Raw genomic sequence first — 230686 nt, forward strand, 5'->3', positions numbered from 1 at the left:
CGAGAATCGTCGGGCTGCATCCTTCACCAAAAAACGTATAAGGGTTTTGAGCTTGATTACGGTGCAGACCATCGAAAATGAGATGTGAGGCTTTGTTCATTGGATAGAGCTTCTTGATTTGCCATGAGTATTGGCAAAATTATGATCGGTTAGCTCACAAAGAGAAATCGGAAATTACCGCCCGCCCCTGCTATCACTCCACGCTGTGACAGAACTCAAAGTACAAGCTCTCACCATGAAGAAAACCACCTACATGCGTAGGTGGTTTAAGGTCGAACGTTAAAACTTAATAAAGCCTAATGATTGTAGGTATACCAGTATCAGAGCAGCCGGCGTCACGTATTTAATGGTGACAATATATACCGTCTTGATTTTCATCCCCTTTCCGGTGTTGATCTCCGCGAGCAGATCATTTGGGTCACTAAACCATCCAATAAGTAACACCATCACAAGTCCACTGCCCGGTAGCAATATGTTTGAAACGAAATAGTTTGATAGGTCAAAAATACTCATGCCAAACAGTTTGATGTGTGCTATCGGACCAAACGAGAGTACTTGGAAAATACCAAGGATAAAGATAGCCGTACCTATAATTGCGAGGGCTTTATTGCGAGTCCATTTAAGCTCATCGGTAAAGTAAATGATGATCGCTTGCAAGAGTGCAATTGTGGTCGTCAAACAGGCAAAGAACAGTGCAAGGAAGAAGATTGTCGCGAACACCATCCCAAACTGCATATTTGCGAAGATGGTAGGAAGAACGATAAACACTAATGGAGGACCAGCTTCTGGTTCTATACCGAAAGAGAACACGCTTGGGAAAATGATTAACCCCATCAAGAATGCAATCAGTAGGTTACCCAAAATAATGTAGATTGAACTGCTCGTGATCGCTTGGTCCTTACCCATGTAACTGCCGTAAGCCACCATGTTCCCCACACCAATCCCTAATGTAAAAAATGCCAATCCAATTGCGGCTAGAATAGCCTCGGGTGTTAATGCTGAAAATTTAGGTAAGAGATAGAATTCAAGTCCAAGATGCGCGTTTGGTAATTGCAAAGCATTGACCACAAGAATGATGATCATAACAAACAGTGCAGGAATAAGGATTTTGCACAGTTTTTCTATCCCGTTTTGGATTCCTTTTGTCAGAACTCCAACGGTTAACACCATCATCAAGAACTCCCAAAATACAAGAGTATAAGGTTCGTTGAGGAAGGTGCCGAAACTCTCAATAACCTGCGCAGACTCCATACCATTGTATGAACCCGTGACAGATTTAAAGAAGTACGCGATTGTCCATCCTGATATCCCAATATAGAAAGACAATACAATGATCATTACCAGCAAACCCGCATATCCCACGAAATGGTAGCGTTTTCCTGGAAACAATTTTTTAAGAGCGGAAACGTAGTTAAGTTCTGTTCTGCGCCCAATGGCAAATTCAGTAATTAAAATGGGGGTAGATATAAAAAGAAGTGCTAGTAGATAGACACATAAGAATGCGGCCCCTCCATACATACCAACGGTAAAGGGAAACATCCAAACGGCACCAAGACCAATTGCCCCACCAATTGAGGAAAGAACAAACCCTAGGTTCGAATTCCATTTTTCGCGAGCTTGTGGAGCGTCGTGTTCTTGTGGCGTCGTCTGTGCCTCTTGCGGTGTAGCTTGTGTAGTATTTTCCATGCTAATACCTCACTAATCTATACAGTATTTACAAAAAGAGAGAGTGAAAACACTCTCTCTTTAATGCGCTCTACAACATCTCAAATCCGGCAGTGAAGTGACGTAGCGAGGTGATCTCAGCTTCATAAACAAGCTTCATCCCTTTATACGAATCCCTGTTTTCATAGATGTAGCCTAAGGCTTCAGCGATAACGTCAAGGTGATTATTGGTATAAACTCGACGTGAAATACCAATACGCATGATCTCAAGAGCAGGCATAACATCTTTACCCGTCACTGGGTCCTTAGAACCAAATGCACAAGCACCTAACTCTACACATCGAACGCCAGCTTCTTCATATAAAGCAACAACCAAGCGTTGAGATGGGAATTCATGCTGCGGGATATTTGGGAAGAAACGACGACCGTCAACGTAAACGCCGTGCCCGCCAGTCGGTTCAACAATAGGGATACCCTTTTCTTTCAGTCTATCACCTAAGTACTTAACCTGATTGATGCGGTATTCAAGGTAATCTTGATCGATACCTTCATAAAGACCAACAGCTAGAGCTTCCAAATCTCGCCCTGACATACCGCCGTAAGTAATGAAACCTTCTCGAGCGATAGTCAATTGTTGCGCAGCCGCGAAGATTGCCTCATTACGAGTAACAAATAGACCGCCCATATTGACCAAACCATCTTTTTTCGAGCTCATTACTGCAGTTTCACAGTAGGAGAACATTTCTCTCGCTATCTCGATAATCGGTGTATCTGCATAACCAGGCTCACGTTGCTGAATGAAATAAGCGTTCTCTGCATAACGCGCGCAGTCGATGATAAATGGGATATTAAATTCTTTAGCAATTTCGCTGGTTTCACGAATATTTTGCATTGATACAGGTTGACCACCGTTGTTGTTACAAGTGATCGTCATGATGATAACAGAGACGTTTTCAACACCCTTTTCGGCAATCAGTCGAGTGACTTTTGCTGTATCCATGTTGCCTTTAAATGGGTGTGCAGCGCTTGCGGTATCAAGACCTTCATCAATGACTAAATCAGCTGCCAATGCCCCCATAATCTCAGCGTTGCCACGGAAAGTATCAAAGTGCATATTCCCGATAGCGTACTTACCTTTTTTAGCGTACAGGTTGGCCATAATTAGGTCGGCCGCACGACCTTGGTGAGTCGGCTGAACAAAAGGCATACCAAAAATATCTTGAACCGAAGCCTCTAAATGGAAAAAGCTTTTGCAACTTGCGTAGGATTCATCACCCTTCATCATTGCAGCCCACTGCTCGGTACTCATTGCTGACGTTCCACTGTCAGTAATACAGTCAACATAAACATTTTCTGCTTTCACTTTAAAAGCATTGTATCCAGCTTCTTTTAGAAATTCTTGTCGCTGTGCTTTAGTGGTTTTTTTTAGGTTTTCAACCATTTTGATACGGAATGGTTCAGCTGTCATAAATCTCATGTATAACTCCTTTCGTACAGAAAATTACAATTTACATTAGGTATAAATTGTCGTTCAAAATGTTCTATTAAAATCGACTAACGCTTTATAGTTACAAAAGTACAATAACGTTATTGTTCGCTAGAACTCTTAGAACGATCATCTACATCATTAATTGCTTTTAAAGAATATAAATAGCCATTTGTTCTTAAATGATATATTTACAATCACTATTACCTTCGTAATATTACTAACGAAAGCTGCAGCAATTTAATTGAATAATTTTAATTAAGCATGAGTAAACCCATGTTTAATATGCAACAAAACATAATAAACTCATGGAATAATAAAATTGTATTTTGGGGGTTTCACGAGACAAAAATAGACGACTATCTTTAATATGCCATTACATATGATGACAACAACAGATAAGAGTTGTAATCATTCAATGTAGTTGTATAAGAGTTTTAAAAGTAAGAAAAACAAGCATATAGACGACGTTCTACAATGTTTGAACTTCTAATAAAACAATCTTACACACAGGCAGATAATGCTATTATATTGTTGTGAAACAGATGGTTATGCAGATTTTTCTGAAGTCAATCGAGAAGAGAATTTAAAGTCAGTGGTATACCAATCGATCAATAGACGCGATTGCAAAGTAGATTTTAGTTTGAAGTTAATGTTCATATCACGAGCCTATATAAAAGGTTAATAACGCAATAAAGTAACAAGTTGAAATCATTATTGACTGATCTATTTTCAAAGTACATAGGCATCGTAATCATTTGTGATCAAGGTAGTATTTTAAATACGCTTTTTAATTAAAACGATATAACGCTTCAGTTTTAATTAACTTACTTAGTCTTATCGCTGATGGTTTCCCACATAATCGTAAATCTCTATATAGATAAACAAGCTATTAATAATACTCATATTTATTGCGCACTATTAATACGCCACCAATGTATATTGGTGCAATATAGCCATAGCGCCGTGGGCATAGAAGTAAGTTTCAATTAATCCAACACTGGTTTTATGGATCTCTAGCAGTTCCGGACTAATACCCGATGAACTGGCACTGAAATACCACAAGGTCCCCGTGACTAGAGCAAGTAATAAAGCGAGCAAACCTAAACCTTCAACCGTTGCCGCAATACCGGACGGATGAGATTCTACCAACTTAAACGAGCGAAGCGTTTTAAGGTCCTCTTTGATTTGCGTGAAATTACCAGATAACCATGGGTACATATCGCCCAGTTTGCGGCGCTTGAGAACCTTATAGCAAAAGACCAAGGTGATTGGCACTAAAAGCAAACCAGCATAAACATGGGCTTTCGCTACAAGGTTAATGTTCTGCCACAAAGTGGTGGTGTGAACATGCATGAAATTTGACGAAATTATCTGGGCAAGCACCCAAACAAAAACAAATGCATGCAACACTTTTTCGGCTATTGGGAGTTTGACAAACAATTCATCAACTCCGTCTTTTAAACGTGACAATGCCATAATGTATTCTTCTATGCTGACAGTACCAATACAAACAAAGACAGTATCGCGGCTGCCTCGGCTCGCGTTATCTCACTAGGAGAATACGCCTTCTAACACACGATGCTATGCGTTTACCCGTAACCTAATTGCCCACTTTTGTGCGGTATACTCAGCTAGGATGCTCACAACCCCAACTAAACTAAATGTTGTCTCGCTCAGATTCGCTCGAACGGTGTACCAATAAGATGTATTTGTACACGCAAGCAAACCCCGTGCTGGTGCACAACGACAACGCACCGTATAATTATCGGTTCATCAAAGACAGGGTAATGAAATGAAAATTTGTGGTGTTGATATTAGTGGTAATGATGCTGTTGTAAGCCTTCTAACACTTTCTGATGGTGTATTTACCATTCCTGATTGCAGAGTGGCTAAAGTATCTATAGGTGATGCAAACGACACTCAAAAAATGAAAGACTTCCAGTTTGCGTTCGCTAAATTGATGCAAGACTACCAAATCGACAGAGTTGTGATCCGCCAACGTCAAACAAAAGGTAAGTTTGCTGGTGGTGCAGTTGGCTTTAAATTAGAAGCGGCTATTCAGTTGATCGAAGGTCTTCCAGTTGATGTAATTTCGGCAACAGAAATCAAAGAGCGCCTAAAACGAAACCCTCTTGCGGTACCATTTAAAGAAACGGGTCTAAAGCAATACCAAGAACCTGCGTTTCTTGTTGCTTATGCATGCATAATGAACTAATTGGGTAGCAAGCTTACACATTGCCTGACCATGATTAAGAGACATACGCTTAATCGCCATGCTCTTTAATGTTTGCAGCTAAACAGAAAGCGGAAAAGTTTTCCCCTTTAATAAGAAAAGCCAGTCATTAGATGACTGGCTTTTCTTTTGTGTCGCGTCGTTTACTTTATACGTGCAATTAGCGAATGAACGCAATCCAACCTTGTAGAATGACGAGGTTCACGATGTCGATAAAGAACGCACCCACAATCGGGACAACCATAAATGCTTGAGGCGATGGACCATTACGGTTCACAATTGAACCCATGTTCATAACTGCGGTAGGCGTAGCACCTAAACCAAAACCACAGTGTCCGCTGGCAATAACCGCTGCATCATAATCTTTACCCATTAGACGGAAAGTAATGTAGTAAGCAAACACCGCTAGAATCATCGATTGAATCACTAGGATGATAAGGAACGGAATCGCTAGATCGAAGATGTTCCACAGTTTCAGGCTCATTAATGCCATTGCTAAGAATAAGGATAACGAAACTGTACCTAGGATATCGATAGTCTCTAGGTCTAACTTACGTACTTTGGTCACTTCCAAAATGTTGGTGATCACCACACCAATAAATAGCGCATATACAAAGTCAGGAATCATCAGCCATTTGATACCAAATGAACTTACCCAGCCTTCCAAATAATCTGCACCAGTCACACAGAGCATGATGAGCGCCAAACCTTCGACAACCTTTTTCGCAGTTACACGATCTTCTTCATGCTCGTTGTATGTAACCAACTCAGGGAACTCTTTGTGACTCTGGTTAGAACAGCCGTATTTTGAGACCAGTCTTTTCTTCAAAATCAGACGCTGTGCTACCGGACTCCCCATAATGCCACCAGCAACTAGACCAAACGTAGCCGATGCCATGGCAATTTCTAATACGTTATCCAAACCGTACACATCTTGGAAAGTTTGCGACCATGCCGCACCAGTGCCATGCCCGCCAGATAGAGTAATTGAGCCAGCAATTAATCCCATTAATGGATCTAAGCCCAATAGGCTTGCCAATGACACACCAATCGCGTTCTGAATTAGAATATAAACGGATGCAATCGCTAGAAAGACGAATACTTTTGCGCCGCCTTTCACCAACTGAGTGTAGTTTGCCGCTAAACCAACGGTCGCAAAAAACATCAACATAAATGTGTTTTGTAACGGCAGGTCGAAAGCCAAGTCAACGCCATTAAAATGCATAGTGGTAATGGCGAACGCCACAATCAAACCACCTACAATGGGTTCAGGAATATTGAATTTTTTTAATGCAGGAAATTTTGAATTAATAAACTGACCTAAAAACAATACGCAGATAGCGACTAAAAATGACTCCTGTGGGCCTACCGATATAACCTGATTCATAAATCCTCTTGTTCCGTTTTCTCACACAGAGAGCTTCGAACTCAAACTGTGAGCTGTATCTCTGCCGGTCAGGTTGCCTGTTGCGGAGTTACATTACCAGACTCAATCCAACTCTTTTTCCCATCATTTAAGAATTAAAGGCAGATTGCTGAGGTTTAATTTTCACATAGCGAGAATTTTCATCTCAAATTTATTCTTGACAAGCCTAATAAAGCACTGAGATTACGTGATCAAGATGCAAAAATATCGCGCAGAGAGCCTGAAAACCTTCGTAAAACAGAAAGGAAATTATAAAAATTAGCGGGATAAATCGGTACTTAATGAGAGATTGGTAAGCAATTTACAGCATAAAAAAAGCCAAGCTCAGATTGGCTTGGCTTTTTAGTTAGTACTCTAACAATAAAAATCAACTAGCGACGGTTGTAGCGACCTTTTGATGAACGCTCTTTGTGTGCTGAAGCGGCTTTCGCTTGAGAAAGCAAAATAGACTCAACCGTAAGCTCCATCGGCTCACGCGGTTTCAGACCGTGAGGAAATGTGCGCGCACGTGGTGGCAAGTTGTACTCATAATCAGACGCTTTAGGCATACGCTTGAAACGATACAGGTAAAAGTTTTCTACACGCTCTCTCGCCCATTCCGTTTTCTTCAAATATTTAACGCTACTTGCAACCGTTGGCTTAGTATTGAAGCAATTCATACGCATTGCGGCATCAAGAATTTCCCAACCATAATGGTCAACCAACTGCTGGATCATGTCTTCAATTTTAAGACCGTGCAGTGGGTTATTTTGCTGCAATTCAATGCGTAGTTCATCTGACATATGTTCTGTCATGAAACTTTCCTTCGTCTTGAGTAGCATGCTTTACCGCAACCACTCGGTGTTAATTCATCACTGCCAAATACAATTTACTTGGCAGTCTATCTCAATGTATCTGGTTCTCGCTGCACTGATTAAGCCGCGTTCAGTACCTTTTGCTGATGCGCCATGTACTCATCAAAAGTACCTTGGAAATTAATCAGTTGCTTACTTTTAACATCAATAATTGATGTTGCCAGAGAAGACACAAACTCACGGTCATGGCTAACAAAGATTAGCGTACCTTGGTAAACACTCAATGCACTATTTAGTGCTTCAATCGCTTCCATATCCATGTGGTTGGTCGGTTCATCCATAATAAGAACGTTAATGTCTTGCATCATCAACTTACCAAAGATTAAGCGGTTTTTCTCACCACCTGAGCAATCTTTCGCTTTCTTGTTCGCATCATCTGCAGTAAACAATAGACGGCCTAAAATACCGCGCACCATTAGGTCATTGTGCTTAACTGTGCGCCATTGTGAAATCCACTCAAAGATGGTCAGGTCGTTATCAAAATCGGCAGTACTATCTTGCGGACAGTAACCAACAGATGCATTTTCAGACCACTTAACCACGCCTTGAGTCTGTTCCAACTCACCAACAAGGCAACGCAGCAATGTCGTTTTACCGACACCGTTTTCACCAATAATAGCTAAACGTGTGCCAGCTTCTAACAATAAGTTACCACCACTAAACAGAGTTTCACCATCAAAGCCGTGCGCCAGATCTTGCAGCTCAAGCGCTAGACGGTGTAGTTTTTTACCTTCACCAAAATCAATTGATGGGCTGATACGGCTACTTGATTTCACTTCATCAAGTTGGATTTTATCCATCTTCTTAGCACGTGAACTTGCCTGTTTTGCTTTTGACGCGTTTGCACCAAAACGGTTAACAAAGTCTTGTAGTTCACTAATTTCAGCGGCTTTCTTAGCGTTTGATGCAAGTAACTGCTCACGGCGCAGACCCGATGCTTCAAGGAAGTACTCATAGTTACCTGGGTAAATACGCAATTCACCGTAGTCGATGTCAGCCATGTGAGTACATACAGAGTTCAAGAAGTGACGGTCATGCGAGATGATGATCATCGTACACTTACGTTGGTTCAACTCTTCAGCCAACCAGTTGATGGTATGAATATCCAAGTTGTTGGTTGGTTCATCAAGCAACAAGATATCTGGGTTTGCAAACAAAGCTTGTGCCAATAGCACACGCAACTTCCAACCAGGCGCGACTTGTTGCATCAGACCGAAATGAAGCTCTTCTTCAATACCCGCTTGCAGCAAAATATCCCCAGCACGAGCTTCTGCTGTGTAGCCGTCCATTTCGGCGAATTCGCTTTCAAGTTCCGCCACTTTCATGCCGTCTTCTTCACTCATTTCAGGTAATGAGTAAATGCGTTCACGCTCTTGCTTCACTTCCCACAGTTTGCGGTCACCCATGATCACTGCATCAATCACGGAATATTTCTCAAATGCGAACTGATCTTGGCTCAATACACCCAGCTTTAGTCCTGGTGTAATAGAGACGTTGCCCGAGCTTGGCGTTAGTGCACCACTAAGAATTTTCATGAAGGTTGATTTACCACAACCATTGGCACCAATTAGACCGTAACGGTTGCCGTTGCCGAACTTTGCTGAAATATTTTCAAATAATGGCTCGGCGCCAAACTGCATGGTGATGTTATTTGTACTTATGATAACCCTGTCCTCGAAGTAAATTTTCTTTTAATAACAAGCTCTTAATTTACTTTCGAGATACTGTTTTAAAAGGTCAAATTGGATAAGGGCGCTATTCTATATGATTCGAATTAAAGGTGATATAGATCACTTAAATATTGACCATATTCCTTGAAATAAAAATCACGGAAACAAGCTATCCCATCGCTGCGAAATTGCACCAAGCGAGGAGAAATCAATCAATATTTAACTTAGTCTTTGCCATCAAGAAAAACAGGGTCGCATCGGACCCTGTTGTACGCAACATCGCTATCTTTCTTGACGCGCTACTGCTGAGCAATCAAAGCTTCTAATGCGGCTAACGAGGCTTGCTTTTCACCGTCCATCATACATTTTGCTTCATTGACATATTGGTCGACGCCTTGTTTAACATCTTGTTGGTAAAGCACGACATTGTTCAAAATCGACGCCACATAAAGCCCTCGAAGACGACCAACAGCAAATAGCGCAGAAGTTTCCATATCGGCGCCAAGAACACCCTTCTTATTCCAATATTGGCAAATAGACTCTTCGTCGTCGGTGTAAAAGCTATCGTGCGAGCGTACAACACCAAAATGATGCGGGGTGGATTGACCAGACAAGTAATCGTGTAATGCTTTCAATAACGAGAAACTGCCATATGCTGGATACGCGGCATCAACATAAGCTTTTGAGCCGCCTTCATCACGCACGGCACCTTCTGCCACGATTAACTCACCAAGTTGAATGCTGGCTTGCATCGCCCCTGCAGAACCAACACGGACAACATGAGTCACTCCGCATTGCTTAAGTTCTTCAACAGCAATGATCATTGAGGGCGCACCAATACCCGTACTGCATACAGACACCGGTACCTCTTTGTATTTGCCTGTAAAAAGACGATATTCACGGTTTTGCGACACCATTTCTGCACAATCAAACAGCGCAGCAATACGGTTGGCACGGTCAGGCTCGCCGCAAACAATAACCAATGGGGCGACTTGGGTTTTGTCGACACCAATATGAGGTTGTTTGAGCATGGATTGATCCTCTTATTCTTGTATTCAGACAGCAGACATGACAGCGCAACTTAAGTGAGTCGTCACTTTTTACTCGGGTCATATCGAAGTCTTGCCATAATGTGTTTAAACTACGCCAATCTTAAGAGGGTTTCGCCTTAGAGCATGAGGACTTTTGTCCTACTAAAGTGCTTTTAAATCGTGGTGATAGCAGGGTTTCACTATGATATGTGACTGGTATCAAAATAGAAAAACCGTTGTGGAAAATACCAAACGGAGATACCGCTAGTTGGTTATCCATTTACGGGAAAACATGAGAGAACTATGAGAATTAAACCGTCGCCAACGGGTCGTTTTAAAGCCTTGCTCAATAACAAAAGTACTGCGTTTCGAGAGTTGATCTATCAATGCCAAGTAGGTAGTTGCTACTTTAACGCCGGGCAAGCAATTTTGACGCAAGGTCAACCATTGGAGCATATCTATGTCGTGCCGGCAGGGCGTGTTTCAATGAGTATTTTGGCGGTTAACGGACGCCGCTTTCAACTTGGAGAAGCAAACTGCGACGATCATATTTTTGGTGAGATGGAATTTTTCACCGAAACGCCATGTCAATGGAGCGTAATGGCAGATGAGCAAATGCAGGTAGATATTATTTGCATTAAAAAGCTCACAGAGAGGCTCCATCAACAACCTGAAATGCTGTTTTTCTTTGCCTCTGCACTCGCTGATGATTATCAAGATTCACTCGACATCTACACCAATCGCTTGCTACACCCTATCACTTACAACATTGCCTATGATTTGTTGATGCAGCAACAAGAGAACCCACCGCTATGTGGCTTTAATAAAGTCAATCAAGAAGCGGAGCGTTTTGGCACCTCTGGGCGCGTTTATCGCCGCGCAGTAAAAGCACTGATGGATAAAGAACTGATCCGCAAAGGTGAGAGTGGGTTGGAAATTGTCGATGAGCAAACACTGAAGGCTTTTCTCGATACGTATGAGTAGTCACCACAAAAAAACGCCACCTGCAAACTGCAATGTGGCGTTACTAGTAATACCTTAGAAATTAGACGAACAAGCTAACAATCGCCGCGTTCATTAAGTTCGCCAATGTTGCAGCAAGCAGTACCTTCATTCCCAACTTGCCAATCACACCAGCGCGCTCAGGGATCATGGTACTAAGAGCACCACATACCATTGCTACCGAACCAATATTGGCAAAACCGCACAATGCAATCGTCATAATTGCGGTGGTACGCTCACTTAAATCAACCGCACCCATGCTTGCAAACGCAACGAACTCATTAAGCGCAATTTTTTGTCCTAAGAATGCACCCGCGTCCATCGCTTCACTCCAAGGAACACCAATCAGCCATGCGACTGGTGAGAAGAAGAAGCCGAGAATCACATCAACGGTCAAGCCTTCAAAACCGATGTAGTTACCCAGAGCGCCCAGTCCACCGTTAAGCAATGCCATCAAGCCGATACATGAGATGATCACCGCACCGACAATCGCCGCAATTGACGTACCAGCAATCGCCCCTTTTGCAACAGCATCAATAAAGCTGGTTGGCTTTTCGTTATCTGGTAACTCCGGCACTTCATCAATCGTGACTTCTGTTTCTGGGATGATCAGTTTTGCAAACATCAAACCCGCTGGCGCAGACATAAAGCACGCCATAACCAAGTAGTTAATGCCAACACCCATACCAGCAAGACCCGCCAGAATTGAACCAGCAATGGAAGAAAGACCACCGACCATAATGGCGAAGATCTGTGCACGCGTCAGCACACGGTGGAACGGCTTTACCAAAAGCGGCGCTTCGGTTTGACCCAACACAATATTACCTGCTGCGTTCATTGATTCAGCGCGAGAAGTGCCGAGCACCAACTGCAAGCCGCCGCCGATAATGCGAACAAACCACTGCATGATGCCCATGTAGTAAAGTAAAGAAGTTAGCGAGGCGGTGAAAATAATTTGAGGCAGAACTTGTAAAGCCCAAACAAAGCCAATGCCATCCACACTGAAATTCACCAAGTTACCAAACGCAAACTTAATGCCTTCTGTACCATAGTTAAAGACAGTTCCCACGCCATTTGAAACCGCGAGCAACACATCAGCCCCCGCCTCAGTTGCCAATACAAAACCGGCAACAATTAGGATGATAGCGAACGCGCCAACAACGGCGCGCCAACTGATTTGACTTCTATTTTCAGAGCATAAGAAACCCACACCGAGAAGAACGGCGATACCAAGTATAGATTGCAACATAATAATTTATCCGATGTGAGCGTTTACAGCGTTAATGATTTGGTCAACATGTTGATGAGCGAGCGAAATGGTTTTGTCGACATCACCGCCCTCTTCAGGAATGGCGTTCATTTCAAATGTCACTACGGTATCGATGATATTCATCTCCGCAGCTTTAAAGGCATGTTCAAAAGCGCGCTGATAGCACTCCAGTGGCATAAAGTTAAAGCCCGACTCTGAATAAGACTCCGCCGTCGCACCCGCAGTGATTGAAAACAGCAGTTTCTTACCTTTGAGCTGGCTACCTTCTGGACCGAAAGCGAAGCCATAGGTGAAAACGTCATCTATCCACTCTTTCATCACAGAAGGGAACGTACTCCAGTAAAGTGGAAATTGCACAACCACCAGCTCAGCATCTAACAGGCGTTGCTGCTCCGCTTTAATGTCGCCAGCAAAATCCGCCGCGTGGGCGATTTGCCAATCACAACGCTGTGCAAGCAGCTTGAGAATTTCTGCATTAGCAAAAGATTTGTCTAAATTAGGGTGTCCGTTGATCACGAGTACGTTCATGAAAAAAACCTATTTTTGTTCGTGCTTTTGTTCTTGCTTTACGTGTATTCAAAATGGTTAGTGATACAAACAAGAAGATCCGCATCTATTGTTATATTGATAACTCTGATGAAAATGATAACGCTGACTTGATAAGAATAAGAGGACAAAAGTCCCTCCAGTAAGGGACTAGGTCAAAAATTTCGAAATTCGGTGAAATCTAGTTCTCACCTAGCAATCCACGCCCTCGCACCTAACGAGATTACGGTCCAAACAAGCAGATATCTAAACTCTGGCATCTACACTGCAGCAAAGCCACTGTGCGCAATATCGTTCAATACTGCCCAATTCATCACTGCTAAATTGCACCAAGCAATGAGGAATTAAATAATGCACAACTTAGTCTTTGCCATGGTCGTTTTTGCTTTTGTCGGCTCTGTAACCCCTGGACCCGTGAATATCATGGCGACCAGCGTCTCAATGAACCATGGGCTATACTCCGCGGCTCGATATGTTAGCGGAGCGTCTTTTGCCTACGCTCTGGTGGTGTTTATCACTGGCAGTGCAGTTAATACGGCGACCAGTGTGCTGCCTAAACTGGAGCTCACGATGCAGATTTTAGGCAGTGTCTTTATCTTATACCTTGCCTATAAAATCTATTCCGCCCCCACTTCTTCTTTGAAGTCATCAAAACACGCCTCGGCTGGCTTTTTTGTTGGAGCCTTAACCCAAATACTCAACCCAAAAGCTTGGTTAGTCGCCATGTCCGGTGTTAGCCTGTATGTTATTGGTCATGAAGATCAGTCGTTTTCACTAGCACTATTCACTTTAGTCTCGTTGATCCTTTGCCTTATTGGCGTTGGTATTTGGGCGGTGATGGGAACAGCATTATCGAAATACCTGAATAATGCCGTGCGACAACGACAGTTTAATCGGGTAATGGCAGTGCTACTGGCTGCTAGCGCAACGATGATATGGATATAATTTGATGAAATCGTGAAGGAACATGAAATCAGATACTAGTGTCACTTTTAAACAAAGCACCTTATTACCATGGGTAGAGCTTCGGATCGCCAATCAAAGCTCTGCTTGCTATGAATCCCATTCTCATGATGAGTTTTCGTTCGGCATCATTGACCATGGTGTAGCGGATTATCGGAATCGAAAACAGACTCACCGCATTTCACAAGGTGACGTTGTCACAATAAACCCCGCTGATGTTCACTCCTGTAACCCTGATTTAGGCAGTGATAAAAGTAATGCGTGGTCTTATCGAATGCTGTTTGTTGATACGCTAAAGATGGGGCAGATTCAAAGTGAAATCTTACCTCAGCAACACATCGACTATCTGCCATTTCTCGCTGACTTTGATCGCAGCCTAGAGCTAAAACAAAGATTCATCGCACTATTCAATGCCCTACAAGCAGGGGGCAGCACGCTAGAAACTGAAGTGAGTTTTTACAATTTTATTGAATCAAGCTTTGCTAAATCACCAAGTAAAAATAGCGTAAGGATCGATCAAGCCGCTAGCCTACTTCGTGTAAGGGAAAAGTTGCTCGATGAAGTAGATGCACAGCATCAGCTCGATCAATTAGCGCAAGAAGCGGGGATTAGCCGCTACCAACTGATCCGCTCATTCAAAAACCAGTTTGGCTTACCACCTCACGCATACTTGATGGATGAAAAGATCAAACGATCCAAACATATGCTTAAACGCGGGCAGAAAATCGCCGAAGTAGCTTTATTATTAGGGTTTTCAGACCAAGCTCATTTCCAGCGTCACTTTAAACGTAAGCTCTCAGTAACACCAAAATTCTACCAATCTCATTTTGTTGATCTTTAAATAGTGAGCCTCGTTACTTACCTACCGTTGAGCTACTTACGCATACCATCTGGTGTTATTACTGTAAAATAAACGTCATTAAACTCGTATTTATCTAATAAATCTCGCATATGACGTTTTACAAACAACCTCTCAAATAATCCAAGCGTCAACATTGTAGTGTAAATAAATATAATCGCCGAGATAGACACTAACCAAAATGCAATATCTCCAGTAATAATCATAGAAACAAAAAACATTGCTACAACAAATAAATAAAAACCTAAGACCATATATTTATGTCGTGTCAGATAGTTTTTATAGCTAATATTATTAAAAATTGTTTCTTGTCTATGCTGATTTTTTACACCAACAACCTCTGTCTCTTTCTTCAGGTTACACACCAACACTTCAACTTCTTCACCAATCACAAGCAATGCGTTTAAGTTGTTATATACGCTAACCTTGTGTAACCGGGTTTCGTCACCGTTGTCATCAACAATATCGATAAAATCATAGTATAATTTGGAGTCTTTGTTCTTCCTTGCAATTTCGATTTGACTAGCGCCTTTTCGCTGTATTAGTCCTTTAACTCTTATATGATTCATATTACATCCTTGATATATAAGTATTAACAATGCTTATATATTCCAAACTAGGACTAAGCATAGCAACTAAGATCATATCAAATAACTTTAGTGTCAGAGTATTCATATTTGTATCAAAATGCGTTTATATTTCCAAGACAAATAAACGCCAAATTACCACAACCAACGGCTATTATATTTGCTACAGGAATTTTTACTGCCAATTATATTGCACTAACACATAAGTTACTGATTATTATTAAGCACTGATAGCCTCGTCGACATGATTTAATGTTGATTGAGATGACTTATAGCCCACCCATTTATCAACTACCAATGATGCAATCAAATCACCTTCCACGTTCACGGCGGTACGAAACGTATCGAGTGGTCGTTCGATGATCAACAAGATCGCGATCGCTTCCAACGGAATGCCCGCCGCCAGTAACACCATTTGCATACCCGACATTGAGCCAGAGGGCATACCCGGAGCACCCACAGATGAAACCATCGCCATGACAAAGATCATCACCAAACCGGATGTAGTCAGATCAACACCAAATAACTGTGCCAAAAATATCGCAGCAACACCTTCAAACAGCGCAGTTCCATCCATATTCATCACCGCCCCAAGCGGTAACACCATACTGCTGGTACTTTGCGAAACGCCTAACTCATTTTCTGCGGTTTGCATCGACAGTGGTAGCGTCGCAGAACTCGACGACGTAGCAAACGCCATGGCCATAGGTGCGGATAGAGCCTTAAATAGACGCTTGATGCTAATACCCGTGACCAATTTGGCAATACTGGGGAGCACGATGGCACCATGAATCACCGTTAAAGTGAATACCAACAAAGCAAACAAGGCTAACTGCTGAAACAGGTCACCACTGCCCGCCACGGTGAATTCGAACACGATGGAAAATACGGCTAACGGCGCAAGGCGAATAATGCCACTGACAATGCTATTCACGCCTTTGTTCAAACCAGACAATACGTCGAACAACACATGTTTCTCAGGTAGTGAAGAAAGTAGTGCTATACCTAATAAAAATGAGAACACAACAATCGCGAGCAGATTCCCTTGCGCCAACGCGGCAATTGGGTTGACCAACGCCATGTTAAACAACTTCTCAGCAATAGCACCGCCACCAGCTGCATCGGCGCTGATCAACTTCACGCCCTCACCCACAGCCACATGCGTTTCAAGTGGCTGCCAAGCGGGTAGCATTAGAGAAACGCCCAAACCTAAGCTAATCGCGATCATGCTGGTAAAGCTATAGAACAGAATCGTGGTACGCCCCACCTTCTTCAAGCGCACGGTCGAGCCAATACTGGTGATCCCTTGCAACAAAGAGAGCATCACCACAATACCCACCACCATTTTGAGCAAACCAAGATAAAGAGTTTTGCCCAACGTAATGAATTGATACCAACCTTGCTGGGCGATCTCATTATTGCTCGGTATCAGCGTGGCTATAGCCCAAGCGATCAACGCAGCCAATACCAATTGCAGCGGCAACGAAGCGCGTAATTTAGTCCACATATTAATGCTCCGATTTAGACGGATGAGAAAATAGAGAAGTACCGATGTACTTCTCTTGAATAATGACTCGAATATCAGTTCGAATTCAGATAATAAGGTTAAGAAATGTTGTGTTTGTAGAAAGGGTTCAACGACCCTTTGACACGCTTTAGCAATACAAGCGCGGTCACGCGTCCCCAACCAAACAAAATTCTTTGATGAAGACGGAAAATAGTGTCATAGAGGTTACGTACTAGACGCCCACGTAAGATCAACTTGTTATTAAGCAAGCTGCCTACCGCGTAATCATGACCCACCGCAATCACCATTCCGCCGTCGTTAAACACAAATGGCTTAATCGTTTTGCCTTTCAGCATACGTTTTAATTGGCTGGCTAAATGACCCGCTGCTTGATTGGCTGCCTGTGCTCTCGGTGGTACAAAACTTCCATCGGGTTGTGGGCACTCTGCACTGTCACCCAATACAAAAATCGCATCATCCAATGTGGTACGCAAAGTGGCATCCACTTTGAGTTGATTCAAACGGTTGGTTTCGAGCCCATCTAGCTCAGCTAACCATGGCGCACATTTAATACCCGCAGCCCACAATTGCAAATCAGCACCAATTATTTCGCCATTTTCGGTCACTAATTTACTTTGTTCTGCACGGCTAACACGAACATCCGTTCGTATCTGTACGCCGAGTTTTGTTAACGCTTTAGCGACTTTTTCAGACATACACTCAGGACCTGCAGGTAACACGCGATCAGAAGCTTCAACCAAGGTAATCGTTAACTTAGTATCTTGGCGATAGCGCGCCAGTTTGCCGCTCACTTTCGCCAGCTCTGCCGCCAGTTCAACCCCTGTCGCACCTGCGCCAACAATCGAAATGCGGTGTTCACCTTGAGATCTTAGCAATGGGTTAATACGGTCCCACGCTTGCTGTGCTTGCAATGCTGAATCAAGAAACAAGCAATGCTCGCTCACTCCTTCCGTTTTGAAATCATTACTGACAGCACCAACCGCCATGACCAAATAATCATATTCAAGCGTTGAAAGCTCACCGTTTACATTGCGGATTTCAATGCTTTTTGCACTGCGATTAAGCGCATTCATTGATGCTTGAACATATTGATAACGATTACAGTAAGCGTGTTGCAAGTAACTCACCGCATCCAACTCATCATCAAACGTGCCTGCCGCGATCTCATGCAAACGAGGTTTCCAATAGTGATGGCTCGCTGGCTCAACCAATACCACTTGATGTTCATTACCACGAGCAAAACTCTTTCCAAGACGTGTGACCAACTCAAGGCCGGCTGCACCGCCTCCTACCACTACGATTTTTGACATCGTGATCTCCAAATATTTGTACCGCGCGCAAGCGCAGAAGAGATAAAGAGTACTGACGCCTAAAAAGGAATTCACAGCACAAACCTAATGGCAGGCATTATATTGGGGTGAATTGATTTGATAATTGGGTAAAAAAACAAATGACTATTACGTATATGTAACAATCATTCATTCAGTCGAAAACCAGAACTATTCCGATGAGAATTAGACAGCCACGCCCCGACAGCGCCATAAACTTAGGCAATGCATCAACGCATATAGACAATTTCAAAACTGCCGCGCTTTTTTGTTGCCTATTTTGTCCAACATCGCCAAAGTAGCGGCAGATAACTCTATGATGTAATTTTCGATCATGCTTAATAAATATAATCACCTGATGTCTGAGCACACCAAAGGGGTCTCAGCATCCATTTTATGTTCGCTACTGTTTGCTTTAATCCCGGCTTACGTCCAGCTTCAACCAGATATGGCACCAAGTTTAATTAGCGGTGGTGACAGCCACTGGTTGGCTGTGCAACGCATTATTTGGAGCACTCTGCTTTTTGGCGTATTGCTTGTGGTAACGCAGCGCTTACCCCTGCTTATTGACGCGCTAAAAGATTTTAAAATGTGGCCAAGGTACGGTTTGTCTGCGCTATTGGTTGCACCTCAGTATTGGTTGTTTGTCTGGGCACCCGCCAATGATGAAACACTGAATCTCGCACTTGGATATTTCACCTTGCCGATTGTGATGGTGTTGATTGGGCGCTTTGTCTATAAAGAAAATCTTTCTCGTTTACAGAAAGTCGCTTGCCTCTTTGCCCTATTCGGCACGCTTTGGGCTTATGCTTTATCATCAGGTGTTTCGTGGGTCGTATTGGTTGTTGCTCTTGGTTATCCGCTCTACTTTATTAACCGTAAATCCATTCCGCTTGCCGCTGATGTGGGTTTGGCGGTGGACCACATTATTTTGCTGCCATTTGCGATTATTGCGATGTTTTTCCTCTACCCAGCAGAGTATTTCTTACATCTACCAGTAAGTACTTACTTCTACTATGTAGGCTTAGCCATCGTCGCGGTAACGCCAATGCTGCTCTACCTTTACGCCTACTCTAAACTGACAGTTTCGTTATTTGGATTATTAGGTTATGTGGAGCCAAGCTTTATCTTCATCGTCGGTTTGTTAATTGGTGATACCATTGCCACTAACGAGATGCCAACCTATCTGTTTATCATTCTTGCGCTCATCGCCTTAGTTCTTGATGGCTATAAACGCATGAAGAGCAGTCGCATAACAAAGCCTTAATCCATAATAATAAAAAAAATCTACATCTAGCGCGGCAACGTGTCGCGCTCATCCCTGCAATTCCCTCTATACAAACACCCACGGATTAGCCTGATGATGTAGTTAACATCATCAGGTAGCAATGCAGCTCAACTCACACCGAGTTATTTTTACATCACGCCATGCGATTTGATCAAAATCATGTTTGATTTCAAAAGGCAGATTTCTACCATTTTTAGGCAAAAAACAACCTTTTGACCATTTACCGAATGCTGAATATTAACGCTGATATTTAAGTAGGATGTTATGCATGATCAGCAGTAAATGGCTAGAGCTCTATAATTATCTAAGAAGCCAAATCGCTTCCCTTCCTCTCCAAGAGGAGGTTGAGCCGAAACTCAACGATCGTTTGATGTTTTTAAGCGCTCAATTTGTCAAAGAAGGCGAAAAACAAGACCAAAACAAACTCGATTGGTTAGAGCATGAGAGCTTCACCTTGGTAATGAGCGATATTTTTGAATCGCTACCGATCAATAGCTCTCAACTGCAATTTTTGTTCGAAACCCTAATGGCTGCGCAGATGTGCCAGCTTGCTATGGTGGTTACCAATCTCTATACGGCGCTACTCTCTAACGACGACTTTAAAACCAAATGTGGTTTGGTATACCAGCAGCTCGGTGATTACGACATGGCAAAAGCAATGTTCGAAGAATCCATCGCCATTAACGATCAAAACCCGATGGTTTACTGCCACTTAGGCTTCAATCACCTATTCCTAAATGAAAGCGATATTGCCATTGAGCATTTTAAGCGCAGTATCGAAATTGCCCCTGACTTTATTGGTGGATACCAAAACTTAGCAGGGCTTTATTACCAAGACAGTCACTTTGAATTAGCCGCCCAGTATGCAGAGCAAGCAATTCAATGCGATGTTTCACTCGTATCCACTTACATCACCGCCATCAGTGCTTACCTTGCTCTTGGGAAGAACGACCAAGCCGACCAATGGATCAATAAAGCTTTCGCTAACAACGTGTCATCAATTGAATTGGTTCGTTTAGCCGGCATCGCCGCTCACCAAAGTGGACGCTTAGAAGAAGCGCTTGAAGCGCTGGATCACTACCTCACCATCAGCCCCGAAAGTTATGACGTAGTAAGCATTCGCGCCCGCGTTAAAGCGGAGTTAGGACGATACGAAGACCTCGAAGACGACATCAAACAACTGCTGATCTTTGAACCACACGATGAATGGAGCCTAGAACAGCTCTTCCTCTGCTATTTCCATTGCGAGAAATGGTCAGAAGCACAGCTCGTCATGGTTGATCTCAACAGACTGGCGGGTCACTACAAAATTACCTATCGAGAACAGCTAAATACAATAAACAAAAAGCTGAGTCTGGATGTGGTTGAAATTTAAGTAATATAAATCTGGGAGTTAATGTGAAAGATCAAGTTGAAACTGGCGTAGCCGATACGTCTCGGCGCGATTTTCTCAAGTTAGGTGGCGTAGCAGCCGCCACTGCGACCATTGGTGCAGCGGCAGGTGCTGGCTTTGTGTTGGGTCGCGATCCTGATGCTAACGTTGGCTGGGGTCGTACCGAATCTGGTCATGACATGTACTTTAACCGCGAACCGTTTAGAGTCGATGTGGCACCAACCATGGAAGTGGCGGGCGAGCTAACTCGTCCAGAGTGGAGTGACTTCTTGTTCCACCGTACACGCGTACTTGGTGCCGAAATGAAAAAAGGTTGGATCCCAACCAAAGATTGGCGTGATATACCGAACGAGCGCGTACGTGAATACTATTCACGCCACCCTGAGCGTTGGGATGACATGTATCAATCTTTCGAAGAGAAAGCGGAACATGCTCAAAACTTCGAACGCCATCGCTCTCGTTTTGCACTTGGTTGGGCATACTCAGCCGCGTACATGCGTGGGGTAAAAAGTGATTTCCCACCAAGACCAGAAGGGCACCCTGACGAAGTCGATTTCCAATGGGTAAAACGCACTAAACAAGAATTCCAATCGCCGAAACACGCTTCTGATCTGATTAAGAAGATGGCGTTTAAGTTTGGTATGAGCATTGTTGGCATCACCAAGCTTGATCCTAACTTCGTGTTTAAAAATACCATGCGTGGCATGCCAGATTGGGATGAAACGATTCCAAAACACTGGAAAAACGTCATCATCTTCGGTACGCCAATGAACTGGGATCCAATGTACGCAGCGATTGGTTATTCCACTTCTTATGATGGCTACTTCCGTGCCAAAAACGCTTCAGGTTTGATGGCAGCCTTCCTCGGCGAATTAGGCTATGCAGCACGACCTCAATGGCCAGGTTCTGACTACGAAATCGTCGTGCCACCGCTCGCTATCCAAGCAGGTATGGGCGAAGCCGCACGAAATGGCATTTTGCTTACACCTGAGCTAGGTCCAAACATTCGTTTGGCAGCCGTTATCACTGAACTTGATTTAGAAGCCGATAAACCAATCGACACCAAAGTTAAACACTTCTGTGAAGAATGTAAGATCTGTGCTGACTCTTGCCCAAGCGGCTCAATCAGTAAAGCTGATAAGCCGGATGAAGTCGTTCGAGGTTACCGCAAATTTGCCTTTAACCAAGACAGTTGTTGGACGATGTGGCGCCAAGGTCCAACAGAAACGGCCATGGGTTGTCGTGTCTGTATTGCAGTATGTCCTTACACACGCAAAAACAACTGGATCCACGCATTAGTCAAAGAAACCGACCCGCGCGATCCAACCGGTATGACACGCAAAACATTATTGGCGATGCAGCATAACTTCTTCTACTACCCAGAAGCTGAGGCTTACCATGGTGATTGGAATGGCGGTCGCTTTGCCGGCTACCACCAACCACCAGAGTGGATGCGTAGCGAAAACTACCTCAAGGTTGAGAAAACTTGGGAATACGACGGTAACTGGGAGGGATTCTAATGTTTCCACAATCAACTGTACTCGACCCACTATTTTGGATGGCATTTGGTGCGCTACAAGTACTGGTATTTGCCGGTGCCAACCAGTGGGCTAAGCAATACCAACTCGGTATGAACTGGTGGAAATGGGCATTAGTGGGCGGTTGGTGGGCATCCATCATCTTAACGGTCGCTGGCGCATTTACGCTACTGGGTGAAAATGAAGGTATGGCTGGCTGGTACTTCCTTGGCTTTGCTGGCACTGGTCTTATCATCGGTGGCGCGATCTTATTGCGTGTGTTGGTGGCATTAAAGCCAAAAACAGCAAACTGATGCTTATCTTGAGAATACGTTAAGGAGCAGGCCACAAGGTATTTCAGCACTTGTGGCTTGTTATTTTTATGGCATTACACAAAAAAACAAACTCAAATAAATCTAAAAACCGCGAAAAAATCTTCAGTGTCGCATCAATCTTGCTACTGATTTTGGCGTGGTATTTAGGCGGGCTTCGCACTAACAACTCTCAAGCTCAGTTCTTCGAACATATCTCAAGCGCAGATAGCCAATTGGTTGAAGTGTCGGCAAACTTGTACCGGTTGGTTGGCACAGATGGTGATAAGGAATCTGCGAAATGGGTCAGTTTTGGCTCAGGTGTCGGTTACGGTGGCGAGCTTACGGTAGGCGCCGTGTTTACTCACACAGGTGGAATTGAGACCATCTCGCTACTTTCATCCAAAGAGACCTCTTCTTACTTTGATAAAGTAGTCGAAGAAAAGCTGCCAGAAGCCTTACTTAACAAGACAATAAAAACTTCGCTCACTGTTGATGCGGTAACAGGGGCAACACTGACCTCTGACGCTTATATCAAAGCACTAGACCAAGCTGCCGACCCTGTTCGCCAAGCAATCTTCGGCTACCATCTTTCCGAGCAAGCTTCCGTATGGAGTTACTTTAAATGGTTAGACGCTGCGGCGTTGTTGTTTTTTGGCTTGGCGGTATGGGTTAACCGCTCTCGTTCGGAGCACAAGGTAAAACTCAACGTCGCACTTTTGGCAGCCTCTACCTTATTATTTGGCTTCCATTCCGCCTCACTGTATTCAGCATCCACTATGGGGGGCGTCATTTACGGTTCATGGATCTCTGGGGTCGCCAACTACACACCATTTATCTTAATCGCTCTGAGCATTGGCTATATTTTTTACTATAACCGCAATGTGTATTGCCAAAGCTTATGTCCATTTGGTGCGATGCAGCAGTGCTTAGCCAAAGTGGGAAATGCTAAGTCATCTCCCGTTCGTCACCAGTTGTTTGTCTGGTTTCCACGTGTCTTACTGTTGGTGACATTATGCTTGGGGGCTTACTTCCGCAGCCCGGCAGCCTTTGTTTATGAACCCTTTGGCATCGCCTTTGGTATGATCGGCGGTATGTATCTGTTTGTGCTTACAGTGATCATTATTTTGACTTCGTTGGTGGTTCGCCGCCCGTGGTGCCAAAGCCTTTGTCCGGTCAATGCAATGACTGACTTTTTAGTCTTCAATAAAAGTTGGTTTAAGCAGATCCGCAGCCAAAAAAATAAGCAACGCCGCGCGGCAAAAACGGAGAAGGAGTAAACTATGAGACAACGTATCTCGCTCGCTTTTTACTGTGTGGCCTCGGCAGTGATTTTGTTGCAGCTAACCACGAGCTTTATCAGTTTAAATAGTGAACAAACGCAGCAGCAATTACTGCACACTGTGACTAAACGTGCAGAAAAAGTGCCTGTTGTAATAGAGAGTAAACCTCAGATTGATTTTAAACAGATGGCGCAAGATTTGGCGGCAGAGCAGTACTAGCCATTTAAACCCATCAATCATGACAACAATAAAATGAGGAGCTTGAAAGTCATTTTCAGTTCCTTTAACCACTTGTGAATTATAAAAGTACGATGAATTGTAAAAGTACTCCAAGTTGTAGAAGCATTCCGCTAGAACGCATGCGCTCTGAGTCAGGATTAACTAACCCCTATATTTATCGAATCTCCGAACTGTACGCAGCCAGAAGCCTCGAAGATGTATCATGCCACCACCGACTAAACTTCAGTGCGCTTATTTACATTACCGAAGGTGAAGGTCAACACTATATTGACCATCAACTGCACATGATCAAAGCAGGGACACTGCTTACTTTAGGGAAAAATCAGATTCATGCTTTCGCCAAAAGCCGCACCGTAGATGGCTTTGTTGTACCCTTCAACTGCACCTTTTTAGCAGAGAACAAGCAAGACCCTTACTTCGATTCGATAATCGCCGCATTAGTGCAAGTTAACTGTATTCACAATATTGGCGAAGACATTGACGCCTTATTTAAAGTGATGGTAAGCGAGTTTTATTCTGACTCTGAATTTCGTGCCGAGATCATTCGTAGCCTGCTACGCACCATATTACTCAAATCCATTGTACCGGTTTACAAAGCACGCGCTCAGCAAGCAAAAAACCTCGGTGCGAGCGATTTTTACCGCTTAAAGAACCACATTGATGAGCACTTTAACCTACGCCCATCGGTAGCTGAGATTGCATTGGCATTGGGAAAAAGCGTAAAGCAATTGGATAAGCTATCTAAAGACAACGCAGGAATCAGTGTGAAAGAATTACTGGACGAGCGAGTACTCATTGAGGCTAAACGTCAACTCGCATTTAGCCAATACACTATTTCTGATATCGCCACCGAACTGGGCTTTAACGAAGCCACCAACATGACCAAGTTCTTCAAACGCCATACGGGGATTAACCCAAAAGACTTCCGACAGTTGTGTCGCATGGGGCTAAGGAATACTTAGCGCTTCGCTGATATTGATTACTTTACTAATTTGCAGATGCAAGCTTAAAGATGAAAGCATTCATTTACCCGTTGGGTGATAAAACCATCGTACCCCCCCCCCCTTTTTTTGCCCCTACGTAAAGCTTCAACAAACTTTACGGTTATTCGATAGTTGAATATTTAACTAAGCGGGCGTATAGTTAATCGCAATTCGACGATAAACGATTCAACTGCAAGGTGAAGACAATGACGACTCAAGCTTTACGTAATGCCAGCGGCAACATGAGCTTCCTCGACCGGTATCTAACAATATGGATTTTTGTCGCTATGGCTGTTGGTGTGGGTATTGGTGCGCTCTTCCCTCAGGTTGCCCAGTGGAATGAATCGATGTCAGTCGGCAGTACAAATATACCGCTGGCGATTGGTTTGATTTTGATGATGTACCCACCTCTCGCCAAGGTAGACTACAGCTTGTTAGGTAGTGTCACGAAAGATAAAAAAGCAATTACATTGTCGTTAATTATGAACTGGATTGTCGGACCGATTCTAATGTTTGTCCTCGCATTGACTTTCCTTGGCGATCACCCTGGCTACATGGTTGGCATTATCCTGATCGGTCTTGCTCGTTGTATTGCCATGGTTCTGGTTTGGAACGACATCGGTGGTGGTAACAAAGAGTATGGGGCGGCTTTAGTCGCGCTAAATAGTGCCTTCCAAATCGTGACTTACAGTGTCATGGCATGGCTTTTTATCACCGTGTTACCCCCCTTCTTCGGTTATGAAGGGTTCGTGGTTGATATCTCAGTGATGGACATTGCAGAAAGCGTTCTAATTTACCTCGGTATACCTTTTCTAGCTGGTTTCCTAAGCCGTAAATGGCTAGTCGCAGCAAAGGGCGAGCAATGGTACAACGAAATATTCATTCCACGCATTTCACCTATTACTTTGATTGCGCTACTCGCCACTATTGTGCTGATGTTTAGCCTAAAAGGTGAAATGATTCTTGAACTACCATTGGATGTATTTCGCGTGGCAGTTCCACTCGCCATCTATTTTGTGTTGATGTTCTTTGTCAGTTTTGCCGTTGGCAAGAAAATGGGGATTGATTACGACAAGAACGCATCGATTGCTTTTACCGCGACAGGGAACAACTTCGAGCTCGCGATTGCGGTGTCTATCGCCGTATTTGGTCTGAACTCTGACCAAGCATTTGCTGGTGTCATTGGTCCTCTGATTGAAGTTCCGGTTTTGATAGCGCTAGTTAACATCGCGCTTAAAATGAAGCAAAAATACGACAAATAAGCATATAGACATATAAAAAAGACGTCTGGTGTTTTAAAGCCTAGTCAGGGAACTATTCAGGGGCTTTTCCCACCTATTAATCTATTCAAACTTGGCAATCTCACTTAACCGTCGAGATTGCCAAGTTGGTATCTTAACTTTGACTAAAGCTGTCGCTCTAACCACTCTATAAATGCGGCGTTTTTGGGTCTGTGTTGTTGCCCATTCAAACAGATTAAATCGTAGCCTCGCCCTGAACTCACATGTTCGAAAGGCGCAATTAACTCGCCTTTTTCTAGGCTTGAACGTATTAGTGATTCACGAGCGATCCCAACTCCCATACTATTTTTAGCGGCAATCATTGCCATATCTGAGTGGTTAAACAAATACGTTCTTTCCATCACATTGATTGCGTTAAAACCCTCATCTTTCTGGTTAGCCAGCCATATGTTCCACTCTTGATTTGGTTCACTTGATTCCAATGACTCAGTGCAGTGAATAAAAGTGACTGACGACAACTGATCGATGAGAGCGGCATCATTAGCAAAATGAATATTGAAATAATCTGGGCTGCATACTGGTACTAACATTTCATCAAACAGCCTTTGGTGGTAAAAGCCCGGGTGGTCGCTATCACTGTAATATATCGCGATATCCACCGGCTCATGCTGGAAGTCCAACCGACTCGCCTTTACTCTGAGCTTAATGTTGAGGTTGGGGTACTGTCGCTGAAAATCTGCCAGCTTTGGCAGCAACCAACTTTGAGCGAAGGTTGGTGCGGCACCAATATATAGCTCACCACGTAGTTCGTTGAACTTAATGTCTTCTAATTCAGAAAAGATCACCTCAAAAGATTGGTTTAAGGCATGCAACAGCCGCTCTCCCTCTTTGGTCAGCTCTAAACGTCGAGTCATGCGCACAAATAGACTAAACCCTAATTGCTCTTCTAATGATTTAATGCGCTGACTCACTGCCCCCTGCGTAATGAACAACTCTTCCGCCGTCTTGGTAAAGCTGAGAAATTTGCCCGCTATCGCAAAGGTGTACATGTTGGATAACATCTGTTGTTTTAAAACCATGATTCATCTCTCTACGAATTAGATAGACTAATGCATAGCAACTTCTATTTGGTTTGTATAGCGATTGTTGATGCTTTTTAATTATTGATACTTATCCATAACGAGAAACATCACTATGAAAAAGAATCTAAAAATTACCATTATTGGTGCTGGTTCAAGCTACACGCCAGAGCTTATCGAAGGGTTAATCAAACGAAATGGTGAACTACCCATTGGCGAACTTTGGTTAGTGGATATTGACGACGGCGCCGAGAAAGTGAGTATTATTGGTGATCTTACTCGCCGTATGCTGGCGAAAAATAATATGTCTCACGTCGATGTCCATGTCACTCTCGATCGTAAGCCAGCACTCAAAGATGCCGACTTTGTCTGCTCACAGTTCCGTGCAGGTTGTCTTGAAGGTCGTATTCGTGACGAACGTATTTCGTTGAAATACGGGATGATTGGACAAGAAACCAATGGTCTTGGCGGCTTTGCTAATGCTTGTCGCACCATCCCTATTACCTTAGAAATCTGCAAAGAGATGGAAGCGCTCTGCCCCGATGCATGGCTGCTTAACTTCACTAACCCATCAGGTATGGTGACGGAAGCTATCTTGAAGCACACCAAAGTCAAAGCTGTAGGTTTGTGTAACGTACCTGTGATTATGCAAAAAGGAATCGCACACATGCTTAATGCCAATGAACAAGACATTGTTCTTCAGGTGGCCGGACTCAATCATTTTATTTGGGCGCGTCAGATCTTGCATGAAGGTCGCGATAAGCTACAAGAGGTAGTGGAAGAGATCTTATCCGGTAACGACCCATTGGTACCACAAAACATTCCATCATTTGAGTGGCCTGCCGAGTTACTGCGCAATATGGGAATGATTCCTTGTGCTTACCTTCGTTACTACTACACCAGCGAAGACATCATGAATCAGGAATTGGAAGAAGCCAACGGCGAAGGCACTCGCGGTGAAGTCGTTAAGGCAATGGAAAAACGCCTGTTTGATATCTACCGTAACCCAGAGCTAAGTGAGAAGCCAAAAGAGTTGGAAAAACGTGGCGGTCAATATTATTCGGAAGCTGCGTGTGAATTGATGAGCTCTATCTACAACGATAAGCGCACTATCATGCATGTGAATACACGCAACAATGGCACGATTGATGGTCTACCAGATGACTGCGCTGTAGAAGTAAGCTGCATGATTACCCAAGCCGGTCCTGTGCCATTGAATGTGGCACCTTTCCCTACAGACACCTTACGTTTGATTCAATTGATGAAAGAGTTTGAATCTTTGACGGTAGAGGCAGCAGTCACGGGGAATCGCAACAGTGCGCACCGTGCGTTAATTCTAAACCCACTCGTTACCACTGGTACCATTCTAGAAGAAGCTTTAGCAGAGACAATCGAGGCAAACCTAGATTATATGCCTCAGTTTAGCTAAGCATGGCGAATAAGGGCGGTTCGATTCCGCCCTTATAATAGAAGGATGGGTTTTTCGCACATATCGCCTGTTTAGAGGTATGAATTCATGTCTTTAATCAGCTTTCCAGATGAAGTTGACCGTAACACTGATTAGCAGGTTTCGATTGCGGGCTCTTTTTGATAAATAAAGCCAAAAAACGAGGCGTATAAAATTGCAGCAATTAATGAAAAATGTAGCAAGATCTCATAATTGAAGTCGTGAGATCGCACCAAGGTATCATTATCGTGATTCGACAAAATTTATCGCCTTTTTAGTGAGAAAATTTCTCTTCATAAAGGTCGAGAGGTGGATCACTAAAATTATCAATAGTGACCCATTTAATGACTATCAGTTCAGATTAGCAGAGATCACTTATACGGTCGGTAACATTGGGAGTGGTGTTTCCATTGTCGCTTTTACTCGGTCAATCACTACGATGGTTCTAAACCATTTTACGTTTTCATTGTTATAGAATAATCGGCTACTGATGGCTTCGTACTCTGCCATATCCGCAACAGTCAGCACCAACATGAAATCCGCTTCTCCAGTTACATAATAACACTGCTGTATCTCAGGTCCTGAAAAGCTTCTCTTCATTTCCTCCATGTCAGAAGCATGCGCTCGCATGGCATGAACTTCGACAATAATCGTGATGATTTGCCCCACCTTTTCCGGCGCAATAATCGCCGAGCTGGCTTTGATTACGCCATTTTCTTGCATTCGTTTTATGCGTCTTTGTACTGATGCAGTAGAGCGGTGAGCTTGCTCTGCAATAACACGTAATGGGGTCGTATTGTCTTTTTGTAAGATTCTTAAGATGGCACGGTCAAAATTGTCGACTGAAGAAGTCATGTGAAAAATTCTCTCAAAAACATAGCCTAATACGAGCGCAATTCTCGGTCTAAGCGAAATAATATTGCAGCATATTCAATTCACTCTCGCTTCGGAGATTAATATGCATTGGCATAGCAGACTCGTTCAACCACAAACTTTGGCAGCACCAGGGTTTGAATCTTTGGCCACACCAACTTACCGCGGCTCTACTGTTTTGTTCAAAAAACAAGCTGATGTAGTTGATGATTGGAATCAGGCTGAAAGCGGGTACAGCTACGGTCTGTACGGTACACCAACTGCTTTGGAATTATCGGGACGTATTGCACAGTTAGAAGGTGCGCAACACAGTTTTGTTGTACCGGGTGGTCAAGCAGCAATCGCTCTTATCTATTTCGCAATGTGTAAAACGGGCAGTCATGCACTCGTCCCTTATAACGCATACGGTCCTAACAAAGAAATGGCTCAAGGTTTACTGAAAGATCTAGGTATCGAAGTTGAGGCATACGACCCAATGATTGGTGCCGGTATTTCAGAATTGATCCGTGACAACACCACGTTGATCTGGGTAGAAAGCCCAGGCTCTGTGACGATGGAAGTTCAAGACATTCCGGCAATCTGTAAAGCCGCGCATGAAAGAGGCGCAATGGTCGCCTTAGATAATACCTACGCAGCAGGCGTGTTATTTGATGCCTTCGCTCACGGTGTTGATATCAGCATGCAAGCGCTAACGAAATACGTTGGCGGTCACAGTGATCTCCTGCTTGGCACCGTATCAGTAAATACCGATGCATTGGTTGAAAAAGTAGGTAAGACATTCAAACAACTCGGTTTAGCCGTATCACCTGATGATTGCAGCCTTGCACTTAGAGGTCTTCAGACTCTTGGCATTCGCTTGGCGCATTTAGAAGCGTCTACTTTGGAAGTGGCTGAATGGCTAACTAAGCAATCAGCGGTTGCCCAAGTGCTTCACCCAGCCTTCCCTTCTTGTCCTGGACATGAAATCTGGAAGCGCGACTTTACTGGTTCAAGCAGCGTTTTTTCTTTCCTATTCACGGAAGAGTACACCGCAGAGCAAGTTGAACAATTCATCGATACGTTGGAAATGTTCAAGATCGGTATGAGCTGGGGTGGTGTAACAAGCTTGGCGTTGGTTTATCCAAACATCGAACGCCCGGGTAAAGATTACGCAGGTCGACTTGTGCGCCTCAACATCGGTTTAGAGCTGACTGCTGATCTTATACAAGATCTAGAACGCGCGATTAAAACCATCTCTTAATAAGAATAAGTACCAAGACGAAACCCAGCTACTGCCAGGTTTCGTCTAAAGAATAAACAGTAGATACAACATCCAATAATTTATGACTAAAGGTAGAAAACATGAAAAATCTCATCAATAGTTGTACCGAGATCGAATACCCCTCACTCCGTGAGGAAAAGACTATGAACATCATAGTGCCTTGTATTATAAACCTTCTAAACGGAGGCTATTAATATGTCTGACACAGCAAATACAACTCACAGCGTGCTCGGAAAATGGACTCTTTTAGCAATGGGCGTCGGCATTACCGTTGGTGCTGGTTTATTTTCACTAATTGGTGCAGGTATTGGCTTAACAGGCCATTCACTTTGGTTAGCTTTTGGTATCGCGATTGTATTCGGTATCTTTTATAACATCCCTATGCTGTTTGCCAGTGGCTCACTGGTTCTTGATGGTGGACCCTACGCTCTAATCAGTCGTATCCTCGGCAAAAAGTACGCGGGTATGTACGTTGTTAGCTTCTTCTTATATTTTCCTACCGTTGCAATCTACTCGTTGGCGCTAGGATTCTACATCAACTCTGTGCTACCAACCGTGACACCTTCCGCTGGTGCAATTGCTGGTTTGACCGTATTTTACATCGTTAACTTGTTTGGTCTGGATACGCTATCTCGCTTCCAAAACATGATGACAACGCTGCTTATGGTCGGCATCGCAACCTTTATTCTGATCGGTTTCGGTCAAGTAGATTTCGCGCTTCTTACTCCAAGTACAAACCCAGATTTCGCAGCAGAAGGCAATATGGGTATCTTTAAAGCGGCATGTTTGTTGTCTTTTGCAACCTACTGTCAATATTACCTAATGTACTTCAGTAAATACGCAAAGAACCCTAAGAAAGACATTCCATTTGGTATGGTTGGCACCACGATTGTAATTATCTTTGTTTACCTTGGTATGTCAGTTGTTGCATCAGGTACGCTGCCAATCGATGAAGTGGCTAACCAACCACTAACATTGGTTGCTCGTGAAATCCTTTCAGGACCTATCTTTACCTTCTTTATGATTTGTGGTCCTTTCATGGCACTGACAACCACAATCAACAGTGTTTATGCGTCTTATGTTCAGCCTATTCAGTCTGCAACACATGATGGTTGGTTCCCGAAAAGCTTTGCAGCGACGAACCGCAGAGGTAGCCCTTACAAAATCCTAACGCTATGCTGGTTGGCTTCAATGCTACCAATCCTTTTAGGCTGGGACATCAGCACCATTGCGAACACATACATCCTGACTGATATCTGTATTGGTATCTTTATGATGGTAGCGATTGCGATGCTGCCGAAGAAGTTTCCACAAGCATGGGCAACCCGTGAATTTGGTAAAAAAGTGCCGCTATGGGGTTTCTACACACTCGTTGGTCTAGCCGGTGTTGTACAAGGCATCTTGATCTACAACTCAATTACGTCAATTAAGCTGTATATCGTTATCGTAACCGCCGTGGCATTTACTATTGGTATCCTTTACGCGATTAAGAAAGATAAGGAAATCAACGTAACGAGCCCAAGTGATGAAGAAGAACTTGAAGCAGAAGTTAATCCAAGCACGACAACGTTGGCGAACAATCCAGTTTAACTGATTTAAAACTCCGTTATTGGTCATATAACGCGATAAGGTGGTTATCTTAAATAGATAGCCACCTTTTTTATTACTCATCATTACACGCTTTTAGAGAGCGTTATTTCGGTCTCGCTTCAATGGGCTTATTTTTAGCCACTTGCTCGCCTCACCTAGCCTTCGTCTTACCTCATCCAGTTCTCTAGCCAATCCATTTAGCCCCCTCAATCAAGCCTGTTCACAATGAAACAAAGTGCGCGTTTATCTACACCTACAAAGTTGTACCAATGCAGAATCGTCAGCAAAGAATCATCAACAAAGGTTGGCGACAAACTAGATCATAGGTACTTGATCATAGGTGCTTGGTAATACCCCCCTCGATTCCTCGCTCTATGCGATATGGGCAGCCCTACTCGCTAAGCTGGTTTATTTTGCATGGATATATATTTGCTAATGGCTAATGGCAACGTAGCTTTGCAGTCGATAGTACTCACTATTAATGATGCGGTCGTGAATATCGAGAGGAAACAAATAGCGTAGAGAAATGAATTATGTCGGGAAAGTTTGTTGCTATGGTGACCACCTACTAGTGCACCTTGTCGTAGAGCACCGCTCGGGCGCATCTGCAAATGCAATACAGCACGATACACTCAGTTAAAATACACACGATAGAGATAGATAGTAGAAAATATGGAGGAGTTTTGAACTCCCCAAATTGGTTGGGTAATCATTTTAAATGACAGCAGTGCTCATGAGCCAAACAACCGATTTTCTCATTGTTTGGCTCATGGATATATTATAGGTAAAGACTCAACCTGCAGTCGAAGGGGGCAAGGTTGGTTTTTTCATTGTCATGTCTGCTAAGCACAATAACAAACCAAGCCATATCAGCCCAAAACTCACCACTTTCACTTGCAATAGCACTTCACCAAAGACAATAACAGCAAGCAAAAACTGCAAGCTTGGCTCGATATATTGAATGAAGCCAATCATGACCAAGCTGGTGCGCTCAACGGCAAGAGAGAAAAGAAGTAACGGTATCAATGTGATAGGGGCAGACAATAGATACAACCACATGGTAGTGGTATCGCCAGATTGCCATACTGAACTGCCCTGCCAAACTTCGCCAAATAGAATGAATAAAGCGATTGGTAGCATAGTGATGAGTTCAATCAACATGATGCTGAGTGCATCAAGATTAACGAATTTTTTTATCAATCCATAGAGAGCAAATGCGCCCCCCATGATAAGAGACAACCAAGGGAGTTCTCCGTAGTACATCACTTGATATCCAATGCCAGCAAGAGAAAGTGCAACGGCTGCCTTTTGGTTTTTGGACAAGCGATCTTTGAGAAAAATGACGCCTAATATGATTGAAAAAATAGGGTTAATGAAATAGCCCAGACTCGCAGCAAGAACCTGACCATTGGTTACCGCCCAAGTAAAGCTATAGAGGGAAACACAATTGAAGAGCCCCGCCAAAAAGCACAGTAATAACGTGCGTTTACTGCGCATCGCTTGCCAAACGATTTGGGATGGGATTGAAACCAGCTTTAGCAATAAATAGATAAACGGAATGGAGAATAAAACTCTAATTGCTAATATTTCAAAGACATTAGAGTTAGGAATATATTGAAAATAGAGTGGCAGTAGTCCCCAGACTAAAAAGGCACACACTGCTATCCAATTGCCTGATAACAACATACAGCGAACCTCAAATACAAATATGCCGACAGAGAAAAGCTGTCGGCATTGGCTATTAATCGGATAATTTAGCGAGATATAGCTATCTATCTAGATTGGCTACTTTGGCAGTTGATCTCGAACTAGCTCAACCCAGAAATTCGCACCAATCAGCAACAAGTCGTCGTTAAAGTCATAGTGAGGGAGGTGCAATGCAGTGCCGCCTTTCTCCCCTGCTAAACCGTTACCAACTAACATGTAGCAGCTAGGAACTTCACGTTGCATAAACGAGAAATCTTCCGAAATGCAGTAAGGCTTGCAGTTGTCATTCACCTTGCTCTCGCCTACCACCTTTTTCGCAACACGAACGGCAATAGCAGACGTGCTTGCATCATTAACGGTTGATAACACACAGTTAGAGAACTCGTAGTTGTAACTTAACCCTGCCGCCGCGGTGACACCCGAGACCACGCGCTCCATTGCTTGTTTGATGTATTCTTGAGTTTCATCGGTGAAGCAACGCGTGTCGCCTGATAATGTCACCACTGTTGGGATAACGTTCGCACCACCATTGGTCTTAATGTCGGTCACAGACAATACCGCAGGCTCATGAATCGCATCGAGATTACGGGTAATGATCGATTGTAGTGCAGAGACAATGTTGCATGCGGCAATCACAGGATCACTGCCCAAATGTGGCATCGCAGCATGACCACCATCAGCTAACACTTCAATTTTAAAGTGGTTTTCACTTGCCATCACCGAGCTTGGGCTGATGAGGAAGTCACCCACAGGTAAGCCTGGTAGGTTATGCATGGCATAAATAGAATCCATCTTCCAGCGAGTGAACAAGCCATCCTCAATCATGGCTTTTGCGCCAGTACCTTGCTCTTCTGCAGGTTGGAATACAAAGTATACTGTGCCGTCAAAATCATCTTGCTGCGATAACTGGTACGCCGCACCCAACAGCATAGAGATGTGTCCGTCATGACCACAACCATGCATCATGCCGCTATTTTTAGATGCGTAGCAAAAGTCATTCTGCTCTTCTACTGGGATAGCATCAAAATCCGCACGCAATGCGATAGATTTCGTTGATGTACCGCGCTTTAGAATCCCCACCATGCCCGTTTTACCAATACCACGCACCACTTCAATGCCAAACTCTTGCAGTTTATTGGCAATGAAGTCTGCTGTTACTGCTTCTTCGAAGCCGATTTCAGGAATGGTATGTAGGTGATGACGCCACTCAATTATTTCTTTAGATAGATTCATAGTATTCACTTTGTAAAACGAGGAAAGCAACAGCATTACGTTGCCTTCCTAGGATTTGAGGGGGACCTGCAAGAACAGGTGGTTACTGCTGGGCTATTTTAAAAACAGCCTAAGCCATCGCGTATAAGTCTTCGCTTTCAACACGGGTGATCACGTCACCTGATAACAGCTTGCCGTAACCTGGGCAGACGGCGGTCTTGCCACATAAGTGCATTGAGTGCCAGAAAAGAGCAGAGTTGCTCGATACAATTGGTACACCATACTTATCTTCTAAGTATTGGATTTTCTCTACTGCACGTAGGCTAGTACATGACATGAAGATCACATCGACATTGCCGTTGTTGATCAGCACTTCAATGCCTTCCTCAAAAGTGCTCAATGGCACTTTATGGATCATGTTGTCATCCATAATACTTAGAGCCGTTAGACCCGCCACGTTGAAGCCTGCGTCAATAAGCTGTTGGCGTAGAGGGAAGTTAACGTCTGTCGGGTAAGGCGAAAATACCGCAACATTTTTAGCGCCTAAATGCTTAAATGCCGCTTGAGCTGCCGACCAAGGGTTGGTTGTTGGAATATCACCACGACCTTCAGTTAATAACTTTGATACTTTCTCTTCACCAATAACAATTGATGCTGATGTACAAGCGAATGCCATGACATCCATTGGCAAACCATCACCAACCAATACCGCACCATCACTAATGCTTGCAGCGACTGCATCTAACGCTTCTGGTGTCATGCCGTTTTCTTTGAAGATACGTGTACTAAACAGTGCCGCTTGTTCACGCATTAAGTGTGACCAATCCGTTTCTAGAGTATGGTCATTGGCTAATTGAACTAGACCAATATGAACGCGATCCGGGCGAGGTGCTGGTTCAAATTGGAGCTTCACTTCAAATTCGTTAAATTGTTCAAAATTCATACTAATATCCTTTATTGTTGCTTTATGTAGATAAACTTCAGTTCTTCATTTGATGGATTTAATCAATAATGATCAGCTCTGGCTCTGCACGTTCAGAAAGCCATTCAGCACCGTCTTCAGTGATAACAATGTTTTCTTCATGAAGCATTGTCTTGCCTGGTGCGTACGTCATACCTGGCTCTAGAGTCATTACCATGCCTGGTTTTAGTACTGTGTTGTCTGTAGCGGTATTTGATGGACGTTCAGTCAACTCCATACCTAGACCATGACCAACACGACCGATGTCATTACCTAGCGCACCATTGGCTTCTAGTACTTTCCACATCGCGTTGTAGATATCGGTGGTTGTTGCGCCAGGGCGAGCTGCTTCAAACCCTTTAGTGGTTGCTTCGTAAGTTGCGCGGTATGCCGCTTTGGTTTGCTCACTTGCGTAACCAAATGCCCAGTTACGGTCAAAATCAGAGAAGTAGCCATCCCAAACCGCACCCGTATCAATCAGCAGTACATCGCCTGGTTCGATAATGCGGTCAGTTGGTCCCATTAAGATGTCGTCATAAGCATCAGGACCTGAACCTGCAATGATAAACGGACATTCATCAGCACCCGCCTGCAGCATATCAATACCAAATTGCTTACAGATTTGGCGCTCAGTCATGCCAACGCGAGCGTATTCAGGAATGCGTTTGAAACCAACGTTAGTAATGCGACAAATTTCGCGCGTTTTCGCAATTTCAGCTGCTGACTTGATTTGGCGAAGTTCATGCACTGCTAGCGCAATGTCCACAAACTCTTTGTTAACCATGGTCGTCAGTTTTAGGTAGTTATTTACTGGCATACGTAGATGAGACTCAATGCCTAGCGTGACACCGACTCGACCATGACGGCTTGGTAGCGTGTTTAGAGTGTTAGCAACTAGGCTGATACCGTCATCTTCTGGGCGTGGAGCCGGCCAAGTAATGATGGTATCAAGCCAAGTTTGTGCCATACCTTTAGCACCAATTTCAGGGACGATCGCAATTGGTTTGCCTTCTGCTGGTACAACGACAAACCAAGGGCGAGTAGGGCTATGCCAAAATTGGCTATGGAAGCCAGTGAAGTAACGAACGTTAGGTTCGGTGGTGAAAATCATCGCATCAAGCTTCATATCATGCATGATTTTTTGTGCACGGATGGTGCGCTGTTCAAATTCTTGTTGGGTAAAACCACGAGTAGGCGTCATCATTTTATTTACCTTATTGTCAATTATTGGCTGTTTATATTCTTTTTCTATTAGACGAAACCTGACTTTGGTCTAGTTTCGTCTCGGTACTGATTTGTTTATTGGGAGATTTTTTGAATTGCGTGCTCAAGATCTTGTATTAGATCTGCTGGCTTCTCTAAGCCAATATTGAGGCGCACAAGTCGACCTGCGTAATCTTTACCCGGGCGTTCGATATTTGGATAAACCAACGCCAAGCTTGTTACGCCACCCCAGCTCATACCAATCTTGAACATCTCCAACGTATCGATGAATTGTTCAACTTGCTCTGCGGTGTACTCTTCAGTGAATAGGAAAGAAAAAACGCTGCTTGAACCAGTAAAGTCGCGCTTCCACACGTCATGCCCAGGACAAGAAGGGAAAGCTGGATGAAGCACTTGAGCTACAGCTGGATGCTTAGTTAGCCATTCAGCCACTTCCAAAGTAGACGCTTCTAAATGCGCCAAGCGAATGCCAAGAGTCTGAAGACCTCTAAGCGCAAGGTTACAGTCATCAGGAGACACGGCTAAACCAAGTTGTTTGAATGTTTTACCCACTTTTTCAACTAGCGCATCGGTATTTACCGATACGGTGCCAAGTAGGAGATCACTGTGACCGCCAACGTATTTCGTTAGCGCTTGCATGCTGATATCAACGCCGTGAGCGAAGGCATCAAATAACACGCCTGCTGCGTAGGTATTATCCAAAGCAACCATCGCGCCTCTTTCATGCGCGGCTTTACAGATTGCCGGAATGTCTTGAACTTCCATCGTCACAGAGCCTGGGCTTTCTACCCAGATCAACGTGGTGTTGTCACGGATCAGTTCCGAAATACCGGCACCAATCATTGGGTCGTATGCCTCAACTTCGATACCTAGATCTTTCAGTAATCCTTGAGCCATCTCTTTGTTAGGACCGTACGCGTTGTATGGGACGAGTGCGTGACTGCCCGCCTTACACATTGCGAAATAGATAAGCGCGATTGCTGCTTGTCCACCCGGAACCACGAAACAGTGTTTCGCGCCTTCCAATTGTGCAATTCGACCTGACAGTTCCAAAGTCGTTGGCGTACCGTACAGACCATATGCGTAGCCGTTTTTAGCCTGATTCCAATCATCGACAACGTCGGCTTGTTTTTTAAATAGAACCGTTGAGCCGCGGTAAGTTGGTGTGGCTAAAGATTCAAACCCTGGCGCTGCCAAAGTTTGTGGTTGAGCGAGTTTGGTATGCCAATGCATATTGATCTCCGAAGCGAGAGTGAATTGAATATGCTGCAATATTATTTCGTTTTTGCTGAGAATTGCGCTCGTAATAAGCGGTGTTTTTGAGAGATTTTCTCGCTAACGTTTCAGCTGGATCGGTCTCTATCGACTATCGGTAAACCAGTCGATAAAGATCACAGAAATGCATTATTTCCCACGATGGGGAACATCATCGAGCCAGTCTTAAAACAAGCCAATATGATGGCAATTCTGTCATCTTTAATCCGTCGCCTTGTATAGATTTATTCTGGAAAAACTAAGTGGCAAGCCCTATCAGGCTTGAGGGATAGGATGTCGAGCCATTACAAAGTGCCCCATGAAAAAAACGAACATCCAGTAAGAGTTATGGCGACTGTATTGACAAAAAACATAACAATAAATGTCACTGCCTCAACAAGATGCTCAGCACAATTTCAACTTGAGTATCACTGGAAATGAAGATGCTAGCGCGTTGAGCACGGCAGCTTTAGTGACCCATATCTCGTCTTGAGCATTGAGAAATTTTCTCACTTAAAATCCGCATTTTCTTTGTCGAACACAATAAATGTCTCTTCGTTGACTAGTCATTCTTTCTCCGAAAGCAGATGCGTGGCAACCAACTGAATCTTTTTAAATACATCAGACTGTACCGATTGGCACTGACTTTCGCTCCACCGACTGAGGTTGAGAACACCCAGTTTTTCTGCCCATAGTGAACTACCGTACTTTATAGCGTATGCCCTTGCGATACTTGCAGCATCATAACGCATAGCTAATCGCAAATGTTATCAATCACTTAGCTTAATCCATGGTCTTGATGTATGGTTTGACATTTTCTATCTAGTGAGATTAATAACATGAAAAATAAACTACTCGCATCAATCGCAATTCTATTAGGCCTATCTGGATGCGCCTCTGTACCGACAGTTGATACTGCAGAAGCGAATCAAATGAAAAAGTTTGAGTCGCCTGAAAATGGAAATTCCGGTATTTATATTTATCGTACAGACTCTATGTTCGGCGCAGCACTTAAAAAGTTTGTTTATGTGGACAATGAGTGTATTGGTGAAACTGCGCCAGGTGTTTTCTATTACCATGAAGTACAAGGTGGTAAAAAGTATACGGTAAGTACAGAGTCAGAGTTTTCAGAGAACTACATCACTATTGCTACAGAAGAAGGTCGTAACTACTTTATTAACCAATATATAAAGATGGGCGTTTTTGTTGGTGGTGCGGCAATAGTGCAAGTAGATGAAGAAGAAGGTAAAGCAGAAGTAATGAAAGTCGATATGGCTGCAAAGCAAAACTGCGCACCTTTGACAAATACCGAGGCGCTTTAATATCCAAACACAAAAACGCCAACTATTCACACTGGCGTTTTTATTTGCTAAATCAACCAAGGTAATCGTGGCATGCTGTAAGCTTTTAACTCAACCTGCGCATAGTTTGAGCCCCGCCATAACCGTTAAATAAAAACGTTACCTACCCAACGACCTTTGCCATTCATGCTCAAATCCTGCAACTTCTGTATGAACTCGATGCTGATAAACCGACTGTGCCCCTTTTCTTGTTAACGCATTTACCCGATGGCAGATCACACCATTAGAATCACAGTACTCTCCCTAATAGCTGTCGGTTGAGGGGCTATAATCGGGATCTCCCACTTTCAATTAAAAACAGTACCAACGAGCTAAGTTTTTGGTCAGAATTTTTATGCCAACTAAGAGAAAACAACTCATTTGTAGATAGGATGATCTAATACACTACAGTTACTTCGGAAAATGATCTGGCTTAATTTATCAATCAAATGTTATATCTCTCTGATAATTCTAACGTATCAAATATGGACATTTGTCAGTCAGTAAACAAGCCAAAACTGCTATGGTAATGCATTTCAATATCAGCCCAGTCAATGTCAAAATCATCCTTGAAATGTGTAATGACACAGAAGCCCAGTTCAGGTAATTTGAATGGTGTTAACTTCATCCTTGTAGACAGCTGATATTTGAAATTCTCCAATGCAATGTTTGGATCTTTGTTAAGATAATGAAATATTTTTTCTCCTACCTTAAATGAAATCATTTTGTTGATACGTGATTCCTTGGGTTTTTCGTTTGATTGTTGACTAGTAATATCAATGTATAGTTCAATATCACAGGGACATTTCAATTTTATTAGACTAAAACTACGCTTCTCTCTTGCGTTCTTTTTGGTATCCATATGAGCAATCATGGGGTCACCACCGTATCCATTTTTGGAGTACGTATCAAATATAACTATATCACCGTTAGATATTTGAATCTCAAGCCTTGAATCAGAAACCAACTTTGCGGAAAGAACTCGTTGACCTTGCAATTCTGATATTACATTTCGTTTTTTAACCATATGACTTTTCCAAATTGTCTTTTTGAATCAACTGCATTATTAAGAATTGAATCGACCTACTTCACGTAGACCGATTTATAGCATTCCTATAATCTGCCTATACCAACACCCTTGCACCTGGAATATAACCACCTGCTCTGGCGATATTTTTCTTTAACTTTAAGTGGTTATCAATAGAGAGGGCACACCATTTCCTTACATCTTCAATGATAGAAAACAACTCCATAGAATTAATGTTTTCTATTACCACAAGCAAGTCGTTTTCTTTCACATGAACTTCATAATCAAGCTCATTAGTATTATTGATATCATCTTCATACGGAAAATAATCAATACAGTAATCATTTGAAAGTTGTATAGTGAGGTGGTAATTCATATCTTCGCTTAGATATAATTCACAATGTACCGAATGCCAACAATCATGTTTAATGAATTCATTGCTTGGGCAATGTTCATGACTACCAAAACGCTCGATAATGGGTTGATTGATGGGGTTTAATTTGCCATTGTTTTCAATTAGTAATACTTTCTTTCCTGTAAGAATTATTTCTTCAGTATGTATTACAGGGCTAAGGTTGAATGGCTTGGCATTAGAGAGTGCGAATGTTGGACAACGCTGAATAATAAACCAAAGTTGATAGAGCAAATGAAAGCTATTTTTATCATCAACCGAAATCCGATCAATGAGCAAAGACATATCAGGACGTTCTGACCCGTCAATATTTTGTAACCACATTTGATATCTTTGGAATATTTCATTTAACTCATCATGACGAACTAACGTATCGATATCCGATAAAGTTATTGTTTCATTGTAGTTACCCTCCATATCTTCCATAGGAATACAATGGCTTAGTAGGTTGGTCTGATTCTCTTTATTTTGGAAAAAAACAATGAGATTGCGTAAGTAGCGGTTTTCCATCAAATCACAAAATGATGAAAAAAAGTAATCCAAATTATTATAACAAAGGGCTATTTCAAAACGTCCAGGATCACGACGTGGTGCTCCACAGATCTCAATGATAGTTCGCTTTTGAGATGCTGATAACAAGCTTTTTCCCGTTTTCATCTCACTAATTCGTGATTCTTCCAAACCGAGAATATCAGCCATATCTTTCTGCGCCTTGCCTTGATTCTTAAAATAACTTACGGCGTGATTGACCCATAAAATTGTGTCGCGTTTTTTACTCATGATTTCCTCCTTAAGCATTGATTAACAGGCTAAAGAAAAATAACAATAAATTCATTACATATTTTCTGTAATAATTCGTAATTTATTACACAGCAAGACATACCAATATTAGACATTGATTAATATAGATTTATTTTATTCATCTTACTTATAGAGATCTGCAAATTACGTTTCTGGAGTATGTTTTTTACACGAGAAATGGGTTTTTAGGATTGTACGGTAAATGCTTATGGGATTCTTCAACCCCAAATCCAACTGGATTGCTTTAGATTAGAAAACTTCAGGGGATTAACCATGCTTTGCATATTCAGCAAAATATTCTGTATAAAGTGGTTCATAAAACTATGACTGAAAGTAGAAGTTAATGTCCATTACCGTGCATATCGCCACTACAGAAAGCGGTGGCTAATTCCGTTTTTCGATACCAAAAGTTATCCTAAGGCTAGATCTCCCCCAGAGAGCCAAACTCGTTTCTGTCCAGTAGTGAGTTTGAATGGGAGTTCAATGAGTGTGATCACCAAGCGATTCTGTCGGTTTGCTCGTTCCTAAAGGAAAATAACGGATCCATGAACGAAATCTAACCGACGAACGCCTCAAAATACCAAAGCAACCGCCACTCATAACATTTTTACTCTGCATTAACTTCCGTTTTAAAGTAGAGTGCAGAAACTCTGAACCTGCACTACTCTTCGTCCCTTAATAAGTTACTCACTATTGTCCAAAGGAGCTATTGGTGGAAAAAGTACTCGTCAGTTCGTGCTTAGTTGGCAACAAGGTTCGCTATAATGCGAGTTGTTTATCCATACCTAATCTAGATTGGGAGTGGCTCAATTCGCATGTCGAGTTGGTGGTATTTTGTCCCGAAGTCTCAGGTGGCTTACCCACTCCTAGGGCTCCTGCTGAAATTGTTAACGGCAAGGGAATGGAGGTTGTTAACGGTCTCGCTCATGTTATGGGAAATGATGGTATCGATGTGACCAAACAATTTTTGCTTGGGGCACATAAGGCGCTAGAAATTTGCCAGAAACATGGGATCAAATACGCAATTCTGGCTGAAGGAAGCCCATCGTGTGGCAGCACCAAAATTTATGATGGTACTTTTAGTGGCAACAAAATCGACGGTTTCGGTGTAACAACCGCCGTTTTAGCAGACGTTGGCATCAAAGTGTTTAGCCAACACACGGTCGAAATGCTAAGAGCGGAGTTATCGAAACAAGAAAATTGAAGTATATTTCAAGCATGCATCTCAACTGACAGGTGCGACACAAAGAGCAATCCGGCTATACGAATCTATTGCTCTTCTTAAGGTTGCTAGATCAGGAAAATATCGAATCTATAGCAACGCTAACATTAATCTTATCAAGATCATCAAAGAAGCTCAGGCATTGGGCATTCATCTTTCAGATATGGTCAAGATGAAAAGTGATCAAGAAGATTTTGACTGGAACTTAGTCCATGACTTTCTAATTGGAAAATACCTTCTGGTTGAGCAACAGATTAAGCAGCTAGAAGAACAAAAAGTACGCATTGAAAACTGCCGAGCTTCAATAAACAACAAAGGAGCCAATTATGGCTCCCTTATTAATTTCATTTGCATTGATAGTCGTTTCGCAATCAGCGAGCGCGCTATGAACAAAAAAGTAAAATCGCTCAACATAAGGCGTACAATCACCTGCGACCTGAGCCCCCCTTTGCTGACTACTTAAGCATCTCTAAGATGATGGCAACCGAGTTGTCTGCGGTGGACTTTTTCATCTCTTCATAAGTCAGTGCTGCTGAACCATCAGCCTTGTCAGAAATAGTACGGATCACCACGTAAGGGATATCAAACTGATCAGCCACTTGCGCCAGCGCAGCGCCTTCCATCTCTACCGCTTTTGCTTGGAATTCTTTGTATAGATAAGCCACTTTCTCTTTATCAGCGATAAATTGGTCGCCCGACGCAATAATACCGGTGGTAACTTGCTCTTTACCAAGCGCCGTTTGAGCTGCGGTTAGTGCTTGTTTCACCAATGCCTCAGAAGGCAGGAACTCGCGGCTGTCATAGCCATCAAGCAATCCCATTGGGCTACCAAACACGGTGAGATCTACATCATGCTGTACCAAACCGGTTGAGATCACCACATCCATTGGTTCCAGTTCAGGTGCGCTTGCGCCTGCGATACCAGTAAAGATAATCGAATTAACATTAAATTCAGTAGCCAAAAGTGTTGTCGTCAAAGCTGCATTGACTTTGCCCACACCTGATTTAGTGACTACCACTGATTTATTGTTTAGCTGACCGATATGAAAAAGATGTTTGCCGATGGTTTTTTCTTCCACATCGGTGAGTTTTGGCAACAGACCTTCAATCTCAACGTCCATTGCACCAACAATGGCAGTTCGCTCTACTGAAGCGGCAGTGTTAAATGAAATAATAGTGAATAAAAGGGCAAAAAAGCGAAGCATAAAATATTCTCCTGAAAAGATGGGCGGAATCATACTTTACCTGATACGCGATAACAATCGATTGCGCAATCGTTTGCTTGTTGTTTAATCAAAGAAACTAAATGATGAATTATCAACATCATCATTTAAGTATCCATGAAGTCCCGACAAGAAATCTTATTGAAATAATCAGCTAAGTTAACGGCCTTCAGTGCACTATTATTCTTTGCCTAAAACTGCACAATTTGCTCGGTTCAAATACCTTTTGTATCGCGCATTTACTGGCAAAAACAGTGTGCCTAACCAACAAAAATGATACTGTACCGGACAGTTTTATTAGAGGTATAGCTATGCGAGCATCAACACAGGAGAAGCGGACTCGAATTATTGAGGTCGCGACTAAGCTATTTATCGAACAAGGATATAAAGATACATCATTGGATCAAATCGTTGCGATTTGTGGCGGTTCGAAACAAACTTTATATCGCTATTTCTCAAATAAAGAAGGTTTGTTTGTCGAAGTATTAACTCATAATACTAAAACCAGCTTAGAGTCTGTTTTCCAGTTGGCTAAAAAGCACAATACGTCCTTGCAGCAAACTTTAGAGATCTTCGCTTTACAGTATCTAAAAGGCATCTGCTCTAACCCTATGCTTGGGCTATATCGAATTATCTCTGCGGATTTCAATAAGCACGACTCTGTCCCCCAACAATTTTGGCGAAACAGCCCTCAGCGTGTTCACCAATACTTAATTGAATTCCTGAAAAACGAGAGCATCAGTCAGCAACTTCATATTGATGACGCAGATCTTGCCTGTGGGCAACTACTGGCGCTGATTAAAGCAGATTACCAAAATATGGCGTTGATTGGTCTCGCATTACCTAATGACAAGCAGTTAAAGGTACATACACAAAAGGCTGTTAATGCCTTTCTCACCCTATACAAAGATTAATAAGCAAAAAAAGGGAGTATAATGCACTCCCACTCATCGCTAATTTAAATCTTCAGTATATTGCGCATTCACAAAGAGTGCTTAGCTGCTAATTTTTTACCTATCAGAAGAATCGGTGCTAAAACAAAAATAGAAATAATGAACACCAATAACGCATTATTAAGTGCCAGAGTGGTTGCCTGCTCTTTCACTATGCCACTGATTTGACTCATACCCAAAGAGGGGCTTGGCAAACGCCCATGTGTAAGAATGGCGCTGCTCAACAGTTGCTCATACGCTGAAAAAGCATTGCTAGTTCCATCTAATGTTCGCCCAATTTCACCTGATGCTTGAGCACTCTGATTTTGAATCACTCGGGAAAAGAATGCGCCCCCGATCACCCCCCCCATAGTGCGAAATAGATAAAAATTGCATATGCCTTCTAGCCGCTGATCTGCGTTAAAGTACATCAAGACTGAAATAGTCACCGATACATTGAGCAACCCTACCCCAAAACCTCGTAATAGCATTGGCATAGTTAATGATTCAGGTGAGACATTGCTTGGCAACAAGCTAAAGTCATACACCGAGAGCATAATCATCAATACACCAAATGGCACGACAGCATCCGCGAGTGAAGGTTTGAAATAAAACACAGCCACGCTTAACAGCATGCCAACTAACATCGCATAGAATGATGGCAATTGGGCATAACCAGCATTCAGATCATTGTAATGCATAGCCAGTTTGAGGAAATTGCCAAACAGTGCGGTACTTGCCATTACGGCAAAACCTGCTAAAAATGCATTGTACATAAAGACATTGGTTTTCAATTTACTGTGCAATTCTATAGAGGCGGTGATCATTGAACGATTTTTTACCAAAAGAAATATCGCCAATAAAACTAACGCCGATCCAACCACCGTCAATTGCGAATACAACGCAGACTGCCACCAATTGTAGTAACTTCCTCGCATCAATAAGAACACAACAAGGCTTATTGCTATCGCCAAAATAAGGTAGGTGCTAGGTCGAGATTTTTCCTTGGTAAGAATAGCAACTGAAGGCAGCGGAAAAATACGCGCAATCACCAAAGCAGAGAAAAACAGCCATGCTGAAACAACGCAGAAGAATGACCAGTTGAATACCTCTAGGCACTTCGCCATCAGCCATGGATAAGCACCCATTGGAATTAACGTGGAAAATACCAAAGTGGTGGCGATTATAATTGGCAGCCAACGCTGCTCAAAGTGTTGGAGAAGATAAACGTTAATCACCACAAGTAAGGTACTTAATGCCAGCCCGCTGCATAGCCAAGAAAGCGTAAATAGCCAATGTTGAGATACTTGCCAATAGAGCACACTGTTAATACACAGTTGTGCCAACAATGCCGCAATAAGTAACGGATAAGTACCAAGCTTGCGTATCAGCACAGGGGCACACATGTACCCCAATACTTGTGTGATCATAAAGCCAACTTTAACCACTTCGACTTCATCTAGCGATAAGCCCATACTTGCCGCCATATTGTGAGAAAGCTCGCTAAACATCACCGAACTTATCCCATACCCTGCAATGGCAAACAATGCCAATATCAACAACCAAACACGTGTTTTCATCAGCAACAGTCCTTATATCGTCGTCTTGATCGATACTTCAGCCGACAACCCTGGATAGACTCGCTGCTTTAACTCACTTGGAAGATCAAGCTCAATACGCACAGGGACACGCTGCACCACTTTAACAAAATTACCGGTCGCATTTTGCGGTGGTAGCAAGCTAAACTGAGCACCAGTGGCTGGGGTAATTGACGCAACACGACCATGAATAGGCTGATCTGGAAACATATCCAATACTACTTCTACACTCTGACCTTTGGCAACATTACCAAGTTGTGTTTCTTTAAAGTTTGCTTCCAGCCATATATAGTCAGGTACCATCACAATCAATCCCATACCAGGCTGAACAAATTTACCTACCTGAACTTGTCTATCGGCAACGAAACCATCAAAAGGTGCTTTAACCACCGTTCTCTCTAATGCGATGTTCATCAAGCGAAGGTTAGCCTGCGCCTGCTTTCGTTGTGCATCCAGCTGTAGCTTCTCAATCAACAATGTATCGTACTGTTTTTGTTCAGCGCGGAGCGATAGCTTTGCCGTTTCAAGGTTACTTTGAGATTCAATCGAGCGGGTTTTTTGCGCTTCAAACTGATTACGACTCACCGATTGCTTTTCCACTAAACGCGATAAACGTTTGAACTCAGAGTACTGGTGTTTGGCGTTAGCATCAGCGCTGTGGATCTTTTGCTTTGCTTGCTCAATCTTAACCAATTGCATTTCTGTTTTAGTTTGGTTCGCTGTTAGTGCAGTGTTGGCAACGTCTAAAGCCGACTTCGCAATATCTTGGTTAGCCAAAAAGTCTTCACTATCGATCGAAAATAGAGGCTCACCTTTCTTTATCCATTGATTGTCTTCCACAAAAATCTGGCTAACTTGTCCACCAACTTCTGGAGAAATCGCCGTCACGTCAGAGTGAATATAAGCGTTATCGGTGGTCACTGTATTAGGTTCATAGAAGTGCATTATTGCCACAACAGCAGAACCTAAGATCAATGTTAAAGCGATTACCTTCTTCTTCATTTTAGAAACCTTATCAAATCATCTGCCACAAACTGTACTGTACGGTACAGTATTAGTAAAGTAACTTTTGATCAACACCGCTAAATTGATCCAATCAGAATCCATCTATGGATCTTTTGCCGACAAATAAATACTCACCAGATAAATAAATCGTAACGCGCAGAGCGGGCGCTTGAACAGCACACAAGTAAATCACGCGGAACCAACACTCTAAATTTAACATTTGCTCATACCGTCTTTCTTCTACTCTTTAAAGAAAGAAATCATTTGGATGCCATAACAAAGGAAGTAAAAAAGATGAGTAAACCAGTGATAGCAGACAACAAACCGATTAAGGTTAAGCTGACACAAGATCAAGAATATTACTTCTGTACCTGTGGGCGTTCGAGCAATCAACCTTATTGTGATGGCTCTCATTCCACTACAAGTTTCAAACCAAAAAGCTTTATTGCCGAAGAAAGTGGCGATGCCTACCTATGCCGCTGTAAGCACTCAAATAACCTGCCATTTTGTGATGGTAGCCATAAGCAGTTCAGCAATGAACACGTCGGGCAAGAAGGTCCCGGGGTACAGATTCAATCGGCAGAAATAGCCCCTTCTGCGATAGCGACAACAGAAGAACCAACGGTTGAGTTTATTCATCAACTTGCCCGTGAGGGACTTTCAAAACTGGGGCATCATGGGCGAATGACTTCTATGGGAGTGCCTAGACATCTATTACCCCACTGGGATGATATCCAAGTTATGGTGGCTCAAATGGCAACCAAACCTTTGCTGGAAGATGTCGCGGTTACGACGGAATTAGTTATTGGTCCACAAGCGAAGAAACCACTACGGCTTAAGATTCCGTTATTTGTCTCTGACATGAGTTTTGGCTCACTTTCTGAGGAGGCAAAAGTTGCTCTCGCGACCGGCGCCGAACTGGCAGGAACGGGGATTTGTTCCGGTGAGGGTGGCATGCTACCCGAAGAGCAAGCCGCCAATTCTCGTTACTTTTACGAACTCGCCAGTGCTCAGTTTGGCTACGATGAGAACAAGTTAAAGGGTGTACAAGCCTTTCACTTCAAAGGAGGACAAGGTGCAAAAACGGGTACCGGCGGGCACTTACCTGGTGCGAAGAACATTGGCAAAATAGCCGACGTCCGCGGTATTAAAGCTGGAACTGCCGCGATTTCCCCACCGACATTTAAACACTTACATTCAGCAGAAGACTTTAAGCAATTCGCCGATCACGTGCGCAGCATAACAGGCGGCATTCCTATCGGCTTTAAACTGAGTGCTAATCACATTGAACAAGACATTCAGTTCGCTTTAGATGCCAGTGCTGATTACATCATCTTAGACGGTCGTGGCGGTGGTACTGGGGCTGCTCCTGAAATGTTTCGCGACCATATTAGTGTGCCAACCATTCCAGCATTAGCGCGAGCAAGAGCCTATTTAGATAGAGTTGGTGCTAGCGGTCGAGTGACGTTGATCATCACTGGTGGTTTACGAGTCCCAATGGACTTTGTTAAAGCGCTCGCTTTAGGGGCTGATGGCATAGCTATCTCCAATAGTGCAATGCAGTCTATTGGCTGTGTGGCAGCGAGAATGTGTAATACCAACAACTGCCCAGCAGGGATTGCCACCCAAAAAGCCGATTTACGCCAGCGGCTCAATGTGGCAAAAGCTTCAGTCCAGTTGAAGAATTTTTTTGAAGCATCGACCGAGCTAATGCAAGTCATGGCAAGAGCCTGTGGGCATGACCAACTAAACCAATTCAACATTAATGATTTGGCGACATGGCATCAAGAAATGGCGCAGTTGTCGGGGATTAAATATTCTGGTGTTACTTCATTGAGTGATGAATAACCGCGATTTATCAAAAAGTGGGGCTCCTACATTTTTGTCAGTGGTCCCCATTAAAGGTGTGAAATTCGAGAGATAAGATCGACATACTCTTTCAATGGTTAGCTCAGGATGACGTTTACTTCGCCATAGCTTTTGATTTTCTCAAGCCATTGATTAACCGTTTCATCTTCTGGCAGTTCTGCTTCTACGCTGTACTCTTTACCAATTTCCGTTGCTTTGCCTTTACCAAAGTTATGGTATGGCAACACTTCTACTTTTTGAATGTTCGACATTGATTCGCCTAATTTGGCGATGGCAGCAAAGTGCGATTCCGAGAGGTTGTAGCCGGGTATGATTGGGCAACGTAAAATCACTTGTGCGTCGATTTCATTCAGCGTTTGTAAGTTGTCATCCACCAGCTTGCGCGTCATGCCAGTGAGCTGTTTGTGCAGCTTGTCACCCGTCGCTTTGTAATCAAAAAGGAACAGATCAACATAAGGAGCGATAGCTTGGTAATGCTGTTTTTTCGAGGCGCCGTTGGTTTCAATACAGACATGAACACCATTTTGCTGGCACTTTTTCGCCAAAGCTAAACAAAAATCAAATTGCTTCAGTGCTTCGCCACCGGAAAGGGTAACCCCACCACCGGATTTATCGAAATAGACTTTGTCTTTGATGATCTCGGCAAAAACCTCATCAACCGACATCTCCTTACCATAGATTTTGAGCGCATCTTGCATGCACGCATCCACGCAAAGCCCACAAGTTTGGCAGGCATCAAAATTAACAATATGGCGACCATCGGCAGTGAAACTGTGGACATCATTGGGGCACACTTGCTCACAACGACGACAGCCAATGCATTTTTGCGCATTAAAGGCGAGTTGCCTCTTGCTGCTTAAAGACTCTGGGTTATGGCACCAAACACACTTCATTTGGCAGCCTTTCATGAAGACGGCGGTACGCACCCCGGGACCATCATTTACACTGAATTTTTGAATATCAAATACGATACCCGTTGTTGAATCACTGCCGTTAGAGTGGTTGGTTTGCATGGTGCGCCTCGAATCAAAGCAAGAAAAGAGGGTGATCTAAAAACTCACTGATCACCCTAAGGTGGTTATATCTAGGCTGGTATTAATCGTTAAGAGTACGGTTCAAGATCTCTAGCTGGACATCTTTATCTAGGTTGACAAATTTTGCGCTAAATCCGCCTACTCGAACCACTAAGTTCGGGTATTTCTCCGGGTTATGATAAGCATCTTCCAGCTCACCTTTGCCCACCACGCTGACCATGATTTGCGGTCCGCCTTGCTCGAAATAACCGTCCAGCAATGCTTCAACAATCATGCGCTTGCTTTGGTACATATTTTTGCTGAACTTCATGTTCTGAACCGAGCCAGCATGCACTTCAGCTTTCAGTTTCACCAGCGAGTTCAGCATCGCTGTCGGGCCATTTTTGTCTGCGCCACTTTGCGGGTTATTGGCGTTGCTCATGTAAACACCACGGTGGCGACCATCAGCCGAAGCACTGGTTGCACGCCCCCACTCAGTATTCACTTGGTTATTGATAATGACGACAAGGTAACTATCCATACCCACTTTTGCCGCTGAATCTTTAATGCCATTACAGATGTATTCGTGCATCTCTACCGCGATATCATCAACGTATGTATCATCGTTACCAAACTTAGGTGCGTTGATCAGATCGTACTTCATACGATCATACCCATCGAAGTCCACTCGTAGCGCTTCGATCAATTCAACGTAGCTGTATTTTTTGTCTTCAAAGATCACTTTCTTAATCGCAGACAATGAGTCATACGCGTTGGTGTTGCCGTAGGTTTCATTGGTTCCGCCCAGTTTATAGACGCCACCATCAAGTAGTGACTTACTGCGACCAATACAGTCATCAGTAAGAATACTGGTAAATAAGAAGCCCACTTCTTGGTTCATCACTTTATAAGAGAATGACTGCGCTTGTGACGTTAGCTCAATGTAGTGATCCAATAAATCTTTGTAGTTCTGCATCACATCATCAAAGCTGCTCACTTGTTCTGGTTTAAGCAGTGCAGTGCCACCACTCTTATCTTTACCATCCCAGAAATCGGTTCCGCCAGTTAGAGCGATGTTTAAGATTTTAAGAATGTTGATACATGTGTTTGGCGTACCTACGCTCTTACCAGATAACACAAACTCACCACAGCCGAACGGTACATAATGCTCAGCATCAGATTGTGAAATCTGCATTGAGTTCATCACCGCAGGGACGTTAACATCATCATTGTAAAGAATTGGGTAAGTTAGCCCCTCACCAATAGCATCAAGTGCGTCTTGGTAAACACTTTGGTTCATGCCTTTGTAGATACGAAGCGTAAATTGAGGTTCTGTGTCTTTGTTCTCGCGCACCGCTTGAATAGCCAGTTTGCAGTAAACATCCGCAGCCTCTGGGTTACGTCGCCCCATACCACCAACAACAACACGACCATTTACTGTTGTCTTGCGTGCTTCAATTAGACGGTAATGAGAGCGGATATAGTTGATCGCTTGTCGCTCAGTAATTCTACCCGCATCAAGGTCAGCGACCAGCAGATCACCGAGATAATCATCCATGCGTCCAAAGTTAACCACGCCAGAACATAGGCTGTATAACCAAGAGAGTTGAATACCTTCGAGGAAGGTTTTTGGTTTGCTGCTACGAATAGACGTTAGCGCATCAATCAGATCACTCATTTGATGTTTGCGGGTTAGATCTTCAGTTTTATCAAGCTCTTGAACACAAAGCTGAATATGAAAATCAATCACACGTTCAACAATATCAAAACAGCCAAGAAACGCACCGTGCAACGAAATGGCTTTCTCATCAGCTTGCTTTTTAGCGGCGCTTAATTGGTCGTTGATGCGTGCACGCATTCCCTCAATACCGTTATCGATCAGGGTATTGTAATCGAGGTACATGCCACTTAAACGTGCGGTTGCGATCGCTGGGTAGTTCACATCAACAAACTTACCTAAGGTTGTTTCTGTTAACGTTTGGCGAAAATAGATCGAACGCGTATCTCTCTCTTGCCAATACGTCAGCAGTTCATCCACTCGCGGATGATCGGCAGCTGCCAATTCACTTTTAAACGCTTCCAGTTTATCGAAATTGCAGTAGTGTCCAACACCACCTACCGAGGTAACGCTACCAAAACCGATTGGCAGCGCATCTAAACGCCCTACGACACAATCTTCTGCTTCAATCTGTCTAAATAGCACTGGGTACAATTCAGAAAGGCACGCCACTTCTCGCTGATAGAGATCACTCTCATTATGGTGTGCACGCGTGTAAGCCTCCATGATTTGCAATTGAACGTTAGCTGGCTTTTCACATGGGATTTTTTTGTTTACATCAACTTGGCTTGGATTGTTTTCGATTTTGGATGACATGGTAGGGCTCCTCGTATCTTTATGAGATAACCTTAAATCTACACCGTAAATATGTAAATACAAATAATTTTAAATTTTCACGAATGATGATCTCGATCATGCATCAAATTTCTGAGAAACCGCTTTGTTTTTCGACACTCTTTTCTGGTAACATCCATGCTATTAAAGGTTAGTCACCTTAACTTACTGAACAAACATGTGTTAACAGGTAACATTTCGCGTGGCTAAAACCCATCATTTGTAAAGTTGTAATCTATCTCATGAAATACGTTGAAGTTTATCAGGCGATAAAAGCTGACATCGTCAGTGGTCAGTTTCCCGCTTGGTCGCAGCTCGAGGGAGAGCATGCATTATCAAACAAGTTTGGCGTGAGTCGCCCAACTCTAAGAAAAGCGATTGAGAAGCTGAAACAGGAGTCTTTTGTCCATTCAAGACAAGGCTCAGGCATGTTTGTTAATCCTCCGGAGTTCTATCAAGACAACAACCTGACTAGTATTTCAGAGCGGATAAACAAAGACACCGACTTAAAAAATATTGTGTTGGAATTTGCCAGTGTTGACGCGGATGAAAAGCTCGCAGATAAATTCAAAATCGCTGTTGGGGAAAGGCTTCATCACTTCAAAAGAATGCGCATAATAAACGGTGAGCCGGCAATTTTAGAAGAAACATGGATGCCACACAGCCTATTTCCTCTGTTTACTGAGGCGCACTGTGAGCAGTCGGTTTTGACTTACATTGAGCAACAAGCAGGCTACAATATCAGCCACGATGCCAAAACCATTTCAGCCAAATCACTGAATGAGAAAGAAGCATTTCTGCTGCGCGTTGAAGCTAATCACCTCTGCCTCTCTATCCAGCACAACGTGTACTTACTGCACTCGGTACTAGCCCAGTACACCATTGAGACACTGGTTTCCAACAACCTGACAACTGTGTCGATTCGTTAGCGATTTTTTGCGGCTTTACTACCTAGTAACGCCGCATACTCCCCTATACTTCATCTATCACCCCATCAAACTTGACCTTACAAATGCAAGCGTGACATTGCGCACCCTTTGCTCTAGAACATTCGTTATCCAGTTCACAATTTGCCACAAAGCCCGATAAACACAGTCACAATACTGATTTAGATCAATCTTAATCGACAAAACCATCACTAAGATTTACTTAAATTTGTAAATACATAAATCCATACCCTACACACAAGAGATCTACACTATGATGAAAGAGATCCTAAATGCGCAGCTAATCAAGCTTGATTTGGCGGCAACCGACAAAGAATCGGTATTTAATGAGCTATCACAAGTACTTGTTGATGCTGGAAAAATTTCAGATCAACAACAATTTGTAAAAGATGTATGGGCGCGTGAAGAGACAGGCAATACCGGTTTCGAAGATGGTATCGCATTACCACATGCGAAAAGTTCCGCGGTGATCTCACCAGCGATTGCTGTGGGCATTAGCAAACAAGGTATTGAGTACGGTGCAGAAGACGGTGAGCTATCAACAATCTTTTTTATGATTGCCTCTCCAGAGCAGGCTAGCAATTTCCACGTTGAAGTATTAGCGAAACTGTCTTCTAAGATCATCGAACCTGCATTTCTAGCCAGCCTAAAAGCAGCTCAAACTAATGAAGAAGCACTTGCACTGCTGACAGCAGAGGATAAACCTGAGCCAGTTCAAGCGATAGCGAGCAAAGGCTTTATCATCGGCGTAACCGGTTGTCCGGTTGGTGTTGCTCACACTTACCTAGCGGCGGAAGGCATTGAAAATGCGGCAGCGCAGATGGGCTACGAGTGCAAAGTAGAGACCAACGGCTCTGTCGGTGTAAAGAATGCACCGACTGCAGAAGATATTGAACGAGCTGACGCTATCGTAGTGGCTTGTGACAAACAGGTCGACTTAAACCGCTTTAAAGGCAAACGTGTCGTTATCACTGGGGTTAAAAAAGCGATCAAAGACTCCGAGCAACTGATCACTCAAGCGTTAGAAGCGCCTCTTTATCAAGGTGATGGCAAAGCAAGCACAACTCAATCAACAACAAGTCCAGGTGGAACTGGTAAAGACCTCTACAAATACCTAATGAATGGTGTATCGCACATGATCCCATTCGTCGTTGTCGGCGGTATTTTGATTGCCCTTGCTCTCGCCATTGGCGGCGAAGCCACCCCAGGTGGTCTGGCTATTCCTCAAGGCAGCTTATGGAATAAGATCCTTGATGTTGGTGTGGTCGGCTTTACCTTAATGATCCCAATTCTTGCTGGTTACATCGCATACGCGATTGCAGACCGTCCTGGTCTTGCTCCGGGTATGATTGGTGGTTGGATTGCGAACAACGGTTCTTTCTACAATGCTGAAGCGGGCACGGGTTTCATTGGTGCAATCATCGCGGGTCTATTAGTGGGTTACTTTGTTAAGTGGATTGTCAGCTTCAACTACTCGAAGATGATTCAGCCTCTAGTGCCAATTATGATCGCCCCGATTGCAGGCTCTTTGTTTATCGCCGCTGTCTTTATCTTCATCATTGGTGCACCAATCGCTGACATCATGGAAACCATGAACAACGTTTTGGCGAACCTATCCACTGGTAACGTCATTGTAATTGGCATGGTGATCGGTTTGATGCAAGGCTTCGACATGGGTGGTCCATTTGGTAAAGTGGCATTCCTATTCAGCGTCGGCCTAATTGCCGAAGGTCAAACTCAGTTCATGGGCGCTCAAGCGGCAGCAATTCCAGTTGCTCCACTTGGTATGGCACTAGCTGCATTCATTGGTAGCCGCATGAATCTGTTTGAACGTGAAGAAGTAGAAAATGCGAAAGCAGCAACAGCGATGGGTATGGTTGGTATCTCTGAAGGTGCAATTCCATTCGCCGCTCGTGACCCGTTCACCGTTATTCCTGCAAACATGATTGGTTCAGCGGTAGCGTGTGTACTTGGCTTTATGTTCGGTCTTACTTGTAGCGTTGCTCACGGTGGTCCAATCGTTGTGCTATTAGGTGCGTTCAACAAACCTGTACTCGCACTACTTGCAATGGCAATTGGTGTCATTACCACCGCAGCAGTTGCTATTACGCTTAAAAAAGTACGCTACAACAAAGCGAAAAAAGAGCAAGCTGCGCAACTAGCCACTAACTAAGTTCCAAACCAAAAAACGCAAAGCTTAAACTTGCGAATGAAAGATCAAAGCCAGATCCCCCTCTGGCTTTTTTCTATTTCGGACCTTAGAAATCAGCGACGGGTAGACTATTGCAACTCTTCTACAACTAAATCAATAAAGCGGCGTACTTTAGTCGACATATGTTTACGGCTTGGGTAAACCAAGCACATCTCAATTTTGTGTACTGGCAAATCATCAAATAGCTCAACGAGCTCACCGCTCTCGATACCATCCATTACTAAAGATTCCGGTAAGCGGCAAATACCTTGCCCCAATTTACACAAACTCAGCTCCATTTCCGGACTATTTGTGGTTAAAACCCCAGCGACATCAACTCGCAACAGTGAGCCATCGCTATCAATATAGCTCCAGACATTAGGTTGTTTGTGGTTGCTGTAACAAAGCAATTTATGCCGCGTCAATTCACTAGGATGCTTCGGCGTGCCAAACTGTTTTAAGTAACTGGGTGAAGCAACCGTGCGAGTACAAGAGCGCTGAACTAAGCGGCTAATCAGGCTGGAATCTTCCGCGTTTGCTGATGATCTCAGTACCACATCGTAGCCTTCACCAATCAAATCTACCCGATGATCACTGGCAAACACTTCTATTTTGACCTTTGGGTAAAGCTGCATGTACTTAGCGAGCACTGGGCTTAATTGATCCGCCCCAAAATTAACCGGGCAACTAATTTTCAACACCCCTTTAGGCTCTTCTTGTTTACCGCTGATCGCTTGCTCAAGCTCTTGCGCACTCTCAATAAGCTGCTTACATTGTTGAAAATAATGGCTACCTTCCGGTGTGAGGCTCAATGTGCGCGTTGTTCGATGCAACAGACGCACTCCCAACCGCTCTTCAAGTTTATTGATTTCTTTGCTGATGAAAGAGGTGGAATGCCCAGTCACATTCGCTGCATTAGTAAAGCTCCCTTGCTCAACCACAGTAGTGAAAATCACCATGCCATCCAGTAAATTTGTATGTGAAATCGCCATAAGCCAGCCTATTAAGAGTCATATGGAAATAATAATTACACATTTACCCTATTAATCAAAATATGGAATCAAACTAAACTCTCTCCATCAAACGAATTCAGCAAAAGCTCTGAGGATTACAAGATGAAAGTTTTAGCATTTGGCGCAAGCAACAACAAAAATTCAATCAACCAACAACTGGCTCACTACGCTGCAAAACAAGTTCCAAACGCAGAAGTAACGATGCTGGATATTCATCAACTGGAAATGCCTATCTTTAGTGATGAGCGTGAAAAAGAGCTGGGTCAGCCTGAGCAAGCAAAACAGTTCTTCCAAGCGATCAGCGACGCTGATTTGATTATTATCTCTTTTGCAGAACACAACGGCTCTTACACTGCGGCGTACAAAAATGTCTTTGACTGGACTACTCGCATCGACATGAAAGTATTCCAAGGTAAGCCTGTGATCATGCTAGCAACATCACCAGGACCTGGCGGTGCGGGTAGTGTACTTGCGGCAGCTTCTGGCTCAGCGCCTTACTTTGCGGCAGACGTAAAAGCAAGCATCTCGCTACCAAGCTTCTACGAAAATTTTGATATGGAAACAGGTCAAGTCACAGCAGAAGAGTTCAACCGCCAACTGCTAGACGCAATTGAAACACTGTAAGTTCAAATGACACATCCTTGAGCAAACAAAAGAGCCAGTGATCGTTGATCGCTGGCTTTGCTTATCTCAACAATAAATATCGAGGAAAGCTTTTCTTCGTCACTACAATGTACATCCTAAATGTGATGATAAAAGCAATACAGATAATAGTATTCACGTCGGCATTCATGCCTAAATGCGATAAACCAACAAATAACGAGCAGCCTAAAATAACAGGCGTTGCGTAGAACTCTGTGTTGTTAAACATGGTTGGTCGATTAACGATAATATCCCGTACCACCCCACCAAATACGGCGGTTATTGTGCCCATGGTGATAGCCACATAAGCGGCGTAGTCTTGGTGGATCATTTTTTTGGTCACCAGTATCGAGAAAATCGAAATACCGATCGCATCCAACACTAATATAAGCCGTTCGGCTTTGAGTTTTCTTAACTGTGGTGCGATAAAAAAACCAACCAAAGAACTAAACAATGCCGCCCAGAAATAAGAAGGGTATTGAATCCAGAACACTTGATCGGTTGAAAGAATCACGTCGCGTACCGTTCCGCCACCTAACGCTGTTACCCAACCAAGCACCAATATACTAATAATGTCTTTGCCTTTGTTTACTTCACTGATCACCGCACTCAGTGCAAAGGCGCAAATACAGATAATTTCAATGATATGTACAAACATACGGTTTATTTCTTTGAAAAAAACAAAGGTCAACTGCTTACACAATTGACCTTTTCGTTGGTCTACTATCCATTTTTAGTACGGCTTAAACCGGCACTAATGACCACTATGATCAAACGATCTTGTATCCTCAGCGGTGCAGTTGGTTGAACCGTTTTTCTCTAGGAATTCGATTGACCGTTTGAAGTCTTCAATCAAGAGATTGGCAAGGTCGATGGTTAAACCTTGTTTCGCCAAAATACGTTGGACGACAATATGTTCTGCGTTACCGGGCAAGCTGTATGCAGGCACCAACCAACCCCGTGTGCGTAAGCGATCCGCCAAATCATAAAGCGAAAAGTCGACTTTTAGCCCAAGTTTCAAACGCCACGCAATCGCCGGAATACCTTTTTCTCGGTTGCCATCAAACAAGAACTCAAACAGCTCAAATTTGTTCAGTTGTTGCACCAAGTACTCACACACATTGTAAGACGCTGAATGAATACGTTGGTATCCCTCATAGCCTAAACGTAAGAAATTATAGTACTGCGCAATAATCTGACCCGCAGGGCGAGAGAAATTCAATGCAAATGTTGGCATGTCACCACCGAGATAGTTAACGTGGAAAACCAAACCTTCAGGTAAATCTTCTTTGCTACGCCAAATAACCCAACCCACACCCACTGGTGACAAACCGAATTTATGACCAGAAGTACTGATTGATTTCACTCGCTCTAGACGGAAATCCCAAGGGTCGATCTCTGTGGCACAAAATGGAGCAAGCATTGCACCACTTGCGCCATCGACGTGGATATCAATCGAGATACCAGTATCACGCTGATAAACATCTAACGCATCTGCCAACGGTTTTACCGTTTCATATAGACCAGTAAAAGTCTGACCAAAGGTTGGCACCACCATGATAGTGTTTTCATCCACCATGCTCAGCATATCTTCTGCGGTCAAACAGTAGTGGTTTTCCGACATCTCCATCTGGCGAAGCTCTACGCCCCAGTATCGGGCAAATTTTTCCCAGCACACCTGCACAGGGCCACATACCATATTCGGTTTTTCAATCGATAAGCCTTGCTCTCGGCGTTTATCAAACCAACGCCACAAAGCGGCTAACCCACCGAGCATACAAGCCTCGCTCGAGCCTGTAGTCGAGGTGCCAACTGTGGTGGTCGAATCTGGCGCATACCATAGGTTTGCCAACATATGAACGCAACGCCCTTCAATAGCCGCAGATTGAGGGTATTCATCTTTATCGATCATGTTTTTATCGATAGAAAGGTCCATCAATTTATGAACTTCGTCTTCTTCCCATGTTTGGCAAAAAGTCGCTAAGTTCTGACGAGCATTACCATCTAAGTAAAGTTCATCTCGAATCATTTGGTAGATAACGCTCGGTGACTGTTCATGTTGCGGAAGCATGGTTGCAGCCGCCACCTGGTGAATACTTTCAGAGCCAAAAATTGGATCGTTATTTCGAGTGACAGTATGAAGTGCCATAATTTTCGTCCTACCTTAGTGTTGCTGACTGCTAAACAAATTCCAACCCATGGTTTGAGCAATTTGTTTGATCATTTGTTGACCGCGCACGCTATTACCAATTGGATCTAAGCGTGGAGAGAATGCTGCCAGCGCCCCAACATTTGGGATCACCGCAAGCAAGCCGCCGCCTACCCCACTTTTACCAGGAAGACCTACATCATACGCCCAGTCACCGGACGTATCATAAAGACCCTCCATCGTCATTTCGGCCAGAATGTGGGGGATGTTTTCTGGCTGGACAAGTTGCTTGCCTGAGCAAGGGTTTTTACCGCCGTTGGCAAGGGTTGCCCCAACGGTTGCAAGCTCAACAGTATTGAATAACGTTGAACATTGACGGGTATAGACATCACACGCTTGCATTGAATCGGAATAAATACAGCCTGATGATTCAAGCAACAGCGCAATGGCTCGATTGTGAGTATTGGTGGTTTGTTCTGATTGGTTAACTTCCTCTGAAAGCTCAATATCACTATTGGCAAGTTGTGATTGAAACGCCAAGATTTGCTGCCAACGGTCTTCTGCATCGCGGGCTTTTACCATACTCACTGTCGCCATTGCGCCGGCATTAACCAGTGGTGTTAATGGTCTGCCTTGATGCAGCTCAAGCGCCATAACCGAGTTAAATGGCATGCCTGTTGGCTCTGCGCCTATTTTATTGTGTAACTCGTCAGCGCCAGATTGTTCAAGCACTAAACCTAGCGTCATGATTTTTGAAATAGACTCAATAGCGAATTTGTACTCCGCATCTTGAAATTGAATCACTTCCCCCGCCACTGACACAAACGCAAGTCCAGTCAACTCTGAAGGCACAGAAGCCAAGAACGGGATATAGGATGCGTTTTCACCAGCGCAATTATGGGTACTGTTTATTAGCGCTTGCTGCATGACCACAGCAAGCTCTTCACTAATAATAGAATTCGTTGTTGCATTAGGAGTGAATGACATTGTGTGCGTCCTTACATTAAGAGTTTAATGTGTGAGTAACTTTATCGGATGGGTTAATAACACCTGGGTGAACCGCTTCGATCTCCCATGTGAAAGGCGCGAAATCTGAAACCGCAGGATCTTGCCAGTGTGGTTTGCGAGCTTTGTAGATAGCGAACGGTACGAAGACGAAAATCACCGTCAAGGCAACAAGAATACCGATGTACGCCTGTGGGCTACCCACAGCAATTTGGCTTGGTGGGATGAACGAGAAGACAAACGCAATCAATGACCCCATGAAGCCTAAACCGGCAATCAACCACATTCCCATATTGCCACCTGGAATTTTGTATGGACGAGGGCGATTAGGTTGGGTGTAGCGTAAGTGAATAGCGGCAGCGAACATAAGTAAGTACATAATCAAGTACAATACGACAGTAAGCTGACTAAGGATCTGATAAGCCGCTTGTACCGAAGGTAGCACCACAAAGACAGTCGAAATCATGGTCACCAACAAGGCTTGCGCCATCATGATATGCGTCGCCATCCCATGTTTATTGGTGTACTGCCAAAAACGAGGAAGGTAGCCACCTTTAGCAACCACAAGTAAGCCTGATGATGGACCTGCCACCCAACCGACTACGCCGGCTAAAACACCAAGGGCTAAGCAAGCTGCCATAATTGGTGCCGCCCAGCCAATACCAGCCCAAGCGAACATTTTGTTATAAGTCACGAGTAGGCTTTGGGTTAAGCTGATGTCTTGTTGCGGGATGATGAAGGCAATCGCCAATGTTCCCAATACAAATACACCTACCGTACCTGCTGCTGCAATCATGATCGCCAATGGGTAGTTACGTGGTGCGTTATCAACTTCTTTTACATGCAGAGCGTTCATTTCCATACCGGCGTAGAACAAGAAGATACTCGCTGCAAGAACCACGTTATTGAAGTTTGAAAAGTCCGGAATGACTTTGCTCCATGACAAGTCAATTTCAGGAGTATTACCAGAGAAAAATAGATAAGAGAAGCCCAACACGATAAGCACGATACCGGGAATAACCGTACCGATTAAGCCGCCCCATTTAGCCACTTTAGAGAACGCTTCAGTGCCGCGCAGCGCAATAATTGTTGCTAGCCAGTAGATGGCAAGTACCACACCGAGTACAAAAAATTTGTTTTGCGATAGAGCTTGGTCCCATGTTTGATCGGGACCAACAAAGGCTAAAGAAACAGAACCAAATGTTAACGCGGTTGGGAACCAAACGGTCACTTCAATCCACAACATAAAAATCGCGACAAGCGCGAGGCGAGGACCAAATGCCTCACCAACCCAGCGGAAAATACCGCCTTTTTCTGACCAGCCAGTCGCCAATTCAGCGGCAACTAGAGAGACGGGGATGAGGAATACTATTGCAGCAAAGATGTAGTAAAAAATAGAACTAAGGCCATATTCAGCTTCCGCAGGAAGACCTCTCAAACTGACAACAGCCACAATGTTTAGCATTGCGAGAGCGAATACACCGATCCGCCCTTTTTGGATTTTTTCGGTATTTGCCATGTTAACCAACCTTACATTTACAAGATATAAACTAAGTGGGTTAGGTACTGCGAGTGGGCGTATAACCGTCTGATTTTGGCGTGTTATATGGAGACAGGAGAAACCTAATGCACGGAAAATACCACTATGAATCAGGGCTGAGAATTAGCATAAGCCATATTTAAAATTGCAAATATGGAGGTTGCGAATCAACCAATTACATGAGATTAGGAGGCGAAACACACGGCATTATAGAAAACATGTACATAACCGCCTAGAAAGCTATTTTTAAGCTATAACGGGAAATAGTAGCGTTTGTGGCGCTCAGGTTGTTACACAGCAAGAATGATGCACAGTAGTGCAAGTCATAAGAACAATAATCCGGAGATTTAGAGAGATGTTAGGCTTTGTTTTTAACGACTTAAGCTAATTTCTGATAGTCCAACGGCAAAAACAGATCTTTTATTAACTTGAAACTGTGATACAAATCGCATTTACGCGTACTTTTATTGATAACCCCCCGCTAGACTTGGCTTGCAAGCAAGCGCTAGTTCAACCACAAAAGCGCAACTCATTTGAGGTTCAATTAATAACTTGATATTTTGCTATTGCATTCATTGTTGTGGCACAGGCGCCATTCGTTCACCGGAAAACCGCTAATAACCCTATTTTCTTGCACAATTTCTAGAAAATAAATTTCCGTTTTCCCATCATTTAATCCATTTGAGTATGTTTGACAGCGCAATATTGTCTATTCGTGCCCCTCAAATCAAAAAGCGAACCACAGTATGGCTCGCTTTTATTGGGCATAGTTTCAGGGTTTATCGTTTCACACACATCACATGATAAACACCATCGATGACTTCCGTTCCTTCTGTTTCATGTTCAAAGCCGGGGAATTGTTTATCCCATACTTCTAAACTACGCAGGTAAGTGATTTGCGGGCTGGCACTTTCTCCAAAACTCTCACCCGACATCAACATGGGTATGCCCGGTGGGTATGGGATCACCGCATTTGCCGCAATGCGATCTTTCAGTTGATTGGAAGGCACCATCTCAACATGGTTATCAACAATCGATTCAAATGCCGCTCGTGGCGTCATTATCGCTTCAGGCAAGGTGGAATACGCGGCGTTAAGCTTATCTGAAGGTGTATGCTGTTTCAGATACGCAAACATCTCTTCACTGAGCTCTTTTAGTCCCATTTCACCATACACTTCAGGGTGACTTTCGGCCAGTTCTGGAAGCACCAGCTTCAGTGGCGAGTTACTATCATGATGCTTTTTAAAGTGCAGCAAGGTGTTCACTAATGTTGCCCACTTACCTTTAGTTATCCCCATGGAGAACAAGAACATAATTTGAAAATCAGTGGTTCGTGTAGGCACAATCCCAAAGCGACCTAAATATTGGGTCACTAACGCCGCTGGTACTCCGGTATCCAGCAATTGACCATCTTCCCCCATCCCTGGAGCCAAAATACTCACTTTAATGGGGTCGAGCATGCACCAATCTTCTGGCATATCTTTAAAACCATGCCATCTATCATCCGGTTTCATCACCCAGAATTCTTGGGTCGAGGCTAACAATTGTGGGTCTGCCTCTTCAAAAGGCATTTCTTGCCCCGTTTCCGGATCAGTAAACGTTTCTGCATTCCACGGTTTAAAGAACCAATCTCCATCTTGTTCAAACTCACGGTACAAACGTCCCATGGCTTGACGATAGTCGACCGCTTCATGGATCACCTCTTGAGTGAGCGAGTAACCTCGGTTGCCTGACATTTGTGAAACAGCAATATCATTAGATGCACTGATCGCATACAACGGTGAGGTGGTGGCGTGCATCATATAAGCTTGGTTGAAACGTTGAAAATCGATGGCATCTTTACCATGACGCACATGTATGTAGGAAGCCTGAGATAAGGCATTGAGTAGTTTGTGTGTTGAGTGAGTCGCGAACACCGTTGGTTCATTTTCACTCTCAGTTGGTGAGCCACGCATGGCAAAGTGATCATGATAAATTGGGTTAAAACGTGCATAACCATACCAAGCTTCATCAAAGTGGAGGCGATTACTACTCTTGCCTAAAATTTCTTGCACGCGTTTCGCGTTGTAACATAAACCATCATAAGTACAGTTGGTAATGACCGCATACACAGCCTCTTGCTGAGCAAAATCTTTGGTTAGTGTGCTTTCAGCCGCTCTTTGCTTGAGTGAGGCTCGCTCCATCTGTTGTGGGTAAATTGGTCCAATGATGCCGTAACGGTTTCGAGTCGGTAACATATAGACGGGGCGCGCACCGGTTAACATCAACCCTTGCTCAATTGATTTATGGCAGTTGCGGTCGCAAATCGCCAAGCTGTCTTCTTTCATACACACTTGCATAATGGTGCGGTTAGCCCCAGATGTTCCGGTGACCAATGAGTAGGATTTGTCCGCACCAAATACCTTAGCGGCAAACTCTTCACTGTCACCAAAGTAACCCGTGTGATCGAGTAACGAGCCAAGGGAGCCGCGTTCAATCCCCATATCAGAACGAAATAGAGCTTCGCCATAATGATGGTAAAATCTTTGACCTGCCGGAGTTTTTGTAAAGCCAACCCCACCTTGGTGACCCGGGGCAGCCCAAGAGTATTCATGCACATCATCATATTTGATCATCGCTTTCATCAAAGGTGGCAATAGTTGCTCACGATAGCGATCCATCGCGGCGATGGCTCTGCCAGCAATGAAGTCCGCCGTATCTTCAATGACCCATGCAAACTCATCAACGCGAGACATTAAATCTCGGCTGACAGACAAGGTTATCTTTTTCCGCTCAGCTAAAAGAAAAACGGGCACACCTTGCTGACGACGATTGAGCTTATCAATTAACTTGAAGAATTTTTCATTCTCCTCAACTTGCCGACCTGTCATTTGCGAAGTTAATAAAAAGCAATCTACTGCAATATTGGCATTGAAGATTGAATAACAGTCATCAAATGACGTAGCCACTGTGACACCCACCCCCTCACTTGCAAACTCATCAATCAAACGTTTGAGCGCATTCTCGATGACACCGGAATTCACCGTATCATTGAAGATCAAAGCGTGTTTTTTCTTACCATAACTACTCATAATCCTGCGTCCCTTGTGGTTGGGGAATTGAAGTTTTCGAAAAGTGACTTGGCATTATTCTTCTCCAACCGTTGACTGAGCAGCGTCTCGGCTGGCAATAAAGCCATAGAAAAAGTAACCCAGCAGCATGATCAATGTGCCGTAGAACACCGATTCTTGCCCTGTCGCATACGCACCATAAATGCTATACAGCACGGCAATGCCACCAACAAAAATGGAGGTTTTGTACTCGGATTCCCCCACATTCGCAGAGCGTAAAATGACACCCAATGCAGTAAGAGAAAGGATATATGGCACCATGTTGATAAACACCGCCAAATCCACCAGCACATCGAATTGCTTAATCAAGGTTGGCGAAATGGTCATCACTGCGAGAATAATTTCCAACGTCAACATCACCAACATGCCTTTAACGGGGGCGTCAAAACGATTGGTTTCACCAAACAGTTTGGGGAACAAACGCATATCAGCCGCGGCTTTCGAGACCTGTGCATTGGTAAATTGCCAGCCCAGCAATGAGCCAACACAGGCGACAACAGCCATTGCGGTGATCACTTGTCCAACTAAAGGGTTAAACATTTGAGCAAAGACGAGTCCGAAAGGCGCGTCAGATTTAGCCAACAGATCATTAGGCACAATACCCTGAATCACTGTGGTGGAAGCAACATAAGTAATTGCGGAAAAGATGGTTGCTAGCATGCAAGCCAATGGAACATTACGTTTGGGGTTTTCTACCGCTCCTGAGTTCACCCCTGCCGATTCAATCCCCAAAAATGCCCAGAGTGTCAGCGCAATCCCTGACGACATTGCTTTAGAAGTCGAGACATCATTGGGGTTCCATGCTTCCATGAAGATCTTACTATCGAACCAGAACCAACCAATAATCGACACGCCCAGTACAGGGACAATCACGCCCCACACCGTAATAGAGGATATTTGACCGGTAATTTTGGCACCGCGCATATTGGCAACGAGGGTGATGACTAAAACCGCCACAACGCCAACAAAGGTATGCACGGAAGATTGCTTGAGCCAAGGAATAAAGGATTCAAGATACCCAACCGATGTGACAGCGATAGCCACTGCGCTAATGACTAAGCAGACATAGTAGGTATACGAAGCAACAAAGAAACTGGACTTACCGTGGGCTTTTTGAGCGTATGCCGACATCCCACCATCTTCAAGACAATACATACCGCATTTAGAAAATGTGTACGCAATACATAACGCACCTACGGCAGTTATTCCCCATGCCATTAATGCAATGCCACCTGTTTCAGCCAAACTAGAAGGCAGTAATATTATCCCCGACCCCATCATGTTAACTGTGACAATCGTAGTGAGCCCCATCAGCCCCATCTTATTACTACTCATAAACATTCCTCACCTTAAAACACCGCTTAATTGGCTGCGGTATCATGAGTGCCATGGTGGTAATGAGATTGCTTCGACTACGATGATGGTCATCCAAACCAATACTAATCTTAAGAACGGCACTTAAAAAATGGGCGCTTCTCAGCACCATTAATGTCTCTAAGCATAGTTAGTGAATTTCAACATAGTTAAAATTTATTTGTCATCGGCCGCCTGCCACTCTCAACCCTGTTGACAAGAAAGACATTAAAGAACAACCAATCAAACTATTGATAAAAGTCATTCACAAAAGCTATTCAAAATAATTTTGCATCACCGCCATTTATTACAACTATTCATAGCAATATGCGACCATGATTATTGAACGCTAAAATAGATATTTACATTCTCAGTAATTGTCACGAGGATAGGTAAACACTGACAACAACAAACCCAAACAGGGTGATTTTTGTCGCTCAGCCGAGCCAAAGAGTTGCCGTCACACATTGATATCAAAAAGGTTTAGCGCCCTACGGAGGTTCTTTGCAGCACATAACTCAACTACTAGACGCAATGTCACCTGTGCTTGACCAATATGGCTATGTGGCGCTTGTTATCAGCATCTTTTTTGAGGGTATTGGTGTGCCTATGCCTGGGCAGTCACTGATGATTGCCGCATCGATATTGGCGGCACGTGGTTCAATGAATTTGAGCATGGTTATGCTAGCGTCATGGCTTGCCTGCTTTATTGGCAACACATGCGGGTACTTATTAGGGTATTACTTTGAGAGTTGGCTGGATAAAAAAGGCTATATCTCAGGCACAAAAATGCAAAAGCTACAAAACGCTATTCAAAAATATGGTCCGGCTTGCTTAGTCGTCAGTCGCTTTATCGAGGGCATGAAACAGTTTATGCCGTTAGCATGCGGCATTGCAAAAATGCCCAAACGTGAGTTTTTGCTGGGTAATGCACTGGCAACAACAATTTGGGTCGCAGTTTTTAGTTTACTTAGCAATTATGCTTTTGCGCATCTGCATCAACTTAGTACCTTCTATACAGAGCATCAGATGGGCGTATGGTTGGTTGCCGCTAGCTTATTCTTAGGGTTGCTTCTATTGATGTTGGGGCGTCGACGAAGCCGTTCACAGAAATCATGACCCAAACAACATCAAAGATAAAAAGCACAGAGAGCAGCAGTTAATAAACGGTCTGGGGGTACAGGAGCAAATGTCTATCGACTACTGCTTTCTCTGCTCTCTTTATGGTGCTATTGTCCCTCACTATAAGGAAAAGAAATAGTGAGCATTTTTTAATTTACTGTTCCTCAATTAGCTTTATTTGACTAAAAAGTCAGCAGATAAAGACAGAAAACGCAAATATCAGGAACAGTAGCCCAAAAACATTGCTGCATTAGTTATAGAGAGTGCTACTCAATGTCTGATTTAAACTTACTTCGTTACTACACTCGACTCGCCCCGATGGGCACTGATCAAGAGATCAAAATCGCCTTAGCAGATGTCGCCAATACACTCTTCACTAGTACTCGGCATGCGCGCAATTTATTGGGTGATATGCATAAATTAGAATGGCTCAGTTGGCACCCCAAAGTAGGTCGAAATCAACGCTCAACATTGCGGCTTAACATTGAGTTAAGCGATTTAAAGGCACGGCTGGCAACCAAACAAATCGAACAAGGAAAATACGAAAAAGCCCTCTCGATTTTAGATAATGACGAACGTATATTTGGTCAGCTTTTACAAAGCACTTCTGGGGCTTCAATTCGTGAAGGTCGATTACATATCCAGCTTACTTATAAACGTCCCTTCGAAAAACTCGTTCCTCATCAATTACACCGTTCTAGCGAGCGTTATTTGATCAGGCAAATATATTGTTGCCTAGTCAGCAGCGATTTTGATGGTCAACTCCAGCCACAACTCGCCCACCACTGGCAACATGATGAAAAAGCCTTAGAGTGGACGTTCTATTTAAGACCGGGGTTAACCTTTCACAATGGTCAGCCGATTGATGCCCATAGCATTGCCAACCTATTTACCCGCTTGGCTGAGCTGGATCACTACCACCCCGATCTAGACCATCTGCTGCATGTTTCAGCGCCAATGGATAACAAAGTTGTCTTTCAGCTTTCCCAGCCAGACAAAGGCTTTGGCGGTTTACTTTCAGGTATTAAGTTCTCTATTCAACCGTTGCAACAACTGCAAGAAAATTATCAGGGATCTGTAATTGGCAGTGGCGTATTCGAAGTCATTGAGCATTCAAATACCAAACTCTGCATGCAAGCTTTTGAGCACTATTATGCCTGCCGTGCATTAACTGATTTGGTCACTATTTGGCAACTAGATGAACGCGAGCTAAAACAAAAGCAGATAGAGACCAATCACCCAGAAAAACAGACCGGACACGCTTGTCATTACTATTTAACCTCAGAGCTCGACGAACAAGCAGATCCAGAACAACAAACACGTATTGAAGATGGCTGCATGTTCTTATTATTCAATCAGATCAGCGCCAATCCGTTAACCTCCGAACAACAGCGTTATTTGTCTGGCATTATTACTCCAGACAGCGTCTACCAACAGCTTGATCATGACGGCAAAACCTTTGGCAGTGAACACGCTTACAACATATTACCCAACTGGCATAAAGTGGTTCGCCCAGAGCCAGAAAAGGTTGAGTTACCTAGTGAATTATCGATCGCTGTATACGATTACAATGCGCTGGTTAACTGTGCGAATGCCATCGCCAAACAACTGCATGCCTTAGGGATAAAAGTCACCGTTAATGTCTACTCTTTTCGTGAATTAAACCGACGTTCAGAGATGCATCAACTGCATGAAACCCTCATCGTGCACAATATCAATCTGGATGATAATCGACACTCATCCGCATATAGCAGCTTATTCCATAACCCAATTTTACAAGCCAGTATTGGTGACAAAGCCCAAGGCTGGTTATGTGAATCTCTAAAGCATTTACGCAAAGAAACACCCCTTAATTTATACCTAGATGCGCTGGAACCCATCGCCTCTTCTCTTATCAATCAGTACCTAATTTTACCGCTCTTCCATCACCGACAAACACTCCGATTTCATGGTGTTTTGAAAGATGTCGCACTAACAAATTGGGGCTGGCCTGATATCCGCAATGTGTGGTCGGCAGACTGATTGCCATTGCGCAACAATTTGTGAGCCACATCAAATCATTAGAATTCTAATGATAAATTTTTCATAGCATTCTCTTTTAGCCTAGTAATGCTCTACCCTGTAGAGCATTAGATGCACGCAAAATGGTGAAAAACAGACGAATACAAAGCCTTATATCACGTGATATACAATATTGTTTTGGTATTGTCACTCCTGTCAATAGTTTGAACTCTAATTAATATTCCGGTAACCTTATAGGGTACTATTTAGATTAGGATATCAAAATGAAACTCAAACTCGCGACATTGTTGATCGCCGGACTGGCAGCAACACAAGCTTCTGCCGACGAGTGTGGAAAAATCACCATTGCTGAAATGAACTGGAATTCAGCAAGCTTAATGGCCAATTTAGACCAATTTATTCTTAACGAAGGTTACGGCTGTAGTGCTGAACTTATTCCTGGTGACACCATGCCGACTGGCGCTTCCATGATTGAAAAAGCGCAGCCTGATATTGCGCCAGAAATGTGGACCAATGCGCTTAAAGAATCACTCGACAAAGGTGTGGCTGACAAGCGCCTACGTTATGCAGGTAAAGCACTGGTTGATGGCGGTGAAGAAGGTTTCTGGGTTCCATCTTACATGGTTGAACAATATCCTGAACTTGCAACAATTGAAGGATTAAAAAAACACGCCAAACTTTTCCCACACCCTGAAGATTCTTCTACCAGCGCATTCTACAACTGCCCAGCAGGTTGGAACTGTCAAATCAGTGCGGGTAACTTGTTCAAAGCACTTAACCTAAGTGATACTGGTTTTACCATTGTTGACCCAGGCTCAAGTGCGGGTCTTTCTGGCTCCATTGCGAAAGCCTACGAGCGAGAAGAAGCTTGGTTTGGTTATTACTGGGCGCCAACAGCCATCTTAGGTAAGTATGAGATGGTGAAAGTCGATTTCGGTACAGGCGTCGACAAAGATCAATACCTGAACTGTGTGAGCAAAGAAGGTTGTGAATCACCAGAAGTGACGATGTACCCGCCTTCTCCAGTAAGCACCGTCGTTACTGAAGCATTCGCTAACCGCGAACCTGCACTTCTCGATTACTTGAACAACCGCGGTTTCTCTAATACTCAGATGAACGCACTGCTTGCTTGGATGGAAGATAACCAAGCAACGGGTGAAGATGCCATGTTCTACTTCCTAGAAACTTACCCAGAGACTTGGAAACAATGGCTACCTAAAGAGGTTGCCGACAAAGTCGCTAGCGCACTTTAAGCGCCCCTTCACACGTTAACTAATACAGACTTAACACTCACATCTGTAGTTCTGGAGCGGCTCTTGCCGCTCCAGTATTGATAAGGAATTAAATAATGTCTGACACCAGCTGGCTCAGCGAATTTCCAGCAATGGAACGCGCAGATCTAAGAGCCATTCGAAAAACTTTAGATGGTCTATATCGTAACTTTTCACGTGAATACGGTGAGGTCATTGAATCCATTTTTGACCCTCTTCTGTCATTTTTGGTCTGGTTTGAAAAACTACTTCTCTCAACACCATGGTTCATCGTATTAGCCTGTTGCTGTGGTCTTGTTTATGCTGCTAGCCGTTCATGGAAACTCGTCGTTGGTTGTGCCGTATCTCTGTTGCTGATTGGCTACTTTGGTATGTGGGACGACACCATGCGTACTCTAAGTATCATCACTGTTTGTACAATGCTCGCAATTGTACTTGGTATCCCTATTGGTATTGCCATGGCTCGCTCGGACCGTATTCAGTCCGTGGTTACACCAATGCTTGATATCATGCAGACCATGCCTGCGTTCGTTTATCTGATCCCTGTGGTTATGCTGCTGGGTATTGGTAAAATTCCTGGTCTAATTGCGGTCATCATTTACGCAATCCCGCCTGTAATTCGCTTAACCAACCTAGGTATTCGCTTAGTCGATACTGAGGTATTGGAAGCTGCAACCGCGTTCGGTGCCAGCAAGAAGCAACGCTTATTCGGCGTACAGTTACCACTGGCAATGCCAACCATTATGGCGGGTATTAACCAAACGATTATGATGGCACTTTCAATGGTTGTAATCGCTTCAATGATCGGCGTAAAAGGCTTAGGTCAACCAGTACTTAAATCCATTACCAACCAATACTTCACTTTGGGTCTTCTTAACGGGTTTGCGATTGTCGCCCTTGCGATTTTGTTCGACCGCGCTTCTCAAGCGTATGCAAAACGTACTCAAGCACACTTAGGAGATCTAAAGCATGACTAAACCACTGATTGAGATCACTGGTCTGTATAAGGTGTTTGGCCGCGCCCCTCGCACTGTGATGGAACAAGTTAAACGCGGCGACAGCAAAGACAAAGTACTGGCTGAAACCGGACATACTGTTGGTCTAAAAGACATCAACCTAAACATCAATCAAGGTGAGATCTTCGTTATTATGGGCTTATCTGGCTCAGGTAAATCAACGATGATCCGCCACTTTAACCGCTTGATCGACCCAACTGAAGGTAAGATCATGGTTGAAGGTATTGATGTCATGGAGCTATCCAATAAAGAACTGGAAGAGTTCCGTCGCCATAAAATGTCGATGGTATTCCAACGCTTTGGTCTGCTACCTCACCGAACCGTTATCGACAATGTCGCTTATGGTCTGGAAATTCAAGGGCTTGAAAAAGCGGAGCGTTATGAGAGAGCCCAAAACTGGCTTGATACCGTTGGGCTAAAAGGCTACGAGAAGCAATACCCAGCGCAACTCTCAGGTGGTCAGCAGCAGCGTGTTGGTCTTGCTCGCGCGCTAGCAACTGATGCAGAAATTCTGTTGATGGATGAAGCCTTCTCAGCGCTGGATCCGTTGATCCGTAGCGAAATGCAAGATCAGTTGATCGAACTGCAAGAGAAGCTACACAAGACCATTATCTTCATTACCCATGACCTTGATGAAGCACTGCGAATCGGCGATCGCATCGCGATCTTAAAAGATGGTGTATTGGTGCAACAAGGTACGCCTGATGAGATCTTGCTAACACCAGCAGATGATTACGTAGAAGCCTTCGTCAAAGACGTAAACCGAGCGCGCGCACTGACGGTTGAAACCGTAATGCAGCCACCAGCTCTACGTATTACAGCCTCCACCATCGACGAAGCGCTGGCACAAATGAAGCAGTCAAAACACGACTACGGTTACCACGTAACGGAAGATGGCTATCAAGGACTGGTGACTCAAGAGAGCCTGATTGATGCGGTCCAAGACCCAACCAGTGATGATTGGCATGAAGAGATCTATGAGCAAGTGCCATCGGTTTCTCCTGACTCTGCGATTGAAGAGGTCTTAACCGACACTATGTCTTCGGACTTCTCACTCCCAGTGGTCGATGAAGACGGTAACTTGCAAGGTGAATTAGAGCGTAGCGCTGTCGCCGAAATATTCTCTGAATCAAGCTCTGATGAGCCAGAGGAAGAGGAAAAAGCGAGCAACGCTAAGCAGCTTGAAAGCGTAAGCTAAGTAACACTCATCCCCCGCTTTATGCGGGGGATTTTATTTAAGCCAATCCTATTTGGAATGGTACAAAAACGCCTCGGTAAGCTGACGAAATAACACCTCAACACTCGGACGCTCATCCATATGGCTATAGAGTGTGGTATGCACATTCGCTTCAATCTGCGCGGAATGGTGGCAAATCTGATTACACAGCTTTACTGGCTCAACCAATTTTTCAACATCCGCATCGATGATAATGCAAGCTTGTGACAACACCACCTTACCGCCTTGCTTCTTGAGCAATACACGCTGCGCTGTGCCAACAATTTTCTGCCCTGCAATATTGAGATTATAATCCCCATCACAGTACGAACCGGGGGTTGCATGTACCTCTACTGTCACACCAATTGATTGGAAAAATGTTTTCAACACTCCACATAAATTTAAGTACGCTGTTTTAATGTCATACGGCAAATCGTCTGGCCAATGATAAATATGCGACAAGTTAATAATACCCAGCAATTGAGGGACAGGCGCACCACCAGTTTTACGCGCCGTCAGCGCCCAACCTGTTTGGGCAAGTGACTGCACCAACTCATCGCTCAATGACCACTTATTTCCCGCAGGAAGAACCAATGTTGGTACTTTGGCTTGCCACAATAACAACACTTGATCTAATTGACTGGCTTTAACTTGCTCTATCAACGCCTGCTCTTTCTCAAACAGTGCTTGCACTTCAATTGAAGGGTAACGGATTAACTTGTTCTTACTCGCCATAGGAAGCTCCAAGAGATAGCTTGTACTCAAACTAACATCACAAATCATTACTCAGTATTGAACTAAATTATTCCTTAAATCGAACAGAATTTAGATCAACTTACAAATTACCAACATCTCAATATATACAGATGAAATCCTAAACACTAAACTTATGAAAGAATAGTAATTTAAGTGATAATGAATTGTTATATAATGCATTATTCAATTAGCAAGGATTGTGCGTAAGATGGTTTTAAAAGCAAATTACGATGCCATAGCCAGCCACTGGCTATGTAACCGCACCCATTTGCCTGATCAAGATCAAGCGATGTTTGAACACTTCATTGCTCTATTACCACAACACGCTCAACTTCTCGATCTCGGCTGTGGAAGCGGTGAGCCTATCGCGACTATGCTAGCAAGCCACGGCTTCAATATTACTGGCATCGATCGCTCACACATGCTCCTTGCACACGCACAGCAAATTCTACCAAAGCAAACATGGCTACATGCCGAGTTAGAACAGTTTTCGCCTACGCAGAACTACCACGGCGTGGTGATCTGGGATTCCATGTTTCACTTACCAAGAGAACAACATCAACCATTACTGCAAAAGGTGTATGACTGTTTGTTATCGAATGGCGTGGTTATTCTATCCAGTGGCGGCAGCCACACCCATATTCCCGCTTTTGTCGACACTATGTTCGAACAAGAGTTTTTTTACGATTCATACCCAATCCAAGAGTTATTGAATCACTGTAAACAAATTGGCTTTGAGCTAATTGCAGAGCAGTTAGTCAATAAACCGGATGGGAAAAGAGATAAAGGACGCTTAGGCGTTATCTTACGCAAACCAAACTAGGTTGTTTTTTGGGAGAACAGGATGTCATCAAAGAGCATTAAAAATATCATATTCGACCTTGGCAATGTCATTGTGCGTTGGTCACCGGTTGAAGTAATTCGTCTTACTTTTGGCGACTCAGAACGAGTCAATACAATCACTAAACAGATATTCCAATCACCAATCTGGCTATCTGCCAATCGCGGTGAATTGACTGAAGCCGAAGTACAAACAGCGCTGCAGAAAGAGTTTGGCTTATCGGTTATTCAGGCAGAAAAGATCTGCTACTACGTTAAACATACCCAACTCGTATTATTTGGCTCAATCGAACTACTGCATCGTGTCAAAGAAGCTGGCTACAACGTGTATGCCCTCTCCGATAATGTTCCCGAGATAGTGACTCACCTCAAACAGCAATACGATTTCTGGCCGCTATTTGACGGTGTAGTTATCTCCGCCGATGTGGGTTACTTGAAACCAAGCCCAGAGATTTATCAAACCCTGATTGAGCAATATCAGTTGGACGCACAAGAGTGCTTGTTTATAGACGATATGCCTTACAACATTGAAGGCGCCGAAGCTATCGGTATGGCGGGTATTCAATTCCAAAATGCAGAACAGTGCGAACGAGAATTAAAAATGCTCGGGATTTTAGTCGACGAAGAATAAGCAAAATGCGATGAGCATTTAAATTACAAATAGAACAAAAAACGCTTTACCTCAACTTAACTAGAGGTTTTATAGTCAGAACCAGTACTCATTCGACCATAAAGGAATATGATGAAAACACTGGTTCTGTTCTCTAGTGCCAACCCTCAAGGCAATACTGCTCAAGTGGTTGAGCGTGTTGCGCAGCATATTGATATGGAAATAATCAATATCGATGAGCTCTCTATTTCCGCGTACAACTATGAGAATCAATACCCTAATGACGATTTCTATCCATTAGTGGAGAAAATTCTGCAAGCGGACAATGTGATTTTTGCATCGCCGATTTATTGGCATGCGCCAACCGCACCGATGAAAGCCTTCATCGATCGAATCACTGAATTAACCGACGTTGCGGCACTCAAAATCAAAGCTCGTTCGCTAGCAAGTAAGAGAGCATTTGTACTCACCAGCTCTGCCAATGCAGAAATATGTTCGGTGTTTGAGCAGATGTTTAGCAAAATTTTTAGTTATTTTAGTATGCAATACGCTGGCAAACTGCATGCAGATTGCCGTGAAAACATCGTCATAAACCCAAGAGAGTTGGATACCTTCATCTCAGCTTTGCTGACCAAACCTCTCGAGCGTTCGATCACTTATCTAAGTACGGATTCCAATGCTAGCAATTAACAACCCAATAGAACACTATCTCACCAAGCTCGATATTCCCGTATCATTGCGTGGTGTCGAGCGCGTTAATTATATGATCCAACGACACCTTAGCTTATTTGCTTTTAGCAGTGTTAATGTCATTTTAGATCGGGATTTAAGCTTAGATATTGAGTCGATTGTTGAACGAATTGTCGTTGGTAAACAGGGGGGTTATTGCTTTGAACACAACAAGCTAATGCAAAGCGCGTTAGAGTACCTAGGTTACAGCGTGCGACCAATATTAGCTCGTGTATTGCTAAATGGTGATGAGCTCAACCGTCGTTCACACCGAGTGACGTTATTAAGTCTTGATGGTGAAAACTATCTAGTTGATGTCGGCTTTGGCTTGGCTACCCCTCGTGAAGCATTAGTTTTACAAAGCCAGCAATACACTTGGCATAACCAACAAGTGCGTTTGTCCGCGATTGAAAACCAAGACTATCGCGTTGAGCAACGTGAGCAAGATAACTGGCAGACTCTCTACCGCTTCGATTTAAGCGAAACCACGGAAACAGATTGTGATGCCAGCCATTTCTATACCCACAAACATCCGCAAAGCAATTTTGTTAACAATCTCGTGGTGTCAAAAGTTCACTCTAATACGCGTGAACTGGTCAAACGATTAGAGTTATTTGAATATGATGATCAAGCCGGAACAGAGCGCTCATCGACTATAAAAACAGCCAAACAACTTCATCAAATACTGAGTCAGCAGCTCGGACTCAATATCAATGTGGAAGAGGCTCGCTACCTATTCGATCACCAAATGCAAAGAGCGCACTGATTCCGCTATTATTCTGATTGATTGGCATTTTCTACTCTAACTGGTTACCCTAGTTCGAATTGAATCAGGGTAACGGAGTGACAATGCCTGAGTTAAAACAAACCCCATCATTGGCTGATTTTCAGCATTATGTCGCCCAATTGGAAGTGGAGCGCGGCTTTGCCGATCAACCGGTATTAGAAAAATGCTTGCTGCTTGGCGAAGAAACTGGCGAGCTATTCAAAGCGGTGCGCAAATCCCAAGGCATAGCGATTGACCCAAATTCTAAAGTCGGTGAGGTTGGTGATGAATTGGCTGATATTTTTATCTATCTATGCTCTATCGCCAATCGCTATGAGATCGATTTAGAGCAAGCCTTTATAGCGAAAGAAGAAAAAAACAAACTCAGATGTTGGCAGAAATAAGCTGACAAATTCATCTCTCTTAAGTGGTCTCACGTATGTTCCAACTTCTAAAATTTGTCCTGATCAGTAATATTGCCACCGCGAGTGCCATTGTATTGATTGATTCCACAACGGGATTATTCGGCATTCGTTTTATCTCCGACTATGCCTTCTTTACCGCTCTTATCCTATGGGGAATCGCGGCATTACTTTATATGTACCCTCCTGCTGCAGGATTTGGCTCATCAAGTAATAAAGCCGAGCGCGTTGCCGACTCTATGGTCGATCGAAGCAAAAGCGACAAAGTAGACACATTGAGAGAAGAAGAAAACAGCCAGATGTTCACTAAGCTGTTTATCGCTGGCGTACCGCCAATGGCTTTATGTTTGCTCGCCACTTACTTGTAGGCTTATAAACCAAATGAATCTTGCACTGTTTGATTTTGACGGCACCATAACCAATCAAGATGCCTATACCGAGTTTCTCTTTTTTGCCACGCCGAAACCTCGGCTAATCATCGGTGGCGTTATCGCCTCACCCGTCATTTTGCTCTATAAGCTGGGCTTACTTCGAGCGAGTAAAACGCGCCCTATCCTGTCTAAAATCGCCTTTTGGCAACGCAGCATTCACCAAGTGGAAGTACAAGCTAAGCGGTTTGTGAATGATTACTTACCCCAAGTAATGAGAGCCAATGCATTAGCGAAAATCGAGTGGCATAAGCAACGCGGTGACGAGATTTATGTGGTATCAGCATCGCTCAGCCCTTACCTCGATATTTGGTGCCAACAACAAGGTATTAAAGTGGTGTGCAGCCGATTAAGCCAACGCAATCAGCGCTATACTGGATACTACTTAAATGGTGATTGCAGCCTTGATAACAAAGTACGCTTACTCAAGGAGCAACTCGATATTCGCCAATACAGCAAAATATACGCTTACGGTGATACTTATGAAGATCTCCCTATGCTTGATATTGCCGATGAAAAGTATTTTCGCTGGTTGAAAATCGACAATACTGACCAAGTCGCAAACTAACCACTCTCGACGGATGGAGTCCCAATGAATAACTTATTTTCACACATCCCCCAATCTCTAGAGCAGGAACTGTTTGAAGATATTGTAAAAAATGAGCATGTTCGTATTGAACGTATTGTCTCAAATGGGCAAGGTTCACCCGAGCATGGCTGGTACGATCAAGTCGATAATGAGTGGGTATTGGTCCTGTCTGGTTTTGGCATCATTGAATACCCCTATGGCAATGCTGTAAAACTCAAACAAGGCGATTATCTCACCATTCCAGCGCATCAAAAGCACCGCGTGAAATCTACCTCGCCAACCGAGCCCACAATTTGGCTTGCCATCTTTTTCCCTACATAACTCTTATAGAACAACCTACTAAAGCAGATAAATAGGACTCTCGTCGCAGAAATCGATGGCTTCCTTGTGCGTTAAAAATGATTTAGACAGACTCCCCCCTCAGCCTCAATGGCAAGCTAATTAGTGGAGAATCTCTATGCGACGCAAATGGTTAGTCATCAGCAGCTTAGTGGCGGTGGTGGCAATAATGATCGTCACTAAACCTGGCTCAGAAGGTCTTGAACTTGCCGATTGCGACGTCTCTCCTATCGTTGATACCGAGGTGAGCTTTATTGTTGACCAAGAAGCATTAGAAAACCGCGATAAACAACAGTTCGAAGCGTACTTCACCGATTCCCTTGAACAAGCCAATATAATCTTGCGCAACTCCTGCATTCCAATGACACGCTCGCTCGGATCTATTCGCTATATCGACTTAGATAAAAGTAACGTACACGATATCTTCAGTTTGCATAAACAAGTGGAATCTCAACTAAACAGTGACGACCTTGAGGATGAATACCCACAGCCAAACCAGTTTTATGGTTTTGTTCTCGCTGAAAAATACGGTGATATCCTCGGTTTCTCTGGTCAAGCTGAAGTCAATTTAAGCCGTAAATTCTTCGCTATTGCCCATAATAATGGCATCAATTTGATTGAACACGAGTTGGGGCATCTTGCGTGGGCACAGCATGCAGAAGGCAGCCCTTACAATATGCAGAACTGGCTAGAATCGGTCATTCTGCCTGAATTCCATCACTTCTTAAAACCTTATGCACGCGCCTACAAATGCGGTACCGGCGGTACGGTCATGAGTTATGAAGATGAAATCCTTCCCATCTATTCCAGCCCTAATAGCCATTATCGTGGTGAAGTATGTGGTGATGCGGAAAAAGGGGATAACGCCAGAGTCGTGACGGAATTCGCCCAGCGACTCGCGCTACAAATGCAACCGATCAAAGCCGCACCATAGCAACCGTACGAAACGCACTACCAGCGAATTAAGCATAAACAACTTCAGCACGGGATGAAACGATGGAAGCACTAAAAGCCCAACTTAACCAAGCCGGAATTAAGCATAGAGAAGTCAGCCGATATTCGATCCGTGTACCTCTTGGAATGTTCACCAATAATGCGACTGTCATTTATGACGTAGCCAAAGGCAGCTACCGCATTAGAACCAATAGGTTGCTACTGCTAATCATCTATTCTGTTTTACTGTTTAATGGCGTTCATAGCTATATCTATTCCAATCCAACCTTTGCGCTACCATTGGCTGCACTTTCGCTATTTGGATACGTCACCATATTATTAACCGAAGTACAAAGCCGACCGCTAAAAGTCATTATCAATAACCTAAATCAATCTCTTAGCCATGCCGTGACTAGCGACAAAAATTCGCTCAGCTCTTTTGAGAAGCAAACCGAAACCAATAACAAAACCCGTTGACTTTTTACATCAAGCAACTGAAAAACAAAGAAATTAATATTGGGGAAAGTTATTTTTTGCAACGAAATTACAGCCAATATGATAACAGACTCCTAAAATTTGAAGCCAATCTTAGCCGCGTGATTTCCTCAGTTACCCGACATGATTCTGATCAAATTTGCCCCTTCACACACAGGTACTATTCCAGCAGTTTGTTTTAAAATTTAACTGAAGGAAAAGAACATGAACATGTTTAAAATCCCTGAGAGTATCTATTTTGGCGAAAACGCCATGGAAGCGCTCAAAACCCTACAAGGGCGCAAAGCCATCATCGTAACGGGTGGTAGCTCAATGAAAAGGTTCGGTTTTATCGCTCAAACCCAAGAGCTACTTGGCGCTGCGGGCATCGATTCCATTGTGTTTGATGGCGTAGAACCTAACCCATCCGTTCAAACCGTGGTAAAAGGCGCACAAGCCATGCGTGACTTTGAACCAGATTGGATTATTGCGATTGGTGGCGGCTCAGCGTTGGACGCAGCGAAGATCATGTGGTGTTTCTATGAGCATCCTCAGTTAGGCTTTGAAGATATTATCCCTGTTTCTTCTATGCCCGCGCTACGCAACAAAGCAAAATTTGTCGCGATTCCTTCAACCAGTGGAACGGCATCAGAAATCACTGCATTCTCTGTGATTACTGATTTAGAAAACCACATCAAATACCCAATTGTATCGCCACATATCGTCCCTGACGTGGCAATTATTGACCCAGCACTTCCAGCCAAAATGCCGCCGCACATCACCGCGAATACCGGTATGGATGTCATGGCACACGCATTAGAAGCGTTTGTTTCAACCGTTGCGAACGATTATTCCGATCCACTCGCCATGCGCGCGATTAAGCTGGTATTTGAGAATATCGAGACGGCTTACAAACAGGGCGAGAACATGCCAGCGCGTGACAACATGCACAACGCTTCAACATTAGCAGGTATGGCATTTTCTAACGTATCACTGGGTTTAGTACACTCACTGGCACACAAAATTGGCGGTGAATTTGGCGTAACTCATGGCTTAGCGAACGCAATTTTGATGCCTTACATCATCGAGTACAACAAGCAGTCCACCGACAAATATGCCGAAGTGGAACGCTACTTAGCCATTGAATCAATCGAGAATGAACTGCGTGCTTTAAATGCCAAACTGGATATTCCATTAACGTTTAAAGAGATCAGCGAAGTGGAAATTAACGAGCAAGATTACCTAGCGGTGCTTGATCGCATGAGCCAAAACGCCTTTGACGACCCATGCACACTAACCAACCCGGGCACTCCTAGCCCTGCCGATGTGAAAGAGATTTACCGCCGCGCTTACTATGGTCAGTAAGTCGCAGCCATTATCCTAATATCATAACCCAAACTTCGTAAGCTAAGCCCCGTCATCCGGGGCTTTTTTTCTATCCGTTCGCAGGCTCTGTTTTTATTTCAGTGACTTTCAACTAAGTTACTTTTGACGCATCAATGCGATCGCCAGACCGGAACCAATAAAGGTTATCCCGCCACCAATGTTCAGCGCAGAAACGACCTTCGGCTTTTGTTTAAGCCAATTAGAAAGCTGTGAGGAAAATACCCCCATCAAACTAAAACCTACCGCGGTCAGTAGTGCAAACCAAACTCCATAGCCCACCATCTGCAAGGTAACAGATCCAAGTTGTGGATGAACAAATTGCGGGATAAACGCGAGCACAAACAGCCCCGGCTTTGGGTTTAATGCCGCTGAAAGAAATCCGGTGCTGTAGATAGAAAATAGAGACTGTGGCTTAGCTTGTTCTAAGTTAAATAAACGACGAGAACGCAAAGCTTTCACTCCCAGCCAAATCAAATAACCCGCACCCACCAGTTTCACAACGTAAAATGCCACTTCGGATGTTTGAATAAGCAAAGTTAAGCCAAAAGTAGCGGCCATTACATGGAATAAAATGCCAGAGCCTGACGCGCAACCAGAAACCCAAGCAGCTAATTTCCCTTGGCTTAAGCCCCTTGCGATGGCGAGTAAATTATCAGGACCGGGTGACATCACCAACAGTAAACAAGCTAAGGTATAGGGGATAAATACATCCAGCGGAAACATAGTGACTCCTTGTCGCTAATGAAAATGGGGTCTTCTACCATACCGAACTTAGCACGCTGAGTTCGAGTCACAATTGACCAAATTTTCCACTATCTAGCGCACAATCTGTGTCACTTTTCCCAACCGCTAGATAAAAAAACCCGCCAATAGCGGGTTTGATTTGATAGTCAGTACTCTAACTAATTGGCGTTGCCGCTAGGCGACCAGTAAGAAAAGTCTCTGAGCATTGCTTAAACATAAACTCGCTATGTGATGAGATTTTCGAATGCAGTAAACACCGTGGCAACGCCAAGTAGAACGAGTATTTAGAGCATTAGGAATAACAGGACCGAAACCGCCAAACCAATCCCCAACACCATTGGATACGCTTTAGCACTAATATCGCGTGCCATTTCAGGCTCTGCCGCTTCCTCGACGCTCTGTTGAGCTGTTTCGGCTTGTACTGGCTCTTCTTCGCCAGCGCCAAACAGTGCCATCACCTCTTCGGTGGTCTTAGCTTTCAATAGCGCTTCGCGGAAGTCATCTTCAACAAGCGAAGACGTTAGCGTCGTGAGTACAGCCATATGAGTTGAGCCCGCTTCTGCTGGTGGAATAGCCAGTAGGAAGATCATATTGACGGGCTCGTCGCCATCAAGACCTTTCCATTGCAATTCGTCTTTAACAAACGCACAGGCAAAGACCGGTTCTGTCACCGCAATGGATTTACCATGTGGCACCGCTAGGTATTCGCCTAACGCTGTTGGTCCTTCTTCTTCACGCAGCAGCACCGCGTCCAAGAACTGTTGACGGTTGATCAGTTTACCCGCTTGATCGATTCGGTCGGTTAGCGCATTAATTGCTGCAAAACGGTCTTCAAATACCGCATCGAGCATGATCAAATCTTCGGAAGTAAGTTGTGCTAATTTCATCATCGGCTCCTATTCGTTCGCTAGCCAAACAAATTGATATGGGTTAAGAGTAAATTGCGCTTCAAACGCTTCGCCTGACACCAGATCAGTACCACCTGCATCGAGCGTTACATGTTGTTGTTGCTCAGATAAGTTCACCACAAAGCGAATACTCTCTGCACCTTCACCACGTTGCAAACCAAATAGCTGTGGTGATAGCTCAAGCACTAGCTGCTTAGAGGTTGGAGCAAATGCCACTTGCTGCTTACGTAGCGCCAGCAAGCGAGTCATCTCGTTGTAAATACGGTTACGTAGCGATCCCGACTCAGCCAATTCCGCTTCCAAGTTTGCTAGCTCAAACTTTTCACGGTTAATACGGCGGTTAATCCCCGACTCCACCATACCTTGAACATCATTCTCACTGCCCAGCAGGCTGTGATAGTACACTGCAGGCACACCGATAAACGACAACAGTATCGCTTGCGCGGCTAAGAACTTGTTCGCCTTCTGCTCAACGCTGTCTTGTGGCTCGGTGATCGCACTTAGGTAGTTAATGTTTAATTCGTATGGCGATTGCGTACCGTCGCCGTTATTTTTGTAGTTAACGCGTCCGCCTTTGCGTTCAACTTGCTCACACATCATCTGACGATCTTGGTTGGTTAAGATGCCTTCTGTTGGGCGAACACCAATGCCATCATGGCTGGCAAGGAAGTTGAAGTAGGTCGTTTTGCGCCCAGCCTCAAGCGATGCCATCGCTTCTGCGGTTAACCCTTTTGCCCACTGGGTTAATACTTGGCTGTCTTGTCCTAGGAACGCATGCAGTGTTAATGGTGGCAGCGGGAACTGATACACCATATGCGCTTCATCGCCATCACCAAAGTAAGAGATGTTCTCTTTATGCGGTACATTAGTTTCAGTAATCAGCAAGCTACCCGGCATCACTTTATCGAGCACAATGCGCCATAATTTGATGATTTCATGCGCTTGCGGCAGGTGAATACAAGTGGTGTTAAGTACTTTCCAGATAAAGCCAATCGCATCTAAGCGGACTGAGCGCCCACCATTTGCAGCGTACATCAGTAGAATATCGATACTTTCCAACAGCACTTTTGGTGAGTGGAAGTTAATGTCGATTTGGTCATCGGAAAACGTGGTCCACACATGGGCTATTTCACCATTCGCTTTGGTAAATGGCGTAAGCAGAGGCAAAGCTCGTGGGCGAGTCACGCTTGAGTAATCCAAATTTGGATCAGAGACAACAAAGTAATCTTGATAGGCTTCGTCACCCGCAAGGAAGCGTTGGAACCAGTCACTGCTTTTCGAGATGTGGTTGATCACGCAGTCGTACATCAAATCAAAATTTTCCGCTAGCGCATTTAGCTCAGCCCAGTCACCTAGGTTTTCATCCACTTTGCGGTAATCCACCACACTGAAGCCATCATCTGACGTGTATGGGAACATAGGCAAAATATGGATATTGCTGATCGCATCTTTGAGGTATTTATCCGCAAAGCGTTTCATGGTTTGCAGCGTAGGTTCGCCTTCACTGCAGAAGCTATCGCCGTAAGTGATGAGGAACGAGCTAGTTTGATCAACCCAATTTGGGTATTGCGGCGCTTTACCTCGCCACTTTTCAACCAAGGCTAAAATATCTGCGGTAATCGACTCAGCTTGCGCTTCACCGTACAGATCCGCCACTTTGGTATAGATTTGTTGTTTATTCATTTTATTATTCCTAACCCGCGACTTAAATTTTGAAACTCACTCGTAAATCAATGCTGTTGTTGGCTTTCACTTGCCACTCTTGCTCAGTCCCTTGTTCAAAGGGTTGTTCACGGTGGTTAACACGCTCTACTGCTGCAAAGTGAGCAAATGCCGTTGTATCTAACACCATCGCCTGCTCGGTCGAGTTGTAGAGACGCACGATGACCGCATTATCTTGGTAGAACGAGTGACCAATACTTGAAAGTTGCAATGCTTGCTCCAATTCAAATAAGCCAAAACGCTTGGCAACGTCACGCGAATCAAAACGCACTTGGAAGCGCTCTAATCGATTTTCAAAACTGTTGAGCGTTTGTTTTTGGTAACCAAATGGCGCATCTAAAAACTCTTGCTCTAAGCGACGCACCGTTTGATGGCTCGCCTCTTCACAAAGGGCAATCGAGAAGCTAAACGTCATCGATTTTTGCAACTGCGCATCGGGGGTATAAACCACGGTGTTGTTGATGCCAGAAGCGCGACCCGGACGCCATAACAAGTCATCCTTACCTAGGCGACCTGTCGACTTAAATAGCGTCAATGCAATGGCATTGGACTCTTTGCCCGTTAGCACCTGAAATTCTTTAATACCACGACCATTGATGATCATCGCTTTGCCTGCTTGGGCAATCGCGACGGCACCATCGGTGGTTTCAATATCAATTGGGCACTCACGGAAGCGTTCACGCCAGCCTTCAACAGAAGGGGCTACTGGGCGTGTCATTAACGCAAAAGGTTGGGTGCTCAAAGAGGTTTGAGTACAAACATCAGAGTTGATCACAACGCGCACGCGGTGGTCACACACTTGGTTCAGTGTGGTAATCTCAACACGCAGTTGCTGCTCACCTTTCACCAACGACAGTTGCAAATCAAAACTCGCTACCGCTTGCTTATCGCCTGCCATACGCGCCGCTAAATCATGCGGTACCGCAAGTTCAGCACGCAGTGTCATGCTTTGCTCCATCTCACCTTGCTGCACAGATAAACACGTCATCTCAGTACAGGTTAGCGGCGTATCACCTTCTAGTGGAGAGAAGTCGTAAGAGTCGCCATCGTCAGCTTGCTCTTCAAAGCTCAGCAGTTGTTTAACCACACGTCCTGAGGCTTTGTCTTCTAGGCTAAGTTGACCGTGAGCAAATCGCACCACTATGGCTTGGTTCTCGATGCTGGCGCTCTCGTTCACCTTATGAGTTGGGGCAACAGATACTGACTCCGTTTGCTGCACTTGGAATACTTGGTAACCCAGCGCAGGAAGGTTGGTCACCGCAACATTCAGTTCAAATCGGTAGTACGGCGGCACGTCTACTTCGCGTTCGCCATCTTTTGTCACTTCAATCATCTTGCCGCCATCTAAGGTCTCACGGCAGATAATTTCACAACCTAAAACTTGCTCTCTATCGCTCAGCGCAATTTGTTCATGCTTTGAGAAAGCAACAACCTTCACCACACCGGAATATGGGGTTGGGCGTGAGTTAAAGATCATCAGCTCACTCTCTTGGCAAGCATTGCTAGCAATCTCTTTAACGACCAAGTTGTACAAGCCGTGGCAGATCTCTTCTGCCTGCTTAAGACGGTGCATAATGTCGGCATTGGTGGCGTCACTATTACAGCCACCGATGCTGTCGTGGGCATGGCATTCAAGGATTTTTTTCCACGCCATATCGACCAGCTCAGTATGCACGGTAATGCCTTGTGCTTTGGCAATCGCAATCACCACTTCCAGCTTCTTGATCAGAAACTGCTCAATTTCAAAGTTAAGCTTTTTGATGTCGTAACGTACTGAACCAATGGTTTTGTGGATTCGTGTGTAACGCGGCGCTTTAAACTCGCCATGGTAGGTTTCAAATTCTTCGCTGTTGTGGCGCAAATACTCGACGAAATTTTCCATTGAAGAAATGGTATAAATATCGCTAACTGGCGAGCGCTCAGACGCCGCTGCTAAGGTCGCTGGCAAGTTCGGGTCAATATTCACTTGGTCGCCACCCGATGGGATCAACACTTCATCTAAACCTGAGAGTGATTTGATTTTTTCTACCATCGGGAAGATTTTTTTATCCAGATGATCAGCCTCAGCAACAATGTTTTTCGCTGCACCATAGCCGTGTACTAGGTTGTAAGCGTAGATGGTATCGTCACCCGCAGATTGCCAGTGGAAATGCGATTTTTGAACTTGCTGATCGTAATCAATACCACGCCAAAAGACGATGTTATCAATACCCATCCCTTTAAATAGGGTTGGCATTTGTGCGTTATGGCCAAAAGTATCTGGCAGGTAGCCAACCGTCATGCTGTGACCAAGCTCTTCAGCAATGTGCATACCATACTTTAAGTTACGAATAATAGATTCAGCCGCGACGTTGTAAGTATCGGTTTGGGTGTACCAAGGGCCAACAAACAACTTCTTATCTCGGATCAACTTGCTCATGCGCTCACGCATAAACGGCAATACTTTAAGGTAATCTTCAACAATCGCTGATTGACCATCTAGGTGGTAACAGCTGTAGCTTGCTTGATTTTCAAGCGTTTCGATTACTTTAGTGAAGTTATAAGTGGCAAGCACGTCACTGTCTTGCTGGGTAAAATACCACTCACGATCCCAGTGAGTGTGCGGAATGACATGTACTTTCGCCATAGGAAAATCTCTTCTACTTAGTTTTTCTAATTAGGTCTTTTTAAGCGCTCACTTTGTTGAGCGAGCAAGGGGGCGACCGAGTCGCCCCATGTGACGTGTTATGCGTTTGCGTTATCTGGCTTAGTGCATAGCAACAATGCCGCCGCGATAAAACTTGAACCGATTAAGACTGAAAGGGTGTAGCTAATTGGGTCAGACGATAGGAACCAACCCCAAACTGCTGGCAGTGGTAGGCTTTGCCATACGTTAAGTAGTACGCCTACTTGAGTACCGATGATTGAACCTAAGATCATAATTGGGATCATTTTCGGGTTCTTCAGAATAAATGGAATCGCACCTTCTGAAATACCGATAAGACCAAGCATCAAAGACGTTTTACCCACGGTGCGCTCTTCATTAGAGAACACAGGTTTACGGAATTTGCCATCAAGCAGCGCGGCAATACCCACACCAATTGGCGGGATGACAATACCCAGCTCACGAGCCAGTAGGTCAAAGCCTTCGCCCATACCGTTTAAGCCAAGTGCTACCGAGCCAGCTGCTTTGTTAATTGGACCGCCCAAGTCAAATGCTGTACCTGCTGCGATTACCATAGAGTAGATACCACGACCTGCATCACCCGCTTGAGTAAACAGTTCGATCATCGCAATATTCAGCGCGCCGAAGAACGGGTTGATTGCGTACTCCATGGTTAACACCATCACCACACCAGTAATGGCAGGGACAAGTAACATGGTTTTCAGCGTCGTCAGCTCGGTCTTCACGTGAATAGTGTCATTGAGGAAACGAACCAAGTAACCGACAAGGAAACCAATCGCAATCGCACCAAAGAAGCCCGATGGTGCCCAGCCCTCTAGATCGAAGAAGCGTTTGTACACTTCATCACTCATGATTCCGCCAATAAAGGCAGGAACAAGCGCTGGTTTACCGGCAATAGAATAAGCTAGGTACGCCGCGAAAATTGGGTACATAAACTTGATGGTCATGAAACCAAGCTTATCTAGGGTTTGAATTGGTGTACCGGAAATATCAATAAACTCACCGGTGATTTTCGCCACCGCCATCAGCAAACCACCCAATACCACCACCGGCAGCATGTAGCTGATCCCCGTCATGATATGACCGATAGCCACTTGATAAGCAGAGCGTTTCTCTTCGACCACTTGCGCTCCGCTTTCGCTCTTCTCTTTGCCTAGGTTAAATACCGTTGGCAGCAGTTCATCAACTCGTTTGATCAACTCTTGAGTGCGCACTTTTAGTGGATTGGCGTTATCGAAACGTTCCATATCCATGATTGGAACGTCAATAGCGAGCACCACACCGTCTGCGGTTGCAATATCGTGCGCGGTTAGCTTATTTTTTACGCCGTCACTGCCTTGGGTTTCGACTTTCACTTCGTAACCTTGTTGCTCAGCCCAGCTTTGAATCTTCTTCGCAGCCATAAATGTATGTGCAATACCGGTAGGGCAAGCGGTCACTGCAACAATTTTCTTCTTCGTCATGGTTTTTCACCGTTATATTTATTTGACTGCCGGCAGTATATTTAGCAGTGATGTATCAGGATACTGTTTCATGGTACAAGCTATGTATGACGATACTTTTGTGAAGCCCATCAAGGAAAATTGCGCCATTTTCGCGCCTAATAACAGCCACTTTGTTTCCTTAGTTAGTGTACGTGATGAACACCTTTAAAGGCATCGAGCGAGCGGTATACGAATACCTGATTACCCATGCCAACGAACTGCATGACATTTCAGCCAAAACCATTGCCAATAAAGCACTGACCACCACCACGTCGGTCAACCGTGTATGTAAGAAAATGGGTTATGCCAGCTATACCGAGCTGCGTTATAAACTAGTGCAAGACTTGCGCAAACAAACTGTCGCGAGTGATGAAGACGATGATCAAACTCAACGAGTCAATACGGTCGCGCATGCACTGCATAGCTCACCCGTGGTCTATTTGTACTCTCGCGGCGCATCGATTGTCAGTGTCACTTACCTATCGCGCTTTTTATCCCTCGCTAATATCCCCCACTTGGTGATCACTGACATCCACCAGCTCGCACGAGCCGAAAAAGGTACGGTGATGTTGGTCAGTAAATCGGGAGAGACGCAAGCTGTGGTTGAAATGGCGCACAACGCCAAGCGTAAAGGTTTAAAGGTATTTGCCATTAGTCATCTCGGTTCAACATTAGCGTCAATCGCCAACATCAACCTAGATTTGGAAGAGCAAGTGGACGGCATTTCCCCATACAGCCGCGAATCACAAATTCAAATACTGAAAGTCATCGATTTGATTGGTAAGACGTTGCTGGAAGAATAGTTCTTGGGGCTACCATACTGTTAAACGCGGAACTCCCTTACCACGGATTATCCGAAATACCGTAAATATCAGCTTACAGCAATCTGAAACCTCTGCATCAAAACTAAATTATTGATTAACTTAAAATAAGCTTATAAACATGGCATCATGCTGGCATGAAAGACCACTTTTAGATGTTTAGTTAGGGTTATGTAAAAGGAGAACATGTGGATATTGCGGAAGAATTTCAGATCACTGACACAACACTTCGATTCAAAAAAGATTCGTATGCCTTGTCTAAGATTAAAGGTGCCAAAGTTAAGCAAAATACAATTAAAGACCATGCGCTAAGAGTTGTCACTATTGGCTTAGTGGTGTCGAGCCTAGTATGGATGATTGCCCCAGGTTCGCTAGGTCTGTATACCGCCCCCGTCGCCCTTATCATCGGCATGTTGTCAGCATTCTCAACGGTCAGAAAATATGAGTTTCAAATTGAATTCCAGCATGCCGATGAAACTGGCTTACAGTGGGTTTCTATCGCTAAAACGAACAAGCTGAAGATTAAAGAGCAATTTGAAAAGCAAGTGACACAAATTCTCGAAAGTATTCACACCCGCGTTTAAGACCGAGCCCCAACGCTTGGCATTTCAGCTTATCTGTTTATCTGTTTATCTGTTTATCTCACCATGATTGAGGTAGATGGCAGGGGTTGGGCACCACTTAACAAGGTCTCATTGCCTTTCGTAAGTTACTGAAATATAAACCCTGTCGCAAGATTGTCGCATTTTTGTCGTTATCTTTTCTGTATACTATTGGTAAGTTTTAAGTCGATACAGCAGAAAGGATTTTTGTAATGATAATCAGAAAACTCAGACTGAAGCATGGTTGGTCTCAAGAGCAACTAGCAGACCTCAGCGACCTAAACATTCGTACAATTCAACGAATTGAACGAGGTCAAAAGCCAAGCCTTGAATCATTAAAATCTCTTGCTGCTGTTTTTGAAACTAGTGTGTCAGAACTTCAGCAGGAGCCAGAAATGACAAACGAAGTAAAAATTACCGACGAAGAACAAATAGTCATTGATCAAGTGAGAGCGATTAAAGGCTTTTATTCCCATCTAATGACCTATGTAATGGTAATCGCCTTATTGTTTGCAATAAACCTTGTCATCGACCCGAGCTATATTTGGGCATGGTGGCCAGCAATGGGCTGGGGAATTGGTATCATTAATCACGGTTTAAACGCCTTCGAAGTTTTTGATTTTTTTGGTGCTAAATGGGAAAAGCGTCAAATCGAAAAACGTCTTGGCAGGAAACTTTAAATACACACATATCAAACTATTTAAAACGGTTCTTAAGACAGCGCTATACCTAGGGAGGGTATTGTGAATATATGGATATTGAGCTCAGGATTGCTTGGCGTATTGACAGCACTGGTGCATGTGTTTGCTGGTCAAGTCGATCCTGTTAGACCCTTTTTGAAGTCGGAGCTTGCGGATGCAGCAAAAGCCACACTTTTAGCCTGTTGGCATCTTGTTTCCGTCACACTACTGGTTAGCTCACTCATGCTCACCTACGTAGGTTGGTTTGGTCTGTACTCATTTTACTTACCAATTCAGTTGGTAGGGGGGGTATATATTCTCTTTGCGTTAGTGTTCGTTGTCGTTGGATGGCATTTCTTTGGTGGTAAGGTTTTTGTCAAACTTCCTCAATGGATATTGCTTCTCCCCATCGGGCTATTAGCAAGTTATGGCGCAATGCCGGTATAACAAGCGATTGCTGTTTCAAAATACGATCACTTATCTGGCTTTAGCGAGCTAGCCCAGTACCTCTAGCTCGCTTTATCTTTAACTAAACAGCCACACCACTCACAGCCTGCAAGCCACGGCTTTTGATGACATGGCGCAAGCGCAGCAGCATTAAAATGGCTGCGACAGTTAAACCGGTGAGAATACCAACCCAAAAGCCCTTCTCACCCATTGCTGGTACTACGTAGTCTGTTAGACCAAGCACAACACCCAGTGGCAGCGCCAGGCCCCAGTAAGAAGCTATCGCCAAAAACATTGGCATCTTGGTGTCTTTGTAACCACGCAGCGCACCATTAGCTGAGGTTTGTAGCGCATCACTAAATTGATACATCGCGGTAAACACCAACAATGTTGCTGCTGTCGCACTAATTGCTGGATCTGTGGTGTATAAGCGAATAATCCACTCGGGGAATAGCAAGAAAATCGCCACCGAAATCAGTGAGACTAACGCCGCCACGACAATTCCAATTTTGCTACGCTCAATCGCACTTTGTTCATCACGCTCACCCAAGGAGTGACCCACGCGGATTGTAATACCAAACGAGATACTCATCGGGATCACGTAAGTTAAGCTTGAGATGTTTAGCGCAATCTGTGCTGCCGCTACGTTCTCAGCGCCAATACGACCGATCAGCAGTGCGATCACCGCAAAAATACTGCCACACACGGCAATGTTCATACCAATAGGTAAACCCAATTTTAGTAGGTTGAACATCTCTTTTGCTCTTGGTTTTACATCCGAAAATGAGATGACTTTTTTATAGTGGTGATGACCTTTGATGTAGGAATACAGTAGACCCGACATCACCCAGTAAACCAAGCTGGTTGCCCAGCCACAGCCGACGGCTCCCATTTCAGGGAAACCCAACTTGCCATAGATAAGCACATAGTTAACCGGAATATTTAGTAGTAAGCCGACAACCGAAATAACCATCGGTACTTTGGTGTTGTTCATCCCTTCGCAAAAACCATTCAAGGTATAGAACAGGGCAATCCCCGGTACACCAAAGGCTAAGGCGAAAGCGTAATCACTGGCGATAGGGATAATTTCTGAGGCGACACCAATCCACTCTAGGATGGGTTTGGCACTGACCAAATAGCCAATCAGCAGCACACTAGAAAGTAGTGCCAGCCAAACCATTTGGAAAAATTCCACTGAGATACTAGAAAAATCACGGGCACCACGATGGTAAGCAACCACAGGTGTTAACGCCATAATCACGCCGCGAAGCAATAGCAATACTGGAATCCATAAGCTACCACCAAGCGCTATCGCAGCTAAGTCAGCAGGGCTTACTTGCCCCGCCATTGTCGTATCGACAAAGCCCATCGCTTGGGTGGCAATTTGAGTCAAAATAATTGGAATCGACAGGTGCATCAAAGCACCCGATTCACGGGTAAAACGAGAAAAAGGAGGAAGTGTCGTTTGCATGGAGGTTCTTCAACACCAATATAAATGCACCAGTGATGGCAGGATAGCGAGTGTGCATTTTAGGGTGTGCCCGTTAGGCGGCGATAATATAAACAGCTATTCAAAAACGGTCAAGCGTCACGTTTCACGATAAAAGCAACTCATTTCATGACGGTAAAACGATTGCTTGAGCGAGGTGATATTGACAACAATAAATAGTTATTTTTTGCTTCGTAATTAAGCAATGTTGATATAGGATGCGCAGCCCAATTATTGACGAGCATAACAACTGTGGGAATTATTCCTTCAAACGCCCTCTATACCGACCTTTCTGGTTACTACGACTTGATGTGTGCCGACATCGATTACAAAGCCCAAAGTCATTATGTTTGCCGACTGCATCAGCTATTTGGTAATGCAGGAATGCGACATCTCGATTTGGCGTGTGGAACAGGTCCGCACATTCGCCACTTGATTGACTTTGGTTACCAAAGCAGTGGCTTAGATCTCAATCAACCCATGCTCGAATTGGCGAAAGTCCGTTGCCCTGAAGCCGAATTTATTTTGCACAATATGTGTGACTTTACGGTGGAGCAACCGCTTGATCTGATCACCTGTTTTCTTTACTCAATCCATTACAGTGATGGCATTGCGAATCTGAAAAAGTGCATTGCGGCAGCTCATGCTGCGCTCGCTCCCGGCGGCATGTTCTGTTTTAACTCGGTAAATAGAAACAAAATTGATAACCGATCTTTTGTTCGCCATAGCGCCAAACATGAAGAAAGCGAGTTTGTCTTTAGCTCTGGTTGGAAGTACAGCGGTGAAGGCGAGAAGCAATTTTTAACCCTCAGTATCGAAAAGCATTCAGAACAAGATAAGCAACTTTGGAACGATGAACATCCAATGGTAGCCGTCAATTATGAAGAGCTTACAGCTTTGCTTGAGCCCTATTTCGAAGTGCATATTTTTGAGCACGACTACGAGAAAATCATTCCTTGGGATAACCATTCAGGCAACGCTTTCTTTGCCTGTGTGAAGCGTGATACAACGATTTAAACTGTCGTTCTAATCATATAGAGCTCGCTAAATTAGCGGGCTCGTCACAAAGCATCTATTGCCAGCAAAATCGTAGCCTTAGTGCCACCACCTCTCCCCTAATCGCGACAAAAACAGAACCGCTATTGTCATTAACTGATGATTGAAAAACGCACGCACCAGTACTTAGTCAATGATACAATTGACTAATACCGTCAAAACAACTTCAAACCCAGTGATTACAAAGTCATGCTGGGGACGAAGCGACATCGTTCATAACGGACAAAGCGACAAAATAGAGCCGTTCCGTTAGCAAGGATAGAGAATGAAATCAGTGCTATGTTTTGGTGACTCCAATACTTGGGGTTACGTCCCTTTACAGGGTGGTCGTTACCCAAGCGAATTACGTTGGACGACGCTTTTAGAGCGAATGCTCCCTGATGATTGGCAAGTCATTAACGAAGGATTACCCGGAAGAACAACCGGCTTTCACGAGTCTATTCATAGCCCACACTCTGGGCTAGGTTACTTTCTGCCCTGTCTAGAAAAACACCAACCCAACGTGGTGGTGATCATGCTTGGCACCAACGATTTGCAAAGCCATTTAAATTTATCCGCTAAAGACATTTCTTCCGGTGCTGCACACTTAGTGAAACAAGCGCGCCACTTTGCGAGCCATCAAGGTTACCCTATCGATGTCGTTTTGGTGTGCCCTCCACCCATTTATGAAGTCGGCTTTGCCCAAGACGGTTTCGACGGGGCTGAAGAGAAATCAACACAGTTTGCAGAACACTATAAAGCGCGAGCTGAAGAGCTCGAATGCTGCTACTTTGATGCCGGAGATTTCGTCGCGTCGAGCCAAGTGGAAGGCGTGCATTGGCACGAAGATCAACCAGCTAAGTTTGCTCAAGCCCTTCATCAACAGATCAAACATCTATTTAGTTAGAATGGCTTTAAACACTCACCACCACAGAGAAGACAATGAAAATACTACAAGATTTTAGTGTGTTTATTGAAACAGCACGCCAAGGCAGTATTACTCAAGCTGCTAACATTCTCAGTGTGACCCCTGCGGCGGTGAGTGCAACTATTAAGCGTCTTGAAGCGCAATTTGATTGCGCGCTCTTCATACGATCAACCCGTAGTATTCGCCTCACCGCAGAAGGGCAGTTGATGCTGGAAAAATGCCAGCAAGCTGTCAAGGCCATTGAAACAGGTATAGAATCGGTGAAGCACGACCCTAATCAAATTACTGGGCACTTACGACTCGCCATGCCTTCAGATTTGGGGCGCAATATCATATTGCCGCTACTTGATGAATTCCTTGACCTCCACCCTAAGCTGATACTGTCCACAGAGCTATGCGACAACGTCGTCGACCTTTATACTCGCCCACTCGACGCCTCAATCCGCTATGGTACTCCGCCAGATTCGAGTATGGTCGCCCTGCCAATTAGCCCTAAAAATGACCGCATAGCCTGTGCGTCTCCTGACTATATCGCCAAGTATGGCAAACCCACCCACCCCTCAGAGCTAGTTAATCACAACTGCCTAAACTTTATTACCTTGGTCAAATACCACACCAAATGGCGCTTTACCAAACAAGGTGAAAAGTGCGAAGTGATCGCCACGGGTAACCGCTTTGCCAATGATGGTGATGTGGTTCTACGTTGGATGCTTGCAGGCAAAGGGATTGGTTACAAATCCCGTTTAGACTCTCAACCCGATATTGATAACGGTAGCCTAGTGCCACTCTTTGAAGATTGGCAAGGTGACCTTATCCCACTCAATTTAGTGGTGACAGACAAGCGCCAACTCACTCCTGCACTGCATGCTTTGCGTGATTTTCTGCGAGAACGATTGAATCCATAGCGAGTTGATGATCAATCTATATCGCTTAAAACGCATTCAATTTTATCGAAATAGCTCACAAAACGCACTTACTCAACTTTCTATTGTTAAATCTATTTGCTAGTTTATCTTCAAAATAATGAAGATTTAAAAACTATGACCGTTCAATATATTAGCAAAGAAGGTGCGGCGATCATGAACGTCGCCCAATACCTAATGACAACCTCTGAAGGCGATCGCTTGCGCACCATAGATTCGCTATCAGAAGAGTTTTCTGTATCGGTTGGTTTTATACAAAAAGCCCTGACAACAATTGAACAACAGGGTGCGGTCGTGTTGTCTAAACAAGGACGCAACGGCACCTTTATCAACCAACTGAATTATCGCGAGCTTGTCGCTTGTGCTGGCATCAGTAATGTCGTTTGCGCAATGCCATTACCTTACACCCGCCACTACGAAGGTTTAGCTAGTGGGTTAAAGGCACAACTTGGTGGCTTACCTCTCTATTTCGCCCATATGCGAGGGGCGAGTGTTCGTGCCGAATGTTTAAAAAATGGCACCTATGATGTAGCGATCATGTCAAAGTTGGCAGCAAAAGAACTCACATCTGGTCTGGTGACAGCGATTGATCTTGGCCCACATACCTATTCACATGAGCACCGTTTAATCTATCGCGAAGGCGAATACGATCAAATTCTTCGAGTCGGTGTCGATCCTGATTCACCAGACCAAAAAATTCTGACTAGTCAGGCATTTGAAGACAAGAAAATCGAGATTGTTGAAATCCATTACGGCGAAAGTTTAACCCACTTAACCAATGGTGATATTGACGCAGTAGTTTGGCTACCAGAAGCCATCGACATGAACAAATATGGTCTTGCCGAACAATCATTAAGCCACTTATCTGCGTGCAAGGAAGCGTCTGAAGCCGTCATGCTGGTCAATGGTAACGAACACCACATTACGATTTTGCTAAGAAAGCTACTCAAACTTTCATCGCTGCTAGCGCACCAACAAGCAGTAGTGAAAGGTGAGCTAACTCCAAGTTATTAGAGGTGATACATGAAAGCTAGGCTCGATCTACTCCAGCAAGCAAACGTCATTACCGAGCAAGCCTATCTGGGCTGTTTGCGCGCTCTAGAAGTCATTGATCGCCAACTATCCCTCGATCATGAAAGTGAGCAATACCAAATGGCCATTACGCACCTCGCCCGCGCGGCAGACCGCATTTGGCAAAATGAACCGGTTGAGGAAGGGCTCGATCAAGATGTACTCGATGAAATTGAAGCCGACGAGTGTTACCCGCAGGTCCTTAAACTGCATCAACAGATTGTCGCCTCAATGGGGATTGAAACGCTGCCAGCCAGCGAGGAGAGTTTTTTACTCGCCAATGTTTACTCGCTGATTCAAGTGTCACTAGAGGATCAACCGCTATGATAGACGCAACAGGTTATACCTACTGCCATGAGCATCTTCACATTGATTTGTCACCGCAAAAGCACGCTATTGATTGCCGTTTGGATCAATACGAATTGCTGTGCGATGAAATGCGCGAAGTGCAAAAACGTGGTGTGCGCAATATCGTAGAAGTGACGAATTCTTTTATGGGTAGAAATCCTCAATTTATTGAGGATTTAATCGACGACACTGGCATCAATGTTCTTTTGTCGACTGGTTTCTATATTGAAGGGTTCTTCCCTGATGAGATCTACTCCATGAGTGCCTCACAAATCGCTCAAGGTATGATCCGCGAGATCGAAGATGGACTTGAAGGCTCTCGATTAAAAGCAAGTGTGATTGGGGAGATTGGTAGTAGTGAAGATCACTTTAGCCCAACCGAGCAGAAAGTCTTTCAAGCCGCAGCGATTGCCCATTTGGAAACAGGTCGCCCCATTTCAACCCATCAATCAATGAGTACCATGGGTAAGCAGCAGATCGAATTGCTCAAGAAAAGTGGGGTTGAGATGACATCTGTCACCATAGGGCACTGCGACCTACGTGACAACTTCGACCACATCTTATGGATGCTGGATCAAGGCTGCTATGTGCAATTCGATACGATAGGAAAAAACAGTTATTACCCAGACAGTAAACGTGCTGCCTCAATTGCGTTGCTTTGCCAACGCGGCTACGAAAAACAGATCATGCTGTCGATGGATATCACCCGTCGATCACATTTAAAAGCGAACGGTGGCTTAGGTTTTAGCTACCTCATTGATGAATTCGTCCCTTTGCTTAAACAGCACGGGGTCAATGATCTCCAAATAAGCACCCTATTACAAAGTAACCCTACTCGCTTATTTGGCTAGTGAGCGCCTGCGCTCTGAAATATAAGGATAGAACATGAAAAAAATTGCCATTGCTGGTTTGCAGCGAGAGCAAATCAAACAACAAATCGAGGACACCATGCCTGATACCTTCGAGTGCTACATCCTGACAGATATGGATGCGGCAATGAAGGTCAAGTCTGGTGAAATGGATTACTTCATTGGGTGTTGTAATACCGGTGCAGGCGGTGCACTCGCTATGGCTATCGCCATTATTGGCTACGGGCAAAGCTGTACTATTGCCAAACCATCAATCCAAGCTAAACACGATGAAGTTCAACAATTTATCGAAAAAGGTTGTGTCGCTTTTGGTTTATCTATTGAGCATATCGAGCACGCTGTCCCCATACTCACCAAACTGCTCGCCGCTAAGTAAGGAGTAACAACATGGATATTATGCATATTGGACTTGTTGCGGCTTTATGCGCAATGACCGCACTGATCGCGAATATGAGTGCTGCCGTATTCCACGATGGTATTCGCCCAGTATTGCCACAATTGTTTGAAGGCAATATGACCAGGCGCGATGCAGGCTCGGTTGCCTTTGGTTTATCAATTGGTTTCGTCGCATCAGTCGGTATTTCATTTACGCTATCGACCGGTCTACTCAACCCTTGGCTACTGTTTTTGCCAACCGATATTCTCGGTGTGATGATTGGCAGCCGCGTACTTGCTGCTCTGGCTGGCGGTCTTTGGGGCGTACTGGTTGTGACCTCTCTTGCTGGTGTTAACGCTGTCTTAACTGGTCTTCCAATCGATGCACTGGGTGCGCTGGGTGAATTAGGTACACCAGTCATGTCAGCCTTTGCGCTATTCCCACTGTTAGCTATTTTCTACCAATTTGGTTGGAAAGCAGGTGCGATAGCCGCTGCTGTCATTCTTACTTCTCGCTTAATGATCATCAAGTACACGGGTATCTACCCTGAATCTATCCAAATTTTTGTCGGCATGATGATGTTGGTCTTCTTCGCTATTCGCAAGGATTTAGCGGACCGCCAAGCAGGTATTCAAGCCCCTGACATGTCGGGATTACACAGTATCTTTGATGAACGTACCAAACGAATTGTTAAACACTTACCTTTCTTGGCGGTAACGGGCGCATTGATTGCTGCTGTTTCCAATGGTGGCATCTTCGCAGGCTCAGAGGTATCCATCTACTCGCTCGCTGATGCGCTGAAAATTACAGACCCAGAAGCGCAAGATGCAGCAATGAAACAAGTCGCTCTATCAGAATTTATGCGCGGTCTCGGCTTTGTTCCACTGATTGCGACCACCGCACTTGCCACTGGTGTATATGGCGTGGTGGGCATGACCTTTGTTTTCGTGGTGGGCTACCTATCACCCAACATGGCCGTAGCCGCAGCTTTGGGCGCAGTCACTATTTGTCTCGAAGTTTATTTACTACGCGGTATTGGACGCTTTTTAGAGCAGTTCCCATCGATCCGAAATGCTTCTGACAATATTCGCAACTCGATGAATACACTTATGGAGTTCGCACTATTGATTGGTGGTGTTCTCGCGGTAATGAAGATGGGTTCAACCACTGGTTTTACAATCTTTGCCATGTTGTTCTACCTCAACGAAGTCATGGGACGCCCAATTCTTAAGATTGCCGCTCCAGCTGTCGCCGCGATTTTGACTGGCGTGATTTTGAATATTCTTCATGTCGTTGGGTTATTCGCGATTTAATTAATACACGATCAGAGCTGGTCGTCAGCTTAATACGACTAACACCCAGATACAGATACGGTTAATTGTTATTTAGCGTGCGCTCCAGACATGGCAGTGCAGGATCAGCTCATTCCTAATAAGGGGAGAAAATGTTTTTAGAAGCCTTAAAAAAGCAAAATCCCGACTTAATTAAAGCCGCGCTTAGCTTATTTAAACAAGGTCAACTACTGCCAGACACAACGGTTATCGATGTTGATCAAGTCATTAAAAATGCCTTATTGATGCGCAAAGTCGCAGATAAGCATGGGATAAAACTCTTTGCTATGACCAAACAATTTGGTCGTAACCCCATGCTGGCTAAAATTCTAATTAACCAATGCAAGTTTGATGGCGTTGTGTGTGTGGATTTCAAAGAAGCTCGTTTGATGGCAAAGCATGGTTTACCCATCGCTAATGTCGGTCATTTAGTCCAGCCACCTAGCCATATGATTCAATCACTGGTGAATGACGTTAAACCTCAAGTCATCACCGTTTATAGTTTGGATAAGGTCAAACAGATCTCTGATGCCGCCCTTCGAGCAAATCGTCAACAAGGATTACTGTTAAAATTTTTCCATCCACGTGACAACCTCTACACCAACCAAGAGTCTGGTTTTCCAATAACAGAATTGCAGCAGGTAGTGGCAGAGATTCAAGCCATGCCAAACGTGGTTATCCAAGGTGTTACGCATTTTCCTTGCTTTTTATACGACGGGGACACAAAGACAACGCTCCCTACCCCAAACCTCACCACTTTGATTGAAGCAAAACATGCATTGGAGGCGTTAGGGGTGGAGTGCCAACAGATCAATGCTCCTTCAGCAACAAGCATTGAAACCATTCCGCTCTTGGCAAAATATGGCTGTACACACGGTGAACCTGGCCACTCGCTCACTGGCACTATGCCGTCTAATGCCATCACTGCACAGGCGGAGAAAATCGCCATGCTCTACCTTAGTGAAGTTTCTCATCATTATGGTGATGACAGCTATTGTTTTGCTGGCGGCTACTATCGTCGTGGTGGGCTAGAAAATGGGTTGGTTTACCATAGTGGTCAATGCCAGTCAGCGAGCATCTACAATGATGACCGTGACAGTATTGATTATCACCTGCGCGTTGCCGGGCTATACCCTATTGGCTCTCCGGTCATTATGGCTTATCGCACCCAGGTCTTTGTTACACGCAGTGACGTCGCATTGGTCACCGGTGTATCCAGTAATAACCCAAGAGTAATAGCAACCTACGACTCACTTGGTAATCAGCTCGATTCACACGAGGTGCATCATGGCTAGATTTATCGTTGTCGTTTTGGATGGCTTTGGCATTGGGGAAATGCCTGATGTCGCCCGTGTTCGACCACAAGATTGCGGTGCCAACACCGCGAATAAATTATTGGAACACTTTCCTCTAAAACGCCTGCCGACGTTAGAGAAGCTAGGCTTACAGAATGTGGTTAATAACCCACACTCTGTAATGCAAGCTAACCAACAAGCCAATACAGGTTCGGCATGGCTTGCTCATCAAGGTGGTGATACCTTCATGGGGCACCAAGAGATTATGGGCACGAAACCCAAACCACCTTTGGTACAGCCTTTCCAACAAGCACTGGCAAAAATAGAAGCCGCGCTGCTGGCAAAAGAGTACCGAGTTGAGCGCATCACACAGCAGGGGTTAGATTTACTCGTTGTTGAACAGGGGGTGGTAATTGGCGATAACCTCGAAGCAGATTTAGGGCAAGTTTATAACCTTACCTGTAACTTCAATATCGTATCTTTTGCAAAACTGCTGGAAATTGCTGCCATCGTGCGGGCAAATAACCCCGTTAGTCGTAATATCGCCTTTGGTGGCGATATTCACTTTGCAGGCGATCCACACAGTATGCAGCGGGTATTCGATGCAATTGAAGTTAAAATGAACAAAGAGGGCAAAACGGCTTATATTGGCGTTAATGCACCTGATAGCGGCGCTTACGACAAAGGCTTCCAAGTGGCTCATTTAGGGTTTGGTGTGGATGCCAACACCCAAGTGCCATGGCTACTCCACCAACAAAACATAAAAACCTGGCTGTATGGCAAAGTCGCTGACATCGTACAAAACCCTCATGGTCAGTCGTACCTTTCCATCGTAGATACCGATGAAGTATTTCGCTTATTGAACCAAGATTTAGACCAGCATACTGAAGGCTTTTTCTGTGCCAATGTGCAAGAGACCGATCTGTCAGGTCACCTGCAAGATCCTAAACAGTACTGGCGAGTATTGGAACGGGCTGATGTAGGCTTAAACCAAGTGATGGCAAAAATGAACTCTGATGATGTATTAGTCGTCATGGCAGATCACGGCAATGACCCGTTTATTGGTCATACCAAACACACCCGTGAGCAAGTTCCTTTGTTGGTATATCAAAAAGGAAAAACCGGCATCAATATAGGTCAACGAACGACATTATCCGATGTTGGAGCAAGCGCATGTGCGTTTTTTAACGCACCCTCACCAGAAAACGGAACACCTATAATTCCTTTGTTAGATTAGCGCCAACGCACAGCCTCTTAGCAAACTTCCCCCTTTCGCTTTGAGGCTTTTCTTCTATTGGTTTTTATTCAATCCACTTTTAAAGAATATAACGTCTTCTGCCCGCCACTTTTTTAGTTTAAGCCTAACCGCTCCCAGCGAAACAAGTTGATGATCTCGTGATCATCAACGAGTGCTCACCTTCCCTGGCAAAGACAAGTCGCCTGACGCAATGTCATACACACCTGTTACGCACAGCAATGGGGCATGAATACTCTCATTGACTTTCAAAACCGCAGTCAGCGCATCAAAATTAAACGCATCATTCAGCCCTATATCCGACTTTGGTACTTCAACACGCAATTCTTTGGACGTAAATTTAGGTGTATAGGCTGGACTATCAATATAAATGGGCAGTTCTGGCCAAGTCTTCGGAACCTTGGCTGTTGTACCTTCGGGAATATCACGCACTTTTAATCCGGCGGGACATTGTTCATCCTCCGTCAAAACCACCCAATGTGAATGCCACAGCGCCCCATCATTAGCGAGGTCGCCATCGCCATTTTCATCATATTTTGGCGTGTCATCAAAATCGGGATGAGAAGTCACAACCAAAGCAACAATACCTTTGTCCGAATCAAATCCAATATCCGCTGAATTTAATGTGGTCGGCCAAACGTAGCTAAACACTTCTGCTCCTCCCAGTTGACCAATCGCTTGCGGCTTCACATCACCGATTGAATCGCGTACTGCGGTTTGAAAAATCAAATGATTGTTTTTTTTCACCACCTTGGCGTGAACGACGTCGAAGCTGGCGACAATATCAATATTGCTGTCGGCGACTAAGTGCTCTTTAGGATGAGCCAATACAGCAGTGGTTGTCAGCGCCGCGCTGATGCACAGTGCCAGGGTATTGAGATCTCGAATAGCTGTTTTCATCACAATCTCCTTGTATGAACATGGTTCAATTCTTAAATATAGTTTCGTATCGAAACTATATTTAAGGTAGTCTATCAGCTATAGTTGTCAACGTAGTTTCGACTAAAAACTAATTTTCTTTATTCTGCTTTTAAGGCGCTATTTGAGAGGGCACATGGTAAGTCACTTTGAACTCTATGAATTATTAGAAAGAATTGGCAACGTACTTCGAAATGAAGCACGACAAGTGGGGAGTGAGTATGGCTTGCACCCTGTCCATGTCGAGATCTTGCATTATCTGCAACGATGCAATTTATTCAGTGATACCCCTGCAGCAGTGACAGAGTTTTTGGGAATAACCAAAGGCACAACCTCTCAATCAATCACTCTATTAGAGAGCAAAGGCTTGCTAATCAAGAGTAAAGATCAGCTTGATAAACGCATCTCTCATCTCAAGTTAACTGAGCAAGGGCAAACTTTAGTAGATCAAATATGTCCACCAGCACGATTAACACCGTTATTAGCCGATATTGAAGCCAATAATCAACAACTCGTCCCTACACTCAAGCAATTATTGAGCGACATGCAACAAGGCAACAATAAGGTCTGCTTTGGGGTGTGTAAAACTTGCCGACATCACGAAATCCGCTCTGAGAAGACGTTTTTCTGTCAACTGACACAAATGACGCTCACACGTGACCACGGTGAACTGATTTGCAAAGAACATGAGCTATGAGCTCCCCGTCCCCATAGAATTGTGTTGCCATAAAATTACATTGTTGTTGAGCCAAATAGACGGCGCGATTAACGCCATTCATTTACCTTGGTAGACCTAGCCCCCTCATATAGTTATTCCATCAATCTATACTTGCATTCAAAGATCTTCGACAGGCAGATCCATGTAGGAATGTGACACAATCTATAAAAATGAAGATCAATTTTAAGGGGAACTTGATGAAATTACGAACATGTGAAAACCTTACCACAATGAAACATGAAAACCTTTTCACATTTTAAGGGTAGAACAAATGAACAATGAAATAGCAGTGAGTTTACTCAACGCTCTGGGTGGCCAAGAGAACATTCGCGCACTCGAACATTGCGCGACTCGTTTACGCGTAGTGGTAAAAGATGATGCTAAAGTGAACGCTGAGGCAATCAAGAAAACCACCAAAGTGGCAGGTTACTTCCTACAGTCAGGTCAACATCAGGTGATACTAGGCACTGGCTTAGTCAACGACGTACACGCAGAGATGACCAAGCTGATTGATGGTACCCTTGAAAGCACCAAAGGCGCAGCATATGAAAACTTAAGCCCGTTCCAAAAAGGCTTGCGTGCACTAGCGGATGTATTTATTCCTCTGATCCCTGTGCTGGTTGCAACGGGTCTTTTCATGGGCTTACGTGGCTTTGCACAACAACTAGGCGTTACATTCTCTCCAGACGTTCTGATTATGACGCAAGTCGTTACAGACACCGTCTTCATCTTTTTGCCTGCTCTGGTTGTATGGTCTTCATTCCAACGTTTTGGCGGCACGCCAGTCGTCGGTATGGTATTAGGTTTGATGCTAATCGCCCCAATGCTGCCAAATGCATGGGCAGTGGCGTCTGGTGATGCACAAAGATTGTCGCTGGGTATGTTCCAAGTTCAAGGCTTCCAAGGCACGATCATTCCGGCACTTATTGTTGGTATTTTTGGTGCAAACTTAGAGCGTTGGATCAAATCTTGGATGCCATCGGTTGTGGCACTGGTATTCACCCCATTTTTGACTATCACTATCGGTATGTTGGCAGGTTTGCTGATTATCGGTCCAATCTTCAACATCGTTGAACATGGCGTGATGGTCTCATCTGAAACCATCGTCAACCTACCCTTTGGTATCGGCGGTGCTATCTTTGGTGCCTTCCAACAAGTCCTAACGGTCACAGGTTTACACCACAGCTTAATGGTAGTTGAACTAAACTTCCTATCAACGCTAAAAGTGAACCCTCTAAATGCCTTGATTACAGCGTCTATGGCGGGTCAAGCAGGCGCAGCAATTGCTTACACTATGTCACTAAAAGACAAAGAACAGAAAGCACTCAACTACTCTTCTATCGCACCGTGCTTCTTCGGCATCACTGAGCCACTGCTGTTTGGTATTACGCTAACCAACAGCAAAGTGTTCGCCGCGGGTATGGTCGGCGGTGCAATTGCGGGGGCGTTTGCAACCATGATGCACATAGCGCCATCAGTGATGGGTGTAACCTACCTTCCTGCAATCCCAGCTTACTTAGGTAACGGTTTGATGATGTACATTGCAATGATTGCCGTCGGTATGGGCTCTGCAATGGTAGTAACAAAAATTCTTCTTAAAACATCTAAAGCATAAATTAAGTGAGAGCCCAGCAATGGGCTCTCTTTACGCATATGAATTCACTTTTAAATCAAGCAAACACCATCTTAAATCAAGCTAATGACTCGGATGATGACCATTGGCGCCCTAAGTTTCACATCACTCCACCCTCTGGTTTACTCAATGACCCAAATGGCTTTATTCAATTCAATGGGCAGTATCATCTGTTCTTTCAGTGGCACCCATTTGCTTGCCTTCATGGCTCGAAATATTGGGCACACTGTACCAGTGACGACCTTATTCATTGGGACTTTAAACCCACCGCATTAGCCCCTGATGCAAGCTTTGATAAAAACGGCTGCTATTCGGGCAGTGCTTTTGTCCTCAATGAACAACTGCACCTGTTCTACACTGGCAATCTAAAAGATGAGGCGGGCGAGCGTATCTCTACCCAGTGCTTAGCGAAAGCGGTAGATGCAAAGCTCGAAAGCTATGAAAAGCTGGGACCAGTGATCCATTGCCAGCCACAAGGTTTTACCGCCCACTTTCGTGACCCTAAAATTTGGCACCACGATGGACGCTGGTACTGCGTACTCGGTGCACAAACCGAACAACTCACAGGGCAAGTATTACTGTACTCATCAGACGATGCGCAGCAGTGGCACTACAATGGACCTATCGCAGGCAACGGCATCAATGGTTTGACCGATTTCGGTTATATGTTCGAGTGCCCTGATCTGTTTACTCTTAATGACCAAGATGTATTGATCGGTTGCCCACAAGGCATAGCACCAAAAGGCTCTGATTTTCACAACCGCCACAACAATGGCTATTTCGTGGGTCAGTTAGATTACACTGCCGCTCAATATACCCACGGTGAATTTTATCCACTAGATCGTGGTTTTGAATTCTATGCCCCGCAAACGACGTTAGCTGAAGATGGGCGACGATTACTCAGCGCTTGGCTTGGCATTCCTGATGAAGATGACCAACCTACGGTAGAGCATGGTTGGATTCATGCGCTCTCCCTGGTTCGTAGCCTACACCTTGTAAACGGTAAGGTTTATCAACGTCCTGTTGAAGAACACAAAACCCTGCGTGGTGAACAGTTCGATTTTGGTCCCCAAGAACTAAACGCCAACCAAGAGCTTACGTTCAGTGGTGAAAACTGTTTTGAGTTGTCGCTCAAAGCCACTGAGGTTGAAGGTTTACTGACTCTTCGCCTTGCTGAAATCGATGAGCACTTTGTTGAAATCACATTCGACTCTGCGACTGGAGTGTTCAAACTCGATCGCAGCCATGCGCTTCACCAACAAGGCAGCCGTGAATGCATTTTGTCTAATCGCGACAGCTTGGATCTACAAATCTTCTTCGATCGCTCTATATTGGAAATTTTTGTCAATAACGGTGAAGAAGTGTTCTCCGGTCGAGTATTTCCAACGCAACTGCATTCAAACACCACTGTGACAAGCAGTAAGTCGTGTATAATCAAGGAGCTTATTCGATACGACTATTAGGGCGATGACCCTAGCATAAAAGGACACGGGACATGCCAACCATCAAAGAAATAGCGCAATTAGCAGAAACTTCGATATCAAGCGTGTCCCGGGTTATTAATAGCTCTGGCTATGTCGGTGAAGAAGCCCGAAAACGAATTCAAAAAGTACTTGATGAGACGGGCTATCGCCCGAATGCTCTCGCCAAAGCACTCCACTCTAAGCGCAGCCAAACCATTGGCGTTATCTTGCCTAAAATCAACGCGACATCATCCGGTGAAAACATTGCTGGCATTGACCAATATTATGCCGACAAAGGCTATTCCATCATCTTAGGTAATACCAACCATTCGATTGAAAAAGAGCTCGAGTTTTTAGATCTGTTTTCAGAAAAACAAGTCGATGGCATTATTTTAATCGCAACCACCATTACGCCTGAACACGAAGAAAAAATTAAAAAGCTGCGCGTTCCTTTGGTCGTGATGGGACAAACGGCGACCGACGGTTCACCGAGTGTGCTGTTTGATGAAGTCTCTGCGGTTGAAGATATGATGGCGCACTTATACGCGCTCAACCATCAGCGTATTGCCTATATCGGCGTTGCAGAATCAGATATTTCGGTTGGGCAAAAACGCAAACAGGGTTACCTCAATGCTCTGGCGCAACATGGTCTTGAAATGAATAAAGAGTGGATGGCTATCGGCGATTTTTCAGTCACCAGTGGCTACCAAGCGTGTCAGGCTATTTTTGAGCAATGCAACGTAATGCCCGATAGCGTGTTTGCGGTGAATGATAAAATGGCGATTGGCGCGATAAACTACCTACTCGAACATGGGTACCGTGTTCCAGAAGACATTAGTGTCTGTGGGGTTGGTGGTGGCGCTATGTCGGCTTACTACAACCCTAAAATCACCTCATTGGTTTATGATTTTCATGAATCGGGTCGAATGGCAGCAGAGTTGCTACATAGCTTGATTGAAAAGTCTCAGCAAATAGCCACCAATCATGTCAGCTTTGTACCCTACTCACTGGCAGCAAGACAAAGTACCCAACAAAAATAAGATAATAAAGCGGGCTCTCACGTGAATTATCTCGATCAATTTACACTGTGAATCCCGCGCCAAAACACCACTAAAAACAATACCTCACTATGGTGAAGCGGATTATAAATAGGGTAGGATAAGCAGCATATAAGGGAGGCAACACATGAAGAGTGTGGTTATTGATGTTTGGCAAAGTCACAGTACTCAACCTCGCACAGCTTGGGTGATGCCTGATGGCTGCCAAGATGTCATTGTCACATTTAGTGACAACGCCCTACCCAATATTGAGATCTCACCGCTGCATACCTGCGCAACTCCAGTTCAACTGATCCCCAACCAACATATGCTTGGGCTAAGGCTAGCCGCAGGGTTCGATACCCATTCACTTAATTTAGAGCAGCTCTACCGCTATGTTGATGATACAAGCGAGTTAGTCGCCACCATTGAATCATCTGCCAAGCAAGAAACCTCCCAAGTTCAAGAAGTATTGACCTGTTTTCAGGCTGAGCCACTTAGCATTCAAAGCACGGCACTGACATTAGGGGTTTCGAGCCGAACGCTACAGCGACTACTCAAATCTCAAACAAGCTACTCACCCATGTTTTGGCTTCGTTTAGCCCGTGTTCGCAGCGCGGCGAAGATGATTTTGGCTAAGCAACCTCTTGGTCAGGTTGCTTACCACTGTCACTACTCAGATCAAGCCCATATGAGTCGTGAAATAAAACACTGGTTAGGCACAACGCCAACTCAACTCCATCACCGTTCAGATATCGCTAACCAGCTACTTGCCCCCGGTTACTAAAGTTGAACCGGCGAACATATCTCAACAAGGTAACCATTAATATCATGTACATACGCGGTGGTTTGCCCCCAAGGCATCTCTTCGACGGCTTGGACTAATTCCGCCCCTGCATCTAGAGCCTGATTTAACTGCTGCTCAACATGATCAGTTTCAAACGCAATTTCAAAGGTTGGTGCTGAAGGCGTCGGCTTTACCGCCCCTTTCCCTAGTTGGTTCATCAGCTCTAATGAGCTAAATGAGAGCGTGGTTTCACCCGTTTTCAGCTCTCCATAATCACCACTCTCATGCAAAAAATTGATCGAAAAACCAAAAGCATCTCGGTAAAACTCTAATGTCTTCGCCACATTTTCAACGTACATAATGGTGTATTTCAATTTCATATCACGCCTCCTTGATTGATACCCTAAGCTTAATCTTTGTACTTACACCCGTCTTGAAGATAGGCGACACACTAACAATTATTCTGACCCAACATGCAAAAATAGAGAGATAAAAAAATACCCTCAGCATCACACTTGAGGGTATTGTCCGTTATTTATTGTTCATCCCTATATTCACAGGAGATCGCCTAAAATCAGCTGAGATATTGAAATTTAAACCGTGAATTGACCAGAGATTTCCGACAAACTCACCACGACCGTAGAGAGTTTATTGGTCGATTTTTCTGTGCCTTGCGCATTTTCATTGGTTGCAATCGCAAGACCATTGACCTCGATAACCGACTGATTAATTTCCCGTGCAACGGCATTTTGCTCTTCCGCCGCCGTCGCAATTTGGTTGTTAATGTCTTGAATGTCTCTTACTGAATCCAATATCGACATCAGCGACTCACTGGCTTCTCTGGCTAGCGAGATGGCGTCTCCCGTGTTTTTCTGGCTCATCCCCATCGAATCGACGGCAGAAGAAGCCACTTGCTGCAACTTATCGATCGTTCTGTTGATCTCTTCAATACTCTTTTGTGTACGGCTAGCTAAGTTACGTACTTCATCCGCCACAACAGCAAAGCCTCTACCTTGCTCACCAGCACGAGCCGCTTCTATTGCTGCATTGAGTGCAAGGAGGTTGGTTTGCTCAGCAATGCTGGTAATGACTTCCAACACACTGCCTACTTTTTCAGTCTCGTCTTTTAGCTCAGTAATGGTTTGAGATACCGCGTCAATGTCCCTACCTAAGGCATTCATCACCTCAGACGTCTTGTTGGTAACCACCGCGCCATTACTTGCTTGTTCATAAGCGCTATCTGCCGAATTCGACGCTTGTTGTGCGTTGCGCGAAATTTCCTCTACCGTTGATACCATTTCGTTCATGGCTGTAGACGTCATTTCCATTTGCAGTATTTGCTTATCAGAACTTTGTTTGGTTTCTTCAACTAGCGAAACCAATTCATTTGATGTGTCTTCGACTTGCCTTGACTGGGCATTAAGTCCGCCGACCAGTAATTTGAGGTTTTTATGCATGGTTATCGTCGCAGAGAATATCCCCGACGCTTTTGTATTAGTCGGTATTTCAACGGTTAGATCCCCTTCCGCAATTCGGGCGATCACTCGTTCTATCTGTTTAGGCTCACCACCAATCGGGACATAAATAAGCTTGATAATGATGGCAAAAACTGCAAAAAGGCTGATCACAATTAGCACTAAGGCTGACCACAGTAAGGTCATCAGCATATTTTCACTTGGTGCGAGTATGACGTTATTTTTCTCAAACAGATAAATCATTAATCCAGAGTTTGTTGGACCATTCTTAACGCCGACAAATTGAGTGCCATCACTCAGTTGGTACTCTAAATAAGAACCTGAAAAGTCTTTGTACATCGGTCGGATATCGAAGAAATTTTTACCTAAGTAATCATCATAAGGGGAATAAAGAACGGTATCATTATTATCGGTTAGAAATACTTGCCCATCAGAGACATTAGATGAAATCATCTGTTGCCATACATCCGATGAAATATCGATACCAACAACACCAATGAATTGATCATTAATGACCAAAGGAACGGACAATGACGTTAGCAATTTGCCAGTTAATTGGTCAACTGATGGTTTTGAAATAGCGAATGGTAAACCAGATTTTGGTTCGGTAAACCAACTGCGATCCGTATTCAAATCAGACAGTTTTTCACCCGTATGCTCAAGACTACTGCCATCCTCAAATACAATGTAGGTTGCCGATGCCTTTCTGGCGATGTGGACTTTATTGAGTAATTCGACAATGGCTTTTTCATTGGTTATAGAATAACCATTGTACTGTACGGCAGCACTGACCATCTCTAATCTATCTTGAACGCCAGTAACAAAAGTATCGACTTGATGGGAGACCGATATCCCTTGTTGGTGTCTAAATTTTACAGCCTCTTTAAAATTGAAGTCTTTGAATGTTGTGTAACTTAGCAGCGATAAAGCAACGACGAGCACGGCTAAGACTGCGCCTATAAACGAGACGAGCACTTGCTTTAAACTCAAACGATTTAGCATTTATAATTTCCATATAGTTATTAATCTATTACGATTTGTTAACGGCTTTATTAAACCGTTAATATTCTAATAATAACCACATATGCAATAAAATTACTCTGCTACTGATCCCATATTACACATGTTTTCAGAACATTATTCTGTTTAGAGTTTGGGCTGGGGGAATAATGAGAAGGGATGTGTGTCAGAGTCTCAACACATTTTAAAGACATTCAAAGCAGATGTCTTACTAATACATATCAAATGAACTTGCGTCTTTAAACAGTCTGCCTGTTGGCAGACTGTTTACTGTATTAAATACCAACTAACCGTAGTTAAATAAGTATTTATCCATCATGTTGACCATTCGCCCAATCTCAGGCTTAGTGATGGTGTCATTTGCACCAAGCGCCAACGCTTTCGCTCGGTTATCTTCGCTCATCAAGGATGAAAACATAACAATCGGAGTCTGGCTATACGCTTCTGTGTCTCGTAATCTCTTAACAAGGTGCATACCATCCATTCGCGGCATTTCAACGTCAGTCACAACGGCATCAAGTAGATCGCGAATAGGCAAATTTTCTTCTTTTGCTATCTCAATCAGGCTCATCAATTTTTCATACGCTTCACCGCCATCTTTACACGTGATCACGTTATAGCCTGCAGAAGACAAAGTGTCCTGAATCAATGAACGAATAAAAGCAGAATCATCCACCACCATGATCGTTTTGCCATTGCGTTTACCAACCATACGTTGGTTTAAATCAACCGATCTATCGCCTGTAACGTCGTACTTCTCCATACTTAGCTCAGGGTTAATGTCGGCAATGATTTTCTCAAAATCGATGATCATGATCAGATTGCCATCCTTACGTACAACGGCTACCACACAATCTTGTTCACCGGCTTCAAGGAACTGGCTAGGTGACTCCACATCATTCCATGAAATACGGTGAATACGCGAAATACTGTCAATCAAGAATCCATTGGTCATCTTGTTGAAGTCAGTAACGATAACAAACTTACGTTCCAAATCACGGCGCGTTGGAACGCCCAGCCAACCGGCAAGATCAACCAACGGCGTTAACACGTCTCTAGAAGAAAAGACGCCTATCATGTGCGGCTGCGCATTCGGATAATCTGTCGTTTCTGGTACTCGAATAACTTCACGCACTTTTGCGACATTTATTCCGTAATAACATGTTTTGCTGCTGCCATCAGGCAATTGTTTCTCTAGGTGGAACTCAATGATTTCAAGTTCATTGGTGCCACTTTCAGTTAAAATACTGCTGGTTACGTTACTCATAAACCTAATTATCCAAAATACGCATCAAGAGAACGGCTTAATAAAATGCCACCAAAGAGTCACTTCAAGAGCAAAAAGCCAAGGACTGTTTTTTAATCGTTAACGTAGAATTTGTAAACATTTAAAAAGACACCAACTGCACACTTCTATATCAACGGCTTAAAATTTGCGTCATTTTCACACAAAACACGCGCCACCCGTTAATAGAACACTTAGATTATATAAAAATCTTTCGCTTTCTCAGATAGATAATCACAAATTTAGGAACAATCGTCATAATTCGGCATCGGTTTCATTCGGTTGAATTCAGAATTGTATCTTAAACGGCTCAAGCATGACCTAAACCGTTTAGAGCATCTCGTTAGGCGTGGCCCAGCAAGCGGAAATTCCAATTCTCAACTTCACCGGTTGCTAAGCGTTTTTCTACATTGCCGCTCCAGCTTTTTGAAAGACGTTGCTGCGCTTTTAATTGCTCTAGACCTTCTCGGTTTAATGGGTCACCAAAATAGCGTTCACACACCGCAAGTACAGAAAGTGGGTTATCTACTCGCTCAATCAATACCAAAGGGTCATCCACACTCACCATGCCAGGTTGAATCACGCGGTATAACCATCCACAGCGACTGACATCTTGCATATCAATAGAAAACCCCTCAACACCCCAGCGCTGGCTCAGCTTCATACATGGTGAACGTGGTTGGCTTACTTCAATGATTGCCTCGCCCCATTGGTAGCGGTCACCAATACACACATCTGACTCAGTCATGCCTGTGGTACTCATGTTTTCACCCATACCAGGCGCAACCCATTCTGAGTCACTGCGATATTTACTCGCCCAGTATTCATAATGTTCTGCTGGGTATTGGTGCAAAGCTCGCTCGGTACCGCCATGATGCTTAGTGTCGTAGCATTCGTCGCCGTCTAAGCCTGTTTCTGACAAGTAAACGGCGTGTTCAATCGGTGATTTGTCGATGGCTGTTGTCATACCATAACGCTCGGCTACCTTACCGGTATAGACGCCTTGCAAAAAATAGTGCTGAGTCATTGCTAGTCCTGCCTTCTGAGTTTTACACATCGGTATTACAACCCACAGTAAGTATTCGCAGGCTTGATTTCAAGCAATAGACATAAACTGGCTGGTCGCTGAAGAGCAAGTTATATCATCAATAGATACTTTACTTTCTAAGAAATGGACACCATGTCTTGATTTCAGCAACTTCGCTTCAACCGACACGTTTTTTCCAATAACAACTGGCGAATGGAAACGGGTTTCAAGTTTGACGGTCATCGCTTTAATGCCAAGCCCAAATAGGCAATGGAGCATGGCACTATCATGCAGCGCACTTACTAAGCCACCTTGCATGGCTCCGTCATAGCCTTGCACGTTTCGAGTTGCTACAATCTCGCCACGCACCGCACCACCAGCCAGTGTTTCAAAATGGATCGGTCGTTGATCGAAAAATGGCTGTTGGCACACAACGCATTGAGTGTGATTATGTGGAATAATAACTGGCATAGATAAACTCTCGCCCAATTGGAATAACGTTATGGCTCGCCCAAAAATTCATCGACAAATCTGCACCCGAGCGCCGTATTCTTGCTTCAAGCCAAATGGTGTGCCAATGGCAGAACTGCAGCAAATCACCTTGTTACCAGAAGAATTAGAAGCGCTGCGACTGGCTGATCAGGAAGGATTGAGTCAACTTGATGCCGCAGCTCAAATGCAGGTATCTCGCCAAACATTTGGCAATATTATCAAACGCGCTCGCGGTAAAGTTGCCAACTGTCTGGTCAATGGACATGCCCTAGTTGTTGAACAATCATCAAGCTAGATAGAATGTTCTGGCTCTTGAATCTGATAGAGCGTTTTACTGTGCTCAGCACACACATCTTTACAGTTGCACTCTCGTGCAATATCAAGCTGAGCTAGCCCACCACAACTACCTTCAATCGGTTTACGTGAAAACATCACACCGATAGCCATCAATGCAATAAAGCAGATAAAACCGCCGAGAGTGAGCAGTAAAGTCACTGGCTGATCCTCTTGATCTCGCCTCTCTTAATTTCAGACAAATTCAGCTTTGGCTTGCTAAGAAGAGTGGATTGGGTTGGTGCAGGTTTTTTACTGCCACAACAAGCACTTTGTTTTTTCGGCTCTTTGCCATATTCAAGGCTCTTAACCATTTCAAGTGAAGCGAAATCAAGTTCGCTTATCTGCATTTTCGGCGGTGAAATTAATACGTTTAGCTTGTTATCAAACAAACGCTTCAGCATTTTTTTACCAATGGAACGCACCACGACAGCCTCAACATTGTAGGCTTTAATGATTTCCATCCACTGCTTTTTCTTACCACATTGGGAAGGCGTTTCTACCAGAGTAATCAATTGTTGAGTGTGGCGTAGGTCGTCAACAATCACCACTTGTGGTGAACGAGAGAAATGATTAGCAACTTGTAGGTTGCGGCTAGGAATTGCGTAGATCATGGTGGCTCGGCATTCAATTAATAACCGCCCCACTATATTCCTAGTTATTGGCATATGCCAGTAACTAGGAATGAGATCTTAGATTGCGCTCAACACAATTACGAACTGGTTTATTTAAGTGCTTCTTTTCTCAGCATTTGCTCTATCGAAGCTTTTGGCGTTTTGGCTATTTTGGCCATCAATTCAAAACTTGGCTGAGAAATCGCGTATTTATCTTTCAAAGCATCTAATTGCACTTGCCATAGACGTGCAGTCATCTCTGCATCAGCTAACGCACGGTGAAAAACACCGTCATTTTCTATCTGGTGGTACTTAACCAAATCGCCCAACTTATGAGAGCTTGTTTCTTGATGTAAGCGCCTAGAGACCAATAATGAACAAGCAAATTTTCCGGCATAATCGCGACGAATAAGTGCTAATTCGGCATCTAAGAATCGTTGGTCAAACGAAGCGTTGTGAGCAAGCAAGTTGCTACCTTGGATAAAGTCCGCAAACTGATCCATCACTTCTGCGCAGCTCGGCGCACTTCGCAACATGTTATTGGTGATGCCCGTGTAACCCTCGATAAAACCGCTTACGCGGAACCCCGGATTCATTAAACTTTGAAAGCGATCAATCACTTCACCTTGATGCAGTTTTACCGCACCAATTTCAATCGCTCTGTCACCTTGTTGCGGGGAAAGCCCCGTGGTTTCAAAGTCGAGAACAATGATCGAGTCAGCGGAAGAAGGAATAGACACAAAACACCTAAAAGAAAGCTATAAAGTGGAGAGTGTAAACCACACAAGGAGTAAGGATCAAAATAAGAGTGACACCATTTTTAAAATTGACCTAACGCATAAAATGCAACTTTAATATCGACTATTTTTGCAGCGAAAGGCTAGCGCAAAAACAGCCAACTTATTGACAACATCTCTCAGGGATTCAATATAAATTAAAATAAAACAATAGTTTAACTATACAGCACTCTATAGGACCATGACGAAAAAACTGTCAACTTATAGGCACCTACTTGCATTTGTTCACATTTCAACGTTAGTCATTAATAAGCCTTAATGACGTGACATATTGCGTTCAAACCTTCTAGCTATAATCACGCCCAATTTCCTATAACCAAAATAAAAGCACACTCCAACATGATGAGGGTCAATTGAGCATGTTTAATAGTATTCGCACGCGGATCGCTGTCACCGCAGGTGCCGCAATGGGGTTTACCCTAATCATAGCTATGGGGATGACAACCAATGCATTCACCGATGTTAACAAACAAATCTCTGAAAAAGTGACCACCCAGCTTACAGAAGCCACCACTTCTCATCTACGTTTTACCGCTTCTGAGCAAAGCAAAACTATCGCTAATCAGCTATTTCCTGTGACTCAGAGTTTGAGCCAACTACGCTCAATAATGGAGCAAAGCGCAACAAGCCACGCTGGTGCCGATGCGCTAGTCAACCACTTCATCGCGGCGCTTAAATCGCAAGATGAGGCGGTCTTTGCCGGTTATATGGTTTTTGAACAAAGCACTTGGTCACCTGAAACTGAATTACCAGTCGCTCAAGCGTTTAACCAAGAAGGTTACCTTGCACCGTTCTTTTCTCCAAACAGCAATGGTAGCTTTGACGCATTAGGTATGGAGAGTTTTCGCAATAGCCAGATCAATAACAATGGCGAGCGCAAAGACGAGTGGCATTTAGCGCCTTACGAAACCGGTCGTCCATTTGTGATGGAACCGTACATGTACCCAGTGAGAGGCAAGCAAGAGCTCATTACTACAATCAGCCAACCACTTAAAGTAAACGGCAAGATCATTGGTTCTTTAGGCTTAGATTTATCACTGGAAGAGCTACAGGGGCAAAGTGAAGAGTTAGCTAAAGAACTCTTTGGTGGTCAAGGCAACATCATTATTGCTTCTTGGAAAGGTGCAACGCTGGCAAACAGCCAAAAGCCGACCACCGTCGGTGAGAAAGTTCCCGGTCAGTTGTTCCTGCAATGGTCACGAATTCAATCACTCGCGACGCAAGAAGAGATTGGGATGATGACGCAAAATGGTCAAGAATATGCCGTTACCTCTATCGCAACATCCGGTGCACCTTGGATTGTAATTGTGTCGGTACCCACGCAAATACTGCAAAAAGACATCACCGACTTTGTTGATTGGAACAACATGATGAACCGCCATGCAATTGAGCAAGGAGTTTTGGCTGGTGTGCTTGCGATGCTCGTAGGTGTTGTTGCTATGGGCTTTATTGCGACCTCATTAGGGCGTGTACTGACAAACCTTGTCGACCGCTTTAAAGACGTGGCCCAAGGCGATGGTGATCTTACTTACCGCTTTGAAGTGAAAGGCAAAGATGAAACTGCGCAGCTTGCACAGTGGTTCAATGCCTTTTTAGCACGCATGCAAGAAATGCTACGCACAGCCAAAGAAACTGCGGTACAGGTAGAAAGCCACGCAGGTGCCGGTCAAGCCAGTGCCGAAGTCTCTAAAGAGAAGCTGAACGAACAGCTTAATGAAGTGAATTCGTTAGCGACCGCCATTAATGAAATGTCGGCAGCCGCGCAAGAAGTGGCGAACTCCGCCGTTCAAGCGGCAACTGCTGCTGGGCAAGTACAAGTGAGTAGCCGCAGTGGTATGGACCGCATGGATAATGCAGCAGGCGCGATGGAAGCACTGGCACATCAAGTAAACGACGCTCAAGCTCAAACCCTATGTCTTGCTGAATCGAGCTCCAATATTCAAGGTATTTTGACTGAAATTGGTGGCATTGCAGAGCAAACCAACCTACTGGCACTCAATGCTGCAATTGAAGCTGCACGAGCAGGTCAAGCTGGTCGTGGCTTTGCAGTAGTCGCTGATGAAGTACGCAATCTAGCCAATCGAACTCAAAGTTCAACCGAGGAGATTCGTGCGATGCTCGCCCGTCTTGAGCAAGATACTCAATCGATTGTCGCTCTAATGCAAAAAAGCCAACAACAAGCTGCCGATACCAAAGATGAAACGCAAGCTGCGCAAAATGCCCTCGCAGAAATCAACCAAGCGATTGAAGTTATCAACGACATGAACAATCAGATCGCTTCTGCTGCAGAAGAGCAAAGCTTGGTGGCTGAAGAGATTAACCGCAATGTTGTGATCATCAACGATACCGCGGTCGACGTGATGGATACCATGGGACAGTCTGTTGATATAAGTAACGAATTGTCAGGTAGTGCAACAGAACTGCACCATGAGCTGAATAAGTTTAAAATCTAACGATTGCTTTTTCTCATTTAAAACAGCGCCTGTTGGCGCTGTTTTTTTATCAACTAAGGTTGACCTTCAAACACTTTAACCCCGTCAGGGATGGTATACCAAGAGACTTTCTCTTTTACCCATACGTGAGCTTTCGGCTCAAAGATTGCGTCGTCTTCAAGGTTTACTGGCTTGAGTTTAAGCTTAATAAGCGCAGGCTGATTTGGATCAAAATGGTAGATACGGTTACCGCAACCTGGGCAAAATTTAGCAGCATTTACATTCCCGCTTTCAGCCGGACGGCTCCATTCACTCATCTTACCGCTAAAATCTATATCTTCCGTTTTAACCATTGCCGTGACACTAAACGGCGCCGTCGCAAGCTTCTGACACTCAGTACAATGGCACGCAGCCACCATTTGTGGTGCCGCTTTTAATTGATATGTAACTTGCCCGCATTGGCATTGCCCTTGTATCGGGTAACTCATTGCTTCCTCCTTGTTAGACGACTGAAAGCTTCCTCGCTTCCCGTATTATTGAAACTCCTCGCCTTTGTTGTCTAAGGTTTTGTGCCCACAATTGGTGCACTGCACATAACGGTCGATCAACTCCAATGAGGCTAAAGCTCCCCCCACCATCGCTCCAGAAAAAAAGCCTGATAAGAATGCTTTAAATTGCTCCTTACGACTTTTCCCATATGGGGATTTTTTCTGCTTTATAATTTCTCGGTGTTCACAGGTTTTACCACAATTTGAGCAATAACTATCCGACATGGATGACTCCATAACTCAATACAACAGGATAAACATGGGCATTCACCACCCAAATTCTTGAGCGCTATCTAATTTCAATAGCTTATATAGTAAGCAGCCTACAAATTTATATGGGGCAGGTCAAATATCAACCGTTCGCTCATATTGCTAGAGGTGAGACAAAAGCTTGAATGAAGCAACGCCACACCAAACTCTCATCCACCAGCATGGAACTAGCTTTTCGACTTTTGATTAAGCTGACCCATTATCTCTTGCTGTTGCTGAGTACTGGATTCTAGTGCTTGCGCCGTCACTTGAATGGCTTTTGCCATAGAAGAAACATTGCTCGTCGCGGTAACCAAAGTGTGTTGAAGGGGGCGTAATACAAACCAGTAAATAGCAGCGAGAGCAACCACCAACAGAGCAGCAATCGCACTGATGATGATCAACAACTTAATTTGGATATCATCTAAGAAATGCTGGCTAGTCGTCACCAGCTTAGTGCTGGTTTGATTAAAAGCTTGTGGTAGAACTGCCACTGAATCTCGAGAGAGCAGTACTAACTGATCGAGATTGTCTAAAGTACGGTTAAGTACTTGCTGTTGCTCCGCAGTTAGATGCTCACTGTGTGAAATTCTATCCAGAGCGGAAGCGATATGGTCAAGTGATTGCTTGGTTGCATCAAGAGAGCGCTCTATTCCGTCAAGCTCTAACGACATATTGATGTTCACCAGAGATCCTTCTCGTGCTCTCCCCTCTTCCGTTTCAGCCGTTGTAGTCAATGGCAAAATACTTAATAAAATTAACCAGCAGATAGGTCGCCACATAAATCACTCAACTCCTTTTCATTCCTTAAATAAAGGTAGTGATAGTGACAATAAATACCCAAGACAATAGTCACAAACTTAAAGATAAAAATTGTGATTAAAAAAATCTCAAGCCATCGCATTCACTTCGTTACATGCATAATAAAACGCACCAACATTGCTTGCGCATCAGGGCTTAGCAATCTAGCGGCGGCGGCCAAATCTGCATTTGTTACCGGCTGAATGTTTTTTACGTCTAATGCAATATCCAGATCGGTTAAGTGCAACGCTCGAACGATTGAACGATATTGGGAGATCTTCATATCTGATTCCCCACGCTCAATTCTCTGGTAGGTCTTTAAGCTCATCCCCGCAATTTCGGCAACCTGCTGTCGAGTTAGCTTGGCTAGTTTTCTTCTATTAGCAATCACTTGCACAATAGGATCAATCATAGTCACCACCTTAAACGGACATATTTGACCTAATAAAGGCAATAAGTAGACCATGTTAACTAGGTGTTATTTACCCAACTCATTCGTCGCCCAAAAATAGCCCAACATTTTAATCACTTAGCGTGAGTAGGTTGGCTATACATGGAAAAAGAAAAGGTTCACATCCATGCAAATTGCAAAAGCAGTCTTAGCAATTTGCAACAAATAATTGCAGATTTGGTTGATTATGTAGAATCAAGAGCTCAGAGCAAAGGACTCAACCGCGTAACCACTTTGCGTCAATCACAACAACGCCTTCTTAAATACAAAGAACTGCTGTTGCATAAATCGCATATTGAAGAAAGTGAATTACTGCTCAGTTATATCGAGCTATCCAAAATTGAAAAATCGATAGCAAAACTCGGTGTTCAAGCACTTACACAAACCATTGATGAGCTTGAAAAGCACCTTATCTAATTAAAAAAGCCGAGCTTTGCTCGGCTTTTAATATTGCTAATCGTATTCATTAGTGAATGACCAATGAATGCAAATTACGGCCCTTTCAAAAATCACCTCACCATCATCAACTAAAGTGGGGATCCTCCCCGCCGGATTCAGCTTTAATGTGATGAAGTATAAGGTGAGGAGCCAAACTGGCATTATTTGGATAGTAGTAAAGTTGATACATCAGGACTCCTAGCCTAAGCAAATACTGTTCTTTATAAGCGCGTTGCTTTTTACTCGCTTAGGAAAAGTCTCATTTATCAAAGCACATCTCGTTTTTCGGTTTTATACACTAATCGATGCCAAATTCGGTATTCATCCCTCTCTCAGAAATCTTCCATGTAAATAGAGACTTAGAGCTATATCTTTCAGCCACTTTATACTAATGAAACCTACATCACGTTTTTTTGTAAAGATATGCAATTCATGGTCGCTAACTTACTCGTGTAGGCAATTTCGACCAATGAATAACATCGCCAATGAGGGTACTCCGGCGAGCCACACACCACATAAATATAATTAAATACATGCAATAAAAGGTAGAAGAACCTATGAAACTGACTTCGCTAAGCATCAAACAAAAAGTTGTTGCTGGCATTACCTTCGCGGTGCTTGCATCAACCATCATTATGGGTGTTGTCGCGCAAAGACAAGCTCGCAGTGTCCTTGAACATCGCTTGATCGACATAGAACTGCCTTCGATGCTTGACCAAATTAGCGATCAAGTCGATCGTGATGTTGGACAACTGATACTTGCTGCCGAGCAAGTGGCAAACAATGAATTTATTAAACAAGCGGTAGACACCACTGACATATCCCCTGACGTTGAAGACTTATTGGTTAAAGAACTCAACAACGTACGTCGTCAATACCAATTAAACGATGCCTCTGTAGCAAACCGCAATACGGCGTATTATTGGAATCAACAGGGTTTCTTACGCCAACTCAACCAACAACAAGACGCTTGGTTCTTTGGCTTTACTCAATCAGGTAAGGCAACGTCTGTCAGCATCTTTCAAGAAGCTAATGGCGACGTTAAAATGTTTACCAACTACCAATTGCTCAACGGCTTAACCATGGCTGGTTTATCTAAGTCGATGGATGATATGGTTTCACTGCTGAATAACTTCCAGATTGAGCAAACCGGTTTTGTGTTTCTAACCGATGCCAATGGTTCAGTAAAAATTCACCGTGACAGCCGCAACGCTAATTCATCACTGACTCAGCTTTATGGCCCGCAATCGAGCCAACTGCTGAATCAATCAGGCTTCAATTTGATTGAAACGGATTACGATGGTCAACGAGTGTTTGTCGCCAGCACCTATGTCCCATCAATGAACTGGTTCGCGATTGGTGTTGTCCCGGTTGATGAAGTGTTTGCCGACCTTGCCGAAGTTGCCCAACAAATGATGATGACAACCTTGGTTATCGCCGCTCTGTTTATCGCAATGGGCGTTGTACTAGCGAACAGTATTACAAACCCAATTCGCGCTATTGCTGCACGTTTCAGTGATCTTGGCAACGGTGATGGTGATTTATCTCAGCGCATCGAAGTGAAAAGCAATGATGAAATAGGTCAACTGTCTGAAGGCTTTAATGGCTTTATCGAGAAAATCCATGATTCAATGAAAGAAGTGGCATCAACCAGTAGTGCGCTGCAGTCTGCCGCAGACACTGTGTCAAACAAAGCCCATACTACTCACGACAATAGCCAGCTTCAACGCGATCAGACCATTCAAGTCGTCACTGCGATTAACCAAATGGGTGTCACTATCAGCGAGATTGCCTCAAATGCTGCCACCGCAGCAGAGACAGCAACGCAAGCTTCTGGCAATACCGAAGTAGGTCAAAACGTCGTGCACAAAGCGAAAGACGCAATTAGCCGCCTTGCTAGCGACATTGAAAGTACCGGTCAAGTGGTTGGGCAGCTTGCCTCAACAACACAAGAGATCGGTTCTATTTTGGATGTGATCCGCGATATCTCAGAACAAACAAATCTACTCGCATTGAACGCTGCGATTGAAGCTGCCCGTGCTGGTGAGCAAGGGCGTGGTTTTGCCGTTGTTGCTGATGAAGTGCGTAATTTGGCGAGCCGAACGGCGGATTCGACTGAAGAGATTCAAAAAATGATCAACCAGCTTCAAAGTGATGCTAAAGATGCCGTCACCGCAATGGCAACTGGAAAATCACTGACCAATGAAGGCGTGAGTTCTGCTGATGAAGCGGTGGAAGCACTGATCAACATCTCTAATCGTATCCATGATATTTCGGATCGAAACACACAAGTCGCAACTGCAACGGAAGAGCAATCGACTGTGGTTTATACTATCAACCACAACATTGAAGAAATTAATGCGATTAACGTCGCGACCACAGGGACAGCCGAAGAACTGGCTCTCGCCAGCTCAGAGCTAAAAGAGCTTTCTCAACGCTTAGATAATTTGGTCGGTAGCTTTAAGCTATAACTCGCACCATAAAAAGCCCCGCAATCGCGGGGCTTTATTGTATATGAGAAACACTTAGCGCTAGAACTGTACGCTCACAACAAATTAGTCACACTGACAATCCGCTGCACAGACTCGTTTTTTAACCCCAAGCAACGTTTGCTCTGACAGGTAAAAATTCGCAAATATGCCCTCAAAATCTTCTGGTACTGAGCGGGGCATCAACCCAGTATCAAGTAATGCTTGTTGCCATGCTTGTACCTTAGGGAAGCCATCCAGCATATCAACACAGCTGTGCCGCTTAACGATATGCGCACGATGCAGAAGAGGCAACCAAGCAATATCGACATTGCTGAGCTGCGTTCCCTTAAAATACGAACCATCAGCCAACTGCTTCTCTACTTTAGCAAATGCCTTTTGCAGGTTATTTAGTCGCTCGCTGAATAGCGCTTCATCACCACTGCGCATTGTGCTGCACTGAACAAGGTAGTGCTTAGAACCAAGGTAACTCCATGCCCGATCTAATGCGCGCTGCTCGTTGCTAATGCCTTGCTCAAGCGCACCGTACTCGTCTTCGATATATTCAATTATCGCGTCCGACTCAAACAACGCCGTACCACTTTCAGTGACTAGCAGCGGAACTTGTCCATTAGGTGAGATATCCAAAAACCACTGAGGTTTGTCACTCAAATTAATAAATTCAATCTCATAAGGGATTTGTTTTGCTTCAAGTGCTGCTGTAACACGTTGGACAAATGGGCAAATTTTAAAACTAACAACTTTGATCATCTTTCATCTCTCTATCTGGTTGCGCTACCACGTTAATTTGGTTTCGCTTACATACCTAAGACGGTGTGTAAAATAGAAAGACGAAAATAATTCGATAAAAATCGAAATTTATTCTAAACCTTGTTTTGATGAGACCCAATTTTCATCAAACCTAGCGACTCTCAAACTTGATCACTCTCGATTCGAAAACTCGAGCCGAAGGAATCTCGAAACAAAATTAGCAACGAGAACACCCTTTCGATTTTTGCTGATAATCGATCACATTACCCTGTTTGTCTAAAGTCAGATCGCAGCACTCTTCAAACAATTTCTTCAGCTCGGTGCGGCTTTTTTGTACGCGAGATTTAAGAGTTGAATAACTGATCCCTCGTTGCGCAGCAAGCTCTTTTTGGCTCATGCCATCAAGCTCAACACTTCCGAGTAGGTTCGCACTCGCCTCTGGCAATGCCTGAATAAACGGCGCAATGCAACTCGCCAGCTCTTGTTCAACACTCACCGCCGATTGCTCAAACCACAAGTCTTCAGCTTGCAATGTTTGGTCTCGTTGAGAGCGTGCGCGTTTGCGATAAAAGTCAATGATAGTGCGCTGAGCAAGTTGATACAGCCAAGCTTTCACACTCGACTCATTTTGCACATCAGACAAGCTTTGGTAGGTCTTCAATAAGATCTCTTGTTGCAGGTCTTCCACATCCGCTTCATTCGCGACTTTACTGTGCAAAAATGCTGTTAACGAATGTTGATATTGACGCCATACCTCATCAAGGCTGAGCGAGTTATTGGCATTCTTCATCAGCGCAGCATTCCGCTTGTAGAAAACCGATCACACCCTCTAGGCACTGATATTCTGCAACACAATAAAGAGTTCGCCCTTCACGACGTTGGCTGATCAAACCTGCCGAAGCAAGACTGGCAATATGGTGGGAAAGTGTTGAACCCGGAATATCCAGTTGCTCTTGCAAACCGCCCACAGCAATGCCTTGATAACCCGCCTTCACCACGCTTTTATAAATGGATAAACGCGTTGTATGACCTAATTCTTTTAATGCTTTCGCTACTGCTTCGAGTTCCATAACTCTCTCCAACCTTGTATATATTTCCAAAATAATCGAAGTATTCTAAAAATGCAATCTTCTCTGACGTGGCGAGCAGCATCCGTTTCATCGATGCTCAAATAAAATATTTCGACAATTATAGAAATAACACTTGACCATCCTCTCGATATTTCTATAATTCGAGAATATTCGAAATTAAAGACAAAATTGAGGTTCATATGAGTAATGAATTAATGACCATGCTACGCGATGCTTTAGACATGTTCGCGTTCTTAGCGGTAGAGTTGATCATTCTATTCTTGGCAATTAGTTACATCGTTGGTGTGTTGCAAGAGTTTTTAACCCCAGAAAAGATCCAGTCGATCTTAAGCTCTCGCAATGGTAAAGGTTACTTTATCGCCGCGCTTTTAGGCTCTATCACACCATTTTGCTCTTGCTCAACCATTCCTTTCCTAAAAGGCTTGCTTCGTGCACGAGCGGGGTTTGGACCAATGATGGTGTTCTTGTTTGCTAGCCCATTGCTTAACCCTGTCATCATCGGTTTATTTGTGGTGACATTCGGCTGGCAAGTCGCTTTGTTCTACTTCGCGATTGCGATGGCAGTGTCTGTCATTGCTGGCTATGTACTTGAGAAATTAGGTTTTGAACGTTATGTAAAACCTGAAGCTTACCAAACCGACACCGCTTCAAGTTGTGCAAGTAATACAAGCTGTGGTGATAAGACTAAAGAAGAAGTCGCCGTTGCAACTTCTTGCTGTACAAAACCAGAAGCCGTTGCTAAAAGCGCACCAACAAGCTGCTGCTCTGAATCTAAAGTTGAACCAGAAGTCGCTGTCTCTTGCTGCTCATCAGATGGTACGGCAACAGCATCACTAACCGAAACGAAGCAACCTAGCCGTTGGATGAGAATTTGGTTATCAACTTGGAGAGACTTCAAACAAGTGCTGCCATATCTAATGCTAGGTATTGCGATTGGCTCATTTATTTACGGCTTTATTCCTACTGACCTTATCGCCGAATACGCGGGCGCTGGAAAATGGTATGCCATCCCTGTTGCGGCTGTCATTGGTATTCCACTCTACATTCGAGCTGAAGCCGTGATTCCATTAAGTGCGGCATTAGTACAAAAAGGTATGGCTCTAGGATCGGTAATGGCATTGATTATTGGTAGTGCAGGAGCAAGTTTAACGGAAGTTATTTTGCTAAAATCAATCTTTAGAAATCAGATGATCGCCGCGTTCTTAGTCGTTATCTTAAGCATGGCAATTGGAGCTGGTTTTCTTTACAGCGTCATTTTTGGCTAACTGATCTCGCTTGATTACAAACAAAACCCGCGCAAAAGCGCGGGTTCTGTTTAATCATTGCAGTAAACAAACGTTATTCAATAAAAACAACGCTTATTCAAATTCAGCACGTGACCTATCTTTCCAGACAAGCCATCCATACTCGGCAATAGCGCATACACCAAAGCAACAAAGAGAACCGAGCCAATGAGATCTATCGGGCGGTGCATACCAAGCCACAAGCGGCTATACGCTACACCAATAGCCCACACCATCAAGGTTGCAGCTAATGCATAACGCTTATGATCTAGAAATAAGCCACCAAAGAAAGCCACGCAGATTGCAGCAAAAATAGTATGACCTGACGGGAAGGAATAATCAGTTTCTCCCATCCAATGTTGAGTACGCCAATGGCTCACATTCTCAGACACTTTATTAATCACACTCTCTTGTTGCACAGCAGAAAGCTGATAGAAATGCGCCGGATTTGGTACTAGCAATTGATGAGATAACACCTCTGTGTATGGGCGCGGGCTCTCAGTGAGATGCTTCAAACCTGTTTTTGCGGTAAAACCAATCAATAAAATAACACCCAGTTGTATCACTTTGCTTAGCTGCTGTTTTGGTGTCATCTTAAGCGTCAATGTCGCTATCGCCAGCACGGCCAGCGTAACCAAAAAACCACCGCTACCTGCTGAGTTAGTTAAAATAGTAAATGTCGCGCCTTCAAAATCAGACTCTGGCGACAACAGTTCAATATGGTTTACCAACAACGTCATTGGGGCAATTAACAAAAGCAATATAACCAACAACAATAAGCCGTTACGTTTTGCTTGCAAGACACTTTTCATAACCATCAACTCATCTCAACGAGACTAAATTGCGAAGCTGACCAATCGCAATAAAGGTCAAACGCACAATAGCCGATATCTGCCAATTTGTTACCCAATTGGCAGATAGCTTGATAAAGAAGTAGGCAAAGGAAGGGAACCTTTGTCACCTAATGGAGAGAATATTAGCCGAGAGCAGCTAGTTTGATTATCAATTTGCTGTCAATTTGATGAAATAACATCCCAACATTTAGAAAACCGCCAAATATTAACGAGTGAGTACGGCTATTGGGTCAACGCATAAAAGTGATGAACGGGTCCATGTCCCGAGCCTATGTTCAACTCATCCGCATGCTCTATCGCAGCTGATATGTAAGCTTTGGCTTTTTCTACTGCGATAAGCAAAGACTCGCCTTGTGCGAGGTAAGAAGCAATCGCAGCAGAGAGCGTACAACCGGTGCCATGAGTATTTTTAGTTTCCCATCGCTTAGCTCGAATGACACTGACCGAATTCGCTTCAATCAGCAGATCATTACTGTGTTGATTACCTTCAAGATGGCCTCCTTTTAGCAGGACAGCTTTGGCGCCTAACGCTCGTAGGTCTGTAATCATAAACCCCATCTGCGCCTCAATGGTTGGCACATTACATTCCGTCAACGCTGCCCCTTCAGGAAGGTTCGGTGTGATCAAATCCGCCAATGGCAGCAAGCGTTCTTTCATCGTCAAAATCGCCTCGCTTTTCAGCAAGGCATCACCACTGGTGGCAATCATTACTGGGTCGACCACCACAAATTGAGGTCGATATTGCTGCAATTTGTCAGCGACAATATTGATAATGTCGCTATCTGCAAGCATACCTACTTTTACCGCCACCACATTAAGATCACTAAAGACCGCGTCTAATTGCTTGGCAATATACTCGATTGGGATGGGGAAAATAGCAGAAACACCTTGGGTATTTTGAGCGGTAATGGCTGTGATGGCAGTGCATGCATAACCACCCGTCGCGGAAATAGCTTTAATATCGGCTTGAATGCCCGCTCCCCCACCGCTGTCCGAGCCAGCAATGGTCAATACAATGGGAGTTGCGTGTGAAGGTTGATGCTTCATGGTTATGTCATTCCTACTCGCAACGTATGGAACTGACTCAACCTAGCGAAAGAAATCGATAAAGGAGAGCATTGCTAGCAAGCGAAGCCACATTAGCAATGTATAGTTCCCTACGTCAGTGTTAACTGAATCAGGTTCAACGGGTCTCGCGTAGCGATCTCAGCCTCAATAGGCACCCCGACTATGAATTCACATACTAACAATAAACAGAGTTAGCACAAAGCAGACGTTGCTAAGCACGTTATTTAGCGCAACTTTTGTCGATATAACACCAAGAAAACCTAAACAAATAGCGATATGAGTTGGTTATCCAGGTGCAAAATAACGACCAAATGATTTTAGCGTTCAAATTTATGGTTTATTCTTTATTCCATAATTTTCCGTTATTGTGGGCTCAGAAAAATGTTAAACCCTTTATGGTTAAAAACCTTTGTCACCTTAATTGAAACTGGTCATTTTACTCGCACAGCTGAAAAACTGTTTATGACACAGCCAGGCGTAAGCCAGCACATTAAGAAACTCGAGAGTGTCTGCGGGTACTCGCTGATCGAACGAAATAACAAAAGCTTTGATATTACCGCACAAGGGCAAACCGTTTATCACTATGCCAAAGAGTTACAGTTGCGAGAGTCTCATTTAATTGCCAACTTAGAGCCCGACTCCCCATTCAAAGGGACGGTAAAATTAGCTTGCTCTGGCTCACTGGCGTTATTGCTCTATCCACACCTATTAGATTTACAATGCGCAAATCCAGAACTCATTACCCACATAGAGGCGGCGCCAAAGCGTAAAGTACTCGCTGACATTCTCTCTGGTGATGCGGATATCGGTATTGTCACCCGAATGCCAACAGACAAACGCTTGGTCGGTGAGCAACTGAGTATTGAGCCACTGTGCTTAATGCTTCCCGCTTCACACTCGCTTGAGAACTTGAATCTTGAGAAGCTGCAAAAGCTTGGGATGATCACTCATCCAGATGTGGAAAACTGTTTGTCTCTCTATTGTGATAATTGCGGAGAAGAATGGATTGAGGAGCTTCGTTTTGACAAGTTGCCCGTTTCTGGTTACGTCAATCAGTTAAGCCAAATATTACTGCCCGTTTCTAAAGGTTTAGGCTTTACTGTACTGCCGCTCAGTGCGCTTGAGAATTTTCCAGATAAAGATCAGATTGCGATTTACCAACCTAAACGAGAAGTCTCAGAAACTTTGTATTTGATAACTAAGCAACGGGCTAGCACACCACTGCGCTTTACGACCATCATTGAGCAAATTAAGCAGAGGCTGCTACGGCAAGATTGCCCTGTTGCTGATACGCCCAATAACAAGCAATACAACAACCAATAAATTTACTTTGCCCTAAAAATGAAAAAGAGCCGTTAGGCTCTCTTTTCACACACTGTCATTTATGCTTCTAGCACATCTTTTCCGGTTACCTCTGAAAGAAGTAAAGCATCGTAGGTATCAACATGCAGCCCCATCATCGGCAAACCATGATGACATACCCAAGAGACGACAAATACGCCTACAGCGATTGCAATAAATGCCAAAACTAACATAGCGTTACCTCTCATTGGTTTAACAGATACAACCAATCTACGCCTACTCAAAACTTTAGTCAATCAAGTGAATAACAAAATCGATACAACGTCACAAAATACATGCCAAGCTTTTATTCAATCTGCGATGATTTTTCATTCAATTTTATAGGCTTAGAAATTAATCACACTTTCTGGAAAAATCAGACATCAATCACAGCTCAATGCCCCGTCATTATTGGCTTGCAATACAAAACAATGTGGCATTAAAAGTGCTAAACATAACCATGAGGGAATTTTCACGTTAAATCCATGTTTTAATTGTATTTAAATTGAGTGACACTTTTTTTAAGTTTAATTGTCATAAATATTATAGTGAGATGTCAGCCATATTAAGAGTTTAAGACAGCATAATTTCGGCATGGAAATGTGATCAAAGTCCTAGCTATACGATCAGAACGAGGCTACATTCAAAGAGTTCATGAGGAACTGTATTCACATATGCTCATATCCGAGCAAGAATTAAGTGAGGAAATATCATGAAGAAAATGAGAAAAGCACAATTACACCGCATTCGCGTTCAATACTGGAAAGAAGTAAGTAAACAAGAAGCGAAAGCGCAGTAATGTGTCAAAATGCAACGTCTTCAAGCTGGCTTTTTGCCAGCTTTAGTTATTTTGGGAGAAATAAAATTTTTAATGCTGCTGGATACGCAAAGTTTGTATCGCAGCCGATGGAAAACACCACCGGCGCATATCAATTAACGAAGGTTTTTTCACACTAAGCCACTTTATCGTTAGTGGGTACCATTCCTGACAATTCTTGTAGAATAGTCCGTGTCGATTTGGCAAAAATATGTTTGTCTTTCCAACCCACTAACTGCACCATCTCCACCTTGCCTGACATTAAGCTCTGGCGAATGATACGGCTGACCATATGCACCTCTAAGTAACGCTCGGTCCCTATTTGGGATTGAGGGCATAGAGAAGCCAAGTCGATGTTTAACACCACTTGATCACAATGAGATAGAAAACTAGCCAGCTGTTCTTTCATTTGAAAGCGATGGCTGAATTGGCATTCGGGTAAAGTAAGCCAATCGCAACCGAGATCTTCAGCGTACTCTAAAGTTTTATCGTTTTGACGCGCACCATCAATACCCATACAAAATAGACGCAGTTCGTTAAAACGAGCAAGAGCAAAGTGATATGCCGAGCCCACTTCAGGTTCCAAGGTAGACTTCAATTCAAATTGGCTACCAATATGAATGACACCCAGCTCTTTGTCGTTAGCATTGAGCAAAGGCAACACATGGAGTAAACCTTCAGTACAGTTGCTAAATACAACAGGTAATGTGTGTGAGCCGAGATAACGGCTAATGTTCAGCTGATAGCGACCAACCATTTGCTCAGACAGCATATAGTGACCGCCATTCAACCAGCGGTTATTCTCTTGTTCTGCTAACCAATCGAACACATCCTGTAAGCTTTGATCGGCCATTTCGAACTCAACCTGTTTGATCGGCTTTATCTGCTGAGCAATACTGACCAACACCATCGAAAAGGAAGAAACACCAGTAATACTGTGAGTTTTATTGCGTCGAAAAAAGCCGAACATATGCGTTACCTTTCTGGGGGCAGAGCCCTCGCTGCTTGGAGAACGTGAAGAATGATCCTTTGTTGGTTTTGCTGAACTCGATGTGCCGGAGCCATGATGGAAATAGCACCAACAAGCTTCGAACCTTTCATCACTGGCGCGCTAATACCCGATACGCCAGGATCAATCTCCGAGGTACTTAATGCATAGCCTTGCGCTCGAATCGCATCTAGGTCTTGTTGCCACTCATTGATTCGATGAGCTTCGCCAAAGTAACGCAAAATTTTCTCTCGGCGTTGCGTTGGCATAAATGCCAACATTACTTTTGATGATGCCCCGCGCAATAATGGTTGGCTTTGCCCTTGAACATAGCTACACCGCAATGCTTGCATACTCTCTTTTCGGCTTACGCAGAGTGCTCGGTAACCAACCGGCACCATATAAGCAGCCATTTCACCAGTCTGTTTTTGAAGGCGGTTGAGAACGGCATCAACCGCGTCCAAGTCGTGTTGGCTTGTTTCGTAGCTGCGCATTAAAAGTAGCGCTGCTGGACCTATGATCAAGGTTTTGTCACTTGGACTTTCTTCAATCAAGTTCCATTCTTTCAATAACTTGAGATGACGATACAGGCTACTTATCGGCGTTCCTAAAAGATCGCTGAGCGTCTTAGCTGTCACAGGCTCATCGTTTACCGCTACTTGCATTAGCAATTGCAGTAATTTTTCATTGACCTGTCCGGAATTTTGCTTCATCGAGTTCACACTTATGTTTTAACGTTTCAAGTTAGATTGACCAAATTGTATTCCTAAAATATGAGAATTTATAAACACAAAGAAACGGTAATTCTCACCAAGTAAGAATGTACTCTTTTTATTTATCTGGCAATAAATACTTGTTACTTCGCATGGTAAGTAACGTAGATTTAAGAAACGATGAAGGGGCGAGTCTAGGTCTGAGCTAACAGGGGATGTTCTGAAATGGTCGCGATGCAATCAAATAGACGACAAAATAAGCCAACAAAATAGGCAATTGATATATTCTTGATCAGTGAGAAAACAATACTGCTCTCTCCATTGTACTAATTCATAGTATGTACTGCTATAAATCTTCCTCTAGCATTTCTTCATCTATCATAGAAGAGCAATTAATTTTGTACTGATCGTAAGAAAAAACGGCAGCACCATGTACGCGCTTGGTGGTTACTTTATCCTCTCCAAATTGAATAATGACACGGGTATACACTTTTTTAGTGGCTTGTATGGTGTTTTCAGCCAATAAGCGTTCGAACTCTTCTATGTGCGTATCACGCGCTAATTTTATCCTCTCTAAATTGGCGCTTGCTGCCACTTTGCTGTGTTCAATATGGTCTTCTTCTTCCTCTGTACGGTCAGCTTTTGGTCTCTTCTTAAACTCAAGCTCTTTGCGCACGACGTTCATCGTCATCTCTTGCGCCATTTGGTAGTGTTCTCGATATTTTACTTGCCGATCTTTGTGCATTTTATAGCGAGCAAAACCATGTACATAAGTTGCCGTATCCCCCTCCACTCCAAGGTTAACGCAGACAACCTTTCCACCCACCTTAGCCTGACCTCCACTTAACGTCCCCTGCCGCGCCGTTTTATCTGAGACTGTCAGGTTATTACCGCAGCGAATTTCGTTATTCATACAGTGAATGGCAAGCTCAATGTTATGCCCTGCCTGCAACTCAGCAAACTGCGCATAGTTTGCTTTAATTGAACCACCTGCTTTTAATATGCAAGATTTGGCCTGATTGTCTGAGACATTATGACCAATGATCCCTTTGGCAACTTCAATGTCACCTTGTGCCTGAATATTCGCCGACTCAACAAAACCACCAATGGTTATATTACCGGTCGCGCGCACCATCATGTCTGACTCAATGTTACCTTTAACCAGTACATTGCCTTTGAATTTTACATGACCCGTCGCGACACCAATCGTGTCAAGGACCAGCACATCATCTACATCAACACTGCATTCATGCAAAATAGGCATACCCGTCAATGTGGCAACTAAAACGTTAGGATCTTTTTCCGAGATAGCCGATCCCTTACCTTCTTTTAACGGAAGATCTTTACCATCACTCGCAGGGATCACGGTTCCCTGAACCGTCAATCCTGGCTCCCCCATCGTGGGCGGTGTACGGCGCATCAAAGGCTGCCCTTTAGCAACGCTGACTGTTTCACCAAGGTTGAGCATATCAACTTTGCCGGTTTCATCTTCTACTGGAGCGAGTATTTGTTTGGAAACATCTTTTACGAGAGGAACAAATTTGGTGTCTTTACCGTCGATCGGCTTTCGACCTGTGGCGATGGGTTGAGTAAATTGCTTGCCCGGTTGGAGCTGGGTGCTGACCACGAGCACTTTTTTCAACGCTAGCTTATTTATGCCTTTAGTGACCGAGCCACTCGCCAAAGCATGCACCAATTGAGGACCACTGAGTGGTTTACCGCCATAAGCCCCAGTCACTACCATACTGGCTAACATGTCGTTTTCAGAGATGACTAGATCAACGGTCGCATCCAATTTATCGGCGATGACAATACCATGAAAAGATTCAGATTTGCCTTCTTTAGCAAGGGTGAGAAAGCGAAGAACTTCCTCGTCGTAAACAAAGTAAGATTCAGCCTTAAGTTCAGTAAGGGCTTCATTTAATCCACCATAATCAAAATCTCGCGGTAGCGACATTTCATTCGGCAGTTTAGCAATCACTTGTTTCTTATCGTCAGACAAAGAGACGATTTCTTCCCACATGCTTCACCTACTTTGGAATTAACCCGAATCTCAGTGTATCTAAGTTCACTGGATATAAGTATGAAAGCGCTAACATTTTCCGGCTTACGTCGAGTAAATTACCTGCTGTTGAGTAAGAAATTATGTCTAATAGCTGGGAAACTTATACATCTTGCAATGAAACACTGGAATTAATATCACTCTAGTTGCATTACATTGCGTCCATTATTAACCATTTGTTCACTTCAATATCAAATGGCGATTTATAGCTAAGCGATCAAACACCTAGCTCAATTCAGAAAAGATCGATCTTCTCTACCTAAGCGCTCGCTCTATTTGCAACAGAAATTGAACAAGCGTCATTGATCCAGAGTGATCAAGATAGTCAGATAGACACCTGGTGTGAAAGCGCCATTTTATTGGCTTTAGCGATGAAAAAAGAAACAAAATTAATTAGAACAGCAGCAATTAGACAGGAAAATACTCTCAACTCTCCCTTGATCATTGTTCCGAAAGAAAGACTTTCCGAGTTGCGCTGCGCTCGGGTCGAGCTTGGCTACCAATGATCATGGCAATGTTGAGTTTATTCGACAGCGCGCGGTTTATCACTTATCGACTAATCATCATCTTTGCTTAATTACCTGGCATGCTAGAGATGACAACTAGGTATTTTTTAAAAACCGCCCACAAAAAGTGACGCCGTCACTATTGATAACTATCTCAAACCGCGAGTTTTGTGTTTGGAAAGTTACACTGCTGAAGAAGCAACATCGCCACAGACCTCTGTCGTCAGTTCTGTACCGCTTTCTGTGATGATGCGCTAGTCACAGCAGAAGAATAGGTCTGAGCAAAGGAGGGAGACTTTACGCTCCCCGCTTAACGCGCAAAAAAACCTTGATCCCATCGCAGCGGAATTTTGTCGACCGAAGAGCTTGGCAAAAATTATATTGTAGTAAAAGGCGTTGTTTGCGTAGATGAAGAGATGTTAGCCCGCCATTCATCGAGCTTATCCTCATTGGTAAGTTCTAACCTTAACGTCCCGTTTTACACTGTAAAAGCCGTCATTTAAGGCTGACGGACATAGTGATTTTTGACTAAACAGTCGACTAGTCGTGTTGCAGACTGATGCTTGAATTTCAGTGGTGCGGAAAGAGCACCAAACAGGGGAATGCCACCACCTAAAATAATCGGAATTGTAGTAATGATCATCTCATCGATTAGATCTTTTTCTAAGAAGCTTTGAATCGTCTTACCACCATCGATATATAAACGCTGAAGCCCTTGTTGATTCAATTGAGCCACAATCTCTTCAATCTCTCCATTAACCAGAAAGACCTTGCCTTCATATGCCTCCGGGACAGATTGCATAGTTGTACTTAACAGATACACAGGTTTAATGTACGGCCACTCACAATCAAAACTCGCGACCATTTCAAAGGTATTCCTTCCCATCACCAATGCATCAATTTCATTCATAAAATCGGCAAAACCAAAATCAGACCCTTCAGGGTTCGGAATGTCGTGTAACCAGTCAATCTGATTATTTTGATCTGCTATAAAGCCATCAAGACTCGTCGCAATGTAGACAATATTTGGCACAATCACTCTCCAATAAATAAACTAAGTCGTGCGTTGACCACGATGAGGCAATTTTTTCAGCTGCCAGGATGAATTACGTAGCACCTAAGCCTGCCGAACTTCAATTTACAAGCGACTAAGATTGTAAATTTTTGAACACTGTTGATGAAGCCATGCCATTGCCGGACCTAAACATTGGTTTTTACGCGTGACTCTATCAACATGAAGTAAAAAATTTTTTTCTTCTGCTAACAATTTTATTGCCGCTAACCCACGTTGAGCATTCAACAAATGGTCAGGCACAATGCCCCAAGCATCCCCTTGCTCAAGTATACTCACCAATACATTAATATGATTAGTTCTGGTCAATGTCGAAGTCAAGGTGATATCAAGCGGGCTACCAGTCTCAGCTAACACGACTTGCCGATAAACACTTAGCTCTTCAAGCTTCACCACCTTTTGCCGAGTAAGCTGGTGGGACTTTGCGACAACAACAGAAGTAGGCAAATACCCGACTAAACCAAGGTCAACATCTGTCGGCGTTGTGGTATCCCATATTTTAAGACCAACAGCCGATTCGTGTTGTGAGACGTATTGAGCAATGTGTTGATTGTCGATAATTTGAATTGATAGTTCCGTATGAGGAAAATGCTGATAGAAATTGTTTATGACAGACAATAGCTCTGGGGTCAGTAACAGATCGTTGGTGACAAGTGTGACACTGTTTTCCACACCACTGCTGAGCGCAGTTACCATCGCTTTGATATTAGCGGAATGCGATATCAGGCTCACCGCGTGAGAATAGAACATCTTTCCATCCGCAGTTAGGCTGGGAACGCGTGTTGAACGATCAAAGATCTCTATCCCAGTGTCAATTTCCAGATTGGCAATCGTGGTGCTTACAGCAGATTGAGCTTTACCAAGCTTTCTTGCAGCAGCTGAAAACGACCCACTTTCCACACACTGTATCAATGTTTCAAGTTGCTGAAGGTTGAACATGCGAAGTATCAATTTGTTAGATAGTTAGTAACTACACCTTATCCAAATTTTTGATGATACTACCTGCCTCAAATCAATAGTTATATAGGTAGTTTACTATGAAGAGTAACGCACCAAATCAAAACCGTGATGTTCAAGAGGAACTAAGAGCACTCAGAGAGCGATTAAGCCAAAGCAGTCAGACATTACAATCCTCGTCTACGGGTTCCAATTCTCAAGAGTTATTGTCTCTGGTGATTAAAAGTACCGCTACATTTGAAAAAGAATAATTAGAAGGGGGCTCGCCCCCTATTAAATAAGTCGACTTTGGCTATAAATATTACAGGCTATAAGCATCATTCACCAAAACTGTATTGTCGCTTAACCTCCACAACTTGCACGGTATAAGACTGATACCATTTATCTTGCCCAAGCTTTTGCGCGACCGCATGTTTGCTATCGTTGTGCCAATTGCGAATGTCCTCTTCGTTATTCCAATACGAAATTGCTATTTCTTGTTTTCCTTCAGTGACAGCGATGAAGTCTTGGCAGTGATATTTCTCAAATGCCAGTTGCCGCATTACACCAACCATTTCAGTGTACGATTTATCTTGAAAACCAGTTTTAGCGCGAAAGATTACTGCAAACAATGACGACTCCTTTCGTTACGTTTATACAAATAAAATGGGATATATATAAAACAACTAGGAAATAGATGGCTATTCCACGTCGTTGTTTTCCTTAAACTGGAACCAGTGACAAGGCTCTGAATCCTGTATCTTGAAGTCACTTGGGTATAAGCCAAATTACGGCTGACGGCTGAATAATAAGTTCCCGCTAGAAATCATTAAAAATACCGCACAAGTTCTATTAAATAGCCGAGCCATTTCAGGTTTGCGAAACCAATGACGTAAATAGAGACCAAACAGTGCGTAAAGGCTGATGCTCAATATTTCCAGTACGAGGAAAGTTGTACCCAATGCAAAAAACTGTTTTTCAACGTTCGCGCTCGAATCTACAAACTGCGGCAAGAATGCAGTAAAAATAAGGATCGCTTTAGGGTTGCCTGACGCAAGCAGGAATTCTTGACGCAACAAAGAAAATTGACTGCATGCTAGATTAGAAGAATAAATTGGACTCGCGGTTGAACGCCATAAACTAAGTGCTATCCAAAAAAGATAAAGTGCACCAAATAATTTAATAGCAAAGAAGAGAGTTTCTGACGCATAGAGAATGAAGGCTAAACCAGAAGCCGTTAATGCAATCATCACACTGAATGCCGCAATCCTGCCAAGCCCGGCTAATAGGGCGGAACTAAATCCGTAACACCGTGCATTATTCATTGCCAACAAATTGTTGGGACCCGGTGTCATGTTCAACGCGAAACACGCTGGTACAAACATTAATAAAGTCCATAGCTCCACATCAAAATCCTTTTTAACCTATTTACAATGTAAATTATCACTTAAGACCTTCATTGCGAACGCCAGCGTAATCACAGCTAATTGACCATGCAGATATTCCTTTACCAGCATGGTGAGAAGCACTAAATTCCGCGCTACTGTTCACATTGTGATATTGCAAAAATAGCAGTAATTCTTCGCTTAGTAAACGGGCGACAAGGTTTGACCTATGACCAAGATTAAGAGAAATATAAGACGCGGATTTTCTCCAACTTCCAATTTACATTGTAAATATTAACGAGACGTCGGAAAGCGATGTGGCGCATCAAAACGATAGGTTGCGGTGACGCGTTTACCTTGCTTTGAATATTGAAGTGAATCACAAAGTTCTGTCGCAAGCACGATGCCTCGTCCGTAAGTAAGATTGTTCTGTGCTTCCTTAGGATGCGCTTGATAATCGAAGCCTTCGCCATTATGTTCCAACACCATCACCAATTGCTGTTGTGCTGGTTGATAATCAACATCCAATATCAGCCACGCATCCGAGTTAAGCTCAGTGAGCTTTTCTTCTCTTTGTTGATAGAACAAAAAGAATCCTTCCGGCAATTTTTTAATGGCACTGTCCATACCTAGCAAACCATAGTCTATAGCATTGGTAACCAACTCAGACAAAATTGAGCAAACCAAATCTAAATGTGGACCGCTAAACATAATGCCGGACAGAAAACGTCGAATATCATTCATTAAACTAACGTTCTGAATGACCTCAGATGAAAAAGATAAACTCGACTGCATCGGCAACATACTCATCGATTCATCATGGCTTAACTCAATCGTTGTTTTGTCACTTGATATAGGAAATTCCATTGAGAGTATCGATAAGTCATCTTTAACGTCTTTATAAGCAAACTCACGCACAGACTGGTATAACGTCGGTATCGCCCACTTTCCCGCTTGTAATACGGATTCTAATCTTTGCTGCCCAAACGGCTCTCCTTGCGAATCTACAGCTTCAATAACGCCATCCGTATAGGCGATGATTCTTTGATGCGGCTCAAGTGTAAGGTGCACTAAGTTCGCTTCAAACTCATGTGCCGATAAAACGCCTAACGGCATATGCTTCGATTCTAGTTTTCGCGCTATCTTTCCGTCGGGTTCGAGAATATAGGCATCGGGTAATCCGCCGCCCCACCATGACACTTCAAACCCGCTTGCACGGATTTCAAAAACACTCGCCGCAAGCATCATGCCTGAAGGCAGAAAACGAGAAAGCACGTCGTTTATCTCCGCGACGATTTCCCCTAATGCAAGCCCTTTAACTGCCATAGAAAAGAATGCGCGTGTTGCTGGGATAGCAGAAATTGCCGCAGGTAAGCCGTGCCCTGTCGCATCCGCTATCATCACGTAGACACCGCCATGGGGGCGGTTTGCGACCACGATGAGGTCACCATTAAATATGGTAGAAGGTGTCGAGATGTATTCAATACCAAATACATGTTTTACTTGGGCGCTCATCTCATCTTTTAGGTTTGAGAATATCGATTCAGCAATCGCGTAGTCATACCGAACTTGATCGTGAAACAGACTTAATTCATCGCGCTGTGCCATCACTTCATTATGCATAGTAACAATGCGGTAGTGAGCCTGCACTTTTGCGAGCAGCACGCTACTCTCAACAGGTTTAAGGACGAAGTCATCGCCTAGAGAAAGGCAACGTTCAAACGAATCGTGATCATCCAACACGGTGAGGAAAATTATCGCAATATGATGTTTGGGGAATGCTTCACGGATCTGTTGTGCGGTAATAAAACCATTTTGCTCAGGCATCATCACATCAAGCAATACAATATCGGGCAAGCTATTCATTTCCCGCATTGCTTTGACCACCCCGCGCCCGCTTTCAAAGGTATCTATTCTTGACGTTACATGACTCAACATCAGGCGACACAATTCCCTGTTAGTCGCTTGATCATCGACAATCATAATCCGCATAAGTGTGCCCTATTCAATCTTGAACTTTTTGTCGAATCTAGAAATAGCGAGAATTTTCCGCACCTGAGGAAGCGTGTTGGTCAATCGAATAGCGCCATCACTATGTTCGAGATAGTTCTGCATATTAATAAGTATGCCCAACCCTGCGCTATCGATGTAATCCACTTTGCGTAGGTCTATCGTGAATTGATATTCATGCTTTTCAGAATAGCAACGCTTAAACTCGTGAATTAAATTAAAGCCAAAGGCACCTTTGACAAAGATGACTACTTGCTTTGACTCTGTGTCAACTTCTGCCCTAACAGACATGAGCCCTCTCCCCCTTTCTCGCTGCGAATAGCTTTTACTATGATTTGTTGTTATCCAACATTACGTTCGTCCACTACATCACTGACCTAACATCACTGACCTAACATCACTGACCTAACATCACTGACCTAACATCACGGCAATAACGCACTGTCATTGATGTGTTGCTCCACGACAGCGCGATAACCGGCAATATTAAGTAGTCACGACGAAAATGATGAGATTACCAACCTCACCTAATAAAACTAATTGCGTATTGTTTGAGTGTAGAAAGGAATCGTTATTAAGCAAATAGGCAATGCAAATAGGTAATTATACGAATGACATACGGTTAGTTGTATGCTTGTAGATTACCATCTTCGCCTCATGGTAAGTGCAGGACTTTGCACTTGAAGATATTAGGCTAGATATAGGACAGGCGTTAGTGGAATTTACATTGTAAACAGCAGGTATAATTTACAGTGTAAAACCAATTCCCGTTTACACTGTAAATTGTTTTAAAGTTGGTTAAGCAGTTGCGCCACTTGCAGGCGTACTTCTGATTCGAGCTGTTTCCTTCCAGTGAAATTAAACTCTTCCGCACAGTCATTCCAACTCCACTGCTGAACTACTTTACGAACCAGTAGAGAGTAGCAAAGAGAAAAGCCTACCTGCCATAAAGCACGTTCAATGACTGGTGCGACATTTTCGTAATGACATCCTCCAATGGCATAGTTCTCAAGCAAACGCAGTTCAGTCTGTTGAAGACGGGAGCTACTCAATGGATTTAGCTGAGCTAATGAACATACTAAACCGATATCTAAATGGCGGTACATCTCTTTTAACTGATAGCTCAAACATGACGAAAATAACGATTCACCGCAATCTATCCAATCTTGTTGACCGTCCACCATTATCAAAGAATGGCACCCACTGGCTTGGTCGCGCGTACTGCCTAACTTAATTGAGCGAAATCCATTTGAATGCCAGAAAGTAAGCAACTCATTGGTAACACCGTAACTGGTGGAATAGAAATGGTAATGGCTCTTTTGCTTAAGCTGCTTTAACAAATTAGAGCCAACGCCTCTTCCTTGCCATTCAGGGTGGACAGCAATGCGCATAATTCGCAGGCTCAAATCAAGTGCTGGTTGTTCTAACGCAAGATGGCTAACTAGAGAGGAGGCAACCAAATGACCTTTCGGTCTTCTTTTACCAAGGAGAATCTGTTTAGCCAGTTCAATATCAAGCCCTCCTTCTTCCACGCCAACAATACAACCTATGCATTGTTCCTGATTGAAAAGACCAAACAACTTCATCGCTGGGTCGTTTAAAAGCAGCATCAGATCATTCGGTGTCGTTTGATAATGCGCGTTAACTAACAAAGCAAAGCACTGTTTAAGAATATTTGGTGAAGTGAACAAATCAGATTTACTGACCTCAACCAGATCAATAGAAACCTCATCATCAAATGACAAAGGTGGTAACTCGCAATCAAGTAAAAATGTTTGATATTGCCATTGTTCTAATGGATCATTTTCAGCCCAACGAATGGGCGTATCCATATGATAGAAACGCGTACCGGGACGATTCTCTTGTAGCCAAGATTGAAACTTGAGTGTGAACCCTCGCCCACATCCTTCGTATCCATGGATCGTCGTAGCAAACACGACTCTGTGATAACGTTCAACAATAGTAATCAACATTGGTAAAGGTATTGCTGCCGCTTCATCAACAAACAATAAATCGCAGTCTACATGGCCACGCAACAATTCATCGGGCGCGACAAACTCAACTGATGAGCTATTCCAATCAAGTCGAAACTTACTTTGTTGCGCTCCAGGCAACCCTCGCAGAGCGTGTTCAAATAATGGAGCAACGTTACCTATGACGGGCGAAGTCACCACAATTCTAATTTTCCGCTCTGACATCAATTGAGCCGCTGCAATACCAAGGGCGCTGGTTTTTCCTCGCCCTCGATCCGCGGTTAAAACAAGTGGTCGACGGCGATGCCCACTAACCACTTTGTGAATATACCCAACAGCCTGTTGCTGCATGTCAAAGGGAGAATATGTAGGTAGGTCGGCTTGCAATATTGGTAGTACAGGCAACGCACCTTGCTGTTTAACCACAATCAATTGTTGCAGCGCACGCGAGAACCACTGCTCGGCGTAGTCATTCTCATCGTCATTGCGCAGCTCATGATGACTTTGGATAAAAATAGCTAAACCACCACCACGTAAAGTACCAAGCAACGAGGTAAGGCTATTGGCATCAATGCCATTTTGAATATCAACAACAAGTAATCCACATTCATGCCCAAGTAAACGCTGACCTTTATCCATTGGACACCATCGGTCTGAATATTGAGATTCAACGCCACCGAGTTGAAAGCACTCACCATTAGCCAAATTCGAAGCTATTTGGCAAAACGTCTCTTGCCACGCTTGATCGCCACGAAGGCATAAACCAAATCGGTGCTGACGCGATTGGGCAAGTTGGAATAACTGGGTCACAAATGACTGTTCAGATAACATAGCTTATAAACAAAAAGTGATTTGCAACTAGTATACTTTGTTATGCGCAATTTTCGCCATGGGTGAGCGACTTAAACAATCAATGTCGCGTTTTACTAGCCACTGAATCGAGCCATTATTCTTTAGGTACAAAAAAAGCCGCTCTACGCGGCTTTTCAAAATTATGTATGTTAGTGAAGCGACTAATTCAACTTAGCTTCGATAAAGCTTAGAATTTCTTGCATCACGTCATCATCAACTTTTTTAAGGTTTAGCGCCAAGTTAGCGCCTTTGCGGCTGTAACTTACACGTCCTTTAATCAAATCAACTTTATTACTCGCAGGGCGTTTGCTTGGTGAAAGCTCTTCAACCCACGCTTCAATCATCTCTGAAACGTCTTTAGTAATTCGAGCCACACCTTGTGCTGCGCTACGCTGCCAGGCAAAACCATCATCATCTCGGCAGTTCTTCAACAACATGCCTTTGTCTGCATGACTCAACTGGCTAAATTGTTTGTGCAGTTTAACGATCGTTGGGCGACCAAGATCAGCAACGTTCGGGTAAGCTTGTAGCAATTCCAGCGGTAAATCTGCGGCTTTAAGTGCCCCACTCACCAATGCTTCACTGCACTGGAACATTTTTGCTAATGCTTTTTGGTCTTCTGCTTCACCACTCTCCAATTTAGCCTGCATCTCCTTACCTTTTTCATATAGTGATAAAGGCTTGTGAGCGTTTGCTACGTCGGACAAGAATTTAGCGTGTTCTGTATTAATGTTTTGTGCAACATAAATAAGAAATGGTTTGCCAGCTAAGATACACGACATACGACGGCGGCTACCATCGAGAACGTCAATCTTACCATCTTCGCGCATGCGACCAACCGCAGGATACTGCTGTCCACGCTCACGAAGTGTTACAAGCACGTCAGATAGCGCGTGCTCATTAAGGAATGATTGCTCACGCGCATTCTCAGCAAAAACGACCGTGTCCGTTTCTACTTGATCTGCTTCAATTCGCATCAACTCAAACGCAACCATTTCTTCGCCAGCAACCGCTAGCTCAATGACTTGTGCTTGCTCTTTTGCTGCTTGTTGCGCTTCTTGCGGTGTGGTTGCGCGACGTTTGTTGGTTTTACCAAATAATCTAGCGTTTAAATCTGAAGTTTTAATTGCCATGAGTTAGTTACCCTTGGTTTAGTGAATTCCAATGACTATGCAATACTCGCTCAAGCTCGAGAGCGCTCTTCTGTACTGCGTCTTGTGCTGTTGCAAGGGTCTTTTTGCCCCCTTCGAAGTCACTGGTTGTTAAATCAAATACGGTGCTGTAGGTATCAGCACAAGTTTCAAATGCCCGGCTTCTAGGAATCGTCGCCATCATCACTTGATCACCCAATAGATAGTTCATCTCGGTAAGAACCGAAACTTGCTTTTTATTGTCGTCTTCAAACATTGTCGGCATCAAACGAACAAACTCAAGCCCTTTCCAATCATCAGGGAACATCTCGTATACCGTCGGCAGGTGCTGGAAGAAGTTCACTGTTGATGCCCAGTCTAGACGCTTCGCTGCGCATGGAATTAGCAATGCGTTCGACGCATACATTGCATTCCACACTAATGGGTCAACGTGTGGACCAGTATCAATCATGATCATATCGAAATCATCGGCAATCTTATCGATCAGTTTCTCTTTAAGTAGCTTAACAATATCGAGAGATTGATTTTGCGATAAGTTTTGCCAAGCTTCCGCGTTAAACATCGCGTCTTCAGGGAAGGCTGATACGGTCTTTAAGTTTGGATACTGAGTAGGTAATAGCACATTTTTGTGTAGAAATTCTTTGGTGATCTCTACCCCTTCAGGCACGTTCTCGAGCATCACATCGACAGCCGAATAGATATTATCGTGATCAGTTAAGCTAATTTGTGGGTTCAAAAATAAGCGCAATGAACCTTGTGGGTCCAAGTCGATAAGACAAATTCGGTAGCGCTTGTCTAAATTTAGCGCCATACAAGCCGCTAGATGAACCGCTGTCATAGATTTACCCGTACCACCTTTTTGGTTCTGCACGTTGATAATCCACGGTTTGCTGTCAGCTGTTTTCTTGCGCTCAAAGAATTTTGGCACACCAGCCGCATCCATCAGCATATGAGCTTCTTGCAATGAGATGGAATAATGATTGGCATTGTTCTTTGTAAATTGGTGACCATCCGCTTCTAACTTGCTGATAGCATCGTCCAATTTACGGCGAGTCAAACCAGAACGAGTTTCCATTAATGCTTTAGACATAGGAGGAAAATGTTCATCACTTCGCTCTTCTAACACAATCTCAATGCGGTCTGCTTGAACTTGTGCTGTTTGTTCCGCTAGCCGAATGAGATTCTCGATTGTCTGTTCTCTTTTCATTGCCAAATTCCGTTATTAGTAACCTGACATTATTGTACAGCACTTAATGCTTTTTACAATTAAAAGGTGAACACTAACCAATAGATAAACATCACATTAAAATGACACACCTTAACCATTTTAATGACATTTAAGAAAAGCATGTCATTTTTTAATCATTTTTCCACTGATAACTCGTGGCAAATAGATAAACTTTTCACGCGTTACATTGTCACTTATTTACATTGTAAAAAAGTAATCTACGGCTATTTTCTCAGCAGTTTACACGGAACGATTAGTTTTTAGCGATAAATTACGGTAGGTGTCAAATGGATTATTGAAAAAACGTAATTTCCGCCACAATTGAAAACAAAAACAAACAATACGTTTACTCATCATCCCGAACACCACAGTAGAAAGCGGGGACTCTGCGAAAGCATGATCAAGGGAAACATGATGATCATGCTTTCGTAAAAATATAAGCGTATGGGAAAAATGATCAAGGTAAATGCTACAGATAAATATCGATTCAATTACCATACGCGATATGATCCAACATTGGATCAATGATCAAGGTATGCTAACCCTCGGAAGCATGTAAAATGATGTCTGAATTACGGCGGAATGCAGATGAACACTAGCCTAACAGCCGATCGAATGCAAAATCGCCCCCATTTGAGTAAACAAAGCTGATTGAAGGCATTAAACACACTAACCTTGATCATGCTTTCAAATGAAGGAATCAGAGTAGAATATTGAATTCTCAGCCTAGTTGACTGTATTTCAATAAAATCGATGGCTATAAATTAAACAAATAAGGCGAAATAGGTTAGCTACCTTGATCATCGTTGCGGCAATAACCTCAATCTGGATTATAAATCTAGAATTCACTGATCATAGTTAGCTGCGGGCTTGTGGATAAGATGTGTAGCGTCGTTGATCATGCTTCGAGAACGACGTTGATCATTTATTCGAAGTTATGATGATCATGGTTTCAGTTAAATTTGATCATGCTTTCATTGAATTAATGATCATCGTTTCGATAAACTCATGATCATGCTTTCAAAGCGCTAAAAAAATAACTATTTAGTATCAGTAACTTAAAATCAAAATAAACATCAGATCAATAGATCATATAATCAATTTAGATCATATTAATCAGAAAGATCAGTTTAATAGAGCAATAAGTTTTTTCTTTCTTTATGATCTTTTTTTCTTTATTCTTCAGGAACAATAACGATATTACGGCTTATGTGATACGGATCCAAGAATGAGTTCAGAACAAAAAATACTGATCAAAGCCCCACGCAGTCATAAGGATGGACATCTATTTGAAGTGTCTGAAGCTGCAGTCGACTGGATAGATCAATACCAACACTTCAAAGGCGTGACTAAAAGCATAGTAGAGCTTCTGAATTTAATATCACTACGTGGCTTTCGTAGCAAAGATGGTCTGGTTTCTACCACAGAACTGATCGACGCAACAGATGGCCAAATTACTCGTGCAGCCATTCAGCAGCGTTTACGTGCAGCGGTTACAGTAGGGTTATTTGATCAAATCCCGGTTAAGTTCGAAGAGGGTTTAGCTGGGAAAACCATGCTGCATAAGTTTGTGAACCCAAGTAAGTTGATTTCCGCGCTAGGCGCAACCAGTTTAGTCACTGAAAGTGTCAAACAAACTGAAAAAAAGAAGCGCTCTAAAGCACTCGCTCAAACGCAAGTAAACAAGCGCTTACTAAACGAATATGGCTTAAACACGCCACCAGCGATGAAAGATGAAGCTGACCAGTTTGTTGTATCACCAACCAATTGGGCGGGCATTATTGACCAAGCGCTAGCTCCACCACGAACTCGTAAAAACTATCAAAAATCGATGGTGTCAATATCAGGCACGCGTGCAGTGATCGAAACACGATCATCAAAACACATCATGACGGTCGACGATCTTATGACGCTGTTCGCCTTGTTTACCTTGACGGTTCAGTATCATGATCACCACCAGCATCAATATCAACTTGATGCGAAACACGTACCAAATAAAACACCGCTGTACATCACCGATATTTTGTCACTTCGTGGCAAGAAAGACAGTGGTCCTGCGCGTGACTCAATACGCGATAGTATTGATCGAATTGAATTTACCGATTTTCAACTGCATGAACTTGCAGGGCGTTGGTTAAGCGAGAACATGCCAGAAGGCTTCAAGAGCGACCGTTTTCGTTTCATAGCCCGAACCATTACTGCATCAGAAGAAGCACCTACAGAAGGCGCTGACGGCGAAATACGTATTAAACCCAACCTATACATCCTAGTTTGGGAACCGTCATTCTATGAAGAGTTGCTCACACGTGATTATTTCTTCCTATTTCCGCCAGAAATATTGAAACAACACACCTTAGTCTTCCAACTCTATAGTTACTTTCGTACTCGTATGTCACGTCGCCACACCGATGTGATGCTTTTGAGTGAATTGAACCAAAAATTAGCGCGTAACATTGAATGGCGTCGCTTCTCGATGGATCTGATCCGCGAGCTGAAGCGTTTGTCTGAAGGCAAAGGATCCGACGAGCTATTCGTGGTGAATTTATGGGGTTATCACTTAACGATCTCGGCGGTCAGCGAAAAAGATAAGATCAAAGACTACCAAGTTGACATTAAGTGTGACGTTGAAGAGGTTCTACGATACTCCCGTGCTCGCACGACGAATGCGGGCAAGCGCAATATGGCGCCAACGTTGCCGAACCCATTACGCAATGAGATGGTAACGCGCCAGCAGCTGGATGAACTTTCTCAAATCATTGATGGTGAGTTCGAACCGATTCAGCGTAAAGAACGTTCACCTAAAGGGCATTTAGGGCGTCGAGTGAAGCAACGCAAACACTTGGTAGAGATAAATGCGGACGAAATTACCATAACGCTATCTAAATACACCTCTGAGGAGGCTCTAGAACGCAGTATAGCGGCGTTAGCGGCTATGACAGGGCATTCCCAAGGATCTATTCGTGAAGAGTGTCAGGAGTTGATTGAGAAGCTTGATTGGCTTCGTGTTGGTGAAACGCCGATTCCATATGAGACATTGAGCAAGATGATCGAGCTGTATAACAGCCAGAGTCATAACAAGCATTTATCAATCGAACGTTTGATTGCCGGTTTGGCAGTACGCCGTAAAGTGTGTAAGCAAGTGATGGATGGTCACTTGGATGAAACGGTCTTTAGGGCGCTGGATGAAGTTGCAATTTAAAGTTCGCCATTGTTCATTAAATAGACAGTTTTACTACATTGAGCTGACATAGCACTGACAATGTTATTTAAGCAAACGCTATGATTAAAGACGAATAGACAACCTTTTGTCCTTTCTGATGAAATATTAGGGTAGTTCCTACCCTTCTAGATTGGCTCATATTGTTACATTCATTCTGAATTTTATTCGCGAGTTCTACGGAGCTCGCTTTTTTTTGCCTGTCGTACAGCCAAACTGCCCTTTCTGCTTAACGATTTCACTTGGATATAGTACGAACGATTTTGAGAGTGATAGCGTCCAACGCCTTTAAAACACCGGACACATGAATGAAAATACGGAAAGATGATCAAGGTAGAGCGATCGATAATATCGATGTGGATCAATGATAGGGTTGCGAGCCTTGATCATGCTTTCGGATCTCATTCCATCCTTGCGCTGCCATAAACAGAACGTGTGCCTCAATTAATTGGTGTGATTCTCGCTGCCAATCGTTTTGATGCTGTTGATTGCAAAACTCCAGTGCCAATACCGTAAGATGTTGTAACCGCTTCATCGACCAATCTTTTAACTCAATATCAGCTTGGGTGTGGCTGGCGCAGGCTTGTAATTTACTGCTAGCCAGCTGCAAGTATTGGTAGGCGACGCTCGGCTCGCGATAGCGCAAACTATGGAAAATGCGCAAACACCCATCCAGCCAGCATGCGATCGCTTTGCTTTGTAATTCGGTAATGGTAGGTCCCCAAATAGAATCCGGGGCAGAAAGGATCAGTGATTGTAATGATTCATCTTGATCATGCTTTCGGGTTTCATACCAATGGCTGATCTGCTCTACCCAGGACTCTAATTGATTCATGCGACGTTATCCCATTGCTTTACAAAGTGATTTGGACCAGCTTGCTTAACCCCATGATGAACGATAGCGCTCGTAGCACGAATTTGATCCGCTTCTATTGAGTAGTTTGGTTCACTTTCCACTAAATGACCAAATGGTAGGTCAGGATCGGGCACCGCGGAGATCAATAGCTTAGTGTACGGGTGTTGTGGGTTGGTTAAGATCGCTTGTGTGTCTCCCCATTCTACAATCTGCCCTTTGTACATCACTGCTGTTTCTTCAGCGATATAATGGGCGGTGGCGAGATCGTGAGTGATGTAAAGAAAACCAATACCTAGCTCTTTTTTCATTCTTTGCATTAGGTTAAGCACGCCAAGACGTATCGAAACATCGAGCATTGAGGTCGGCTCATCAGCCAAGATAACCTCCGCACCGACCGCCAGAGCACGTGCTAAATTAACTCGTTGGCGTTGCCCACCACTGAGTTCATGAGGGTATTTTTGCAATGTATCCGGATCTAACTCCACCAGCTTGAGTAATTCTTGAAGTTTGCTTGGGATCTCAGCACTATTTTTCACCTGTTTGTGGATCTTTAATGGGCGGGTGAGGTGGTGTTCAATGGTGTGAGTCGGGTTGAGTGAGCCAAATGGATCTTGAAATACCATTTGCACTTTACTGCGATAATCGAGTAGATCTTTGCGGCTTTGGATCTGATTTATATTCTTGCCCTTGAAAAAGATCTCGCCACTCGTCGCGGGATAAACTTTAGTGATCAAGCGGGCACAGGTACTCTTACCACATCCAGATTCGCCGACCAGTGCCAAGGTTCGTCCTGGGTAAAGGCTTAGGCTGATACCTTGTAGTGCTTTAAAACGTTCTACTGAGGAGAACCCGCCACCGACATTAAACTCTTTGACGATATCGTTGAGTTGGATAATCGCTTCACTCATGCCATTGCTCCTTCTGCTTGATGTTTATTTTGGTGGATGTTCGGGAAAGAAGCCCATAACTTCTGAGTGTATGGATGTTGAGGGTTAGAACGGATCTGTTTGGATGTGTTGACTTCGACGATCTCGCCGTGTCGCATGATGGCAATGCGATCGCATAATTGGCTCATCAGCGCTAAATCATGAGTAATAAATAAAACCGAAAAGCCAAATTCTTCTCGTAGTTGATAAATTTGTTGCAAGATCTCTCGTTGTACGACGACATCAAGCGCGGTGGTCGGTTCATCCATGATGATCAATTTTGGATTGAGGGATAATGCAATTGCGATGACCAGTCGTTGGCGCATACCGCCACTAAACTGGTGAGGGTATTCGCTTAGCCGTTCTCTTGGAATATTGACCAAATCAAGTAGCTGTTCTGCTCGGTGTTTGGCTTGCTCTTCTGTCATGCCTTTATGGTGTCGTAGAACATCGGCAAACTGCTCTTTGATCGGAAGAACCGGGTTCAGTGAATTCATCGCACTTTGGAACACCATCGCGATCTTGCTCCAACGAATTGTATTGAATTCGCGCTCAGCAAGTTTAAGTAAGTTGTTACCTTCAAAATGAATTTGCCCTGCAGAGATAAACGCAGGCGGCTTATGTAATCGGTTAATCGCAAAGGCGATGGTACTTTTGCCACAACCAGACTCGCCGGCGAGCCCGAATATCTCACCGTGACCAATATCAAAACTAACGGATTTCACGGCGTTGAAATCACCATGGTCGGTGATGTAATCCACGCACAAGTCGCGGACTTGAATTACCGGTTCTGCATGAAAGGCATGCTGCAATAAATGTTCACTCATAACGACACTCGATTGATAAAGAGAATGATTATCATTAACTCTTAATTCGAATGAGAAAAGAAGTCTGAAAGAAAAAGGTGAACTAACTCGAAAAATAATCGCTGTTAATCGATGAAAAAGAGTCGGTGAGCTTGTGAGGAGGTGGTGATAGTTTGTGCTTAACGTGATCTAGAACAAGAATCATATTCTAGGGGGAATTTTCTAAATGTAATGCGCATTTCTCGTCAGTGCAAAGTAAATTGAGTGCAATTTTTAATAAGCTAATTGAACTATTATCGCCATCACATTCTCGACTGAATCTGCTTAACAAGATAGGGGAGTGTTTGCTAAAGATTACCTCGTCCCTTGCATGGTTTTCGCGGAGGTTTTTATGTCCATCAATTCACTAGACCATGATGAAATGACAAGTATTGCAAATAAGTGGGACTTCACGGAAGAAGTTGAGTCGCAAAAGCCCACTTCAATGGTTAAATCTGCTGAAGCTCGTCGCCGCATAGAAGCGCTACGAGAGATTCGTGAAAGTGGATTAACGATTGAAGAAGCGAGAGAACTTGGTCTGCTTCATTAAGCAGATGTTTGCAAATATTGTCCTGTAGGGTGGCTAATCTATAAGCCACCCTTTACTGTTTTTGATCTTATCCCTGTTTTCTTCTCTCTACATTCCTCTTTGGTGTGGTATATTTCCGCTTTGTATTTTTTAGGATTCGAGAACTTACTATGTCGGTGAATTTGTCGTTGCTGCCCGCAGATGAAAAAAATAAGGTTGAGCTAGATAAGCAAGCCTCATTTTTGGTGTGGAAGCTTAAAGAGGCGAAATCAGGTCCTGAAGAAATTATTCAACAAGCGAACCAACTCGTCGATGAAACCGAACGAACTTGGTTTATGCAAAGCGTTGAAAAATACAAACGATTAATGGGCATCGCGTGACCCAAAGCGATGAGGCTAAATTGAAAAGCCCTCATTTTTTGCTAAAATCCCTCGCATTAAATTGAAATTAGAGAGAACGTCCCAATGGGAAGAAGTTTTGAAGTGCGCAAAGCCTCAATGGCAAAAACAGCAGGCGCAAAAATTAAAGTTTATTCCAAGTACGGTAAAGAAATTTACATGAGCGCTAAAAATGGCGGTTCAGATCCAGATATGAACTTGTCATTGCGCCACTTGATCACGAAAGCGAAAAAGGACCAAGTTCCTGCGCACGTTATCGAGAAAGCACTTGATAAAGCAAATGGCGGCGGTGGTGAAGACTACCAACCAGCTCGTTACGAAGGCTTCACTCCTGGTGGCGCAAGTGTCATTGTTGACTGTTTAACTGATAACGGTAACCGTACTTTCCAAGATGTTCGCCAATGTTTCGTGAAAACAGGCGCTAAGATTGGTGGTCCTGGTACTGTGTCTCACATGTTCGATCACCAAGCTGTATTCCAGTTTAAAGGTGAAGACGAAGAAGCCGTACTAGAAGCACTAATGATGGCTGACTGTGATGTTGCTGACATTGAACTTGAAGACGGTGTAATCACTGTTTACGCACCTCACACTGAGTTCTTCAAAGTGAAAACGGCGCTAAACGCTGAGTACGCAGATCTTACTCTAGACGTTGAAGAGATCACGTTCGTTCCTCAAACGTACACAGAAATTTCGGCTGATGACCAAGAGAAATTCCAGAAGTTCCTAGATCTTCTAGAAGACTGTGATGACGTTCAACAGGTATACCACAACGCTGAAGTTTAATTTCAGTGTTGAATTGATCAAAGGCTTCGCATTTGCGAGGCCTTTTTTTTTGCTTTCAATTAGTTTGAATCAGTTTGAGTTGCCTGCAGGGTAGGGCGCTTCGCGCAGAATAGCTGGTACAACAAATATAATATTCCAAGCGTAACTGCCAATTGCCAGCCTCGCAACATAGTGCGCTCTAAACCCATTTCTTGTACTCCAAGGTAGAGCTGAATCGGCAGCATGGTTGCTAATAACGCATCGGCATGAACATCTCGCGCTGTAACATCGGCTTTTACCATCAAGCTGGCAATCGAAAAAATGAGCACAACCAGTAACAATGCATACATAGCCCATATGGATTGGTGACCGCTTAGTAGCATGGTAAAAATGGATGCCAGTGCGCAGCCTCCTACTTGAGTGATAAAGCGCCTCTCGATTACTTGGCGAAAGGCTTCGGCTTGGCATTGTAATGATGCGGCAATCACCGGCACCATACAGAAGGTGGCGGACAACATGTCAACTTGCAGTAGAAAACCGACGCCAATACCGATCAATGAGACTGATAACAATCGCTGCTGCGCTGTCACGGGGCTCTCTTTAAAGCTTGGCGGCTTGCCTTTTGATGCTATAGGAAATAGTGCGACGAAGGCTTTACAAACCAGTGCAGTGATCATCATAGAGATCAATATCTCATGAATACGGGTCGTCATGTCTGCACTGGTATGTTGAGCAAATACAATCACCAGTATCCAGTTAAATGTTGGCATCAGCATTGCACCCATTTTTGCGGGTGTGGTGGCTCTGCGGCGCATCCAATCAAAGAACAATAGGCTGATGGTCCATATTATGAACGGGTGGTCATAAAAGGTATTGCTAACCACCAGCGCAGTACTGGCGGCGAGCAAGGTGGGCAAAAATACACGGGCTAACCCCATCCAAGAGTAGTCTTTGCACTTGGTCATGATGATGGTGGGATACAGCGCCAAGTAAACCGCCGATGACAAACCGAGTAGCTTACCTAGTAGCATGCAAACCGCGATGGAAAGAGTGACTCGAATTGCCTCATTGCGTTGTGAATTGTTGTCAAATCGAAACATCATTGGCGACCTAATAGATATAGCGAAATAGTGCGACTAAATGAATCCATGTAGAACTGATGGCATCAATTACGGGAGATCCATTGACCATAGATAGCGACGCACGAGCACCAGAGATGAGTTGCGCCGTTGAATTGGCATCAAGATCTTCTATTTGGATACGTACTCGAACTTTTTGTTGTTCGCGAATCCAGCGGTTGTCGTTAGCCACATCCACCAATTGACCACCACTATTATTGCTATCGCGTATTGCACGTTCTTGGCTCTCAACATGACCGATAAACACCTGCCCTGGGAGCGCGTCAAAGGCGATATAAGCGGTGTTCCCTTGCTTTAAGTGGCTGATGCCTTTCTCGTTAAAATCTGCGCTTAGCCAAGCTTGTGCTTCGTTCACCAGTAACAGTGCTGTTGCCCCTTGGCTAATGTAACTGCCGGGTTGTAACTGCAAGTTGGTCACCACCCCTGCGGTTTGTGCGATTATGCGCGTATGGCGCTGGTCCAATTCTGCGCTGGCGAGCTTGGTTCTGGCTAACTGAATGGCGGCGTTGTTTTCAGCGTCAGTTAACTGCGCTTCTATGCGCAGGACATCAGCTTGAGCAGCAAGTAATGCACTATGAGCCACTTTGACATTGAGTTGGCTGTCTTCAATGGTTTGTGTGGTGGTTAAGCCTTTCTTATATAAAGCTTTGTTACGCGATAGCTTTGCTTGAGTGTTTCGTTGCTGTTTTTGGCGTTGTAATAGCGTCTGCTTAGCGGCAATGAGCTGCTGCTCACTGGCTTGAAAACTTTGCTCGGCTTGGATCAGTTCTGCTTTAGCTTGCTTAACTTTTAGTTGGTAGCTTTGATCATCGAGAGTAAAAAGTGTGTCACCAGCATTGACCCATTGACCATTCTCTACGGCAACATGGTTGATCACGCCGGAGGCTTCAGGAGCAATGGTCACGATGTTGCGATGCATCGACGCTTGAGTCGTAAAAGGGGCAATATTGTCAGCGGCAACTAAGAAAATAGAAAACGCAGCAGTGACAGTCAGTACGGTGTACAGAACGTATTGGTAGATTTTTTCAGTCACAACAATTCTCTTAAATAGTGTTTTTCCATCCTTGAATTTGGGTTGCAAACGGCTGCGTAAGCAAATATCTATCTGTTTACGCAGCAATCCATGCCGCAAGGCGGCGAATTTGCGGTAAGACTGTAAGGTTGAGCAGCAGAGCACAAGGCCAAGCGATGGTGAAGCTCTCTAGCCAGATCATTGGCCACTCACTATTAAAGCCAAGTTTGTAGCCTGATAGCACACCCGACATCATTAATGCCATAGCGAAAGATGACATCAGCGCGGTGATCCAAAACAGTTTGCTGTTCATTATTTACTCCTATCGAGCTTGGCTTTTTGTTGAGCTCAGTATATAACCACTCAATAGTGAGAAAAATAATCAGGATTAGAAGTGTGAATTCCATATTTGGAAACGTAGATGATCTCTATCTGTTTTGCTCGGTGGTAGAACATGGCTCCTTATTAGCCGCATCTCGCCATTTGCACTTGCCGGTTTCCACCATGTCTCGGCGTTTAACTGCGCTAGAGTCACGTCTAAATGTCCGCTTATTGGAAAAACAGGGCAGGGAATTGGTGGCAACGGAGTCAGGCTTACGTGCCTTCAATCTGCTAAAAAGTGGTATGGAGAGCATTGAAACCGCGTTTGATCAATTGAGTGAAGATCGCCAAGATGTCGAAGGCAAAATAAAACTGGCGCTGCCTTACAATTTGTATCGAGGCTTTGCCAGTGAAGTGGTGGAAGAATTTCTTATTCGCTACCCGAAAGTGCAGCTTGATCTGGTGCTGAGTCAAGAGCAGATCGTGCCGCAGAGCGACCGTGATTTACTGATGACATTTGATCTTCGTGAGATGGAGGGGATGATAGCCAGACCTTTATTTGAAGCGAATCATGGATTTTTTGCCAGCCCAGAATACATTGAAAACGCAAGCGAGATTGAAGACCTCGCGCAGTTGACAGAGCAAGCGTGGGTTTCGGTTGATAACATCGTTGATTTGCCGATTTATCGCGGTGATGAACTGGTCGAAGTAATTGAAATTAAACCTAAGCTGGTGGTGAATGACATACTTGCCGTTATCGCTATGGTAGAGAAAGGCTTAGGCGTTGCATCTTTGCCATTTCGTCATGTTAAGCCTGAAGCCAATTTGGTGCAGCTACTACCAGAGTATAGCCGCAGTACACGCAAAGCCTACCTAGTGTACAAGCAGCGTCGATACCAACCTAAAGCGTTGTCACTGTTTGTTGAAGCACTACTAGAAGGGGTAAAAAAAATCCAATAGTCATTCCAAAGCGCTGTTGGGGAAATCAGCACCGCGGTTTGCCACGAAAAGTACAAGCGAATAAAAGAAGAGTCTATGTTTTCCGCGGCAAGAGTAGGTCAATATGACGGTGTAAATTGATGAGGCTTTAAAGATAAAAAAGAATAGAAGCCCGAGGAAAAGTCAGCTCATAAGGAAGAATAACATGTCTCTACAACAGGATTTTCGAAACGCGATGTCTAAACTTGCTGCTGCGGTTAATATCGTCACCACTGGCGGTGAAGCTGGTACCATCGGTATTACCGCAACAGCCGTTTGCTCAGTAACCGATACCCCAGCGACAGTGCTTGTGTGTGTTAATCGTAATAGCGCATCCAATGAAATTATTAAGAAAAACGGCAGTGTTTGCATCAATGTCTGTGCGAGTGAGCATCAAGAAATGTCGATGCATTTTGCTGGTATGACAGGGCTTTCAATGGAGGAGCGTTTTCAACTTAATGGTTGGCAGAAAAACGCAGACGCAGTGCCAGTACTTAAAGGCGCGTTAGCAACATTGGAAGGTAAAGTGGCTTCGATAGAAGAAGTCGGTACTCACTCGGTATTTTTTGTTGAGCTGCATACTATCCACACAGAAGATAAAGATGGTTTGATCTACTTTGACCGCGAATTTAAATCAGTCGAGGCGAAAGCACCGGTTGCTGAAGTGGCGTAATAGCACAACGTTACTTGCCAATATCAATAGAAAAACACCCACGAATGTGGGTGTTTTTCTATTATAACAAGCCAATCTATTTAGTTTGCAGCTCGATCAACTCGGTGAGTAGTTGTGAAAGTTGCTGGTATTTTTTTTCACCGAACGTTTTCTTAAGCGCTGAATATTGTTGTTCAATCTGTGGTCTTAGCTGCTCGACCAGCGCTTGGGTCTTATCAGTAATATGAATGTAGAATTGGCGGCCATCGTGCGGTGATTTTTGTTTGGTCACAAAACCTTGTTTTTCGAGACGGCTAATAATGCCAGTTAAGCTAGGGCTCAAAATACATGTTTCATGGGACAGTGTTGAAAAATCGGTAGGACCTTTAGATTCAAGCACTCGCAATACACGCCATTGTTGTTCTGTGAGGTCATTATCTGCAAGAACAGGACGAAAGTACTGCATTGCAACATCTCTAGCTTTAATTAGCTGAATTGGTAGAGAATTTTCGTATTTAGTCATTGAGCTAACCTTATTAATTATTATTAAGCCAATATTGCTGGATAATACGACTCATCCCTTTAGTTTCCCCTAGCTATAGGCTACTACAAAACATGGCTACGTCTTATAGTAATTTGTTTCGTCTTATGATGAATAGCTAAAAAAGGCTCCTTAACTATTTAAGGAGCCTAAAAGGCTGTTAATAGAGCATGTTTGGCAGATACAGCGCAATCGCGGGTATCATCACAATCAGTGCTAAACGAACCATGTCAGCGACCCAAAAAGGAAGGACGCCTTTAAAAATGGTGGCGGTATTGATGTCTTTTATTAGCCCGGAAAGGACAAAAACATTTAGACCGACTGGTGGGGTGATCAAACTGATCTCGGTCACTACCACCACGATAATGCCAAACCAAATTGGGTCGAAACCCAACTCGACAATCACCGGGAAGAAAATTGGCACAGTCAGCAACATCATCGACATACTTTCAAATACACAACCAAGAATAATGTATATCAGCAAGATAATGCCCAGCGCCATCATGGGCGTCACATTGGCAGTTTGGATCAGATCAACCAACGCGGTTGGTAAGCCTGCTCGGTTAACGAAGTTAGACAAAATCAGCGCGGAAATAACCACCGCGAAGAGAGACGCTGATGTTTTCGCGGTATCAATCAGAATTTCACGCAATACGGCGTAGTTGATTTTTCCGCGAACTGCTGCCAACGCAAAGGCACCACAAGCACCAATACCTGCCGCTTCGGTCGGTGTAAATGCACCGATGTAGATACCACCCATAACGATGACGAACAGCAGCAAGGTTGAAAAGATCCCTTTCAGAGCCACTAGGCGATCTTTCCAACTGACTCTTTCGCCCGGAGGGGCGCTTTCGGGTTTGCGCATCACAACCCATTGCACTGCCGCGAGATAGAGGCCAATACCGAGTAAGCCAGGTAAGAAGCCAGCAGCGAACAGCTCTCGGATACTGCTTTCAGTCAGTAAGCCGTAGATCACCAGCATCACGCTTGGTGGGATCAAAATCCCTAATGTGCCACCGGCTGCGATAGACGCAGAGGCTAAGCCATCAGAATAACCATATTTTCGCATCGGTGGCATGGCAACTTTAGACATGGTTGCTGATGTGGCTAGGCTTGAGCCACAAATGGCTGAGAACCCACCACACGCTAAAATGGTCGACATAGAAAGACCACCACGACGATGTCCAACAAAGGCATTACAGGCACGATAAAGCTCGTTGGAAATACCCGCTTTGGTGACAAAGTTCCCCATTAAGATAAAGAGTGGAATGACCGAGAGTCCGTAGTCTTGACCGGTATCAATGATACGTCGCGCCGCCATCGACATCGCGGCGGTCCAGTTGTAATCATTGATATACCAAAATCCAACAAACCCCACCACACCCATGGCAAACGCAAGGGGCAAGCGCAGCAAGATCAGTGTGATCAATACTGTAAAACCAATAATTGACTCAATCATCTAAGCCTCCTTGCTTTTGATGCTTACGTCTGAAGAAGAGTCAGTACGAGAGAAAAGCTTTTTGGTGTAGTAGCCAGCATTAAACAAAGTCAGCGCACCACCAATAAAGCCAGTAATGGCGATCAGATAAGTCACGAAACCAAGAGGAAGTTCAAGTATTTCAGTCACTTCTTCGTACTCCATCGAGCGACCAGCGAGCTTCCAGTTTGTTGCAGCGACTAAGATCAGTGAGCAAGAACAGATCAGGTTAATCACAATTTGACGTATACCAACCCATTTACTGGGGAAGTAGTTGTCTAATAGGTCAACGCAGATGTTCTCTTCTTGCCAAGAGACCAAAGGAAAGGCCATAAACACCATTATTGCTAATAGCACTTCAACCATTTCAGTTGAGCCCATAATCGGGGCATTGAATAGGTTTCGCGCCGTCACATCAACAAAGGTGATGACCATCATCAGGAATAGACTCAAAGCAGCGAGGGAGCCAAGCCCTCGCTCTATGGTCTTAGCGAAACTAAAACCAGTCATAGGCTTTACATCCCTTGCTCTAGTTGAGCATTAAAGTATCGATAAGCTTCCGGACCATTCACTTTGCGCTTTTCTGCCACTTTGTACCAATCGGAAACCAGTGGTTCACTTGCTTGTTTAAGCTGCGCCACCATCTCTTTTGATGCTGGAGTGAAGGTATGACCCGATTCAAGCGCTTGCTGGTAAGCACTTTGATCGGCGTTATCCCACATTTGACCAAATAGGCGCGATAGTTTTTCCCCCGATACGGCGCGGATTGCCTCTTGATCTTGCTTTGAAAGATCAGCAAATGTGTCTCGGTTCATGATGATCGCGAAACTACCGCGATATAAACCACCAGGAACAACCAGAGTATTGTCTGCTACTTCAGCTAAACGGAACGAGCTAAGCGCTTCAAATGGTAAGTAGGCACCCTCTACAACACCTTGCGATAGAGATTCATACACTTTGGTGGTTGGGATGAAGACAGGTGTGACTTTCATGTCTTTTGCCATAGTAGAGATGACACCGCCACCCACACGAATTTTTTTACCTTCAATGTCGTCGAGTGAATCAACAGGCATTTTTGTGATCAATTGACCCGGACCATGCACACTCAAGCCCATCACTTCAACGCCACGGTGTTCGCGACCATCCTTTAGGTACTTATCAAATGTGCGCCAGTAAGCCTGCGACATTAACTCAGAACTGGTTCCCTCGATAAAGGTTGGGATTTCTGGCAGTTGAGTCAGTTTAAAACGTCCTGCTTTATGCCCATGAAAAATCCAAGTTACATCGCCGATACCATCGGTGACCACATCGATTTGGGTATGCGGAGGCGCAAGATCGTATTCCACTTTCAAAGTCACACGACCTTCTGTTGCTTCTTCAATCCATTCGCCCCACGTTGGCCATACTACTTTGTTGATGCCATGGTTTGGCGAGCCCCAAGTGCTGACTTTTATTACTTTCTCTGGTGCTGCATTCGCTGACATTGATCCCATGAGTAGCAGAGCGGATGTCGTAATGGCGGCGATTTTATTTAGTCGCATAACGCTAGTCCTTTTTCGTTCACGTTAGATTGAATTGCCCACTGAGTGAGTCGTATGAATATTTACTTAATATATTAACTAATCACGAAGGATTGCAATGTGGAATGTTAATAATGTGTGTCACAAATACTTAATATGTTAATTAGATCAATGATTGGCAATTAATTTCACTAATTCCTCGCAGTTTTCATGGTTTTTACTATCTAAAAGCTCACTAGATAGGCTTATTTTGGTGATTATTGTCACGTTGTTTGTGTAACCATCCGAATTGCCTTTCATATAAAAAGCTATTTGTTTATTTATCTATTTGTTTAATAAGGCTAATTTTGCTTATTTTGCAAAACTGGACAATAGTTAACATATTAAATAAAGTATTTAACATATTAATTAAATGTTGCGAGAGACAGCTCAGATTAGAGCGCCATAAATAAAGCAAAAATAGCTCGCGTCATGTCGGTACAAAACAAAAGGAATACATAATGCTAACAAAGGAACAGTTGCAGAATGCCGCTGAAAGGCTGTACCACGCAGAGAAACAGCGCGAGCAAATCTCCGCTTTAACTCTGGAATTTCCAGAAATGACTATGGATGACGCCTATAAGATCCAGAGTGAGTGGGTAGGGCGTAAAGTTAGCGAAGGTGCTGAAGTAAAAGGTTACAAGATAGGGTTAACTTCACGAGCGATGCAAATGGCCGTCAATATTGATCAGCCAGACTATGGCGTATTACTTGATGAGATGTTTTTCCCTGATGGCGCACAGATCAAAGCGGATGATTTTCTAGACCCAAGAATTGAAGTTGAATTGGCATTTGTACTAAAAGATAAACTAGAAGGTGACAATGTCACTATTTTTGACGTGCTTAACGCAACAGATTACGTTATCCCTGCGCTAGAGTTGATTGCGGCGCGTTGTCACCGTACTGATCCAACGACCGGTTATACACGCAAAGTGTATGACACCATTGCCGATAACGCGGCGAATGGCGGCATCATTCTTGGTGGACGCCCAATCAAACCGACCGAAATGGATCTGCGTTGGGCTGGGGCGATGCTCTACCTCAACGGTCAAATTGAAGAGACGGGTTTAGCCGCGGGCGTATTAGGGCACCCTGCCAACGGGATTTGCTGGGTATGTAAACGCTTTGCCCCGCATGGTGTTTCTTTAGAGCCGGGGCAGGTGATCCTTGCCGGCTCCTTTACTCGCCCTGTCGCCGTGAAAGCAGGCGATACGATTCACGCTGATTTTGGGCCACTGGGTGGCGTTTCGGTTAATTTCGTCTAGGGGAAAGTGATGCTACCAATCAATCAATTTAAACAACAGCTCAACCAACCCGCGCCGCTTTGGGGACTGTGGTTAGGGCTGCCCGATACCAGCTGCGCAGAAATCTGCGGTAGTGCCGGTTTTGACTGGGTGCTTATTGATGGCGAGCATGCCTCGTTTGATCTCACCAGTATTAAGCTTCATCTTCAAGCGCTCGCTGCCCATTCGGCTTCGCCTATTGTACGAGCTGAAGAAGCGAATCCGACCTTAATTAAACGCCTATTGGATATCGGTGCCCAAACTTTGTTGCTGCCGATGATCAATACCCAGCAAGAAGCCGAGTTGGCGGTACAAGCGGCTTTTTATCCGCCGATTGGTCAACGTGGTATCGGTGCTGCTTTAGCACGCGCATCACAGTGGAACAGAATTCCGCAATATCTACAGCGTGCCAATGAAGAGGTGTGCGTACTGGTGCAAGTTGAAACTAAGCAGGCGATTGAAAACATCGAACAAATCGCGTCGGTAGAAGGTATTGATGGCATTTTTATTGGTCCGTCGGATCTGTCTGGATCAATGGGACATATCGGTAATCCTTCACACCCAGAGGTTGTTGCGGCGATCGACCACGCGATTGATGTCATTCAAGCATCAGGTAAAGCGGCGGGCATTTTAAGTTTGGATCCGCAACAAGCGCAGCAGTACGCCAAGCGTGGGGTGAAATTTATAGGTGCCGGAGTGGATACCTTGCTACTTAGAGCCGGGGCGGAGTTGTTAGCCAATCAGCTAAAACAACCGCAAGCCGAGCCAGCGAAATTCGTTGATAACGTTTATTAAATTCAATTAACTACTGATAAGTAGAGAGTAAAAATGAATACACAACTACAAGGAAAAGTGGTGTGCGTAGCACTGAATGATTCGCAGCAACTTGACGCGATGCAGTCTACTTTTGAACAGGCACCATATAAAGCGATGCCAACTCAACCGGTACTCTATTTCAAGCCGCACAATACTTGGAACCATACTCAGGCTGCTATCGCCTATCCAACAGATGATGAACTTGTTGTCGGTGCCAGTGTTGCCTTGGTTATTGGTCAACAGTGCTGCCGCGTGAATGCAGCAAGCGCAATGGACTATGTGGCGGGGGTTGCGCTACTGCACGACTTTTCGCTACCTGAGAACAGCTACTACCGCCCAGATATCAAAGGTAAGTGCCTTGATAACTCTGCCACGCTCAGTGACGCGGTGATGGTGTCTGATATTGGTCAATTGCAGCAACACACCTTACAAACGTTTGTTAATGACCGACTAGCGCAATCTCTGCCATTAGCAAACCTTCAACGCTCTGCCGAGCAACTTATTGGAAGCATTTCACACATTATGACCTTAGAACCAGGTGATGTGATTGCGATCGGTTTTGCTGGGGAACGTACCCCGCTATCACAGGGTGATGAAGTTCGCTCTCAATTGGGTGAATCAATCAAACTGCACAATAACGTTGAAGGAGCAACCGCATGAAACGCGCACGTATTGAATACATGGGAGATGTGTTGTCCGTTGTTATTAACGATGGTGGCAATGCGCTAACACAAGATAATCAAGAGATCCCTCAAGGGCAATTTACTTGGCTATCTCCAATCGAAAACCCAGGCACCATTTTCGCTTTGGGTTTGAACTATGCGGATCATGCTTCAGAGCTGGCGTTTGAGCCACCCAAAGAGCCATTGGTTTTCCTAAAAGGTGGTAATACCTTAACCGCTCATCAGCAGCCTTCTTACCGCCCCGATGATATTGAGTTTATGCACTATGAGTGCGAGCTGGTAGCGGTGATTGGCAAAGAAGCTAAGAACATCAAACGTGAACAAGCTCTTGAGTATGTCGACGGCTTTACCATCTGTAATGACTACGCGATTCGCGACTACTTAGAGAACTATTACCGTCCAAACCTACGCGTGAAAAGCCGAGATTCACTGTGCCCAATTGGTCCTTGGATTGTCGATACCGCTGATATTAAAGAACTCGATAACCTCAAGCTGACCACCCATGTTAATGGCGAGCTAACTCAAGAAGGCAATACGTCAGACATGATTTTTGATGTGCCATTTTTGATTGAGTATCTCAGCAGTTTCATGACACTTAAACCGGGTGATTTGATCGCGACAGGCACACCAAAAGGGCTGAAAGACATTCACCCGGGTGATGTGGTTCGCTGCTCAATTGAAGGTATTGGTAGCTTGGAAAATCCAGTGTTATCAGAAAATGATTTTTACGCGCGTCGCTAAATCAGCATTAGAAGGAAATGATCATGGCTCAACAGTTAGAACTGAATCAAAAAACCGCAGAGCAGTATTTGGCACGCTTTCGCGACAACACTTTAGGTCACTATATTAATGGTGAGTGGACGCTTGGCTCACAAGGTGAGACGTTCGAAAACCTGACGCCGACGGACAATACCTCTCTGGGTCAGGTGGTCAAAGCCTCAGTGGCAGACGTTGATGCTGCCTGTAATGCCGCGCAAAACGCTTTCCAAGCTTGGGCGGATATTTCCGGTGCAGAGCGTAAGAAAATTCTGCATAAATTAGCGGATAAGATTGAAGCGCGCGCAGAAGAAATTGCGTTAGTTGAGTCGATGGATTGTGGTCAGCCACTGCGTTTTATGCGTCAAGCTGCGATCCGTGGTGCAGCGAACTTCCGTTTTTTTGCTGATAAGTCACCAGAAGCGAAAAATGGCTTGTCACTGCATCAAGATACTCACACTAACTACACCATTCGTACACCGATTGGTCCGGTTGGGGTTATCACACCATGGAATACCCCCTTCATGCTTTCAACATGGAAGATTGCCCCTGCTTTGGCTGCGGGCTGTACCGTGGTGCACAAACCTGCTGAATTTAGCCCATTAACTGCGGCTATTTTGGCGGAATGTGCAGAAGAAGCTGGGTTGCCTAATGGCGTGTGGAACATGGTCAATGGTTTTGGCGAAGTGGCCGGTAAAGCGCTGACCGAGCACAAAGCGATTAAAGCGGTCGCGTTTGTTGGTGAGACGGTGACAGGCTCTATGATCCAAGCGCAAGGCGCACCAACTCTGAAACGTGTTCACTTTGAATTGGGCGGTAAAAACCCAGTAATCGTATTTGATGATGCGGACTTTGAGCGCGCGTTGGATGCCGTGGTGTTTATGATTTACAGCTTAAATGGTCAACGTTGCACCAGCTCAAGCCGCTTGCTGATCCAAAATGGTATCAAGCCTAAGTTTATCGAAGCGTTAAAGCAGCGTGTTGAATCATTACAAGTTGGTCATCCATTGGATCCAGAGACTGAAGTGGGACCGCTGGTACATCAATCGCACTACAACAAGGTATTAAGCTACATGACTGCGGCACAAGAAGATGGTGCGACCATCGCCGTTGGTGGTAGAGCATTGCCTGAGAAAGGTAATGGTAACTACCTAACGCCAACCCTGTTTACTGACGCAGATAACACCATGCGCGTCGCTCGTGAAGAGATCTTTGGTCCTGTGCTGACTTGTATTGGCTTTGACAGTGAAGAAGAGGCGCTAGAAATCGCTAACGATACAGAGTATGGCTTATCTGGTTACATTTGGACTTCAAATACCGGGCGTGCAATGCGCATGGCAACCAAAGTGGAAGCGGGGATGATCTGGGTGAATTCCGAAAATAACCGTAATCTACCTTCGCCGTTTGGTGGGATGAAAATGTCGGGTGTTGGCCGTGATGGTGGTGATTGGAGCTTTGATTTCTATATGGAAACGAAGAACGTTTGTATTGCTCATGACATTCACCAAGTCCCGAGTCTCGGTAAGTAATAGCGTTAGACAATCACATTGATATCTACTCACTACGATACGGGTAGAGGAACAATTCGGGCTCGTAGTCTTGAGCCCGAAAAGGAGCCAAACCATGCCACATTTTATTATGGAATACTCACCTAACGTCGAGTCTGACGTAGACATTCCAGCATTGATGCAAGTGATCCATCGCGAAGCGATCGCCACTGGCGTGTTCCCTAAAGGGGGGATTCGTACTCGCGCAGTCAAGTGTGATTACTACCTAGTCGCTGATGAAGATCCGGATAACCGCTTTATTCACCTGACCGCTAAAGTCGGTGTGGGGCGAGATATGGATACGCTTAAACAAGCTGCGCAACGGGTATTTGATGTCTATTGTGAATTTCTCAAGCCAACGTTTGAAAAACACTATCTAAGCATTGGCTTTGAGATGATCGAGCTTCATCCGCAATTGAATTTTAAGAAAAACAATATTCATCAAAAGCTGGCGCAACAAGCGTCGGGTTCATAGCAGTATTTGTGATGTTATTTGTCGCTCATAAGAGGAACGCAGATGTCGGTTGATCAGCTTAGCTATGTCGTCATGACCATATTGCCAGTATTTCTAGTGATTGGTGTTGGCTACCTTGCGTTTAAGCGTCAAATCATCCCGCAAAATGGACATAAAGCTCTGGCGGCGTTTGTGTTTAATTTTGGTCTGCCAGCAGCCATTTTTAGTGCACTGAGCAGTAAATCTCTCAATGAAATTTGGCATGCGGATTACGTGATAGCGTATGCCTTGGGCTCTCTGATCGCATTTGCGCTGGTGGCGCTCTATGCGATGCTGAAGCTGAAAAAAACCGCCGCGCATGCGACGATTTTAGGTCTGGGTGGCAGCTTTTCCAACAGTTTACTGATTGGATTTCCAATCATTTACTTTCTGTTTGGCAACAAAGCCTTGATCCCATTTTCACTGACATTGGTGGTGGAGAACTTGATCATGCTTCCGCTATTGCTAACGCTAGCGGATGTCTCAAATCGTCAAACCCACATTAATGTCTGGGCCAAGTTGACTGAGACACTAGGTAACTTAACCAAAAACCCGATTGTCTTGTCGATAGTGCTGGGGATGGCATGTTCTGGTTTGGGTATCACCACCCCCGATACCGCAACGCGTATTATCGATATGCTGGCTAGCACAGTCACGGGTGTAGCGCTGTTTACCATTGGTGGCGGATTAGTTGGGGTTAAGTTATCTGGTATGCGGCAAGAAATTAGCTTGGTGATGCTGTCTAAATTATTGCTGCACCCGCTGATGGTTTTATTGCTGATGCTGGGCTGGTTTGAATTGGACCCAACCATGAGCGCGGTGGCGGTGATTTTAGCCAGTATGCCGATGTTTGGTGTGTATGCGGTGATAGGTCAGAAATACGATCTTGGCGCTATGTGCGCTGCGGTTTTGTTGCCGACCACGATAATTGCCATGTTGACCGTAAGCTTAGTGACAACCTTAACACTGATGATATTTAGCCACTGATTCAATCTTTGCAAGCAAAGTGAGTAATTACTAACCAATAACCATGCATTCAAGCAATAACATAGCTTCAAGGACAAAATTAGCCTCTAGGAAGCAACACAAAATAAGAATGCAGAACTCAAAAGGAAATGAAAATGGGTAAACTTTGTATCGCAGCAAAAATTACGCATGTCCCGACTATGATCATGTCACAGCAGCCTGGGCGTTTATTTGGCTGTCGACAAGCCGCGATTGATGGACACAAAGAAATCGCCAAGATGGCGAAAGAGATGGACGTCGATACTATTATCGTTCTAGATACTCATTGGCTGGTCAATGCTGGTTATCACGTTAACTCAAACGATGAGTTTAGCGGTAATTACACCAGTCACGAGTTCCCACATTTTATTCAAAATCTAGAATACCAATATACGGGTAATCGCGCTGTGGGTGATTTGATTGCAGAAAAAGCCACAGAGAAGGGGGTATTTACTCTCTCGCACCAAGTGGACTCTCTTGATCTTGAATATGGCACCTTAGTACCAATGCGATTTATGAATGAAGATCGACACTTCAAAGTAGTGTCAGTTGCGGCTTGGTGTACGGTTCATAGCATTGAATCATCGCGTATTCTTGGTCAAGCGATCCGTGAAGCGGTTGAGCAGAGTGATAGCCGTGTGATGCTGTTGGCATCGGGATCGTTATCGCACCGTATTTGGGATAATGATGAGTATGAAGCCAACAATGGCACGTTCACTATTTCAAAAGAGTTCAACCGTCAGGTTGATCTACGAGTGCTTGAACTGTGGAAAAATCGTGATTACAAAACATTCCTTGAAATGTTGCCAGATTATGCCGCGCTGTGTTCAGGGGAAGGTGGCATGCACGATACTGCAATGCTGTTCGGTGCATTAGGTTGGGATGAGTACCAAGGTGAGAGCACTGTGGTAACCGAATACTTCCCAAGCTCAGGTACTGGGCAAGTAAACGTGGTTTTTGAAGTTACGGAGTAAAGTATGCAGCTTAAGTATCCTGCATTGTTTCAACAGCAATGCTACATCAATGGGCAATGGCTAGCGGGTAGTGAAGAAGAAGTAATCACTAACCCATCGAATGGTGAAGTCATTGGTCATGTGCCTACTATGGGGCAAAATGAAGCCGAGCAGTGCGTGGATGCAGCACATAAAGCCTTTAGTGAGTGGAAGCTGACCACGGCTGATCATCGTGCCAATGTTCTGCGCAAATGGTATGAGCTTATGGTTGAGCATAGCGATGATTTAGCCACTATTTTAACCCTTGAACAAGGCAAGCCATTTGCTGAAGCCAAAGGGGAAATTGCTTATGCCGCCAGTTTTGTGCAGTGGTATAGCGAAGAAGCTCGCCGTGCTTACGGCGAGATGATCCCTAGCCATAGACCCAATGGCAAAATTGTAGTGACTAAAGAGCCAATTGGTGTGGTCGCGGCGATTACGCCTTGGAACTTTCCTGCGGCAATGATCACCCGTAAATGTGCGCCTGCCTTTGCGGCGGGTTGTGCGATGGTATTAAAACCTGCGCCGGAGACCCCATTTACTGCCCTAGCATTAGCCAAATTGGCAGAAGATGCTGGGTTACCGAAAGGCTTGTTTAATGTGGTAACCGGTGATGCCATTGCCATTGGCGGTGTCTTTACTGCCGATAAACGGGTGCGTAAAGTCTCTTTTACCGGCTCAACCAATGTAGGCAAGATTTTGATGAATCAATCGGCATCGACAATTAAAAAAATGGCATTAGAGCTCGGTGGTAATGCACCATTTATTGTCTTTGATGATGCGGATATTGATGCCGCTGTTGAAGGTGCAATGATTGCTAAATTCCGCAATGCTGGGCAAACCTGCGTGTGTGCTAACCGCTTATTTGTTCATGATGCTGTTTATGATCAGTTTGCGCAAAAACTGGCGCAAAAGGTTAAAGCACTGAAAGTTGGTGATGGCTTTGCTGACAATGTTGTTATTGGACCGCTTATCAACGCTGGTGCGGTAGCAAAAGTGCAAGCGCATGTTGAAGATGCCGTCGCTAAGGGGGCTGAGGCTTTATGTGGTGCTTTTGCTAAGGATGGTGAGCTGTTTGTTGCCCCATTCGTTTTAACGCAAATGAGCGATGACATGCTGGTGGCACAAGAAGAGACCTTTGGTCCGTTGGCACCCTTGTTCCGCTTTTATGATGAAGCCGAAGTGATTGAGCGTGCAAACAATACCGAATCAGGCTTGGCGGCTTACCTTTATACCCGTTCACTTGGTCGAGCTTGGCGCGTGGGCGATGCGCTTGAGGTGGGAATGGTTGGCATTAATGAAGGGCTAATTTCAACGGCCGCGGCGCCTTTTGGTGGTGTCAAAGAGTCTGGGCTAGGTCGCGAGGGCTCGCGTCATGGCATGGAAGAGTACCTAGAGATGAAGTACATGTTTATGGGTGGTCTTGACCAATAAACGCGCCTTTGCTGGCGTACTTCCCTCAATCAAGAGACAGCATTAACTGTCTCTTTTTTTACGTTCACGAAACTCCGAAGCGGTTTCACCAGTTTGTTTTTTAAAGAATCGAGCGAAGTAGGCAGGGTCGTGATAGCCCAATTCATACGCCACTTGTGAAACTGGCATTGAGGTGAGTAGTAGCAAACGTCGAGTTTCTTGCATTACCCGCTCGGCCACTAGCCTCTTTGACGATAATCCACTGATTCTTCGACAGATATCATTAAGCCTTGCTGTAGTGATCCCTAGCGTTTGCGCGTATTCCGGTAGGGTTAAATGCTGTTTGTAGTGCGCTTCAATCAGTTGGTTAAAACGGTTGAATACATGGACATCATTATTGCGAAATGCCGCCGTAACCGGTTGAGTGTTGGCATGGCGCAGTACTTCAATTAAAGCCAATTGCAGCAATGCTTGGCTAGCGACGTCACTCATAAATTGTGGCTTGTGTTGTTCGTTGACTAACATCTCTAGTTGATTGATCAATGGTGAGTCTTTATCTAGCTGAGTACAAAATGGTTGTAGCGCGGTAGATGCAACGTCATTGCGCCCTATTTCTATATCCAGTAATCGCCACACTAACGGTTGGCTCGCGGTAATGACAAAGCCATTGGCATGATCTTCGGTAACAAAGGAGTGAGGGACAGTCGGTGGGGTAAAAAAGAGCGTTGTACCGGTTTTAAAATAGTGTGCTTCATCAAGCAATACGTGGGTTGTACCTTCTAAAATACAGTGAATTTGATAGTAGCGGTCATGATAGTGAGTGGGCATATTGCGCCCAAAAAATAGCGCTAAGCTATCTAATCTCTCAATGTGAAACTCACTATTGTCATAGCGTGAATCATAGACTTTTCCGATATCTAAGTTGGGAATGGGAACGGCTTCCATCACGATACTTCCTTTATCAAGCTCTACATCTCAATAACGACTCTATCAAATTATAGTTAACATATTATTTATATCCACGAAAAGTACAAGTGAACGTGAGTAACATCCATTTAACCAAGCGTGGCGAGCCGTAATAATGAGCTCATCGCCCAATTAGAAAACAACAACAGGGCTTACCGTCAAAAGGAATCGATGATGAAACAACATAATCCTCTACTCGAAAAGCTACAGACTATTTTGCCAATGATTGCCAGCAATGCTGCGCAGGCAGAACAAGACCGAACGCCACCAGAAGAAAACATTCGCTTACTGAGAGAAATTGGCTTTTTCCGTGCCTTTCAACCTAAAGCTTATGGTGGATTAGAAATTTCATTGCCTGAGTTTACTGACTGTGTTGCCGCTTTGGCTGGCGCATGTGGCGGTACGGCTTGGGGTGCAAGTTTGCTAGCAACGCATAGCCACCAAATGGCGATGTTTTCAAAGCAAGCACAAGAGGAGTTTTGGGGGACAAACCCAGAGGCGACAGCAAGCAGTAGTATTGCCCCATTTGGTAAAACAGAAGAAACCGAAGGCGGAGTTATCTTTAATGGCGACATGCGTTGGAGCAGTGGCTGTGATCATGCTGACTGGTCGATTCTTGGTTTTAACCGTTTTGATAAAGAGGGTAACAAAGTTTACTGCTTCGGTGTTGTACCACGCCATGAGTACAAAATTATTGATGATTGGTATTCTGCGGGGATGAAGTCAAGTGGCACAAAAACGCTGGAATTGAGAGACATTTTTATTCCAGAACACCGCATTGAAACCGCGAAAGGCATGATGGAAGGTTATTCGGCAGGTTTTGACCTATATCCCGATAGCGACATATTTTACACCCCTTACCGCCCTTACTTTGCTTGTGGCTTTGCCGCTATCAGCCTAGGTATTGCCGAGCGTATGTTGGAGGTGTTTAAAGAGAAGCAGAAGAACCGTGTTCGTGCTTATACCGGCGCAAATGTGGGTGTTTCCACACCTGCGTTGATGCGTTTGGCGGAATCGACTCACCAAGTGGCAGCGGCGCGAGCATTGCTTGAGAAAACGTGGAACGATCATAAAGAGCATGGTGAGCGCAAAGAGTACCCGAATGCCGATACACTGACTTACTGGCGAACCAATCAAGCCTACGCGGTCAAAATGTGTATCGCGTCAGTGGACCGCCTATTTGAAGCGATGGGTGGTATGGCGTGGTTTAGTGATAACGAAGGGCAACGTTTGTTCCGCGATTCACACATGACCGGCGCACACGCTTATACTGATTACGATGTTTGCGCGCAGATCCTTGGTCGTCAGCTAATGGGATTAGAACCAGATCCAAGCATGGTGTAAGTAAACACACAACTCATGCTTGAATGAGAGAGCCAACAGTTAAGACATTGCGCGACTGTTGGCTTTTTGTTTCAGCAGCCTATATTGAACAAGATGACAGAGTTCGGAGCGCTAATTACCTATTAATAAAGACAAATTTTCCATTCATTTTCGTTTTCCTGACAAATGCGGATCAGTAATTTGTGTTTGTTCTGACGTAAAAGTCTCAAACGATTCTAATATTAGAAGACAGTATCTGATTGGTTGAATAAGGAATGAAGATGAAAAAAACGCTATTAATACTGACTAGTGCCGTATTCGTGTTAGCGGGTTGCCAAGATGAAGCGCCAGATCAAGCTCTTACTCAAGCACCACCAGAGCAGGTAACAGAAAACGTTACAGTTAAAATAACTGATGATGCTCAAGGGGTAAAATCGCAAGCAGCATCGACAATTTCAGCAGCGAGCAGCACGGAAGTCCGTAGTGACGAGAGCATGGCTGATTCGGACCAGCAACGTTTGGAGCACAGCGCGCGTAACTCGTTGGATTGGGAAGGTCTTTATATAGGGACAATGCCATGTGCAGACTGCTCAGGTATTGCGACCTCATTGACGCTCAATTTTGATGGTAGCTATGTGTATGAGCAAACTTACCTTGGTTCGGCGAAAGATGGCGATCTAAAACCAACCAATGAATATAAGTCGACAGGTGAGTTCATTTGGAATAGTAAAGGTGACACAGTGACCTTGTCTGAAGAAGATGATTCACAACAGTTTTTTGTTGGTGAGAACGTATTGATGATGCTGGATGTTGATGGCAATAAAGTACAAGGTGAGATGGCAGAAAACTATAATTTAGTACAACAAGAATAGTGCCCAAAAAGATTAAAAAAAGTGACCAAGATGGTCACTTTTTTTATGGTTGGATATAACAGCACATCTTTGTATGGAGAGCTGCGTTTTCTCTACCTTTTACACTGTAAAGCGATTAACTAAGTTATACAGTTCGTTTGCTCGGCTATTGAGCTCTTGGCTGCCAGCGCGGTTTTCATTTGCCAGCGCAGCAGATTGGGAGCTTTGGTCTGAAATGACCACGATTCGTTCAGATATTTCCTGGCCTACCAAGCTTTGTTCTTCGGTTGCCGTTGCAATCAATGAGTTCATATCCATGATAGTGGCAATCGACTGTTGGATTTTTACTAGAGCTTCTGCTGCCGCATTGGCTTCTGTTACAGTATCAGAACTACGTGATTGGCTTGATTCCATCGCTTTAACTGCATCATCTGAGGCTGATTTAAGTTGCTGGATCATCTCATGAATTTCACCCGTGCTTTCTTGAGTTCGGCTCGCGAGTTTTCGTACTTCGTCTGCGACTACGGCAAACCCTCGACCTTGCTCACCAGCGCGTGCGGCCTCAATTGCGGCATTAAGTGCCAGCAAGTTGGTTTGTTCTGCAATATCTTGGATAACCTCCAATGAAGAGGAGATGTTTTGCACGTCGCCCTCTAAGCGCGAGATCACGTCTGTCGCTTTTTGTACTTCATCAGCCAGTGCTACGACTGAATTCGCCGCGGAGTTGACGATTTGTTGTGCTTCAAGCGCATTATCATCCGCTTCTTTCGCCGAATCCGCTGCTTGGCAGGCGTTGTTGGAAATTTCTTGCGCCGTTGTGGTCATTTCCGTCATCGCGGTTGCCACTTGTTCGGTTTCTTCGCGTTGTCCGGTTGCTAGCTCATCTACTTGCGCTGCGCGGTTTGACATATTGCTGGTCTCAGAGACCACTTGCTGTCCTACATTACTAACGTTACTAATAATGCTTTGTAAGCTTTCAACAAAAGCGTTGAAGTTGCTACTTAGACGAGCGTATTCTGGCGCCTTAAAGGACTCCATACGAGCAGTTAAGTCTGCATCACCATTGGCAAAAGAGGTGATTGATTGGTCAAACTGTTCTAACGGTTTCATGATTGAACGGTTAATTGCGATAGCGAATAGCGCAACAAGAGCTGAGATGATGCAGCAGAAAATCACAATGGCAATCAATGTATTTTCCAATGCTTCATTGGCGTGGTTGTTCATATCAGCGATAACGGCATCAATATCATCGGTATAAAAACCAGTGCCTAGCATGAGATCCCACTCAGGAATGTAAACAGAGTAGCTCAGCTTCGGTAATGCTTTTGTCTCACCTGGCTTGGGAAAATAGTAAGTTGTGTAGTCACCGGTTTTGGCGTTTGTGATCAGGTCGCGAATGAGGTAGTTGCCCTGTTGATCTTGCAAGTTATAGTAACTTTCACCAATTCCTTTGGTGTGCTTACCCATTACAATACGGATGCCTTTGGAGTCATAACCGAAGATATAGCCATTGTCGCCGTATTCAAGTTCTCTTAACGTTGGCAATGCTTCTTCTAGAGAGGCTCCGCGCGCAAGGAAAGGTTGCACAGCAGATTTTGCCATTTGTACGTAAGTTTTTAGCTCTGATTTCTTTTGTTGCATCATGGTGCTGCTGGTCACTTCGACTTGCTGTGCGGTGAGCTTGGTTGTTTTAATGTAAGCGACTCCCATGACACCAATCGCGATCAAGAGTAAAGGTATAAACGACAACACGTAAAGGCGTGTTCTTATAGTTAGATTCATAATATTCCCTGCGATAATTTGTTTACCTAATACATATATTGCTCATATGTATTACTAGGTTATCCGATATGTTAAACATTTTATCGGCAAAGAACTGTGAAGCTTAAGGCTTTAGTTTTAATTTTTGTATTGAAAAATCCTTTTATAATAAGGCATTGTTATGAGTGTTGTTTACCTTAAAGCAGTCTCACAGAAATTAATTTGTTAAAAATATGATGCATTTTCGCTGGTTAAATATCGATGCCAGTTGTTGCTTATGGTTTGAAATTGCGAAACGCAAAACTCTTTTCTTTCAGTGAGCAAATCGTGTTCAATTTCGTTAAGTAAATCAGCGTGTTTTTCCGGGTTGCTACCGTATACCAAACACAAGGTTGAAAAATAACGTTGTAAATCGAAGCTGTGTTCATCAATGTACTCATCGGCTTGGTAGTAATCGGGTCGGTCTTGAGACTCAAAAGCAAACATATCAGCCGCACTGATACTGGCTTCGTCGCCATTCTCAACATATTCAATCATGATCACGGCGGCAAAGTTATCAACCGCGTCTTCTTCTTTAGCTAAAATAGGTATCGCCTGATCTTCAATATACGCGTGTCCCGCTTCATGCAGTAAAGTGTGCATCATAGTGTCGATGGCACCTAACTGAGCAGAACGATCAAATTTTTCTTGGTATTGGTTTTGCTCAAAGTAGCTCACGGTTTGCGTGTAGAAGTTGTAAGGGATATGGATGGTGTGGGTTTCGGGATCATACAAAGGTCCCTCATCGCCACCATATTGAATGGTGAGTGATTGCTTAAATTTGAAGTGTTCTTGAGCGAGATTAACGATGACTGAGTTAACACCGCTATCAACAATGGCTTGCTTGGCTTTTTTGTCACTGTCTGATTCTGCGGGCAAGTAGGTGACTTGCACAGCCGCGTGTGCAGAGGCGATACCGAATAAGCACCATATTAGGGTACTTTTTGTTAGCATGCCATAAGAGCTAAACATTGTGCGGTCCTTCTTTTTAATCACTTTACAAGACTATAATTACTCATGGTTTATCATGCCAGTTTAGATATGGCATTAATGGTGGATGATTTTGAGCATTTTGAACCGATAAAGCCGCTCAAAAATAAGACGTTAGATTATAATTAGGGAGGTACAGTTGTGTATGGTACACTCGCCGCCCTTCAATATTCGAGAGAGACAAATCGCTATGAGCCTAAAGCAGGAACTTCAACAACTTCACAACCGTCTTGATAGTGCGCAGCGTAAACTTGATGCTGCGAAAGCTCGTGGTGATCAAAGTATGATCACTAAGTTTACTGATGACGTTGATACACTCTCGAAGAAGGTGAACTCGCTACGTGGTAAGCAAGAATATAATGTAAACCAAGAGCGTAAGAGCCTGTTAGATATGCCATTTTCACGTGAAATTACCAAAGCAGAACAAGCTGACCTTGGTAAGTTGAAGAAATCGGTTAAAGGTTTAGTGATTGTTCATCCGATGACAAAGATGGGTAAGCAATTACGCTTAGATGCGATGACGGGTTTTGCACCAAAAAAATTCTAATTACATCATTTCTAGCTTAGAGCAAGGCGATGCTGATATCGCTTTGCCTCGCCTAGCCTAAAGTACAACACTCTCTTTTTTAAACACCGGTTATTCAATATCTGTATGGTGAGTATGCATAGCTTTCGTTATGTGTATGGCATCTTTGCGTTTGTGCACATCCAATTTTTTGAAAATCTTATACACATGTGACTTTACTGTACTTTCAGAAAGATAAAGTGTGTTCGCTATCTGCTTGTTTGATTCTCCTGACGCAACATGGTCAAGAATTTGCCTTTCTCTTGAGGTGAGCGTTTTATATAGCTGGCACCGCTCAAGATTGGGGTTTCTTCTCAGCATCACTAAGTTTTCTAAGCACTTTCTGGGTAGCCATAAGCCACCTTGGAGTACGTAACGAACACTTTGGTATAGGTGCTCGATAGGTGCGGTATTCAGTAGAACTCCTCTTAGAGATGACCAATAGATAAAATCACACTGGATTGACTCTGGTGGCAGGTTGTATATCAGAATATCGATTTTTAGCAGATCAAAATTAGGCAATGTGCTACTGGAGACCATTAGTTGCAGTTGTTCAAAATCAACCAATACCAGATCAATATCTTGTTGTGCTGCAGAAGGGGCTAATTCTAAAGCTGAGAGAACCTCAAGATTGATATCCAGCTTTTCAGTAAGTTGCTGTTCCATCAAGCTTGTTTGTAACGTTTTTTCTGACAAAATCACCACCCGCTCATTTGACATTAACACTCTCTCCGTAAAATTAATTACCTCATACTTTGATCGAAAATCAAGTCCGGTTTGTATATATAACAGATAAAGTATATTCAAGATTTAAGGGTGAGTAGGGGCATTCATAAAATTTACTTACTTAAGTATCATTAGAGGCTAGTCATTAGGTTTAGTTAGTGCCGAGGGGAGCTAATCACCATCTCAATATAATTTCATTAATCTATTGAATTTAATTACATTTCTTTTTCTGGCGTGTTTCACTCTTGCTTAGGCTCCTTATCTAGTTGGGTTAAATTGAGTCAAAGTATGAGTCTTTATCTAAGACGAATACTGCTGTGATCTTCATACTTTGCTCATCTAAATACCACTCTGTATCTGTAACTGCATGTTTATTATTAAGATGCATATTCACTGTTTCAGTTTATTTTCCAACATCGCCATCTGATTCCCATTTTTAGTCTCAACTTTGAGACTTGCGCTTCTGGATGCCTACCTATAATCGAGTTGCTCACGGGCAATAAAAACTAAATTCAGAAATGGACACACACGGAGTGAATGTTATGAACCTTAAAAAAACAGGTATAGCGGTTGCAATGGCAGCAATGATGATGAGCGGTGCAGCGATGGCTGGTTATGGCGGTGGTTATGGCGGAACTGATACTGATGTTGATGTGCTAAGTAACAACGATCTACTTAGTGATAACAATGTTGGTAATGGTCCTGGTCATGATAATAATGACATCACAACTAACAATGGTAACGATGATAATGATATCGACACTAACAATGGTAATGATGACAATAATTTGATTTGGATTGACAAATCTAATGACGGTAATGACGACAACGAATTTACCTCTAATAACGGTAATGACGACAATACTTGGAGAAACAGTAACAACCAAATCGATGCTAGTCATAATTTAAGCTTCGAAGTTGATATGGTTTTAGCTAAGTCTGATTTAGATGGTCATATCTCTAACACCAGCGTTGAATATGGTGAGTCAGCGAGCATGGGTTACCACCATCACGGTTGTAATAAATGTGCAGGTGCTGGTGTGAAAGTGAATAACACTAACACTATGACTGGTTTTAACAACGCCGCTGGTATTACTACGGTTGGTCAATCTGCCGGTGCAAACTCTATGGTTCAACAATCTGTTGTTACTAACGCAACAGTACAAACTAACTAATTATGGAGAATGTCATGCGCTTAGCACTAATAGCGATAAGCAGTTTACTGGTTGTGAACGCTTATGCTGAAGATCTGGTGCTGGCAGACGACTTCGAACTATCCATGGATTCCATGGATAGTTCGCGAGGTGGTCAGTATATAGTTGAAGGTGACCAATATAATATCGATCTTGATAGTATATCGGCATCTTCGGAAGTGAATGGTTTAAGCCAAGGCAATGTCGCAATGGGTACCACAAGCGGTAATAATCATATTGCTGCTGGTGCACTAGCCTCCACTTCTGGTGTTACCAATGTTATACAAAATACCGGTAACAATGTACTGATTCAAAACTCAACTGTCGTTAACCTGACACTGAAATGATATGGTTTTTTGGCGAATCTTAGCGATGTGGATGCTGGTTGTATCAGCATCCGCAAATGCATTAACTTACATGCCAAGTCGAGGCGCGTTCAACGTTCCGGTTAAGAGCTATAAAGAGATATTGTTTGGGGATGTTATCCGCCAGCAATATGATTTTAGCTGTGGATCGGCAGCGGTTGCGTCATTACTTACTTACCACTATGAATATCCGTCAGATGAAGACACTATTTTCAGAATCATGTATGACCTTGGTGATCAAGAAAAGATCAAGAAAAGCGGTTTCTCACTGCTAGACATGAAAGAATATTTGGAAACATTAGGCTTTAAAGCAGACGGGTTCAAAGTACCACTAGCGAAAATGCAGCAACTTGGAGTACCGGGTATTACGTTAGTTAACTTTGATGGTTATATGCATTTTGTAGTCATTAAGGGGATGAATAGTCATTCTGTCATCCTTGGTGACCCTTCACGAGGAACGATTCAGATGAAGTTTGAGGAATTTGCTCAGTATTATTCCGGCATCGTTCTTTTGATTCGTAGCCACGTCAAAATAGCCAAAAATAGCTATGTATCCGACGACAACTACTCACTATACGCACCTTCCCCCCTTGAATCTGGTGTAGCTCGAGATTCTCTAGGTGTGTTTAGTACAACGCTACCCGAACCTGGGGAGTATTAGAAATGTCCAGACGAACATGGTTGATAAGCGCTGTATGCGCGTGCTTAACAGTTCCAGCGTATGCATCAAACTATCAACTAGATAGTCTTGATCCACTTGATAATCAAGAATTATCAGGTTATCGAGCAGGCTTTATTAGTGATGACTTTATGATCAATATTGGGCTCGACATTGCAACGTCGATTAATGGTGAAACGATGTTTAATAACAACATCGCCAATCTGTTTTTCCAAAACGGACGATTAGTTGCAACTGAGCCTGAGGTGACGGTTCCAACGACAGCCGTTGTTCAAGTTGGGGAGGGAAATACTTTTTCTTTGCCAAATAGCAACGTCGTTCAACCAAGCATAACGCAACCTCAGATCAGCGTAAGCCAGATAACAGCACCTTTACCAAGTGTGACTCAAACCGCGATAAACCGAGTCATTCAAAATTCATTGGATGGTACGGTGATTGGTTTTGAAACCATAGTGAACGTTGACGCACAAGTGAATGGTGCATTGAGAAGGTTGGAGCGCAGCAATAAATTGCATCAATCGCTTCAATTTAACTTTAATTAACCCCTCAATTTTGATTTACCCCTCTACAATACGACATGTGCCAGCGATTAATTAATAAACGCTGGCACAGCTAAGTATACAGACCTACAAATTACTTAAAACGTAAATGGAATACGAACATTCAATTGGAAGTCAGGAGTATCTTCAGTTAACCCGGCTTGCGCACTCACATTAAGAGAAGTGGTGGGTGAAAGGGCATAGTTAATACCTAAAGTGAGTGAGTCGAGTTGCAATAGTTTCGCTTCGTCATCCGTTCTGCCATTGACTTTACTTTTGAGAATGGTTTGATGGCTGAGACCAAAGGAGAGAGACAGATCTCGGTTAATTGCAAAACCGAGTCCCGCACCTAGAGAGATGGTGTCCCCCAAGTCGATGTTTGCATTTTCGCCACTGATATCGAAATCGTTTTCAAAATTGTATATATACGAAACGCTTGCAAACAAAACCGCGGGATCCGTTGGGTAAATCATGGATATACCCGGCTCAACACTCCAAAAGCCAGAACCCGTTGGGGCATCGTTTAAAACGTTTGTTAGTGGGTCGACATCGATTTCATAAGGCGATTTACCGGTATCAGATTTAATTCGCAAACTACCGATCCAATAAGGAGCGGTTTCAAAGTTAAATTGATGTCTAATTGCTAACTCAACATCCCCTATACCGCCGCCATCTAAATCCTTATTGATTGTTTCATCCGACGCTCCACTGCTGATTGGGCGTGCTGAAATTTGGTCATTTCGATAAACAAAGGGAATTCGGATTTCAAGCTCAGTGGCATTGGTTAACCCATAGCGCCCTGTTAAGCCTGCTGTAATGGTTGTTCTATCTGAGTCACTGACTTCAATAAGACCAACAACAAGCGCTGGTAGTACCGTATAGCCAACGATACTGACCTTGTTGGATGAGTTTTGTGAGTAATTGAGTGATGCTTCTAAACCAAACTGACCTGCTGGAGTCAATACACCGGGTCTATCAATAACATCGGCAACTGTTTGTGCTCTTTTTGCATCGGTTGCAGGATCTTGCGTTTCTGCAAAAAGTGGCGGAGCAAGTAACAGAAGTGGAAGTGAGTAGAGCAGAGGTTTTGCCATTTTATCGTCCTTTTTTTCTTTGGCCCCTCTTTTAATTAGTTCAGTAATATCACTCTTGCCACCTGTGTTTTACGGTTTGTTTTTACAACAACAGGTACGGGGTGTTGAGTACTGATCGCTTGTTATTGATAAAAAAGAAGATTATATACGGATGGGGAGAGGGGCGACATTTGGTCAGGTTTTAAAAAGACTCCTATTTTTTCTTCGTCTTATTAGTGAGACTCGATAACCACGTTGTTGGTAATTAAATTGCTTCGCGTTTTGGCTGAGTGTTTATAAACAAAAAGAGAGCCAGAAGGCTCTCTTTTTACTATCGTTTGGTTTAACTTATCCCATAAACCAAGACACAAAGATTAATGCACCAAACATAAAGGTGGCAACGAGTGCTGGTTGCCCGCCAGTTGCTGTATAGGTGTTTTCATTTTTACTTTGGGCAAAATCTGGCTTGCGGACCTTGATGACGATTGCCAGTGGTCCCCAAATCGCTAGGAATACCAATATCATGCCAGCGTAATCGAGCATGCTAATGAACTGATTAGCGAATAGGGTGGCCAATATTAATGGCACAACGAAGGTTAAAATATAAGCTTTGGCTGAGTTGTTGGTGACCGCATCTTTGTTTTGGTCATACAGCGCCATTGAAACACCCAAGTATGAGGTGATCAGAGCAAGAGCAGAAAAAACGCCAACAACCGTTTTGAGCATGGTTGTCTCTGCATCAAACGCAGCAATAAGTTGTGAGATGTTCTCAAACTGGCTTACCGCATCAACCCCTAGATTACCGATAACAGCAAATAGCCACGCAAGGTAACAAACCAGAGGAATAATCGAGCCCAATAGCACCATGTTGCGAATTTGCTTAGTCGTGGCGTCTTGGTTATAGCTAACCAATGATGGGATCACGATAATAGCGGCAAAACTGGTAAAGATGACAGCACTGTATTGTATGACATCTGTGGTGGTAAATTGGCTCTCTTGGCTTAGGTTAGCTAGCTCAATATTATTGAACAGCGAGAAGATGACAACAAACAGCATTGCAATCATCAAAATAAACAAACCGCGATTAAGCTTATCAATGTATGACTTGCCAGCGACAACAACCAAGCCCATGACTAGGCTGAATAGGGTGTAGCCAACGACAGGGGAGAGATCTACACCAACTTCAAGCAACATGCTATGCAGCAAGTCACCAATGCCAATGATGTAGGCGATCATTAAGCAGGCCAGCAGCAAGTAAAACAGTATGTTGGTAATATGCATGCCTTTTCGCCCTAAAGTGAAATACGCGATACTACTCATACTGGTACTTTGTGCTGTTTTACTACATGCTTCTGCCAATAAAAGAGTGGCATAAGTGGTCCCAAGAAAGATTACGAACATCAAGCCGGCACTTACAAAAAAACCAAACTGAGCTAATACCATTGGAATAGCTAACATACCTGCACCCAACGCGGTTCCCGCTAAAATCAGGGAACTGCCAAACAACTTCATGTTCAAAAGAAAAGACCCTTACTGAAAATAATTTCAGAACGACATGTAAAAATAATTTGCCAAGACTAGCAAATTATTCTCTAAAAACCGCATAAAAAATTTTTATCTCTGGGAATAGTTTTTCTAATGAATGAGCTTGTTCTCGCGAGTAACCATGAGTAAAAAACGCTTAATTAGTGTTAAATCAGTCAGTTAAATAACCATGTTGTTGATAATATAGACATTGTTGTCGTGGCTGAAAGGTAAAAGTGAAGTCATTTTAAGCACTTACTATGTGATTGTTTGTTAATGTTTATTGATTGGACTCATCGTTCTAGCTCATTTAAAGGGCGGTCTTGTTATGAATCTATCTCTGCTTCTTGAAATCATTTTGGGCTTTTAAACCATAGCGAACGCCTATCATAGTAATAAGTATAAGCGGCTATATAAAACAGCAAACTGGGTCTAATCTTCAGGGTATCAATAAGGCGTTTGCCGGAAAAAACATCAAATAATACCTGAAAGGAATGAAGCGATGAGTAAGAAACTGACTACTGCTGCTGGTTGTCCTGTTGCTCACAACCAAAATGTGATGACAGCAGGTCCTCGTGGACCACAACTTTTACAAGATGTCTGGTTTTTGGAAAAGCTGGCACATTTTGACCGTGAGGTTATTCCTGAGCGTCGTATGCACGCAAAAGGCTCTGGTGCTTATGGGACATTCACGGTTACTCACGACATTACGCAATACACTAGAGCTAAACTATTCTCTGAAATCGGCAAGCAAACAGAGTTATTCGCGCGTTTTACTACCGTAGCGGGAGAGCGTGGTGCCGCTGATGCTGAACGTGACATTCGTGGTTTTGCACTTAAGTTTTATACTGAACAAGGCAACTGGGATTTGGTTGGCAACAATACGCCGGTTTTCTTCCTTCGTGACCCCTTAAAATTTCCTGACTTGAATCACGCAGTAAAACGCGATCCTCGCACCAACATGCGCAGCGCGACCAACAACTGGGATTTTTGGACCTTATTACCAGAAGCATTCCACCAAGTGACCATTGTAATGAGTGATCGTGGTATTCCGGCGTCATACCGCCATATGCACGGGTTTGGTAGCCATACGTTTAGCTTTATCAACGCGGATAATGAACGTTACTGGATAAAATTCCATTTTAAAACTCAGCAAGGCATCAAAAACCTAACCGATCAAGAAGCAGAGCAGATTGTTGGTAAAGATCGTGAAAGCCATCATCGTGATTTGTATGAAGCGATTGAGCGTCAAGATTTTCCGAAGTGGAAAATGTACGTACAGATCATGCCTGAGCTAGAGGCGGACCAAGTCAACTTCAACCCATTCGATCTAACCAGAGTGTGGTCACAAAAAGATTACCCACTCATTCCGGTTGGTGAATTTGAGTTAAATCGTAACCCTGAAAACTTCTATGCGGAAGTGGAGCAATCGGCGTTTAACCCAGCGGCAGTGGTTCCGGGGATCAGCTTCTCACCAGATAAAATGTTGCAAGGTCGCTTGTTTGCTTATGGTGATGCACAACGCTACCGCTTAGGGGTCAACCACCATCAAATTCCGGTCAATGCGCCACGTTGCCCTGTTCACAGCTACCACCGTGACGGTGCGATGCGTGTTGATAGTAACTTTGGTTCAACGATTGGTTATGAGCCAAATCATCAACAAGAATGGGCGGAACAGCCAGACTTTTCTGAGCCGCCGATGCGCATTTCAGGTGACGCTGATCATTACGATCACCGTGTGGATGAAGATTACTTTAGCCAAGCGGGGGATCTATTCCGTCTCATGAATGAAGAGCAGCGCCAACAGCTATTTAATAATACGGCGGCGGCAATGGACGGCGTGCCTGACTTCATTAAGCAGCGCCATGTTGATCACGCTTATCAAGCTGATCCGGATTATGGTAAAGGCTTACAAGCCGTACTGGGTCTATAACGACCATTTGTTGCAAACAATATATCTAAAGGCGCGAAAGCGCCTTTTTTCTGCTCAGCATTTATACCCAAGCATCTTGAGGTTACTTGGGTATACGGTCCTCTATATAGAGCTCAATACATATTGTTTAACAGCGCTGTTGGGCTTGGTTGAGTAATAGCTGATAAAACGCAGTTGCGGCTGGACCGGTTTTTGCGCCTTTTGGCAGCGTTAAATGTAACGCCACTTGATAACGTTCTGATTGCTCAATATTGACCACTTTGATGTTGGGATTAATGCGCTCACTCACCATATGCAATGGTAGGCGGCAATAGCCTACACCTTGCTCAATGGCACGTAGGGCATGGTCAAAATTGTCGACAGTTATCCGTTGTCTTGATTTTAGCCAACCCACATCACGCTTGCTGCTGGTTGAGTCACCTAAATCGCGCACCACTATCTGGCAAGTGGTCGAAAAGTCCGCCAAGCAGAGTGATGTTTTGCTTGCGAGTGGATGATGGCTAGCCACCACGGGAACCATCGTCGTGGTACCGAATGCTTCTGCAGGGTAGTTGGTGATAGGCAAGTTTATAATGGCAATGTCGGCTTGCTCGCTCACCACCATCTCTGTGGTTTTGCTTAATGAGGTTTCGATGACCTGAATCGAGGTCGCGCTGTTGTCTTGCAAAAAGCGCTGCATGGGCTGGTAGAGCCAATTTGGATTACATAGGTGGTCAATTGACACCGTAATTTGTGACTCCACGCCGCTACTTAATTGCGTACTGATCATCTCCAGTTCATGTGCTTGTTCCAGCATTGAATCGGCACGTCGCAACAGCGTTTTTCCGTGTTCGGTTAAAACAGCCCGCCTACCTTGCACAGCAATGAGCTCAATACCTAACTGTTGTTCCAGCTTCTTTACTGAATAAATCAGTGTCGTGTGGCTTTTGTTCAGCGCCTGAGCTGCCGCTTGTATGCTACCGGCTTGGTCAATGTAATGCAGTGTTTGCCATTGCTCTAAAGTGGTTTTGAGTCTCATTGGTCAATTTTTTAGACAGTTAATGGCAAAATTATGAACTTTTTTGTCGAAAATATAAAGGCGATAATCATCTTATCGACAACAAGCCAGTTGGCATTCGTTGTTAACGTGTATCAGACAAATTAAGGAATAACGACCATGGCAAAACTATTACAAGTGGATTTTGATTTTCAAGGACCATTCGGTGAAGAGATGACACAAGCAATGACAGGCTTGGCTGAGTCAATTAATCAAGAGCCGGGCGTCATCTGGAAAATTTGGACGCTGAGTGAGAAAGACCAACTTGGTGGTGGTATTTATTTGTTCGAAGACGAAGCAACCGCGACGGCGTATTTGGCAATGCATACTGAGCGCTTAACTCAAATGGGTATTAGTAATATTCGTGGGGTGATTTTTGATATTAATCAGCCACTAAGCGCAATTAACCAAGCTCCACTACAATAAAGTAGTGCTCTCAATTAACAGTGTAAATTATTAGATTTTATATTATGAACAACAAAACATTCTTAACCGTGCATGGTGCTATCTATACGGTGTTTGCATTCGCTTTATTTTTTGTGCCGAGCCTGATGTGGCCGATGTATGGTGTGGAAATTAACGACCAATATGCTTATTTCCTTTCACAACACACTTCTATTTTTCTTGGCGGTGTGGCGGCTGTTAGCTTGATGATGCGTGATATCGAATCCGGTCAAGCGATGACGCAGATTATTAAAGCATTGTTAGTGACCAACGTGCTTGGTGTGGTGATCACTACTTATGCCGGTGTGACAGGAATTTTTGTTGGTTTTGGTTGGAGTGATCCTGCGTTCTTTTTGCTGTTGAGTGTGATTACGTTTTTACAACTGAAAAAGCAGGCGCACGGATAAGCGATTCTCGGTCTACTCACAGTTTTGCACTTAAGCCTCAAGGTATTGAGGCTTTTTTGTGTCCCAAGGTTATTGAGCACTACACTGATTTTATATGTTGAATTGTTAATCTGGCTTGATCACTGAAGATAAAGCGGGAGGCAATATGTGTGGACGGCTTAATATTACCGATGATCCTCTCACTCGACTGGTGTCGCAGTTGTTGGGTATTCATTTTGTCCCTCATTTGGGTGAAGACTTAAAGCCCAGTGAAACCGTTTCAACCATTGTTTTCCAAAAGGGCGGCTATCTGCAATGGGATGTGCCATGGGGAATAAAACCCAGCTGGGCGAAAAGGTTGATCATCAATGCTCAAGCTGAGAGTGTGGCGAATAAGACGACGTTTAAGCACGGCTTTGCTCATCAAAGAGTGGTTGTGCCTTGTTCTGGTTGGTATGAGTGGCGAAAACAAGCAGGCTCTGGTCGCAAAGAAAAGTTTTTATTCCGCAATCCTGATAGCTCGCCTTTGTATATTGCAGGTGTAATTGTCAACAGTAACAACTTAGTAACCTTAACAACAAAACCCAACTCACAATGTGCTCAGTACCACCATCGCATGCCATTTTTAGTCCCGGAAATCGGAATTTACCAATGGTTGACAGCGACTGAAGAAGAGGCGCGAAATTACCTGTCAATTTCGCATCAACCCATTGTTAGTATTGAGTTTAAGGGCTAATAGTTCTGTTTGTTTTTTCCGTATGTACCTAACGATTCTCAGCTCTAAATCGGCTTGCTGTAAGCGGCGAGAATAAGCTTGGTTTCTATTCTTCCATCCAGCTTTTTAGGCATTATACCTTAGTCTAAATTGTCGACAATCTACTTGATTGTCGACAATATCATGGTCTACTTTATATTCAGGTTAACAAAATGTTGACGCAATGTTTTAGGCGAAATGTGGCTAAAGCAATACGACAACTGAGTATTGAATATGAATAGCGAAGTAAACACAGAACTTAAAAATCGATTGAGCGACAAAGAAAGCACCAAGTCAGTCACGCTGACGGAAGCTTTAATTGAAGCGATCATTAATGGTGAGTTGGCGTCAGGCTGCAAAATCTCCGAGCCAGAGCTTGCCAAGCATTATCAAGTTAGTCGTGGTCCGCTTCGTGAAGCAATGATGCGCTTAGAGGGGCTTGGCTTGATTGAGCGTATTGCCCATGTTGGGGCTCGTGTGATTACTCTTTCACCGGAAAGACTGGTCGAGTTATACGCGGTTCGAGAAGCGCTTGAGGGGATGGCTGCACGCCTTGCGGCAAGGCATATCCGCCAAGAAGAGATCCTTGCACTTGAGATGCTGCTTGCCAAGCATTCCAACCATATTGATGAAGTGGAGGGCGCGTCTTACTTCCATCAAGAAGGGGACTTTGACTTTCACTATCGCATCATCAAAGCCAGCCGAAACCAAAAACTGATCTCTCTGTTGTGTGACGAGTTATATCACTTGCTACGCATGTATCGCTATCAATCTCCTCGTGCTCAATCTCGCCCTAAAGAGGCACTCAATGAACATAAATTTATTCTTCAGGCGATCCGTAATCGCGATGAAGAATTGGCAGAAATGCTAATGCGACGCCACATCTCTGGCAGTCGAAAACTCATAGAGCAACGAATCTCACTTGCTGAAAATGACTAGAAGGAAATCGTCATGAGCTTATCTCCGGGGGCGAAGTTTCGACTCGCTGTAGAAAACAATAATCCTTTACAAATCGTCGGCACGGTTAACCCATATTGCGCCATGATGGCGAAAAATGTGGGTCACCAAGCGGTGTACCTTTCGGGTGGCGGCATCGCCAATGCTTCGTATGGCTTGCCTGATCTTGGCATTACTACGCTCAACGATGTGCTAGTGGACGTAGACCGTATTACCAACGCTTGCGACTTACCTTTATTGGTGGATATCGATACCGGCTTTGGCGGTGCATTCAATATTGCTCGCACCATTAAAGCGATGGAAAAGGCGGGGGCTGCGGCCGTTCATATTGAAGACCAAGTGGCGCAAAAACGCTGTGGTCACCGTCCGAACAAAGCGATTGTCAGCCAGCAAGAGATGGCAGATCGAGTGAAAGCGGCGGTGGATGCTCGTAACGATGACAACTTTGTCATTATGGCGCGCACGGATGCGTTAGCAGTCGAAGGCATGGATCAAGCCATTGAACGTGCGATTGCCTGCGTAGAAGCGGGTGCTGACATGATCTTCCCTGAAGCGATGATTGAACTTGGACAATACGCTCAGTTCTCCAAGGCATTAGCAGAAGCAACAGGAAAGCATGTGCCGATTCTTGCCAACATTACTGAGTTTGGTCAAACACCGCTCTATGGTGGTGAAGAATTAGCCAAAGTGAATGTTGATATGGTGCTGTACCCATTGAGCGCATTCCGCGCGATGAACAAGGCAGCAGAAATGGTCTACCAACACTTACTCAGTGAAGGCAATCAAGAAGCCTTGATCCCTTCTATGCAAACCCGCAATGAGTTGTACGCACACCTGAATTATCACGATTACGAAAACAAGCTCGATAAGCTGTTTTCTGAAGGGAAGTAATAATCTCAGGAAGCCCAAGAAATACTTTATCTCATTAATCTTAACTAACGTGAAAAAGTCAGCACTGCAAAAAAGAGTTCCGCAAGAGAGCAAGCAGTCAGACAGAAAAGGAGTTCAACATGCCTTCTAAAGAATTAGGTGGCGCAGGTCTACGTGGCCAAAGCGCTGGTAGCACTGCATTATGTACTGTCGGTCAATCGGGGACTGGTTTAACTTATCGTGGTTACGATATTACCGATCTCGCCAATAATGCTCAGTTTGAAGAAGTCGCGCATCTTTTATTGCGTGGTCATCTTCCTAATCAACAAGAGCTTGATACCTATAAAACGCACCTACTAAATCTACGTGGGTTACCACAACCGCTTAAGCACGCGTTAGAGCTGATTCCTGCTGACGCACACCCAATGGATGTGATGCGAACTGGTTGTTCTTTTCTTGGCAATTTAGAGCAAGAAGATGACTTTTCTCAGCAGTTAACCGCAACAGAGCGCTTGTTGGCACTTTTCCCTGCGATGATTTGTTATTGGTACCGCTTTAGCCATGATGGCGTGCGAGTGGACACGGAAGATCAGTCACAAGACTCAATTGGTGGTTACTTCCTTAAACTGCTAACGGATAAAGAACCGAGTGAGTTACACAAACAAGTGATGCACTGTTCATTGATTTTGTATGCAGAGCATGAATTCAATGCGTCTACGTTTACTGCCCGTGTTTGTGCTTCAACATTGTCTGATCTTCACTCGTGCATCACGGGTGCTATCGGTACCTTGCGTGGTCCTTTGCATGGCGGTGCCAACGAAGCCGCAATGGAGATGATTGAAAACTGGCAAACGCCGGAAGAAGCCGAAGCCAACATCATGCAAATGCTTGAGAACAAAGACAAGATCATGGGCTTTGGTCACGCCATTTATCGTGAGAGCGACCCGCGCAATGCGTTGATCAAACGTTGGTCTGAAGAATTGTCAAAAGCGGTGGGCGACACTCATCTTTACGCAGTGTCAGAGCGCGTAGAGTCGGTAATGAAGCGTGAGAAAGGTTTGTTCTGCAATGCCGATTTCTTCCATGCTTCGGCTTATCACTTCATGGATATCCCAACTAAATTGTTTACGCCAATCTTCGTGATGAGCCGACTCACCGGTTGGGCGGCACATGTATTTGAGCAGCGTGAAAATAACCGCATTATTCGCCCAAGTGCCGATTATACCGGTCCTGAACATCAAGAATGGGTGCCGATTGAGCAGCGATAAACGCGGAAACTGCCTCTGACATATTTGTTCAGAGGCAGTGATAGCCGAAACGATGGTTGTCTTAGCCACAAGTGCCTTAGTGCTAAGAAATTTTCTTCGCAGTAAAAGGTCAGCGCCAATCGTTTCGGAGTTATTGGGGTAAAACATAACAAATCTGGAAGTAAGCCCATGAGTATAAATAGCCAATACCGCAAGCCGTTGCCAGGCACGTCACTCGACTATTTCGATGCGCGTGAAGCGGTAGATGCCATTTCAGCAAATGCCTATAGCACATTACCTTACACGTCGCGTGTTCTTGCTGAGCAACTGGTTCGCCGTTGTGAACCACAGATGTTACAAGCGAGTCTAAAACAGCTGATTGATCGTAAGCGCGATCTCGATTTTCCTTGGTATCCAGCGCGCGTGGTGTGCCATGACATTCTTGGCCAAACCGCGTTGGTTGACTTAGCGGGTCTACGTGATGCCATTGCTGATCAAGGCGGCGACCCTGCCAAAGTAAACCCTGTGGTAGAGACACAACTGATCGTCGACCACTCACTAGCCGTGGAGCATGGTGGCTTTGATGAGCACGCGTTTGAAAAAAACCGAGCAATAGAAGATCGCCGTAATGAAGACCGCTTTCACTTTATTGAATGGTGTAAAACCGCATTTGAAAATGTCAGCGTGATCCCTGCGGGGAACGGCATTATGCACCAGATCAATTTAGAGAAAATGTCACCCGTGGTCCAAGCCAAACAGGGTATTGCTTACCCTGATACTTGTGTTGGTACTGACAGCCACACTCCTCATGTGGATGCACTGGGTGTTATCGCCATTGGCGTGGGCGGGCTTGAAGCGGAAACCGTTATGCTTGGTCGTCCTTCCATGATGCGCTTACCCGATATTGTTGGTGTGAAGCTGACAGGTAAACGCCAACCGGGCATTACCGCCACCGACATTGTATTGGCCATTACCGAGTTTTTACGTAACGAACGTGTCGTTTCAAGCTACCTAGAGTTCTTTGGCGAAGGGGCTCGTGATCTCACCATTGGTGATAGAGCAACCATCTCAAACATGACGCCAGAATATGGCGCGACCGCGGGCATGTTTTATATCGATGAGCAAACCATCAACTACTTAAAACTGACAGGTCGCGATGATGAGCAAGTCGCCCTGGTGGAGAACTACGCCAAACAAACGGGTTTGTGGGCGGATGATCTTGAAACCGCGCAATATGAACGCGTGCTTGAATTTGATTTATCAAGCGTTACTCGCAACATGGCGGGACCGTCTAATCCACATCGTCGCTTACCTACTTCTGAGCTGGCGCAGCGCGGCATTGCGAGTGAATGGCAACAAGACGATGGGCAACTGCCTGATGGCGCTGTGATTATTGCAGCCATTACCTCATGCACGAATACCAGTAACCCACGTAACGTTGTAGCGGCGGGCTTGTTGGCGAAAAAAGCCAATCAATTGGGCTTGGTGCGTAAGCCATGGGTGAAGTCATCTTTTGCTCCAGGTTCCAAAGTCGCCAAGCTTTATTTAGAAGAAGCGGGTCTGCTTAGTGAGATGGAAAAGCTGGGATTTGGCATTGTGGCTTACGCTTGTACCACCTGTAATGGCATGAGCGGAGCACTGGACCCAGATATTCAACAAGAGATCATTGATCGCGATCTTTACGCAACCGCGGTGCTTTCCGGTAACCGTAACTTTGATGGTCGAATCCATCCTTATGCCAAGCAAGCTTTTCTGGCGTCCCCTCCTTTGGTTGTAGCTTATGCGTTGGCTGGCACCATTCGCTTTGATATTGAGCGCGATGCGCTAGGCACTAATGCACAAGGTGAACCGATCTATTTAAATGATCTCTGGCCAAGTGATGAAGAGATTGATGAGGTGGTAGGCAAGTCAGTTAAGCCTGAACAGTTTAAGCAAATCTATATTCAGATGTTTAAGCTTGATGACAGCGAACGAAGCCCAAGTCCACTTTATGATTGGCGAGAAATGAGCACCTACATTCGCCGTCCGCCGTATTGGCAAAAAGAGGGGGAAGGTGCGCTTGCGGGTGAGCGAACATTATCAGGCATGCGCCCATTGGCGATATTGGGTGACAACATCACTACCGATCACCTTTCACCGTCGAATGCGATTATGGCAAGTAGCGCAGCAGGTGAATACCTTGCCAAAATGGGCTTACCAGAAGAAGACTTTAACTCCTACGCCACCCACCGAGGTGATCACTTAACCGCGCAACGCGCCACCTTCGCCAACCCAAAACTGTTCAATGAAATGGTTAAGGAAAATGGAGAAGTGGTTCAAGGTTCATTAGCGCGTATTGAGCCGGAAGGTAAAGTGACCCGAATGTGGGAAGCGATTGAAACTTACATGAACCGTAAGCAGCCATTGATTATTGTGGCGGGGGCTGACTATGGACAAGGTTCGTCGCGAGACTGGGCAGCAAAAGGTGTACGCCTTGCTGGTGTCGAAGCGATTGCAGCTGAAGGCTTTGAGCGTATCCACCGTACTAACTTAGTTGGCATGGGAGTACTGCCTTTGCAATTTAAGGCAGGCACTAACCGCAATACTTTAGGGCTTGATGGTACAGAACTGTATGACGTGGTTGGTGATATTGCTCCGGGGGCGGATCTTGCTCTAGTGATTACTCGTGCAAACGGTGAAAAGCTCGATGTTGCCGTGACTTGTCGATTAGACACCGCTGATGAAGTGAGTGTTTATCAAGCGGGTGGTGTTTTGCAACGCTTCGCGCAAGATTTCTTGGCGCAGTAGGGGACAGTGAATATGACTCACACTCATTTATTACCACCTAAACCTCAATTACGAGTACCCGCGACGTACATACGTGGTGGTACCAGTAAGGGCGTGTTTTTTAGCCTTAATGATTTGCCACCTGAAGCACAAACCGCGGGAGAAGCGCGCGACAAGCTGTTGATGCGCGTTATCGGTAGCCCTGATGCATACGGCAAGCAAATTGATGGTATGGGTGGGGCAACATCCAGTACCAGTAAAACCGTGATTGTGGCGCAAAGCAGCCGCGATGATCACGATGTCGATTACCTGTTCGGGCAAGTCTCAATTGACAAGCCTTTTGTTGATTGGAGTGGCAACTGCGGCAATCTCTCCGCCGCGGTCGGTCCATTCGCTATTCAAGCGGGTCTGGTTAACTCAGAGCGTATACCACGTAATGGTATTGCTGAAGTGCGAGTGTGGCAGGCTAACATTAAGAAAACCATTCTTGTTCACGTACCAATGGTCGATGGTCGTGTACAAGAAACCGGTGATTTCGAGTTAGATGGCGTCACATTCCCTGCGGCAGAGATCCTTGTGGACTTTGTTGAACCAGCCGCCAGTGATAGCAGTTTGTTCCCAACGGGTAACCTAATTGACGATCTAGAAGTGCCGGGGATCGGTCGGTTTAACGCCACCTTAATTACCGCCGGTATTCCTACCATCTTTATCGATGCAGAGTCGTTAGGGTACCAAGGCACTGAGTTACAAGAAGCGATTAATGGTGATGAGAAAGCACTCGCCATGTTTGAAACCATTCGTGCTCATGGCGCGCTGAAAATGGGTTTGATTGATCATCTTGAGCAAGCCCAGAGCCGCCAACATACCCCTAAAGTAGCTTTTGTTTCACCCGCAAAGGAGAGCGTTTCTTCCAGTGGTAAAACGATTAAAGAGGATGAAGTTGATTTGCTCGTTCGAGCACTATCAATGGGTAAATTGCACCATGCGATGATGGGGACGGCGGCGGTAGCCATTGCGTCTGCGGCAAGTGTTCCGGGCACGCTGGTTAATCTTGCTGCTGGTGGCGGTGAGAAAAGCACAGTTACCTTTGGTCACCCGTCCGGTACGTTGACGGTGGGGGCTCAAGCCAGCTTAATGAGTGGTGATTGGGTAATAAAGAAAGTGTCGATGAGTCGTAGTGCAAGGGTTCTGATGGAGGGCTTTGTTCGAGTCCCCTCCGATGTCTTCGCCTAAATAATGGAATAAATGAGTTTGCTTATTCCATTTGGTTAAGTAAGCGCAAGATCAAAACCGATGGCATTGCTTTTAGCTAACGCTAAACGGTGCAATGTCAGGACATACTGGAGGAAGCAATATGTCTGCATATCAAAAACAATATCAATGGGCGCAGACCCAACCGGAGCAATTTTGGCAGGAACAATCTAAGCAAATAGATTGGTTTGAAGCCCCAAAAACTATCATCGCCAATGACGAGAACGGTATTGAACGTTGGTTTCCAGATGGAATCTTAAATACCTGCTGGTTGGCTCTGGATTACCATTGTGAGCAAGGGCGTGGCGATAGAACGGCACTGATTTATGACTCACCGGTGACGGGGAGCAAGCAGAGCTACAGTTACCAAGAGATGCGCGACAAAGTAGCGACAGTCGCAGGTATGTTGGCAGGGCAGGGTGTTACTAAAGGCGATCGCGTGGTTATCTATATGCCGATGATCCCTGAAGCGGCGATGGCGATGCTCGCCTGTGCGCGATTGGGTGCGATTCACTCGGTGGTCTTTGGCGGCTTTGCGCCGAATGAGCTGGCGGTGCGTATTGAAGATGCAGAGCCAAAAGTTATCATGACGGCGTCATGTGGTATTGAAGTGAATAAAGTGATCCCATACAAGCCGCTGGTTGATAAAGCGATCATGGATAGTCGCTGGAAACCAGAAAAAGTGTTTGTATGGCAAAGACCTCAATGTGAAGCCGAGTTAAACCAAGAGCGTGATATTGATTGGCAACAAGCGTATCAATATGCATTACCTCACGCTTGCGTACCAGTATTGGCGACTGATCCGCTCTACATTCTTTATACCTCAGGCACCACTGGTAAGCCAAAAGGGGTGGTGCGTGATAATGGTGGTCATGCTGTTGCAATGAAATACTCGATGAGCACTATTTATAACATACCGCAAGATGGTGTTTTCTGGGCAGCATCCGATGTGGGCTGGGTGGTCGGGCATTCTTATATTGTTTATGCACCACTCATCCATGGTTGCACCAGTATCTTTTATGAAGGAAAACCGGTTCGCACGCCGGATCCGGGTGCATTCTGGCGCATGTGTGAAGAGTACCAAGTGGATGCTCTGTTTTCAGCTCCAACCGCCTTTCGTGCTATTAAGAAAGAAGACCCACAAGGTGAGAGTCTTAAGCAATATGACTTGTCTAAGTTAAAAACCATCTTTATGGCTGGTGAGCGACTAGATCCACCGACATTGGAGTGGGTCGAAGAGCATACTGGTAAACCGGTAATAGACCACTGGTGGCAAACAGAAACGGGCTGGGCTATTGCTGGTAACCCTATGGGGCTTGAAGTGATGGCGGTTAAAGCGGGCTCGTCGACTAAACCTATTCCCGGTTACCAAGTTGAAATTCTTAACGAACTCGGCGAGCCTGTTGGGGCGAATCAGCAAGGCTTTATTGCACTTAAACGCCCACTACCACCTAGCTGTTTGCCTACGGTATGGCGTAACCATGACCGTTTTGAAACCGGCTATCTGAGTCAGTTCCCGGGTTACTATGTGTCAGGCGATGGGGGTTACATTGATGAAGAAGGCTACCTGTTTATCATGGGGCGCATCGATGACGTGATAAATGTGGCAGGGCATCGACTCTCAACGGGTGAGATGGAAGAGATTGTCGGTGCGCATCCTGCTATTGCGGAGTGTGCGGTAGTCGGCATTCATGATGATCTGAAAGGTCAGTTACCACTTGGCTTTGTGGTTCTAAAAGATGGTGTCAGTATTGATGATTTGACTCTAGAAGGCGAGCTCGTCAGTAAGGTCCGTGACTCTATTGGTGCTGTTGCTTGCTTCAAACATGCGCTGGTGGTTGAACGCTTACCGAAAACACGTTCGGGTAAGATTTTACGCCGAACTATTCGTCAAATTGCCGATGGCGAGTCATACACAGTTCCATCGACGATCGACGATCCTACTAGTATTGGTGAGATTGAACGAGTACTTCGCAGCTAAAAGTGATGTCGTGAGAGTCGTCTAATTGAGTGAATTTGAAGAGTGGCGAGAGCCGCTCTTTTTTTGTACTTGTGGTGTTTGTTTTTTCCTCGATTGCGAAGTTGTTACTTTGAAGAATAATGGTATTTTTCTCCTAAAAAATTCACTTATAAATAGGCAGTATCACTTGGATTAATGAGAGGTGGTTAATTACCAAATCAGCAATTTCAGGCAATGAAATTGTTGATGTCTCTATGTCTGGCTGTTCATGTTTTCATCCAAAATGCAAATTTTAAATTTATTGTCAAATAACATTTATTTTACTTTTATTATTCCTTTTTTATCTAAAGAAACGGACTGTTATTAATAAAATATACAGTTTAAATGGCATGTTCAAACTGTGGTTTTGTCATTATTGCATTGTTTTTAATGACTATATTTTGATTGTGTTCGTGTGCTTATTTACGTTAATCGATTGGTTTTGTGAAGGTGTGAGCTATATCTATATGTTAAATTTATTAATCTAAATTGCGCGCGATCTCGAATAAATTTTTTAATCGACATGTGAAATTATTTTAATAGGGTGAGCTAATTACTTATTGAATTAATTTTTATTTATTTATTGGGTATTTTTCTCTACATTGATGCCACTATTTGTGGCATATTTGCTCATCTTATTTACCATTTGGATAGTAAAGCATTTCTTTGCTGGCAGATGGCGTCGTTATATTTAAAAAAGTACGTGATTTTGGTGATCTTTATTCGCCAAATTAGCGGCAAGATTTCGCGTTTAAGTTGAAGATTTTTCAATGGAGATTAAATGAACAATAAACTTAGGGTTGCTTCTGCAATTTCGCTTGCATTGTGGTTGTCTGGTTGTGATATGTCGTCACACGCCGCATCTCAAGACCAAACACCACCGGCTGTTCCTGTCAGCATCATCGAACTAAAGAGCCAGCCACAAGCAATTACTATGGAATTACCGGGTCGTAGCCGAGCGTATGTAGAAGCTGAAGTTCGTCCACAGGTAAATGGTATCGTGCTAGCACGTAGCTTTACTGAAGGTGGTTATGTTGAGCAAGGTCAATCTCTGTACCAAATTGATGATGCAACTTACGCAGCCGCGTTGATCAGCACAAAAGCAGAGCTAAAACGTGCAGAAGCGGCATTGGCATCAACAGGTGCGACAGCGAAACGTTTCCGCGAACTACTGAAAACTAAAGCCATCAGCCAACAAGACTTTGATCAAGCGGAAGCGGCTTATCTTGAAGCGAAAGCCAGTGTTGCAGTTGCGAAAGCAGCAATCCACAACGCGAACATCAATCTTGCTTACACCAAAGTGGCGGCTCCGATTTCTGGTCAAATCAGTAAATCTAGTGTAACGCCGGGTGCGCTTGTCACTGCTAACCAAGCTCAAGCACTAGCGAAAATCTCGCAACTGGATCCGATCAACGTTGATATTTCGCAATCAAGTACCCAAATGCTGCGTCTTAAACAGCGTATCGCAAGCGGTCAGTTGCATCAGCCAGAATCAGCACAAGTACGTCTAATTTTGGAAGATGGCAGCGTTTACTCGCACCAAGGTTCGATGAAGTTTGCTGAAGTGACAGTAAATGAAACCACGGGTGCGGTAACACTACGTGCTGAGTTCCCGAACCCTGATGGTTTGCTACTACCAGGTATGTTCGTGCGCACTATCATCACTGTCGGCACCGATCCAGCAGCGATTCTTGTGCCACAAAAAGCGATCACTCGTAACCCTCGTGGCCAAGCATTGGCAATGGTAGTGGATGCAAACAACAAAGTTGAATCGCGTATCGTGACAACAGCAGAAGCGATTGATAACCAATGGTTGATCACTTCAGGTCTGAAAGAAGGTGACAAGATTGTGGTGGAAGGATTGCAAAAAATTCGTCCGGGTGCTGCAGTTGTTCCTTCAGTGATGAACGATGCAAAAGCAAGCTAATAGGGATTCATAATGGCTCGTTATTTTATTGATCGACCGATTTTTGCATGGGTGATTGCCATCATCATCATGCTTGCAGGTGTGTTGTCGATTTTCTCTCTGCCAGTCTCGCAGTATCCAACCATTGCACCACCTACTGTTGTAATCAATGCGAACTATCCAGGCGCTTCGGCTAAGACGGTAGAAGACTCGGTGACTCAGGTTGTCGAGCAGCGTATGACAGGTCTTGACCATCTGCGTTATATCTCAGGACAGAGCGATAGTTTTGGTAATGCGACGATCACTCTTACGTTTAACGCTGAAGCCGATATCGATATCGCGCAAGTCCAAGTGCAGAATAAACTGCAATTGGCGATGCCTTTGTTGCCACAAGTGGTACAAGCGCAAGGTGTTAGTGTTAACAAAGCCGGTAGCGGTTTCTTGATGGTACTGGGTTTTGTGTCTGAAAATGGTTCGATGGACTCAGCTGATATTGGTGACTATGTTGCATCAAACATTCAAGACCCGATCAGCCGTGTGGCGGGTGTTGGTGACATTCAGTTGTTTGGTGCTCAGTACGCAATGCGTATTTGGCTAGATCCACTGAAGCTTAACCAGTACAACCTAACTACAAACGATGTGATGGGTGCGATTCGTGAGCAAAATGCTCAGGTTTCGGCAGGTCAATTAGGTGCGGTACCTTCAGTGCAAGGACAAGAGCTTAACGCAACTATCTCATCTTCATCACTACTGCAAACGCCAGAAGAGTTTAGCAATATCGTGCTGAAGTCTGATACGACGGGTGCAAAAGTATTGCTTAGCGATGTGGCGAAGGTTGAAGTTGGTGCAGAAAGCTACATGACTGCTGGTTACTACAATGGTAAGCAAGCATCAGGTATTGCTATTCAGCTTGCCAGTGGCGCCAACGCACTAGATACCAAAGACGCCGTTCTTGAGCGTATGTCCGAGTTGGAAGAGTTCTTCCCGCAAGGTCTGCAAATGGTTGTGCCATTTGATACCACACCGTTTGTGAGTAGCTCGATCGAAGGCGTAGTGAAGACGTTGCTAGAAGCGATTGTACTGGTATTCGTTATCATGTACCTATTCTTGCAAAACTTCCGTGCAACGCTGATTCCGATGATTGCAGTTCCAGTGGTACTACTTGGTACGTTCGGCATCTTGGCGGCTGCGGGGTTCTCGGTAAACATGCTGACGATGTTCGCAATGGTACTCGCCATCGGTCTTCTGGTGGATGATGCCATCGTTGTAGTAGAGAACGTTGAACGTATTATGTCGGAAGAAGGCTGTACGCCTTTGGAAGCAACCCGTAAGTCTATGGACCAGATCACCGGAGCACTGATTGGTATCGGTCTAACGCTTTCTGCGGTATTTGTACCGATGGCGTTTATGTCAGGTTCAACGGGCGTTATCTACCGCCAGTTCTCGATCACTATCGTATCGGCAATGGCGCTATCCGTTCTGGTTGCGATGGTTTTAACACCAGCACTGTGTGCAACGATGCTAAAGCAAGTTGAGAAGGGACACGCGTACACAGATAAAGGTTTCTTCGGTGCCTTTAACCGTTGGTTTGACAGCTGTACGAACCGTTATGAGTCAGGTGTGGCGAGCATCATTAAACGTACTGGTCGTATGTTTATGATATTCCTTGCGATTACCATTGGTACTGGTTTCCTATTCTTACGCATGCCAACTGCCTTCCTTCCAGATGAAGACCAAGGTGTTATGTTTGCGCAGGCGATTTTGCCAGCAAACGCATCGCAAGAGAGCACACTAAAAGTGCTTGATAAGATGGAAAAATACCTAAATACCAAAGAATCTGACTCTATTGAATCTGTGTTTACTGTCGCTGGTTTCAGCTTCGCGGGTATGGGTCAAAACATGGGTATGGCGTTCATCAACCTAAAACCATGGGATGAGCGTACTGAACCAGGTACTGACGTTCAATCTGTAGCTAATCGTGCGATGGGCGCATTTATGCAGATTAAAGAAGCGATGGTGTTTGCTTTTGTTCCGCCAGCGGTAATGGAACTGGGTACAGCCGGTGGTTTTGACTTCTACCTACAAGACCGTAGCGGTCATGGTCATGAAGCGCTTATTGCGGCTCGTAACCAATTATTGGGTATGGCTGCTCAAGATCCAAATCTTGTCGGTGTTCGTCCAAATGGTCAAGAAGATGCGCCAATTTACCAATTGCACATCGACCATTCTAAGCTGCGAGCATTGAACCTTAACATTGCTGAAGTAAACTCTGTATTGGCTTCGGCGTGGGGTGGTTCTTATGTGAACGACTTTATCGACCGTGGTCGTATCAAGAAAGTTATGGTGCAAGGTGAAGATCAATACCGTATGCAACCAGAAGACCTTGATAAGTGGTTCGTGCGTAACAGCATGGGTGAGATGGTTCCATTCTCTGCATTTGCGTCAGGTTCATGGGAATATGGTCCACCACGTCTAGAGCGTTTCAACGGTCTTCCAGCAGTGAACATTCAAGGTGCGCCAATCCCAGGTTACAGTACTGGTGCGGCAATGACAGACATAGAGAATATGGCGGCGAAATTACCAGCGGGCTTTGGTATTGAGTGGAACGGTCTATCGTACGAAGAACGTTTATCTGGCAACCAAGCGCCAGCACTTTATGCTCTATCAATCCTGGTAGTATTCCTAGTTCTGGCAGCCTTGTATGAGAGTTGGTCAGTGCCAATTGCGGTAATTCTAGTTGTACCTCTGGGTGTTGTCGGTGCGATTGTGGCGATGAACGCGCGTGGTATGCCGAACGACGTATTCTTCCAAGTAGGTCTTCTAACCACTGTTGGTCTAGCGACTAAGAACGCGATCCTTATCGTTGAGTTTGCGAAAGAGTTCTATGAGAAAGGTGCAAGCCTACGCGAGGCGACACTGCATGCGGTACGTGTTCGTCTGCGTCCTATCTTGATGACGTCACTCGCATTTGGTCTTGGTGTAGTACCACTAGCGATCAGCTCGGGTGTAGGTTCTGGTGCGCAAAACGCTATCGGTACTGGCGTACTAGGTGGCATGGTGGGTTCAACCTTCCTAGGTATCTTCTTCGTTCCGCTATTCTTCGTAGTGGTAGAACGCTTCTTTAGTAAGCGTGAACGTGAAGAGCATCGTCAACGCAAGTTAGCGAAAGCTGAAGCGAAATAATCTGCTTATTCATAATTAAGCAGCAAAGTAAAAGGGTCGACAGTGTCGACCCTTTTTTAATGCCTGTAGCAAGCGCATAAATAGCGAGTTTGTTATCCGTCGAATTGCACTTCTAGCTGCTCTGCTTTTTGAAACGCAGGGTGGCTTGCCAGTTGGTCAGCGTAGCGGGCAATGTTTGGGTATTTGGCTAACAAAGCAAATTTAGCCAAGATATCAACAATGAACGACATCATGATATCAGCGCCCGTTAGCTTGTCTGCCACCAAGTAACGCTTACCTTGTAATCGTGTATCAACATAACTCATCACCTTGTCCAATTCTGCCTCGGCATAGTCAGCAAGGAAGTTGGTTGGTGCCCCATCTTTGGCGACAAACACTTTCAGTAGTACAGGCAGGGCGGCTGAGCTTTCCGCAAAGTGCAGCCATTGTAAGTAATCAGCGTAGTCATCACTGCCACGTTCTGGAGCCAATTTTCCAGCTGCGTATTTATCGATCAGGTACTCGGTGATTGCGCCAGATTCGCTGATGACTCTGCCATCTTCTTCTACCACAGGCGATTTACCCAAGGGATGAACACTCTTTAGTTCTGGTGGGGCTAAAAAGGTTTGGCTATCTCTTTGGTACGGCACAATCTCATAGACCAGTTTAAGCTCTTCTAACAGCCAAATAATACGTTTGGAGCGAGATTGATTTAAGTGATGCAGTTTGATCATACTTCGCTCCTATACTGGCTGGTTGGTTTGGATTACAAGTTTGCCGAAGTTCTTCCCTTCAAGTAGTCCGATAAAGGCTTCAGGCGCGTTTTCTAACCCTTCCACTAAATGTTCACGGTAGTGGATTTTGCCTTCAGCTAGCCATTTCGACATGTCAGCGGCAAACTCGCCATAGCGGTGTGCATAGTCATCAAAAATGATGAAGCCTTGCATCTTGATGCGCTTAATTAAAAGCTGAGCCATCAGCATCGACATACGATCAGGACCTTCTGGTAGAGCGGTCGCATTGTATTGTGAAATCAAGCCACATAGAGGAATACGAGCACCCGTGTTGAGCAGTGGCATAACGGCATCAAACACCTTACCGCCCACGTTCTCGTAGTAAATATCAATACCTTTGTCACAAGCCGCGGCAAGCTGCTCTGCAAAATCTTCTGCTTTGTGGTCAATGCATTGGTCAAAACCAAGTTGCTCTACGGCATAACGACATTTTTCTTCGCCGCCGGCAACACCAATTACGCGGCAGCCTTTGAGTTTTCCAATTTGACCAACCATCGAACCCACAGCACCCGTTGCTGCGGCGACGACCAGCGTATCACCTTGCTTTGGTTGGCCGATATCCAGCAGCCCCATATACGCGGTGAAGCCCGGCATACCCATCACACCAAGCGCATAAGAAGGGTGGGCTGGGTTGGTGCCCATTTTGATTAGCCCTTCACCATTGGAAAGACCGTAATCTTGCCAGCCAGTAAAGGCGAGTACCCATTCCCCTTGATCAAAATTAGGGTGTTTTGATTCGATAACTTGGCAAACCGTGCCACCCACCATAGCTTCATCAATCGCCACGGGATCGGCATAAGATTTGGCATCACTCATTCTGCCGCGCATATATGGGTCGAGAGATAAATAGACGCTTCTCAGTAGTATTTCACCCTCATTTGGCGTTGGAATATTGCTATTCTCAAGGCGGAAATTCTCGGCTACAGGTGCGCCGACAGGGCGTGAGGCTAATACGATGCGGCGGTTTGCTGAATCAGTCATATTGGTTTACTCCATGTCATTAACTTTAAAAATAGACCAGTCGTCTAGTGTTCGTTTCAAAAAAATCCCGCCACATAACTTAAGCATATGACGGGAGACTTTTAAGCTTTTAAAAGCTGCTTAGTAGCAATCAAACTTTGCTCAAGGGACGTTTGATCTTGCAACAGTTTGTTAAGCAGGCTTGCGCCTAACCACTGTTGATACAGCTGCGAAGCAATCTGGTTACTGTCACTTACGTTGATGGACCCATCTTGGATCCCTTGCTCGATACATTTTTTTATCGCAGCGATGATCTGTTGTGCGCCTTTCGCCAATGACAGACGCATAGAATCGGAGAGATCAGACACTTCGGCACTCAGTTTCACCACTAAGCATTTATTGGCATTACATACGCCATTGCTCAGCTCTAACCACAACGAGAAATATTTGATTAAGCGTTCATAACCAGATAAATCGGGCTGAGAAAATAGGCTATCAATGCGTTGTAGGTAGTTGTGGAAATAGTCTTCTATCAAGGCTTCGCCAAATTGCTCTTTGGATTTGAAGTAGTGGTAGAAGGAGCCTTTAGGCACGTCAGCCGCTTTCAACAGTTCAGACAAGCCGACTGCAGTAAAGCCTTTGTTGACGATAAGCTGGTAGCCAACGTCTAAGATATGCTGGCGAGTGTCATTGGTTTTTGTATTCATAGTGTGCACTATAAATTAAATTAGACCAGTCGTCTAGTTTTGGTGTGAACGTCTATTTGTTGCCTTGTGGTTGGCACATAAATAAGGCAAGGTTATTGAATGTGAGAGACTTGCGTATTCAGTATCTGAATAGTCAATGGAACTTGAAAGCAAAGCTAGAAACTAAAAACAAAGGGAAGAGATGGAAACAACGCAGCCACACTTTCAGTTAAATGCCTTTCAGCCGCAAGATTATGCCCAGCTTATAGCTTGGATCACCACTGAAGATCTCAACTATTTATGGGGTGGACCTTGCTATCGGTTCCCACTTGATCACCAACAAATCAAAGCCCATTGCGATCAAGATGAGGTTTTTGCTTATCTGTTTACCGTCGATCAGCGCAATGCGGGATTTGTCGAATTGTACCGCGAATCTCCCCATTGCTTTCGTCTTTGTCGAGTGTTTATCGCTGATGATTTGCGTGGTCAAAAACTGTCACAGGTGATGCTTAAAATGGTGATTGAAAAAGCGACCTTAGAGTTTAACGCCCAGTTAATCACCTTAGCTGTTTTTGCTCACAATCAGGCTGCGAAGCACTGTTATCAAACACTAGGTTTTAAAACTACCTCAATAGAGAAGGGAACTCGCACTTTCAAGGGGCAGAGTTGGGATCTTGAATTGATGGCGAAAGCACTGTAAGGCTCCCACCACATTATTTTGTATGGCGGGAGTATCGATTCTAATTATCAAGCAGCTCTGGGCGATTAAACAGGCTTTGCAGCGTTTGAATAAATTGCCCTACATGTAAGCCATCCATTAAGCCGTGATGTACTTCAATTGATAATGGCATGCGCCAGCCTTCACCTTGTTGGGTTAGTTTGCCATATGCCATTTTTGGCACGCTATCGGGAAAGTTGGTATCGCGAGCATGGCTCATACTGGTGAAATCAACCCAAGGCAAAACGGTTAGATGAATCGTGTCTTGGCGCATCTCTTGCCCAATAAATTGCTCTAAAATAAAAGGCGTATTTTTGATGCGTTCTTCTGCCTCTGCTGCGCTGTGACAAAAAGCGGAATAGATTTCAGCGTATGGTAAGTCGCAAAAACGCACCGTTTCATCGTCTGCCAGCAGAGCCACACTAACGCACATCGGTGAATAGATACGAACCTCTTCTCCCACTAATCGAATCGCCATCGGCTGGCATTGATTGAGAGCTTGTTGGGTAAGATAAAGATAAGCGTGGAAAAAACGGTGTCCGTGCTGCTTACAGTATTGATAAAGCTTGCTAACGTCGAGGTTGCCACAGATGTTGTACCAAGGGTGGCTAAACCCCTGATAAAATTTAAAGTGTTCTGCTCGTGACCATTGGTCCACATTTAGTACTGTGTATGCCATTCATTGTTCCTTTTCTATACCCGCGCCACTTGAACTTGTAGGGAAACGAGTTCTGGCAAATTTCATTACATAGAGCATTAAAGCGATGAGGCTTTGCCGTTTGTTGCCAACCTACAACTTCAGCTCATTTGGGTATCTGTGTTATGTGTTTGGGTTTAATTGTTGTTGTAGATATTCTTTGAGCAATGTCAGCCGCGCAGTATTACGTAATGTCGGAAGGTAAAGCATATATAGGTCTACCTCTGGTAAGCGATAGTCTGAGAGTAGTGGTACAAGGCGACCTTCTTTTAGTGCTTCTCGCACCTGAAATATTGGTTGCATGGTGATCCCCACTCCTTCCATAGCCGCAGCCATCATCGCTTGACCACTATTGATTGTGAGCCTTGATGAGACCTCCGGTTTAATGTGCTGTTTGCCATCAAAAAAGCTCCAATTGTGGTTTAAATAATGAGTGCCAGATTGCAAGCATTGATGATGGCAAAGCTCACTCGGGTGAGAAGGTGTGCCGTGTAAAGCAAGGTATTCTGGAGAAGCACAGACCACCATTTCGTAGCTTTGTAGGCGGTGTGCAATGAGGTTTTCATAGCCGTCGATTTTATCGCGGAAAATGATCTCAAAGCCTTCTTTTTTGATATCAGGCAACTTGTTGTCGACCACAAGATCAATCTCAAGTTTTGGGTACAACTGCATAAAACGAGCTAGGTTAGGCGCGAGGACTTTGATACCAAAATTCACACCCGTGCAGAGTTTTAGTTTGCCTCTTGGCTCATTCGTATTGCGGTAAATGTCTTCTTCCGCAGCTTTTAACTCCGCAAGAATGGTTAGACAACGTTGGTAATATTGTTCTCCTGCTGCTGTTACGCTTTGGAAACGAGTCGATTTGTCTAGCAATTTTGTACCAAGATTGCTCTCTAATCCCCGTACATGCTTGCCAACCATTTGCGCGCTTATGTCACGCTCATCAGCGACAGCGGAAAATGAACCTAGCTCTACGGCTCTAACAAATATTTCCATGCTTGTTATTCGATCCATATTGCCCTCATTAGAAACCAGATTAATCTAGTGTTTACACATATTCGAAACTCTGGGTTTTGAGTGTATTCCCTTTGGGTGCATTTATCTCGTGAAATATTGCGATTAACATCACGTTATATTCATCGTCAGGCGTGTAAAGCCTGTTCAGTATCCCCTAAGAGAGCCAACACTTTGTTTAGCGCTATTCCCAAAGAAATTGCGATTGGAGATATCTATTTGCCACCGCTATTGGTCGCAGGTTTCCTTGGCGTAATTTGTACTTCACTCACCACGCGGCTGCTGAATAAGTTGCGTTGGCATCGTTATGTTGCAAGCCCTCCGTTGGTTGAGTTGTCTATGGCCATTATTTATACCGTCCTGATTGGTACGTTTGTTTTTCCTAGTTAAGCGTTGAGAGTAGTAGAGTGATTAAGCGAGTTTTTGTTACCAGTATGATTGTGGTTTTGGCTTTAGGCGCTGTGGGGTGGAAGTACCAGCAATACATTACCAATCCATGGACTCGAGATGGTCAAATCCGAGCTCAAGTGGTGCAGGTTACGCCGAGAATCACTGGTCCTATTATTGCCGTGCATATTGTTGACAACAGTGAAGTGAAGGCGGGTCAGGCATTGTTTGAAGTGGACCCGCGTACTTATCAAGCGGCGCTTGAAAAAGCAACGGCAAGTTTGGCACAAGCTGAAACCTTATTGCAGCGAACGTTGGATGAAGCACATCGAGGTCATTCATTGGCACGTCGTCAGCCAGGAGCTATTTCAAAACTGATTTTAACCCAACAGTCTAATGCGGTGGAGTCTGCTAAAGCTGGCGTCATGGTGGCGAAAGCTGCGGTTGAAGAGGCAAAGCTCAACTTAAGTTTTACGAAGATTATTGCGCCAGTAGATGGTTATATCACCAATCTTAATTTGCGTATTGGTAGCCAAGTTGTGGCTAATCAACCCGTTGTCGCTTTGGTTGATAAAAATAGTTATTGGATCGAAGGCTTTTTCAAAGAAACAGACATCAGTGATGTTACTGCTGACGCGACTGCCACAGTGACGTTAATGGCACATGGTGGTCAGCCTTTGGCTGCACACGTTGAAAGTATTGGTTATGGCATTGCACATAAAGATGGCAGTACAGGTGTCTCTTTGCTGCCCAATGTTAGCCCAACTTTTCAGTGGATCCGCTTAGCGCAGCGCATACCAGTGCGTATTCGCTTAGATTCCGTGCCGCAAAATCTACAATTGCGTGTAGGTGCAAGTGCGTCGATTGTCATTCATAAGATTCCAGATATCAATATTGACGAACTATTGACCAGTCACTTGAAGTGAGTTTAACCATGAACACACGTTATAGACTGCCTCTTAAAGTGGCGCTTGCGTTGACACTCGCTATCGTAATTGCGCTGTGGTTAGGCTGGGACAAACCATACTGGGCAGCATTTTCAGTGGTGGTCATGGCCGTAACAGAAACCAGTGGTCACTCATTGGAAAAAGGTCGCCAACGCATTGCGGGTACTATTTTTGGTGTAGCGGTAGCGTTTGTTCTTATTGGTTTGTTTGCCCAGCAGCCAGTTTATTTATTGCTTAGTTACACTCTGTTTTCGGCGTTGTGCGTTTATCAGCAAACTAACCCTCGTTATGGGTACATTTGGTCAATTGGCATGATGGTTGCCACCTTGGTGATGATCATGGGGGGGCTATCTGGCACGCAAACTTTTAATATTGCAGTGCTACGTTTGCAAGAGACGATTTTGGGCGTGTTTTGTTTCTCTTTAGTGTTTAGTTTGATGTGGCCAGCATCCAGCCGAGTGGTGCTGTTTGATACATTAAAGAGTTACTTTGATAACCAAGTAGGGTTTGTTGAACAAGCACTTGCTGATCTCGCTCAAACTGGCAATTTGAAACGTGATTATTCGTTTGGTAACAGTATTAAACGCCTCTCTCGTTTGGAAGACCTAATTCAAGCTGCCAGTGCTGATAGTTACGAAATAAGCAGCACTAGCAGCCATTGGCAACAACTGTGGTACCAGCAAAATGAGTGGACGATTTTATGTGGACATTTGTATGAATCACTTCGGCTACTGAATGCTCCGTTAACCGAGACTCAGCGTGACAAAGTAAGTCGAGTATTGCGTCACTTACAGCAACGTGCGGGCAACGCATCGTTATTATTGACGCACTATCGCGATCAAAATGCTTATCTTGAACCAATCACGAATAAACCATGGCTTGATGTGCCACCACCAGAAAGCATCAGCTTGTCAGTGAAAGACGATGCTATTGAAGACCAACGTCACGGTGCGTTACGAATGCTGGAAAATATCCTCAATCAAATGGATGCGCTGCACCACTCGATGTACCAGACATTGTTAGAGGCTGTAGAAACTAAGCCACACAACACAGTACTACAATCTAATCATAGCGATAAAAGACAGCGCCAATGGCAGTTCGTTATTCCAATAGATCCTGAGCGATTAGTGAATGCATTTAAAGCGTGTTTAATGATTTGGCTCTCGATTGCTTTGTGGCTTTATGTGCCAATGCCTGGAGGACCAATGATCGTTATGTTTGGTGCCTGTTTTGGCGCGGTGGTGCTCTCGCTGCCTTTCGCGAGTACCCGTTCGCTGTTGTTTTATATGCTTGGTTGGGGAAGTTTGGTGTTGGTGCAGTATGTATTTATTCTGCCTCACATGAATGAAATCTGGCAGTTAGCTGCGTTTTACTTCTTCAATACCTTTGCCATTTGGTACGTGTTTAATAAGCCTCAGCATATTTTCCATCGCATGATTGGCACAATGAATTTGGTGTTGATGACCAAAAGTGCGATGCAACTGTCGCCTACCTATGACATCCAAGCGGCTTTATTGATTATGCTGCTGCTCTCGTTAGGTATGTTGATTATTTTCTTTGTTAATCACGGCGTATATTCGGCTAATCCTGAGCGTGTTTTTTTACGTCATTTGGGCTACTTTCGTCGCAATTTGCAAAGTGGATTACAAAGCCAATTGAGTGGTCGCTCTATGAAAATGGTCAGAGTTGCTCGCCCTGCATTAGTGAGAGATATCGCCATCGCAGAAGCGGCACAAGGGATGATAAATTGGCGTACTTTTCCTGATTTAACACAAAGTGATGCGCAGCAATTGATGAGTCAGGGCTACAGCTTGTGTTTGCACTATAAAGCATTTGTTGACAGCTATCAGCATTGGCTAAAAAACACTTATAGTCATTCAATCGATAAGCAAATTCAGCGCGCAATTGCGGATATGGTTAAGCTCCTGGATAAAAGCATGATCAGTGAAGAGAGTACGGTTCATTGGGCGGGGTTGAATCAACTACAACAACATTTGCAAGCTTATTTGTATGGCTTTGAACAGCATTCACTACTGCAGTTTACTTTTAGCCAGCAGCAAGCCGATCAGAGTTATCAATTGCTGGTGTCACTACAAATATTAATAGAATCACTGCAGCAAATGCAGCAAGCGACCAGCTTGAATGATTTTCACACTTTGCGTTTATCACCGTTTACTATTTAAGCGATAAACGCAAAGTTGATAAGTATCAATTTGAGATGAAATCATATTGTGAAGGCAACGAATATTGTCGAGTTAGTCACAAAAATTCTTTAAGATGCCTGCTCTATGATTTGTTACCTACGGAAATTCACATGTACAAACTGGTTGCCTTAGATATGGATGGCACGCTGCTAAACTCGCAGAAAGCCATCAGCCCTCGCACCAAGCAAGCGATTCAAGCTGCTCGTGACAAGGGCGTTTATGTTGTTCTTGCCTCAGGTCGACCATTGGAAGGTATGCTCAACTCATTAGAAGAATTAGGCATGGATTCTGAGCAAGATTATGTGTTGAGTTACAACGCTTCGCTGGTACAGCGTGTGGCGAGCAAGAGTGTGATTCGCAAGCAGATCTTAACCGGTGTTGATGCTAAAAATATCGCTAGTTTGGCTCGTGACCTAGGTACATACGTTCACGCATTTTCACCAGAGCGTGGCTTAATCACCCCAGAAGACAACCCATACACCAAACATGAAGCCGACATTAATGGTGTTGAAAGCTCGGTGGTTGATTTTGCAGAGCTATCGGATGAAGAAGAGATCATCAAAGTGATGATGGTGGCGGAAGCAGAAATCTTAAGCGCGGCGATTGCTCAATTGCCAAAAGAGCTCCATAGCCAATACACCGTTGTTCAGAGTGCACCATTTTTCCTTGAGCTAATGAACCCGTCGAGCAACAAAGGCACGGGTGTTGCCATGCTTGCCGAGCACTTAGGCATTGATGCCAGTGAGGTGATTTGCATGGGCGATGCTGGTAATGACCACCATATGATCAAGTATGCTGGTCTTGGCGTAGCGATGGGTAATGCGACCGATGAAACTAAAGCATTGGCTGACCATATTACCGCAACGAACGACGAAGATGGCGTCGCTGTGGTTCTAGAGCAGTTTATCCTCAACGCTTAAATTTACACTAACTATGTCAAACACCCAGCTATTTAGCTGGGTGTTTTTTTATGCGCATAGATCCAATCTAGCAGTAATAAAATTGCCAAACAGCGTTGTCCATTGCTGAGATACTTCAAAGGATTATTACGTTGTTTAATTAGTGATAAATAATAACAATTTCTTTATTAGAGTTATTTATCAATAAAGTGCGCTCGAAGAACGTCTATAAATATCCCTGCCAACATACCAAAGTAGCTTTATTTTTCTTTAACTTGCTTCGTTCTCGTTCGTGAGAAAAAACATGGTTGTTGTGAATCTACTTTTTATGCTTTTTGGCGATGAACAGCATCGGTGGCTATTGCTCAAGAGCAAGGTTGCTTGTGTATGGCAGTGGCAATTCAAAGGCGAATACAATGAATAATCTTAAAATGCGATTTTTTTTAGCTACTATCTTGGTGCTGAGTATTTCTCTTATCACCGCGAAATTTCAAGCTGTTTATGAGACTCAGTTTGAATCTGAATGGCATCCTCAAGGCAGTTTTGAAGTGCATCTATTTTTTGAACAGCCGAATGGTGGCTAATGTGGGTGATTTTTAATTCTTTGATAAAACTCGCTTTTTAGGTTTTTTTATATCAAATTTCTCACGATTTTATTTGAGTATTTTATTTCATTTTTAAATTCTCGAACAATGACTGGGTAAAAGGCATGGTGGGAGGGAACAAACAATATTACTTGTATCCTACATTGGAGTTTTATTATGACAATTAAACCATTCCATAACCCTGGCCTAGAGTACAACACAGACGTCGTTCTATACACGGGCACTTTTATTACAGTTAATGAACTGCAACCTAAGGCGAGTGCGGTAGTCATTGAGAGTGGGAAAATTCTTTTCACAGGTACCAAAGATCAAGCTGAAACCTTTCTTCAAAACAAAGGAATTGAATATCGTTTAGATACACAGTTTGCTGGCAAAACAATCGTCCCAGGTTTTATTGAGGCACACATGCACCCTCTCATTGCGGCATTATTTACCGGGATGTTTGAATATGCAGGGCAGTATGACCGCTTAGGGGTAGGCGGTAAATTACTTAAAGGTTGCGCGACAGAACCGGCACTAAAAGCGCACCTACAAGCATTAAAAGCTGAGCATGATGCCGCAGGCAAAACGGGTGAGTGGCTTGATTTGTGGGGTCTAGATCCGTTGCTTATGACCGATGGCTCAGTTGTGAACCGTGACTTCATTGATTCAGTAATTGACGATTCACCTGTATTTATAATGCATGCAAGCTGCCATTTAGCCAGTATGAATTCAATGGCTCTTGATAAGGCAGGGTATAGCCTAGATGACGATCCAGAGTTTGTTTTGCGTGAAAACGATCGCCTGACGGGTGATATCGCAGAAATGAAAGATTTATACCGCGCTCTTAATGTAGGAGCATTTAATTACGGTAGCGATCCTGCTTTAATCGGCAAAGCTTTAGTTGACTATGCAGACATTGCACACTCACTAGGGGTGACCACGGTATCGGATTGCGGCATGGGGATCCCTTCTAACCCTTACCCGCTATATCAAGCAATGAGCCAAAATCCGGGCTTTAAATTGCGTGTAACGGCGTACCCATTAGTAGGGACATTTACGCTTGATGAAGTAAATGCAATGAAAGAGCAAAGCAACGATAGGCTTTCAATCGGTAGCGTTAAATACGTGAATACGGACGGCTCAATTCAAGGGTTTACAGCGAACTTGTTGGATGGACAAAGCTACTACAATGGTAAGCCAAGTACTTCTCTCACGCGTGACATAGAAGATATTTATCAGGCAAGCTTACCTTTCCATAAAGCAGGTTATAATATTTCGTTCCACTGTAACGGTAATGGTACCACTGAGAAGCTGATTGAGCTGATCGAACGTATGCAGAAAGATACCCCAATGCCAAACGCCCGCCACTGTCTTGAGCACAATCAGATGGTGACAGATGAGCAGATGGATCGTATGAAGCTAAATGGTATCTGCCATAACTTGTTTGGTACACACATTCCGGTTTGGGGGGATATTCACGCCACTCAAACTGTTGGACCTGAATATGTTAAGCGCTTAAACCCATTCCAATCTTCAGTGCAAAAAGGCATTCCGTTTTCGATTCATTGTGATGATGGTGTTACTCAGGTCAACCCGCTGTTTATGATGTGGGGAGCAATGAACAGGAAGTGTATCTTCTCTGGCAATGTTTATGGTGAAGAGGAATGTCTTACGGCTGAGCAGGCATTGCACGCTGTGACATTAGGTGCTGCTTACCTGATGGGACATGAACATATGAAAGGCTCCATTGAAATCGGTAAACTGGCGGATTTCGCGATTCTAGATCAGAACCCATTGGATGTTGCTAAAGAGGATGTGAAAGATATCAAGGTGCACGCAACGATGTTAGGTGGTGATATTACGGTTCACCAGATGGCTAAGGCTGAAATGGAAGAGCCAATGCCGGCTTAATCGATTAAAGTTAGAATTGTATAAATGAAGGGCACCGAAAGGTGCTCTTTTTTTGGATGCCGTATAGGCTCGGCAAACATCAAGCTTGTATTGTGCTTCGCTATTTAAGCAAAGGTGACTGGCGGTTGATCTTGTTCAAAATACCCCGATTCCAGCGCTAAAGCTCACCGCTTGATAGTTGGAACGTTAATGGCTCTCTTGATGCGTGGTTGCTGTAATAATAGCGGCGTCAGTATCGTGAGGTTAGATCGGTCAGCATTGTAGTTAAGTATATGGGGCGAGGCATATGGAGCGAGCATATTTGTTGTAATCGTAAGTGAACAGAAGCGAGTATTTTGAGGAGGTAATGTTTTTTGGCTCTGAGTTGATGAGCCTTGGTTGGATATCATACAGATAGCTTTTTTACTTCTGTTTCATCTATCGATCCTAGAGGGGCTTTATTAGCCCCTTCCCTGTTATCTTACTTAAAGATGTGGCTGCTGATAGTGATAGGGTTCGTTAACTCAGTTAATGGTCTATTGAGCTCTATAATGAGTCATTTACTTGTCGTTGAGCAGACGAATTAACGACCTTCGATCTATTTTGAGCACAAATTTTTGGTAAAGGCGAGCCGATTGCCACCTTGTGACCTCTAACGCCTAGGGAGATATACCAGCCTAGCAGTGCAATCGAAATCAAAGTCATCATGGTGAAATTGAAGGCTTTTACTCTTGATTGTGCTTTTATTTTAATCAAATAATTCGATTGGCGTGAGTCCAAGCCAAACTGCTTTGTGATGTCTACAACTTTTAAATTGTCCACATAAGGTATATGAGGCGTATCACGTAATGCTTTAACAAATGCAGGAGGGTAGTAGGTTGGTATTTCATTATTTGAGCGAATCGTGTGCTCGAGAGTCCATTGGTTAATTCCGCCAAACAAACTGATACCCACTACCAAGCCGATGTTTCGTACGGTTGCTTGCAGCCCACCAGATTGCTCTGCATCGCGTTCACCTAAGGCATTGGTAATAATCACTGGGCATTGCGATGCCAGTGTCCCCATCGCAGCCCCAAGCAGCATCATACCGAGATAAAAGCTGATAACTATCTGATTGTCTAAACTTGATAGCAGCAGAATAACCCCTGAGAGCATGATGGCTAAAAAGGCTATTTGGCATAGACGTTTGGGTGGATGGTGCTTAAAGAGAGCAGGGATCAGTATAGAAAAACCAATCATAAACGCCGAAAATAACAAAATAATCGCACCAGAATGTGCTGACGAGAGTGATATAGCCACTTGCAAATAGGTGACGATAACAAAGCTACTCCCTCCGAGAACGATATACATTAGTGACAGAATGATAAAACCTTTGCGAGAGGCTCGGTTCTGAAACCAACTGATAGGAAGCAGAGCGTGTCCATAACGTCGTTCAAACCTAATTTGTTGAAAAATAAAACAGATGAATAAGCTCAAACCGCTAATGGTTAAAAAAAACGCTGGGCTGATTGGATAAGTAAAGGTTAACCAAGTGGGTATGTCTGCACCATTGAGAGAGGTTATCATCCCCCAATAAGGCATCTTAATGAGCCCCAAAAAAACCGCCATGATGCTGGTAGAGCCAATAAGAGTACCGAACAAATCGAACTTTGCTGGGCGGTTAGTGTGAACCGGTTGAATGCCAAACAGCGCGGTGATTAAGGTTAAGACATAGCATGTTGCAATCAGTATAAATGGCCACTGCCACTGAACCGTATCATGCAGCCAGCCGCTAAGTAGCGGAACCACAGCAGCGGCAAGTCCTGTCGCTGCGGCCATAAGCCCAAATCCCATTGCCCGTTGCTTGCCCGGAAAGTGAGTGACCACTAAAGCGAGTATTGCAGGCAGCATGAAGGCTGCACTGATACCCGCGAGTGGGCGCACAAGTAGAGCAATATAGTTAATGTCAGAGATATATAGGAAACCACATGTTGAGGTTATACCTAAGCAGGCTCCAGTAATTAACAGTCGTCGCCAACCAATAATCAGACCAAACATACTAGCAGAGAGCATGAAAGCAGCACCGACTAGAGGCTGAATGCTACCTAGTAACTGTATAGTTGATATGTCAGCATTAAAAACAGAAACCAGAGTAGAGGTCGAAATAGACAGGTTTGCGACATCGGCTGATAAGGTGAATTGTGCTAAGCATAGCGCTAAAAGTAGGAAGCCTTTTTTGTTGTCTAAGGCGTTAACCATAGTTGCCTCACTCATTATTTATTCAAGACCATAAAGGTAAAACGAAACAAGCCTCGGCATTGCCGAGGCTTGAAGATATGCCGCTAGCTATTCATTAACGATCGTTGGGGCAATTTTGAACACAAGGCTAAACCACCTAGCATTAGTACAATGAGTGTAAATAATGCGTAATGGACCGACTGCAAGCGTGATTCAGCCATCACTTCGATAACAATGCGCTGTTCTTCCTTGTCGACAATCAGTTCATCCATCAAAACCACAGCCATGTCATTGGAAACGAATGGGAGTGAAGGTTGCTCTACGATGATTTGCTTTGTTTCTGCGCTTAACCCTTCGTGCTCAGCAACGTTTGACTTGATTGCTCCCGTTAGTGAGAACAGCATTACTGAACCTAGAATAGCGACACCGAATGCTTGACCAACATTTCGAGATGTTGCCTGAATACCACCTGATTGCTGAGCTTCACGCTCACTCAGTGCAGAAGTCACAACGATAGATGCTTGTGAAGCAAGTAGACCAGCACCAATACCAAATATGGTAAGAGAAACATATTGCCAAACAGTGATCCCTTCAGCCGTAAAGCCGAAGAACATAAGTCCTGTTCCCGCTGCTGCGATGATGAAACCTAGTTGGCAGACACGTTGGCAGCTAAGGTGAGAAAGCTTCGCTGGTGCACCAAGCGAGCCGATCATCATACCCAGTGCAAATGCACATAGAGCCATACCTGAAGCGAACGCACTCATTCCTGCCACTAACTGCATGTAAGAGACGTTGATGAAGCCCGTCGCGCCAAACAGCAGGAAGATAGTTGAACAAAGTACAAGACCAACAACAACTTGCGGGTTTTTCGAATATGAAGAAGGAAGTAATGGTGTACCACCGTTTTGTTCAAAACGACGTTCCCATACCATTAGAGCCTTAAGGATAGCAGCGCCGAAAACTACGGTTGGAATCGCTGGAGAAATGCCGAAAATAGTAAAATCAGTCAATGGAGCAACTAGACCCCACTCCGATATTTTTAGTAGACCAGAGACGAAACAAAGTAGACCTAGACCCGCAAGCGCAATGCCGACGACATCCAGTTTTCCTTTGAACGGTGCAGAGTCTAAGGTTGGCAGTTTCAGGCTAGCGAACATTACTGCTAGGCAGTAAAACCCAAGACCTGTAAAAGCAACTTGAAAACTTGCAATATCAAGAATAAAACCAAAGAGTAGTGGTGTTATTGCACTGGCTAAGCCTACCAAAGCTGCAATGGCAGAGAAGGCAATGGCCTGATCCTTACCTTTATAAATACCCGCAACGTTGGCGAGAACGGCCGGAATCAGCAAACATGCACCTAAACCAGAACCAACGCGAGCTCCGTAGTTAAGAACTTCCATATTAGGAGCGAAAGCCGCAGCGAAAGAACCAATAGCCAGCATGCCAGCACCGATGACCATTTGGCGTTTCCAGCCAATGATTAGGCCGATCAAACCACCAGCGATCATGCCGGCACCAGCAATCAGTGGGTACATGGCATTTGCCATTTGAATTTGAGGCATAGTTGCGCCATGAAGGGCAATCAGTGCATCAGTCGAAATTGCCAAGCCAGAGTTATCTGCCATGGTTGAAAACTGTGCAGCCAGTAGAACCATCAGAGGAAACCATTTGGCTATCCCTGATTTGTCTTCTGGTGTAGGTACAGAAGTAGCGGATACTGTCATGATGGACACCTTTTTTGTTTGGAGAGCCAAAGCTCAATAGTTTGTTGTTATTGAAACGTCAGGGTTATTTAAACCGATGCAGTCGTTTACTCTCCAACCAAAAAAAGTATCTTTGTGAGAAAAAAAATAATATTTGTAAAACGGGGGGATAAAAAAATATAAAAATGGGTTATCTATTTGATTTTCTTCGTAAATAATATGATGCGCTAGTGCTGTTACTCAACTGTGCATCAAGAAATAGATTGCCATCATCGACCTGCCAAGCATTGGCGTTGATCAGGGTTCCATTTAAAGGAATATTTATGCCTGTTTTCTTAATGAATGCTTCGAGTCCATTAACCTGTTTGTTTTCTAGGTCTAAATGAGAGTTCTCATGTTCATGGCGCTTCACAACAAGAGTTGCATCGACAGTGAAATTATCGTTCTGATAGCTGTTGTTGAGAGAAAGTCGGATGTCATCTTTGATCAGCATTGTGGCTGAACTATTAATTTCTTTCCCTTCGACATTGAAGCTACCTTTCCCTTCCCAAAGCCCTGCGTATCGAGTTAGGGGGCTATTCATATATTGATAGCTAGCATGACCAGCCCACGCGCTAAGGCATGCAACAATAGTAAGGATAGAGAATCTTAAAATTCGATAGTTTTGCATCGAAGCTCCCCTTGGTTTTCTTCGCAGATCTTATAATAGGAATCCGACTTGATAACATATTTTGTAGGGTTGCCAGCTTGCAGCGGTAGCTTTTCTAGTTCGCCTTGTTCTGGAGTAAATAAGATCCAGTGTTGGTTATATTGATGACTAAGCTGTGCATATTTGCTGGCAAATTGACCCGAGGCTCCTAGGGCGAAAGCAGCGGTGCCGAGTAAGAATACTGTCGCCAAAAAAGAGCTAGAAAAAAGCTGGTGTTGTGGTGCTATTGCTGCGACGTGTTCATCTTTTAACAATTGGGAATCGGACTCGGTTACTTGTTCATCAGTCGTCTCGTCGCTTGCGATTACCTTCGGCTTTACAGCCAACACATACCCTTGTTTAGGGATCGTTCTAATCAATATGCGTTGGTCATCCTGCAAGGAGAAACGCAATGCTTTTACAGTTTGGTTTATCGTCGCATTGGTGGCATAGGAATCTTTCCATAGTGTTTCTTCTATTTTAGTGCGAGATAAAACATCGGGAAAACTCAGAACTAAAGCGTGGAATAGATTGGCTTCTCTAGCGCGTAAACGCGTTGATTCCCCTTGGTATTTGATGACTCCTGATGTAGGAGAATAGTAGATATCCCCTATTTGATAAACAGGGGGCTCAAGAGAGAGTTGTGTCATTTATCCGTTCTCGTTATCACTTTAAACTTTAACGATATCCATGTTAACTGAGAAATTTTAGCTTCGTTTGATCCGATGTAACGATTTTGCTACCTCTCACACTAAAAAGTAAAATTGAGAAATTTGACACTTCTCTGACGACATGTTGGTGGGGGGAATATCACGTCCCAATACTTTTGAATGATTGGGTGCAATTTGGATGTATTTTCTCAGTTATTATTTTTTTTCACTTAATGTTTTTTAATTTAGTTATCTCTTTCTAAGGGCATTTTTTACTGTGTTTGAGTAGTTGATTCTTGGGATCAGGAGTAGTTGATTCTTGGAATTAATAGAACCAATAACAGTGAATAGGTTAATCGCCATGATAGAATTAAATAATGCGAAATTAAAAAATATCACACTGGGCAGTGCTCTCTTTTTTGTCTCCACTTTCAGCCTTGCGTCTGAGCAAAGTGGCACGGATGATATTCCTGATCCAGGGGATCACACTAAGGTCTCCTCTGTTGTAAGCATGACTTATGGCAAGCAGAGTTTTAATGAGGAAGATAATGACTTTGTTCAACTTCAGGGGCAGATCTCTGGTGGAAAACAAAACGGAAACCTCTTTCTTGGGCAACTGACAGTCCAAGGCCAAGATAATGGTAAAGTGGGAAGTGAAGATTTTAATCTGTCTCAGGTGCGAGCGAGATACTTTGAAGTAACGCGTACAGAGTGGGAACACGCACCTATGTTAGGGGTTTCTCTCGATTATATTGAAACCAGCTTTACCGATGCAGTTTCTGACCGTCTATTTGCTGTAGGTGGTCTTGTACGGGTAAATACTCCATTTGATAATTGGTTATCTTTCCCTATTCTTGCGGCAGCAATAGGCCAAAACAACAGTACCTACAGCGATCTGGGGGTGTCAGATAAGTATACCTACGGTGTTCAGTTTAACTTCTTGAATTCTATTTACCTGCATGAGAATGGAACACATATTCAAGTTAATCCACAGTTCAGCTCATTAGACATGGGCGGTGCGATCGGCACAGTGAATCAACTTCAGTTCGATACAGCGTTGCAGATGCCTTTTACAAGTAACCGTAAACACTGGGGTAAGCTAACTTATACAGAATACTTTGACGATGTGGAACGTAGCTTCGGGCATAACCGACAAGGTACTGAGCTCAAATTTACTTACAGCTACTTCTTATAAGGCGGTTGGCGTTAACTATCTTATTGGAGCGGAATTAGGCTCCAATAAGATACGAAGTGTTAGCTAATCCACAACTCGATGATTAACGTGTCACTATACTAAATTAGGTTTTGAACTTAATCAGAGGTGAGCGATGAGTAGGCACGGCATATCTATTGGTATTGAGCGAGTTAACGAGGCCGTTTTTGTTTCGATTAAGGCTTCAGGGAAGTTAACCCATGAAGACTACCAACGTATTGTTCCCGTTATCGATTCTGCATTAGCAAAGGTTAATGAGCCGAAGATCGATGTGTTGTTTGATGCGACTGAGTTTAAAGGTTGGGAGCTTAGAGCGGCATGGGATGATCTAAAACTTGGCTTAAGCCACGGTTCTCACTTTGGTCGTATTGCTCTATATGGCTCCCATGAATGGCAGCCATGGGCAGCTATAGTAGGCAGTTGGTTTATTAGTGGCGAAATCCGTTCTTTTGGTGACTATGATCAAGCCGTTGCTTGGTTGCTAGAATAACTCCCCTAAGACGAGATATACGTTTTCATGCAGTTACATAGGCAGAACTAACAATACGCGCTAGAGTTACCTCCAGCGCATTCATGCCTTAATCAAGATAGACGACGAGCAAATCGGCTTCTACGGCATTGGCTAGCTTGGGTATTGATGAGAATAAGCGGCTAGTAAACTTATGGTGGTGTCCACAAACCACAAGATCGATATCCTTTTCTTTGACGATTGCTGAAAGCTTGATATGCAGATCACCAATCACCACAATGGTGTCTGTAATTGGGTAGTCAGTTTGCTCCGCTAACGTATTGAGTTCTCCGTGTAATGCTTGTTCTTCTTTGGGCGCTAGAACTATCTTATCTACGTCGACAAAAACAAATGACAGTTTGCAATTTTCGCTTTTAGCTAACGAGACCGCTTTATTTATCACCACTTGGCTGGTGTGAGATAAATCAACCGCCACCAATATATGCTTATAGCTCATTACGTTCTCCCATTTGCTTTTTGTGTGCTTATTTTTAAGTCTAGCATTTGATAGGGGTTAGGTCGTAAGTCTGGTAACATCGCGGCTCTCCAGCAATCGTGTTGATAGTGCTGGGTTTACCTAAGACTAGGATCTCTATTTTGACCAATAATGATATTTTGCGTCGTGTACGCTATACGTTTGATTTAAAAGATAATGAAATGGTTGAGATTTTCTCTTTAGCCGAATTCAATGCAACAGAAGAACAAGTTGCAGCTTGGTTGAAGAAAGAAGAAGACGATACATTCATCAAACTTAGCGATACCGAGTTAGCAATATTTCTAAATGGATTTATCAATCTAAAACGTGGTAAGCGTGAAGGCGAACAGCCAAAGCCTGAAGATGCGTTGAACAACAACATGGTATTTCAGAAGTTGCGTATTGCGTTGAATCTAAAAGCTGAAGAGATTTTGGAGATCCTACAACTTGTAGACTTCCGTTTAAGTAAGCATGAGTTGAGCGCATTTTTCCGTAAGCCAGACAACAAGCATTACCGCGAATGCAAAGATCAAATTCTGCGCAACTTCCTATTGGGTGTTCAACGTCAACTACGCCCAAATGACAATGGCTCTGCAGCAGAGTAATAGATAGCGAGTCCACCGATATAGCTCGAAATTAGTGGGAATCTATAGCCGAGTTGGCATCATCGCTTAAACAAACGCCCGAAGTTAATCACTTTGGGCGTTTCTGTAATTATAGGTTGCGGCGGTTGGCTGTTTACCTACTGGCCATTCCTATTGCTTTGTTAAATGTTCATAATATCGGCAGCCTAGTTAATGTTTACAATAAGTGACGATAATTCTGTTTTTAGACCGGATGTCGTTGATTTATCATAGATGGGTTAAACACGCCTTGGCGTGTTGTATTGTGAGATTGTTTTTTGAAGGGTGAGTAATGAAAAAATACGTAACAGCATTGGCGCTTGTCGCTGCTCTATCAGGTTGTGAAGATGCAACGAAAGCAATCGACCAAGCACAAGAAGCGGCAAATAATGCCGTTGATACCATTCAAGAGCAAATCGAATCGGTTGATTTCAGTGAGTTAAATCTAGAACAATTCGGTGATGCGACAGAGTCAGCAAAAGATTTCGCACTTTCTGTTGAAGAAGCTCTTAATGCAGACTTCAGTAACCCAGAAGTACTGACACAAGTAAGAGAAAATATCGCCAATACTTACGCCTGTTTGGTAGATGCAACGTCAGAATCAACGGCCGAAAAGTTGATGAACAAGGTTCTCGCTACGATCAGCAATGAAGAAGCTCAGGGCTTGGTAGAAAAAGGCATTGAGAAAGCCAAAGCCGCCCAAGAATGTGTCATGTAATTATTTCGAGTAAAGCCTACTAGCTTTGGTGTTAGTAGGCTTTTTCTTTTGAAGTTTAATTCGTTAGCGCTATCAAGAGCTTTATCGATGTGGCTCTATTGATCCATCACTGCGAGTTCTTAACTAAGCTGTTTCTAACCGAGCCTGATAATAACCACTTAGCCTGAGGTGGATGATGAAAATTATAATAGTTGATCCGAGCAACCAACATATCTATATGAACTTGGCGCAAGCTTACGAAGCTGAGTTTTCAAAAATCATGCAAAAGAGACCGGATGAAAATGGTCTGTTCCCACTTGATACTAAGTTAGAAGGTAATGTAACGGGTTATCTGTTGTATGTGGATGGTGTACCTGCTGGCCATACTGCGATCGCTAATGAGTCCGAAGGGAATTATGAAGTGTGTGACTTCTATGTCGTGCCTTATTTTCGCAAAAACAAAGTGGGTAAGCGTTTTATTACTCAAGTATTTGAAATGCTGGGTGGTCGTTGGGAAATCAAACAAGTTGCCGGTGCTGAGCATGCAGTGACATTTTGGCGCGATGTGCTGAGTGAATATACTTCCGGTAATTACAGCGAAGACACCTATCACGATGAGAAGTGGGGTGTCGTGACAAGGCAAACCTTCTGCCATTCTAGCCATCGGGACTAACTCTGCATAAAAGCCATGAAGTAAGGTCATGAAGCAAAGCATTGGTCGTTGAAATGAACTCCCATTCATAGGGCATTACCGTGACAACAGCCGTGCTTTGCAAGTGTGTTATTCAAGGTTACGGAATTACATGGGCGATGTTTAAGCCCGCATTCTTGTCTTTACCTCCAATCTTCCTTTGATATTTTCTCTCTATACGAACTATGTGAAAGGTCACTCCGAATTTGCTTTAAGGCTAATCAGCCTTAATCGTTGGAATAATTACGTGGAGCCCATGAGTAGTTTCGTTCGTCCTTGATGCTCCCCCCGATTAGGCGACCAATAAAAGCTCCGCTACTACTGTTTGATATTATCGGCATGATTCTCTTTGAAACTATTTCTGACAAAAATGGATGCCATGAAATATGGCTTTACGTCATCACTCTCAATTCAATTATTGTAAATTTTATTTCCACTTACTGTGTTATATCTTTCCAATATTCGATCTTCAGAAAATAAAGTCTATATTTTTCAGTTACATACAAGTTGGCTTAAAGTTTGCTATTTAGGTATGGAAAATACCATTCATTTTTGATGGTCATCATATATAAACGAAATGATGGAACCGTCTTAAATATAGTTTACAAACTATTTTAATGAAATAAGCGAGTATATAGATGATTGTATTGGTGATTAATTGTGGTTCTTCTTCGGTGAAGTTTTCTGTCATCGATGTTGAAAGCAGCGATGAATTACTATTGGGTGTTATTGAGAACATCAATAGCGATGGTGCTTGTATCTCAATCAATGGTGGTCCTAAAACAGTTCTGATTAATAAAGGCTATGAAGGTGCATTCACCGCCATTGCATTGGAATTAGAACAAAGAAATCTCACTAATAGTGTTGTTGCCGTAGGTCATCGTGTGGCGCACGGGGGAAATATCTTCAAAGATTCAACCTTAATTACCGATAGGGTAATTGAAGAAATCCGTACCGTTTCCGACCTTGCTCCTTTACATAACAAAGCCAATTTAATGGGTATCGAAATGGCGCAGAAGCTATTTCCTTCAGCGCAACAAGTTGCCGCGTTTGATACCAGTTTTCACCAAACGCTCGCCCCTGAAGCGTATCTGTATGCATTGCCTTGGGAATATTACGAGAAACATCATGTTCGTCGTTATGGCTTCCATGGTTCCTCACACCGCTATGTCTCAAATCAGGCGTATGCATGGGTGAAAAGACCTAAGCAAGATAGCGGCATTGTTATCGCCCACCTAGGTAATGGCTCATCCATTTGTGCGGTGAGTAACGGGAAAAGTGTTGATACCTCTATGGGGATGACACCGCTTGAAGGGCTCATGATGGGGACCCGCTGTGGTGATGTCGATTTTGGCGCCATGGTTTGGATTGCGAAGCAAACCAACCAGTCACTTGATGAATTAGAACGCGTTGTAAATGAAGAATCCGGTCTGTTGGGGTTATCAGGAATTTCATCAGATTTACGCGACCTAGAGCAAGAATGGCATCAAGGTAATGAACGAGCGATTTTGACAATTAAAACGTTTGTTCATCGTATTGCGCGCCAGATTGCCGGTCATGCTGCGTCTTTATCACGTCTTGATGGAATTATCTTTACTGGCGGCATTGGCGAAAACTCATCACTGATTCGCCGCTTAGTTCTCGAGCACTTACAAGTATTTAACATAGAAATAGACCAAGAAAAGAACGACCTATCCAACCGCTTTGGAGAGCGGGTCATCAGCACAGAAAACTCTCGCGTAACCTGCGCAGTGATCCCGACAAATGAAGAAAAAATGATAGCACTCGATGCGATTCGTTTAAGCGATATAAACCTTGCGCCGTTAACCGTTTAATGTAGGAAAATATTAATGGAATTATCAATAAATACACAAGTATCACCATACAGTGATGCATGGAGTGGATTCAAAGGCACGGAATGGAAAAACTCCATCAACGTACGTGACTTTATTCAACAAAACTATACCCCTTATGAAGGGGATGAAAGTTTCTTAGCAGAGGCGACTCCAGCAACAAAAGCGTTGTGGGAAAAAGTCATGGTGGGGATCAAGCAAGAGAACACCACCCACGCGCCTATTGATTTTGATACCAATGTCGCTACAACCATTACGGCTCACGGACCGGGTTATATTGATCAAGGATTAGAAACCATTGTAGGTCTACAGACGGACCAACCATTAAAGCGTGCGCTTCACGCTTACGGCGGTATCAAAATGATCCGTAGTTCGTTTGAAGCTTACGGTAAAGAAATGGACCCTGAGTTTGAGCACCTATTTACCAATATACGTAAAACGCACAACCAAGGGGTATTTGATGTTTATACACCTGATATTTTACGTTGCCGTAAATCAGGCGTATTAACTGGTTTACCCGATGGCTATGGTCGTGGTCGTATCATTGGCGATTACCGTCGTGTTGCCTTGTACGGTATGGATTACCTTGTCGAAGAGCGTAAATTGCAATTTGCCTCTCTTCAAGCGGATTTAGAAGCCGGTATTGACCTTGAAAATATTATTCGTTCACGCGAAGAGTTAGCAGAGCAGAAACGTGCCTTGCTACAAATTCAAGAAATGGCTGCTAATTACGGTTTTGATATTTCACGTCCAGCGATGAATGCACAAGAAGCGGTGCAGTGGCTGTACTTTGCATACCTTGCTGCGGTTAAATCACAAAATGGCGGTGCGATGTCATTAGGACGAACAGCAACGTTCTTAGATATATACATCGAACGAGATTTGAAAGCCGGTCGTTTGACTGAAATTCAAGCTCAAGAACTAATTGATCACTTCATCATGAAAATTCGTATGGTGCGCTTCCTACGCACACCTGAGTTTGATGAACTGTTCTCTGGTGACCCAATTTGGGCAACTGAAGTGATTGGCGGTACGGGGCTTGATGGACGAACACTGGTGAGTAAAAACTCATTCCGTTATATCCATACACTTCACACCATGGGTTCATCACCAGAGCCAAACTTAACCATTCTTTGGTCTGAGCAATTACCGATCTGCTTTAAAAATTATGCGGCAAAAATGTCGATCGTCACTTCTTCGTTGCAATACGAAAATGATGATCTAATGCGTGCCGACTTTGACAGTGATGATTACGGTATTGCTTGTTGTGTTAGCCCAATGGTACTGGGTAAACACATGCAGTTCTTTGGTGCTCGCGCCAACCTTGCGAAAACACTACTTTACTCCATCAATGGCGGCGTCGATGAAAAGCTAAAAATCCAAGTGGGTCCTAAAACAGCACCACTAATGGACGAGGTTTTAGACTATGACACTGTGATGAGTAGCCTAGATCAGTTCATGGATTGGCTGTCTGTTCAGTACATGAGTGCGTTGAATTTAATCCACTACATGCACGATAAATACAGCTATGAAGCGTCGTTGATGGCTCTGCATGACCGTGATGTTTCTCGCACCATGGCGTGTGGTTTAGCCGGTTTATCTGTGGTTGCTGATTCACTATCAGCCATTAAATACGCGAAAGTACGCCCAGTTCGCGATGAGTCGGGTCTTGCGACTGATTTTATTATTGAAGGCGACTACCCTAAATTTGGTAACAATGATGAGCGAGTTGACGACATTGCTAGTGATTTAGTCGAACGCTTTATGAAAAAGCTTCAAGTGTTACCGACTTATCGCAATGCGGTACCAACTCAGTCAATCTTAACCATCACTTCCAATGTGGTTTATGGTAAGAAAACAGGTAATACACCGGATGGTCGTAGCGCGGGCACCCCGTTCGCTCCTGGGGCAAACCCAATGCACGGTCGCGATCAAAAAGGCGCTGTAGCATCATTAACATCAGTATCTAAACTGCCTTTTGCTTATGCGAAAGATGGAATTTCATACACATTTTCTATCGTGCCGAATGCATTAGGAAAAGATAATGATAGCCAGAAGAAAAACCTAGTTGGTTTGATTGATGGTTATTTCCATTATGAAGGCGCAGGAGCGACGCATGAGGTTGAAGGTGGTCAGCACCTAAACGTTAACGTACTTAACCGTGAAATGTTGCTTGATGCGGTAGAGCACCCAGACAAATACCCACAGCTTACTATTCGAGTTTCGGGTTATGCTGTTCGCTTCAACGCATTAACGAGTGAACAACAGCAAGAGGTGATAAGCCGTACCTTTACTAACCAGCTGTAACGTTTTAGCCGTAATGGTCATCGGTACTAACAACGTTGCTGCTGTCGTTATCTCAACGTTTCTTTAAATGGGCGTTGAGATAGCAAAGTAAACCATTCGGATTTCAGTCGCATCAGTGGCAGAAATGGTGACTGAAATCCGCTTTTTTATAAACTTTTTGATACATTAAGCTTCAGATACAATTAAGCAGAAAACGCGTAATTGTATCTATTTTTTTGACTTCTAAGCGACCACCGCTTTCTTTTTGCTTGATAGCAGGTATTCCAAATTATACTGCTTAATTTTATTGAGTACCGTGGTGTGTGACAATCCGACTTGATTCGCAACCTTTCTTGCTGAGCCCAGTGATATCAGAGATTCCTTGATCATTTCTCGCTCTTGATTTTCAATCATAGACTTAATACTGCCGTCTTTCTTAGTACTGTCATCTTTATTAATAGCACCAGCACATTTATCTTCTGGAAGAAAAATATCAGCACCCGAGATCTCAGCGTTTTCAGTTAATAGCATAGTTCTGAGCAAAACGTTTTTCAGTTCACGTATGTTTCCTGGCCATGAATAAGCTGACAATACCTCAAGTGCACTTGGCAAAAGTATGATTTTTTTATTCAACTCGAGAGAGTACTTTTGGGTAAAGTAATTTACTAGCGGAATAATATCATCCGGGCGTTCTCTTAGTGGCGGAATATTGATCGGAAGAATATTGACGCGATAGTAGAGATCTTCACGAAATTTTTTCTGTTCTATTAAATGCTCTAGATTTTGGTTGGTAGCAGCGATGACTCGTACGTCTACGTATCGATCGGTCAGCCCGCCAACTCGTTTAATCATACCGTCTTGCAGTACTCGCAATAATTTACTTTGCAGTGAAAGTGACAGTTCACCAAATTCATCAAGAAAAATAGTGCCATGGTTAGCAATTTCAAACAGCCCCATCTTGCCGCCTTTTAGAGCGCCACTAAATGCACCACCTTCATAGCCGAATAGCTCACTTTCCACCAATGGCTCAGGGATTGCAGCACAATTTATTGCTTCAAATGCACAGTCTTTTCGATCACTAGCGTTATGAACTTCTCTGGCAATTAGTTCTTTCCCTGTTCCCGTCTCTCCACGGATAAGAACCGCATATTTACTTTTTGCGATCTTTCTCGCAGAAGTCAGGCAGGTTGACATATTAAGACTCGAATAGATGATGTCGTCTATCGGTGAGCCTGATTTTCCATTTTGTATCTTCGTTGATTTTTGTTTATTACAACTTGGACTGATAGTTTTGTTATTAATAATAAAGATTCCGCCGGAAACTTTTCCCCGCTGGAAAATAGGACGAATGGTACAGTTAAGTTGAGTGTGGTTTGTTTTATTCTTTATTTCTTTTCGACATATATCGCCAGTAAGAAAATCTTCAATTTCATCCCACGCTAGAATTGATGAGATGTTTTCGCCAATAATGTCAAAACTGGATAAGTTAAAATGTTCTTCTGCGATGTGATTAAATTGGGTGATAATGCCATTATTTGTTATAATAATGTGTCCGCAATTAGAGGAAGATAGCTCTGACATAGCCTCTTCAGTAGGGCATACACTCAGAATATCATGAAAACTAAGAAGTTTATTAAGTAAGCACTCCAATTTAAAATCAGGCGTAATGTTAAATCGGATAAAAATATTGCAGGGCGATACGCGTAGGGTATCAATATAAATATCAAATTTTATAAATTCTTCGATGATATCAGAAATCATCGCGGTACGATCTATAGTTTCTATATTCCATTCAACAACAAGCATGATAACCACTATAATTAAATTATAATAACCGAACATAAAATAGTAATTGTCTGAGTTAAATCGGAATTTGATAAATACGCCGAATACGCAAAACTTTGGACTTAATTTTCGGTGAACTTTGGGGGCTCTGTCGCAAACTTTTTGGTCGATCCAAATGTGCTTATTTCAGATGCAAATATGGCGTAAAAGTCATGGTCCAATGGTTAATGATGAATGAATTGTCCTCAGACCAGACAATAATCTGAAGATTTAGTGAATATAGATAAAATATACCTAACGAAGTATGTGACCCAAGACAACTTTTTCTTTAGGGGATAACTTCTGAAAGATTCTTGCATTAAACAAGTTGGAAATAATTTGGAAACATTTGCGTAGAATTTAACAACAGTTTCAAGTAAGTAAATTATTGTTTTAATCTTATAGGCACATTAAGTAGTCGCTTTGTGCGTATACTCATCAACTATTCAGCAACTCATCGTTATCCAAGTCTTTCATAAAAATGCTAAATATCATTTTTTATGTTACTTAGCGTATGCCAAAAACTATCCATCTCTATAGTCTAGATACTAAAATCTATGGTGATGATTATATTTAGCCTTAGTAGAGGGAAGCATCAAACGATTATGATAGTTTTAATACCTGGAATTTAGTAAATTTCATATATTATATAGAATCAAAAGAGGGCGCATTTAATGCGCCCTTTTAGTTAGTGTTTGAATTGATTTACTTGTTGGTTGAGACACACGGCAATTTGCCTTAAATCTTCAGACAGTGTCCGTGAGTTTGATGCTTCATCTGTTAAGTGTGTCGAGATATCACTCACTTGTTGAATGTTTACACTCACTTCTTCAGTGACGGTTCTTTGCTCGGAGGCGGCGTTCGATATCTGC

At 44.0% G+C, this 230686-nt stretch carries 215 protein-coding genes, 3 pseudogenes and 1 riboswitch (2 of these 219 running past the window's edge); of the genes and pseudogenes, 115 read left to right on the plus strand and 103 right to left on the minus strand.

The window, feature by feature from the left end; translation table 11 throughout:
• The 4 genes from H2O73_RS01865 to H2O73_RS01880 all read right to left on the minus strand — a co-directional run.
• Positions 1 to 100 carry the start of a hypothetical protein gene (locus tag H2O73_RS01865; protein ID WP_182105950.1) on the minus strand. Its footprint begins 1280 nt before the window's first position, so only the first 100 of its 1380 coding nucleotides appear in the window; the start codon lies at positions 98 to 100; its stop codon lies off the left edge, out of view.
• A gap of 179 nt (positions 101 to 279) precedes the next feature.
• On the minus strand, positions 280 to 1686 hold the full coding sequence (locus tag H2O73_RS01870; protein ID WP_182105951.1) for a sodium-dependent transporter: 1407 nt from the start codon (positions 1684 to 1686) through the stop codon (positions 280 to 282).
• A gap of 70 nt (positions 1687 to 1756) precedes the next feature.
• Entirely contained in the window at positions 1757 to 3142 is a 1386-nt protein-coding gene (locus H2O73_RS01875; RefSeq protein WP_182105953.1) for a tryptophanase, read from the minus strand.
• Positions 3143 to 4072: 930 nt separating this feature from the next.
• Complete coding sequence (locus H2O73_RS01880) at positions 4073 to 4630, minus strand: cytochrome b/b6 domain-containing protein (RefSeq protein WP_246335813.1); 558 nt, start codon at positions 4628 to 4630, stop codon at positions 4073 to 4075.
• Between the two features lie 316 nt (positions 4631 to 4946).
• On the opposite strand from H2O73_RS01880, the gene H2O73_RS01885 reads away from it, so the two are divergent.
• Positions 4947 to 5369: a DUF3010 family protein gene (locus H2O73_RS01885; RefSeq protein ID WP_182105955.1), complete on the plus strand. Its 423-nt coding sequence runs from the start codon at positions 4947 to 4949 to the stop codon at positions 5367 to 5369.
• A 178-nt stretch (positions 5370 to 5547) separates the two neighbouring features.
• Here H2O73_RS01885 and gltS read toward each other — a convergent pair whose 3' ends face one another.
• The 4 genes from gltS to H2O73_RS01905 all read right to left on the minus strand — a co-directional run bounded on the left by gltS (position 5548) and on the right by H2O73_RS01905 (position 10368).
• Positions 5548 to 6774, minus strand: a complete 1227-nt coding sequence (gltS, locus tag H2O73_RS01890; RefSeq protein ID WP_182105957.1) for a sodium/glutamate symporter — start codon at positions 6772 to 6774, stop codon at positions 5548 to 5550.
• A gap of 410 nt (positions 6775 to 7184) precedes the next feature.
• Positions 7185 to 7595: a VF530 family protein gene (locus tag H2O73_RS01895; RefSeq protein WP_182106908.1), complete on the minus strand. Its 411-nt coding sequence runs from the start codon at positions 7593 to 7595 to the stop codon at positions 7185 to 7187.
• Positions 7596 to 7726: 131 nt separating this feature from the next.
• Positions 7727 to 9331: an ABC-F family ATPase gene (locus tag H2O73_RS01900; RefSeq protein ID WP_182106910.1), complete on the minus strand. Its 1605-nt coding sequence runs from the start codon at positions 9329 to 9331 to the stop codon at positions 7727 to 7729.
• A gap of 305 nt (positions 9332 to 9636) precedes the next feature.
• Positions 9637 to 10368: a nucleoside phosphorylase gene (locus H2O73_RS01905; protein WP_182105959.1), complete on the minus strand. Its 732-nt coding sequence runs from the start codon at positions 10366 to 10368 to the stop codon at positions 9637 to 9639.
• Positions 10369 to 10671: 303 nt separating this feature from the next.
• Here H2O73_RS01905 and H2O73_RS01910 point away from each other — a divergent pair, with 303 nt between their 5' ends.
• Entirely contained in the window at positions 10672 to 11352 is a 681-nt protein-coding gene (locus H2O73_RS01910; protein ID WP_182105961.1) for a Crp/Fnr family transcriptional regulator, read from the plus strand.
• A gap of 61 nt (positions 11353 to 11413) precedes the next feature.
• Here the strand turns inward: H2O73_RS01910 and H2O73_RS01915 are convergent, their stop codons facing one another.
• Together H2O73_RS01915 and H2O73_RS01920 are read right to left on the minus strand one after the other, a co-directional pair.
• Positions 11414 to 12619 carry a NupC/NupG family nucleoside CNT transporter gene (locus H2O73_RS01915; RefSeq protein WP_182105963.1) on the minus strand — a complete coding sequence of 402 codons (1206 nt, stop codon included), beginning with the start codon at positions 12617 to 12619 and terminating at the stop codon, positions 11414 to 11416.
• A 6-nt stretch (positions 12620 to 12625) separates the two neighbouring features.
• A complete protein-coding gene (locus H2O73_RS01920; protein ID WP_182105965.1) occupies positions 12626 to 13168 on the minus strand; it encodes an NAD(P)H-dependent oxidoreductase in 543 nt (180 codons plus the stop codon).
• 369 nt (positions 13169 to 13537) lie between these two features.
• On the opposite strand from H2O73_RS01920, the gene H2O73_RS01925 reads away from it, so the two are divergent.
• Together H2O73_RS01925 and H2O73_RS01930 are read left to right on the plus strand one after the other, a co-directional pair.
• Positions 13538 to 14131, plus strand: coding sequence for a LysE family translocator (locus H2O73_RS01925; protein WP_182105967.1), 594 nt, complete (start codon positions 13538 to 13540; stop codon positions 14129 to 14131).
• Between the two features lie 22 nt (positions 14132 to 14153).
• Positions 14154 to 14990 carry an AraC family transcriptional regulator gene (locus tag H2O73_RS01930; protein WP_182105969.1) on the plus strand — a complete coding sequence of 279 codons (837 nt, stop codon included), beginning with the start codon at positions 14154 to 14156 and terminating at the stop codon, positions 14988 to 14990.
• A gap of 32 nt (positions 14991 to 15022) precedes the next feature.
• On the opposite strand, the gene H2O73_RS01935 is transcribed toward H2O73_RS01930, so the two are convergent.
• The 3 genes from H2O73_RS01935 to H2O73_RS01945 form a co-directional block, all read right to left on the minus strand.
• The gene (locus H2O73_RS01935) at positions 15023 to 15577 is read right to left on the minus strand and encodes a hypothetical protein (RefSeq protein ID WP_182105971.1); all 555 of its coding nucleotides are present in this window, start codon (positions 15575 to 15577) and stop codon (positions 15023 to 15025) included.
• A 238-nt stretch (positions 15578 to 15815) separates the two neighbouring features.
• Positions 15816 to 17102 (minus strand): dicarboxylate/amino acid:cation symporter, encoded by a 1287-nt coding sequence (locus tag H2O73_RS01940; RefSeq protein WP_182105973.1) that lies wholly within the window; start codon positions 17100 to 17102, stop codon positions 15816 to 15818.
• 98 nt (positions 17103 to 17200) lie between these two features.
• Complete coding sequence (locus H2O73_RS01945) at positions 17201 to 18433, minus strand: NAD(P)/FAD-dependent oxidoreductase (protein WP_182105974.1); 1233 nt, start codon at positions 18431 to 18433, stop codon at positions 17201 to 17203.
• Between the two features lie 352 nt (positions 18434 to 18785).
• Here H2O73_RS01945 and rarD (H2O73_RS01950) point away from each other — a divergent pair, with 352 nt between their 5' ends.
• The 8 genes from rarD (H2O73_RS01950) to arsB all read left to right on the plus strand — a co-directional run bounded on the left by rarD (H2O73_RS01950) (position 18786) and on the right by arsB (position 26728).
• A complete protein-coding gene (gene rarD / locus H2O73_RS01950; protein WP_182105977.1) occupies positions 18786 to 19718 on the plus strand; it encodes an EamA family transporter RarD in 933 nt (310 codons plus the stop codon).
• A 289-nt stretch (positions 19719 to 20007) separates the two neighbouring features.
• Positions 20008 to 21114 carry a tetratricopeptide repeat protein gene (locus H2O73_RS01955; RefSeq protein WP_182105979.1) on the plus strand — a complete coding sequence of 369 codons (1107 nt, stop codon included), beginning with the start codon at positions 20008 to 20010 and terminating at the stop codon, positions 21112 to 21114.
• A 23-nt stretch (positions 21115 to 21137) separates the two neighbouring features.
• Entirely contained in the window at positions 21138 to 22652 is a 1515-nt protein-coding gene (locus tag H2O73_RS01960) for a 4Fe-4S dicluster domain-containing protein (protein ID WP_182105981.1), read from the plus strand.
• Positions 22652 to 22963 carry a VcrB family reductive dehalogenase putative membrane anchor gene (locus tag H2O73_RS01965; protein WP_182105983.1) on the plus strand — a complete coding sequence of 104 codons (312 nt, stop codon included), beginning with the start codon at positions 22652 to 22654 and terminating at the stop codon, positions 22961 to 22963. The genes H2O73_RS01960 and H2O73_RS01965 overlap by 1 nt, the downstream gene beginning before the upstream one ends.
• Positions 22964 to 23031: 68 nt before the next feature.
• Positions 23032 to 24240 carry an FMN-binding protein gene (locus H2O73_RS01970; RefSeq protein ID WP_246335814.1) on the plus strand — a complete coding sequence of 403 codons (1209 nt, stop codon included), beginning with the start codon at positions 23032 to 23034 and terminating at the stop codon, positions 24238 to 24240.
• Positions 24241 to 24243: 3 nt separating this feature from the next.
• Positions 24244 to 24462: a hypothetical protein gene (locus tag H2O73_RS01975; RefSeq protein ID WP_182105987.1), complete on the plus strand. Its 219-nt coding sequence runs from the start codon at positions 24244 to 24246 to the stop codon at positions 24460 to 24462.
• A gap of 92 nt (positions 24463 to 24554) precedes the next feature.
• Positions 24555 to 25445, plus strand: a complete 891-nt coding sequence (locus tag H2O73_RS01980) for a helix-turn-helix transcriptional regulator (protein WP_182105989.1) — start codon at positions 24555 to 24557, stop codon at positions 25443 to 25445.
• Positions 25446 to 25672: 227 nt separating this feature from the next.
• Positions 25673 to 26728, plus strand: coding sequence for an ACR3 family arsenite efflux transporter (gene arsB, locus H2O73_RS01985; protein WP_182105990.1), 1056 nt, complete (start codon positions 25673 to 25675; stop codon positions 26726 to 26728).
• Between the two features lie 143 nt (positions 26729 to 26871).
• On the opposite strand, the gene H2O73_RS01990 is transcribed toward arsB, so the two are convergent.
• Positions 26872 to 27786, minus strand: coding sequence for a LysR substrate-binding domain-containing protein (locus H2O73_RS01990; protein ID WP_182105992.1), 915 nt, complete (start codon positions 27784 to 27786; stop codon positions 26872 to 26874).
• A gap of 115 nt (positions 27787 to 27901) precedes the next feature.
• Between H2O73_RS01990 and H2O73_RS01995 the strand changes: the two genes are divergently transcribed.
• A complete protein-coding gene (locus H2O73_RS01995; protein WP_182105994.1) occupies positions 27902 to 29215 on the plus strand; it encodes a 6-phospho-beta-glucosidase in 1314 nt (437 codons plus the stop codon).
• 393 nt (positions 29216 to 29608) lie between these two features.
• On the opposite strand, the gene H2O73_RS02000 is transcribed toward H2O73_RS01995, so the two are convergent.
• Complete coding sequence (locus H2O73_RS02000; RefSeq protein WP_182105996.1) at positions 29609 to 30088, minus strand: Lrp/AsnC family transcriptional regulator; 480 nt, start codon at positions 30086 to 30088, stop codon at positions 29609 to 29611.
• A gap of 103 nt (positions 30089 to 30191) precedes the next feature.
• Here H2O73_RS02000 and H2O73_RS02005 point away from each other — a divergent pair, with 103 nt between their 5' ends.
• Positions 30192 to 31346 carry a cystathionine beta-lyase gene (locus tag H2O73_RS02005; protein WP_182105998.1) on the plus strand — a complete coding sequence of 385 codons (1155 nt, stop codon included), beginning with the start codon at positions 30192 to 30194 and terminating at the stop codon, positions 31344 to 31346.
• 216 nt (positions 31347 to 31562) lie between these two features.
• Positions 31563 to 32957 carry an APC family permease gene (locus H2O73_RS02010; protein WP_182106000.1) on the plus strand — a complete coding sequence of 465 codons (1395 nt, stop codon included), beginning with the start codon at positions 31563 to 31565 and terminating at the stop codon, positions 32955 to 32957.
• Positions 32958 to 33749: 792 nt separating this feature from the next.
• Here the strand turns inward: H2O73_RS02010 and rarD (H2O73_RS02015) are convergent.
• From rarD (H2O73_RS02015) to H2O73_RS02035, 5 genes are all read right to left on the minus strand, one after another.
• Entirely contained in the window at positions 33750 to 34643 is an 894-nt protein-coding gene (gene rarD / locus H2O73_RS02015; protein ID WP_182106002.1) for an EamA family transporter RarD, read from the minus strand.
• Positions 34644 to 34742: 99 nt separating this feature from the next.
• Entirely contained in the window at positions 34743 to 35897 is a 1155-nt protein-coding gene (locus tag H2O73_RS02020) for a M20 aminoacylase family protein (protein ID WP_182106004.1), read from the minus strand.
• Between the two features lie 109 nt (positions 35898 to 36006).
• A complete protein-coding gene (locus tag H2O73_RS02025; RefSeq protein ID WP_182106006.1) occupies positions 36007 to 36819 on the minus strand; it encodes a maleate cis-trans isomerase family protein in 813 nt (270 codons plus the stop codon).
• 58 nt (positions 36820 to 36877) lie between these two features.
• The gene (locus H2O73_RS02030) at positions 36878 to 38041 is read right to left on the minus strand and encodes a M24 family metallopeptidase (RefSeq protein ID WP_182106008.1); all 1164 of its coding nucleotides are present in this window, start codon (positions 38039 to 38041) and stop codon (positions 36878 to 36880) included.
• A gap of 95 nt (positions 38042 to 38136) precedes the next feature.
• On the minus strand, positions 38137 to 39294 hold the full coding sequence (locus H2O73_RS02035) for a cystathionine beta-lyase (protein ID WP_182106010.1): 1158 nt from the start codon (positions 39292 to 39294) through the stop codon (positions 38137 to 38139).
• 860 nt (positions 39295 to 40154) lie between these two features.
• Between H2O73_RS02035 and H2O73_RS02040 the strand changes: the two genes are divergently transcribed.
• Positions 40155 to 40637 (plus strand): DUF2846 domain-containing protein, encoded by a 483-nt coding sequence (locus tag H2O73_RS02040; protein ID WP_182106012.1) that lies wholly within the window; start codon positions 40155 to 40157, stop codon positions 40635 to 40637.
• Between the two features lie 65 nt (positions 40638 to 40702).
• Here H2O73_RS02040 and H2O73_RS22075 read toward each other — a convergent pair.
• The 3 genes and pseudogenes from H2O73_RS22075 to H2O73_RS02050 all read right to left on the minus strand — a co-directional run.
• Positions 40703 to 40852 (minus strand): annotated as a pseudogene (locus H2O73_RS22075) (IS3-like element ISVpa4 family transposase); the annotation flags it as partial.
• Positions 40853 to 41151: 299 nt separating this feature from the next.
• Complete coding sequence (locus H2O73_RS02045; protein WP_182106014.1) at positions 41152 to 41682, minus strand: hypothetical protein; 531 nt, start codon at positions 41680 to 41682, stop codon at positions 41152 to 41154.
• 97 nt (positions 41683 to 41779) lie between these two features.
• Positions 41780 to 42874: a hypothetical protein gene (locus tag H2O73_RS02050; RefSeq protein ID WP_182106016.1), complete on the minus strand. Its 1095-nt coding sequence runs from the start codon at positions 42872 to 42874 to the stop codon at positions 41780 to 41782.
• Positions 42875 to 43607: 733 nt separating this feature from the next.
• Between H2O73_RS02050 and H2O73_RS02055 the strand changes: the two genes are divergently transcribed.
• The 3 genes and pseudogenes from H2O73_RS02055 to H2O73_RS22085 all read left to right on the plus strand — a co-directional run bounded on the left by H2O73_RS02055 (position 43608) and on the right by H2O73_RS22085 (position 44580).
• Positions 43608 to 44099 carry a 2-thiouracil desulfurase family protein gene (locus tag H2O73_RS02055; RefSeq protein WP_182106018.1) on the plus strand — a complete coding sequence of 164 codons (492 nt, stop codon included), beginning with the start codon at positions 43608 to 43610 and terminating at the stop codon, positions 44097 to 44099.
• Positions 44095 to 44277: pseudogene (locus H2O73_RS22080) on the plus strand (MerR family transcriptional regulator); the annotation flags it as partial. The gene H2O73_RS02055 and the pseudogene H2O73_RS22080, both read left to right, overlap by 5 nt.
• Positions 44278 to 44289: 12 nt before the next feature.
• Complete coding sequence (locus tag H2O73_RS22085; protein ID WP_246335815.1) at positions 44290 to 44580, plus strand: hypothetical protein; 291 nt, start codon at positions 44290 to 44292, stop codon at positions 44578 to 44580.
• Here H2O73_RS22085 and H2O73_RS02065 read toward each other — a convergent pair.
• Positions 44573 to 45322, minus strand: a complete 750-nt coding sequence (locus tag H2O73_RS02065; RefSeq protein ID WP_182106019.1) for a 5'-methylthioadenosine/adenosylhomocysteine nucleosidase — start codon at positions 45320 to 45322, stop codon at positions 44573 to 44575. The two genes, H2O73_RS22085 and H2O73_RS02065, sit on opposite strands and share 8 nt — an antisense overlap.
• A gap of 329 nt (positions 45323 to 45651) precedes the next feature.
• Here H2O73_RS02065 and H2O73_RS02070 point away from each other — a divergent pair, with 329 nt between their 5' ends.
• Positions 45652 to 46254, plus strand: coding sequence for a TetR/AcrR family transcriptional regulator (locus H2O73_RS02070; RefSeq protein WP_182106021.1), 603 nt, complete (start codon positions 45652 to 45654; stop codon positions 46252 to 46254).
• Between the two features lie 68 nt (positions 46255 to 46322).
• Here the strand turns inward: H2O73_RS02070 and H2O73_RS02075 are convergent, their stop codons facing one another.
• Both H2O73_RS02075 and H2O73_RS02080 read right to left on the minus strand, forming a co-directional pair.
• Positions 46323 to 47852, minus strand: coding sequence for an MFS transporter (locus H2O73_RS02075; protein ID WP_182106023.1), 1530 nt, complete (start codon positions 47850 to 47852; stop codon positions 46323 to 46325).
• Positions 47853 to 47864: 12 nt separating this feature from the next.
• The gene (locus H2O73_RS02080; RefSeq protein ID WP_182106025.1) at positions 47865 to 48872 is read right to left on the minus strand and encodes an HlyD family secretion protein; all 1008 of its coding nucleotides are present in this window, start codon (positions 48870 to 48872) and stop codon (positions 47865 to 47867) included.
• A gap of 297 nt (positions 48873 to 49169) precedes the next feature.
• On the opposite strand from H2O73_RS02080, the gene H2O73_RS02085 reads away from it, so the two are divergent.
• Entirely contained in the window at positions 49170 to 50723 is a 1554-nt protein-coding gene (locus tag H2O73_RS02085; RefSeq protein WP_182106027.1) for a glutamate synthase-related protein, read from the plus strand.
• 98 nt (positions 50724 to 50821) lie between these two features.
• On the opposite strand, the gene H2O73_RS02090 is transcribed toward H2O73_RS02085, so the two are convergent.
• Complete coding sequence (locus H2O73_RS02090) at positions 50822 to 51757, minus strand: glycyl-radical enzyme activating protein (protein ID WP_182106029.1); 936 nt, start codon at positions 51755 to 51757, stop codon at positions 50822 to 50824.
• A gap of 82 nt (positions 51758 to 51839) precedes the next feature.
• The gene (locus H2O73_RS02095; protein WP_182106031.1) at positions 51840 to 54131 is read right to left on the minus strand and encodes a pyruvate formate lyase family protein; all 2292 of its coding nucleotides are present in this window, start codon (positions 54129 to 54131) and stop codon (positions 51840 to 51842) included.
• Positions 54132 to 54391: 260 nt separating this feature from the next.
• On the opposite strand from H2O73_RS02095, the gene H2O73_RS02100 reads away from it, so the two are divergent.
• Both H2O73_RS02100 and H2O73_RS02105 read left to right on the plus strand, forming a co-directional pair.
• Positions 54392 to 55078 carry a GntR family transcriptional regulator gene (locus H2O73_RS02100; RefSeq protein ID WP_182106033.1) on the plus strand — a complete coding sequence of 229 codons (687 nt, stop codon included), beginning with the start codon at positions 54392 to 54394 and terminating at the stop codon, positions 55076 to 55078.
• Positions 55079 to 55349: 271 nt separating this feature from the next.
• Positions 55350 to 57269, plus strand: coding sequence for a PTS fructose transporter subunit IIABC (locus H2O73_RS02105; protein WP_182106035.1), 1920 nt, complete (start codon positions 55350 to 55352; stop codon positions 57267 to 57269).
• A 107-nt stretch (positions 57270 to 57376) separates the two neighbouring features.
• Here H2O73_RS02105 and H2O73_RS02110 read toward each other — a convergent pair whose 3' ends face one another.
• The gene (locus tag H2O73_RS02110; RefSeq protein ID WP_182106037.1) at positions 57377 to 58279 is read right to left on the minus strand and encodes a LysR family transcriptional regulator; all 903 of its coding nucleotides are present in this window, start codon (positions 58277 to 58279) and stop codon (positions 57377 to 57379) included.
• Positions 58280 to 58402: 123 nt separating this feature from the next.
• Between H2O73_RS02110 and H2O73_RS02115 the strand changes: the two genes are divergently transcribed.
• On the plus strand, positions 58403 to 58924 hold the full coding sequence (locus tag H2O73_RS02115) for an NADPH-dependent FMN reductase (RefSeq protein ID WP_182106039.1): 522 nt from the start codon (positions 58403 to 58405) through the stop codon (positions 58922 to 58924).
• 61 nt (positions 58925 to 58985) lie between these two features.
• On the opposite strand, the gene H2O73_RS02120 is transcribed toward H2O73_RS02115, so the two are convergent.
• From H2O73_RS02120 to potE, 6 genes are all read right to left on the minus strand, one after another.
• On the minus strand, positions 58986 to 59600 hold the full coding sequence (locus H2O73_RS02120) for a trimeric intracellular cation channel family protein (RefSeq protein WP_182106041.1): 615 nt from the start codon (positions 59598 to 59600) through the stop codon (positions 58986 to 58988).
• Between the two features lie 96 nt (positions 59601 to 59696).
• Positions 59697 to 61091 (minus strand): glutamate decarboxylase, encoded by a 1395-nt coding sequence (gene gad, locus H2O73_RS02125; RefSeq protein WP_182106043.1) that lies wholly within the window; start codon positions 61089 to 61091, stop codon positions 59697 to 59699.
• A gap of 15 nt (positions 61092 to 61106) precedes the next feature.
• Positions 61107 to 62078, minus strand: coding sequence for a glutaminase A (gene glsA, locus H2O73_RS02130; protein WP_182106045.1), 972 nt, complete (start codon positions 62076 to 62078; stop codon positions 61107 to 61109).
• A gap of 16 nt (positions 62079 to 62094) precedes the next feature.
• On the minus strand, positions 62095 to 63615 hold the full coding sequence (gadC, locus tag H2O73_RS02135; RefSeq protein ID WP_182106047.1) for a glutamine/gamma-aminobutyrate antiporter GadC: 1521 nt from the start codon (positions 63613 to 63615) through the stop codon (positions 62095 to 62097).
• Between the two features lie 800 nt (positions 63616 to 64415).
• Positions 64416 to 66707, minus strand: coding sequence for an arginine decarboxylase (adiA, locus tag H2O73_RS02140; RefSeq protein ID WP_182106049.1), 2292 nt, complete (start codon positions 66705 to 66707; stop codon positions 64416 to 64418).
• Positions 66708 to 66761: 54 nt separating this feature from the next.
• Complete coding sequence (gene potE, locus H2O73_RS02145; RefSeq protein WP_182106051.1) at positions 66762 to 68087, minus strand: putrescine-ornithine antiporter; 1326 nt, start codon at positions 68085 to 68087, stop codon at positions 66762 to 66764.
• A 516-nt stretch (positions 68088 to 68603) separates the two neighbouring features.
• On the opposite strand from potE, the gene H2O73_RS02150 reads away from it, so the two are divergent.
• From H2O73_RS02150 to H2O73_RS02170, 5 genes are all read left to right on the plus strand, one after another.
• Positions 68604 to 69218: a DedA family protein gene (locus tag H2O73_RS02150; protein ID WP_182106053.1), complete on the plus strand. Its 615-nt coding sequence runs from the start codon at positions 68604 to 68606 to the stop codon at positions 69216 to 69218.
• A 276-nt stretch (positions 69219 to 69494) separates the two neighbouring features.
• Positions 69495 to 71243, plus strand: a complete 1749-nt coding sequence (locus H2O73_RS02155) for an SgrR family transcriptional regulator (protein WP_182106055.1) — start codon at positions 69495 to 69497, stop codon at positions 71241 to 71243.
• 263 nt (positions 71244 to 71506) lie between these two features.
• Positions 71507 to 72496 (plus strand): ABC transporter substrate-binding protein, encoded by a 990-nt coding sequence (locus H2O73_RS02160; RefSeq protein WP_182106057.1) that lies wholly within the window; start codon positions 71507 to 71509, stop codon positions 72494 to 72496.
• Positions 72497 to 72591: 95 nt separating this feature from the next.
• On the plus strand, positions 72592 to 73491 hold the full coding sequence (locus H2O73_RS02165) for an ABC transporter permease (protein WP_182106059.1): 900 nt from the start codon (positions 72592 to 72594) through the stop codon (positions 73489 to 73491).
• The gene (locus tag H2O73_RS02170; RefSeq protein ID WP_182106061.1) at positions 73484 to 74728 is read left to right on the plus strand and encodes a quaternary amine ABC transporter ATP-binding protein; all 1245 of its coding nucleotides are present in this window, start codon (positions 73484 to 73486) and stop codon (positions 74726 to 74728) included. Before H2O73_RS02165 ends, H2O73_RS02170 begins: the two co-directional genes overlap by 8 nt.
• Before the next feature lie 48 nt (positions 74729 to 74776).
• Here the strand turns inward: H2O73_RS02170 and H2O73_RS02175 are convergent, their stop codons facing one another.
• Positions 74777 to 75481, minus strand: a complete 705-nt coding sequence (locus tag H2O73_RS02175) for a lipoate--protein ligase family protein (RefSeq protein ID WP_182106063.1) — start codon at positions 75479 to 75481, stop codon at positions 74777 to 74779.
• 229 nt (positions 75482 to 75710) lie between these two features.
• On the opposite strand from H2O73_RS02175, the gene H2O73_RS02180 reads away from it, so the two are divergent.
• From H2O73_RS02180 to H2O73_RS02230, 11 genes are all read left to right on the plus strand, one after another.
• Entirely contained in the window at positions 75711 to 76325 is a 615-nt protein-coding gene (locus H2O73_RS02180) for a class I SAM-dependent methyltransferase (protein WP_182106065.1), read from the plus strand.
• Between the two features lie 21 nt (positions 76326 to 76346).
• Entirely contained in the window at positions 76347 to 76973 is a 627-nt protein-coding gene (locus H2O73_RS02185) for an HAD family hydrolase (RefSeq protein WP_182106067.1), read from the plus strand.
• A gap of 111 nt (positions 76974 to 77084) precedes the next feature.
• Complete coding sequence (locus H2O73_RS02190; protein WP_182106069.1) at positions 77085 to 77642, plus strand: flavodoxin family protein; 558 nt, start codon at positions 77085 to 77087, stop codon at positions 77640 to 77642.
• The gene (locus tag H2O73_RS02195) at positions 77629 to 78447 is read left to right on the plus strand and encodes an arylamine N-acetyltransferase family protein (protein WP_182106071.1); all 819 of its coding nucleotides are present in this window, start codon (positions 77629 to 77631) and stop codon (positions 78445 to 78447) included. Before H2O73_RS02190 ends, H2O73_RS02195 begins: the two co-directional genes overlap by 14 nt.
• An 83-nt stretch (positions 78448 to 78530) precedes the next feature.
• Entirely contained in the window at positions 78531 to 78851 is a 321-nt protein-coding gene (locus tag H2O73_RS02200) for a MazG nucleotide pyrophosphohydrolase domain-containing protein (RefSeq protein ID WP_182106073.1), read from the plus strand.
• Positions 78852 to 78886: 35 nt separating this feature from the next.
• Positions 78887 to 79237: a hypothetical protein gene (locus H2O73_RS02205; RefSeq protein ID WP_246335816.1), complete on the plus strand. Its 351-nt coding sequence runs from the start codon at positions 78887 to 78889 to the stop codon at positions 79235 to 79237.
• Between the two features lie 13 nt (positions 79238 to 79250).
• Entirely contained in the window at positions 79251 to 79865 is a 615-nt protein-coding gene (locus H2O73_RS02210) for an HAD family hydrolase (protein WP_182106075.1), read from the plus strand.
• Between the two features lie 24 nt (positions 79866 to 79889).
• Positions 79890 to 80207 (plus strand): cupin domain-containing protein, encoded by a 318-nt coding sequence (locus tag H2O73_RS02215; RefSeq protein WP_182106077.1) that lies wholly within the window; start codon positions 79890 to 79892, stop codon positions 80205 to 80207.
• 136 nt (positions 80208 to 80343) lie between these two features.
• Complete coding sequence (locus H2O73_RS02220) at positions 80344 to 81159, plus strand: hypothetical protein (RefSeq protein WP_182106079.1); 816 nt, start codon at positions 80344 to 80346, stop codon at positions 81157 to 81159.
• Between the two features lie 62 nt (positions 81160 to 81221).
• Complete coding sequence (locus H2O73_RS02225) at positions 81222 to 81635, plus strand: hypothetical protein (RefSeq protein WP_182106081.1); 414 nt, start codon at positions 81222 to 81224, stop codon at positions 81633 to 81635.
• 222 nt (positions 81636 to 81857) lie between these two features.
• A complete protein-coding gene (locus tag H2O73_RS02230; protein WP_182106083.1) occupies positions 81858 to 82997 on the plus strand; it encodes an iron-containing alcohol dehydrogenase in 1140 nt (379 codons plus the stop codon).
• A gap of 117 nt (positions 82998 to 83114) precedes the next feature.
• Here the strand turns inward: H2O73_RS02230 and H2O73_RS02235 are convergent, their stop codons facing one another.
• From H2O73_RS02235 to H2O73_RS02255, 5 genes are all read right to left on the minus strand, one after another.
• Positions 83115 to 83741 carry a LysE family translocator gene (locus tag H2O73_RS02235; RefSeq protein WP_182106085.1) on the minus strand — a complete coding sequence of 209 codons (627 nt, stop codon included), beginning with the start codon at positions 83739 to 83741 and terminating at the stop codon, positions 83115 to 83117.
• Between the two features lie 305 nt (positions 83742 to 84046).
• Positions 84047 to 84649 (minus strand): fructose PTS transporter subunit IIA, encoded by a 603-nt coding sequence (locus H2O73_RS02240; protein ID WP_182106087.1) that lies wholly within the window; start codon positions 84647 to 84649, stop codon positions 84047 to 84049.
• 9 nt (positions 84650 to 84658) lie between these two features.
• On the minus strand, positions 84659 to 86353 hold the full coding sequence (locus H2O73_RS02245; protein ID WP_182106089.1) for an alpha-amylase family glycosyl hydrolase: 1695 nt from the start codon (positions 86351 to 86353) through the stop codon (positions 84659 to 84661).
• Between the two features lie 22 nt (positions 86354 to 86375).
• On the minus strand, positions 86376 to 89018 hold the full coding sequence (locus H2O73_RS02250; protein ID WP_182106091.1) for a glycoside hydrolase family 38 N-terminal domain-containing protein: 2643 nt from the start codon (positions 89016 to 89018) through the stop codon (positions 86376 to 86378).
• A gap of 98 nt (positions 89019 to 89116) precedes the next feature.
• Positions 89117 to 90520: a PTS fructose transporter subunit IIC gene (locus tag H2O73_RS02255; RefSeq protein ID WP_182106094.1), complete on the minus strand. Its 1404-nt coding sequence runs from the start codon at positions 90518 to 90520 to the stop codon at positions 89117 to 89119.
• A 176-nt stretch (positions 90521 to 90696) separates the two neighbouring features.
• Here H2O73_RS02255 and H2O73_RS02260 point away from each other — a divergent pair, with 176 nt between their 5' ends.
• The 4 genes from H2O73_RS02260 (at position 90697) to H2O73_RS02275 (ending at position 93091) form a co-directional block, all read left to right on the plus strand.
• Positions 90697 to 91344 (plus strand): MurR/RpiR family transcriptional regulator, encoded by a 648-nt coding sequence (locus H2O73_RS02260; RefSeq protein WP_182106096.1) that lies wholly within the window; start codon positions 90697 to 90699, stop codon positions 91342 to 91344.
• 206 nt (positions 91345 to 91550) lie between these two features.
• Entirely contained in the window at positions 91551 to 91946 is a 396-nt protein-coding gene (locus H2O73_RS02265) for a DUF6232 family protein (RefSeq protein ID WP_182106098.1), read from the plus strand.
• Positions 91947 to 92176: 230 nt separating this feature from the next.
• Positions 92177 to 92644 carry a 2TM domain-containing protein gene (locus H2O73_RS02270; RefSeq protein ID WP_182106100.1) on the plus strand — a complete coding sequence of 156 codons (468 nt, stop codon included), beginning with the start codon at positions 92177 to 92179 and terminating at the stop codon, positions 92642 to 92644.
• A 63-nt stretch (positions 92645 to 92707) separates the two neighbouring features.
• On the plus strand, positions 92708 to 93091 hold the full coding sequence (locus tag H2O73_RS02275) for a hypothetical protein (RefSeq protein ID WP_182106102.1): 384 nt from the start codon (positions 92708 to 92710) through the stop codon (positions 93089 to 93091).
• 82 nt (positions 93092 to 93173) lie between these two features.
• Here the strand turns inward: H2O73_RS02275 and H2O73_RS02280 are convergent, their stop codons facing one another.
• Positions 93174 to 94562, minus strand: coding sequence for an MATE family efflux transporter (locus H2O73_RS02280; protein WP_182106104.1), 1389 nt, complete (start codon positions 94560 to 94562; stop codon positions 93174 to 93176).
• Between the two features lie 279 nt (positions 94563 to 94841).
• Here H2O73_RS02280 and H2O73_RS02285 point away from each other — a divergent pair, with 279 nt between their 5' ends.
• From H2O73_RS02285 to H2O73_RS02330, 10 genes are all read left to right on the plus strand, one after another.
• Complete coding sequence (locus tag H2O73_RS02285) at positions 94842 to 95597, plus strand: class I SAM-dependent DNA methyltransferase (protein ID WP_368737147.1); 756 nt, start codon at positions 94842 to 94844, stop codon at positions 95595 to 95597.
• Positions 95598 to 95901: 304 nt separating this feature from the next.
• Positions 95902 to 96522 carry an SGNH/GDSL hydrolase family protein gene (locus tag H2O73_RS02290; RefSeq protein ID WP_182106106.1) on the plus strand — a complete coding sequence of 207 codons (621 nt, stop codon included), beginning with the start codon at positions 95902 to 95904 and terminating at the stop codon, positions 96520 to 96522.
• A gap of 35 nt (positions 96523 to 96557) precedes the next feature.
• Positions 96558 to 97448 (plus strand): LysR family transcriptional regulator, encoded by an 891-nt coding sequence (locus H2O73_RS02295; RefSeq protein ID WP_182106107.1) that lies wholly within the window; start codon positions 96558 to 96560, stop codon positions 97446 to 97448.
• Between the two features lie 135 nt (positions 97449 to 97583).
• A complete protein-coding gene (gene yhfZ / locus H2O73_RS02300; RefSeq protein WP_182106109.1) occupies positions 97584 to 98480 on the plus strand; it encodes a GntR family transcriptional regulator YhfZ in 897 nt (298 codons plus the stop codon).
• A gap of 9 nt (positions 98481 to 98489) precedes the next feature.
• Positions 98490 to 98864 (plus strand): hypothetical protein, encoded by a 375-nt coding sequence (locus tag H2O73_RS02305; RefSeq protein ID WP_182106111.1) that lies wholly within the window; start codon positions 98490 to 98492, stop codon positions 98862 to 98864.
• Entirely contained in the window at positions 98861 to 99736 is an 876-nt protein-coding gene (locus H2O73_RS02310) for a phosphotriesterase family protein (protein WP_182106113.1), read from the plus strand. Before H2O73_RS02305 ends, H2O73_RS02310 begins: the two co-directional genes overlap by 4 nt.
• Before the next feature lie 34 nt (positions 99737 to 99770).
• A complete protein-coding gene (locus tag H2O73_RS02315; protein WP_182106115.1) occupies positions 99771 to 100130 on the plus strand; it encodes a DUF2620 domain-containing protein in 360 nt (119 codons plus the stop codon).
• A gap of 11 nt (positions 100131 to 100141) precedes the next feature.
• Positions 100142 to 101443, plus strand: a complete 1302-nt coding sequence (locus H2O73_RS02320; RefSeq protein ID WP_182106117.1) for a YhfT family protein — start codon at positions 100142 to 100144, stop codon at positions 101441 to 101443.
• Between the two features lie 131 nt (positions 101444 to 101574).
• On the plus strand, positions 101575 to 102756 hold the full coding sequence (locus tag H2O73_RS02325) for an alanine racemase (RefSeq protein WP_182106119.1): 1182 nt from the start codon (positions 101575 to 101577) through the stop codon (positions 102754 to 102756).
• Positions 102749 to 103993 (plus strand): phosphopentomutase, encoded by a 1245-nt coding sequence (locus H2O73_RS02330; protein ID WP_182106121.1) that lies wholly within the window; start codon positions 102749 to 102751, stop codon positions 103991 to 103993. Before H2O73_RS02325 ends, H2O73_RS02330 begins: the two co-directional genes overlap by 8 nt.
• Before the next feature lie 165 nt (positions 103994 to 104158).
• Here H2O73_RS02330 and H2O73_RS02335 read toward each other — a convergent pair whose 3' ends face one another.
• Positions 104159 to 104911 carry a hypothetical protein gene (locus H2O73_RS02335; RefSeq protein WP_182106123.1) on the minus strand — a complete coding sequence of 251 codons (753 nt, stop codon included), beginning with the start codon at positions 104909 to 104911 and terminating at the stop codon, positions 104159 to 104161.
• A 154-nt stretch (positions 104912 to 105065) separates the two neighbouring features.
• Here H2O73_RS02335 and H2O73_RS02340 point away from each other — a divergent pair, with 154 nt between their 5' ends.
• From H2O73_RS02340 to H2O73_RS02360, 5 genes are all read left to right on the plus strand, one after another.
• On the plus strand, positions 105066 to 105626 hold the full coding sequence (locus tag H2O73_RS02340; protein ID WP_182106125.1) for a MarR family winged helix-turn-helix transcriptional regulator: 561 nt from the start codon (positions 105066 to 105068) through the stop codon (positions 105624 to 105626).
• Positions 105627 to 105918: 292 nt separating this feature from the next.
• Entirely contained in the window at positions 105919 to 107262 is a 1344-nt protein-coding gene (locus H2O73_RS02345; protein ID WP_182106127.1) for a PTS transporter subunit EIIC, read from the plus strand.
• 38 nt (positions 107263 to 107300) lie between these two features.
• Entirely contained in the window at positions 107301 to 108743 is a 1443-nt protein-coding gene (locus tag H2O73_RS02350) for a glycoside hydrolase family 32 protein (RefSeq protein ID WP_182106129.1), read from the plus strand.
• Between the two features lie 32 nt (positions 108744 to 108775).
• The gene (locus H2O73_RS02355) at positions 108776 to 109783 is read left to right on the plus strand and encodes a LacI family DNA-binding transcriptional regulator (protein WP_182106131.1); all 1008 of its coding nucleotides are present in this window, start codon (positions 108776 to 108778) and stop codon (positions 109781 to 109783) included.
• Between the two features lie 145 nt (positions 109784 to 109928).
• Positions 109929 to 110567, plus strand: a complete 639-nt coding sequence (locus tag H2O73_RS02360; RefSeq protein ID WP_182106133.1) for a helix-turn-helix transcriptional regulator — start codon at positions 109929 to 109931, stop codon at positions 110565 to 110567.
• On the opposite strand, the gene H2O73_RS02365 is transcribed toward H2O73_RS02360, so the two are convergent.
• The 5 genes from H2O73_RS02365 to H2O73_RS02385 all read right to left on the minus strand — a co-directional run bounded on the left by H2O73_RS02365 (position 110564) and on the right by H2O73_RS02385 (position 115845).
• On the minus strand, positions 110564 to 110947 hold the full coding sequence (locus H2O73_RS02365) for a VOC family protein (RefSeq protein WP_182106135.1): 384 nt from the start codon (positions 110945 to 110947) through the stop codon (positions 110564 to 110566). The two genes, H2O73_RS02360 and H2O73_RS02365, sit on opposite strands and share 4 nt — an antisense overlap.
• Positions 110948 to 111160: 213 nt before the next feature.
• The gene (locus H2O73_RS02370) at positions 111161 to 113044 is read right to left on the minus strand and encodes a methyl-accepting chemotaxis protein (RefSeq protein WP_182106137.1); all 1884 of its coding nucleotides are present in this window, start codon (positions 113042 to 113044) and stop codon (positions 111161 to 111163) included.
• A gap of 304 nt (positions 113045 to 113348) precedes the next feature.
• Positions 113349 to 114329 (minus strand): chemotaxis protein CheV, encoded by a 981-nt coding sequence (locus H2O73_RS02375; protein ID WP_182106139.1) that lies wholly within the window; start codon positions 114327 to 114329, stop codon positions 113349 to 113351.
• A 361-nt stretch (positions 114330 to 114690) separates the two neighbouring features.
• Positions 114691 to 115374, minus strand: coding sequence for an MOSC domain-containing protein (locus H2O73_RS02380; RefSeq protein ID WP_182106141.1), 684 nt, complete (start codon positions 115372 to 115374; stop codon positions 114691 to 114693).
• Between the two features lie 69 nt (positions 115375 to 115443).
• Positions 115444 to 115845, minus strand: coding sequence for a PaaI family thioesterase (locus H2O73_RS02385; RefSeq protein WP_182106143.1), 402 nt, complete (start codon positions 115843 to 115845; stop codon positions 115444 to 115446).
• A 31-nt stretch (positions 115846 to 115876) separates the two neighbouring features.
• On the opposite strand from H2O73_RS02385, the gene H2O73_RS02390 reads away from it, so the two are divergent.
• Positions 115877 to 116161, plus strand: a complete 285-nt coding sequence (locus H2O73_RS02390) for a DUF134 domain-containing protein (protein ID WP_182106145.1) — start codon at positions 115877 to 115879, stop codon at positions 116159 to 116161.
• Here the strand turns inward: H2O73_RS02390 and nqrM are convergent.
• The 3 genes from nqrM to H2O73_RS02405 form a co-directional block, all read right to left on the minus strand.
• On the minus strand, positions 116158 to 116361 hold the full coding sequence (gene nqrM / locus H2O73_RS02395; RefSeq protein WP_182106147.1) for a (Na+)-NQR maturation NqrM: 204 nt from the start codon (positions 116359 to 116361) through the stop codon (positions 116158 to 116160). The genes H2O73_RS02390 and nqrM overlap by 4 nt on opposite strands.
• A complete protein-coding gene (locus H2O73_RS02400; RefSeq protein WP_368737141.1) occupies positions 116358 to 116846 on the minus strand; it encodes a NifB/NifX family molybdenum-iron cluster-binding protein in 489 nt (162 codons plus the stop codon). The genes nqrM and H2O73_RS02400 overlap by 4 nt, the downstream gene beginning before the upstream one ends.
• A gap of 77 nt (positions 116847 to 116923) precedes the next feature.
• Positions 116924 to 117547, minus strand: a complete 624-nt coding sequence (locus H2O73_RS02405) for a 3'-5' exonuclease (protein ID WP_182106920.1) — start codon at positions 117545 to 117547, stop codon at positions 116924 to 116926.
• 422 nt (positions 117548 to 117969) lie between these two features.
• Here H2O73_RS02405 and H2O73_RS02410 point away from each other — a divergent pair, with 422 nt between their 5' ends.
• Positions 117970 to 120063 (plus strand): methyl-accepting chemotaxis protein, encoded by a 2094-nt coding sequence (locus H2O73_RS02410; RefSeq protein WP_182106149.1) that lies wholly within the window; start codon positions 117970 to 117972, stop codon positions 120061 to 120063.
• A 53-nt stretch (positions 120064 to 120116) separates the two neighbouring features.
• Here the strand turns inward: H2O73_RS02410 and H2O73_RS02415 are convergent, their stop codons facing one another.
• The 4 genes from H2O73_RS02415 to H2O73_RS02430 all read right to left on the minus strand — a co-directional run bounded on the left by H2O73_RS02415 (position 120117) and on the right by H2O73_RS02430 (position 122052).
• A complete protein-coding gene (locus H2O73_RS02415; protein WP_182106151.1) occupies positions 120117 to 120530 on the minus strand; it encodes a GFA family protein in 414 nt (137 codons plus the stop codon).
• 45 nt (positions 120531 to 120575) lie between these two features.
• Positions 120576 to 120815: a hypothetical protein gene (locus H2O73_RS02420; RefSeq protein ID WP_182106153.1), complete on the minus strand. Its 240-nt coding sequence runs from the start codon at positions 120813 to 120815 to the stop codon at positions 120576 to 120578.
• Between the two features lie 212 nt (positions 120816 to 121027).
• Positions 121028 to 121621 (minus strand): hypothetical protein, encoded by a 594-nt coding sequence (locus H2O73_RS02425; protein WP_182106155.1) that lies wholly within the window; start codon positions 121619 to 121621, stop codon positions 121028 to 121030.
• Positions 121622 to 121743: 122 nt separating this feature from the next.
• Complete coding sequence (locus tag H2O73_RS02430; RefSeq protein WP_182106157.1) at positions 121744 to 122052, minus strand: helix-turn-helix domain-containing protein; 309 nt, start codon at positions 122050 to 122052, stop codon at positions 121744 to 121746.
• A gap of 141 nt (positions 122053 to 122193) precedes the next feature.
• On the opposite strand from H2O73_RS02430, the gene H2O73_RS02435 reads away from it, so the two are divergent.
• Positions 122194 to 122508, plus strand: coding sequence for a hypothetical protein (locus H2O73_RS02435; RefSeq protein WP_182106159.1), 315 nt, complete (start codon positions 122194 to 122196; stop codon positions 122506 to 122508).
• 63 nt (positions 122509 to 122571) lie between these two features.
• Here H2O73_RS02435 and H2O73_RS22090 read toward each other — a convergent pair.
• Positions 122572 to 122719, minus strand: a pseudogene (locus tag H2O73_RS22090) (thioredoxin domain-containing protein); the annotation flags it as partial.
• Positions 122720 to 123086: 367 nt separating this feature from the next.
• On the opposite strand from H2O73_RS22090, the gene H2O73_RS02440 reads away from it, so the two are divergent.
• Positions 123087 to 125000: a methyl-accepting chemotaxis protein gene (locus tag H2O73_RS02440; RefSeq protein WP_182106161.1), complete on the plus strand. Its 1914-nt coding sequence runs from the start codon at positions 123087 to 123089 to the stop codon at positions 124998 to 125000.
• Positions 125001 to 125084: 84 nt separating this feature from the next.
• Here H2O73_RS02440 and H2O73_RS02445 read toward each other — a convergent pair whose 3' ends face one another.
• The 3 genes from H2O73_RS02445 to H2O73_RS02455 all read right to left on the minus strand — a co-directional run bounded on the left by H2O73_RS02445 (position 125085) and on the right by H2O73_RS02455 (position 126838).
• Positions 125085 to 125768, minus strand: a complete 684-nt coding sequence (locus H2O73_RS02445; protein WP_182106163.1) for a glutathione S-transferase family protein — start codon at positions 125766 to 125768, stop codon at positions 125085 to 125087.
• 217 nt (positions 125769 to 125985) lie between these two features.
• On the minus strand, positions 125986 to 126558 hold the full coding sequence (gene sigZ, locus H2O73_RS02450; protein WP_182106166.1) for an RNA polymerase sigma factor SigZ: 573 nt from the start codon (positions 126556 to 126558) through the stop codon (positions 125986 to 125988).
• Positions 126542 to 126838, minus strand: a complete 297-nt coding sequence (locus tag H2O73_RS02455; protein ID WP_182106168.1) for an ArsR/SmtB family transcription factor — start codon at positions 126836 to 126838, stop codon at positions 126542 to 126544. The genes sigZ and H2O73_RS02455 overlap by 17 nt, the downstream gene beginning before the upstream one ends.
• Before the next feature lie 200 nt (positions 126839 to 127038).
• Between H2O73_RS02455 and H2O73_RS02460 the strand changes: the two genes are divergently transcribed.
• Positions 127039 to 128124 carry a permease gene (locus H2O73_RS02460; protein ID WP_182106170.1) on the plus strand — a complete coding sequence of 362 codons (1086 nt, stop codon included), beginning with the start codon at positions 127039 to 127041 and terminating at the stop codon, positions 128122 to 128124.
• A 77-nt stretch (positions 128125 to 128201) separates the two neighbouring features.
• Here the strand turns inward: H2O73_RS02460 and H2O73_RS02465 are convergent, their stop codons facing one another.
• Together H2O73_RS02465 and thiD are read right to left on the minus strand one after the other, a co-directional pair.
• A complete protein-coding gene (locus tag H2O73_RS02465; RefSeq protein WP_182106172.1) occupies positions 128202 to 128954 on the minus strand; it encodes a phosphatase PAP2 family protein in 753 nt (250 codons plus the stop codon).
• 264 nt (positions 128955 to 129218) lie between these two features.
• On the minus strand, positions 129219 to 130043 hold the full coding sequence (gene thiD, locus H2O73_RS02470) for a bifunctional hydroxymethylpyrimidine kinase/phosphomethylpyrimidine kinase (protein ID WP_182106174.1): 825 nt from the start codon (positions 130041 to 130043) through the stop codon (positions 129219 to 129221).
• Positions 130044 to 130133: 90 nt separating this feature from the next.
• A riboswitch (TPP riboswitch) is annotated at positions 130134 to 130233 on the minus strand.
• Between the two features lie 212 nt (positions 130234 to 130445).
• Here thiD and H2O73_RS02475 point away from each other — a divergent pair.
• Positions 130446 to 131387, plus strand: a complete 942-nt coding sequence (locus H2O73_RS02475) for a LysR family transcriptional regulator (RefSeq protein ID WP_182106176.1) — start codon at positions 130446 to 130448, stop codon at positions 131385 to 131387.
• 59 nt (positions 131388 to 131446) lie between these two features.
• Here H2O73_RS02475 and H2O73_RS02480 read toward each other — a convergent pair whose 3' ends face one another.
• Positions 131447 to 131599 (minus strand): hypothetical protein, encoded by a 153-nt coding sequence (locus tag H2O73_RS02480; RefSeq protein ID WP_182106178.1) that lies wholly within the window; start codon positions 131597 to 131599, stop codon positions 131447 to 131449.
• A gap of 614 nt (positions 131600 to 132213) precedes the next feature.
• Between H2O73_RS02480 and H2O73_RS22185 the strand changes: the two genes are divergently transcribed.
• Positions 132214 to 132342 (plus strand): hypothetical protein, encoded by a 129-nt coding sequence (locus H2O73_RS22185; protein WP_281364207.1) that lies wholly within the window; start codon positions 132214 to 132216, stop codon positions 132340 to 132342.
• A 16-nt stretch (positions 132343 to 132358) separates the two neighbouring features.
• Here H2O73_RS22185 and H2O73_RS02485 read toward each other — a convergent pair whose 3' ends face one another.
• The 5 genes from H2O73_RS02485 to H2O73_RS02505 all read right to left on the minus strand — a co-directional run bounded on the left by H2O73_RS02485 (position 132359) and on the right by H2O73_RS02505 (position 138502).
• Entirely contained in the window at positions 132359 to 133192 is an 834-nt protein-coding gene (locus H2O73_RS02485; protein ID WP_182106179.1) for an arginase family protein, read from the minus strand.
• A gap of 5 nt (positions 133193 to 133197) precedes the next feature.
• On the minus strand, positions 133198 to 133923 hold the full coding sequence (locus H2O73_RS02490) for an IclR family transcriptional regulator (RefSeq protein ID WP_220457439.1): 726 nt from the start codon (positions 133921 to 133923) through the stop codon (positions 133198 to 133200).
• Positions 133924 to 134269: 346 nt separating this feature from the next.
• Positions 134270 to 135946 carry a flagellar assembly protein A gene (locus H2O73_RS02495; protein ID WP_182106183.1) on the minus strand — a complete coding sequence of 559 codons (1677 nt, stop codon included), beginning with the start codon at positions 135944 to 135946 and terminating at the stop codon, positions 134270 to 134272.
• Positions 135947 to 136990: 1044 nt separating this feature from the next.
• Positions 136991 to 137524: a dihydrofolate reductase family protein gene (locus H2O73_RS02500; RefSeq protein WP_182106185.1), complete on the minus strand. Its 534-nt coding sequence runs from the start codon at positions 137522 to 137524 to the stop codon at positions 136991 to 136993.
• Positions 137525 to 137629: 105 nt separating this feature from the next.
• The gene (locus tag H2O73_RS02505) at positions 137630 to 138502 is read right to left on the minus strand and encodes a LysR family transcriptional regulator (protein ID WP_182106187.1); all 873 of its coding nucleotides are present in this window, start codon (positions 138500 to 138502) and stop codon (positions 137630 to 137632) included.
• Positions 138503 to 138600: 98 nt separating this feature from the next.
• On the opposite strand from H2O73_RS02505, the gene H2O73_RS02510 reads away from it, so the two are divergent.
• Positions 138601 to 138771 carry a hypothetical protein gene (locus H2O73_RS02510; protein ID WP_182106189.1) on the plus strand — a complete coding sequence of 57 codons (171 nt, stop codon included), beginning with the start codon at positions 138601 to 138603 and terminating at the stop codon, positions 138769 to 138771.
• Between the two features lie 66 nt (positions 138772 to 138837).
• Here the strand turns inward: H2O73_RS02510 and H2O73_RS02515 are convergent, their stop codons facing one another.
• The 7 genes from H2O73_RS02515 to H2O73_RS02545 form a co-directional block, all read right to left on the minus strand.
• A complete protein-coding gene (locus H2O73_RS02515) occupies positions 138838 to 139131 on the minus strand; it encodes an antibiotic biosynthesis monooxygenase family protein (protein ID WP_182106191.1) in 294 nt (97 codons plus the stop codon).
• A gap of 156 nt (positions 139132 to 139287) precedes the next feature.
• Complete coding sequence (locus H2O73_RS02520) at positions 139288 to 139905, minus strand: LysE family translocator (RefSeq protein WP_182106193.1); 618 nt, start codon at positions 139903 to 139905, stop codon at positions 139288 to 139290.
• 273 nt (positions 139906 to 140178) lie between these two features.
• Positions 140179 to 141876 carry an ATP-binding SpoIIE family protein phosphatase gene (locus H2O73_RS02525; protein ID WP_182106195.1) on the minus strand — a complete coding sequence of 566 codons (1698 nt, stop codon included), beginning with the start codon at positions 141874 to 141876 and terminating at the stop codon, positions 140179 to 140181.
• 9 nt (positions 141877 to 141885) lie between these two features.
• On the minus strand, positions 141886 to 142185 hold the full coding sequence (locus H2O73_RS02530) for an STAS domain-containing protein (protein WP_182106197.1): 300 nt from the start codon (positions 142183 to 142185) through the stop codon (positions 141886 to 141888).
• A 497-nt stretch (positions 142186 to 142682) separates the two neighbouring features.
• Positions 142683 to 144677 carry a GNAT family N-acetyltransferase gene (locus tag H2O73_RS02535; RefSeq protein ID WP_368737142.1) on the minus strand — a complete coding sequence of 665 codons (1995 nt, stop codon included), beginning with the start codon at positions 144675 to 144677 and terminating at the stop codon, positions 142683 to 142685.
• A 203-nt stretch (positions 144678 to 144880) separates the two neighbouring features.
• Complete coding sequence (locus tag H2O73_RS02540; protein WP_182106201.1) at positions 144881 to 145852, minus strand: ParB/RepB/Spo0J family partition protein; 972 nt, start codon at positions 145850 to 145852, stop codon at positions 144881 to 144883.
• A 7-nt stretch (positions 145853 to 145859) separates the two neighbouring features.
• A complete protein-coding gene (locus H2O73_RS02545) occupies positions 145860 to 147077 on the minus strand; it encodes a ParA family protein (RefSeq protein WP_182106203.1) in 1218 nt (405 codons plus the stop codon).
• Between the two features lie 1249 nt (positions 147078 to 148326).
• On the opposite strand from H2O73_RS02545, the gene H2O73_RS02550 reads away from it, so the two are divergent.
• Complete coding sequence (locus H2O73_RS02550; protein ID WP_182106205.1) at positions 148327 to 150297, plus strand: replication initiator protein RctB domain-containing protein; 1971 nt, start codon at positions 148327 to 148329, stop codon at positions 150295 to 150297.
• A 379-nt stretch (positions 150298 to 150676) separates the two neighbouring features.
• On the opposite strand, the gene H2O73_RS02555 is transcribed toward H2O73_RS02550, so the two are convergent.
• From H2O73_RS02555 to H2O73_RS02565, 3 genes are read right to left on the minus strand one after another with little or no spacing between them, the layout of a single operon-like run.
• Positions 150677 to 151150: a transcriptional regulator gene (locus tag H2O73_RS02555; protein WP_182106207.1), complete on the minus strand. Its 474-nt coding sequence runs from the start codon at positions 151148 to 151150 to the stop codon at positions 150677 to 150679.
• Complete coding sequence (locus H2O73_RS02560; RefSeq protein ID WP_182106209.1) at positions 151147 to 152079, minus strand: ATP-binding cassette domain-containing protein; 933 nt, start codon at positions 152077 to 152079, stop codon at positions 151147 to 151149. The genes H2O73_RS02555 and H2O73_RS02560 overlap by 4 nt, the downstream gene beginning before the upstream one ends.
• A complete protein-coding gene (locus H2O73_RS02565) occupies positions 152076 to 152924 on the minus strand; it encodes an ABC transporter ATP-binding protein (protein WP_182106211.1) in 849 nt (282 codons plus the stop codon). The genes H2O73_RS02560 and H2O73_RS02565 overlap by 4 nt, the downstream gene beginning before the upstream one ends.
• A 370-nt stretch (positions 152925 to 153294) precedes the next feature.
• Here H2O73_RS02565 and H2O73_RS02570 point away from each other — a divergent pair, with 370 nt between their 5' ends.
• From H2O73_RS02570 to H2O73_RS02580, 3 genes are all read left to right on the plus strand, one after another.
• Entirely contained in the window at positions 153295 to 153492 is a 198-nt protein-coding gene (locus H2O73_RS02570; RefSeq protein WP_182106213.1) for a PA3496 family putative envelope integrity protein, read from the plus strand.
• A 149-nt stretch (positions 153493 to 153641) separates the two neighbouring features.
• The gene (locus tag H2O73_RS02575; RefSeq protein ID WP_182106215.1) at positions 153642 to 153851 is read left to right on the plus strand and encodes a DUF3283 family protein; all 210 of its coding nucleotides are present in this window, start codon (positions 153642 to 153644) and stop codon (positions 153849 to 153851) included.
• A gap of 84 nt (positions 153852 to 153935) precedes the next feature.
• Complete coding sequence (locus H2O73_RS02580; protein WP_182106217.1) at positions 153936 to 154652, plus strand: YebC/PmpR family DNA-binding transcriptional regulator; 717 nt, start codon at positions 153936 to 153938, stop codon at positions 154650 to 154652.
• A gap of 59 nt (positions 154653 to 154711) precedes the next feature.
• Here the strand turns inward: H2O73_RS02580 and H2O73_RS02585 are convergent, their stop codons facing one another.
• The 3 genes from H2O73_RS02585 to H2O73_RS02595 all read right to left on the minus strand — a co-directional run bounded on the left by H2O73_RS02585 (position 154712) and on the right by H2O73_RS02595 (position 157095).
• On the minus strand, positions 154712 to 155731 hold the full coding sequence (locus tag H2O73_RS02585) for a DUF2955 domain-containing protein (protein ID WP_182106922.1): 1020 nt from the start codon (positions 155729 to 155731) through the stop codon (positions 154712 to 154714).
• 10 nt (positions 155732 to 155741) lie between these two features.
• On the minus strand, positions 155742 to 156803 hold the full coding sequence (locus H2O73_RS02590; protein WP_182106219.1) for an HlyD family secretion protein: 1062 nt from the start codon (positions 156801 to 156803) through the stop codon (positions 155742 to 155744).
• 76 nt (positions 156804 to 156879) lie between these two features.
• On the minus strand, positions 156880 to 157095 hold the full coding sequence (locus H2O73_RS02595; RefSeq protein WP_182106221.1) for a DUF2798 domain-containing protein: 216 nt from the start codon (positions 157093 to 157095) through the stop codon (positions 156880 to 156882).
• Positions 157096 to 157151: 56 nt separating this feature from the next.
• Here H2O73_RS02595 and H2O73_RS02600 point away from each other — a divergent pair, with 56 nt between their 5' ends.
• Positions 157152 to 158063: a LysR family transcriptional regulator gene (locus tag H2O73_RS02600; protein ID WP_182106223.1), complete on the plus strand. Its 912-nt coding sequence runs from the start codon at positions 157152 to 157154 to the stop codon at positions 158061 to 158063.
• Positions 158064 to 158247: 184 nt separating this feature from the next.
• Complete coding sequence (gene hpaC, locus H2O73_RS02605; RefSeq protein WP_182106225.1) at positions 158248 to 158754, plus strand: 4-hydroxyphenylacetate 3-monooxygenase, reductase component; 507 nt, start codon at positions 158248 to 158250, stop codon at positions 158752 to 158754.
• A 76-nt stretch (positions 158755 to 158830) separates the two neighbouring features.
• On the opposite strand, the gene hpaR is transcribed toward hpaC, so the two are convergent.
• The 4 genes from hpaR to H2O73_RS02625 form a co-directional block, all read right to left on the minus strand.
• Positions 158831 to 159256 carry a homoprotocatechuate degradation operon regulator HpaR gene (hpaR, locus tag H2O73_RS02610; RefSeq protein WP_182106227.1) on the minus strand — a complete coding sequence of 142 codons (426 nt, stop codon included), beginning with the start codon at positions 159254 to 159256 and terminating at the stop codon, positions 158831 to 158833.
• A 178-nt stretch (positions 159257 to 159434) separates the two neighbouring features.
• Positions 159435 to 160733, minus strand: coding sequence for a TRAP transporter large permease (locus tag H2O73_RS02615; protein ID WP_182106228.1), 1299 nt, complete (start codon positions 160731 to 160733; stop codon positions 159435 to 159437).
• Positions 160734 to 161261 carry a TRAP transporter small permease gene (locus H2O73_RS02620; RefSeq protein ID WP_182106230.1) on the minus strand — a complete coding sequence of 176 codons (528 nt, stop codon included), beginning with the start codon at positions 161259 to 161261 and terminating at the stop codon, positions 160734 to 160736.
• Positions 161262 to 161266: 5 nt separating this feature from the next.
• Positions 161267 to 162292 (minus strand): TRAP transporter substrate-binding protein, encoded by a 1026-nt coding sequence (locus tag H2O73_RS02625; RefSeq protein ID WP_182106232.1) that lies wholly within the window; start codon positions 162290 to 162292, stop codon positions 161267 to 161269.
• Positions 162293 to 162771: 479 nt separating this feature from the next.
• On the opposite strand from H2O73_RS02625, the gene hpaH reads away from it, so the two are divergent.
• From hpaH to H2O73_RS02670, 9 genes are all read left to right on the plus strand, one after another.
• Entirely contained in the window at positions 162772 to 163575 is an 804-nt protein-coding gene (gene hpaH, locus H2O73_RS02630) for a 2-oxo-hept-4-ene-1,7-dioate hydratase (protein ID WP_182106234.1), read from the plus strand.
• A gap of 9 nt (positions 163576 to 163584) precedes the next feature.
• A complete protein-coding gene (gene hpaI, locus H2O73_RS02635) occupies positions 163585 to 164388 on the plus strand; it encodes a 4-hydroxy-2-oxoheptanedioate aldolase (protein WP_182106236.1) in 804 nt (267 codons plus the stop codon).
• A 33-nt stretch (positions 164389 to 164421) separates the two neighbouring features.
• Positions 164422 to 165069, plus strand: coding sequence for a fumarylacetoacetate hydrolase family protein (locus tag H2O73_RS02640; RefSeq protein ID WP_182106238.1), 648 nt, complete (start codon positions 164422 to 164424; stop codon positions 165067 to 165069).
• Positions 165066 to 165833 carry a fumarylacetoacetate hydrolase family protein gene (locus H2O73_RS02645; RefSeq protein WP_182106240.1) on the plus strand — a complete coding sequence of 256 codons (768 nt, stop codon included), beginning with the start codon at positions 165066 to 165068 and terminating at the stop codon, positions 165831 to 165833. The genes H2O73_RS02640 and H2O73_RS02645 overlap by 4 nt, the downstream gene beginning before the upstream one ends.
• A 23-nt stretch (positions 165834 to 165856) precedes the next feature.
• Positions 165857 to 167377 carry a 5-carboxymethyl-2-hydroxymuconate semialdehyde dehydrogenase gene (hpaE, locus tag H2O73_RS02650; protein ID WP_182106242.1) on the plus strand — a complete coding sequence of 507 codons (1521 nt, stop codon included), beginning with the start codon at positions 165857 to 165859 and terminating at the stop codon, positions 167375 to 167377.
• A gap of 94 nt (positions 167378 to 167471) precedes the next feature.
• Positions 167472 to 167870, plus strand: coding sequence for a 5-carboxymethyl-2-hydroxymuconate Delta-isomerase (locus H2O73_RS02655; RefSeq protein ID WP_182106244.1), 399 nt, complete (start codon positions 167472 to 167474; stop codon positions 167868 to 167870).
• A gap of 42 nt (positions 167871 to 167912) precedes the next feature.
• The gene (locus H2O73_RS02660; protein WP_182106246.1) at positions 167913 to 168875 is read left to right on the plus strand and encodes an AEC family transporter; all 963 of its coding nucleotides are present in this window, start codon (positions 167913 to 167915) and stop codon (positions 168873 to 168875) included.
• 134 nt (positions 168876 to 169009) lie between these two features.
• Positions 169010 to 169867, plus strand: a complete 858-nt coding sequence (hpaD, locus tag H2O73_RS02665; protein ID WP_182106248.1) for a 3,4-dihydroxyphenylacetate 2,3-dioxygenase — start codon at positions 169010 to 169012, stop codon at positions 169865 to 169867.
• A 3-nt stretch (positions 169868 to 169870) separates the two neighbouring features.
• A complete protein-coding gene (locus H2O73_RS02670; protein WP_182106250.1) occupies positions 169871 to 171319 on the plus strand; it encodes an NAD-dependent succinate-semialdehyde dehydrogenase in 1449 nt (482 codons plus the stop codon).
• 42 nt (positions 171320 to 171361) lie between these two features.
• On the opposite strand, the gene hpaA is transcribed toward H2O73_RS02670, so the two are convergent.
• Entirely contained in the window at positions 171362 to 172243 is an 882-nt protein-coding gene (gene hpaA, locus H2O73_RS02675) for a 4-hydroxyphenylacetate catabolism regulatory protein HpaA (protein ID WP_182106924.1), read from the minus strand.
• A gap of 192 nt (positions 172244 to 172435) precedes the next feature.
• Here hpaA and H2O73_RS02680 point away from each other — a divergent pair, with 192 nt between their 5' ends.
• Positions 172436 to 173608, plus strand: coding sequence for a p-hydroxyphenylacetate 3-hydroxylase oxygenase component (locus tag H2O73_RS02680; RefSeq protein ID WP_220457442.1), 1173 nt, complete (start codon positions 172436 to 172438; stop codon positions 173606 to 173608).
• A 260-nt stretch (positions 173609 to 173868) separates the two neighbouring features.
• Positions 173869 to 174459, plus strand: a complete 591-nt coding sequence (locus H2O73_RS02685) for a copper resistance protein NlpE (protein WP_182106254.1) — start codon at positions 173869 to 173871, stop codon at positions 174457 to 174459.
• 99 nt (positions 174460 to 174558) lie between these two features.
• Here the strand turns inward: H2O73_RS02685 and H2O73_RS02690 are convergent, their stop codons facing one another.
• Complete coding sequence (locus tag H2O73_RS02690; RefSeq protein ID WP_182106256.1) at positions 174559 to 176220, minus strand: methyl-accepting chemotaxis protein; 1662 nt, start codon at positions 176218 to 176220, stop codon at positions 174559 to 174561.
• A 204-nt stretch (positions 176221 to 176424) separates the two neighbouring features.
• Positions 176425 to 177192 carry a DUF4344 domain-containing metallopeptidase gene (locus tag H2O73_RS02695; protein ID WP_182106926.1) on the minus strand — a complete coding sequence of 256 codons (768 nt, stop codon included), beginning with the start codon at positions 177190 to 177192 and terminating at the stop codon, positions 176425 to 176427.
• Between the two features lie 226 nt (positions 177193 to 177418).
• Between H2O73_RS02695 and H2O73_RS02700 the strand changes: the two genes are divergently transcribed.
• Positions 177419 to 177775: a YibL family ribosome-associated protein gene (locus H2O73_RS02700; protein WP_182106258.1), complete on the plus strand. Its 357-nt coding sequence runs from the start codon at positions 177419 to 177421 to the stop codon at positions 177773 to 177775.
• 90 nt (positions 177776 to 177865) lie between these two features.
• On the opposite strand, the gene H2O73_RS02705 is transcribed toward H2O73_RS02700, so the two are convergent.
• Positions 177866 to 178513: a helix-turn-helix transcriptional regulator gene (locus tag H2O73_RS02705; RefSeq protein WP_182106260.1), complete on the minus strand. Its 648-nt coding sequence runs from the start codon at positions 178511 to 178513 to the stop codon at positions 177866 to 177868.
• 548 nt (positions 178514 to 179061) lie between these two features.
• Between H2O73_RS02705 and H2O73_RS02710 the strand changes: the two genes are divergently transcribed.
• Genes H2O73_RS02710 through H2O73_RS02725 form a run of 4 tightly spaced genes read left to right on the plus strand, consistent with a single transcriptional unit; the run spans position 179062 to position 181298 of the window.
• Positions 179062 to 179694 (plus strand): hypothetical protein, encoded by a 633-nt coding sequence (locus tag H2O73_RS02710; protein WP_182106262.1) that lies wholly within the window; start codon positions 179062 to 179064, stop codon positions 179692 to 179694.
• Between the two features lie 14 nt (positions 179695 to 179708).
• A complete protein-coding gene (locus tag H2O73_RS02715) occupies positions 179709 to 180059 on the plus strand; it encodes a carbon storage regulator (protein WP_182106264.1) in 351 nt (116 codons plus the stop codon).
• Between the two features lies 1 nt (position 180060).
• Complete coding sequence (locus H2O73_RS02720; protein WP_246335819.1) at positions 180061 to 180738, plus strand: C39 family peptidase; 678 nt, start codon at positions 180061 to 180063, stop codon at positions 180736 to 180738.
• A 2-nt stretch (positions 180739 to 180740) separates the two neighbouring features.
• On the plus strand, positions 180741 to 181298 hold the full coding sequence (locus H2O73_RS02725) for a hypothetical protein (protein ID WP_182106266.1): 558 nt from the start codon (positions 180741 to 180743) through the stop codon (positions 181296 to 181298).
• A gap of 95 nt (positions 181299 to 181393) precedes the next feature.
• On the opposite strand, the gene H2O73_RS02730 is transcribed toward H2O73_RS02725, so the two are convergent.
• Positions 181394 to 182389, minus strand: a complete 996-nt coding sequence (locus tag H2O73_RS02730; RefSeq protein ID WP_182106268.1) for a transporter — start codon at positions 182387 to 182389, stop codon at positions 181394 to 181396.
• 327 nt (positions 182390 to 182716) lie between these two features.
• Complete coding sequence (locus tag H2O73_RS02735) at positions 182717 to 183880, minus strand: amino acid permease (RefSeq protein WP_182106270.1); 1164 nt, start codon at positions 183878 to 183880, stop codon at positions 182717 to 182719.
• Between the two features lie 514 nt (positions 183881 to 184394).
• Between H2O73_RS02735 and katE2 the strand changes: the two genes are divergently transcribed.
• Complete coding sequence (gene katE2, locus H2O73_RS02740) at positions 184395 to 185825, plus strand: catalase KatE2 (RefSeq protein ID WP_182106272.1); 1431 nt, start codon at positions 184395 to 184397, stop codon at positions 185823 to 185825.
• A 127-nt stretch (positions 185826 to 185952) separates the two neighbouring features.
• On the opposite strand, the gene H2O73_RS02745 is transcribed toward katE2, so the two are convergent.
• The gene (locus H2O73_RS02745; protein WP_182106274.1) at positions 185953 to 186843 is read right to left on the minus strand and encodes a LysR family transcriptional regulator; all 891 of its coding nucleotides are present in this window, start codon (positions 186841 to 186843) and stop codon (positions 185953 to 185955) included.
• 138 nt (positions 186844 to 186981) lie between these two features.
• Here H2O73_RS02745 and H2O73_RS02750 point away from each other — a divergent pair, with 138 nt between their 5' ends.
• From H2O73_RS02750 to H2O73_RS02800, 11 genes are all read left to right on the plus strand, one after another.
• Positions 186982 to 187287, plus strand: coding sequence for a monooxygenase (locus H2O73_RS02750; protein WP_182106276.1), 306 nt, complete (start codon positions 186982 to 186984; stop codon positions 187285 to 187287).
• A gap of 44 nt (positions 187288 to 187331) precedes the next feature.
• Positions 187332 to 187712, plus strand: coding sequence for a hypothetical protein (locus H2O73_RS02755; RefSeq protein ID WP_182106278.1), 381 nt, complete (start codon positions 187332 to 187334; stop codon positions 187710 to 187712).
• A gap of 145 nt (positions 187713 to 187857) precedes the next feature.
• Positions 187858 to 188427 carry an SOS response-associated peptidase gene (locus tag H2O73_RS02760; RefSeq protein ID WP_182106280.1) on the plus strand — a complete coding sequence of 190 codons (570 nt, stop codon included), beginning with the start codon at positions 187858 to 187860 and terminating at the stop codon, positions 188425 to 188427.
• A 252-nt stretch (positions 188428 to 188679) separates the two neighbouring features.
• Positions 188680 to 189384 carry a GntR family transcriptional regulator gene (locus tag H2O73_RS02765; RefSeq protein WP_182106282.1) on the plus strand — a complete coding sequence of 235 codons (705 nt, stop codon included), beginning with the start codon at positions 188680 to 188682 and terminating at the stop codon, positions 189382 to 189384.
• Positions 189385 to 189396: 12 nt separating this feature from the next.
• Positions 189397 to 190293, plus strand: a complete 897-nt coding sequence (prpB, locus tag H2O73_RS02770) for a methylisocitrate lyase (RefSeq protein WP_182106284.1) — start codon at positions 189397 to 189399, stop codon at positions 190291 to 190293.
• Positions 190294 to 190412: 119 nt separating this feature from the next.
• Entirely contained in the window at positions 190413 to 191540 is a 1128-nt protein-coding gene (gene prpC / locus H2O73_RS02775; RefSeq protein WP_182106286.1) for a bifunctional 2-methylcitrate synthase/citrate synthase, read from the plus strand.
• A 168-nt stretch (positions 191541 to 191708) separates the two neighbouring features.
• The gene (acnD, locus tag H2O73_RS02780) at positions 191709 to 194306 is read left to right on the plus strand and encodes a Fe/S-dependent 2-methylisocitrate dehydratase AcnD (RefSeq protein ID WP_182106288.1); all 2598 of its coding nucleotides are present in this window, start codon (positions 191709 to 191711) and stop codon (positions 194304 to 194306) included.
• A 12-nt stretch (positions 194307 to 194318) separates the two neighbouring features.
• Entirely contained in the window at positions 194319 to 195518 is a 1200-nt protein-coding gene (prpF, locus tag H2O73_RS02785) for a 2-methylaconitate cis-trans isomerase PrpF (RefSeq protein WP_182106290.1), read from the plus strand.
• A gap of 121 nt (positions 195519 to 195639) precedes the next feature.
• Positions 195640 to 197517 carry a propionyl-CoA synthetase gene (locus tag H2O73_RS02790; RefSeq protein ID WP_182106292.1) on the plus strand — a complete coding sequence of 626 codons (1878 nt, stop codon included), beginning with the start codon at positions 195640 to 195642 and terminating at the stop codon, positions 197515 to 197517.
• 799 nt (positions 197518 to 198316) lie between these two features.
• Complete coding sequence (locus tag H2O73_RS02795) at positions 198317 to 199462, plus strand: efflux RND transporter periplasmic adaptor subunit (RefSeq protein WP_182106294.1); 1146 nt, start codon at positions 198317 to 198319, stop codon at positions 199460 to 199462.
• A gap of 12 nt (positions 199463 to 199474) precedes the next feature.
• The gene (locus H2O73_RS02800; RefSeq protein ID WP_182106296.1) at positions 199475 to 202624 is read left to right on the plus strand and encodes an efflux RND transporter permease subunit; all 3150 of its coding nucleotides are present in this window, start codon (positions 199475 to 199477) and stop codon (positions 202622 to 202624) included.
• Between the two features lie 92 nt (positions 202625 to 202716).
• Here H2O73_RS02800 and H2O73_RS02805 read toward each other — a convergent pair whose 3' ends face one another.
• From H2O73_RS02805 to H2O73_RS02815, 3 genes are all read right to left on the minus strand, one after another.
• Positions 202717 to 203337 (minus strand): glutathione S-transferase family protein, encoded by a 621-nt coding sequence (locus tag H2O73_RS02805; RefSeq protein ID WP_182106298.1) that lies wholly within the window; start codon positions 203335 to 203337, stop codon positions 202717 to 202719.
• 9 nt (positions 203338 to 203346) lie between these two features.
• Positions 203347 to 204378: an NADPH-dependent curcumin/dihydrocurcumin reductase gene (gene curA / locus H2O73_RS02810; protein ID WP_182106300.1), complete on the minus strand. Its 1032-nt coding sequence runs from the start codon at positions 204376 to 204378 to the stop codon at positions 203347 to 203349.
• A 101-nt stretch (positions 204379 to 204479) separates the two neighbouring features.
• Positions 204480 to 205064, minus strand: a complete 585-nt coding sequence (locus H2O73_RS02815; RefSeq protein ID WP_182106302.1) for a TetR/AcrR family transcriptional regulator — start codon at positions 205062 to 205064, stop codon at positions 204480 to 204482.
• A gap of 181 nt (positions 205065 to 205245) precedes the next feature.
• On the opposite strand from H2O73_RS02815, the gene H2O73_RS02820 reads away from it, so the two are divergent.
• Positions 205246 to 205743, plus strand: a complete 498-nt coding sequence (locus H2O73_RS02820; protein WP_182106304.1) for a GNAT family N-acetyltransferase — start codon at positions 205246 to 205248, stop codon at positions 205741 to 205743.
• A 40-nt stretch (positions 205744 to 205783) separates the two neighbouring features.
• Here H2O73_RS02820 and H2O73_RS02825 read toward each other — a convergent pair whose 3' ends face one another.
• Together H2O73_RS02825 and H2O73_RS02830 are read right to left on the minus strand one after the other, a co-directional pair.
• Positions 205784 to 206440, minus strand: a complete 657-nt coding sequence (locus H2O73_RS02825; RefSeq protein WP_182106306.1) for a CatA-like O-acetyltransferase — start codon at positions 206438 to 206440, stop codon at positions 205784 to 205786.
• 141 nt (positions 206441 to 206581) lie between these two features.
• Positions 206582 to 207472 carry a LysR family transcriptional regulator gene (locus H2O73_RS02830; protein WP_182106307.1) on the minus strand — a complete coding sequence of 297 codons (891 nt, stop codon included), beginning with the start codon at positions 207470 to 207472 and terminating at the stop codon, positions 206582 to 206584.
• 174 nt (positions 207473 to 207646) lie between these two features.
• Between H2O73_RS02830 and H2O73_RS02835 the strand changes: the two genes are divergently transcribed.
• The 6 genes from H2O73_RS02835 (at position 207647) to H2O73_RS02860 (ending at position 214407) form a co-directional block, all read left to right on the plus strand.
• Positions 207647 to 207862 carry a DUF1656 domain-containing protein gene (locus H2O73_RS02835; protein WP_182106309.1) on the plus strand — a complete coding sequence of 72 codons (216 nt, stop codon included), beginning with the start codon at positions 207647 to 207649 and terminating at the stop codon, positions 207860 to 207862.
• 17 nt (positions 207863 to 207879) lie between these two features.
• Complete coding sequence (locus H2O73_RS02840; RefSeq protein WP_182106311.1) at positions 207880 to 208785, plus strand: HlyD family secretion protein; 906 nt, start codon at positions 207880 to 207882, stop codon at positions 208783 to 208785.
• Positions 208786 to 208793: 8 nt separating this feature from the next.
• Positions 208794 to 210989, plus strand: a complete 2196-nt coding sequence (locus H2O73_RS02845) for an FUSC family protein (RefSeq protein ID WP_182106313.1) — start codon at positions 208794 to 208796, stop codon at positions 210987 to 210989.
• Between the two features lie 131 nt (positions 210990 to 211120).
• Complete coding sequence (gene yidA / locus H2O73_RS02850; protein ID WP_182106315.1) at positions 211121 to 211930, plus strand: sugar-phosphatase; 810 nt, start codon at positions 211121 to 211123, stop codon at positions 211928 to 211930.
• Positions 211931 to 212325: 395 nt separating this feature from the next.
• A complete protein-coding gene (locus tag H2O73_RS02855) occupies positions 212326 to 212493 on the plus strand; it encodes a hypothetical protein (protein ID WP_182106317.1) in 168 nt (55 codons plus the stop codon).
• Between the two features lie 177 nt (positions 212494 to 212670).
• On the plus strand, positions 212671 to 214407 hold the full coding sequence (locus H2O73_RS02860) for an amidohydrolase (RefSeq protein ID WP_182106319.1): 1737 nt from the start codon (positions 212671 to 212673) through the stop codon (positions 214405 to 214407).
• 525 nt (positions 214408 to 214932) lie between these two features.
• On the opposite strand, the gene H2O73_RS02865 is transcribed toward H2O73_RS02860, so the two are convergent.
• The 4 genes from H2O73_RS02865 to H2O73_RS02880 all read right to left on the minus strand — a co-directional run bounded on the left by H2O73_RS02865 (position 214933) and on the right by H2O73_RS02880 (position 219644).
• Entirely contained in the window at positions 214933 to 216639 is a 1707-nt protein-coding gene (locus H2O73_RS02865; RefSeq protein WP_246335821.1) for an MFS transporter, read from the minus strand.
• Positions 216640 to 216707: 68 nt separating this feature from the next.
• A complete protein-coding gene (locus H2O73_RS02870) occupies positions 216708 to 218327 on the minus strand; it encodes an MFS transporter (protein ID WP_182106321.1) in 1620 nt (539 codons plus the stop codon).
• A gap of 169 nt (positions 218328 to 218496) precedes the next feature.
• Positions 218497 to 218976 carry a hypothetical protein gene (locus H2O73_RS02875; protein ID WP_182106323.1) on the minus strand — a complete coding sequence of 160 codons (480 nt, stop codon included), beginning with the start codon at positions 218974 to 218976 and terminating at the stop codon, positions 218497 to 218499.
• On the minus strand, positions 218955 to 219644 hold the full coding sequence (locus H2O73_RS02880; protein WP_182106325.1) for a winged helix-turn-helix domain-containing protein: 690 nt from the start codon (positions 219642 to 219644) through the stop codon (positions 218955 to 218957). The genes H2O73_RS02875 and H2O73_RS02880 overlap by 22 nt, the downstream gene beginning before the upstream one ends.
• A 319-nt stretch (positions 219645 to 219963) precedes the next feature.
• Between H2O73_RS02880 and H2O73_RS02885 the strand changes: the two genes are divergently transcribed.
• Positions 219964 to 220839: a hypothetical protein gene (locus tag H2O73_RS02885; RefSeq protein WP_246335823.1), complete on the plus strand. Its 876-nt coding sequence runs from the start codon at positions 219964 to 219966 to the stop codon at positions 220837 to 220839.
• A 133-nt stretch (positions 220840 to 220972) separates the two neighbouring features.
• Positions 220973 to 221347 carry a SpoIIAA family protein gene (locus H2O73_RS02890; RefSeq protein WP_182106327.1) on the plus strand — a complete coding sequence of 125 codons (375 nt, stop codon included), beginning with the start codon at positions 220973 to 220975 and terminating at the stop codon, positions 221345 to 221347.
• A gap of 88 nt (positions 221348 to 221435) precedes the next feature.
• Here H2O73_RS02890 and H2O73_RS02895 read toward each other — a convergent pair whose 3' ends face one another.
• Positions 221436 to 221822, minus strand: a complete 387-nt coding sequence (locus H2O73_RS02895; protein WP_182106329.1) for a universal stress protein — start codon at positions 221820 to 221822, stop codon at positions 221436 to 221438.
• Positions 221823 to 221962: 140 nt separating this feature from the next.
• On the opposite strand from H2O73_RS02895, the gene H2O73_RS02900 reads away from it, so the two are divergent.
• The 5 genes from H2O73_RS02900 (at position 221963) to pflB (ending at position 228011) form a co-directional block, all read left to right on the plus strand.
• Complete coding sequence (locus H2O73_RS02900) at positions 221963 to 222445, plus strand: YehS family protein (RefSeq protein ID WP_182106332.1); 483 nt, start codon at positions 221963 to 221965, stop codon at positions 222443 to 222445.
• Between the two features lie 310 nt (positions 222446 to 222755).
• On the plus strand, positions 222756 to 223181 hold the full coding sequence (locus H2O73_RS02905) for a hypothetical protein (RefSeq protein ID WP_182106334.1): 426 nt from the start codon (positions 222756 to 222758) through the stop codon (positions 223179 to 223181).
• A gap of 175 nt (positions 223182 to 223356) precedes the next feature.
• Complete coding sequence (locus tag H2O73_RS02910; protein ID WP_182106336.1) at positions 223357 to 223833, plus strand: GNAT family N-acetyltransferase; 477 nt, start codon at positions 223357 to 223359, stop codon at positions 223831 to 223833.
• 656 nt (positions 223834 to 224489) lie between these two features.
• The gene (gene tdcD, locus H2O73_RS02915) at positions 224490 to 225686 is read left to right on the plus strand and encodes a propionate kinase (protein ID WP_182106338.1); all 1197 of its coding nucleotides are present in this window, start codon (positions 224490 to 224492) and stop codon (positions 225684 to 225686) included.
• Between the two features lie 15 nt (positions 225687 to 225701).
• The gene (gene pflB / locus H2O73_RS02920; protein ID WP_182106340.1) at positions 225702 to 228011 is read left to right on the plus strand and encodes a formate C-acetyltransferase; all 2310 of its coding nucleotides are present in this window, start codon (positions 225702 to 225704) and stop codon (positions 228009 to 228011) included.
• Positions 228012 to 228233: 222 nt separating this feature from the next.
• Here pflB and H2O73_RS02925 read toward each other — a convergent pair whose 3' ends face one another.
• Both H2O73_RS02925 and H2O73_RS02930 read right to left on the minus strand, forming a co-directional pair.
• Positions 228234 to 229796 carry a sigma-54 interaction domain-containing protein gene (locus H2O73_RS02925; RefSeq protein ID WP_220457443.1) on the minus strand — a complete coding sequence of 521 codons (1563 nt, stop codon included), beginning with the start codon at positions 229794 to 229796 and terminating at the stop codon, positions 228234 to 228236.
• Positions 229797 to 230502: 706 nt separating this feature from the next.
• Positions 230503 to 230686, minus strand: the final stretch of a protein-coding gene (locus H2O73_RS02930) for a methyl-accepting chemotaxis protein (RefSeq protein WP_182106344.1). Its footprint extends 1697 nt past the window's final position; the window shows 184 of its 1881 coding nt (coding positions 1698–1881); the start codon falls outside the window, past its right edge; the stop codon is at positions 230503 to 230505.

Origin of the sequence: Vibrio marinisediminis (genome assembly GCF_014050145.1) — a bacterium.
Classification (GTDB): Bacteria; Pseudomonadota; Gammaproteobacteria; order Enterobacterales; family Vibrionaceae; genus Vibrio; species Vibrio marinisediminis.

Coding starts and splice junctions, on each gene's coding strand:
- H2O73_RS02730 (WP_182106268.1), bottom strand. CDS start 182,389: ATGGCAAAACCTCTGCTCTACTCACTTCCACTTCTGTTACTTGCTCCG.
- H2O73_RS02350 (WP_182106129.1), top strand. CDS start 107,301: ATGAATTCACTTTTAAATCAAGCAAACACCATCTTAAATCAAGCTAAT.
- hpaC (WP_182106225.1), top strand. CDS start 158,248: ATGTCTCTACAACAGGATTTTCGAAACGCGATGTCTAAACTTGCTGCT.
- H2O73_RS02615 (WP_182106228.1), bottom strand. CDS start 160,733: ATGATTGAGTCAATTATTGGTTTTACAGTATTGATCACACTGATCTTG.
- H2O73_RS02855 (WP_182106317.1), top strand. CDS start 212,326: ATGAATAATCTTAAAATGCGATTTTTTTTAGCTACTATCTTGGTGCTG.
- H2O73_RS02680 (WP_220457442.1), top strand. CDS start 172,436: ATGATGAAACAACATAATCCTCTACTCGAAAAGCTACAGACTATTTTG.
- H2O73_RS02360 (WP_182106133.1), top strand. CDS start 109,929: ATGAAGAGTGTGGTTATTGATGTTTGGCAAAGTCACAGTACTCAACCT.
- H2O73_RS02040 (WP_182106012.1), top strand. CDS start 40,155: ATGAAAAATAAACTACTCGCATCAATCGCAATTCTATTAGGCCTATCT.
- H2O73_RS01920 (WP_182105965.1), bottom strand. CDS start 13,168: ATGAACGTACTCGTGATCAACGGACACCCTAATTTAGACAAATCTTTT.
- H2O73_RS02540 (WP_182106201.1), bottom strand. CDS start 145,852: ATGGCAATTAAAACTTCAGATTTAAACGCTAGATTATTTGGTAAAACC.
- H2O73_RS02820 (WP_182106304.1), top strand. CDS start 205,246: ATGGAAACAACGCAGCCACACTTTCAGTTAAATGCCTTTCAGCCGCAA.
- tdcD (WP_182106338.1), top strand. CDS start 224,490: ATGATTGTATTGGTGATTAATTGTGGTTCTTCTTCGGTGAAGTTTTCT.
- H2O73_RS01935 (WP_182105971.1), bottom strand. CDS start 15,577: ATGAATCATATAAGAGTTAAAGGACTAATACAGCGAAAAGGCGCTAGT.
- H2O73_RS02790 (WP_182106292.1), top strand. CDS start 195,640: ATGTCTGCATATCAAAAACAATATCAATGGGCGCAGACCCAACCGGAG.
- H2O73_RS02445 (WP_182106163.1), bottom strand. CDS start 125,768: ATGATCAAAGTTGTTAGTTTTAAAATTTGCCCATTTGTCCAACGTGTT.
- H2O73_RS02580 (WP_182106217.1), top strand. CDS start 153,936: ATGGGAAGAAGTTTTGAAGTGCGCAAAGCCTCAATGGCAAAAACAGCA.
- H2O73_RS02435 (WP_182106159.1), top strand. CDS start 122,194: ATGGAAAAAGAAAAGGTTCACATCCATGCAAATTGCAAAAGCAGTCTT.
- hpaD (WP_182106248.1), top strand. CDS start 169,010: ATGGGTAAACTTTGTATCGCAGCAAAAATTACGCATGTCCCGACTATG.
- H2O73_RS02795 (WP_182106294.1), top strand. CDS start 198,317: ATGAACAATAAACTTAGGGTTGCTTCTGCAATTTCGCTTGCATTGTGG.
- yhfZ (WP_182106109.1), top strand. CDS start 97,584: ATGACCGTTCAATATATTAGCAAAGAAGGTGCGGCGATCATGAACGTC.
- H2O73_RS02355 (WP_182106131.1), top strand. CDS start 108,776: ATGCCAACCATCAAAGAAATAGCGCAATTAGCAGAAACTTCGATATCA.
- H2O73_RS01880 (WP_246335813.1), bottom strand. CDS start 4,630: ATGGCATTGTCACGTTTAAAAGACGGAGTTGATGAATTGTTTGTCAAA.
- glsA (WP_182106045.1), bottom strand. CDS start 62,078: ATGTCATTCACTCCTAATGCAACAACGAATTCTATTATTAGTGAAGAG.
- H2O73_RS02825 (WP_182106306.1), bottom strand. CDS start 206,440: ATGGCATACACAGTACTAAATGTGGACCAATGGTCACGAGCAGAACAC.
- H2O73_RS01875 (WP_182105953.1), bottom strand. CDS start 3,142: ATGAGATTTATGACAGCTGAACCATTCCGTATCAAAATGGTTGAAAAC.
- H2O73_RS02160 (WP_182106057.1), top strand. CDS start 71,507: ATGAAACTCAAACTCGCGACATTGTTGATCGCCGGACTGGCAGCAACA.
- H2O73_RS01930 (WP_182105969.1), top strand. CDS start 14,154: ATGAAATCAGATACTAGTGTCACTTTTAAACAAAGCACCTTATTACCA.
- H2O73_RS01885 (WP_182105955.1), top strand. CDS start 4,947: ATGAAAATTTGTGGTGTTGATATTAGTGGTAATGATGCTGTTGTAAGC.
- H2O73_RS02250 (WP_182106091.1), bottom strand. CDS start 89,018: ATGGCGAAAGTACATGTCATTCCGCACACTCACTGGGATCGTGAGTGG.
- H2O73_RS02210 (WP_182106075.1), top strand. CDS start 79,251: ATGAATCTTGCACTGTTTGATTTTGACGGCACCATAACCAATCAAGAT.
- H2O73_RS02745 (WP_182106274.1), bottom strand. CDS start 186,843: ATGAGACTCAAAACCACTTTAGAGCAATGGCAAACACTGCATTACATT.
- H2O73_RS02765 (WP_182106282.1), top strand. CDS start 188,680: ATGAATAGCGAAGTAAACACAGAACTTAAAAATCGATTGAGCGACAAA.
- H2O73_RS02375 (WP_182106139.1), bottom strand. CDS start 114,329: ATGAGTAACGTAACCAGCAGTATTTTAACTGAAAGTGGCACCAATGAA.
- H2O73_RS02460 (WP_182106170.1), top strand. CDS start 127,039: ATGAGTAATGAATTAATGACCATGCTACGCGATGCTTTAGACATGTTC.
- H2O73_RS02620 (WP_182106230.1), bottom strand. CDS start 161,261: ATGACTGGTTTTAGTTTCGCTAAGACCATAGAGCGAGGGCTTGGCTCC.
- H2O73_RS02340 (WP_182106125.1), top strand. CDS start 105,066: ATGGTAAGTCACTTTGAACTCTATGAATTATTAGAAAGAATTGGCAAC.
- H2O73_RS02430 (WP_182106157.1), bottom strand. CDS start 122,052: ATGATTGATCCTATTGTGCAAGTGATTGCTAATAGAAGAAAACTAGCC.
- H2O73_RS02095 (WP_182106031.1), bottom strand. CDS start 54,131: ATGTCATCCAAAATCGAAAACAATCCAAGCCAAGTTGATGTAAACAAA.
- prpB (WP_182106284.1), top strand. CDS start 189,397: ATGAGCTTATCTCCGGGGGCGAAGTTTCGACTCGCTGTAGAAAACAAT.
- H2O73_RS02655 (WP_182106244.1), top strand. CDS start 167,472: ATGCCACATTTTATTATGGAATACTCACCTAACGTCGAGTCTGACGTA.
- acnD (WP_182106288.1), top strand. CDS start 191,709: ATGAGTATAAATAGCCAATACCGCAAGCCGTTGCCAGGCACGTCACTC.
- H2O73_RS02105 (WP_182106035.1), top strand. CDS start 55,350: ATGATGAAAGAGATCCTAAATGCGCAGCTAATCAAGCTTGATTTGGCG.
- H2O73_RS02525 (WP_182106195.1), bottom strand. CDS start 141,876: ATGCGGATTATGATTGTCGATGATCAAGCGACTAACAGGGAATTGTGT.
- H2O73_RS02800 (WP_182106296.1), top strand. CDS start 199,475: ATGGCTCGTTATTTTATTGATCGACCGATTTTTGCATGGGTGATTGCC.
- H2O73_RS02555 (WP_182106207.1), bottom strand. CDS start 151,150: ATGAATCAATTAGAGTCCTGGGTAGAGCAGATCAGCCATTGGTATGAA.
- H2O73_RS01955 (WP_182105979.1), top strand. CDS start 20,008: ATGATCAGCAGTAAATGGCTAGAGCTCTATAATTATCTAAGAAGCCAA.
- H2O73_RS02245 (WP_182106089.1), bottom strand. CDS start 86,353: ATGAATAAACAACAAATCTATACCAAAGTGGCGGATCTGTACGGTGAA.
- H2O73_RS02565 (WP_182106211.1), bottom strand. CDS start 152,924: ATGAGTGAACATTTATTGCAGCATGCCTTTCATGCAGAACCGGTAATT.
- H2O73_RS02455 (WP_182106168.1), bottom strand. CDS start 126,838: ATGGAACTCGAAGCAGTAGCGAAAGCATTAAAAGAATTAGGTCATACA.
- H2O73_RS02030 (WP_182106008.1), bottom strand. CDS start 38,041: ATGATGACGCCTACTCGTGGTTTTACCCAACAAGAATTTGAACAGCGC.
- H2O73_RS02390 (WP_182106145.1), top strand. CDS start 115,877: ATGGCTCGCCCAAAAATTCATCGACAAATCTGCACCCGAGCGCCGTAT.
- H2O73_RS02720 (WP_246335819.1), top strand. CDS start 180,061: ATGGTTTTTTGGCGAATCTTAGCGATGTGGATGCTGGTTGTATCAGCA.
- H2O73_RS02560 (WP_182106209.1), bottom strand. CDS start 152,079: ATGAGTGAAGCGATTATCCAACTCAACGATATCGTCAAAGAGTTTAAT.
- H2O73_RS02180 (WP_182106065.1), top strand. CDS start 75,711: ATGGTTTTAAAAGCAAATTACGATGCCATAGCCAGCCACTGGCTATGT.
- H2O73_RS01975 (WP_182105987.1), top strand. CDS start 24,244: ATGAGACAACGTATCTCGCTCGCTTTTTACTGTGTGGCCTCGGCAGTG.
- H2O73_RS02545 (WP_182106203.1), bottom strand. CDS start 147,077: ATGAAAAGAGAACAGACAATCGAGAATCTCATTCGGCTAGCGGAACAA.
- sigZ (WP_182106166.1), bottom strand. CDS start 126,558: ATGAAGAATGCCAATAACTCGCTCAGCCTTGATGAGGTATGGCGTCAA.
- H2O73_RS02530 (WP_182106197.1), bottom strand. CDS start 142,185: ATGTCTGTTAGGGCAGAAGTTGACACAGAGTCAAAGCAAGTAGTCATC.
- H2O73_RS02550 (WP_182106205.1), top strand. CDS start 148,327: ATGAGTTCAGAACAAAAAATACTGATCAAAGCCCCACGCAGTCATAAG.
- gadC (WP_182106047.1), bottom strand. CDS start 63,615: ATGGCAAATACCGAAAAAATCCAAAAAGGGCGGATCGGTGTATTCGCT.
- H2O73_RS02480 (WP_182106178.1), bottom strand. CDS start 131,599: ATGTTAGTTTTGGCATTTATTGCAATCGCTGTAGGCGTATTTGTCGTC.
- H2O73_RS01940 (WP_182105973.1), bottom strand. CDS start 17,102: ATGTGGACTAAATTACGCGCTTCGTTGCCGCTGCAATTGGTATTGGCT.
- H2O73_RS02880 (WP_182106325.1), bottom strand. CDS start 219,644: ATGACACAACTCTCTCTTGAGCCCCCTGTTTATCAAATAGGGGATATC.
- H2O73_RS02220 (WP_182106079.1), top strand. CDS start 80,344: ATGCGACGCAAATGGTTAGTCATCAGCAGCTTAGTGGCGGTGGTGGCA.
- pflB (WP_182106340.1), top strand. CDS start 225,702: ATGGAATTATCAATAAATACACAAGTATCACCATACAGTGATGCATGG.
- potE (WP_182106051.1), bottom strand. CDS start 68,087: ATGTTTATGAGTAGTAATAAGATGGGGCTGATGGGGCTCACTACGATT.
- hpaR (WP_182106227.1), bottom strand. CDS start 159,256: ATGACTAAATACGAAAATTCTCTACCAATTCAGCTAATTAAAGCTAGA.
- H2O73_RS01905 (WP_182105959.1), bottom strand. CDS start 10,368: ATGCTCAAACAACCTCATATTGGTGTCGACAAAACCCAAGTCGCCCCA.
- H2O73_RS02875 (WP_182106323.1), bottom strand. CDS start 218,976: ATGCAAAACTATCGAATTTTAAGATTCTCTATCCTTACTATTGTTGCA.
- H2O73_RS02905 (WP_182106334.1), top strand. CDS start 222,756: ATGAAAAAATACGTAACAGCATTGGCGCTTGTCGCTGCTCTATCAGGT.
- H2O73_RS02475 (WP_182106176.1), top strand. CDS start 130,446: ATGTTAAACCCTTTATGGTTAAAAACCTTTGTCACCTTAATTGAAACT.
- H2O73_RS02575 (WP_182106215.1), top strand. CDS start 153,642: ATGTCGGTGAATTTGTCGTTGCTGCCCGCAGATGAAAAAAATAAGGTT.
- H2O73_RS02045 (WP_182106014.1), bottom strand. CDS start 41,682: ATGGTTAAAAAACGAAATGTAATATCAGAATTGCAAGGTCAACGAGTT.
- H2O73_RS02325 (WP_182106119.1), top strand. CDS start 101,575: ATGTTTTTAGAAGCCTTAAAAAAGCAAAATCCCGACTTAATTAAAGCC.
- H2O73_RS02440 (WP_182106161.1), top strand. CDS start 123,087: ATGAAACTGACTTCGCTAAGCATCAAACAAAAAGTTGTTGCTGGCATT.
- H2O73_RS02370 (WP_182106137.1), bottom strand. CDS start 113,044: ATGCTAAATCGTTTGAGTTTAAAGCAAGTGCTCGTCTCGTTTATAGGC.
- H2O73_RS02585 (WP_182106922.1), bottom strand. CDS start 155,731: ATGTTTCGATTTGACAACAATTCACAACGCAATGAGGCAATTCGAGTC.
- H2O73_RS02755 (WP_182106278.1), top strand. CDS start 187,332: ATGAACAACAAAACATTCTTAACCGTGCATGGTGCTATCTATACGGTG.
- H2O73_RS02175 (WP_182106063.1), bottom strand. CDS start 75,481: ATGGCGAGTAAGAACAAGTTAATCCGTTACCCTTCAATTGAAGTGCAA.
- prpF (WP_182106290.1), top strand. CDS start 194,319: ATGACTCACACTCATTTATTACCACCTAAACCTCAATTACGAGTACCC.
- H2O73_RS02865 (WP_246335821.1), bottom strand. CDS start 216,639: ATGAGTGAGGCAACTATGGTTAACGCCTTAGACAACAAAAAAGGCTTC.
- H2O73_RS02805 (WP_182106298.1), bottom strand. CDS start 203,337: ATGATCAAACTGCATCACTTAAATCAATCTCGCTCCAAACGTATTATT.
- H2O73_RS02290 (WP_182106106.1), top strand. CDS start 95,902: ATGAAATCAGTGCTATGTTTTGGTGACTCCAATACTTGGGGTTACGTC.
- H2O73_RS02320 (WP_182106117.1), top strand. CDS start 100,142: ATGGATATTATGCATATTGGACTTGTTGCGGCTTTATGCGCAATGACC.
- H2O73_RS01965 (WP_182105983.1), top strand. CDS start 22,652: ATGTTTCCACAATCAACTGTACTCGACCCACTATTTTGGATGGCATTT.
- H2O73_RS02495 (WP_182106183.1), bottom strand. CDS start 135,946: ATGTGGGAAGAAATCGTCTCTTTGTCTGACGATAAGAAACAAGTGATT.
- yidA (WP_182106315.1), top strand. CDS start 211,121: ATGTACAAACTGGTTGCCTTAGATATGGATGGCACGCTGCTAAACTCG.
- H2O73_RS01980 (WP_182105989.1), top strand. CDS start 24,555: ATGAATTGTAAAAGTACTCCAAGTTGTAGAAGCATTCCGCTAGAACGC.
- H2O73_RS02100 (WP_182106033.1), top strand. CDS start 54,392: ATGAAATACGTTGAAGTTTATCAGGCGATAAAAGCTGACATCGTCAGT.
- H2O73_RS02700 (WP_182106258.1), top strand. CDS start 177,419: ATGAGCCTAAAGCAGGAACTTCAACAACTTCACAACCGTCTTGATAGT.
- H2O73_RS02005 (WP_182105998.1), top strand. CDS start 30,192: ATGCATTGGCATAGCAGACTCGTTCAACCACAAACTTTGGCAGCACCA.
- H2O73_RS02890 (WP_182106327.1), top strand. CDS start 220,973: ATGAGTAGGCACGGCATATCTATTGGTATTGAGCGAGTTAACGAGGCC.
- H2O73_RS02270 (WP_182106100.1), top strand. CDS start 92,177: ATGATAATCAGAAAACTCAGACTGAAGCATGGTTGGTCTCAAGAGCAA.
- H2O73_RS02230 (WP_182106083.1), top strand. CDS start 81,858: ATGAACATGTTTAAAATCCCTGAGAGTATCTATTTTGGCGAAAACGCC.
- H2O73_RS02155 (WP_182106055.1), top strand. CDS start 69,495: ATGTCTGATTTAAACTTACTTCGTTACTACACTCGACTCGCCCCGATG.
- H2O73_RS02225 (WP_182106081.1), top strand. CDS start 81,222: ATGGAAGCACTAAAAGCCCAACTTAACCAAGCCGGAATTAAGCATAGA.
- H2O73_RS01945 (WP_182105974.1), bottom strand. CDS start 18,433: ATGTCAAAAATCGTAGTGGTAGGAGGCGGTGCAGCCGGCCTTGAGTTG.
- prpC (WP_182106286.1), top strand. CDS start 190,413: ATGCCTTCTAAAGAATTAGGTGGCGCAGGTCTACGTGGCCAAAGCGCT.
- H2O73_RS02625 (WP_182106232.1), bottom strand. CDS start 162,292: ATGCGACTAAATAAAATCGCCGCCATTACGACATCCGCTCTGCTACTC.
- H2O73_RS02570 (WP_182106213.1), top strand. CDS start 153,295: ATGTCCATCAATTCACTAGACCATGATGAAATGACAAGTATTGCAAAT.
- arsB (WP_182105990.1), top strand. CDS start 25,673: ATGACGACTCAAGCTTTACGTAATGCCAGCGGCAACATGAGCTTCCTC.
- H2O73_RS02735 (WP_182106270.1), bottom strand. CDS start 183,880: ATGAAGTTGTTTGGCAGTTCCCTGATTTTAGCGGGAACCGCGTTGGGT.
- H2O73_RS02510 (WP_182106189.1), top strand. CDS start 138,601: ATGAAGAGTAACGCACCAAATCAAAACCGTGATGTTCAAGAGGAACTA.
- H2O73_RS01895 (WP_182106908.1), bottom strand. CDS start 7,595: ATGTCAGATGAACTACGCATTGAATTGCAGCAAAATAACCCACTGCAC.
- H2O73_RS02305 (WP_182106111.1), top strand. CDS start 98,490: ATGAAAGCTAGGCTCGATCTACTCCAGCAAGCAAACGTCATTACCGAG.
- H2O73_RS02685 (WP_182106254.1), top strand. CDS start 173,869: ATGAAAAAAACGCTATTAATACTGACTAGTGCCGTATTCGTGTTAGCG.
- H2O73_RS02000 (WP_182105996.1), bottom strand. CDS start 30,088: ATGACTTCTTCAGTCGACAATTTTGACCGTGCCATCTTAAGAATCTTA.
- H2O73_RS02420 (WP_182106153.1), bottom strand. CDS start 120,815: ATGTCGGATAGTTATTGCTCAAATTGTGGTAAAACCTGTGAACACCGA.
- H2O73_RS22185 (WP_281364207.1), top strand. CDS start 132,214: ATGCAACGTCTTCAAGCTGGCTTTTTGCCAGCTTTAGTTATTTTGGGA.
- H2O73_RS02075 (WP_182106023.1), bottom strand. CDS start 47,852: ATGAAAACACGTGTTTGGTTGTTGATATTGGCATTGTTTGCCATTGCA.
- H2O73_RS01925 (WP_182105967.1), top strand. CDS start 13,538: ATGCACAACTTAGTCTTTGCCATGGTCGTTTTTGCTTTTGTCGGCTCT.
- H2O73_RS02505 (WP_182106187.1), bottom strand. CDS start 138,502: ATGTTCAACCTTCAGCAACTTGAAACATTGATACAGTGTGTGGAAAGT.
- H2O73_RS02315 (WP_182106115.1), top strand. CDS start 99,771: ATGAAAAAAATTGCCATTGCTGGTTTGCAGCGAGAGCAAATCAAACAA.
- hpaE (WP_182106242.1), top strand. CDS start 165,857: ATGGCTCAACAGTTAGAACTGAATCAAAAAACCGCAGAGCAGTATTTG.
- H2O73_RS01990 (WP_182105992.1), bottom strand. CDS start 27,786: ATGGTTTTAAAACAACAGATGTTATCCAACATGTACACCTTTGCGATA.
- H2O73_RS02280 (WP_182106104.1), bottom strand. CDS start 94,562: ATGCAAACGACACTTCCTCCTTTTTCTCGTTTTACCCGTGAATCGGGT.
- H2O73_RS02845 (WP_182106313.1), top strand. CDS start 208,794: ATGAACACACGTTATAGACTGCCTCTTAAAGTGGCGCTTGCGTTGACA.
- H2O73_RS02465 (WP_182106172.1), bottom strand. CDS start 128,954: ATGAAAAGTGTCTTGCAAGCAAAACGTAACGGCTTATTGTTGTTGGTT.
- H2O73_RS02020 (WP_182106004.1), bottom strand. CDS start 35,897: ATGAATCTATCTAAAGAAATAATTGAGTGGCGTCATCACCTACATACC.
- H2O73_RS02115 (WP_182106039.1), top strand. CDS start 58,403: ATGAAAGTTTTAGCATTTGGCGCAAGCAACAACAAAAATTCAATCAAC.
- H2O73_RS01970 (WP_246335814.1), top strand. CDS start 23,032: ATGGCATTACACAAAAAAACAAACTCAAATAAATCTAAAAACCGCGAA.
- H2O73_RS02415 (WP_182106151.1), bottom strand. CDS start 120,530: ATGAGTTACCCGATACAAGGGCAATGCCAATGCGGGCAAGTTACATAT.
- hpaA (WP_182106924.1), bottom strand. CDS start 172,243: ATGGAAGCCGTTCCCATTCCCAACTTAGATATCGGAAAAGTCTATGAT.
- H2O73_RS02330 (WP_182106121.1), top strand. CDS start 102,749: ATGGCTAGATTTATCGTTGTCGTTTTGGATGGCTTTGGCATTGGGGAA.
- H2O73_RS02870 (WP_182106321.1), bottom strand. CDS start 218,327: ATGACAGTATCCGCTACTTCTGTACCTACACCAGAAGACAAATCAGGG.
- katE2 (WP_182106272.1), top strand. CDS start 184,395: ATGAGTAAGAAACTGACTACTGCTGCTGGTTGTCCTGTTGCTCACAAC.
- gltS (WP_182105957.1), bottom strand. CDS start 6,774: ATGAATCAGGTTATATCGGTAGGCCCACAGGAGTCATTTTTAGTCGCT.
- H2O73_RS02335 (WP_182106123.1), bottom strand. CDS start 104,911: ATGAAAACAGCTATTCGAGATCTCAATACCCTGGCACTGTGCATCAGC.
- H2O73_RS02595 (WP_182106221.1), bottom strand. CDS start 157,095: ATGAACAGCAAACTGTTTTGGATCACCGCGCTGATGTCATCTTTCGCT.
- H2O73_RS02345 (WP_182106127.1), top strand. CDS start 105,919: ATGAACAATGAAATAGCAGTGAGTTTACTCAACGCTCTGGGTGGCCAA.
- H2O73_RS01995 (WP_182105994.1), top strand. CDS start 27,902: ATGAAAAAGAATCTAAAAATTACCATTATTGGTGCTGGTTCAAGCTAC.
- H2O73_RS01915 (WP_182105963.1), bottom strand. CDS start 12,619: ATGTTGCAATCTATACTTGGTATCGCCGTTCTTCTCGGTGTGGGTTTC.
- H2O73_RS02190 (WP_182106069.1), top strand. CDS start 77,085: ATGAAAACACTGGTTCTGTTCTCTAGTGCCAACCCTCAAGGCAATACT.
- H2O73_RS02215 (WP_182106077.1), top strand. CDS start 79,890: ATGAATAACTTATTTTCACACATCCCCCAATCTCTAGAGCAGGAACTG.
- H2O73_RS02070 (WP_182106021.1), top strand. CDS start 45,652: ATGCGAGCATCAACACAGGAGAAGCGGACTCGAATTATTGAGGTCGCG.
- H2O73_RS01870 (WP_182105951.1), bottom strand. CDS start 1,686: ATGGAAAATACTACACAAGCTACACCGCAAGAGGCACAGACGACGCCA.
- H2O73_RS02660 (WP_182106246.1), top strand. CDS start 167,913: ATGTCGGTTGATCAGCTTAGCTATGTCGTCATGACCATATTGCCAGTA.
- H2O73_RS02110 (WP_182106037.1), bottom strand. CDS start 58,279: ATGGCGATTTCACATACAAATTTACTGGATGGCATGGTGATTTTCACT.
- H2O73_RS02640 (WP_182106238.1), top strand. CDS start 164,422: ATGAATACACAACTACAAGGAAAAGTGGTGTGCGTAGCACTGAATGAT.
- H2O73_RS02380 (WP_182106141.1), bottom strand. CDS start 115,374: ATGACTCAGCACTATTTTTTGCAAGGCGTCTATACCGGTAAGGTAGCC.
- H2O73_RS02750 (WP_182106276.1), top strand. CDS start 186,982: ATGGCAAAACTATTACAAGTGGATTTTGATTTTCAAGGACCATTCGGT.
- gad (WP_182106043.1), bottom strand. CDS start 61,091: ATGGCACTTCATACTGTCACTCGAAATAACGATCCAATTTTTGGCTCT.
- H2O73_RS02410 (WP_182106149.1), top strand. CDS start 117,970: ATGTTTAATAGTATTCGCACGCGGATCGCTGTCACCGCAGGTGCCGCA.
- H2O73_RS02365 (WP_182106135.1), bottom strand. CDS start 110,947: ATGAAATTGAAATACACCATTATGTACGTTGAAAATGTGGCGAAGACA.
- rarD (WP_182106002.1), bottom strand. CDS start 34,643: ATGTTGTTATCAGGCAATTGGATAGCAGTGTGTGCCTTTTTAGTCTGG.
- H2O73_RS02065 (WP_182106019.1), bottom strand. CDS start 45,322: ATGCTTCGCTTTTTTGCCCTTTTATTCACTATTATTTCATTTAACACT.
- H2O73_RS02690 (WP_182106256.1), bottom strand. CDS start 176,220: ATGAATCTAACTATAAGAACACGCCTTTACGTGTTGTCGTTTATACCT.
- H2O73_RS02425 (WP_182106155.1), bottom strand. CDS start 121,621: ATGTGGCGACCTATCTGCTGGTTAATTTTATTAAGTATTTTGCCATTG.
- H2O73_RS02195 (WP_182106071.1), top strand. CDS start 77,629: ATGCTAGCAATTAACAACCCAATAGAACACTATCTCACCAAGCTCGAT.
- H2O73_RS02760 (WP_182106280.1), top strand. CDS start 187,858: ATGTGTGGACGGCTTAATATTACCGATGATCCTCTCACTCGACTGGTG.
- H2O73_RS02705 (WP_182106260.1), bottom strand. CDS start 178,513: ATGTCAAATGAGCGGGTGGTGATTTTGTCAGAAAAAACGTTACAAACA.
- H2O73_RS22085 (WP_246335815.1), top strand. CDS start 44,290: ATGAAAAGTGATCAAGAAGATTTTGACTGGAACTTAGTCCATGACTTT.
- H2O73_RS02830 (WP_182106307.1), bottom strand. CDS start 207,472: ATGGATCGAATAACAAGCATGGAAATATTTGTTAGAGCCGTAGAGCTA.
- hpaI (WP_182106236.1), top strand. CDS start 163,585: ATGCTACCAATCAATCAATTTAAACAACAGCTCAACCAACCCGCGCCG.
- H2O73_RS02240 (WP_182106087.1), bottom strand. CDS start 84,649: ATGAAATTAGCACAACTTACTTCCGAAGATTTGATCATGCTCGATGCG.
- H2O73_RS02205 (WP_246335816.1), top strand. CDS start 78,887: ATGTTCCAACTTCTAAAATTTGTCCTGATCAGTAATATTGCCACCGCG.
- H2O73_RS02815 (WP_182106302.1), bottom strand. CDS start 205,064: ATGAATACAAAAACCAATGACACTCGCCAGCATATCTTAGACGTTGGC.
- H2O73_RS02255 (WP_182106094.1), bottom strand. CDS start 90,520: ATGACGAAGAAGAAAATTGTTGCAGTGACCGCTTGCCCTACCGGTATT.
- H2O73_RS02050 (WP_182106016.1), bottom strand. CDS start 42,874: ATGAGTAAAAAACGCGACACAATTTTATGGGTCAATCACGCCGTAAGT.
- H2O73_RS02860 (WP_182106319.1), top strand. CDS start 212,671: ATGACAATTAAACCATTCCATAACCCTGGCCTAGAGTACAACACAGAC.
- hpaH (WP_182106234.1), top strand. CDS start 162,772: ATGCTAACAAAGGAACAGTTGCAGAATGCCGCTGAAAGGCTGTACCAC.
- H2O73_RS02010 (WP_182106000.1), top strand. CDS start 31,563: ATGTCTGACACAGCAAATACAACTCACAGCGTGCTCGGAAAATGGACT.
- H2O73_RS02035 (WP_182106010.1), bottom strand. CDS start 39,294: ATGCATTGGCATACCAAACTCGCTCAACCACAAACTTTGGCAGCGCCA.
- H2O73_RS02260 (WP_182106096.1), top strand. CDS start 90,697: ATGAACACCTTTAAAGGCATCGAGCGAGCGGTATACGAATACCTGATT.
- H2O73_RS02910 (WP_182106336.1), top strand. CDS start 223,357: ATGAAAATTATAATAGTTGATCCGAGCAACCAACATATCTATATGAAC.
- H2O73_RS02310 (WP_182106113.1), top strand. CDS start 98,861: ATGATAGACGCAACAGGTTATACCTACTGCCATGAGCATCTTCACATT.
- H2O73_RS02925 (WP_220457443.1), bottom strand. CDS start 229,796: ATGCTTGTTGTTGAATGGAATATAGAAACTATAGATCGTACCGCGATG.
- H2O73_RS02695 (WP_182106926.1), bottom strand. CDS start 177,192: ATGCTAACAAAAAGTACCCTAATATGGTGCTTATTCGGTATCGCCTCT.
- H2O73_RS02200 (WP_182106073.1), top strand. CDS start 78,531: ATGCCTGAGTTAAAACAAACCCCATCATTGGCTGATTTTCAGCATTAT.
- H2O73_RS02170 (WP_182106061.1), top strand. CDS start 73,484: ATGACTAAACCACTGATTGAGATCACTGGTCTGTATAAGGTGTTTGGC.
- H2O73_RS02895 (WP_182106329.1), bottom strand. CDS start 221,822: ATGAGCTATAAGCATATATTGGTGGCGGTTGATTTATCTCACACCAGC.
- H2O73_RS02025 (WP_182106006.1), bottom strand. CDS start 36,819: ATGAATTTTGAACAATTTAACGAATTTGAAGTGAAGCTCCAATTTGAA.
- H2O73_RS02710 (WP_182106262.1), top strand. CDS start 179,062: ATGAACCTTAAAAAAACAGGTATAGCGGTTGCAATGGCAGCAATGATG.
- H2O73_RS02295 (WP_182106107.1), top strand. CDS start 96,558: ATGAAAATACTACAAGATTTTAGTGTGTTTATTGAAACAGCACGCCAA.
- thiD (WP_182106174.1), bottom strand. CDS start 130,043: ATGAAGCATCAACCTTCACACGCAACTCCCATTGTATTGACCATTGCT.
- H2O73_RS02670 (WP_182106250.1), top strand. CDS start 169,871: ATGCAGCTTAAGTATCCTGCATTGTTTCAACAGCAATGCTACATCAAT.
- H2O73_RS02085 (WP_182106027.1), top strand. CDS start 49,170: ATGAGTAAACCAGTGATAGCAGACAACAAACCGATTAAGGTTAAGCTG.
- H2O73_RS01910 (WP_182105961.1), top strand. CDS start 10,672: ATGAGAATTAAACCGTCGCCAACGGGTCGTTTTAAAGCCTTGCTCAAT.
- H2O73_RS02725 (WP_182106266.1), top strand. CDS start 180,741: ATGTCCAGACGAACATGGTTGATAAGCGCTGTATGCGCGTGCTTAACA.
- H2O73_RS02490 (WP_220457439.1), bottom strand. CDS start 133,923: ATGAAGCAAAATTCCGGACAGGTCAATGAAAAATTACTGCAATTGCTA.
- adiA (WP_182106049.1), bottom strand. CDS start 66,707: ATGAGTAGTTATGGTAAGAAAAAACACGCTTTGATCTTCAATGATACG.
- H2O73_RS02715 (WP_182106264.1), top strand. CDS start 179,709: ATGCGCTTAGCACTAATAGCGATAAGCAGTTTACTGGTTGTGAACGCT.
- H2O73_RS02165 (WP_182106059.1), top strand. CDS start 72,592: ATGTCTGACACCAGCTGGCTCAGCGAATTTCCAGCAATGGAACGCGCA.
- H2O73_RS02485 (WP_182106179.1), bottom strand. CDS start 133,192: ATGTTCGGCTTTTTTCGACGCAATAAAACTCACAGTATTACTGGTGTT.
- H2O73_RS02080 (WP_182106025.1), bottom strand. CDS start 48,872: ATGAAGAAGAAGGTAATCGCTTTAACATTGATCTTAGGTTCTGCTGTT.
- rarD (WP_182105977.1), top strand. CDS start 18,786: ATGCTTAATAAATATAATCACCTGATGTCTGAGCACACCAAAGGGGTC.
- H2O73_RS02185 (WP_182106067.1), top strand. CDS start 76,347: ATGTCATCAAAGAGCATTAAAAATATCATATTCGACCTTGGCAATGTC.
- H2O73_RS02090 (WP_182106029.1), bottom strand. CDS start 51,757: ATGCAAACCAACCACTCTAACGGCAGTGATTCAACAACGGGTATCGTA.
- H2O73_RS02120 (WP_182106041.1), bottom strand. CDS start 59,600: ATGTTTGTACATATCATTGAAATTATCTGTATTTGCGCCTTTGCACTG.
- H2O73_RS02645 (WP_182106240.1), top strand. CDS start 165,066: ATGAAACGCGCACGTATTGAATACATGGGAGATGTGTTGTCCGTTGTT.
- curA (WP_182106300.1), bottom strand. CDS start 204,378: ATGACTGATTCAGCAAACCGCCGCATCGTATTAGCCTCACGCCCTGTC.
- H2O73_RS02235 (WP_182106085.1), bottom strand. CDS start 83,741: ATGTTTCCGCTGGATGTATTTATCCCCTATACCTTAGCTTGTTTACTG.
- H2O73_RS02385 (WP_182106143.1), bottom strand. CDS start 115,845: ATGCCAGTTATTATTCCACATAATCACACTCAATGCGTTGTGTGCCAA.